The sequence below is a fragment of the Pseudomonas petrae genome (assembly GCF_021728295.1).
GTDB lineage: Bacteria > Pseudomonadota > Gammaproteobacteria > Pseudomonadales > Pseudomonadaceae > Aquipseudomonas > Aquipseudomonas petrae.
Window position 1 is genome coordinate 1 of sequence record NZ_JAKJXE010000001.1, and the last position, 230,686, is coordinate 230,686.

Annotated in this window: 185 protein-coding genes, 3 tRNA genes and 6 pseudogenes (1 of these 194 cut by a window edge); 88 read left to right on the plus strand and 106 right to left on the minus strand. The window is 60.2% G+C overall.

What is annotated here, in order from left to right:
• Positions 1-418: 418 nt before the first annotated feature.
• Entirely contained in the window at positions 419-709 is a 291-nt protein-coding gene (locus tag L4G42_RS00005; RefSeq protein ID WP_237252140.1) for a hypothetical protein, read from the plus strand.
• On the opposite strand, the gene L4G42_RS00010 is transcribed toward L4G42_RS00005, so the two are convergent.
• Entirely contained in the window at positions 706-1,278 is a 573-nt protein-coding gene (locus L4G42_RS00010; protein WP_237252141.1) for a TetR/AcrR family transcriptional regulator, read from the minus strand. The genes L4G42_RS00005 and L4G42_RS00010 overlap by 4 nt on opposite strands.
• Before the next feature lie 93 nt (positions 1,279-1,371).
• Between L4G42_RS00010 and L4G42_RS00015 the strand changes: the two genes are divergently transcribed.
• Both L4G42_RS00015 and L4G42_RS00020 read left to right on the plus strand, forming a co-directional pair.
• Positions 1,372-2,112 carry an SDR family oxidoreductase gene (locus L4G42_RS00015; protein ID WP_237252142.1) on the plus strand — a complete coding sequence of 247 codons (741 nt, stop codon included), beginning with the start codon at positions 1,372-1,374 and terminating at the stop codon, positions 2,110-2,112.
• Between the two features lie 63 nt (positions 2,113-2,175).
• Complete coding sequence (locus L4G42_RS00020; protein WP_237252143.1) at positions 2,176-2,769, plus strand: 2-hydroxychromene-2-carboxylate isomerase; 594 nt, start codon at positions 2,176-2,178, stop codon at positions 2,767-2,769.
• A gap of 46 nt (positions 2,770-2,815) precedes the next feature.
• Here L4G42_RS00020 and L4G42_RS00025 read toward each other — a convergent pair whose 3' ends face one another.
• A complete protein-coding gene (locus tag L4G42_RS00025; RefSeq protein WP_237252144.1) occupies positions 2,816-4,624 on the minus strand; it encodes an aminopeptidase P family protein in 1,809 nt (602 codons plus the stop codon).
• 910 nt (positions 4,625-5,534) lie between these two features.
• Between L4G42_RS00025 and L4G42_RS00030 the strand changes: the two genes are divergently transcribed.
• The 17 genes from L4G42_RS00030 to ssuE all read left to right on the plus strand — a co-directional run bounded on the left by L4G42_RS00030 (position 5,535) and on the right by ssuE (position 25,136).
• Positions 5,535-6,320, plus strand: a complete 786-nt coding sequence (locus L4G42_RS00030) for a hypothetical protein (RefSeq protein WP_237252145.1) — start codon at positions 5,535-5,537, stop codon at positions 6,318-6,320.
• 102 nt (positions 6,321-6,422) lie between these two features.
• Complete coding sequence (locus L4G42_RS00035) at positions 6,423-7,544, plus strand: DegT/DnrJ/EryC1/StrS family aminotransferase (protein ID WP_237252146.1); 1,122 nt, start codon at positions 6,423-6,425, stop codon at positions 7,542-7,544.
• Positions 7,545-7,598: 54 nt separating this feature from the next.
• Complete coding sequence (locus L4G42_RS00040; protein ID WP_237252147.1) at positions 7,599-9,113, plus strand: lipopolysaccharide biosynthesis protein; 1,515 nt, start codon at positions 7,599-7,601, stop codon at positions 9,111-9,113.
• A gap of 17 nt (positions 9,114-9,130) precedes the next feature.
• Positions 9,131-10,060, plus strand: coding sequence for a glycosyltransferase family 2 protein (locus L4G42_RS00045; protein WP_237252148.1), 930 nt, complete (start codon positions 9,131-9,133; stop codon positions 10,058-10,060).
• The gene (locus tag L4G42_RS00050; RefSeq protein ID WP_237252149.1) at positions 10,050-10,502 is read left to right on the plus strand and encodes a low molecular weight protein-tyrosine-phosphatase; all 453 of its coding nucleotides are present in this window, start codon (positions 10,050-10,052) and stop codon (positions 10,500-10,502) included. Before L4G42_RS00045 ends, L4G42_RS00050 begins: the two co-directional genes overlap by 11 nt.
• The gene (locus L4G42_RS00055; RefSeq protein WP_237252150.1) at positions 10,503-12,719 is read left to right on the plus strand and encodes a polysaccharide biosynthesis tyrosine autokinase; all 2,217 of its coding nucleotides are present in this window, start codon (positions 10,503-10,505) and stop codon (positions 12,717-12,719) included. It abuts the gene before it with no gap.
• Positions 12,720-12,746: 27 nt separating this feature from the next.
• The gene (locus L4G42_RS00060) at positions 12,747-13,547 is read left to right on the plus strand and encodes a WbqC family protein (protein WP_237252151.1); all 801 of its coding nucleotides are present in this window, start codon (positions 12,747-12,749) and stop codon (positions 13,545-13,547) included.
• Positions 13,548-13,552: 5 nt separating this feature from the next.
• The gene (rfaH, locus tag L4G42_RS00065; RefSeq protein ID WP_237252152.1) at positions 13,553-14,077 is read left to right on the plus strand and encodes a transcription/translation regulatory transformer protein RfaH; all 525 of its coding nucleotides are present in this window, start codon (positions 13,553-13,555) and stop codon (positions 14,075-14,077) included.
• A 119-nt stretch (positions 14,078-14,196) separates the two neighbouring features.
• Positions 14,197-15,198: a glycosyltransferase gene (locus L4G42_RS00070; protein WP_237252153.1), complete on the plus strand. Its 1,002-nt coding sequence runs from the start codon at positions 14,197-14,199 to the stop codon at positions 15,196-15,198.
• On the plus strand, positions 15,195-16,448 hold the full coding sequence (locus L4G42_RS00075; protein ID WP_237252154.1) for a glycosyltransferase family 4 protein: 1,254 nt from the start codon (positions 15,195-15,197) through the stop codon (positions 16,446-16,448). Before L4G42_RS00070 ends, L4G42_RS00075 begins: the two co-directional genes overlap by 4 nt.
• A 133-nt stretch (positions 16,449-16,581) precedes the next feature.
• The gene (locus tag L4G42_RS00080; protein ID WP_237252155.1) at positions 16,582-17,904 is read left to right on the plus strand and encodes a hypothetical protein; all 1,323 of its coding nucleotides are present in this window, start codon (positions 16,582-16,584) and stop codon (positions 17,902-17,904) included.
• A 127-nt stretch (positions 17,905-18,031) separates the two neighbouring features.
• Positions 18,032-19,153, plus strand: a complete 1,122-nt coding sequence (locus tag L4G42_RS00085; RefSeq protein WP_237252156.1) for a glycosyltransferase family 4 protein — start codon at positions 18,032-18,034, stop codon at positions 19,151-19,153.
• A gap of 9 nt (positions 19,154-19,162) precedes the next feature.
• On the plus strand, positions 19,163-20,203 hold the full coding sequence (locus L4G42_RS00090) for an acyltransferase family protein (RefSeq protein WP_237252157.1): 1,041 nt from the start codon (positions 19,163-19,165) through the stop codon (positions 20,201-20,203).
• Positions 20,204-20,298: 95 nt separating this feature from the next.
• Positions 20,299-21,522, plus strand: a complete 1,224-nt coding sequence (locus L4G42_RS00095) for a glycosyltransferase family 4 protein (RefSeq protein ID WP_237252158.1) — start codon at positions 20,299-20,301, stop codon at positions 21,520-21,522.
• A gap of 13 nt (positions 21,523-21,535) precedes the next feature.
• Positions 21,536-22,948: an undecaprenyl-phosphate glucose phosphotransferase gene (locus L4G42_RS00100; RefSeq protein WP_237252159.1), complete on the plus strand. Its 1,413-nt coding sequence runs from the start codon at positions 21,536-21,538 to the stop codon at positions 22,946-22,948.
• Between the two features lie 165 nt (positions 22,949-23,113).
• Positions 23,114-24,196: a polysaccharide biosynthesis/export family protein gene (locus L4G42_RS00105; protein ID WP_237252160.1), complete on the plus strand. Its 1,083-nt coding sequence runs from the start codon at positions 23,114-23,116 to the stop codon at positions 24,194-24,196.
• A 358-nt stretch (positions 24,197-24,554) separates the two neighbouring features.
• Positions 24,555-25,136: an NADPH-dependent FMN reductase gene (gene ssuE / locus L4G42_RS00110; RefSeq protein WP_237252161.1), complete on the plus strand. Its 582-nt coding sequence runs from the start codon at positions 24,555-24,557 to the stop codon at positions 25,134-25,136.
• A gap of 10 nt (positions 25,137-25,146) precedes the next feature.
• On the opposite strand, the gene L4G42_RS00115 is transcribed toward ssuE, so the two are convergent.
• From L4G42_RS00115 to L4G42_RS00125, 3 genes are all read right to left on the minus strand, one after another.
• On the minus strand, positions 25,147-25,422 hold the full coding sequence (locus tag L4G42_RS00115; protein ID WP_237252162.1) for a hypothetical protein: 276 nt from the start codon (positions 25,420-25,422) through the stop codon (positions 25,147-25,149).
• Positions 25,423-26,096: 674 nt separating this feature from the next.
• The gene (locus tag L4G42_RS00120; protein ID WP_237252163.1) at positions 26,097-27,467 is read right to left on the minus strand and encodes a GntT/GntP/DsdX family permease; all 1,371 of its coding nucleotides are present in this window, start codon (positions 27,465-27,467) and stop codon (positions 26,097-26,099) included.
• Positions 27,468-27,570: 103 nt separating this feature from the next.
• On the minus strand, positions 27,571-28,473 hold the full coding sequence (locus tag L4G42_RS00125) for a LysR family transcriptional regulator (RefSeq protein WP_237252164.1): 903 nt from the start codon (positions 28,471-28,473) through the stop codon (positions 27,571-27,573).
• A gap of 130 nt (positions 28,474-28,603) precedes the next feature.
• Here L4G42_RS00125 and L4G42_RS00130 point away from each other — a divergent pair, with 130 nt between their 5' ends.
• The 3 genes from L4G42_RS00130 to L4G42_RS00140 all read left to right on the plus strand — a co-directional run bounded on the left by L4G42_RS00130 (position 28,604) and on the right by L4G42_RS00140 (position 31,763).
• The gene (locus tag L4G42_RS00130; protein WP_237252165.1) at positions 28,604-29,305 is read left to right on the plus strand and encodes a CoA transferase subunit A; all 702 of its coding nucleotides are present in this window, start codon (positions 28,604-28,606) and stop codon (positions 29,303-29,305) included.
• An 83-nt stretch (positions 29,306-29,388) separates the two neighbouring features.
• Positions 29,389-30,045, plus strand: a complete 657-nt coding sequence (locus L4G42_RS00135; RefSeq protein WP_122537771.1) for a CoA transferase subunit B — start codon at positions 29,389-29,391, stop codon at positions 30,043-30,045.
• A 299-nt stretch (positions 30,046-30,344) separates the two neighbouring features.
• Complete coding sequence (locus L4G42_RS00140) at positions 30,345-31,763, plus strand: short-chain fatty acid transporter (protein WP_237259091.1); 1,419 nt, start codon at positions 30,345-30,347, stop codon at positions 31,761-31,763.
• A 269-nt stretch (positions 31,764-32,032) separates the two neighbouring features.
• Here L4G42_RS00140 and L4G42_RS00145 read toward each other — a convergent pair.
• Positions 32,033-32,359: pseudogene (locus L4G42_RS00145) on the minus strand (antibiotic biosynthesis monooxygenase family protein).
• Entirely contained in the window at positions 32,359-33,072 is a 714-nt protein-coding gene (locus tag L4G42_RS00150) for a CTP synthase C-terminal region-related (seleno)protein (RefSeq protein ID WP_237252167.1), read from the minus strand. Before L4G42_RS00150 ends, L4G42_RS00145 begins: the two are co-directional and overlap by 1 nt.
• An 89-nt stretch (positions 33,073-33,161) precedes the next feature.
• Between L4G42_RS00150 and L4G42_RS00155 the strand changes: the two genes are divergently transcribed.
• Positions 33,162-34,040, plus strand: coding sequence for a LysR family transcriptional regulator (locus L4G42_RS00155; protein WP_237259092.1), 879 nt, complete (start codon positions 33,162-33,164; stop codon positions 34,038-34,040).
• 263 nt (positions 34,041-34,303) lie between these two features.
• Here L4G42_RS00155 and L4G42_RS00160 read toward each other — a convergent pair whose 3' ends face one another.
• From L4G42_RS00160 to L4G42_RS00175, 4 genes are all read right to left on the minus strand, one after another.
• Positions 34,304-35,209, minus strand: a complete 906-nt coding sequence (locus L4G42_RS00160; protein WP_237252169.1) for a helix-turn-helix transcriptional regulator — start codon at positions 35,207-35,209, stop codon at positions 34,304-34,306.
• 96 nt (positions 35,210-35,305) lie between these two features.
• The gene (locus L4G42_RS00165; protein ID WP_237252170.1) at positions 35,306-35,995 is read right to left on the minus strand and encodes a fumarylacetoacetate hydrolase family protein; all 690 of its coding nucleotides are present in this window, start codon (positions 35,993-35,995) and stop codon (positions 35,306-35,308) included.
• 136 nt (positions 35,996-36,131) lie between these two features.
• On the minus strand, positions 36,132-36,896 hold the full coding sequence (locus L4G42_RS00170; protein WP_237252171.1) for an SDR family oxidoreductase: 765 nt from the start codon (positions 36,894-36,896) through the stop codon (positions 36,132-36,134).
• Positions 36,897-36,972: 76 nt separating this feature from the next.
• Positions 36,973-37,905, minus strand: coding sequence for a 2-hydroxyacid dehydrogenase (locus tag L4G42_RS00175; RefSeq protein ID WP_237252172.1), 933 nt, complete (start codon positions 37,903-37,905; stop codon positions 36,973-36,975).
• 369 nt (positions 37,906-38,274) lie between these two features.
• Here L4G42_RS00175 and L4G42_RS00180 point away from each other — a divergent pair, with 369 nt between their 5' ends.
• Positions 38,275-39,414, plus strand: a complete 1,140-nt coding sequence (locus tag L4G42_RS00180) for a glycerophosphodiester phosphodiesterase (protein WP_237252173.1) — start codon at positions 38,275-38,277, stop codon at positions 39,412-39,414.
• A gap of 127 nt (positions 39,415-39,541) precedes the next feature.
• On the opposite strand, the gene pyrF is transcribed toward L4G42_RS00180, so the two are convergent.
• A complete protein-coding gene (pyrF, locus tag L4G42_RS00185; protein WP_237252273.1) occupies positions 39,542-40,240 on the minus strand; it encodes an orotidine-5'-phosphate decarboxylase in 699 nt (232 codons plus the stop codon).
• A 175-nt stretch (positions 40,241-40,415) separates the two neighbouring features.
• Between pyrF and L4G42_RS00190 the strand changes: the two genes are divergently transcribed.
• Positions 40,416-40,583, plus strand: a complete 168-nt coding sequence (locus L4G42_RS00190) for a DUF2897 family protein (RefSeq protein WP_065986232.1) — start codon at positions 40,416-40,418, stop codon at positions 40,581-40,583.
• A gap of 92 nt (positions 40,584-40,675) precedes the next feature.
• On the opposite strand, the gene L4G42_RS00195 is transcribed toward L4G42_RS00190, so the two are convergent.
• Complete coding sequence (locus tag L4G42_RS00195) at positions 40,676-41,506, minus strand: substrate-binding periplasmic protein (protein WP_237252174.1); 831 nt, start codon at positions 41,504-41,506, stop codon at positions 40,676-40,678.
• A 547-nt stretch (positions 41,507-42,053) separates the two neighbouring features.
• On the opposite strand from L4G42_RS00195, the gene L4G42_RS00200 reads away from it, so the two are divergent.
• Positions 42,054-42,596, plus strand: coding sequence for a 3'-5' exonuclease (locus tag L4G42_RS00200; protein WP_237252175.1), 543 nt, complete (start codon positions 42,054-42,056; stop codon positions 42,594-42,596).
• Between the two features lie 90 nt (positions 42,597-42,686).
• A complete protein-coding gene (ppnP, locus tag L4G42_RS00205; RefSeq protein ID WP_237252176.1) occupies positions 42,687-42,974 on the plus strand; it encodes a pyrimidine/purine nucleoside phosphorylase in 288 nt (95 codons plus the stop codon).
• A gap of 21 nt (positions 42,975-42,995) precedes the next feature.
• Here ppnP and L4G42_RS00210 read toward each other — a convergent pair whose 3' ends face one another.
• The gene (locus tag L4G42_RS00210) at positions 42,996-44,774 is read right to left on the minus strand and encodes an ABC transporter transmembrane domain-containing protein (protein ID WP_237252177.1); all 1,779 of its coding nucleotides are present in this window, start codon (positions 44,772-44,774) and stop codon (positions 42,996-42,998) included.
• Between the two features lie 290 nt (positions 44,775-45,064).
• Between L4G42_RS00210 and L4G42_RS00215 the strand changes: the two genes are divergently transcribed.
• On the plus strand, positions 45,065-45,241 hold the full coding sequence (locus L4G42_RS00215) for a PA1571 family protein (RefSeq protein WP_166650608.1): 177 nt from the start codon (positions 45,065-45,067) through the stop codon (positions 45,239-45,241).
• A 268-nt stretch (positions 45,242-45,509) separates the two neighbouring features.
• Here L4G42_RS00215 and pdxB read toward each other — a convergent pair whose 3' ends face one another.
• Positions 45,510-46,658 carry a 4-phosphoerythronate dehydrogenase PdxB gene (gene pdxB, locus L4G42_RS00220; RefSeq protein WP_237259096.1) on the minus strand — a complete coding sequence of 383 codons (1,149 nt, stop codon included), beginning with the start codon at positions 46,656-46,658 and terminating at the stop codon, positions 45,510-45,512.
• A gap of 88 nt (positions 46,659-46,746) precedes the next feature.
• Positions 46,747-47,001: a sulfurtransferase TusA gene (gene tusA / locus L4G42_RS00225; RefSeq protein ID WP_237252274.1), complete on the minus strand. Its 255-nt coding sequence runs from the start codon at positions 46,999-47,001 to the stop codon at positions 46,747-46,749.
• Between the two features lie 230 nt (positions 47,002-47,231).
• On the opposite strand from tusA, the gene L4G42_RS00230 reads away from it, so the two are divergent.
• Genes L4G42_RS00230 through L4G42_RS00255 form a run of 6 tightly spaced genes read left to right on the plus strand, consistent with a single transcriptional unit; the run spans position 47,232 to position 53,316 of the window.
• Positions 47,232-50,174 carry a monovalent cation/H+ antiporter subunit A gene (locus L4G42_RS00230; RefSeq protein WP_237252179.1) on the plus strand — a complete coding sequence of 981 codons (2,943 nt, stop codon included), beginning with the start codon at positions 47,232-47,234 and terminating at the stop codon, positions 50,172-50,174.
• Entirely contained in the window at positions 50,174-50,518 is a 345-nt protein-coding gene (locus L4G42_RS00235; RefSeq protein WP_237252180.1) for a Na+/H+ antiporter subunit C, read from the plus strand. The genes L4G42_RS00230 and L4G42_RS00235 overlap by 1 nt, the downstream gene beginning before the upstream one ends.
• Entirely contained in the window at positions 50,515-52,194 is a 1,680-nt protein-coding gene (locus L4G42_RS00240) for a monovalent cation/H+ antiporter subunit D (RefSeq protein WP_237252181.1), read from the plus strand. The genes L4G42_RS00235 and L4G42_RS00240 overlap by 4 nt, the downstream gene beginning before the upstream one ends.
• Positions 52,191-52,679, plus strand: coding sequence for a Na+/H+ antiporter subunit E (locus tag L4G42_RS00245; RefSeq protein ID WP_237252182.1), 489 nt, complete (start codon positions 52,191-52,193; stop codon positions 52,677-52,679). Before L4G42_RS00240 ends, L4G42_RS00245 begins: the two co-directional genes overlap by 4 nt.
• Positions 52,676-52,954, plus strand: coding sequence for a K+/H+ antiporter subunit F (locus L4G42_RS00250; protein ID WP_065986223.1), 279 nt, complete (start codon positions 52,676-52,678; stop codon positions 52,952-52,954). The genes L4G42_RS00245 and L4G42_RS00250 overlap by 4 nt, the downstream gene beginning before the upstream one ends.
• Positions 52,951-53,316 carry a Na+/H+ antiporter subunit G gene (locus L4G42_RS00255; protein ID WP_237252183.1) on the plus strand — a complete coding sequence of 122 codons (366 nt, stop codon included), beginning with the start codon at positions 52,951-52,953 and terminating at the stop codon, positions 53,314-53,316. The genes L4G42_RS00250 and L4G42_RS00255 overlap by 4 nt, the downstream gene beginning before the upstream one ends.
• A 107-nt stretch (positions 53,317-53,423) precedes the next feature.
• On the opposite strand, the gene L4G42_RS00260 is transcribed toward L4G42_RS00255, so the two are convergent.
• Positions 53,424-53,891, minus strand: a complete 468-nt coding sequence (locus L4G42_RS00260; protein ID WP_133776506.1) for a hypothetical protein — start codon at positions 53,889-53,891, stop codon at positions 53,424-53,426.
• A gap of 859 nt (positions 53,892-54,750) precedes the next feature.
• Between L4G42_RS00260 and L4G42_RS00265 the strand changes: the two genes are divergently transcribed.
• On the plus strand, positions 54,751-54,987 hold the full coding sequence (locus L4G42_RS00265) for a DUF2789 family protein (protein ID WP_237252184.1): 237 nt from the start codon (positions 54,751-54,753) through the stop codon (positions 54,985-54,987).
• Positions 54,988-55,080: 93 nt separating this feature from the next.
• Here L4G42_RS00265 and L4G42_RS00270 read toward each other — a convergent pair whose 3' ends face one another.
• The 12 genes from L4G42_RS00270 to L4G42_RS00325 all read right to left on the minus strand — a co-directional run bounded on the left by L4G42_RS00270 (position 55,081) and on the right by L4G42_RS00325 (position 72,326).
• Complete coding sequence (locus L4G42_RS00270; RefSeq protein WP_237252185.1) at positions 55,081-56,544, minus strand: T6SS phospholipase effector Tle1-like catalytic domain-containing protein; 1,464 nt, start codon at positions 56,542-56,544, stop codon at positions 55,081-55,083.
• Between the two features lie 259 nt (positions 56,545-56,803).
• Positions 56,804-58,426, minus strand: coding sequence for a methyl-accepting chemotaxis protein (locus L4G42_RS00275; protein ID WP_237252186.1), 1,623 nt, complete (start codon positions 58,424-58,426; stop codon positions 56,804-56,806).
• A 186-nt stretch (positions 58,427-58,612) separates the two neighbouring features.
• Positions 58,613-59,017 (minus strand): TraR/DksA family transcriptional regulator, encoded by a 405-nt coding sequence (locus L4G42_RS00280; RefSeq protein ID WP_237252187.1) that lies wholly within the window; start codon positions 59,015-59,017, stop codon positions 58,613-58,615.
• Between the two features lie 428 nt (positions 59,018-59,445).
• Positions 59,446-60,468, minus strand: coding sequence for an ABC transporter permease (locus L4G42_RS00285; protein WP_172613062.1), 1,023 nt, complete (start codon positions 60,466-60,468; stop codon positions 59,446-59,448).
• Between the two features lie 110 nt (positions 60,469-60,578).
• A complete protein-coding gene (locus L4G42_RS00290) occupies positions 60,579-62,141 on the minus strand; it encodes a sugar ABC transporter ATP-binding protein (protein ID WP_237252188.1) in 1,563 nt (520 codons plus the stop codon).
• 80 nt (positions 62,142-62,221) lie between these two features.
• The gene (locus tag L4G42_RS00295; RefSeq protein ID WP_237252189.1) at positions 62,222-63,148 is read right to left on the minus strand and encodes a sugar ABC transporter substrate-binding protein; all 927 of its coding nucleotides are present in this window, start codon (positions 63,146-63,148) and stop codon (positions 62,222-62,224) included.
• Positions 63,149-63,706: 558 nt separating this feature from the next.
• Entirely contained in the window at positions 63,707-64,726 is a 1,020-nt protein-coding gene (locus tag L4G42_RS00300) for a Gfo/Idh/MocA family protein (RefSeq protein WP_237252190.1), read from the minus strand.
• A 164-nt stretch (positions 64,727-64,890) separates the two neighbouring features.
• Complete coding sequence (iolD, locus tag L4G42_RS00305; protein ID WP_237259098.1) at positions 64,891-66,822, minus strand: 3D-(3,5/4)-trihydroxycyclohexane-1,2-dione acylhydrolase (decyclizing); 1,932 nt, start codon at positions 66,820-66,822, stop codon at positions 64,891-64,893.
• A gap of 239 nt (positions 66,823-67,061) precedes the next feature.
• Positions 67,062-68,561 carry a CoA-acylating methylmalonate-semialdehyde dehydrogenase gene (locus L4G42_RS00310; RefSeq protein ID WP_237252192.1) on the minus strand — a complete coding sequence of 500 codons (1,500 nt, stop codon included), beginning with the start codon at positions 68,559-68,561 and terminating at the stop codon, positions 67,062-67,064.
• A gap of 19 nt (positions 68,562-68,580) precedes the next feature.
• Positions 68,581-69,390, minus strand: a complete 810-nt coding sequence (gene iolB, locus L4G42_RS00315) for a 5-deoxy-glucuronate isomerase (RefSeq protein WP_237252193.1) — start codon at positions 69,388-69,390, stop codon at positions 68,581-68,583.
• A gap of 2 nt (positions 69,391-69,392) precedes the next feature.
• Entirely contained in the window at positions 69,393-70,328 is a 936-nt protein-coding gene (iolE, locus tag L4G42_RS00320) for a myo-inosose-2 dehydratase (protein ID WP_237252194.1), read from the minus strand.
• Between the two features lie 60 nt (positions 70,329-70,388).
• Positions 70,389-72,326: a bifunctional 5-dehydro-2-deoxygluconokinase/5-dehydro-2-deoxyphosphogluconate aldolase gene (locus L4G42_RS00325; protein ID WP_237252195.1), complete on the minus strand. Its 1,938-nt coding sequence runs from the start codon at positions 72,324-72,326 to the stop codon at positions 70,389-70,391.
• A 246-nt stretch (positions 72,327-72,572) separates the two neighbouring features.
• Here L4G42_RS00325 and L4G42_RS00330 point away from each other — a divergent pair, with 246 nt between their 5' ends.
• From L4G42_RS00330 to L4G42_RS26165, 3 genes and pseudogenes are all read left to right on the plus strand, one after another.
• Positions 72,573-73,499 (plus strand): MurR/RpiR family transcriptional regulator, encoded by a 927-nt coding sequence (locus tag L4G42_RS00330; RefSeq protein WP_237252196.1) that lies wholly within the window; start codon positions 72,573-72,575, stop codon positions 73,497-73,499.
• 264 nt (positions 73,500-73,763) lie between these two features.
• Positions 73,764-74,447 (plus strand): annotated as a pseudogene (locus L4G42_RS26160) (PAS domain-containing protein); the annotation flags it as partial.
• Between the two features lie 105 nt (positions 74,448-74,552).
• A pseudogene (locus L4G42_RS26165) lies at positions 74,553-74,984 on the plus strand (methyl-accepting chemotaxis protein); the annotation flags it as partial.
• Positions 74,985-75,578: 594 nt separating this feature from the next.
• Here the strand turns inward: L4G42_RS26165 and L4G42_RS00340 are convergent.
• The 8 genes from L4G42_RS00340 to L4G42_RS00375 form a co-directional block, all read right to left on the minus strand.
• Positions 75,579-76,580, minus strand: a complete 1,002-nt coding sequence (locus tag L4G42_RS00340; RefSeq protein WP_237252198.1) for a lysylphosphatidylglycerol synthase domain-containing protein — start codon at positions 76,578-76,580, stop codon at positions 75,579-75,581.
• Complete coding sequence (gene clsB / locus L4G42_RS00345; RefSeq protein WP_237252199.1) at positions 76,577-77,809, minus strand: cardiolipin synthase ClsB; 1,233 nt, start codon at positions 77,807-77,809, stop codon at positions 76,577-76,579. Before clsB ends, L4G42_RS00340 begins: the two co-directional genes overlap by 4 nt.
• Positions 77,810-77,832: 23 nt before the next feature.
• Entirely contained in the window at positions 77,833-78,627 is a 795-nt protein-coding gene (locus L4G42_RS00350; protein ID WP_419789321.1) for an endonuclease/exonuclease/phosphatase family protein, read from the minus strand.
• Positions 78,624-79,541: a DUF72 domain-containing protein gene (locus L4G42_RS00355; RefSeq protein ID WP_237252200.1), complete on the minus strand. Its 918-nt coding sequence runs from the start codon at positions 79,539-79,541 to the stop codon at positions 78,624-78,626. The genes L4G42_RS00350 and L4G42_RS00355 overlap by 4 nt, the downstream gene beginning before the upstream one ends.
• A gap of 142 nt (positions 79,542-79,683) precedes the next feature.
• Positions 79,684-80,319 (minus strand): CGNR zinc finger domain-containing protein, encoded by a 636-nt coding sequence (locus L4G42_RS00360; protein WP_237252201.1) that lies wholly within the window; start codon positions 80,317-80,319, stop codon positions 79,684-79,686.
• Between the two features lie 114 nt (positions 80,320-80,433).
• Positions 80,434-83,853 (minus strand): PAS domain S-box protein, encoded by a 3,420-nt coding sequence (locus L4G42_RS00365; RefSeq protein ID WP_237259187.1) that lies wholly within the window; start codon positions 83,851-83,853, stop codon positions 80,434-80,436.
• 271 nt (positions 83,854-84,124) lie between these two features.
• Positions 84,125-85,033: a glutaminase B gene (glsB, locus tag L4G42_RS00370; RefSeq protein WP_237252202.1), complete on the minus strand. Its 909-nt coding sequence runs from the start codon at positions 85,031-85,033 to the stop codon at positions 84,125-84,127.
• Between the two features lie 298 nt (positions 85,034-85,331).
• A complete protein-coding gene (locus L4G42_RS00375) occupies positions 85,332-86,048 on the minus strand; it encodes a penicillin-binding transpeptidase domain-containing protein (RefSeq protein ID WP_237252203.1) in 717 nt (238 codons plus the stop codon).
• 324 nt (positions 86,049-86,372) lie between these two features.
• On the opposite strand from L4G42_RS00375, the gene L4G42_RS00380 reads away from it, so the two are divergent.
• Positions 86,373-86,951 (plus strand): hypothetical protein, encoded by a 579-nt coding sequence (locus L4G42_RS00380; RefSeq protein WP_237252204.1) that lies wholly within the window; start codon positions 86,373-86,375, stop codon positions 86,949-86,951.
• A gap of 512 nt (positions 86,952-87,463) precedes the next feature.
• Here L4G42_RS00380 and L4G42_RS00385 read toward each other — a convergent pair.
• Positions 87,464-89,548 carry a calcium-binding protein gene (locus L4G42_RS00385; protein WP_237252205.1) on the minus strand — a complete coding sequence of 695 codons (2,085 nt, stop codon included), beginning with the start codon at positions 89,546-89,548 and terminating at the stop codon, positions 87,464-87,466.
• 248 nt (positions 89,549-89,796) lie between these two features.
• Positions 89,797-90,096: a hypothetical protein gene (locus L4G42_RS00390; RefSeq protein WP_237252206.1), complete on the minus strand. Its 300-nt coding sequence runs from the start codon at positions 90,094-90,096 to the stop codon at positions 89,797-89,799.
• A 218-nt stretch (positions 90,097-90,314) separates the two neighbouring features.
• On the opposite strand from L4G42_RS00390, the gene L4G42_RS00395 reads away from it, so the two are divergent.
• Both L4G42_RS00395 and L4G42_RS00400 read left to right on the plus strand, forming a co-directional pair.
• Positions 90,315-90,635 (plus strand): hypothetical protein, encoded by a 321-nt coding sequence (locus L4G42_RS00395; protein ID WP_237252207.1) that lies wholly within the window; start codon positions 90,315-90,317, stop codon positions 90,633-90,635.
• A gap of 148 nt (positions 90,636-90,783) precedes the next feature.
• On the plus strand, positions 90,784-92,157 hold the full coding sequence (locus L4G42_RS00400) for a transposase (protein ID WP_237252208.1): 1,374 nt from the start codon (positions 90,784-90,786) through the stop codon (positions 92,155-92,157).
• 29 nt (positions 92,158-92,186) lie between these two features.
• On the opposite strand, the gene L4G42_RS00405 is transcribed toward L4G42_RS00400, so the two are convergent.
• The 8 genes from L4G42_RS00405 to L4G42_RS00440 form a co-directional block, all read right to left on the minus strand.
• Entirely contained in the window at positions 92,187-92,348 is a 162-nt protein-coding gene (locus tag L4G42_RS00405) for a hypothetical protein (protein WP_237252209.1), read from the minus strand.
• Between the two features lie 80 nt (positions 92,349-92,428).
• Positions 92,429-92,779 carry a copper-binding protein gene (locus L4G42_RS00410; protein ID WP_237252210.1) on the minus strand — a complete coding sequence of 117 codons (351 nt, stop codon included), beginning with the start codon at positions 92,777-92,779 and terminating at the stop codon, positions 92,429-92,431.
• A gap of 11 nt (positions 92,780-92,790) precedes the next feature.
• The gene (locus tag L4G42_RS00415) at positions 92,791-95,934 is read right to left on the minus strand and encodes an efflux RND transporter permease subunit (RefSeq protein ID WP_237259099.1); all 3,144 of its coding nucleotides are present in this window, start codon (positions 95,932-95,934) and stop codon (positions 92,791-92,793) included.
• Positions 95,931-97,415 carry an efflux RND transporter periplasmic adaptor subunit gene (locus tag L4G42_RS00420; RefSeq protein ID WP_237252212.1) on the minus strand — a complete coding sequence of 495 codons (1,485 nt, stop codon included), beginning with the start codon at positions 97,413-97,415 and terminating at the stop codon, positions 95,931-95,933. Before L4G42_RS00420 ends, L4G42_RS00415 begins: the two co-directional genes overlap by 4 nt.
• On the minus strand, positions 97,412-98,668 hold the full coding sequence (locus L4G42_RS00425) for a TolC family protein (protein ID WP_237252213.1): 1,257 nt from the start codon (positions 98,666-98,668) through the stop codon (positions 97,412-97,414). Before L4G42_RS00425 ends, L4G42_RS00420 begins: the two co-directional genes overlap by 4 nt.
• Positions 98,669-98,767: 99 nt before the next feature.
• Positions 98,768-99,109, minus strand: a complete 342-nt coding sequence (locus tag L4G42_RS00430; protein ID WP_237252214.1) for a hypothetical protein — start codon at positions 99,107-99,109, stop codon at positions 98,768-98,770.
• 469 nt (positions 99,110-99,578) lie between these two features.
• Positions 99,579-100,214 (minus strand): hypothetical protein, encoded by a 636-nt coding sequence (locus L4G42_RS00435; RefSeq protein ID WP_237260435.1) that lies wholly within the window; start codon positions 100,212-100,214, stop codon positions 99,579-99,581.
• Between the two features lie 804 nt (positions 100,215-101,018).
• The gene (locus L4G42_RS00440; RefSeq protein WP_237252216.1) at positions 101,019-101,741 is read right to left on the minus strand and encodes an SDR family NAD(P)-dependent oxidoreductase; all 723 of its coding nucleotides are present in this window, start codon (positions 101,739-101,741) and stop codon (positions 101,019-101,021) included.
• Positions 101,742-101,969: 228 nt separating this feature from the next.
• Here L4G42_RS00440 and L4G42_RS00445 point away from each other — a divergent pair, with 228 nt between their 5' ends.
• The 3 genes from L4G42_RS00445 (at position 101,970) to L4G42_RS00455 (ending at position 103,614) form a co-directional block, all read left to right on the plus strand.
• Positions 101,970-102,353 (plus strand): hypothetical protein, encoded by a 384-nt coding sequence (locus L4G42_RS00445; protein WP_237252217.1) that lies wholly within the window; start codon positions 101,970-101,972, stop codon positions 102,351-102,353.
• Positions 102,354-102,373: 20 nt separating this feature from the next.
• Positions 102,374-102,553, plus strand: a complete 180-nt coding sequence (locus L4G42_RS00450) for a hypothetical protein (protein ID WP_237252218.1) — start codon at positions 102,374-102,376, stop codon at positions 102,551-102,553.
• 116 nt (positions 102,554-102,669) lie between these two features.
• Entirely contained in the window at positions 102,670-103,614 is a 945-nt protein-coding gene (locus tag L4G42_RS00455) for a GlxA family transcriptional regulator (protein WP_237252219.1), read from the plus strand.
• A 211-nt stretch (positions 103,615-103,825) separates the two neighbouring features.
• On the opposite strand, the gene L4G42_RS00460 is transcribed toward L4G42_RS00455, so the two are convergent.
• The 5 genes from L4G42_RS00460 to L4G42_RS00480 form a co-directional block, all read right to left on the minus strand.
• Positions 103,826-104,932, minus strand: coding sequence for an alkene reductase (locus L4G42_RS00460; RefSeq protein WP_237252220.1), 1,107 nt, complete (start codon positions 104,930-104,932; stop codon positions 103,826-103,828).
• Positions 104,933-105,168: 236 nt separating this feature from the next.
• The gene (locus tag L4G42_RS00465) at positions 105,169-105,924 is read right to left on the minus strand and encodes an SDR family oxidoreductase (protein WP_237259100.1); all 756 of its coding nucleotides are present in this window, start codon (positions 105,922-105,924) and stop codon (positions 105,169-105,171) included.
• A gap of 59 nt (positions 105,925-105,983) precedes the next feature.
• A complete protein-coding gene (locus L4G42_RS00470; RefSeq protein WP_237252222.1) occupies positions 105,984-106,664 on the minus strand; it encodes an alpha/beta hydrolase in 681 nt (226 codons plus the stop codon).
• 241 nt (positions 106,665-106,905) lie between these two features.
• The gene (locus L4G42_RS00475; RefSeq protein WP_237252223.1) at positions 106,906-107,202 is read right to left on the minus strand and encodes an MBL fold metallo-hydrolase; all 297 of its coding nucleotides are present in this window, start codon (positions 107,200-107,202) and stop codon (positions 106,906-106,908) included.
• The gene (locus L4G42_RS00480; RefSeq protein ID WP_272903799.1) at positions 107,142-107,447 is read right to left on the minus strand and encodes an MBL fold metallo-hydrolase; all 306 of its coding nucleotides are present in this window, start codon (positions 107,445-107,447) and stop codon (positions 107,142-107,144) included. Before L4G42_RS00480 ends, L4G42_RS00475 begins: the two co-directional genes overlap by 61 nt.
• 292 nt (positions 107,448-107,739) lie before the next feature.
• On the opposite strand from L4G42_RS00480, the gene L4G42_RS00485 reads away from it, so the two are divergent.
• Positions 107,740-108,627, plus strand: coding sequence for a LysR family transcriptional regulator (locus L4G42_RS00485; protein ID WP_237259188.1), 888 nt, complete (start codon positions 107,740-107,742; stop codon positions 108,625-108,627).
• Position 108,628: 1 nt separating this feature from the next.
• Here the strand turns inward: L4G42_RS00485 and L4G42_RS00490 are convergent, their stop codons facing one another.
• On the minus strand, positions 108,629-109,849 hold the full coding sequence (locus L4G42_RS00490; RefSeq protein ID WP_237252225.1) for an MFS transporter: 1,221 nt from the start codon (positions 109,847-109,849) through the stop codon (positions 108,629-108,631).
• A 222-nt stretch (positions 109,850-110,071) separates the two neighbouring features.
• Here L4G42_RS00490 and L4G42_RS00495 point away from each other — a divergent pair, with 222 nt between their 5' ends.
• A complete protein-coding gene (locus L4G42_RS00495) occupies positions 110,072-111,175 on the plus strand; it encodes a Gfo/Idh/MocA family protein (protein WP_237260437.1) in 1,104 nt (367 codons plus the stop codon).
• 138 nt (positions 111,176-111,313) lie between these two features.
• Here the strand turns inward: L4G42_RS00495 and L4G42_RS00500 are convergent, their stop codons facing one another.
• Both L4G42_RS00500 and L4G42_RS00505 read right to left on the minus strand, forming a co-directional pair.
• Positions 111,314-111,718 (minus strand): nuclear transport factor 2 family protein, encoded by a 405-nt coding sequence (locus L4G42_RS00500; protein ID WP_237252227.1) that lies wholly within the window; start codon positions 111,716-111,718, stop codon positions 111,314-111,316.
• A 309-nt stretch (positions 111,719-112,027) separates the two neighbouring features.
• Positions 112,028-113,029: a zinc-dependent alcohol dehydrogenase family protein gene (locus tag L4G42_RS00505; RefSeq protein ID WP_237252228.1), complete on the minus strand. Its 1,002-nt coding sequence runs from the start codon at positions 113,027-113,029 to the stop codon at positions 112,028-112,030.
• Positions 113,030-113,137: 108 nt separating this feature from the next.
• Between L4G42_RS00505 and L4G42_RS00510 the strand changes: the two genes are divergently transcribed.
• From L4G42_RS00510 to L4G42_RS00520, 3 genes and pseudogenes are all read left to right on the plus strand, one after another.
• Entirely contained in the window at positions 113,138-114,019 is an 882-nt protein-coding gene (locus L4G42_RS00510) for a LysR family transcriptional regulator (RefSeq protein WP_237252229.1), read from the plus strand.
• 361 nt (positions 114,020-114,380) lie between these two features.
• Positions 114,381-115,151, plus strand: a complete 771-nt coding sequence (locus L4G42_RS00515) for an SDR family NAD(P)-dependent oxidoreductase (protein WP_237252230.1) — start codon at positions 114,381-114,383, stop codon at positions 115,149-115,151.
• 181 nt (positions 115,152-115,332) lie between these two features.
• Positions 115,333-115,872 (plus strand): annotated as a pseudogene (locus L4G42_RS00520) (IS66 family transposase); the annotation flags it as partial.
• A gap of 79 nt (positions 115,873-115,951) precedes the next feature.
• Here the strand turns inward: L4G42_RS00520 and L4G42_RS00525 are convergent.
• Positions 115,952-116,767, minus strand: coding sequence for an SDR family NAD(P)-dependent oxidoreductase (locus L4G42_RS00525; protein ID WP_237252231.1), 816 nt, complete (start codon positions 116,765-116,767; stop codon positions 115,952-115,954).
• 48 nt (positions 116,768-116,815) lie between these two features.
• Between L4G42_RS00525 and L4G42_RS00530 the strand changes: the two genes are divergently transcribed.
• On the plus strand, positions 116,816-117,193 hold the full coding sequence (locus L4G42_RS00530) for a winged helix-turn-helix transcriptional regulator (RefSeq protein WP_237252232.1): 378 nt from the start codon (positions 116,816-116,818) through the stop codon (positions 117,191-117,193).
• A gap of 283 nt (positions 117,194-117,476) precedes the next feature.
• Here the strand turns inward: L4G42_RS00530 and L4G42_RS26170 are convergent, their stop codons facing one another.
• The 3 genes and pseudogenes from L4G42_RS26170 to L4G42_RS00540 form a co-directional block, all read right to left on the minus strand.
• Complete coding sequence (locus tag L4G42_RS26170; RefSeq protein WP_419789327.1) at positions 117,477-118,340, minus strand: methyl-accepting chemotaxis protein; 864 nt, start codon at positions 118,338-118,340, stop codon at positions 117,477-117,479.
• A pseudogene (locus tag L4G42_RS26175) lies at positions 118,335-119,108 on the minus strand (CHASE3 domain-containing protein); the annotation flags it as partial. The gene L4G42_RS26170 and the pseudogene L4G42_RS26175, both read right to left, overlap by 6 nt.
• Before the next feature lie 174 nt (positions 119,109-119,282).
• Positions 119,283-120,293 (minus strand): AraC family transcriptional regulator, encoded by a 1,011-nt coding sequence (locus L4G42_RS00540; protein WP_237252234.1) that lies wholly within the window; start codon positions 120,291-120,293, stop codon positions 119,283-119,285.
• 159 nt (positions 120,294-120,452) lie between these two features.
• Between L4G42_RS00540 and L4G42_RS00545 the strand changes: the two genes are divergently transcribed.
• The gene (locus L4G42_RS00545) at positions 120,453-121,133 is read left to right on the plus strand and encodes a glutathione S-transferase family protein (RefSeq protein WP_237260439.1); all 681 of its coding nucleotides are present in this window, start codon (positions 120,453-120,455) and stop codon (positions 121,131-121,133) included.
• Between the two features lie 281 nt (positions 121,134-121,414).
• Here L4G42_RS00545 and L4G42_RS00550 read toward each other — a convergent pair whose 3' ends face one another.
• A complete protein-coding gene (locus tag L4G42_RS00550) occupies positions 121,415-122,233 on the minus strand; it encodes a hypothetical protein (RefSeq protein ID WP_237252236.1) in 819 nt (272 codons plus the stop codon).
• A gap of 434 nt (positions 122,234-122,667) precedes the next feature.
• On the opposite strand from L4G42_RS00550, the gene chrA reads away from it, so the two are divergent.
• Positions 122,668-123,888: a chromate efflux transporter gene (gene chrA / locus L4G42_RS00555; protein WP_237259104.1), complete on the plus strand. Its 1,221-nt coding sequence runs from the start codon at positions 122,668-122,670 to the stop codon at positions 123,886-123,888.
• A gap of 270 nt (positions 123,889-124,158) precedes the next feature.
• On the opposite strand, the pseudogene L4G42_RS00565 reads toward chrA, so the two are convergent.
• Positions 124,159-124,330, minus strand: a pseudogene (locus L4G42_RS00565) (ATP-binding protein); the annotation flags it as partial.
• Positions 124,331-124,615: 285 nt separating this feature from the next.
• Between L4G42_RS00565 and pyp the strand changes: the two are divergent.
• Both pyp and L4G42_RS00575 read left to right on the plus strand, forming a co-directional pair.
• The gene (gene pyp, locus L4G42_RS00570; RefSeq protein ID WP_237252238.1) at positions 124,616-124,993 is read left to right on the plus strand and encodes a photoactive yellow protein; all 378 of its coding nucleotides are present in this window, start codon (positions 124,616-124,618) and stop codon (positions 124,991-124,993) included.
• 36 nt (positions 124,994-125,029) lie between these two features.
• Positions 125,030-126,319 (plus strand): AMP-binding protein, encoded by a 1,290-nt coding sequence (locus L4G42_RS00575; protein WP_237259105.1) that lies wholly within the window; start codon positions 125,030-125,032, stop codon positions 126,317-126,319.
• 222 nt (positions 126,320-126,541) lie between these two features.
• Here the strand turns inward: L4G42_RS00575 and L4G42_RS00580 are convergent, their stop codons facing one another.
• Together L4G42_RS00580 and L4G42_RS00585 are read right to left on the minus strand one after the other, a co-directional pair.
• On the minus strand, positions 126,542-128,119 hold the full coding sequence (locus tag L4G42_RS00580; RefSeq protein WP_237252240.1) for a sensor domain-containing diguanylate cyclase: 1,578 nt from the start codon (positions 128,117-128,119) through the stop codon (positions 126,542-126,544).
• A gap of 129 nt (positions 128,120-128,248) precedes the next feature.
• Positions 128,249-129,112: an alpha/beta hydrolase gene (locus L4G42_RS00585; protein ID WP_237252241.1), complete on the minus strand. Its 864-nt coding sequence runs from the start codon at positions 129,110-129,112 to the stop codon at positions 128,249-128,251.
• 557 nt (positions 129,113-129,669) lie between these two features.
• Here L4G42_RS00585 and L4G42_RS00590 point away from each other — a divergent pair.
• Both L4G42_RS00590 and L4G42_RS00595 read left to right on the plus strand, forming a co-directional pair.
• Positions 129,670-131,511: a potassium transporter Kup gene (locus L4G42_RS00590; RefSeq protein WP_237252278.1), complete on the plus strand. Its 1,842-nt coding sequence runs from the start codon at positions 129,670-129,672 to the stop codon at positions 131,509-131,511.
• An 84-nt stretch (positions 131,512-131,595) separates the two neighbouring features.
• A complete protein-coding gene (locus L4G42_RS00595; RefSeq protein ID WP_237252242.1) occupies positions 131,596-132,579 on the plus strand; it encodes a magnesium and cobalt transport protein CorA in 984 nt (327 codons plus the stop codon).
• A gap of 378 nt (positions 132,580-132,957) precedes the next feature.
• On the opposite strand, the gene L4G42_RS00600 is transcribed toward L4G42_RS00595, so the two are convergent.
• A complete protein-coding gene (locus tag L4G42_RS00600; RefSeq protein WP_237252243.1) occupies positions 132,958-134,202 on the minus strand; it encodes a porin in 1,245 nt (414 codons plus the stop codon).
• A 313-nt stretch (positions 134,203-134,515) separates the two neighbouring features.
• On the opposite strand from L4G42_RS00600, the gene glgX reads away from it, so the two are divergent.
• Positions 134,516-136,735, plus strand: a complete 2,220-nt coding sequence (gene glgX, locus L4G42_RS00605; RefSeq protein WP_237252244.1) for a glycogen debranching protein GlgX — start codon at positions 134,516-134,518, stop codon at positions 136,733-136,735.
• 203 nt (positions 136,736-136,938) lie between these two features.
• Here the strand turns inward: glgX and L4G42_RS00610 are convergent, their stop codons facing one another.
• Both L4G42_RS00610 and L4G42_RS00615 read right to left on the minus strand, forming a co-directional pair.
• Positions 136,939-138,117 (minus strand): MFS transporter, encoded by a 1,179-nt coding sequence (locus L4G42_RS00610; RefSeq protein WP_336885871.1) that lies wholly within the window; start codon positions 138,115-138,117, stop codon positions 136,939-136,941.
• A 308-nt stretch (positions 138,118-138,425) separates the two neighbouring features.
• Complete coding sequence (locus tag L4G42_RS00615) at positions 138,426-139,355, minus strand: LysR family transcriptional regulator (RefSeq protein WP_237252246.1); 930 nt, start codon at positions 139,353-139,355, stop codon at positions 138,426-138,428.
• A 210-nt stretch (positions 139,356-139,565) separates the two neighbouring features.
• Between L4G42_RS00615 and L4G42_RS00620 the strand changes: the two genes are divergently transcribed.
• Entirely contained in the window at positions 139,566-140,549 is a 984-nt protein-coding gene (locus tag L4G42_RS00620) for an amidohydrolase family protein (RefSeq protein WP_237252247.1), read from the plus strand.
• A gap of 40 nt (positions 140,550-140,589) precedes the next feature.
• Here the strand turns inward: L4G42_RS00620 and cysC are convergent, their stop codons facing one another.
• Genes cysC through L4G42_RS00650 form a run of 6 tightly spaced genes read right to left on the minus strand, consistent with a single transcriptional unit; the run spans position 140,590 to position 145,783 of the window.
• On the minus strand, positions 140,590-141,195 hold the full coding sequence (cysC, locus tag L4G42_RS00625) for an adenylyl-sulfate kinase (protein WP_237252248.1): 606 nt from the start codon (positions 141,193-141,195) through the stop codon (positions 140,590-140,592).
• Positions 141,196-141,220: 25 nt separating this feature from the next.
• On the minus strand, positions 141,221-142,003 hold the full coding sequence (locus tag L4G42_RS00630; protein ID WP_237252249.1) for a class I SAM-dependent methyltransferase: 783 nt from the start codon (positions 142,001-142,003) through the stop codon (positions 141,221-141,223).
• A complete protein-coding gene (locus L4G42_RS00635) occupies positions 141,972-143,174 on the minus strand; it encodes a hypothetical protein (protein ID WP_237252250.1) in 1,203 nt (400 codons plus the stop codon). Before L4G42_RS00635 ends, L4G42_RS00630 begins: the two co-directional genes overlap by 32 nt.
• A 43-nt stretch (positions 143,175-143,217) precedes the next feature.
• Complete coding sequence (locus tag L4G42_RS00640; protein WP_237252251.1) at positions 143,218-143,949, minus strand: SDR family NAD(P)-dependent oxidoreductase; 732 nt, start codon at positions 143,947-143,949, stop codon at positions 143,218-143,220.
• Positions 143,946-144,683 (minus strand): sulfotransferase, encoded by a 738-nt coding sequence (locus tag L4G42_RS00645; RefSeq protein ID WP_237259109.1) that lies wholly within the window; start codon positions 144,681-144,683, stop codon positions 143,946-143,948. The genes L4G42_RS00640 and L4G42_RS00645 overlap by 4 nt, the downstream gene beginning before the upstream one ends.
• Entirely contained in the window at positions 144,680-145,783 is a 1,104-nt protein-coding gene (locus L4G42_RS00650) for a transaldolase family protein (protein ID WP_237260441.1), read from the minus strand. Before L4G42_RS00650 ends, L4G42_RS00645 begins: the two co-directional genes overlap by 4 nt.
• A gap of 253 nt (positions 145,784-146,036) precedes the next feature.
• On the opposite strand from L4G42_RS00650, the gene L4G42_RS00655 reads away from it, so the two are divergent.
• Both L4G42_RS00655 and L4G42_RS00660 read left to right on the plus strand, forming a co-directional pair.
• Positions 146,037-146,309, plus strand: a complete 273-nt coding sequence (locus L4G42_RS00655) for a hypothetical protein (protein ID WP_237259110.1) — start codon at positions 146,037-146,039, stop codon at positions 146,307-146,309.
• A gap of 145 nt (positions 146,310-146,454) precedes the next feature.
• A complete protein-coding gene (locus L4G42_RS00660; RefSeq protein ID WP_237252255.1) occupies positions 146,455-146,997 on the plus strand; it encodes a cytochrome b in 543 nt (180 codons plus the stop codon).
• A gap of 31 nt (positions 146,998-147,028) precedes the next feature.
• Here the strand turns inward: L4G42_RS00660 and L4G42_RS00665 are convergent, their stop codons facing one another.
• The 4 genes from L4G42_RS00665 to L4G42_RS00680 all read right to left on the minus strand — a co-directional run bounded on the left by L4G42_RS00665 (position 147,029) and on the right by L4G42_RS00680 (position 152,673).
• Positions 147,029-148,240: a cytochrome c biogenesis protein DipZ gene (locus L4G42_RS00665; RefSeq protein WP_237252256.1), complete on the minus strand. Its 1,212-nt coding sequence runs from the start codon at positions 148,238-148,240 to the stop codon at positions 147,029-147,031.
• 237 nt (positions 148,241-148,477) lie between these two features.
• Positions 148,478-149,593: an HlyD family secretion protein gene (locus L4G42_RS00670; RefSeq protein ID WP_237259189.1), complete on the minus strand. Its 1,116-nt coding sequence runs from the start codon at positions 149,591-149,593 to the stop codon at positions 148,478-148,480.
• A gap of 119 nt (positions 149,594-149,712) precedes the next feature.
• The gene (locus tag L4G42_RS00675; RefSeq protein ID WP_237260443.1) at positions 149,713-151,407 is read right to left on the minus strand and encodes an MFS transporter; all 1,695 of its coding nucleotides are present in this window, start codon (positions 151,405-151,407) and stop codon (positions 149,713-149,715) included.
• A 78-nt stretch (positions 151,408-151,485) separates the two neighbouring features.
• Complete coding sequence (locus L4G42_RS00680; protein WP_237260445.1) at positions 151,486-152,673, minus strand: XdhC family protein; 1,188 nt, start codon at positions 152,671-152,673, stop codon at positions 151,486-151,488.
• A 465-nt stretch (positions 152,674-153,138) separates the two neighbouring features.
• Here L4G42_RS00680 and egtB point away from each other — a divergent pair, with 465 nt between their 5' ends.
• The 3 genes from egtB (at position 153,139) to L4G42_RS00695 (ending at position 157,960) form a co-directional block, all read left to right on the plus strand.
• Positions 153,139-155,286: an ergothioneine biosynthesis protein EgtB gene (gene egtB / locus L4G42_RS00685; protein ID WP_237259111.1), complete on the plus strand. Its 2,148-nt coding sequence runs from the start codon at positions 153,139-153,141 to the stop codon at positions 155,284-155,286.
• A 421-nt stretch (positions 155,287-155,707) separates the two neighbouring features.
• Complete coding sequence (locus L4G42_RS00690) at positions 155,708-156,805, plus strand: enoyl-CoA hydratase/isomerase family protein (RefSeq protein ID WP_237252260.1); 1,098 nt, start codon at positions 155,708-155,710, stop codon at positions 156,803-156,805.
• A gap of 3 nt (positions 156,806-156,808) precedes the next feature.
• Positions 156,809-157,960, plus strand: coding sequence for an acyl-CoA dehydrogenase family protein (locus L4G42_RS00695; protein ID WP_237252261.1), 1,152 nt, complete (start codon positions 156,809-156,811; stop codon positions 157,958-157,960).
• 81 nt (positions 157,961-158,041) lie between these two features.
• On the opposite strand, the gene L4G42_RS00700 is transcribed toward L4G42_RS00695, so the two are convergent.
• Both L4G42_RS00700 and L4G42_RS00705 read right to left on the minus strand, forming a co-directional pair.
• Positions 158,042-163,342 (minus strand): M35 family metalloendopeptidase, encoded by a 5,301-nt coding sequence (locus L4G42_RS00700; RefSeq protein ID WP_237259112.1) that lies wholly within the window; start codon positions 163,340-163,342, stop codon positions 158,042-158,044.
• 226 nt (positions 163,343-163,568) lie between these two features.
• Positions 163,569-164,132 (minus strand): NADPH-dependent FMN reductase, encoded by a 564-nt coding sequence (locus tag L4G42_RS00705; protein WP_237252263.1) that lies wholly within the window; start codon positions 164,130-164,132, stop codon positions 163,569-163,571.
• A gap of 329 nt (positions 164,133-164,461) precedes the next feature.
• Here L4G42_RS00705 and L4G42_RS00710 point away from each other — a divergent pair, with 329 nt between their 5' ends.
• Positions 164,462-164,674, plus strand: coding sequence for a hypothetical protein (locus L4G42_RS00710; protein ID WP_237252264.1), 213 nt, complete (start codon positions 164,462-164,464; stop codon positions 164,672-164,674).
• 80 nt (positions 164,675-164,754) lie between these two features.
• On the opposite strand, the gene L4G42_RS00715 is transcribed toward L4G42_RS00710, so the two are convergent.
• The 4 genes from L4G42_RS00715 to L4G42_RS00730 form a co-directional block, all read right to left on the minus strand.
• Positions 164,755-165,324: a GNAT family N-acetyltransferase gene (locus L4G42_RS00715; RefSeq protein ID WP_272905085.1), complete on the minus strand. Its 570-nt coding sequence runs from the start codon at positions 165,322-165,324 to the stop codon at positions 164,755-164,757.
• Between the two features lie 88 nt (positions 165,325-165,412).
• Positions 165,413-166,183 (minus strand): DNA polymerase III subunit epsilon, encoded by a 771-nt coding sequence (gene dnaQ, locus L4G42_RS00720; protein ID WP_237252265.1) that lies wholly within the window; start codon positions 166,181-166,183, stop codon positions 165,413-165,415.
• 189 nt (positions 166,184-166,372) lie between these two features.
• On the minus strand, positions 166,373-166,825 hold the full coding sequence (gene rnhA, locus L4G42_RS00725; protein ID WP_237252266.1) for a ribonuclease HI: 453 nt from the start codon (positions 166,823-166,825) through the stop codon (positions 166,373-166,375).
• Between the two features lie 45 nt (positions 166,826-166,870).
• A complete protein-coding gene (locus tag L4G42_RS00730; protein WP_237252267.1) occupies positions 166,871-167,629 on the minus strand; it encodes a class I SAM-dependent methyltransferase in 759 nt (252 codons plus the stop codon).
• Between the two features lie 99 nt (positions 167,630-167,728).
• On the opposite strand from L4G42_RS00730, the gene gloB reads away from it, so the two are divergent.
• The 8 genes from gloB to fabI all read left to right on the plus strand — a co-directional run bounded on the left by gloB (position 167,729) and on the right by fabI (position 178,680).
• On the plus strand, positions 167,729-168,508 hold the full coding sequence (gloB, locus tag L4G42_RS00735) for a hydroxyacylglutathione hydrolase (protein WP_237260538.1): 780 nt from the start codon (positions 167,729-167,731) through the stop codon (positions 168,506-168,508).
• Positions 168,509-168,607: 99 nt separating this feature from the next.
• Entirely contained in the window at positions 168,608-170,221 is a 1,614-nt protein-coding gene (locus tag L4G42_RS00740; RefSeq protein WP_237252268.1) for a lytic transglycosylase, read from the plus strand.
• Positions 170,222-170,421: 200 nt separating this feature from the next.
• The gene (locus tag L4G42_RS00745; RefSeq protein WP_237252269.1) at positions 170,422-172,251 is read left to right on the plus strand and encodes an extracellular solute-binding protein; all 1,830 of its coding nucleotides are present in this window, start codon (positions 170,422-170,424) and stop codon (positions 172,249-172,251) included.
• Complete coding sequence (locus L4G42_RS00750) at positions 172,248-174,158, plus strand: extracellular solute-binding protein (protein WP_237259114.1); 1,911 nt, start codon at positions 172,248-172,250, stop codon at positions 174,156-174,158. Before L4G42_RS00745 ends, L4G42_RS00750 begins: the two co-directional genes overlap by 4 nt.
• Before the next feature lies 1 nt (position 174,159).
• Positions 174,160-175,233: a microcin C ABC transporter permease YejB gene (locus L4G42_RS00755; protein WP_237252271.1), complete on the plus strand. Its 1,074-nt coding sequence runs from the start codon at positions 174,160-174,162 to the stop codon at positions 175,231-175,233.
• Position 175,234: 1 nt separating this feature from the next.
• Positions 175,235-176,254 (plus strand): ABC transporter permease, encoded by a 1,020-nt coding sequence (locus L4G42_RS00760; protein WP_074891214.1) that lies wholly within the window; start codon positions 175,235-175,237, stop codon positions 176,252-176,254.
• A gap of 1 nt (position 176,255) precedes the next feature.
• Positions 176,256-177,866 carry an ABC transporter ATP-binding protein gene (locus L4G42_RS00765; RefSeq protein WP_237252272.1) on the plus strand — a complete coding sequence of 537 codons (1,611 nt, stop codon included), beginning with the start codon at positions 176,256-176,258 and terminating at the stop codon, positions 177,864-177,866.
• Between the two features lie 19 nt (positions 177,867-177,885).
• On the plus strand, positions 177,886-178,680 hold the full coding sequence (fabI, locus tag L4G42_RS00770; protein WP_108121389.1) for an enoyl-ACP reductase FabI: 795 nt from the start codon (positions 177,886-177,888) through the stop codon (positions 178,678-178,680).
• Between the two features lie 1,103 nt (positions 178,681-179,783).
• Here the strand turns inward: fabI and L4G42_RS00775 are convergent.
• The 9 genes from L4G42_RS00775 to L4G42_RS00815 all read right to left on the minus strand — a co-directional run bounded on the left by L4G42_RS00775 (position 179,784) and on the right by L4G42_RS00815 (position 189,073).
• Positions 179,784-181,658, minus strand: coding sequence for a SurA N-terminal domain-containing protein (locus tag L4G42_RS00775; protein WP_237254939.1), 1,875 nt, complete (start codon positions 181,656-181,658; stop codon positions 179,784-179,786).
• A 239-nt stretch (positions 181,659-181,897) separates the two neighbouring features.
• A complete protein-coding gene (locus L4G42_RS00780; protein ID WP_272631174.1) occupies positions 181,898-182,185 on the minus strand; it encodes an HU family DNA-binding protein in 288 nt (95 codons plus the stop codon).
• 121 nt (positions 182,186-182,306) lie between these two features.
• On the minus strand, positions 182,307-184,703 hold the full coding sequence (gene lon / locus L4G42_RS00785) for an endopeptidase La (RefSeq protein WP_237254940.1): 2,397 nt from the start codon (positions 184,701-184,703) through the stop codon (positions 182,307-182,309).
• A 200-nt stretch (positions 184,704-184,903) separates the two neighbouring features.
• Positions 184,904-186,187, minus strand: a complete 1,284-nt coding sequence (clpX, locus tag L4G42_RS00790) for an ATP-dependent Clp protease ATP-binding subunit ClpX (RefSeq protein ID WP_037013640.1) — start codon at positions 186,185-186,187, stop codon at positions 184,904-184,906.
• 115 nt (positions 186,188-186,302) lie between these two features.
• Positions 186,303-186,944: an ATP-dependent Clp endopeptidase proteolytic subunit ClpP gene (gene clpP / locus L4G42_RS00795; RefSeq protein ID WP_237254941.1), complete on the minus strand. Its 642-nt coding sequence runs from the start codon at positions 186,942-186,944 to the stop codon at positions 186,303-186,305.
• Positions 186,945-187,035: 91 nt separating this feature from the next.
• Entirely contained in the window at positions 187,036-188,346 is a 1,311-nt protein-coding gene (tig, locus tag L4G42_RS00800) for a trigger factor (protein WP_237254942.1), read from the minus strand.
• A gap of 373 nt (positions 188,347-188,719) precedes the next feature.
• Positions 188,720-188,804 (minus strand) — tRNA-Leu (locus tag L4G42_RS00805).
• Between the two features lie 57 nt (positions 188,805-188,861).
• Positions 188,862-188,937: transfer RNA gene (locus L4G42_RS00810), tRNA-His, on the minus strand.
• Positions 188,938-188,996: 59 nt separating this feature from the next.
• Positions 188,997-189,073 (minus strand) — tRNA-Arg (locus L4G42_RS00815).
• A 310-nt stretch (positions 189,074-189,383) separates the two neighbouring features.
• Here L4G42_RS00815 and folD point away from each other — a divergent pair.
• A complete protein-coding gene (gene folD / locus L4G42_RS00820; protein ID WP_237254629.1) occupies positions 189,384-190,238 on the plus strand; it encodes a bifunctional methylenetetrahydrofolate dehydrogenase/methenyltetrahydrofolate cyclohydrolase FolD in 855 nt (284 codons plus the stop codon).
• Positions 190,239-190,339: 101 nt separating this feature from the next.
• Here folD and L4G42_RS00825 read toward each other — a convergent pair whose 3' ends face one another.
• The 6 genes from L4G42_RS00825 to L4G42_RS00850 all read right to left on the minus strand — a co-directional run bounded on the left by L4G42_RS00825 (position 190,340) and on the right by L4G42_RS00850 (position 196,494).
• Positions 190,340-192,145 (minus strand): ABC transporter substrate-binding protein, encoded by a 1,806-nt coding sequence (locus L4G42_RS00825; protein ID WP_237254630.1) that lies wholly within the window; start codon positions 192,143-192,145, stop codon positions 190,340-190,342.
• Between the two features lie 153 nt (positions 192,146-192,298).
• Positions 192,299-192,571: a DUF2160 domain-containing protein gene (locus tag L4G42_RS00830; RefSeq protein ID WP_037013651.1), complete on the minus strand. Its 273-nt coding sequence runs from the start codon at positions 192,569-192,571 to the stop codon at positions 192,299-192,301.
• An 11-nt stretch (positions 192,572-192,582) separates the two neighbouring features.
• Positions 192,583-193,383: a carbohydrate ABC transporter permease gene (locus L4G42_RS00835; RefSeq protein WP_074892149.1), complete on the minus strand. Its 801-nt coding sequence runs from the start codon at positions 193,381-193,383 to the stop codon at positions 192,583-192,585.
• A 27-nt stretch (positions 193,384-193,410) separates the two neighbouring features.
• Positions 193,411-194,277: a carbohydrate ABC transporter permease gene (locus tag L4G42_RS00840; protein ID WP_237260447.1), complete on the minus strand. Its 867-nt coding sequence runs from the start codon at positions 194,275-194,277 to the stop codon at positions 193,411-193,413.
• Positions 194,270-195,400 (minus strand): ABC transporter ATP-binding protein, encoded by a 1,131-nt coding sequence (locus L4G42_RS00845; protein WP_237254632.1) that lies wholly within the window; start codon positions 195,398-195,400, stop codon positions 194,270-194,272. Before L4G42_RS00845 ends, L4G42_RS00840 begins: the two co-directional genes overlap by 8 nt.
• On the minus strand, positions 195,400-196,494 hold the full coding sequence (locus L4G42_RS00850) for an ABC transporter ATP-binding protein (RefSeq protein ID WP_074892082.1): 1,095 nt from the start codon (positions 196,492-196,494) through the stop codon (positions 195,400-195,402). Before L4G42_RS00850 ends, L4G42_RS00845 begins: the two co-directional genes overlap by 1 nt.
• Before the next feature lie 356 nt (positions 196,495-196,850).
• On the opposite strand from L4G42_RS00850, the gene L4G42_RS00855 reads away from it, so the two are divergent.
• Positions 196,851-198,704: a sigma-54-dependent Fis family transcriptional regulator gene (locus L4G42_RS00855; RefSeq protein ID WP_237254633.1), complete on the plus strand. Its 1,854-nt coding sequence runs from the start codon at positions 196,851-196,853 to the stop codon at positions 198,702-198,704.
• Between the two features lie 375 nt (positions 198,705-199,079).
• Here L4G42_RS00855 and cysS read toward each other — a convergent pair whose 3' ends face one another.
• Both cysS and L4G42_RS00865 read right to left on the minus strand, forming a co-directional pair.
• On the minus strand, positions 199,080-200,462 hold the full coding sequence (gene cysS / locus L4G42_RS00860; RefSeq protein ID WP_237254634.1) for a cysteine--tRNA ligase: 1,383 nt from the start codon (positions 200,460-200,462) through the stop codon (positions 199,080-199,082).
• 10 nt (positions 200,463-200,472) lie between these two features.
• The gene (locus L4G42_RS00865) at positions 200,473-202,170 is read right to left on the minus strand and encodes a glutamine--tRNA ligase/YqeY domain fusion protein (protein WP_237254635.1); all 1,698 of its coding nucleotides are present in this window, start codon (positions 202,168-202,170) and stop codon (positions 200,473-200,475) included.
• A gap of 272 nt (positions 202,171-202,442) precedes the next feature.
• Here L4G42_RS00865 and L4G42_RS00870 point away from each other — a divergent pair, with 272 nt between their 5' ends.
• Positions 202,443-202,946: a peptidylprolyl isomerase gene (locus tag L4G42_RS00870; RefSeq protein WP_237254636.1), complete on the plus strand. Its 504-nt coding sequence runs from the start codon at positions 202,443-202,445 to the stop codon at positions 202,944-202,946.
• Positions 202,943-203,695: a UDP-2,3-diacylglucosamine diphosphatase gene (locus L4G42_RS00875; RefSeq protein WP_237259116.1), complete on the plus strand. Its 753-nt coding sequence runs from the start codon at positions 202,943-202,945 to the stop codon at positions 203,693-203,695. Before L4G42_RS00870 ends, L4G42_RS00875 begins: the two co-directional genes overlap by 4 nt.
• A 176-nt stretch (positions 203,696-203,871) precedes the next feature.
• On the opposite strand, the gene L4G42_RS00880 is transcribed toward L4G42_RS00875, so the two are convergent.
• The 5 genes from L4G42_RS00880 to L4G42_RS00900 all read right to left on the minus strand — a co-directional run bounded on the left by L4G42_RS00880 (position 203,872) and on the right by L4G42_RS00900 (position 209,637).
• Entirely contained in the window at positions 203,872-205,404 is a 1,533-nt protein-coding gene (locus L4G42_RS00880) for a DHA2 family efflux MFS transporter permease subunit (RefSeq protein WP_133773439.1), read from the minus strand.
• A gap of 71 nt (positions 205,405-205,475) precedes the next feature.
• The gene (locus L4G42_RS00885) at positions 205,476-206,765 is read right to left on the minus strand and encodes an HlyD/EmrA/EmrK family protein (RefSeq protein ID WP_237259117.1); all 1,290 of its coding nucleotides are present in this window, start codon (positions 206,763-206,765) and stop codon (positions 205,476-205,478) included.
• 10 nt (positions 206,766-206,775) lie between these two features.
• Positions 206,776-208,272: an efflux transporter outer membrane subunit gene (locus L4G42_RS00890; RefSeq protein WP_237254639.1), complete on the minus strand. Its 1,497-nt coding sequence runs from the start codon at positions 208,270-208,272 to the stop codon at positions 206,776-206,778.
• Positions 208,269-208,742, minus strand: a complete 474-nt coding sequence (locus L4G42_RS00895) for a MarR family winged helix-turn-helix transcriptional regulator (protein WP_237254640.1) — start codon at positions 208,740-208,742, stop codon at positions 208,269-208,271. Before L4G42_RS00895 ends, L4G42_RS00890 begins: the two co-directional genes overlap by 4 nt.
• Before the next feature lie 286 nt (positions 208,743-209,028).
• Positions 209,029-209,637 (minus strand): MiaE family protein, encoded by a 609-nt coding sequence (locus tag L4G42_RS00900; protein WP_237259191.1) that lies wholly within the window; start codon positions 209,635-209,637, stop codon positions 209,029-209,031.
• Positions 209,638-209,888: 251 nt separating this feature from the next.
• On the opposite strand from L4G42_RS00900, the gene ampC reads away from it, so the two are divergent.
• A complete protein-coding gene (gene ampC, locus L4G42_RS00905; RefSeq protein WP_237254641.1) occupies positions 209,889-211,058 on the plus strand; it encodes a class C beta-lactamase in 1,170 nt (389 codons plus the stop codon).
• Here ampC and L4G42_RS00910 read toward each other — a convergent pair whose 3' ends face one another.
• Positions 211,059-211,538 (minus strand): DUF1289 domain-containing protein, encoded by a 480-nt coding sequence (locus L4G42_RS00910; protein ID WP_237254642.1) that lies wholly within the window; start codon positions 211,536-211,538, stop codon positions 211,059-211,061.
• Between the two features lie 411 nt (positions 211,539-211,949).
• Here L4G42_RS00910 and acnB point away from each other — a divergent pair, with 411 nt between their 5' ends.
• Positions 211,950-214,559, plus strand: a complete 2,610-nt coding sequence (gene acnB, locus L4G42_RS00915; protein WP_237254643.1) for a bifunctional aconitate hydratase 2/2-methylisocitrate dehydratase — start codon at positions 211,950-211,952, stop codon at positions 214,557-214,559.
• Between the two features lie 648 nt (positions 214,560-215,207).
• Positions 215,208-215,711, plus strand: a complete 504-nt coding sequence (locus L4G42_RS00920) for a GNAT family N-acetyltransferase (protein ID WP_419789323.1) — start codon at positions 215,208-215,210, stop codon at positions 215,709-215,711.
• 571 nt (positions 215,712-216,282) lie between these two features.
• On the opposite strand, the gene L4G42_RS00925 is transcribed toward L4G42_RS00920, so the two are convergent.
• Positions 216,283-221,139: an NAD-glutamate dehydrogenase gene (locus L4G42_RS00925; protein WP_237254645.1), complete on the minus strand. Its 4,857-nt coding sequence runs from the start codon at positions 221,137-221,139 to the stop codon at positions 216,283-216,285.
• Between the two features lie 958 nt (positions 221,140-222,097).
• Here L4G42_RS00925 and L4G42_RS00930 point away from each other — a divergent pair.
• The 8 genes from L4G42_RS00930 to L4G42_RS00965 form a co-directional block, all read left to right on the plus strand.
• The gene (locus tag L4G42_RS00930; protein ID WP_237250557.1) at positions 222,098-222,460 is read left to right on the plus strand and encodes a hypothetical protein; all 363 of its coding nucleotides are present in this window, start codon (positions 222,098-222,100) and stop codon (positions 222,458-222,460) included.
• Between the two features lie 188 nt (positions 222,461-222,648).
• A complete protein-coding gene (locus L4G42_RS00935) occupies positions 222,649-223,608 on the plus strand; it encodes an AAA family ATPase (RefSeq protein ID WP_037013687.1) in 960 nt (319 codons plus the stop codon).
• A 4-nt stretch (positions 223,609-223,612) separates the two neighbouring features.
• A complete protein-coding gene (locus L4G42_RS00940) occupies positions 223,613-224,557 on the plus strand; it encodes a DUF58 domain-containing protein (RefSeq protein ID WP_237250555.1) in 945 nt (314 codons plus the stop codon).
• The gene (locus tag L4G42_RS00945; protein ID WP_237250554.1) at positions 224,554-225,045 is read left to right on the plus strand and encodes a DUF4381 domain-containing protein; all 492 of its coding nucleotides are present in this window, start codon (positions 224,554-224,556) and stop codon (positions 225,043-225,045) included. The genes L4G42_RS00940 and L4G42_RS00945 overlap by 4 nt, the downstream gene beginning before the upstream one ends.
• The gene (locus L4G42_RS00950; protein ID WP_237250553.1) at positions 225,038-226,105 is read left to right on the plus strand and encodes a vWA domain-containing protein; all 1,068 of its coding nucleotides are present in this window, start codon (positions 225,038-225,040) and stop codon (positions 226,103-226,105) included. The genes L4G42_RS00945 and L4G42_RS00950 overlap by 8 nt, the downstream gene beginning before the upstream one ends.
• Positions 226,102-227,835: a VWA domain-containing protein gene (locus L4G42_RS00955; protein WP_237250552.1), complete on the plus strand. Its 1,734-nt coding sequence runs from the start codon at positions 226,102-226,104 to the stop codon at positions 227,833-227,835. Before L4G42_RS00950 ends, L4G42_RS00955 begins: the two co-directional genes overlap by 4 nt.
• Positions 227,832-229,526, plus strand: coding sequence for a BatD family protein (locus L4G42_RS00960; protein ID WP_237250551.1), 1,695 nt, complete (start codon positions 227,832-227,834; stop codon positions 229,524-229,526). The genes L4G42_RS00955 and L4G42_RS00960 overlap by 4 nt, the downstream gene beginning before the upstream one ends.
• 198 nt (positions 229,527-229,724) lie before the next feature.
• A protein-coding gene (locus tag L4G42_RS00965; protein ID WP_237250550.1) for an exonuclease SbcCD subunit D C-terminal domain-containing protein crosses the window boundary here: on the plus strand, positions 229,725-230,686 show its 5' portion. The gene runs 280 nt beyond the window's last position; only the first 962 of its 1,242 coding nucleotides appear in the window; it begins with the start codon at positions 229,725-229,727; the stop codon falls past the right edge of the window.

Sequence of the window (230,686 nt, forward strand, 5' to 3'; positions counted from 1 at the left end):
AGCATTCCTCGCTGCTTACTTCGTCCAACTCTTTGATTATCAAGGAGTTTTCCGTTTCTTCTGCGCCGGAAGTGGGGAGAATTATAGACAGATCCAGAGGGGCGTCAAGCACTTATTTCAACAGACTGAACAAACACTGGTACTTGGCGCCTTTGCTGCTTAACAGACCTCTATCCATAAGTTCTTATAAGGAGCGCGAGCTTTTTAAACCGCCATTCCTATGGCTTTAGGCAGCAAGCGGCAGCACAGCCACCGGCTGTGATACACGATGTCACTGGCATTTGTCTCACTATTGAGCGATGTTTAGCCGGTGCGCCTCAACATGGTGCCTCTGCTCCACACGGACGTGAACGTCAGCGGCAGCATGCGAATTCTGGATAGTCACTGACCGCAACGTGCCGGTCAGGTAAGGATATGAATGAAGTACTTTTTGATGGCACTGGCAGCATTGGCTGTCGCTGGATGCGCAGCGACGTCTAAACCGGTCATGGGTAAACGCGGTATCCACATCAACTGCTCGGGCCTGTCGTCCTCGTGGGAGCAGTGCTATGACATGGCGACCAACTCCTGCGTGTCCAAGCAATATAGGGTGATCGCCAAGTCCGGCGACGGCGCGGAAGATCCGGGAGAATACCCGCTTGGTCTGAATCCGGCCGGCTACACCAGCCGCAGCATGATCATCATCTGCAAGAAGCCGACTAACCCCTAGTCAACTGCCGACAGCGCATCCACCTGCTGACACAGCAGGTCATGGCTGGCGTCCACCACGCGTTGCTGCAGCTCGGGCGTCGCCATCATTCGCGCGATCGTCAGCGCGCCAACGCACTGAGCAATGGCCGCCCACGCCAGATCTTCGTCCCCAAGCACTTCAGCCCATGCCCTATGTAATTCGCACAACCAGTGCTCGGCACGCAGGCGCGCAGGTCCTGCTGCGCGGGCAATCTCAGCGCCCAATGCAGGAATGACGCATCCACCGGCGGGGTTCTGTACGTGCGACAGTGTCAGGTAATGCCGCAGGCACTGCTTGATTCTGTCCAGGGTCAGCGACTCATCGCCACCGAGTAATGCCAGGCTACGGGTCAACTCGCGCTCGACCACCGCCTGAAACAAATCATCCTTCGAAGAGAAGTGGCTATAGAAAGCCCCTCCGGTAAGGCCGACGGCTTTCATCAGACCGTCCACCCCCATTGGCGCGAAGCCTTTCTCCTTTACCAGGGCCGCACTGCTGTCGAGCATGGCGCGCCGGGTTTGCTCTTTATGGTCGGCCGAGTAGCGCATTGTTTTCCCTTTTACTTGAATGAGTGCCTTGACGCCCTCGCGACCCTAGCATAACGTCCGTTAGGTAAACGATCGTTTAATAAAGGAATCGTGATGACCATTACATCGAATAATAAGAAGGTAGTTCTGGTTGTGGGTGCAGGCGACGCAACGGGAGGCGCGATCGCAAAACGCTTTGCCCGGGAGGGCTACGTGGCATGCGTCACTCGCAGGAGCGCCGACAAGCTTCAGCCTCTGGTGGACTCTATTCGGCAGAGCGGCGGCGAAGCCTACGGGTTCGCCTCGGACGCGCGCAGAGAAGACGACGTGGTTGCGCTGGTTGCGCAGATCGAGAATGAGATCGGCCCTATCGAGGCGTTCGTTTTCAATATAGGCGCCAACGTGCCGTGCAGCATTCTTGAAGAGACGGCGCGCAAGTACTTCAAGATCTGGGAGATGGCATGCTTCTCTGGGTTTCTGAATGCCCGGGAGGTTGCGCTGCGAATGGCAAAACGCAAACGCGGCACCCTTCTGTTTACCGGTGCAACTGCAGGCCTGCGTGGCGCCGCCAATTTTGCGGCCTTCGCCGGCGCCAAACATGGGCTACGGGCACTGGCGCAAAGCATGGCTCGTGAATTGGGGCCGATGAATATCCATGTGGCTCACGTGGTGGTGGACGGCGCGATCGACACTGACTTCATCCGCACTCAGTTTCCAGAACGCTACGCGCTGAAGGATGAGGACGGCATCCTCGACCCTGAACACATCGCAGAGAATTACTGGTACCTGCACAACCAGCCCCGGGACGCATGGACGTTCGAGCTGGACCTGCGTCCCTGGAACGAACGCTGGTAGACCCGCGCGTCAGCGAGTCACGTGGGGCGTGCCCTTACCTATATAAGAAGAAGGAATGCAACGATGAACCGAAGCGTGGAGTTTTACTTCGATGTGGGCAGCCCGACCAGTTACCTGGCCTACACCCAGTTGCGAAAGATCTGCGACGAGACCTCAGCGACATTGATCTATCAGCCTATCTTGCTGGGGGCGGTGTTCAAAGCAACAGGCAATGCGTCGCCCAACGACGTGCCTGCCAAAGCGCGTTACTCCATCAAGGATCTGGCACGCTTCGCCAAGCGCTACCAGGTCCCCCTCACCTTTAACCCCCACTTCCCGATCAACACGCTGAGCCTGATGCGCGCATTGACTGCTGCGCAGACGCTCCAGCCGCAACGGTTCATCGAACTACTGGAAATCACCTTCAAGGCGATGTGGGTAGAAGCGCTGGACCTGAACGATCCTGGGGCGTTGTCAGCTGCGCTTATAAGGGCTGGCTTTGATCCGGCGCAAGTCCTTGGCTGGATCAGCGATCCCAGCGTCAAGGATCAGCTGAAAACCAACACCGAAGCGGCGGTTGCACGAGGCGTGTTTGGCGCCCCGAGCATGTTCGTCGACGACGAGCTCTATTTCGGTCAGGACCGACTCGATTTCGTTAGGGAAGCGCTAAGCGTATAGCCCTCCCTTGCAACGCCACCGCCAAAAAGGGCGATGGCGTTCCGGGTCAAACCGACTCAGTACGACCGTTCAACCATGCCAACGCGGCACCCTCCACTAATGGACTGAGGCGCTGCCTGACCTGGGCGTGGTATTCGTTCAGCCATTCACGCTCCTCTTGCGTCAGCAGGCCGATTTCCAGGCAGCGCGTGTCTATCGGACACAGCGTGAGGGTCTCGAACTTGAGAAACTCGCCGAACTCGGTCTTGCCCGCCTCCTGATTGATCACCAGGTTTTCAATGCGCACACCCCACTGCCCCGGCCGATACGTGCCAGGCTCGATCGACGTGATCATCCCTGGCTGCATCGCGGTTTGCGGCGTGACGGCAGCCTGATAGGCAATCACCTGGGGGCCTTCGTGCACATTAAGGAAGTAGCCGACGCCGTGACCGGTGCCGTGGCCGTAGTTGACGCCTTCAGCCCAGATCGGGGCGCGAGCAATTGAGTCAAGCAGTGGCGAAAGAATGCCCCGGGGAAAGTGCGCTCGGGACAGCGCGATGACGCCCTTCAGAACGCGCGTGCAGTCGCGCTTCTGCTCGGCCGTCGGAGTGCCAACGGGCACCATGCGGGTGATATCTGTGGTGCCGCCCAGGTATTGACCGCCGGAGTCGATCAGCAGCAAGCCGTCACCTTCGATTTGCGCGTGCTCTTCTTCGGTGGCGCGGTAGTGAGGCATGGCCCCGTTGCCGTTGAAGCCGGCGATGGTGGCGAAACTCTGGGACACGTAGCCCGGCCGACGGGCCCGCGCCGCGCTGAGCTTCTCGTCGATGGTCAGTTCGCTCACGGGCTCCTTGCCCAGCGCTGAATCCAGCCAGGCGAAGAACTCGCACAGCGCCGCGCCATCCTGCTCCATCGCCTGGCGGATATGCCGGGTGTCAGCAGCGCTTTTCTGCGATTTGAACAGCGTGGTCGGGTTGAGGCCTTCGACCAGCGTGACTTCACTGTCGAGGTAATCCAGCAGGCCACAGGTGACCCGCGCCGGATCAACCAGCAACCGTGCATCCTTGGGCACGTTGCGCAGCGCAGTGCCGATGCGCGTGTATTCATGCAGGGTGATGCCGTCTTGCTCCAGGGTTCTGCGCAATACGGCGTCGACTTTCTCTGATGCGACAAACAGGTTGATGCTGTTCGGGCCGATCAAGGCGAAGGAAATGAACACCGGGTTGTAGGAAACGTCGGCGCCACGCAGGTTAAACAGCCAGGCGATGTCGTCCAGGGTGGCGAGGAAATGCCAATCCGCGCCGCGCTCGGCCATCACCGTGCGCAGTCGAGTCAGCTTGTCGGTGCGTGTCTCGGTAGCGTGGGGCGCCGCGTGCTCATAAATAGCCTGGGCTGGCAACGCAGGCCGGTCGTTCCACAACTCTGTCAAGAGGTCGAGGTCGGTGCGAAGCCTCGCGCCTTTTTCGTACAGATTGGCAGCCAGTGTACGCGACGACGCCACGGCCAATACCGCGCCATCCACCGCAACAACAGAATCCGTCCTGGCCTGCTCGGCGAGCCATTCAAGTGGGCCGGTCTGACCCGGTTGCAGCTTGACCAGCTCGATGCTGCTGCCTGCCAGTTCCTTGCTCGCCTGCTCCCAATAACGGCTGTCAGCCCACAGACCGGCGAAGTCCTGGGTGATGATCAAGGTACCGACGGAGCCGTGGAAGCCGGACAGCCACTGCCGCCCTTGCCAGTAACCTGGCAGATATTCAGAGAGATGAGGGTCGGCCGACGGCACCAGCCAGGCGTCGATGCCTTCGCGGCTCATCAGGGCGCGCGCCTGCGCAAGGCGTTGCATCGCCACTCCAGTGGTTTTCGACTGCGTATTCATTGAATCTCCTGGTGACCCGAATTGTGTGCATCGCAGACCCGGATAATGGAGCAGCGATCAAGGCTGAGCAACCGCAACGCCGCCTCAACCCAAGGCGAGGGAATGACCCGCTCGGGCAACCCCATCGCGCACTGATGAAATCTTCGGGCCTACCACGCACTCACACACGCTGATTTATATATAAGCGAACACAGTTCTATCTATAAAACTGCAACACGGCTGTGATCGCTTATTGCGCATTTCAACGGCGGCTGGTTAGTTACCACGCCGCATAACTACGTTCGAATGACACGTTCAATAATCGAGCGCCATAAAACCGTTAATCCCTGTGCGCGCCCAAGTTCTGACGTTGGAAAAAAGTCTTTTCCGTCGTTTCTGGTTGCCAAAGAGGCAGTCGCGGAGAGTGCCTAAAAAGCGTCACGCACCACGAGAAGGCGGCGATGTTTTATTGACTATCAATAAAATCAACACGTTAGCTACGCTAACGACAGGCTTATCAAAAAATTAACAGAATGATGGCGAAATAATTTGACAGAAACTCTGCCTCCGTCGATATATAGGCATGTCCAATGTTTTCCCGTTTTTGCAGTGCGGCCCTAGAGCCGTTCGCCGAGAGCATTCCGACTTAATTGCCCTGCGACTGACCATGAAGTTAACGTTTTAAACGGTGTGAAATCAGCGCCGGTGGGCAGTTTTTGGTTTAAAGAAAGCGTTTTCGAATGACTGAATGTGCTCGGTGGGGCGGTAGCTTTGCCCAACGCTTTAGTCAGCCGGTGCTGAATGAAGCCACCGTTTGAATGCACGCCTTATTAGTACAACGGCAGGATCTGCAGATTCGGGCGGTAGCGTGCCTGAAGCGCAATTCACCCCCCTGCCCTGCACTCCTCACTCTCTACGAGGGCCTGATGCAATGCCTTTATCTTTCGACATGGATGAGCAGCTGGTTCAGCGACTGGCTGACGAAATCGATACCAACGGCTTTGCAAAACTGAACGCGGCCGTGCCTGACACGGACCTGCAGCAGCTGCGGGCCTGGACTGACGAGCAGGCGCAGAAACACCAGGGCGAATACTTTGCCTACCACGGCGAAACGGCACTGAGCGAAAGCCTGCTGGCGAGCTACTGGTCTGACCCGCGTTTCAAGACACTGCTGGGTCGCCTCTATAAGCATGCGGCCCGCCGCGAGGCCGCCAGTGACCGCATCTTCCCGGTGCTGCGCTGCGTGCAGGGCAATCAGGGCAAGCGCGAATCCAACAGCTTCCATTACGACGCCAGCCTGGTGACCGCGCTGATCCCGGTGTTCATCCCCAGCGAAGGCGAAGGACGCGGCGACCTGATGCTGTTTCCGAACATCCGCCGAGTGCGCTCATGGGTGGTGTTCAACGTGTTCGAGAAAGCACTGCTGCAGAACAAGATTACCCGCGGCTGGATCATCAAGGGCATGCAGCACCACTGGCTCAAGCCCTATGTCCTGCGCCTGGAGCCGGGCAGCGTTTATTTCTTCTGGGGTTATCGCAGCCTGCACGCCAACCAGGCCTGCCGGCCGGACGTGAAGCGCGCCACCGCGCTCTTCCACTTCGGCGACCCCCATGCAGGCAGCCTGGCCACCCGGTTGATCCTGAAAATCAATCAGGGCCGCGCGCGACGGATGAGCAACAAGGCAGGCAACCAGCCGCCGGCATCCACCCCCAACTGATTTCGCTCAAACCTGGCGTTGACGGCCCGGCGTCAGACCGGCGCCAGCGCGTCACTGCCCCGAAAGCCTTTTAAAAGCTTTGCATCTGAAATGGAGAATTCGATGATCAACGTCACCAAGACTTACCTGGGCGATATCGACAAGTTCAAAGGCTACGTCGAGGGCATTTATGCGCGCGGCTGGCTGACCAACCACGGGCCGCTGGTGTGCGAGCTCGAACAACGTCTGAAAGACTACCTGGGCGTCAAGCACGTCATCCTCACCAACAACGGCACCCTCGCCCTGCAAGTCGCCTATCGCGCGCTGGGTTTGAGCGGCAGCGCAGTGACTACGCCGTTCAGCTTCGTGGCCACCAGCAGTTCGTTGCAGTGGGAAGGCATTCGCCCGATCTTCGCCGACATCGACGCGCAGACCTGGAACATCTCGCCCGACCACATCGAGAGCCGCATCGTCTCCGACACCACCGCCATCGTCGGCACCCATGTGTTCGGCAACCCGTGCGCCGTTGAACGCATCGAGGAAATCGCCCGCCGGCGCAATCTGAAAGTCGTGTACGACGGCGCCCATGCCTTTGCCGTGCGACACGCCGGCCAGTCGGTGCTCAACTGGGGCGACGTCAGCACCCTGAGCTTCCACGCCACCAAGCTGTTTCACACCATCGAAGGCGGCGCGATTATCACCAACGATGACGAAACGGCGCGCCGGGTTCACCTGCTGTGCAACTTCGGCATCGTCGACGTCGACAAGATCGACGGCATCGGCATCAACGCCAAGCTCAACGAATTCTCTGCCGCGATGGGGCTGTGCATTCTCGACGACATCGAGAACATTCTTCAGGAACGCGCTGAAATCGCTGACCGCTACACCACCCGCCTGGGCGATTACGTCGACCTGCAGCGACCGGAAAACAATAGCGAGGTCAACCACAGCTATTACCCGATCGCCCTGCGCGACGAACAACAGCTGCTGCGTTTGCGTTCGGCGCTGAACACCAACGGGATCAACCCGCGCCGCTATTTCTACCCGTCGCTGGACACCCTTGAATACCTGCAGCCGCAAGCGGCACAAACCGCTTCGCGTTCATTGAGCGAGCGCGTGCTGTGTTTGCCGATTTACCCGGGCCTGCTGCGCGACGATCAGGATCGCGTGATCAATACGGTGATCGCCGAAACCAGCGCCGCCCACTCGCCGTACCGTGTGCCGTCCCTCGCGCAGGTCATGTAACGCCGCCGCGCAAGCCATCGCGCCATTCACCCTGTTTTGCCGGAAGGACTTTCGATGCAAACCAAGCGCTCAGTCATACGCAACACTGCGTTGAGCTATGCAGGCCAGGCCTACACGCTGCTCGTGGGGATCCTGATCATGCCGTTCTATCTCGGCCACATGGGCGCCGAGGCATACGGGCTGATCGGGTTTTTCTCGGTGCTGCAGGCCTGGCTGCAATTGCTGGACGCAGGGTTGTCGCCGAGTCTGGTCAGGGCGGTGGCGCATCGCCAGGGTAGCGATGGACTGGATCGCTACACCGGTCGCCTGCTGCGTTCGTTCGAGATCATCTTCCTGCCGCTGGCGGGTTTCTGCTGCGTGGCGATGTACGCCGGCAGCGAATGGATTGCCGTGCACTGGCTCAATGCCCAGCAATTGTCGACTGAGACGCTGGTGCAGTGCATCGGGCTGATGGGCATCGTCATCGCCCTGCGCTTGTTTTCGACGCTCTATAAAAGCGGGATTCAAGGCCTTGAACAGCATGCATGGCTGAATATCGCCAACGTAATCATCGCCACGCTGCGCTACTTCGGCGGCCTGCTGCTGGTGAGCACGATCTCCAACGACCCGGTGCACTTCTTTGAATTCCAGGCGCTGGTGGGCTTGATCGAAGCGTTGATCTTCGCGGCGCGTGCCTATCAGCAGATGCCGACGCCGTCGCCGCTGACCGGTTTTAACTGGGATCTGGTCAAGCCGATCATCCCGTTCGCGGCGAGCATGTCCGGCACAGCGGTGCTGTGGATCGTGCTGACCCAGATCGACAAGGTGCTGCTCTCCGAGCTGCTGCCGCTCGATGAATACGGTTATTTCTCGCTGGTTGCGCTGATCACCACCGGGATCATGATGCTGTCCAACCCGCTGGCGCAGACCTTGCTGCCGCGCCTGACCGTGTTGATGGCCGAAGGTCGCCGGGATGACATGCATCAGTTGTATCTGGCGGCCAACCGGTTTGTGTGCACGTTCCTGTTCCCCCTCGCGGCACTGATCGCACTGCACGCCGACCAGATGGTGTTTGCCTGGTCGGGCGACCGACCTGCCGCCGAGTGGAGCCGGACGATTCTGCCGTGGTACTCGCTGGGCAGCGCCATCATGGCGGTCAGCGCATTCCAGTTTTACCTGCAATACGCGTATGGGCGCATGCACCTGCACGTCTGGTACAGCATTGTTTCGGCGCTGATCACGGTGCCGGTGATGTTTCTGGCGATTCGCGGTTATGGCGCTTACGGCGCGGCGATCGCCTGGTTCGTGTTGCGCGTCGTGTCCTTCGCCATCTGGCCGGTCATCGTGCACCAGCGCCTGGCCCCGGGCATTCACAGCCAATGGCTGCGCGACATCATCCGCATCAGCGTGATGACCGGCGTGGGCCTGGCGCTCACCGAGCCGTTGCTGCGCCTGATCGCCAATGAAAACCGCATCAGCGTCTTCCTGGGTCTGGCCGTCAGCGGCCTGCTCACGCTGCTGATTGTGGCCGCCAGCTACAAGCCGCTGGTGATGAAGATTTCCGTTCTGTTCAGCAAACCCAGTGTTTAACTTCGAGTACCCAAGCCATGGATGCTAATAGCAATAAGACGAGCACCTCGCCGTCCGCCGCGCCCTTGGTCAGCATCGTCTGTCCAGCCTACAACCAGGAAGCCTACGTCGCGCAGACGCTGGAAGGTTTCCTGATGCAGCAAACCACGTTCGCCTTCGAAATCCTGGTGAACGACGATGCCTCCACGGACGGCACCGCCCGCATCATTGCCGATTACGTCAAACGCTTCCCGACGCTGATCCGGCCCTTCTATCACGAGACGAATCAGTACTCGCAGAACAACTCGCCGGTGCCGCGTCTGTTCGGCGAAGCGCGGGGCCGCTACATCGCTTACTGCGAAGGCGATGATTACTGGACTGATCCGCGCAAGCTGCAGATCCAGGTAGATTTTCTCGAGGACAACCCGGATTACGTGCTGACCTACCACGACGCGATCCCCTTCGACATCAGCGGCCAATACCCGATTCAGCTGCAAGGCAAGCTGCGCGGTGATGCCACGGCGCTGGAGCTGCAGAAGGCGCGACCGGTATCGACGCTGACCACGGTGTTCCGCAACGTGTTCGATTCGTTGCCACCCGAGCTGCGCGCCGCGCCGCTCAACGATCTGGTCTGGTGGTCGCTGCTCGGTGCCTACGGCAAGGGCAAATTCATGGGTGAGGTCAAGCCGGCCATGTACCGGTTGCACCCGGGCGGCGTGTTTTCGATGCGCTCCAACAAACGCAAGCTGCACATGGCGCTGCAGACCTCTGGCGCGCTGGCCAACTACTACAACCGGCTCGGTAATCAGGAACTGTATGAGCATTTCCTGATGGAGCTGGTCGAGTACTCGCTGTCGGCGATCACCCCGAAACGCAAGATGCAGACGCTGCTGGCGGTCGGGCAGAACTTCAGCACCAACATCAGCAAGAGACTGATGACGACCCTCAGCAAAGGTCATGTTCAATAACGTACTGGTGGTCTGCGTCGGCAATATCTGTCGCAGCCCCATGGCCGAAGCCATGTTCCGACAACGCGTGCCGAACGCACGCATCCAGATCTCGTCGGCCGGTACCCACGCCATGCTCAGTTCCACCGTCGACCCGCTGGCTCAGGCCGTGCTGCACGTCAACGGCGTCCCCGCCCACAAACATCGAAGCCGTCAGATCGATCGGCAGATGCTCCATGAAGCAGAGCTGATTCTAGTCATGGAGCATCGTCAGACCCAGAGCGTCCTCAAGCTGGCCCCCGAGGTACGCGGCAAGACGTTTCTGATTGGCAAATGGCAACAAGAGCTGGAAATCGCCGATCCCTACCGGCGCCCGAAACTAGCCTTTGAACAGACCTACGAGCTGCTTTCGCGTTGTGTCGACGACTGGCTTCCTTATCTTCAGTCAGGAGATCCAAGATAAATGACCGCTATGAACCGTACTTCTCTGGACGAGGTCCAGGACTCCCGGATCGATTTGGCGACTATCTTGCGCACACTTTTCGATCACAAAGGATTGATTGCGTCGATTGTCGGCATCTGCGTCCTGCTCGGCGCCACCTACGCCATTCTGGCCACGCCGATCTTCCAGGCCAACGCGATGATTCAGATCGAACCGCGCAAAGTCGGCATCGAGGGCCGCACCGAAGTCTCCAGCAAGCCGCTGTCGGTTTCCCAGGCGACCACCGAAATCGAGCTGATCAAATCCCGCGCGGTGCTGGGCAAGGTCGTTGATGACCTGAAGCTGTACATCGTGCAGAAGCCCAAATACCTCCCGGGTCTGGGCACCTACATGGCGCGTCGGTTCAAGCCGGAACGTGAAGGCGCGCTGGCCGATCCCATGTTAGGCCTGAACAGCTTTGCCTGGGGCGGCGAGAAAATCGACGTCTTCCAGCTGGAAGTGCCGGACGCACTGCTGGGTGAAAAGATGACCATGGTGGCGGGCAAGCCTGGCACCTTTACCCTCTATGACGAAGACCGCAACAAGCTGCTCAGCGGCCCGGTCGGTCAGACCGTGGAAGGCAGCGGCATCAAAATCCAGGTGGCTGCGCTCAATGCCCGTCCGGGCACCGAGTTCACTGTGGTGCGCCAACGCACCCTGACCGCCGCGCTGGATTACCAGGACCGTCTGAAAATCATGGAAGCGGGCAAGGACTCGGGGATCGTTTACCTGTCGATTCAGGATCCCGACCCGGCACTGGCCAAGCGCATCCTCAACGAAGTCAGCCGCCTGTATGTGCGTCAGAACGTCGAGCGCAGTTCGGCTGAGGCCGCCCAGCGTCTGGAGTTCCTCCGTTCGCAATTGCCTGCCGTGCGCAAGCAGCTGGAACAGTCGGAAATCGCGCTGAACAATTTCCAGATGGGCGCCAAGTCGGTTGACCTGAGCGTTGAAACCAAATCGGTTCTGGATCAGGTGGTCAAGCTGGAAGGCACCCTGTCGGACCTGAAAATGAAGCGCGTGGACGTCGAGCGTCTGTACACGCCGGAGCATCCGACCTACCGCGCCCTGATGACTCAGATCGGCCAGGTTGAATCCCAGAAAGCCGCGCTGCTGAAGAAGATCGAGGCCCTGCCGGCCACGCAACAAGAGCTGCTGCGTCTGAACCGTGACATGCAGGTCACCTCGCAGACCTACACCCTGTTGCTGGACAAGAGCCAGGAGCAGGACATTCTGCGCGCCGGCAGCATCGGCAACGTACGCATCATCGACAACGCCGACGCCAACGTCGAAGAGCCGGTCAAGCCGATGCGCAAAATCATCGTGCTGGTCGCCGCCCTGATCGGTCTGCTGCTGGCCGTTGCCACCGTGTTTGTGCGCCAGGCGTTCTATCGCGGCGTGGACAACCCGGAAGTCATCGAGAACCTCGGCATGCCGGTGTACGCCTCGCTGCCGTATTCGCGACTGCAGGAACGCATGGAGAAGGCAGCCCAGAGCCGTTCGGCGAGCAAGGAGCCTCGCCTGCTGAGCGTCAGCGCCCCGACGGAACTGGCGATCGAAGCGTTGCGCAGCCTGCGCACCAGCCTGCACTTTGCCATGCTCGAAGCCCGCAACAACGTGCTGATGATTTCCAGCCCGACGCCGGGCGTGGGCAAATCGTTCGTCTCCAGCAACCTGGCGGTGATCATTGCGCAGACCGGCAAACGCGTGTTGCTGATCGACGCCGACATGCGCAAAGGCTATCTGCACAAGATGTTCAACCTGACGCCCAAGCACGGTTTGTCCGACACCCTCGCTGCGCGTCTGGGCAGCAAGGAAGTGATCAACCACACCGAAGTGCGCAACCTGGACTTCATCTCCTGCGGTTACGCGGCGCCGAACCCGTCCGAGCTGTTGATGCACGACAACTTCAACAAAATGATCAGCGAGCTGTCGCCGCTGTATGACCTGGTGATCATCGACACCCCGCCGATCCTGGCCGTGACCGATGCCACGCTGGTCGGCCGCCAGTCCGGCACCTGCCTGCTGGTGACCCGCTTCGGCCTGAGCACCGCCAAGGAAATCGAAGCGTGCAAACGCCGCCTGATGCACAACGGCATTCTGATCAAGGGCGCGATCTTCAACGGTGTCCTGCGCAAGGCGTCGACCGCCGATTACGATTGCGCCGCGTACGGTTACGACTACACCACGGTCCGCAAGTAAATCGACACGCACGCCAAGGAGACGCACATGGCCAGGACCCTTGCAGTGATGCAGCCCTATCTGTTCCCGTACCTGGGTTACTTTCAGCTCATCGCCGCCGCAGACGTCTTCGTCCTGGGAGACGATCTGCACTATGTGCGGTCCGGCTGGGTCAATCGCAACCGCATCCTGCACAACGACGAAGCGAAGCTGATCACCTTCCCGTTGAAGAAAGACCGCTTCCAGTTGCAGATCAATCAGCGCCAACTGTGTGATCACTTCAGCGATGAAGCGCTGCGGCTGATCGATCTGCTCGCCGAGAGTTACCGAGAGGCGCCCTACTTCACGCAGGTCATGCCGCTGGTGGAGCGGTTGATCCGTTTCCCGCAACAGAACATCGCGCTGTATGCCGAACACGCCATCCGTGAAATATGTGCTTATCTACACATCGTGACGCCGATCCTGCGCAGCTCGGACCTAATACTGGGTAGCGCTGCGGACAAGCAGGAGCGCATCATTCGCATTGCTCACACGTTTGAAGCCACTACGTTCATCACCCCGGAAGGCGGCTCGGTGCTCTACGACCGTGACCACTTCGCCCGCAACGGTTTGCTGGTGCGGTTCTTCCGGATGAACCCGGTGGTGTATCGTCAGTTCCGGCAACCTTTCGTCGCCAACCTGTCGATCATCGATGTGCTGATGTTCAACTGCGTTGAGCAGGTGCAGCAGATGTTGACCGAATACGGGCTGGACAAGAATCCACCCTGCGCCGGGCCAGGCATGATGCACGGGCTGGCGCAAAAACCTGACGTTGTCCTGACCGGGTCGCACCGGATCGCAGTGGAGTGAAGTGTATGTCTGAAGTCGTCAATAGCTCCTGTGGCTCCGCGCGCTGGTACCTGATCCAGACCAAACCCCGCCAGGAAGCACGTGCGGCAGAGCACCTGCAACGTCAGCAGTTCGAGTGCTACCGCCCGGTCAAGCACGGCGAGAAAAAACGTGGCTCACGGGCGCCGGCCGAAGAGGAGCTGTTCCCCGGTTACCTGTTCATCCACATGGACCAGGCCAGCGACAACTGGTACCCGATCCGCTCGACCCGGGGCGTGGCGCGCATCGTCACCTTCGGCGGCATGCCGGTTCCGGTGCAGGATGAGTTGATCGAGCAGATCCGTCAGCGTCTGCTGGCGCCGCCGGCCAAGGTCACCTTTCAAGAAGGTGAAACGGTGCGGATCACGGCCGAGGGCTTCAACGACGTCGAAGCGATCTTCCTCGCCGCCGACGGTGATGAACGCGCGGTGATTCTGCTCAACTTGCTGCAACGCGAGCAGAAGGTCAGCCTGCCGGTCAGCAGCCTGTCGCGGATGCAAGCGCCGGCCTGATCCCCAGGCCTGAACAAAGCCCCACCGTCTTTTAGCGTCGTCCATCCCGATCCACACATCCTGATTCCCACGGGGCTGATGCTTTCAGCCTCTTGACCCCCCTTCGCCCGGAAGTTGCCATGACCCAGAAAACCACGCTGGTGACGCTCACCTATGGTGATCGTTTCAACTACCTGCACACGCTGGTCAGCCGCTCGCTGGAAAGCCCGCTGATTGATCGCGTGATCATCGTCAGCAACGCATCCACCGCGCCGCTGGAAACACTGCGCCGGACCTGGCCGAATCAGGTCAGTGTGATCTACATGCACGAGAACACCGGTTCCGCGCGGGGTTATTCGGTGGGGATCCAGGCCGCGCTGGACGCCGGTGCCGAGCACATCTGGCTGATGGACGACGACAACGCGCCGACCATCAACGCCATCGCCACGCTGCATCAGGTGCTCGAAGAACGTAAACGCGTCGACGGCGAAGACAAGGCCGCCGTGCTGGGCTTTCGTCCGACCCACCAGGCAGACATCGCCGCCGGCGTGCCGAACCGCTTCGCCATTCAGCGCCGCTCGAGCTTCTTCGGTTTTCACATCGCGCAGCTGCCGTACAAGATCTGGCGCCGACTGCCGTGGGGCGCGCCGCAAAGCCCGCACAGCAAACTGCCGATGGTGCAATTGCCGTTCGCCACGTACGGCGGCCTGCTCGCCCACCGCAATCTGTATCGCCGCATCGGCCTGCCGCTGGACGCGTTGATGCTTTACGCGGACGACAGCGAATACACCTGGCGCATCACGGCCGGTGGCGGCCGGATCTTTCTGGTGCCGGACGCCTTGCTCGACGATCTGGAAAGCTCGTGGAACATCAAGGCGCGCACCAACAACATCTACGAGAGCTTCCTGCTGGGCGGCTCGGACTTGCGCGCCTACTACGGCGCGCGCAATCAAGCCTGGTTCGACAAAAACATCTGGGCCAATTCGTCGCTGCTGTACGGCCTCAACCGCTGGGTGTTCTTCCGCCTGCTGCGGCTGATCGCCAAGCGGCGCGGTGCCGAAGAGCGCCTTGGCCTGATCGAACAAGCCATCCGTGACGGTGAGTCCGGGGTACTGGGTCTGAATCAGTCGTATCCACTATGAAAATACTGTTCATCAGCAGCCTGTATGCCCCTCACATTGGAGGCGGCGCGGAAATCATTCTTCAGCGTACCGTCGAAGGCCTGCAGCAGCGCGGCTGTGAAGTCAGCGTGCTGGTGACCGGTCCCACCGCGGGTTTGAGCGTTGAAGCGGTGAACGGCGTCAAGGTCTACCGCGCCGGCCTGCGTAACTTCTACTGGCATTTCGGTGCGCAACGGCCTGGGCGGCTGGCGCGCCTGGGCTGGCATCTGCGCGACCGCTACAACGGCGCGATGCGCAGATACGTGAAACAGGTCATCGGCAACGAGCAACCGCAACTGGTGGTCTGCCACAACCTGGCCGGCTGGTCGGTTTCCGTCTGGGACGAGATCACCGCTGCAAAGCTGCCGATCGTGCAGGTGCTGCATGACATGTACCTGATGTGCCCGAGCAGCAACATGTTCAAACGCGGCCAGTGCTGCCAGCAGCAATGCGGCAGTTGCCAGACCTTCCGCAAGGGCCACGACGCGCGCTCGGCGCAGGTCGCGGCGGTGGTCGGGGTCAGCCGCTTCATTCTTGAAAAGCTGCAGCTGCGCGGTTATTTCAGCGCCGCCAGCCCGTACGTCGTGCACAACGCCAGCCCGTTCACGCCGCCGACCGCCTCGCCCCATCAGCGGCGGCAAGCGGATCTCGTGGCGAAAAAAGCACCGTTGCGCTTCGGCTACATGGGCACGCTGTCCCATCAGAAAGGCGTGGCCTGGCTGATCGAGCAATTTCAGCGACTGCCCTTCGACGCCACCCTGCAGATCGCAGGGCGTGGCCAGAGTGATGACGAAGCCACGTTCAAGGCGCTGGCGAATTCGTCGAAGATCAGCTTCGTCGGTTATCAGAAGCCTGAAGCGTTCTACCGCCAGATCGACGTCGCCGTGGTGCCTTCGCTGTGGAACGAGCCGTTCGGCATGGTCGCCGTCGAGGCCTGCGCCCACTCGGTGCCGGTGATTGCCAGCCGCATGGGCGGTTTGCCGGAGATCATTCAGGACCCGCTCAACGGTTTGCTGTGCGACCCGCAGGATCCCGACTCACTGGGCCAGGCGATGTTGCGCTTGCACCAGAACCCGGAATTACTGGCGCGTCTGAGCGGTCAGGCGCGGGTCAGCGTGGCGTCGTTACTGAACCTGGAGTTGATGCTCGACAGTTACGAAAGCATTTTTGCCCAGACGCTCCTGGACGACATCGCCCAGCGCAACCGGCACACACTGCCGCACCCGGTTTGAGCCCCGCCCGGTTTGAATCGCACTCGTTTTGAACACACCGGCATTGCACCTTCGTCATGCCGACATTATCGCCGACGGCCCGAGACCTACCTGAGCAAGCGCTCCGGACCGTGCCTCTTCATTGAGACAAGCCATGCCCATCCCTTACCTGACCAGGCTACGACGACCCTCGGCGGTCCTGTTGCTGGGCTTGTTGATCAGTTGCATCACGCGGGCTGACGAAGCGTTCATCATCGGCGTCGACACGCACTTGATGAACAAACCCAGCACCTCCGCCCGCGCGTTGCAGCTGCTGAAAGCGGCGGGTGTCGACTCGGTGCGCGACGATGCCTATTGGTCCAGCGCCGAGCCCCGGCGAGGGATGTTGAAGATCGAGCCTTCGTGGCAGTCGTTCCTGAGCGCCGCCCAGGAACACCGTTTGCGACCGCTGTTGGTGCTGGGCTACGGCAACCCGTTTTACGAGAACTACGCCAAACCGCGGAAACCCTCGGTGCGCGACGCTTACGGCAACTACGTCAGCTTCGTCACCCGCCAGCTCACCGACAGCGTGGACTTCTACGAGATCTGGAACGAGTGGGACAAGGAAAACCCGGTCGATCCGGAGTTCGCCAGGGACTACAGCATCCTGATCGAGCAAACCGCCAAGCGCATTCGCGCCAACCAGCGGCCGATGGTGATTCTGGCCGGCGCCGTGACCAGCCAGGGCATGGACCTGGGGTTTGCCGATCGGCTGGTGGAATCGGGGGTACTCAACCATGTCGACGGGCTGTCGCTTCATCCGTACGTGTATTGCCGTTCGGATGAGCGCAACACTCCGGAGAACTGGATTGCCTGGCTGCGGCGGATCAGCGAGGACCTGAAGGACAAGAACCGCAACAAAGGGCCGGTGCCGCTGTACCTCACCGAAATGGGCTGGCCCAGTAACGACGGGCGCTGCGGCGGTGATGAGAAGACCCAGGCGGCGTTCCTGGCGCGCAGTTTCTTTCTGGCGCAGACGATGCCCAACATCAAAGGCATGTGGTGGAACGGCCTGCTCAACGACGGGCCCGACGGCACTGACCCGGAGCAGAACTTCGGCCTGCTCAATCAGGACCTGAGCGTCAAGCAGGCGTACCTGACGCTGAAGGCCATCAGCCCGACGCTGCATGAATTCCGTTACGACGCTGAAAAGAGTCGGGAAATCGACTCGCAATACCTGCTGCGGTTCGCCAAGGGTTCGGAGCAGATCATGGTTGCCTGGACCGCCGGGCTGCCGCGATCGATCAAGGTCGACGCCAGCAGCGTGTTGCGCGGCAACGTGCAATACATCGACACCCGCCGGCCGCAACGCGGGCTGGTCGACAGCGGTATCCCGTGGAACTGCAACGACGGGCGTTGCTCGGCGCAAGTGCCGATCGATGACTTCCCGAAAATAATAAGCCTGGGCACACGCCCGGCACTGTTTGCCTTGCCCTGAATTCTGCCTTTTTTATTCCGGCCCGCCTTTCGAGCGCCCCTTCATTCAGGGCGCTGACGCCCTCTTCACTCAGGGCGCTTACGGCTCCTGCGCACGACCCCTTTATCTCTTCTACAGGTCGACCACAATGATTGTGATCAATGCACGTTTTCTGACCCAGGAATTGCGTGGCGTTCAACGCTTCGCCGAACAGATCTGCCTGGCCCTCAAGCAACTGCGCGACGACGTGGTGTTCGTTGCTCCCCACGGCATTCAGATGCACGAAAGCGCCAGGGCCCTCGACGTGAAATGCATCGGCAGCCACAGCGGCCACCTGTGGGAACAACTGGACCTGCCGCTGTACCTGCGCCGTCAGGGCAACCCGCTGCTGATTTCCCTGTGCAGCACCGCGCCGCTGTTGTACGGCAATCAGATCGCGACCCATCACGACGTCACCTATGTGCGTCATCCGGAAAGCTACACGCGCACGTTCCGCCTGCTCTACCGGACCATGACGCCGATCATGCTGTCGCGGATCAAGTCGCTGCTGACGGTGAGTGCCTTCTCCAAGGGTGAGATCTCGCAGTTCTACAGATTCCCGGAAAAGAAAATCTTCGTGGTGCCCAACGCCGTAAGCGGTGCGTTTCAACCAGGCCCGCCCCTTAAAAAGCAACGGGACTACCTGCTGGCGGTGTCTTCGCCCAGCGCGCACAAAAATTTCAGCCGGATGATTCAGGCGTTCCTGCTGCTGCGCGGCCACGATGATCTGCAATTGCGCATCGTCGGTGGCGCCAGCGGGATCTTCAGCGACGACAACCTGCAACGCCTGGCCAGTCGTGACCCGCGCATCCGCTTTCTGGGTCGCCTGAGCGATGACGAACTGATCAGCCAGTACCAGGGCGCAACGGCCTTTGTGTTTCCGTCGCTGTATGAAGGCTTCGGCATTCCCCCCCTGGAAGCTCAGGCGTGTGGTTGCCCGGTGCTGGCGGCGAACGCAGCGTCGATTCCCGAAGTGCTGCAAGCCAGCGCGCTGTATTTCGACCCGCTGGACGTGTGCCACATGGCCGCAGCCATGGAACGCATTCTGACGGACATGCCGCTGCGCCAGTCGCTGCGCCGACGCGGACTGAACAACGTGGCGCGGTTTTCCTGGGAGGAATCGGCACGACAGGTTTCTCAACGCATCGACGCGCTGCTGAGTCCGGCCAGAGACCGGCGCAGCAGCCAGGGCAGCGATGCCCTGGGTCGCGAATCTTCCAGCAAGCTCTGAGGCACTGCCATGAAACGCCTTGCCTATCTCGACGCGTTGCGCGGCATCGCCGCCTTGATGGTGGTCTTCACCCATTTGTACGCACCGGTCATCGGTCACGTCTGGGTGCTGGATTACCTGATCGACCCCGGCAAGTTAGGGGTGCTGTGGTTTTTCATGATCAGCGGCGTAGTGATTCCCTACAGCCTCAAGCCGGTGCCCGACGGCGCCCGACGCTTTCTGATCTCACGCTTCATGCGCTTGTACCCGGCCTACTGGCTGTCACTGGTGCTGTTTGTGCTGATGCTTCAGTTGACCGGCGCGCCGCTGCCGTCCTGGCCGCAGATCGTCGCCAACCTGACGATGGTGCAAGCGGCGCTGGGCGTCGACGACGTGGTCGGCCTGTACTGGACGCTGTTCATCGAACTGGTGTTCTACGGCCTGTGCCTGGCGTTGTTCATTGCCGGCAAGCTGTACGACCTGGCCTTCCGGGCCCGCTGTTCACTGGTGTTTCTGCTCGCCGCGCTGGCGATGGGCATTGCCCGCGCGCTGACCGAACACAAACTGCCGGTGGCGCTGCCCCTGGCGTTGTCGCTGATGTTCTTCGGCTCGGTGTGGCGCCAGTGGTTGCTGGCCGAGCACAGCGCGGCGCTGACGCGGAACCTGAAAATGCTGTTTGTTGCCTTCGCCGTGCTACTGCCGCCAACGCTGATCATGGCCTACAGCAAAGACATGGGCACCGGCGAAACCTGGGGCCGTTACTGCTTCACCTACGCCGTGGCCATCGTCAGCTTCGTGCTGCTGACCCGCAGTGTGCGTCTGAACCACCCCGCGCTGGTCTGGCTGGGCGCAGTGAGTTACTCGCTGTACCTGCTGCACCCGTCGATGGGCATGCTCAGCCAATGCCTGCTGCGCGGGACCGACGCACCGGGCCTGCTGGTGGCGCTGGTCGCGACGGTGCTGACCCTGGGCGCCGCCCATCTGTGCTTTCGCTACATCGAACACCCTTTCATCCAGCTCGGAAAACGCCTCAATAACCGCAAAGCCGAGACGCAGCCTGTCAGCGTCTGATTGAGCGCCTGCGCACATGGAAAGGCATGGGATGGCCCGCGCGAGCTTCGCTCGACGTGCCGGGCGTCCCTCAGCCGTTAATGCAGAGAATTCCAATGAAAATTGCAATCGTCCACGACTGGTTGGTGACATACGCCGGTGCCGAAAGGGTTTTGGCATCGCTGATCAACATCTGGCCCGAGGCGGATCTGTTCTCCGTCATCGATTTCCTCAGCGACCAGGACCGCGCCCAACTGGGCGGCAAGGTCGCGAAGACCACGTTCATCCAGCGCCTGCCCAAGGCCAAGACCAAGTACCAGCGGTACCTGCCGCTGATGCCGATGGCCATCGAACAACTGGACCTGTCCGGTTACGACCTGATCATCAGCAGCAGCCACGCCGTGGCCAAAGGCGTCCTGTGCGGCCCGGACCAGTTGCACGTCAGCTACGTGCACTCGCCGATCCGCTACGCCTGGGACCTGCAGCATCAGTACCTCAAAGAGGCGAACCTGAGCACCGGCCTGAGAGGCAAAGTGGCGCGGATGATCCTGCATTACATGCGCATGTGGGATCAGCGCACCGCCGCGGGCGTCGATGACTTCATCGCCAACTCGCACTTTATCGGCGCGCGTATCACCAAGGCCTACCGTCGCGAATCCACGGTGATCTACCCGCCGGTGGACACCCGAGGGTTCGCGCTGCAGGAACATAAGCAGGATTACTATTTCACCGCCTCGCGCATGGTCCCGTACAAGCGCATGCCGATGATCATCGAAGCCTTTGCGGCGATGCCGAACAAGCGTCTGGTGGTGATCGGCGACGGTCCGGAAATGGAAAAGGCCAAGGCCGCTGCGGCCAACGCGCCGAACGTCACGCTGCTGGGTTATCAGCCGTTCGCGGTGTTGCAGGAACACATGAGCAACGCCAGGGCGTTCGTGTTTGCCGCCGAAGAGGATTTCGGCATCAGCCCGGTGGAAGCCCAGGCCTGCGGCACGCCGGTCATCGCGTTCGCCAAGGGTGGCGTGGTCGAAACGGTCTGCGGCCTGGATCACCCCCAGCCGACCGGCGTGCTCTACCCGGAGCAGAGCGTGGCGTCACTGATGGCCGCCATCGAGACGTTCGAGATCAACGGTTCACGCATCACCGCGCAAGCCTGCCGGAACAATGCCGAGCGCTTCAGCGAAGCCCGCTTCGAACTGGAAATGCGCCAGTTCGTCGAGACCCGTCTGACGGCTGCCCGTCAAAGCCGCCAGCCTGCGCACACCCGGCCGATCCAGATCGCGCCGACGCTGGTCAGCAGCGACCTCTCCGCCCGCGTTGTTCCGATCAAATCCGTCTGAGCGAGCCCAGCATATGCGCACACCATTAAGGGGCATCCTGCATGCCCATTCATCGTCGCTGTCCGTCGCTCATCGGTTGCTCGATCTGGCGGTCATCGCGGTCGGCGGTTACGGCGTCAACCTGCTCACCGGCACGTCGATGAGCAGCGAAGTCTGGATGCAGATTCTGCTGGCAGCGGTGGCCTTTCACTGGCTGGCCGAATACCACCAACTGTATGGCTCGTGGCGTGGCGAGCGCATTTTGCGCGAGCTGCTGAGGGTCGCCAATTACTGGGGCCTGGCCTTCGTGCTGCTGCTGTTTGTCGATTACCTGCTGTTGCAGCCCGACGATCTGGCGGACAACAGTCAGATGGCCTGGTTTGCCGCCGTATTGCTGACGTTGTGTGGCTATCGTCTGGCGATTCGCAGCGTGTTGCACACCTTGCGCGCCCAGGGCTTCAACACCCGGCGCGTGGCAATCGTCGGCACCGGTCATTGCGGCGAACGCCTGGCGATGTCCATCGAACGCGCGCCGTGGATGGGCTTGAACCTGCTGGGCTTTTATGACGAAGCGCCGCAGCAGATCGACCTGGCGCGCATCGGTCGGCGCATTCCGGTGCTGGGCGATCTGGATCAACTGATCCAGGACGCCCGCGACGGCAAGATCGACAAGGTGTACATCACCCTCGAACTCGGCGCACAGGCGCGTTTGCAGGAACTGATCAAAGGCTTGAGCGACACCACCGCGTCGGTCTACGTGATCCCGGATGTGTTCATGTTCGAGCTGCTGCACGCCCGCAGCGAAAGCATCAACGGCCTGCCAAGCATCAGCATTTTCGACTCGCCCATGGACGGCGCCTGGAGCGTGGTCAAGCGTCTGGAAGACATCGTGCTGTCGAGCATCATTCTGACGATGATCGCCCTGCCGCTGATGCTGATCTCCCTGGCGATCAAGCTCACCTCCCCAGGCCCGGTGCTGTTCCGTCAACGCCGTTACGGCCTGGACGGGCGGCCGATCATGGTCTGGAAATTCCGCAGCATGAGCGTGCAGGAAAACGGCGCCGTGGTGACCCAGGCCACGCGCAATGACAGCCGCATCACGCCGCTGGGCGCGTTTCTGCGTCGTACCTCGCTGGACGAACTGCCGCAGTTCTTCAACGTACTGCGCGGCGAGATGTCCGTCGTCGGCCCGCGCCCCCACGCCGTTGCGCACAACGAGCAGTACCGCAAGCAGGTATCGGGTTACATGCTGCGGCACAAGGTCAAGCCGGGCATCACCGGCTGGGCACAGATCAACGGCTGGCGCGGCGAAACCGACACGCTGGACAAGATGCAGAAACGCGTTGAATTCGACCTGCAGTACATCGAGCACTGGTCGGTCTGGCTGGACCTGAAAATCATCCTGCTGACGCTCTTCAAAGGCTTCGTCAACAAGAACGCCTTCTAAAAAAACATCTGCCCATAACAACAAACATGGCCATGGGCTAGTAAGCTCGGCGGGAGGTGAACGGGTGCATGAGCGAATGTGATCCGATGTTCGGTGTAAGTAAGGGATGCAAAGAAATCACTGCGGTGCCAGTACGCACCTATTAGGATTAGAAGGAACATTCATATGAAAGTAACGTTAGCGGTCGTGCTGCTTTCCAGTCTGGTGTTGCAAGGCTGCGCATTCGCCCCCGGTCAATACATGTCTTACAGCGATGTCACCGACAAAGACCCCGACGGTCCCCAGGTCACGCTGATCAACATCACCCCCGCCACCCTTGCGCAGCAGCAGAAGACGGCGGACGCAGCGGCCAAACCGCTGCCCCCGGAACTGCTGAGCTACAAGACGCCTGAATACGTCGTCGGCCCGGGCGACGCCTTGCTGGTGACCGTTTTCGAACACCCTGAACTGACCGCGCCCGGCTCCCAGGAACAACTGGACGCCAACAGCCGCGAAGTGCTGAACGACGGCACCGTGTTCTTCCCGTACGTGGGCCGCATTCAGGCCGCCGGCAAGACTGTTTCGCAGATCCGCGACCAACTGCGCATGGGTCTGGCGCCGCAATACACCGAAGTGAAAGTCGATGTCAAAGTGCTGCGTTACAACAGCCAGCGCGTCCTGCTCTCGGGTGCCTTCAAATCGGCAGGCCCGCAACCGATCACCAATATTCCGCTGAGCCTGGTTCAGGCCATCAGCCAGGCCGGTCTTGATTCGACCGACGCCAACCTCGCCGGCCTGACCCTGCGTCGCGACGGCAAGGATTACGTGATCGACGTTGACTCGCTGAACCGCAAAGACTCGCAGATCAGCAAGATCTTCCTGAAAGACGGCGACTACCTGCACCTCAACAGCAACTCCAAGAACAAGATCTACGTGCTGGGCGAAGTTCAGCGCCCGCAAGTGATCTCGTTCAGCACCACCAGCGTGACCTTGCTGGAAGCGCTCGGCACCTCTGGCGGCCTGAGCCCTGACGCAGCCGATGGCGATGCGGTGTATGTGATTCGTGCGCAAGACGCCACCCACGGTGCGACGGTTTATCACCTGGCGGCGAAGAAGCCGACCAGTTATGCGCTGGCAAAAGGCTTTGAGCTGGCGGCCCAGGACGTGGTGTTTGTCGGCCCGGCCAACATCACCCGCTGGAGCCGTTACGTGAGCCAGTTGCTGGGCTCGAACAACATCATCCAGACGGGTGCGATGTTCAGGAATTGATCGGACAGGCAGCTTCAAGCGGCGAGTTTGAAGCTTCAAGCTGACAGCAGAGCAACAGGGAAATCCTCGCAGTGGTCCGACTGCGGGGATTTTTTTTGGGTTTGATTTAGTGAAGGAAAGTGTTGCTACGGCAACAGTGGATCAACAGATACGTGCGCCTGGATCAACAGTTTGGGGTGGTTGGCAGGATTGCAGCTGTGGGGGCTCGCTGGATTGACGGGGGCGGCGGGCGATGGAGATCGCTGGCACGCATGCTGCTTCAGTACGGGCAAAGGGTCTTCACGCCCATCACTTTCGCGTTAATCGCGGCCTGCTCGGTGCCTGGCACCTCGGGTGACTGACCCCAAGGAAATAACACATGTTGGTAGTCTCGATTTCAGGTAGCCCTTCCACACGGTCGCGCTCGGGCGTGGTGCTGCAACATGCCGCGCACTGGCTCAAGGGCCATGGCGTGGAAGTGAACAGTGTGCGCATTCAGGATTTCAACGCCGAAGACCTGCTCTACGCCCGATTCGACAGCCCGCAGGTGGTGGCTTTCATCGACGCAGTGGCGAAGGCAGACGGCTTGCTGATCGGCACGCCGGTGTACAAGGCGTCGTTTTCGGGGGCGTTGAAGACGCTGCTCGACCTGCTGCCGGAGCGCTCACTGCACGGCAAAGTGGTCTTGCCGATTGCGACGGGAGGGAGCATTGCGCACATGCTGGCGGTGGATTACGCGCTCAAACCAGTGCTGTCCGCGCTGAAATGCCAGGAAGTGCTGCACGGGGTCTTCGCCATCGACAGCCAGATCAGCTACGGCGAGAACGCGTTGGGCGGTGATCTGGATGAACTGCTGACCCAGCGTCTGCATGACGGTCTGGATCACTTTTTACTGGGCCTTCAACACCGGACCCATGCGCGTCACAAGGAAGCGGGCGGGCATTTGAAACTGGCGTTGTAAGTTTTCCGACTCACCCCTGACGTGCTTTCGAAGCAACGCTGACTTCGGCGTTCACTTCACCCCGGTTATCGAACTCGTGGGCGCGTTGCAGTTGTGGCTGCTCCATCAGTTGCGCCTTGCGGGCCTGGAATTCGTCGTAAGACAAGCCGCGACGGTTGAGATCTTCGAGGGCCAACTGGTGGGTTTCTTCAGCGCTATAGGGACGCAGTTCCGGGTGATTGCCAGCGGCACAACCGGCGAGAACGGAGGCGGAGAGTAACAGGGAGAGGGCAAGAAGACGGTTCATTGGGAGCCTCCATTTGGCTCGTTTCTGGAATGAAGCCAAGGCTACGCGCCGGGCCTTTCCAGCAGAAATCAGTCGTCTTGATAGTGGCTATCGGGTTTGGCGCGCAATTGTGTGTTCCGCGATCTATCTAGGTGTAGAGTGCGTCGGCCTAACGGCCTCGGGTTTCGCCTTCGGCGACTTACTTTTGAAAAGCACCAAAAGTAAGCAAAAGTGCCTGCTCTCGGTTAGGCCCTTCCTTCGTCAGGGTTCCTTCACTCCGACGATGCTCCGTGGGCCCGCGCCGAACGGACATCCATGTCCTGACGGCGCTCTCGCCGCATCCATGCGGCTCGGCCCACTGCGCATCGTCTACGTTCAGCCTGCACCCAAGTCGCGTTTGGCGGTGACTGGGCTTTATTTATTCGAAGATCAAGATCAAAAGCTTCCCGGCTAAAGCCGGTCCTACAGACACCGCGCACCCACTGTAGGACCGGCTTCAGCCGGGAAGGGGCCGGTTTCATCACACGCATTTTAATGAATGCACGCGCTACTCTTAGTGGGACCGGCTTCAGCCGGGAAGAGGCCGGCATGACCGTCATCAATTTTTGGCAAGGTACGCCCAACACGTGCGTCGGAGGCAAACCCTGTGAGGCTGCTCAGTCCCACAAGTTTTCAGCCTTGACTTTCGGAAATCTTCAGACCAGAAAGTGCCACAACAACGACGTGCCGATCAGCCCCACCACCGACACAATCGTCTGCAGTACCGACCAGACCCAAATGGTTTGCTTCAACTGCAGGCCGAAGTATTCGCGGACCATCCAGAATCCCGCGTCGTTGACGTGGCAGAAGAACACCGAGCCCGCCCCGATCACCAGCGCCACCAACGAGGCTTCCACAGGCGCCAGCCCGGCCATCATCGGCGCAAGAATGCCCGCCGTGGTGGTGGTCGCGACGGTGGCTGAACCAGTGGCCTGACGCAGCGCGACCGCAATCAACCAGGCCAGCAGCAGGTACGGCATGTGTGCGCCTTCGGCCACTTTGCTGATGGTCTGGCTGACACCGGCGTCCAGCAGCGTTTGCTTCAAGCCGCCGCCCGCGCCAATGGTCAACAGCAGCACGGCAATCGGCGCCAGGCTCTTGCGCAGCGTGCCGCCCACTTGCTCGCGGGAGATACCGTTGGCCCAGCCCAGACACACCGTTGCGGCCAGCACCGCAATGCCCAACGCCACCAGCGGTTCACCAAGGAATTTCAGCGTCAGGGCGATGTTGCTTTCCGGCTCCATGGCGATTTTCGCCAACGTGCTGCCGAGCATCAGAATCACCGGCAGCAGAATGATCAGCAACGAGATACCGAAGCTCGGCTGGCGGGAGGCGCTGGGCTTGGCCGAGAACAGCTCGCCCAGTTCCGCCGGTTCCTCAATGTGCATGCGCTTTGACAGCCAGTTCCCGTATAGAGGACCGGCCAGAATCACCGCCGGCACTGCCACGCAAAAACCCAGCAACATGGTCAGGCCGAGATCGGCGTGCAAGGCGCTGACGGCAATCAGCGGCCCTGGGTGCGGCGGCATCAGCGCGTGCAACGTGGTCATGCCGGCCAGCGCAGGAATGGCGATTTTCAGCAGCGGCTGATTCGACTGGCGCGCCATGACGAAGATGATCGGCACCATCATCACCAGGCCCACTTCGAAGAACAGCGGCAGGCCGATGACCATGGCCACCAGGGCCATGACCCATGGCAGAGCCTTGCCCTTGCCCAGCCCCAATAGCGTTGAGGCAATGCGATCGGCCGCGCCCGACTCGGCCATCAGCGCACCGAGCATGGCACCCAGGGCAATGATGATCCCGGCCTCACCGAGAATCCCGCCCGCGCCCTTGCTGAACGCCTTCGCCACTGCCTCCGCTGGCAACCCCGCGCCTATCCCTGCGATGAATGTGCCCACCAGAATCGACAGAAACGGCGGGAGCTTGGTCGCGCTGATCAGCACAATGATGGTGGCAATGGCGATCAGGCAGCAGATGATCAGGCGGGTGTCATGAAACACCCAGGCAGCAGACGACACATCCAACGCGGAACCCCTTATCGTTCGGTTTTATCTCAGGATGATTTGAAACATTATGTTTCAACCGGCCGAACCATACCGGATGCGGCATTGCGTCGCAGCTAAATTTTCACAGGATCTGGCCGATTTGGCCCCGTGCGCATTCAATCAGCACCTCGCGCAACCCCTGGGCCGCTGCCGACAATTGGTGGTCCGCCTGGGTCATCAAACCTATACGCCGCTCGATGCGCGGGCCTTCCAGCGCAATGCAGCGGGCGCCGAGTTCTTCCATCTGCTCGATGCACAGCGACGGCACCGCGCTGACGCCCAGGCCGTTGGCGACCATGCGGCCCACCGTCGACAGCTGATGGCTTTCGAACGCCACCGACAGTTTGCCGTGCTGGCTCTGCAGGTCCTGCTCCAGCAGCAAGCGCACAGCGGAGGGGCGTTGCAGGGTGATGAAGTCGTGACGCAGCAGCTCGTCCCAACTCACTTCGTTGCGGGCGGCCAGTGGCGAATCCTTCGGCACCACGGCGACAAAGCGGTCCATGTAAAACGGCGTGAAAATCAGGTTATTGCCCGCCTCGGGCTCGAAGCCAATGCCCAGCTCCACGCGCCGATGGCCGACCATTTCCACCACCTGCTCGTTGATCACGTCGTGCACCGCCACATTCACCCGCGGGTAGCGCTCGCGAAACACCTTCAGCGCGATCGGCAGCAGGTTGCCCGCGTAGGACGGCATGGCGGCCACCGACACCTTGCCCATCTGCAGGGTGAAACGCTGACGCAGCAGTTCTTCGGTGTTGTCCCAGTCGGCGAGCAACTGGCGGGCCAGTGGCAGCAAGGCCTCACCCTCCGGGGTCAGGCTGACCTGGCGCGTGGTGCGGGTCAGCAATTGCCCGCCCAGGTCTTCCTCCAGCGCCTTGATGGTCAGGCTCAACGCCGGTTGCGACACATGCAAACGCTCACCGGCCTGAGCGAAACTCAGGCACTGCGCCACCGCCAGAAACGCCCGAAGCTGTTTCACGTTCATATATTTGGATTACTTATCAATCGATCAAAAAAACAAAATTAACAAATCAGTGCATGCGAGAGAAGATGCGGCCAACGCTTTCCGATGCTTAGATTGTCGGACACAACTACAAATAAGGCGGGATCTCACCATGGCTGGACTCGATAAACGCGTGGCAACCTACGCTGAAGCCCTCGCCGGGCTGACCGACAACATGACCGTGCTGTCCGGCGGCTTCGGACTGTGCGGCATCCCCGAAAACCTCATCGCTGAAATCAAACGCATGGGCGTGAAGGGCCTGACAGTCGTTTCCAACAACTGCGGCGTCGACGGCTTTGGCCTCGGCATCCTTCTAGAAGACCGGCAAATCCGCAAAATGGTCGCGTCCTACGTCGGTGAAAACGCCCTGTTCGAGCGCCAGTTGCTCAGCGGCGAGCTGGAAGTCGAGCTGACCCCCCAAGGCACCCTGGCCGAAAAAATGCGCGCGGGCGGCGCGGGCATTCCCGCGTTCTACACCGCGACCGGCTACGGCACACCCGTTGCAGAAGGCAAGGAAACCCGCCAGTTCAACGGCCGCCATGTGATTCTGGAAGAAGCCATCACCGGCGACTTCGCCATCGTCAAAGGCTGGAAGGCCGACCACTTCGGCAACGTGGTCTACCGTCACACCGCGCAGAACTTCAATCCCGTCGTGGCCACCGCCGGCAGGATCACCGTGGTGGAAGTCGAAGAAATCGTCGAGCCCGGCGTGCTGCTGCCCACCGAAATCCACACCCCCGGCATCTATGTCGATCGCGTGATCCTGGGCACGTTCGAGAAGCGCATCGAGCAGCGAACCGTCAGAAAAGCCTGACGTCAGCGTCGTACTCGAACCGCTTTCCCCCTTTGTATCTCCGGCCCCCCACAGGCCGGACAGAATAAAAGAGACCCAAGATCATGGCACTCTCCCGCGAACAAATGGCACAGCGCGTTGCGCGCGAACTGCAAGACGGCTTCTACGTGAACCTGGGCATCGGCATTCCGACCCTGGTCGCCAACTACGTCCCGGACGGCATCGACGTGATGCTTCAATCGGAAAACGGCCTGCTCGGCATGGGCGCTTTTCCGACTGAAGAGACCATCGACGCCGACATGATCAACGCCGGCAAACAGACGGTGACGGCGCGCAAGGGCGCGTCGATCTTCTCGTCGGCCGAGTCCTTCGCCATGATCCGTGGCGGCCACGTCGACCTGACCGTGCTTGGCGCGTTCGAAGTGGACGTCGAGGGCAACATCGCCTCGTGGATGATTCCCGGCAAGCTGGTCAAGGGCATGGGTGGCGCGATGGACCTGGTGGCTGGCGCCGAGAACATCATTGTCACCATGACCCACGCGTCCAAGGACGGCGAATCCAAGCTGCTGTCACGCTGCAGCCTGCCGCTGACCGGCGCCGGCTGCATCAAGAAAGTGCTGACCGACCTCGCTTACCTGGAGATCGAAAACGGCGCCTTCGTGCTGCGCGAAACCGCACCGGGCGTGACCGTCGATGAAATCATCGCCAAGACCGCTGGCAAGCTGATCGTGCCGGATGACGTGGTTGAAATGACGTTTTAACGGCGATGGCGCGGTACTTGTAGGAGCGCGCTTGCCCGCGAACCGCGGATGGCCAGACACCCACGCCGTGTCTGAAAGCCCCTTTCGCGGGCAAGCGCGCTCCTACAGGTTCCGCGTCGTGCTCCACGTTTTGGCAACACCCTGAGCTTTCGCACACCCGCACCTTTGGTCAGACCGCCCTGCCCCTTCAGCGATGAAGGGGCTTTGCTGTATCTGAGCCGGTGCTTTTTTCGCGTCACCGCCAACACTTGAAACAGCTGTCCAAAAAACCTGAACAATAACTCCAAGAGGTAACAAACGTGGCCGCCGACATCGAAGAAAGCCGCTCCGCCCGCTTTGCCCTGCGTTGCGCCAAATGGGCGGAACGCTGGTTCCCGGACTCGTGGGTGTTCGCCGCCCTGGCCGTGGTCATCGTCACACTCGCCACGCTGGTCATCGGCGCCAAACCCGCCGACACCGCCAGGGCCTTCGGTGACGGCTTCTGGAGCCTGATCCCCTTCACCATGCAAATGGCCTTCGTGGTCATCGGCGGTTACGTCGTCGCCAGCTCGCCGCCGGCGGTCAAGCTGATCGACCGCCTGGCGCGCATCCCGAAAAACGGCCGGTCGGCTGTGGCCTGGGTCGCGCTGATCAGCATGGTGGCGTCACTGCTCAACTGGGGTTTGTCGCTGGTCTTCGGCGGCTTGCTGGTGCGGGCACTCGCCCGGCGTACCGATCTGAAAATGGACTACCGCGCTGCCGGTGCGGCGGCTTATCTGGGTCTGGGCGCGGTGTGGGCCTTGGGCCTGTCGTCGTCCGCCGCGCAGTTGCAAGCCAACCCGGCCAGCCTGCCGCCCTCGATCCTGGCGATCACCGGGGTGATTCCGTTCACCCAGACGATCTTCCTCTGGCAGTCCGGCGTGATGCTGCTCGCACTGGTGGTGGTCTCGATCATTGTTGCCTACGCCACGGCCCCCGGACCGGCCAACGCCCGCGATGCCAAAGAATGCGGCATAGACCCGAGCTTCAGCCTGCCACCGTTGCCACCGCGCACCCGGCCGGGCGAATGGCTGGAATACAGCCCGCTGCTGATCATTCTGATGGTCGTGCTGGCGTCCGGCTGGTTGTACAACGAGTTCAGCACCAAACCCGCGATCACCGCGATTTCCGGCCTGAACACCTACAACTTCCTGTTCATCATGGTCGGCGCGCTGCTGCACTGGCGTCCGCGCAGCTTCCTCGATGCCGTCGCCCGCGCCGTGCCGACCACCACCGGCGTGCTGATTCAGTTTCCGTTGTACGGTTCGATCGCCGCGCTGCTGACCACGGTCAAGGGCGGCGATGCGCAAACCGTCGCGCACCACATCTCGACGTTCTTCACCAGCATCGCTTCCCACGACACCTATGCGCTGCTGATGGGCGTGTACTCGGGGATTCTCGGGTTCTTCATTCCCTCGGGTGGCGGCAAATGGATCATCGAAGCGCCGTACGTGATGCAGGTTGCCAACGATCTCAAATACCACCTCGGCTGGGCGGTGCAGATCTACAACGCCGCCGAAGCGCTGCCGAACCTGATCAACCCCTTCTACATGCTGCCGCTGTTGGGCGTGCTCGGCCTGAAGGCACGGGACTTGATCGGTTTCTCGTTCGTGCAACTGCTGGTGCATACGCCGCTGGTGCTGTTCCTGTTGTGGGTGCTGGGCACGACGTTGGCTTACGTTCCGCCGGTCATGCCATGATTGGATGAATAAAGCCGGCGGGTAGCGGTAGGACCGGCTTCAGCCGGGAACGCGTCAATGGTCACGCCATGAAACCGATGGCGCCAACACCGGCCCCTTCCCGGCTGAAGCCGGTCCTACTAAAGCAGCGTGTGCAGTCAGTGAAATTGGGGTGAACGCGGATGTAGGACCGGCTTTAGCCGGGAAGACGTCATTCGCCACACCGCAAAATCGAGAGTGCATATGAAGGCCCCTGCCCGGCTGAAGCCGGTCTACTAAAGGCTAGCGCTTCAATTGTTGAAGCTGTATTCCCGCTCCACCTTGGAAACCCGGGTCGTGCATTGCCGATACCACGTAGAACGGCCGCGCTCACGTATGTCTCGGTGTTCCGGGTGTTCCTTCCACGCCAGGATCGCTGCTTAGCTGTCCCAGTAAGACACGGTGATCCCCAGCCCATCGTCGTCGCGTGCCGATTCCACGCCGAGAAAACCAGGCTGCTGACGAATGAGGTCGAGCATCCGCTGCGCTGCATCGTCATATTCCCGTGCTTCATGCCCAGTAAGGACCGAGGTGAAGACCACCGCGTAATACGGCACGGCAAATGTTTTTGCCAACATCATGTCAATTCACTCTCCGCGCAGGCCAGCACAAACGCCTTCACCAATGGCGGCGTGCTGCCCTCCAGCGCGGCGCGTTCCGGTTGAAACAACGTCGCGATGAAAAACGGATGACCGTCGAGCTCCATCGCCCGGACCTCGTCGTCGTGGTCATGGCCGGACACTTTCAGCGGACCGGCAAAAACCTCAGCCTCCAGTTCCTTGCGCAAACCGTAGCGGCAGCGGTAGCGCTCGTGTGTTTCGAGCGCGTCGTACGCGGCGGCAATCCGCGAACCGGCCCGCAGACGAATCGGCGCGAAGGCCTCGACCAGCGAACAACTCAACGGCGTGATGATTGCGTTCTCGGATTCCGGCGCCGTCTCGGCGTGCTCGGCATCGGCCCAGCCCAGGCAATTACGCGCGTACTCCAGCAACGCGTGCTGAAAGCCGCCGCACGTCCCGAGGAAGGGAACCAGCCGCTCACGAGCGAAGCGAATTGCGGTCAGCGCGCCGTCCATGTCGCGGTAGGGGCTGGCCGGGACGCACCAGATGCCATCGAACGCCTGCAGGCTCGCGCCATCCACGATATCCGTCGTCGGCAGCCACTTTCCCTGGACGCTGAGACCGGTTTCGCTCGACACCCTGTCCAGCGCCACGGGTATCGCCTGATGCGCGGGTACGCTCGGGTCATAGTCACCCACCAGTGCGATCCGGATTTTCTGCCGTTGAGTCATGTGTGCTCCCTGATATCAAAACGCTTTGCGTGAGGTCCTGGGGCGACTATAAGCTTGTCGCCCTGCAATCAGAATGGGCGTTCAGGCAAGTGATCAATGCAGCTGCGCACTATCGAATCAACCATGCCGACCTCACCCTCATCCTTGCGCTGGTCCGTGGGCGGACGCTGGCCAAGGCCGCCGAACTGCTGACGGTCGATGTCTCGACGGTGTTCCGCGCGGTGCGTCGGATGGAAAAGGCGGTGGGCACTGCGCTCTTCGACAAGAGCCGCACAGGCTACGTACCGACCAGTGCCGCGCTGGCGCTCGCCCAGCAGGCCGAAAGTGCCGAGAACGCCTTGGCCCTCGCGCAGTTGAGTCTCGAGCAGGGCCGGCAAGTCGTCAGCGGCACCGTGCGCCTGACCTGCACCGAAGCCGTGCTGCAAAGCCTGTTGCTCCCCGCCCTGAGCCGATTCATGCCGAACTACCCGGGCCTGCGCCTGGAAATGAACACCTCCAGCAGCTTTGCCAACCTGAGCCGACGCGACGCCGACATCGCGCTGCGTCTGACCAACACGCCGCCTGAGCACCTGGTCGGCACTCGCCTGGGCACGGTTGCGTATCGGGTCTGTTCCAGCGAGGCCTACGCGCGACGCTGCGGTGATCTGGCCCTCGACGACATGGCCTGGATCGCCCCCGACGATTTCCTCCCCGATCACCCGACCGTGATGTGGCGGCGGCAGCATCTGCCCGGCGTGAACCTCGCCTACCGCTGCAGCTCCATGCTTGCAGTCGCCCAGTTGGTGCGCGCAGGCATGGGCGTGGCAGCGCTGCCGGATTTCATGCTGAGGGACAGCGAGGTTCAGCCCATAAGCGCGCCGCTCGCAGGGCATGACACCGGGCTGTGGCTGCTGACGCGTCCGGATTGCCGAGCGCTGCGCTCGGTGTCGGCGCTGTTCAGCGAGCTGACCAAAGCGATTGAGCTGTAAGTCCGGCGGCGCTGGGACGATGCCAGCTGTGCCGACGCCTTCCCGGCTGAAGCCGGTCCCACTAAAAGCACGCGGTGTTCACGACACCTGATCGTTCCCACGCTCCGCGTGGGAATGCAGCCCCGGACGCTCTGCGTCGATCAAGCATGAGGAAGTGCCGCGGAGCGTCGTGCGATGCAATAGTGGGACCGGCTTCAGCCGGGAAGAGGCAGGTTCAGGCACTATCACTTATGCGGTAAGACGCAGCCCCCTCTCAGTCCTACTCAACCACCCCGCCGCTCCCGGCGAAACTGCCCCGGTGGCATGCCATGGGCTTTGCGAAAGCGCCGCGAAAAATAGGCTTCGTCGGTAAACCCACAGATTTGTGCGATATGGCTCAGGGGTTTGCTGCTGTTCATCAAATGCGTGCGCGCCAGCCCCATGCGCCGCTCCAGGACCAGTTCGGAAAAGGTCTTGCCGGTTTCCTTGCGCAGCAGGTGGGTCAGGTAGTTGGGCGACAGAAAGGCCGCCGCCGCGGCATCGGTGAGGGTCATGGCCGGATCGGCGATGTGTTCACGAATGTAGTCGATCACGCGGCTCATCGCATCGCGCCGTCCACGCCGCTCGGCCTTGTTCGCCGACAGCGCCAGCAACTGCGCTTCGTAGCGATTGCACACCATGCCGATCAATTGCAGCAGACAGCCTCGCAGGATCGCGCCAGAGCCCAGCTGCCTCGCGCGGTCCATGTCACGCATCTGCAGCAACAGCGCGGTCACTTCAGCGAAGTCGGCGTCGTCGAGCGTGAAATCCAGATGCTCCTGAAACCGGAACGGCGCCAGCTCAGGCGCCTCGGCGACGGGCACGTCTTCAAGGTCCATCGGATCGCACTGCAGATGCTGCAGGAGAAATTCCTGAGAAAAGTTGATCAGCACAAAGTTGCCGTCTTCCGGGTGCGGAATCACGTGCAGGCGATGGGGCAGGATGAACGCCAGGGTGTTGCGCGGAAACGGCCTGACCGCGCCACCGATGTGCTGCACGGTGTCGCCGCCGAGGTTGATCTGGATCTGAAAATATTCATGACGATGGGGCGCCGTCAGCGCGGGTCGGGCGGACTTGTCACGGATGTAGAAATCCATGCGGTCGCTGCGCTGCTGCATGCCATAGGTCTGGATGCGGGAGGGATGGGCCATCGCTGAAACACCTGAAATCGCGGGTTCGGACTGCCCCATGGTAGGGCAACGGCGGCAGCCGGACCAAACGATTATCAGCCGGGCGTCAACATGGGATCAGCCGATTGTCACACTCAGTTCGGCAATGCCTTCGATCCCGGCGGTGACCACATCACCGCGCTGCAAAGCGCCTACCCCGGCCGGCGTGCCGGTGTAGATCAGGTCGCCCGCCTTGACCCCAACCGACTGCGACAGGTACGCGATCACGTCCCTGACAGCCCAGATCTGGTCAGACAGATCGCCACGCTGGCGGCGCTCGCCATTGACGTCGAGCCAGATCGCACCCGCCTCCGGATGCCCGATCTCGCTAACCGGGTGCAGCGGCGTAGCAGGCGCGGAGGCATCGAACGCTTTGGCCCACTCCCATGGCCGGCCCATTTTCTTGGCCTGCGCCTGCAAGTCGCGGCGGGTGAGGTCCAGGCCGACGCCGTAGCCCCACACGTGGGTCAAAGCGTCCTGCGGGTCAATGTTCACGCCGTCCTTGCCGATCGCCACGACCAGTTCGATCTCGTGATGCAGGTCCTCGGTGAGCGGCGGGTAGGCGACCTGGCCTTGGGCGGGTACCACGGCGTCGGCGGGCTTCATGAAGAAGAACGGCGGCTCGCGGTCAGGGTCGTGGCCCATTTCCCGGGCGTGATCGGAGTAATTGCGGCCAACACAGAAAACCCGACGAATCGGAAAACGGCTGGACGTCCCGGCGACGGCCAGGGACGGTGTGGCAACGGGGGCGATAACGAACTCGGTCATGGCAGTGTCCTCGATTGAAGGTGGCTCGGCATGGGTTGAGTGTGGCGATTGATCGCTCAGCCGGGTTGGACGGATCCCACCAGGTTTTGGACAAAACAACGCAACGCGACTCAACCCAACGAGCCGAGCCGACCGATCAGCCACGCCCTACAAACGGCATGCCGCTGGCCATGACGGTCATGTTCAGCACGTTGGCCGACAGTGGCAGCCCGGCCATGTAACTCACCGCTTCGGCCACGTGCTGCACATTCATGGTCGGCTCGACCTGCAGATCGCCGTTGGGCTGCAACACGCCTTTGGTCATGCGGTCGGTCATGTCGGTCAGGGCGTTGCCGATGTCGATCTGGCCACAGGCGATATTGAACGGCCGACCGTCCAGCGCTGTGCTTTTGGTCAGGCCCAGCACCGCGTGTTTGCTGGACGTATAAGGCGAGCTGAACAGCCGCGGCGTGTGGGCCGAAATCGAACCGTTGTTGATGATCCGGCCGCCCTGGGGCACCTGACGCCGCATCAGGCCGAACGCGGCACGCACGCACAAAAACATCCCGGTGACATTGGTGTCGATGACGTTCTTCCACTGCTCGACCGACAACTCGTCCATCGGCACTGCCGGTGCGCCGATGCCAGCGTTATTGAACGAAACGTCCAGTCGACCGAATGTGCGTTCAATGGTCGCGAACAGCGCCTCGACACTGGCCGGATCGCGCACATCCGTCGGCACCGCCAACGCCTGCTGCCCGGCAGCCTCGGCCTGTTCGACCAGCGCCTGCAACGGTTCAGGCCGACGCCCGGCCAGCACCACGGCAAAACCGTCAGCCAGCCATTGCAGCGCCACGGCACGGCCAATGCCGCTGCCGGCGCCAGTGACCAGAGCGACTTTCAGGCCAGATGATGAAGACATGCGCGATTCCTCTTTTTATTAAAGCGTTTTTGTTGGGGAGCGTTCTGCGGTCCATCATGGCCGCGGCAACCCCGTATCAGCTGTGAACAGGGGTCAGCACCGGCTGGCCCGCGTAAAACGCCAGCAGGTTGTCGGCGACCATTTGCACGGTGTCGCGCGATGCTTCCGGCGACAGCCCGGCAAGGTGCGGAGAGAGGACCACGTTGTTCAACGCTTTCAGGGCATCGGGGACATGCGGTTCGTCATCGAACACGTCAAGCGCCGCCCCGGCCAGGCGGCCCTGCTGGAGCGCGTCGATCAGCGCATCGGTGTCGACGACACTGGCCCGGGCGATGTTGACGATGAAGCCGTCAGCGCCCAACGCTTCGATGGCGGCCTTGTCGATCAGGTGCCGCGTCGAGCCGCCGCCAGGCGTTGCGACTACCAGAAAGTCCGACGCTTCGGCCAGCGCCAGCGGCGTCGGGCAATAGTTGAAATCCACGCCCGGGCGCGGCGAGCGGCTGTGATAATTGATCACCATGTCGAACCCCAGCGCGCGTTTGGCGATGGCCATCCCGACCGAGCCCAGACCGAGAATGCCCAGGCGTTTGCCAGCGAACGAGGGCCGTGTGACCTTGCGCCATTCGTTGCGGCGCACCGAGGCGTCGGCCTGGGGAATGTCGCGAACCGCCGCCAGCAGCAAGGCCATCGCATGGTCCGCCACACTCGGCGCGTTCACCCCTGCCCCGTTGGTCACCACGATGCCCCGCGCCTCGGCGGCTTCGAGGTCGACCCGCTCGTAGCCGGCGCCAATCACACAGATGATGCCGAGATTCGGTAGCACAGCCATTTCCTCGGCGGTGAAACCCAGCGGCCCGCGGGTCAAAACAGCGTCAATCTCCTCGCCCCCGTTCGCTACCGCCTCCGCACGCATCGCCGGCGTCGGCGCCAGAATCAGGCGAAAGCCGCTGCTTTCCAGAATCGGTAAATACATGTTCACGCTTTCAACCAGCACCAACACCGTTTTCATCATCCCTCCGCTGCGCGAAATTCGTGGAGCTGACAGTAGCGCGAGTGAGAGCGGTTGGGCAAAGGCGGACACGGAAAATCCAGTGTTCTGACAATATGCATCAGCCCGGCAGACCCATTAACGTCACAGGACACGCCGACACTTTCAGGCACTCGATACCGAGTCAACGGAGCAGCCGTGGCCTCTACAATCTCCGTCAAACCGACAGCAATCCCCCCCAGAACGACAACCGCGGTTGCCCGCCATGCCCGTTGCTGTTTAAGGTCTGAACCTTGCGACACCCGATTTCGCCACGATAAAAACGATGTGCCATGCGGTGCGGCAACGGCTGCGCCATGAACGGACTTGCGCAAAAGGAACGTCAGAACCATGTTGAAAGGATTATCCAGAACGTTGAGCGGCGCCGCGATTGCCGGTGTGTTGTTGTCTTCCGCCGTAGCCCTGGCCGCCGCGGACACCGGCAAGGAACCGGGGCGGGCGCTGGCGGCGAAGATCGGCGTGCCGTGGCCGGCAGTGATTGCCCATCGCGGTGCATCGTTCAATGCGCCCGAGGAGACCGTCCCGTCCTACACGCTGGCCCGCGAACTGGGCGCGGATTACCTGGAGATGGACATTCAGCGCACCAAGGATGGCGTGCTCATCGCGCTGCATGACAACACGCTGGAGCGCACCACCAACATCGCCGAGGTCTACCCGCAACGGGCCAAGGACCCGCTGAACACGTTCACGCTGGAAGAAATCAAACGCCTCGACGCCGGCTCGTGGTTCAACAAGGCCTACCCGGATCGCGGCCGCGCCACCTACGCCGGGCTGAAGATTCTGACGCTGGACGAGGTCATCGACATCGCCGAAGGCGGCAAGAACAAGCCCGGTCTGTACATCGAGACCAAGGTGCCGGCGCAGTTTCCGGGCATCGAAGAAGATTTGAAGAAGAAGCTCGATCAGCGCGGATGGCTGAGCCAGCGTCCTGCAGCCGAGAAAGGCTACGTCAACGTCGCCCACATGCCGGGCCGCGTGGTGTTGCAGACCTTTGAAAAACCAAGTCTGGAGTTGCTGCAGAAGAGCATGCCCGACACCCCGAAAGTGCTGCTGCTGTGGCTGGGTGACGGCTCTATCGAAACGGCGTCGGGCAAGACTTTCAAGGACTCGGGGGCCATGGACAAAGCCAGCTTTTACGCCAGCCAGCAGGTGAAATCCAAAGAAGAGTTCGCCACCTGGATGGACTGGGCCAAAGCCCACGGCGCCGTAGGTACCGGGCCGTCGGCAGCGCTGAAGAACGGCGGGGACCAGAGCTACAGTGACCTGGTGCAGCCGTGGATGAACAAGATGGCCCACGATCGCGGAATGATCGTTCACCCGTACACCGTGGATGACGCGGTGGATTTCAAAGCGATCAGCAAACAAGGGGTGGACGGGTTCTTCACCAACCGGGCTTCGGAATTGCTGAAGTTCTACGGTCGGCCGTCGAAGGAGAGCATGGATTCAATCCTGAAACGCAGCGGTTTCTGAGTGAGAAACCGGTGGTGCGCGCAACTGGCGAATGCGGCGTGTCAGGCGGTAACTTAAGTCGCTGACATACCGCGATCGCGGGCAAGCGCGCTCCTACAGGATCGAGTCCGGCAGCGGATGGCGCGTTTTACGCCAGCTCCGCCACCACCGCTGCCAACGCTTTCGCCGGATCGGCGGCCTGGCTGATCGGGCGGCCGATGACCAGATAATCGGAGCCCGCATCCAGCGCCTGACGCGGCGTGAGGATGCGGCGCTGATCGTCCAGCGCACTGCCGGCCGGACGAATGCCTGGCGTCACCAGTTGCAGCGACGGATGCGCCGCTTTCAGCGCCTGGGCTTCCAGCGCGGAACACACCAGACCGTCCATCCCGGCTTTTTCAGCCAGCGCCGCCAACCGCAGCACCTGCTCCTGGGGCTCGATGTCCAGACCGATCCCTGCCAGATCCTCGCGCTCCATGCTGGTCAGCACGGTCACGCCAATCAACAGCGGCCTGGGGCCGGTGCGCTGATCCAGTACGTCACGGCAGGCCGCCATCATGCGCAGGCCGCCGGAGCAGTGCACGTTAACCATCCACACGCCCATTTCAGCGGCGGCCTTGACCGCCATCGCCGTGGTGTTGGGAATGTCGTGGAATTTGAGGTCCAGGAACACTTCGAAGCCTTTGCTGTTGAGGGTTTCGACGATATCCGATGCGCAACTGGTGAACAGCTCCTTGCCCACTTTGACCCGGCACAGCTTGGGGTCCAGTTGATCAGCCAGATTCAACGCGGCTTCGCGGGTCGGGAAATCCAGGGCGACGATGATGGGGGTCTGGCAGGCGGACATGAGCGGGTTCTCTGGCAAGTCGAAATCGGCGCGCATTGTAGCCGAACATCCTGCAGGGCGGGACCCGGCAATCGGTAAATGCCTGCCCGACCCGCGCCAGGCGTCGAGCATCTCCTACAATTGAACCACTGGACAGCGTCGCTGCTCCAAGCCATATCACAAGAAGGAGAGCGTTATGCCCTGGTATGCCTGGTTAATTCTGGTCGTTGCAATCGGATCGATCGTCGGCGGTCTGCTGATGCTCAAGGATTCAGCGAAGAAACTGCCCCTCACCGATGAACAACTCAAGCGCGTCCACGAGCGAAATGCCGAGATGGACGCAAAAGAAGCGCGAGACCGCTGAGCCTGTGTTGTGAGGAGCGCATCATCAGCGCTCCCGCACCCCGCCCGCCTGATCACCCGCCGCGCTTCCTCAGCCGGTAATACTCGCCTTCGTCAGTCCCTGTCCGCACCTTCGCCCAGCGCCACCGCGTGATGGGTGGATTGTGGGGTCACCGCGATGCGAAACGGCTGAAAGATTTTGAACATCTCGCCATTTTCCCGTAGCTGCCGGAGCAATTCGCTGAAGCGTTCGCCGCTGATGGGTGCATCCGGGCGCAACAGCGCGTAGTGCCGATAGACCTGGTCCACACGGTCCGAGACCAAAAACTGGTCGGCGTCCTGCGGGTTATTCGACATGAACGTGCTCAGGTAGGAGCGCGTCACCAGCGCGATGTCCGCACGGTCGCGCAGCACCATCAGCAGGTTGCTGTCATGGGAATAGGTCAGCGTGGCGTTGTAGTTGTCGGCAAGGAATTTAGGGTCGGCGTCGAAACCCGCGAACGCGTAGTGATAGCCGCTGAACAGCGCGAGGCGCTTGCCGTGCAACTCATCGAAATACGTCTGGGTCCTGCCCTGCAAGCGATGGGCGACAAACACTTCGGCGTCTTCGAGCCCCATATCGACATCTTCATGGGGAATGCCTTTCCAGCCCCAGGCGGGGTTTTCGAAAATGGCCATGTCGAAGCGCGCCTGCTGGAAATCGCGAAACCGGCGCGGAATGGAAGTGGGCACCGCTTCAAAGCGGTAGTCGTTCTGCATCGCGTTCAGCGCGGTGATCATCTGCGGCAACAGCCCGGTGTCTTCGCCGCGCTCGGGACGAATCGTATACGGCGGGAAATGCGCCGCACCAATGCGCACGATCTGCGTCGCACCGGCCTGCCAGGCCCACAGCGTTGTGGTCGTGAACAGCAGGGTTTTAAAAGCCATCCGCATCGGCATGGACATCAAGACAAGGCACCTCAGGCGAAACGGAGTACGTAAGCTATGCGTTCGCGATCAATTAGACAACGGTCAAACAGAGGCTAAATGCCCCGTCTCCCAAACTCCCGCCATCCCCGGCCCTTTCTTCTCCTTAACGCCTCCTTCCCGGCTGGATGCGCGCGATGTCTTTCCAGGACCGGCTTTAGCCGGGAAGAGGCCCGTCTGAGCGCCACCCGTTTGTGGTGTGCCGACTGACGCTTTCCCGGCTAAAGCCGGTCCTGCCAAACAGTGCATTCCCGGCTGAAGCTGTCCTTGTCCTTTGCGTTATCGACCGCGCTGCGCTTTATGTGAGGACCGAATGCGCCTGCAATTTATGCCGAGGCGCGTTGGCCAGGCAAGCGCTGTCCCGGCCATATGCAAGTCAGACGCTACAAAAGACGCTGCCCCTGCAAACCTTCCTGCCTGCCGCGAGTCCCAATGATGGATCATCTGCGCCGGGCAGTTGGACGTGACGGCCATGATGTGGCTACGCTCCAGGGCGCTGCCGCAGGTTATGAAACAGGAGTTCGAGATGCCCTACTGGCTGGTGATAGACCTGGAGGCCACCACCGAAGAGGGCGGATGGCCGGTAGCGGAAATGGAAATCATCGAAATCGGTGCGTCACTGGTCAATCAGGACGGGCGCGAAATCGACCATTTCGAACGCTACGTGCGGCCCGTGCGACGGCCATTGCTAACGCCCTTCTGCCGCGAGTTGACGCACATTCAGCAGAGCTTCATCGACAGTGCCCTGACGCTGCCCGCCGTATGGCCACAGTTCGAACGCTGGATCGCCCAACACCGCGAGCGACTGGTCGCCTGGACCAGTTGGGGCGATTACGATCGTCAGCAACTGCAACAGGACTGGCGTCAGCACCAGCTCAGCAGCGAACTCGCCACCCTGCCCCACATCAACCTGAAACAACGCTTCGCCAAAGCCCGTCACCTGCAAAAACCCTGCGGCCTGAACACCGCGCTGCAACTGGCGGGAATGCATTTCAATGGCCAGCAACACCGGGCGCTCTCGGACGCGCGCAATACCGCACGTTTGTTACCACTGGTGATTCCAGGCTGAAGCGTGACGCATTTACCAAAGCGGATGACGGCCTTTTATACGTTCGGCATACTGTCCGGCCTTTTCCAGCCCTTCCCAAGGAGATCAGCCATGTTCAAGGTCAACGAGTATTTCGACGGTACCGTCAAATCCATCGCCTTCAAGCAAGCGGCAGGCGACGCGACCATCGGCGTCATGGCTCCCGGAAAATACAACTTCGGCACCAGCGACCGCGAAATCATGCACGTGATTTCAGGCGAGCTGAAAGTACTGCTACCGGGCGCCAATGATTGGGAAACCTTCAAAGCCGGTGCGGATTTCAAGATCCCGGCAAACGTCAAATTCGACGTCGAAGCGACCGAAGAAACCGCTTACCTCTGCGAATACCGCAAAGACTGATGCGCAGATTCAGGTCGGCATTCAGCCGGCCTGCTCCACCCCGGCGTTGAACTGCAAGGCGGCCAGCCGCGCGTACAGCGGGTTGCTGGCAATCAGCTCCCGATGGGTTCCCACCGCCACCAATTTCCCCTGATCCATTACCGCAATACGGTCCGCGTTCTGCACCGTCGCCAGTCGATGGGCGATCACCAGGGTCGTACGGCCCTTCATCAACGTCGGCAACGCCTGCTGAATCAGGTACTCACTCTGGGCATCCAGCGCACTGGTGGCTTCGTCGAGCAACAGAATCGGTGCATCGGCCAGCAAAGCTCGCGCGATGGCCAACCGCTGACGCTGCCCGCCCGACAAGCCCATGCCGCCGTCACCCAAGTGCGTCTGATAACCCTGGGGCAGCAGCTGAATAAACTCATGGGCATGGGCAATCCGCGCTGCTGCCTCCACCTGCTCGACACTCGCGGCCGGGTTGCCGTAGCGAATGTTGTCCTCCACCGAGCCGAAAAACAGCGCCGGCGTCTGCGACACCCAGGCGAAGCAACGGCGCAGGTCCAGCGGATCGAGGCGTTCGGCAGGAATGCCATCAATCAGCACGCGCCCTTGCTGCGGGTCGTAGAAACGCAGCAGGAGGTCGAACAGCGTTGACTTGCCCGCGCCGGAAGGCCCGACCAGCGCCAGGGTTTCCCCCGCGTCGACGGTCAGGCTCAAGCCGTCCACGGCATTGCGTTCCGGGCGTGAGGGGTAGGCGAAACTGAGGTTTTCCAGCGCCAGGCGGCCGCTGATGCGTTTGGGCAGCGTGAGCAGATCGCTGGCGGGCGCAGTGATTTCGCTGCGCGCCTGCAGCAATTCGGTGATGCGCTCTGCCGCGCCCGCCGCCCGTTGCATTTCGCCGATGACCTCACTGAGGGTGCCGAATGCGCTGCCGACGATCAGGCTGTAGAACACGAACGCCGCCAGCTCGCCGCCGGAGATGCGGCCGGCAATCACGTCCATGCCGCCGACCCAGAGCATCACGCCCACCGCCCCCAACACCAGCACGATCACCAGGGTAATCAGCCACGAGCGTTGCAGAATCCGCTTGCGCGCCGTCTCGAATGCGTCTTCGGCGGTCTGCGCAAAACGCTGCCGATCCTGCTCCTGATGGTTGTAGGCCTGCACGGTTTTGATCTGACCCAGCGCCTCGGACACATAGCTGCCGACATCCGCCACCCGGTCCTGGCTCTCCCGCGACAGGCTGCGCACGCGCCGCCCGAAAATCAGGATCGGCGCGATCACCAGCGGCAATGCCACGACGACGATGCTGGTGAGCTTGGGATTGGTGAAGAACAGCAGAATGATCCCGCCGATGACCATCAGCGCGTTGCGCAGGAACATCGACAGCGACGAACCGATCACTGACTGCAGCAGGGTGGTGTCAGCGGTCAGCCGTGACTGGATTTCCGAGCTGCGATTGTTCTCGTAGAAGCCGGGGTGCAGGCTGACCAAATGGTCGAACACCTGCTTGCGCAGATCGGCAACAACGCGTTCGCCGATCCAGGAGACCAGATAAAAACGCGCGAAGGTGCCGACCGCGAGCGCGACCACAAGCCCCATGAACAGGGCGATGGTTTCATTGAGCAGCGTCGGTGAACGGGTCATAAAGCCCTGATCGACCATCAGCCGGATGCCCTGCCCCATCGAAAGGGTAATGGCGGCGGTGACCACCAGCGCAAGCAACGCACCGATGGCCTGCTTGCGGTACGGCGCGATCATGCGCAGGGCAAGACGAATGGCATGCCGCTGGCGGCCGGAAAAGACTGAAGCCATGGAGTACACCCACAAGACGAATCAGCCGCAGAGCCTACACCTCCCTCCCCGCGCACGCTCGTCAGCTTTCGCTGAACTCCGCGCGCTGCGGTCAGTCAAGAAATGCTGTTACGCCAGTGCGCTTGCCCCCCTGGACACCGCCTTCCCCGGCGACTTGCCCCCCTGGACACCGCCTTCCCCGGCGACTTGCGACCGTGCTGGCGAAGCAGGTCGGTCAAAGCGGGTGTCACTTCGCAGTCATGCAGGCGTGGCTACTATCGACGCGCACTTACCTGATGAGGAGACAGGCCATGAGCTTGCAAAGCAGCAGCAATCAAGAACCCGTGTTCCGCCCTCAACCCGAACTGCAACTGGGCGGTGCGATTCTCGACAGAAACGGGCAGGAAATCCTGATCACTGAAGAAATGGTCCAGGCCGCCTGCCAGGAATGCGAGAAGTACTGGGTGCAGCCCGAAAAACAAGATTGATGCGCAGATTTGATTGAAACCCGGCCCGGTTGCCGGGTTTTTTATGGGCGCCGATCGGCGTCATACGGCGTAAGGCGGCTTGAGACCCTGTTTGCGTACAACGTTGACCCTGCTCCGTAGGAGCCGGCTTGCTGGCGAACCCGATTGTTCAGTCACTGCAACTGCGCCTACGGAAATGCGTTCGCCATCAAGCCGGCGCCGAAGGATTCGCGTCCATGCCAAGATCGGTGGCCAGTGCTGGCATTCACGCTGTCGCGCAGTGCACGACTCACTCAGTGACAACCTGAGCGCCCAAGGCCTCAACGATCTGGCGCAACGCTGCCGACTCGCCGTTGATACGAACCCGCAGGCTGTCGATTTCCCGACGCGGCGGATAATGCTTGCGCAAGGCGTCGAAGGACAGGCGCTGGCTGTCGGCATCCCCCACCAGGCTGCGGCGAAAATCCGCGTCGTCGCGACGCGGATCGTAAACGCCGCGGCACAGCGCGTTCAGCGCCCAGACCGGGTCCGTCGCGGCATCCAGCGTGACCTGTGCCAGCCATGGCTTGGGCAACAGGTCTTCCAGTTTGATGCTCGTCGGTTGGCCAAGGTGCGCGCACAGGGCCTGATAGATCTGCGCCGTGCCACGCTGCCGGCCGTCGAGGCTGTAGCCAGCGATATGCGGCGTGCCGATGACGCACAGCTCGGCCAGCTCGACGTCGACCGCCGGCTCTTTCTCCCAGACATCCAGCACCGCTTGCAGGTCTTCGCGCTCCAGCAGCACATGGCGCAGGGCGGCGTTATCGACCACCGGCCCGCGCGCTGCATTGATCAGCCAGGCGCCGTGCTTGAGTTGCTGCAAACGGGCGCGGTCGAACAGGTGCCAGGTGGGTGTGTCGCCGGTTTTATCCAGGGGTGTGTGCAAGCTGATCACATCGCAACGGGCGATGATCTCGTCGAGGCTGACGTAATCGCCGCCTTCGCTGGACTGACGCGGCGGGTCGCAGACCAGCACGTTCCAACCAAAGCCGCGCAGGACCTCTATCAGACGACCGCCGACCTGACCCGCGCCGACGACGCCGTAGGTGCGACTGGCGAGCTCGACGCCTTCGATTTCCGCCAGGGTCAGGAGGCTGCCCAGCACATAGTCCACCACGCCACGGGCGTTGCAGCCCGGGGCGCTGGACCATTGAATGCCGGCTGCTTTGAAGTAGTCGAGGTCGAGGTGATCGGTGCCGATGGTGCAGGTGCCGACAAAGCGCACGGGCGTGCCTTCGAGCAAGGCGCGGTCGACCCGGGTGACCGAGCGCACCAGCAGGATCTCGGCCTCGGCGACGGCAGCGCGGTCGAGCGTGCGGCCCGGGTGACGCTGGATATCACCGAATCCTGCAAAAAAGGCGTCGAGCAAGGGAATGTTTTCGTCGGCAACTATGCGCATGTCAGGGCTCCTGGAGTGGCCGCAGTGTAGGCGCCAGAACCCTGCCGAGCCAGCGCGACGCGAAAAGCGTCAGCGGGTACGCAGCCAATCAGTCGAGCTTCTTGCGGATCCAGTACAGGAACTCACCGTCGCCAGCCTGTTTGTCCACCAACTCGTGGCCGAGGAAAACACAGAATTTGGGGATATCGCGCTGGGTGGACGGATCGGTGGCAATCACCTTGAGCAGGCCGCCGGGCGGCAGGTCACGCACTTTCTGGTGCAGCATCATGACCGGCTCGGGGCAATTGAGGCCGGTGGCGTCGAGCACGGCATCGACGGCGGGGCTTTTAATGGAATCAGACATGGGGCCAATGGAATCAGACATGGGGCGCTCCGGGAACAGGCCGGCATTGTCGCTTAATTGGTGTGGTACGCCAAATCGGGCAGCCGGGCTTCAGGCGAAAAACGGTCCGTCAATTGCCATGGACTACGCTGCACCCTACAAACTTTGTAGGATTCTGCGACATCTTGGCGTTTGGTCATCCCGGACCCGCCCCGTATGATCCTTGACATTTCTCCGCAGATCAGAAACCTATGTCCCTGATAGTTCTACTGCTTCTGCCTTTCATCGGCAGCTGTATGGCGGCGCTTTTGCCGCACAACGCACGCAACAGTGAATCCATCCTCGCCGGCCTGATCGCCTTGATCGGCGCGGTGCAAGTGGCGCTGTGGTATCCGCAGATCGCCCACGGCGGGGTCATCAGAGAAGAGTTTTTCTGGCTGCCCAGCCTGGGCCTGAACTTCGTCCTGCGCCTGGACGGTTTTGCCTGGCTGTTCTCGATGCTGGTGCTGGGGATCGGCGCGCTGGTGTCGCTGTATGCGCGCTATTACATGTCGCCGGACGACCCGGTGCCGCGTTTTTTCTCGTTCTTTCTCGCGTTCATGGGCGCCATGCTCGGGCTGGTCATGTCCGGCAACCTCATTCAAATCGTGTTTTTCTGGGAGCTGACCAGCGTCTTCTCGTTCCTGCTGATCGGCTACTGGCACCACCGCGCCGATGCCCGACGCGGCGCTTACATGGCGCTGATGGTCACCGGCGCCGGCGGCCTCGCGCTGCTGGTCGGGATGATGCTGCTCGGGCACGTTGTCGGCAGTTATGACCTGGATCGCGTGCTGGCCTCGGGCGATGCGATTCGCGCCCACGCGCTCTACCCCGTTCTGCTGACGCTGATTCTGATCGGCGCACTCAGCAAGAGTGCGCAATTCCCTTTCCACTTCTGGCTGCCCCACGCCATGGCGGCGCCGACACCGGTGTCGGCGTATCTGCACTCGGCGACGATGGTCAAGGCAGGGGTATTCCTGCTCGCGCGCCTGTGGCCATCGCTGTCGGGCAGTGAACAGTGGTTCTGGATCGTCAGCGGCGCGGGTGCGTGCACGCTGGTGATCGGCGCCTATTCCGCGATCTTTCAAAACGACCTCAAGGGCCTGCTGGCTTATTCCACCATCAGTCACCTGGGGCTGATCACCCTGCTGCTGGGCCTGAACAGCCCGCTGGCCGCCGTCGCCGCCGTGTTCCACATCCTCAACCACGCCACGTTCAAAGCGTCGCTGTTCATGGCGGCGGGGATCATTGACCACGAAAGCGGCACCCGCGACATCCGCAAACTCAGTGGGCTGATCAAGCTGATGCCTTACACCGCGACGCTGGCGATGGTCGCCAGCGCGTCAATGGCCGGGGTGCCGCTGCTCAATGGCTTCCTGTCGAAGGAAATGTTCTTCGCTGAAACGGTGTTCATCACCTCGACCGACTGGGTGGAGATCGCCCTGCCGGTGATCGCCACGATCGCCGGGATTTTCAGCGTGGCGTATTCCCTGCGCTTCACTGTCGATGTGTTCTTCGGCCCGAAAGCCACGCGCCTGCCCCACACGCCCCACGAGCCGCCGCGCTGGATGCGCGTGCCGGTTGAACTGCTGGTGCTGGCCTGCCTGATTGTCGGCATTTTCCCCGCGCAGTCGGTCGGGCCGTTGCTTGCCGCCGCGGCGCAGCCGGTAGTGGGGGGTGAACTCCCCGAATACAGCCTGGCGATCTGGCACGGGCTGAACGCGCCGATGGTCATGAGCCTGATCGCCATGGCCGCCGGGATCCTGCTGTACCTGCTGCTGCGCGGCCCGATCAAGCGCAAACAGGTCAATGGGCCACCGCTGATCTGGCGCCTGAACGGCAAGCGCATGTTCGAGCGCGTGCTGGTGCTCAAGATGCGCGCCGCACGCCGGCTCGAGGGGCTGTTGACGACACGTCGCCTGCAGGCGCAGCTGTTTTTGATGGTGCTGGCCGCGCTGGTCGCGGGTTTCGTGCCGATGTACGAAAGCGGACTGAGTTGGGGGGATAGACCGAAGATTCCGGGTTCCGGCGTATTTGTGATGCTCTGGCTGATCGCGATTGCCTGCGCCATCGGCGCCGCCTGGCAAGCCAAGTACCACCGGCTGGCGGCCGTGACCATGGTCAGCGTCTGCGGGCTGATGACCTGCGTGACCTTCGTCTGGTTTTCCGCGCCTGACCTGGCGCTGACCCAACTGGTGGTGGAAGTCGTCACCACGGTGCTGATTCTGCTGGGCCTGCGCTGGCTGCCGCGACGCAACGAAAACGTACCGCCACCCTCCCAGGCGCGACGCCGGGCCAAGGTGCGGCGGATCCGCGATTTCGTCCTTGCCGTGGCGGTGGGTGGCGGCATGGCGGTGTTGTCCTACGCGATGCTGACGCGGCCGACGCCGAACACCATTTCCGAGTTTTACCTGAGCCGCGCCCTGGCCCAGGGCGGCGGCACCAACGCCGTCAACGTCATGCTTGTGGACTTCCGTGGGTTCGACACCTTTGGCGAAATCACCGTACTGGCCGTGGTGGCGCTAACGGTCTTCGCCCTGCTGCGCCGCTTCCGTCCGCCTAGAGAAAGCATCGCCCTGCCGGCACAACAGCGGTTACTGGCCCGCGACGTGGTCACCGATCTGGTGAATCCGCGCCACGCCGCCGATACCGCACTGGGCTTCATGATGGTGCCGGCGGTGCTGGTGCGCCTGCTGTTGCCGGTGGCCTTCGTGGTGTCGATGTACCTGTTCATGCGCGGGCATAACCAGCCGGGTGGCGGTTTCGTGGCCGGGCTGGTCATGTCGGTGGCGTTCATCCTGCAATACATGGTCGCCGGCACCCAGTGGGTCGAGGCCAACATGAGCCTGCGGCCATTGCGCTGGATGGGCACCGGGCTGTTCTTCGCGCTGGCCACGGGGCTGGGTTCGATGGCCCTGGGTTATCCGTTCATGACCACCCACACCGCCCATCTCGACCTGCCGATACTGGGTGACCTGCACATCGCCAGCGCGCTGTTTTTCGACATCGGCGTGTACGCGGTGGTGGTCGGCTCGACGCTGCTGATCCTCACGGCGCTGGCTCACCAGTCGGTGCGCAGCCATCGCCCGACCTCGCTGCCGCAGCCCATTGAACCGGTCCCGGCCGATAGCCCGATTTCACAAGGAGCGATCTGATGGAAGAAGTCATCGCCATTGCCATCGGCGTGCTCGCCGCCTCCGGCGTGTGGCTGATCCTGCGTCCACGGACCTTTCAGGTCGTGATGGGCCTGTGCCTGCTGTCCTACGGCGTCAATCTGTTCATCTTCAGCATGGGCAGCCTGTTCATCGGCAAGGCGCCGATCATCAAGGACGGCGTGCCCCAGGACTTGCTCAATTACACCGATCCCCTGCCCCAGGCGCTGGTGCTGACGGCCATCGTCATCAGTTTCGCCATGACCGCACTGTTTCTGGTGGTGCTGTTGGCTTCGCGCGGTCTGACCGGCAACGACCATGTCGACGGTCGGGAGCTGGGTGAATGAGCGTGATGAATCAACTGATCGTCGCGCCGATTCTGCTGCCGGTGCTGACTGCCGCACTGGTGCTGTGGCTCGGCGAGAAACACCGCCCGCTGAAAGCACGGATCAACCTCTTCTCCACCGGGCTAGGCCTGGCCATCGCCATCACGCTGATGATGTGGGTGCAGAAGACCGGCACCACCGGCTCCATCGGTGTGTACCTGCCGGGCAACTGGGAGGCGCCGTTCGGCATTATGCTGGTGGTCGATCACCTGTCGGCGCTGATGCTGGTGCTCACCGGCATCGTCGCCTTCTGCGCCCTGCTCTTCGCCCTGGCCCGCTGGGATCGCGCCGGCGCCAGTTTCCACGCCCTGTTTCAGATCCAGTTGATGGGGTTGTATGGCGCGTTTCTCACCGCCGACCTGTTCAACCTGTTCGTGTTCTTCGAGGTTTTGCTGGCGGCGTCCTACGGCCTGATGCTGCACGGTTCGGGACGGGCGCGGGTGTCGGCGGGCTTGCATTACATCACCATCAATCTGCTGGCCTCGTCGCTGTTCCTGATCGGCGCGGCGTTGATCTACGGCGTCACCGGCACGCTAAACCTGGCGGACCTGGCGATAAAGATCCCTCAGGTGCCGGGGGGCGATCTGGGCCTGCTGCACGCGGGCGCGGCCATTCTGGCGGTCGCGTTTCTGGCCAAGGCCGGCATGTGGCCGCTGAATTTCTGGCTGGTGCCGGCCTATTCCGCCGCCAGCGCACCGGTGGCGGCGCTGTTCGCGATCATGACCAAGGTCGGCTTCTACACACTGCTGCGGTTGTGGACGCTGCTGTTTTCCGGTCAGGCCGGCGCGTCGGCGTTCTTCGGCGGAGACTGGCTGATCTGGGGCGGCATGGCGACCGTCACCGTCGCGGCGATTTCCGTGATTGCCGCCCAGCGCCTGGAGCGCATGGCCAGTCTGAGCATTTTGGTGTCGGCGGGGATTCTGCTCTCGGCGGTGGGTTTCGCGCAGCCGAGCCTGACCGCAGGCGCGCTGTTTTATCTGGTCAGCTCGACCCTGGCACTCAGTGCGCTGTTCCTGCTGGCGGAGTTGATCGAGCGCTCGCGATCGGCCAACGACATCGCCCTCGACGAAGACGCCGACCAGTTGCCCAAGGCGCTGGAGTCCTTGCACCCGGTGCCGGGGACCAATCTGGATGACGAGCAGAAAGCCGTGGTCGGCCATGTCATCCCCTGGACCATGGCGTTTCTGGGCCTGAGTTTCATTGCCTGCGCGCTGTTGATCATCGGCATGCCGCCGTTGTCGGGCTTCCTCGGCAAGCTGACGCTGATCAGCGCCCTGCTCAATCCGTTGGGCCTTGATGTGGCGAAGGACGAAGCCATTCGTGGCGACAGCTGGACGCTGGTGGCGCTGCTGATTATTTCCGGACTGACGTCGCTGTTTGCTTTCGTGCGTGTAGGCATCAAGCGCTTCTGGACGCCCCAGGAGCACGCGGCGCCACTGCTGCGGCTCAACGAATGCCTGCCGATCGCCTTGCTGGTGGGCTGCGCCATCGTACTGACGTTCAAGGCCCAGGCGCTGCTGCATTACACCCAGGACACCGCGCAGGCGCTGCATGACCCGCAGCAATACGTGCTGTCGGTGATGGCAGCGCGGCCGAAACCGGGGCCTGCTTCGGCAGCGGCGCAGGTGCAGCCATGAAGCGCCTGTTTCCCGCGCCGCTGTTGTCCCTGTCGCTGTGGGGATTGTGGCTGTTGCTCAACCTGTCGCTGAGCCCGGGCAATCTGCTGCTGGGCGCCCTGCTCGGCTTCTTCGCGCCGTACATATTCGCGCCGTTGCGCCCTTCGCCTGCGCGGATCCGCAAACCCGGCGTCGCCTTGCGCTTAGTCCTGCTGGTGGGTCGCGATGTGGTGGTGTCCAATCTGGCCGTCGCCTGGGGCGTGCTGCGAGCGGGCCGCCGTCCGCCGCGCTCGGCGTTCGTCAAGGTGCCGCTGCACCTTCACGACGCTCACGGCCTGGCGGCGCTGGCGATGATTTGCACGGTGGTGCCGGGGACGGTCTGGTCTGAACTGGCGCTGGATCGCAGCGTGCTGCTGATGCATGTGTTCGATCTGGACGACGAAGCGGCCTTCATCGAGCACTTCAAAAGCACGTACGAACGGCCACTGATGGAGATTTTCCAATGAGCGCCCTGCTCACAAACGCGATTCTGTTTACGCTGTCGGTGTTCACCCTCGCCATGGTCCTGACCCTGATTCGCCTGTTCAAAGGCCCGTCGGCGCAGGACCGGGTACTGGCGCTGGACTACCTGTACATCCTGGCGATGCTGATGATGCTGGTGCTGGGCATTCGTTACGCCAGTGATACCTACTTCGAGGCGGCGCTGCTGATCGCGCTGTTCGGCTTCGTCGGCTCATTCGCGCTGGCCAAATTTTTGTTGCGCGGCGAGGTGATCGAATGAATTCATTGCAGGTGTTGCCGTTCTGGGTCGAAGTCCTGACCGCTGTGCTGCTGGTGCTGAGCAGCCTGTTCGGCCTGATCGGCGCGCTGGGTCTGCTGCGCATGAAGGACTTTTTCCAGCGCATGCACCCGCCCGCGTTGGCCTCGACCCTCGGCGCGTGGTGCGTGGCGCTGGCGTCGATCGTCTACTTCTCGGCGCTGAAGGACGGCCCCTTGTTGCACGCGTGGCTGATCCCGATCCTGCTGGCAATCACCGTCCCGGTGACCACCCTGCTGCTGGCGCGCACCGGTCTGTTTCGCAAGCGCATGGCCGGTGACGACGTGCCACCGGAAGTCAGCGACGGCAGACAGCAGGGGCATTGAGCCTGGGCCTATAAGCTTTTTCAAAGCACAGACAGACCCGCCACCCATCGCTTGGGCGGGGGTGATGTGGGCGCGTTCCGTGTGCAGGTTTTTTTGAAGCGCTGTTCTTACTCGCTGGCTTTGAACGTCAGCTCGCCCTTGCGCCATTTGGCGGCTTTGGCAGTGGCGGCTTTGAGGACTTTGCTCAGGCCGGACTGAATCTGTTCGTGGGCGGCGAACACCATGAAGATGCTGTGGGACTCTTTGAAGACGATGCCGTGGCCTTCAGGCACTTCGACAAAAGCGTATTCACCCAGGCCGTAGATGGTCATCTTGATGTCGCGGAAGCGGATCTCGAACTTGCCGCCTTCGCGGCTGGGCAATACCGCAGCACGGAAGTGGTCACCCACTTTCAGTTCCAGCCCGGGTTTGTCATCGACCACCAGTGCGGTTTCGGTGTCGATCTCCGACATGTAAATGCCTTCAGGGGATTGTTCGATGACATAAACGAATCGCGCCTGGAACAGCTTCACCAACTTCGCGCGCACGTCGCCGAGCACGAATAACGCGTGGGTATCCAGATTACCTACTGCCAATGTACAAACTCCCAACCTGATAGGAACTCGCCCGGACAGGAGACCGGGCGAGAAAGAAACGAGAAATGGTGCGCCCTGAAGCCGGACGCTGGCGTGAGCACTGATTCTACCGGCAGTGAGTCCATAAGGGATATATCCCTTTCGTCCGCAGTGATGACGTTTTTGCCGACGTACCTATGTCGATAGGACCGGCTTCAGCCGGGAAGAGGCCCGTTTGGTCAACCTCAATTCTGCGGCGTGACACCTGACGCCTTCCCGGCTAAAGCCGGTCCCACTGAAAGCATGCGGTGTGTCCGTAGGACCGGCTTCAGCCGGGAAGCGGCCCGTTTGGTCAACCTCAATTCTGCGGCGTAACACCTGACGCCTTCCCGGCTAAAGCCAGTCCCACTGAAAGCACGCAGTGTGTCCGTAGGACCGGCTTCAGCCGGGAAGAGGCCCGATTGGTCAACCTCAATTCTGCGGTATAGCACACGACGCTTTCCCGGCTAAAGCCAGTCCCACTGAAAGCACGCTGTGTGTCCGTAGGACCGGCTTCAGCCGGGAAGAGGCCCGTTTGGTCAACCTCAATTCTGCGGCGTGACACCTGACGCCTTCCCGGCTAAAGCCGGTCCCACTGAAAGCATGCGGTGTGTCCGTAGGACCGGCTTCAGCCGGGAAGCGGCCCGTTTGGTCAACCTCAATTCTGCGGTGTAGCACACGACGCTTTCCCGGCTAAAGCCAGTCCTACCAAGAGCGCGCGCTGTGTCAGTGGCGCTTCAGGCAATCAGTTAGAACTCTTGCCAGCTCCTCGCACTCCCATGCAACAGAAGGTTACTCACTGACACGCCAATCCGGGTCCTCGACCCGTCCGGGAGAAATAATGGAAATCATGACACCGTCGCTTGAGCTCTTGTTCGAACAATTGGGGCTGGAGTCCGATCAGGCCAGCATCGACGCGTTCGTCGCTGGGCACCATCTGCCTGAGGGTGTGAAAGTGTCCGAAGCTGAGTTCTGGACGCCGCAACAAGGTGCGCTGTTGAAGGAAAAGATCCAGCTGGATGATGACTGGGCCCCCATCGTCGACGAACTGAACGTATTGCTGCACACGCCGACCTGACCCGGCGCACGCGTAAAAATGGCGGCCCCTCGAGGCTGCCATTTTTTTGCCTGATCCACCATCGTCGCCACCCGTTCTTTCAATGCAGCGCGCTCACTGCGGATAACCGGGCTGGCCGACATTGGAAAACGTCTGCCGCCCGTTCCGCGCAGGCGCGTGCACAAAAAGACCATCCACCAGCGCATCGCGCCGGGCATTGTTCCAGTGGGCCGAGCGATGGATGTAGCGCTGATACAACAGGGTCCGCTCGGCGTCGTTCAACACCCCGCCCTCGCCTTTTGCATGACTGATCAGCTTGGCGGCGATGGGACGCAATTCCGGTGGCAGGGTGATCTCCGCTGAATCGCGGATCGGCAAAAACGGCACACCTTCGTCACTCGCCAGCGTGTGCATCACCCGCAGATAGACGTGGGCCAGGTGGTTGTAGACGCGGCGCTCCAGCTTCACCGTCGCGACCACCGTCTTGACCCCGCGTGAGCTGCTGGCGAACCGTTCGAAACATTCAACCCCCAGCGAGGCGCTGTCATCGGTGGGGTCGAGCAGACGCCCGGCGTCGAGGGTGGACAGCTCGGCGTGGGCCTGCAGCCAGGCGTCCGTGGCGTCGTACGGCGTGCTGACGCTGACCAGACTGCGGCGAGGCCGGAACAGCGACACCTTCTCCACTTCCTGGGGCTGATACCCGCCGCCGATGTCCGAATGGCTGCCGGGCAGCACGATTTCCCGGGGCCAGTCGGGCTTGACGCTGTTGAGCACAAAATTGCGCCGGTGCTCATCGCCGGCCACCAGATGCAGCACCTGCTGCGCGCACCCGGGGGGCAGAAACAGATTGACCCGTCTGTTGACCGCATCCCGAACGCTACCCAGATCGGAAATCCCGCCCACAGCGGCCACCGTGTCGAACAGCCCGATGACCTTCAACCGCACGCTGCCGCTGGCCCATGAAAAGCTGTCCGAAAGCGGCAGCTTGCGGGGGTCGAGCACGGGGTCCAGCGCGCCCCGGGATTTTTTCAGCACTTCGTTGGCCAGATGCCGGGCCGACGCCGCACCCCGACTGAAGCCAAACACGTCCAGCTCCAGCGCCCCGATGGCACAACCCGGGTTATCGCTTTCAAACATCTGAAGTTCGTCGGCGAGTTTTTTGATGCCCCGCGACACTTTTGCCACCACGCCGGTGGTGCCGCGACCGAAGCCCTGGCCCGACACGCGGGAATCGCGCCCGCCAGAGGTTGTGCCAACGCCACTGACATACACCGCGCCATACACATAAATACCGTCTGCGTTAACGATGGCCTTGCGCTGTTGCCTATATAACCCGGCCAGTCTCGCGATATTGGTGGGGCTGTTGCTGTAACTGCTGCCGGGGTCAGTGTGTCGGCCGCCACATTCTTTTATATGCACGCCGCCGTAGACCTCCGCCATGGCCTGACAGTCGGCGCCAATCTGGCTGTTGACCCGGTTATTACCGGTCCCGTCGAAGAACACACCGAGGCGAACGGTGACTTGCTGCGCGTCGGCGCGGGCATCGGCCGGCGCCTGAGTGATATTTTTTTTTGTCATTTGATTCATCCGTGAGTGCTGACATGAGTCCCGAACAGGCAATTAAATATTCGGACATATACTCACAGGATGATCGCAGTTAACGTTCCGTCAACCGATGGAACTGCACTTCAGACGCGTCCTACTTCAATATCGGACGGTTAAATAATTAAACACCCTAAGTCTCACAAACCGGGCATTCGCCCGGAGCTGCAAGCTACCCGTTGCAAGCTACTAGATGCCCGCTCTTCGCTCTTCGCTTGTAGCTGCAACTTGCCGCTCAGGTTTTCTGCGGCCTATAGCCCAGACGCAGCCCGCCCCAATGCCGGCCCTTGACGATGATGGGCACGGAAAGATCGTGCATCAGTTCACCGGTGTCGCGCGTGTAGGTCTGCAACAGCACCGGCTGCTGGTGACTGCCGCAGCGAATGCCGGTGCGGTCGTCGAACTTGCGCTTGGTGCGGTTGTTCACCGCGTCGACCGCCGTATCGCCCGTCAGCGGTCGGCTGAACACCTGATTGTGGGTCGGCACGTAACCTTGCTGCGTGCAGGCGATGGCGAAAACCAGCCCCTCATGCCGGGTCAGCAGCGGTTCCTGAATGGCCGGCAGCGTCTGATCGGTGTAGCGGTCAAAGCGCGTCTGGAACTTGGCCGGCGAGGTGTTGGCGATGGGCTGATAAGTGCGGTCGAACAGATCGGTCAGACTGACCCGGCCCTGATCGATGTCCTGCTCGAACTTCGCGGCGATCTGGCTGGCGCCTTCCCGGGCGAGGTCGTAAATGCGCTGGTGGTAGTCATCAAGACCCACCTGAGCGAGGCGTTCGCTGATGGTTTCCGCCTGTTCCTCCATCTGCAACGCCGACTGCGCCAGGCGCCGGGTCTGATCATCGCTGATGGCAAGGTCGCTGCGCATTTGCTCGACGGCAACGAACAGGCTGCTCAGTTGCTCCTGATTGGTCTGGGCGCCCCGTGCGATTTCACCGACCTGCTGCTCCACCCCAACGGCCAGCTGAGCGATGCTCGCCAATTGCTGCCCGGTGGATTCGACCTGCGCCACGCCGCCACTCAGGTCACCCGACAACTGCCGAATCTGCTCGACCACCTCCCGGGTGCGCTGCTGAATATCAACGACCATCTCCCCCACTTCGCTGGTCGCGGTCGCCGTGCGCCCGGCCAGCCCGCGCACTTCATCGGCCACCACGGCAAAGCCACGGCCGTGTTCGCCAGCGCGCGCGGCTTCGATGGCGGCGTTCAGGGCGAGCAGATTGGTCTGGCTGGCGATGGACTGAATGACCGCCGTGACACGCTGGATGTCTTCGCTGCGCTGGCTGAGTGCTTCGATGAGTTCACGGCTGCTGTCGGCCCGTTCGCTGAGTTGGTGCATCAGGCCGATGGAGGCATTGAGGACGTCAAGCCCGGCCCCGCTGCTCTCCCGCGCCTGACTGGCGGCGGCCAGCGCTTGCTGGCTAAGCGTGGAGGTGGCGCGCTCGGTGGCGATCATCACGTCGGCGCTGCTGACGATCTGCTCGGCGGCATTGACCTGGGACTGCAGTTTGCGCGCCAGTTGCCTGACCGAGAACGCCACGGCCGCGGCAGACAGCGCGTTGTGACTGGTGCTTCGGGACAGATCCCGGGTCAGACGCGTCATGTTGTCTTCGCCCGCATCTGCCAGGGCGACGGGTGTTCGACCTGAAAATAATCGCGGCACCCACATAAACAACAGCGCGACCGGGAGGCACACGTAGACGGAGACATTGCCCCAGGCCATGGCGGCGAACAGCACGCACAGCCCAAGGCTTTGCAGGGCGGGCGTCAGCCAGCGCGAACCGGTGGCGACCTGCCCGTCGGCAGACGCGTGCGCCGGGTGGGAGAGTGTTGCTGCGTGACGACCTTTCGCATCCATGTCCGGGACCTGCCCTGCTTTCATTATTGTGAAAGCATTAAACGCCCAAATAGCGGCCATGCGCCATGCGTCATTGGTGGTAGTCGGTCGGAATGAACTGCGAAGGGGGGTTTTACCTGTGAAGCGCGTTAAAGGTGCGCAAGTGAACGGTTCGACCACCCGTTGCGGGCGGTCGAACCCGATGGATCACGCCTGACGCTGGTGGCGGTCGATCTGCTCGTGACGTTCCTGAGCTTCGATGCAGTACTTGGTGGTCGGACTGATCAGCAGGCGCTTGAGGCCAATCGGCTCGCCGCTGTCTTCGCACCAGCCAAAGGTGTCGTCAGTGATGCGGCTCAGCGCCATTTCCAGCTGCGGCAGCATGCGTTGGTCGCGGTCGATCACGTTCACCAGCCAGTGACGCTCTTCTTCCACGGAAGCGGCGTCGGCAGGGTCAGCCGGGGTGTCCAGGCTCTCGATCGCGATACGGCTCTGCTCGATGCGCGCGTGGATTTCGACTTTCATGGCTTGCAAGAGGTCGACGAAGAACGCGTGCTGCTCGGCGTTCATGTAGTCATCGGCCGGCATCGCCAGCAACTTTTCCTTGGTCATTGATTTCTCTATAAAAAAACGTGCATTAAGGCGATCTCAAAGGTGCGCCTCAACCTGGCATTAAACGCGCCGTAGTCTCGAAGCGCCGCTTGGCACTCAATTTACGAGGGGCGGCAGTCTAAGGCCGGGTTCGGTACTCGGCAACATAATTGATCAGGATTCGTCCAACAAGGGCTTGAATACCCGGTGGCATTGGTTCGCACCCAGGGTTGCGAGGTCATCGGCGAACGGTAGGAGCGCGCTTGCCCGCGCTAATAACGCCGCGGTGTATCCGAAGCACCGAGTGATCGTTCTTCGCGGGCAAGCGCGCTCCTGCAGTGATGTGTTGGGTCGCAGAGGGTGTCTGACCGGGCGCTGCGTGATCGGTTCAAACCGATAAAAACGAAAAGGGCCTGCGAACAGGCCCTTCTTGATAAGACGTCTACGGCTCAGCGCTTGAGCTTGCGCTTGTTGCGGTACTGATCGATGACCACGGCGACGACGATGATCAGGCCCTTGATGATGTCCTGTACGTAGGCATCGACGCCGACGAAGGTAAAGCCGCTGGCCATGACCCCGAGAATCAGCGCGCCGATGACCGTGCCGGTTATCCGACCGACGCCTCCGGCCAGGCTCGTGCCGCCGATCACTGCGGCCGCAATGGCGTCCAGCTCGTAGGAAACGCCCATGCCGGCCTGCCCCGTGGCCGCCCGCGCCGACGCCACCACCCCGGCCAGCCCGGCCAGCAGACCGGCGATGCTGTAGACGATGATCAGATGACGCTTGACGTTGATCCCCGAGGTGCGCGCCGCTTGCATGTTGCCGCCGATGGCATAGGTGTATTTGCCGTATTTGGTGTAACGCAGGGCGATGTGAAAGATCACCGCGACCACCAGAAAGATGATGACCGGCATGGCGCCCTGGCCGATCGCGGTGTAGGAATCATTCAGCATGCTCACTGGCTGACCACCGGTGTAGTAGCGAGCCAGGCCCCGCGCCGACACCATCATGCCCAACGTCGCGATGAACGGCGGGATGCCGGTGATGGCGATGATGCTGCCGTTGATCGCCCCGGCGAGCAAACCCACACCCAGCCCGGCAATGACCGGCGCCCACACCGGCAGGTCGGTCAGCGACGGAAACACCGCGCGGGTGTAGTCAGATGACTGCGCCAGGCTGGCGGCAATCATCGCCGACAGCGCCAGCACCGAACCTGACGACAAGTCGATGCCGGTGGTGATGATGACCTGGGTCACGCCGATGGCCAGCAGGCCAATGATCGACACCTGCAGAATCATCAGCACCAGCCGCTGGGAATTCATCAGAAAGCTCTGATCGCGGACGATCCAGCCGAACAGCTCGAAAATCAGGCCAATGCCGATCAGCACCAGGAAAATGCTCAGTTCGGTGGGCAGCCGACGCTTGTGCTTGCGAGGCGCCAGCGCGGGTTTGTTTTCCAGCATCGCGTTCATCTTCATGTGTGCCTCTTGTTCTTTTTCGACCCGACTGGGGCATTGCGACTGGGGCGTGGCGCAGTGCTCGAATCGGCGCTTCAGTGGCCAGAGATCTTGTGAATGGGGAGTCAGTGAACAGGGTTTCCGGAAGCCAGGTGCATGACCCGTTCCTGGGTGGCCTCTGCGCGGTCGAGGGTGCCCATCATTTCGCCTTCGTGCATGACCATGACCCGGTCGCTCATGCCCAGCACTTCCGGCAGCTCGGAAGAAATCATGATCACCGCCATGCCCTCGCTGGCGAGCAGGGAAATCAGCCGATAGATCTCGGCCTTGGCGCCGACGTCGATGCCGCGGGTGGGCTCATCGAGGATCAGCACCCGCGGGTTAGTCATCAGCCAGCGCGCCAGCAGGGCTTTCTGCTGATTGCCGCCGGACAGCGTGTCGATGCACTGCTCAAGGGACGGCGTCTTCACCCGCAGCTTTTTGCACATGTCTTCGCACAGCACGCGCAGGGCTTTCTGGTGGACAAAACCGTTGCCAACGTAATGGGGCAGAACGGCCATCTCCATGTTTTCCAGCACCGACAGGCACGGAAAAAGGCCGCTGAGCTTGCGGTCTTCGGTGAGCAGCGCAAAGCCTTTCTCGATGGCGAAGTGCGGGTCGCTGACACGGATCGGCGTGCCGTCGAGGAAAATTTCCCCGCGCGTACTCGGGGTGATGCCGAAGATCGTTTCAGCGACATTGGTGCGCCCCGAGCCCATCAGGCCGGCGATGCCCAGCACTTCGCCGGCGTGAAGGTCGAACGACACGCCTTCGAACACGCCGTTGAGCGCCAGGTCGCGAACCGACAGCAGCAACTTGCCGACTGGCTGGTCGCGTTCCGGAAACAACTGGGTGAGTTCACGGCCGACCATCATGGATATCAGGCTGTCGCCGTTCATGCTGTCGGCCCGTTGCAGGCCGATGTAGGCGCCGTCGCGGAACACTGCCACTTCATCGGCGATGGCGAACACTTCGTTCATCTTGTGGGTGATGTAGATGATGCCCTTACCCTGAGCGCGCAGGTCGGCAATGATCGAAAACAGGTGGGCCACCTCCGTCTCGGTGATGGCGGAGGTCGGCTCGTCCATGATCAAGACGTCGGAGTCGTAGGAAACGGCCTTGGCAATCTCGACCATCTGCCGCTCGGCGATGCTCAGGTTGCCGACCTGTTCTTCAGGATCGAGGTTGATGCGCAGGCGCTCCAGCAACTCCGCCGTGCAGCGGTGCATCGCGCGGTGGTCGACCATGTGCAGACCGTTGAGCTGCTCGCGGCCGATCCAGATGTTTTCGGCGATGCTCATGTGCGGCATCAGGTTGAGTTCCTGATGGATCATGGCAATGCCCGATTGCAGCGCCGCCAGCGGCGACTGGAACACCACCGGCTTGCCGCGCAGGCGGATTTCCCCGGTGTCGGGTTGGTAAATGCCGGCGATGATTTTCATCAGCGTGGACTTGCCCGCGCCGTTCTCCCCCATCAGCGCCAGTACGCTGCCGGGCCGCACGCGCAGTTGCACGTTGTCCAGTGCCACCACCCCGGGGAAGCCCTTGCTGATGTTGGTGATTTCCAGCAGATAAGGGTGCTCGGCGTCGTTCGCCGTCCCGGAGAGGGGCGGGTTCGTTGAAGCCGAAGCGGTTGCGGAAGCGAACATGGTCACAGGCTCCTCGGGTGACAGGGGCGGCAGAGGCACGGCGGCGCTCTGCCGGGTGTCAGTCGGTCTGAGATGAGCGGTTATTTGAAGGTGTTGACGTTGTCCGGCGTGATCAGCTTGAAAGGAATCACGATGGCTTGTTCAGGCAGCGTTTCCTTCTTCGCCAGCTTCACGGCCGCATCGATGGCGCCCTCGCCCTGCCCCTTGGCGTCCTGGAACACCGAGACCGAGAGGTCGCCTTTCTTGACTGCGCTCAGGCCGTCGGGCGTGCCATCGACACCGGCCACGAACACCTCACCTTTCTTGCCCGCCTGCTTCAGGGCCATGGCGGCGCCGATGGCCATTTCGTCGTTGTTGGAGATCACCGCTTTGAAGTCACCGCCCTGGGTCAGCCAGTCATTGGTGACGTCCATGCCTTTCTGCCGCTGCCAGGCGCCGGTCTGCTCTTGGGTGACCTTGATGTTGGGATAGTTTTTCAGGACTTCCTTGACCCCCGCCGTGCGGTCGCGGGTCGAGTTGTTGGCCAGCTCACCGAGCAAGATGACGACGTTGCCTTTGCCGTCCATTTTCTTGGCCAGGTATTCCATCTGCATGCGCCCGGCTTCTTTGTCGTCGGAGGTCACGGAAGCAACGCCTGCGGGCAGCTTCGGGTCGTCCGGGCGGCGGTTGACGTAAACCAGCGGGATGCCGGCGGCCGTGGCCATCTTGGTGATGCGGTTGGTGGCTTCGGTGTCGACCGGGTTGACGATGAGCGCATCGACTTTCTTGCCAATCAGTTCTTGCACCTGATCGAGCTGTTTGTTCACGTCATTGCGGCCATCGACGAACTGCAGATCGACGCCGCCCATGGCTTTGACTTTCTTGTCCATGTCCTCGCGCATGTAGGTCAGATAAGTGTCATCGAACTGCGACATGGACACGCCGATCTTCAGGTCGGCCGCCAGGGTGGCGCCGCTGCTCAGCATCAAGGCCAAAGCGAGCGAGGTGAAACGGAGCTGGGTATTCATGAACGGTCTTTCTCCAGATTCTTGTTGTTGTAATGACAGGGATGACGACTGCTGGAGGTGCTGACACTTAGCGCGGAACCGTTGGCGCCGTGTCTGAAAGGTGCGCGACCGAACCGCCCGATGCCCCGCACACCACAACGCCGCGGCTTTCGACGCAGAGCACGTGGGCGATGGTTTCAAGGGCGGATTCGAAAGCGGGCGCAGCGTTGCTCATTCGGCGGGCTACAGTGTGGAAAAGCGCGTGGGAAAAAGCTCGGGGAATGGCGGGAAGCGCGAGTAAGAAGGGACGGCAAGCCTGGGTGGCTGATCTGAAGATGTTCATCGGCGGTACCTGTCTGCGATTGGCTTTCTTGTTTTTGTGTCGCTCGTTCGGCCTGCTGCCGGGAGACCCGACACCAGGCGCTGACGGCGATCGTCGGCAACCTGGAAATGACTCTATTGGAAAATAATTTCTACTTCAACAGCTTTTAGAATTAATTTCTATTTTCGTTTTGATGCGCCACGTTCTGACTATCGGTAAGTGCTGAGCAGTCTGTCGGAGGCATCCGTGTGCGCGTCTTACAGCACCACCACCCTGCCCTCCATCGCGCTAATCCTCGCAGCATCCAGCACCTTGGCCGAGGCCACCGCATCGTTTGCATCCACGGGATTGCGCCCCTGATTCATCACCGCCTCCTGCAACTGCCGGTAAAACTCGGTCCAGCAGCCACGCTCCGACGGGACCCGCTCGCGGTGCTCGCCCTGCTCGAACCAGCCCCAGCGTCTATGTTCTTCCACGCCCCAGCGTTCGCCTTCGGATCTGGGGGACAACCCGGCCAATGCGGCAGCTTCCTGACCGTCGAGGCCCTCCACGGTATAGCAGCCCTGTGAACCGTTGACCCGAAATCGCGGGCCCTGGGCGTTTTGCAGGCAGTTGCCCCAGAGGTGCGAAATCACGCCGCTGTTATGGGTCAGCGAAATAAAGAAGCCGTGATCGACCTTTTGTTCCGGCGTCGCGAACTCAAGCTCGGCGTACACCCGCTTCACCGGCCCGAACAGCAGGAGCGCCTGATCCACCAGATGGCTGCCGAGATCGCGGAGAATGCCGCCGCCGCTTTCCTTGCCCACGGAGGAAGGCGAATAGCGCTCGACCCGGGACTCGAAGCGGCTGATGTCGCCGAAAACGCCCTGATCGATCAACTTGCGCACGGTGAGAAAATCCGAGTCCCAGCGGCGGTTCTGGTACACGCCCAACAACACGCCTCGGCGTTCGGCGGCGTCCACCAGCTCCTGCGCCGCCTGGGCATCCGGCGCGAACGGCTTGTCGCTGACCACGGGGACGCCGAGCTCGATGGCTTCAAGAATCAAGGCACGCCGGGAGGCCAGCGGCGTCGAGATCACCACCGCATCAACACCGGCGGCGACCAGATCGGCCAGGCTGTCAAAAGCCGGCACCTTGGGATAATCGTTGCGCAGGTCTTGGCGCCGCTCCGGCGAACGGGTGACGACGCCGGCAAACGTCGCGCCGGGCTGACTGGCGATCAGCGGCGCGTGAAAGTAGCGCCCGCCTTTGCCGTAGCCGATGAGTCCGATTTTCATGTGTACACCTCCTTGCCGTGTAGGAGCGTGGCTTGTCCCGCGATCGGCGACGCAGTCGTCGTCAATCAAAGCTGACGCGGTGTATCAGCCACACCGCATTGTCTGAATGTGCTGCCGGTTCCCGGCAGATCGCGGGACAAGCCACGCTCCTACATGGACTGCGTTTAATACTGACGGGCCTTGGCCAACGCCGCTTTTTGCCGTTCGTACGCATCGGCGGTTGTACCCGTGGTCGACACCTGCGCCACGCCCACGCGCCACCACGACAGGTAGCCGTGGATCATGGTTTTCGGCAGCACCTTGATGTCGATCAGCGTCGACACCGTTTGCGTGCGCGCATCCGCCAGCGCTGCTTCGAGTTCCTGCGCGTTGCTGACCTTGTAGGTCTTGCAGCCATACGCTGCGGCACTCATCGCAAAATCCACCGGCACGAAATCACCATCCAGCTGGCCGGTTTCGGGATTGCGGTACCTGAACTCGGTGCCGAAACTGCCCATGCCGTTGCCCATCTGCAAATTGTTGATGCAACCGAAGGCCATGTTGTCGAGCAGCACCACGTTGATCTTGCGCCGTTCCTGAATCGACGTGGCCAACTCCGAGTGCAGCATCATGTACGAACCGTCGCCAACCAGGGCGTAGACCTCACGCCGGGGCGCCGCCATTTTCACGCCCAACGCGGCGTTGATCTCATAGCCCATGCACGAATAGCCATACTCGACGTGATAACTGTCAACACTGGTGCTGCGCCATGCTCGCTGCAAATCCCCGGGCAGACTGCCGGCCGCCGCGACGATGACCGCGTCCGATGGCAACTGCTGATTGAGCACCCCCAGTACCCGGCTCTGGGTCAGGCAGGAACCGGTCATCTCGATGAAATCGCGCAGCACCTGCGGGTCGAGATGGCCGCTGACTTCCGGCTCGAAATCCTCGGTCTGATATTCCACGGCGTACAGCCGATCCACTTCCGCGTCCAGGGCAGCCCTTGCCTCGCGCGGCTGATCGCCCCATTGCGCGCGGTACTCGCCCAGGTGATCCGCCAGGATCTGCAACGCCAGTCGCGCATCGGCCAGCACCTGTACGCCATCGAGTTTCTGCACATCGAATGCGCCGACGTTGAGGTTGAGGAACTGCACGTCAGGGTTCTGGAACAGGGATTTCGAGCCGGTGGTGAAGTCGCTGTAACGGGTGCCGACGCCGATGATCAGGTCCGCTTCCCGCGCCAGGGTATTCGCCGCCAGGGTGCCGGTTTCGCCGATGCCGCCCATGTTCAGCGGATGGGCGGAGACGATCGCGCTCTTGCCGGCCTGGGTTTCGCTGAACGGAATGCCGAAGCGCTCGACGAACGCCTGCAACTCGGCGGCCGCGCCGGAGTAGCGCACGCCGCCACCACAGATCAGCAGCGGTTTGCGTTTGCCTTTGAGCAGCGCCACGGCGTCGCTGAGCATCGCCTCCGTGGGCGGACGGCGATCGATGCGGTGCACGCGTTTTTGCAGGAATGAATCAGGGTAATCGTAGGCTTCGGCCTGTACGTCCTGGGGCAGCGCCAGTGTGACGGCGCCGGTTTCGGCAGGGTCGGTGAGCACGCGCATGGCGTTGAGGGCCGCGCTCATCAGCTGCTCGGGGCGGTTGATGCGGTCCCAGTATTTGCTCACGGCCTTGAAGGCGTCGTTGGTGCTGATGCTGAGGTCGTGGAACTGTTCGATCTGTTGCAGCACCGGATCGGGCTGGCGGCTGGCGTAGACATCGCCGGGCAGCAACAGCAGCGGAATGCGGTTGGCCGAAGCGGTGGCCGCGGCGGTGATCATGTTGGCGGCACCGGGGCCGACCGATGAGCTGCAGGCGTAGACCTTGCGCCGTAGGTGTTGCTTGGCAAAACCCATGGCGGCGTGGCACATGCCTTGTTCGTTGCGGCCTTGATGAACGATAAGGTCGCCGCTGTCCTGCTCCAGCGCCTGGCCCAGGCCAAGCACGTTGCCGTGACCGAAAATGGTGAACACCCCGGCGACGAACTTGCTCTGCACGCCGTCGACTTCGACGTACTGGTTATCGAGAAACTTCACCAGGGCCTGGGCCATGGTCAATCGAGTCGTGGTCATGCTTGCACCTTGTTGTTATTGGCGGTGGATCTGGGCTTAAACGCGATCGATCGTAGGAGCGTGGCTTGTCCCGCGATCGGCCGGGAACCGGTCGTGAAATCTGCAACCGTTATCAACCTGACACACCGCATTTAACGGAATGACTGCCGCTGCGGTCGGACGCGACCCCGGGCAGATCGCGGGACAAGCCACGCTCCTACAGGGGTTTGCGGTCCCCGAGGGCTCGAGGAGATGTCCCCCTACTTCGCCGTCGGCATGCTGAATTCCGCGCCCTTGGCGATGCTGTCCGGCCAGCGTTGCATGACGCTCTTGTAGCGGCTGTAAAAACGCAGGCCTTCTTCGCCGTAGGCATGATGATCGCCGAACAGCGAGCGCTTCCAGCCGCCGAACGAATGCCAGGCCATTGGCACCGGGATCGGCACATTGATGCCCACCATGCCGACCTTGATGTTGCGCGCAAAGGCCCGGGCGATCCCGCCGTCACTGGTGAAGCACGACACGCCATTGCCGAATTCGTGGGCGTTGATCAGCTCCACCGCCGAGGCAAAATCAGGCACATGGACGATCCCCAGCACCGGCCCGAAGATTTCCTCCTTATAAATAGTCATCGCAGGCGTCACGTTATCGAACAGCGTGGCACCAACGAAGAAGCCCTGTTCCGCCCCCGGCACCGAGAAATTGCGCCCGTCGACGATCAGCTTCGCGCCTTCCTGCACGCCCTGGGCGATGTAGCCCTCGACCTTCGCCTTGTGAACCGCCGTGACCAGCGGGCCCATGTCCGAATCGGCGCTCATGCCGTTGCCGACCTTGAGCGCATCGATGCGCGGCAGCAGCTTGTCGATGAGTTTCTGCCCCACGTCACCCACCACCACGGCGATGGAAATCGCCATGCAGCGCTCGCCCGCCGAACCGTAGGCCGCACCGATCAATGCGTCAGCAGCCTGATCCAGATCGGCATCGGGCATGACGATCATGTGGTTTTTCGCACCGCCCAGCGCCTGCACGCGTTTGCCGTGGGCAGTGCCCTGTTGATGAATGTATTCGGCGATGGGCGTGGAGCCGACAAACGAAATCGCCTCGATGCCCTTGTGTTGCAGCAGCGCATCCACGGCCACCTTGTCGCCCTGCACCAGGTTAAACACGCCATCCGGCAGGCCCGCCTGCTTCAACAACTGCGCCATCAGCAGGCTCGCCGACGGGTCGCGTTCGGACGGTTTGAGGATGAAGCAGTTGCCGGTGACCAGCGCCATGGGGATCATCCACAGCGGCACCATCACCGGGAAGTTGAACGGCGTCACGCCCGCGCAAACACCCAGTGGCTGGCGCAGGTTCCAGTTGTCGATGCCGCCACCGATGTTGTCGCTGTAGTCGCTTTTCAACAGGCTCGGCGCGCCACAGGCAAACTCGACGATCTCGATGCCACGGACCACTTCACCCTTGGCATCGGAAAACACCTTGCCGTGCTCGCGGCAGATGATGGCCGCCAGTTCGTCATGGTGCTGGTCGAGCAATTCCTTGAACTTGAACATCACCCGCGCACGCCGCAGGGACGACTGATCCGCCCATGCGGGAAATGCCGCCTGGGCAGCGGCGACGGCTTCATCGACGGTCTTCAGTTCCGCCAGCGCCACCCGGGCCTGTACAGCGCCGGTGGCCGGATTGAACACGTCACTGAAACGCTCGGCGCTGTCGTGAATCTGGCCGTTGATGTAGTGGCCGATGATCGGGGCGTTGCTCATTTCAGGGCTCCTTCGAAGCTTATAAATCTAGCAGCCAGCTATGCTGCGGATCGTTGTGAAATTGCCAGGCGCGCTTTGGGCCGGCCATCACGTTCAGGTAATAGGATTCATAGCCGTACGGCACGCTGACCGGGTGATAACCCTTGGGCACCGTGACCAGATCGTTGTTCTCTACGGCCATGGCCTGATCGATGCTGCGATCGTCGGTGTACACGCGCTGGAACACATAGCCCTGAGGCGGGTTGACCTGGTGGTAATAGGTTTCTTCGAGAAAGCTCTCGTGGGGCAAATCGTCCTTGTCGTGCTTGTGCGGCGGGTAGCTCGACGAGTGTCCCGAGGGCGTGCGCACTTCCACCACCAGCAGTGAATGCGCGGGTTCGGAATCGGGGAGGATGTCGCAGACGTAACGGGTGTTGGCCGCCCGGCCACGCACGCTGCGTTTCATCGTGTCGGGTGTGATCACCCGCGCCGGCAGGTCTTTGGACGCATCGCCTGGCGCGGCGCACACGGCAATCTGCACCGCGCTCAACGCCGTGACTTCGGCCTGGCTGCCCGGTGGCAGGTACACGGCGAAGGGCGATTTGTCTTCGAACACGGACTGCCGATCGCCGAGGTTTTCCCAATTGAAACCGCCCTGCCCCGGCGCCTCGCCACTGACGCTGATGCGGCCGCTGAGCAGCACCAGGCAGATTTCCTTGTCGCCCGCACTCACCGGCAGACGTTCGCCGACACTCAATCGGTGGGCGGAGAACCCGACATACGTCAGCACGCCATCGGCCAGCGCTACCACGTCGCGCCCTTCTGCTTTGCTCTTGACCAAGAGATTCATGTTCACAGGCTCCGGTGTTCAGGCGGTTGTTGAGGCTGGTGATGCCGTTGCGCGGTCGCCAGCAGAGTGCGCAGCGTGTCAAAGCCCTTCTTCGCGTAGGCATAGCTCGGCGCGACGGCCGGGTCCTGTTCCGCTTCGACCACCAGCCAGCCTTGGTAACCGGCCTGCATCAACACGGCCAGGTGCGCGGCGAAATCGATGTCGCCATCGCCGGGCACGGTAAAGGTGCCGTTGACGATGCAGTCCGGAAAGCTCCACAAGTTGTTGCGCGCCAGTTGCACCACCGGTTTGCGCACGTCCTTGAAATGTACATGACAGACGCGATCGATGTGTTTGCTCAGCACTTGAAGCGGTTCGCCGCCCCCCATGTAGCAGTGACCGGAATCGAACAGCAGGCCGACTTCGTCGCCGGTCAGGGCCATCAGCATGTCGATGTCCTCCGGCGATTCCACGTACGCGCCCATGTGGTGGTGATAGGCCAGACGCACGCCTTGGGACAGCGTGAACCGGGCCAGCTCGGTGAGTTTGTCGGCGTAGGCCTGCCAGGCACTGGCGCTGTGAAAGCGCGGCCGCTCGACCAGTCGGATGCGCTGGCCCTGAATCGAATCGGCCACTTCGCCGTAGACCAGCACCGTGGCGCCGTTGTGCTTGAGCAGTTCAACGTGGCTGGCGATGGCGTCGATTTCCTCGGCCGCCGAGCGGCTGGCGAGTCGACCGGAATACCAGCCCGACACCAGCGCCAGGTCATACGGGCGCAACACATCGGCCACGCCTTGGGCGTCTTTGGGGAATTTGCCGTTGAGTTCAAAGCCCTCGTAGCCGATCTCCTTGCCCTCACTGAGCGCGGTGCTCAGGGGCGTTTCGCCGCCGAGGGCTGGGAGATCGTCGTTGCTCCAGGAAATCGGGTTGATGCCAATTCGGATTGCAGAAGCGGGCATGGCTGCACCTTTATTTTTGTTATCTCGTTCAACTGAAAACATAGGCCTCGGGTGCTGACTTCAGGCCCGGGCGTCGCGCCAGGATTCGATCAGGAAACCGAAGTTGCTCTGCACCCGAGTGATCAGGTCCGCATCATCGATTTCGCCTTCAAGCCAGGCTCGGCTGGGCTCGTGAAAGATCGTGCGGCCCACGGCAAAACCCCGGCAGGTGGTGCTTTTCGCCGCCTGACGAAACCCGGCCGCGAGGGTTTCGGCGGGCGCGTTCAGCCCCAGCAACACCACACCCCGGCAATACGGATCGCGCTCGTGAATCAGCGCGTCGAGCTGTTCCCAGACCTCGGCGGGCTGCGATTCGATTTTCCACCAGGCCGGGTAAATGCCAAGGTTGTAGAGGCGCTTGAGGGAGCGGTAGATGACGTCCGGGTGGGTCGAAGGATGATCCTTGGGCGGAATAATCTCCAGCAGCAGTTCGTGACCGCTGGCCAGCGCCGCCTGATACAGCCCCAACAACTGCGCTTCCTGTTCCAGGCGCAGCATCGGTTCGTCGTCCGGGTGGTATTGCACCAGGCACTTGATGATCTGTTCTTGAGGCCAGCTTTGCAGGGTACTGCCCACCGAACGCCCGTGTTCGAACGCCAGCGGGCGCGAGCCCTGCACTTCGACGGGTCGGGCCACCCACCAGCCGCGCCCGCTGGCGGCATTCAGTGAATCCTGACCAAAGCGCTGATCCGCCAGCACGCCGACATCGGCCGCGATGCCGCGCTTGTGCAAATCGGCCTCGACCCGCGCGACCGCTTGAACGAACAACTGCTTGAGCTGGCCGATACAGGCAGGATCGCGCCCGGCCTTTTGCGCCAGCTCCACCAGTTGCCCGCGATGATCGAAGGCGAAGATGAACAGCGGCTGCCATTCGCGACGGGGCACGCTGACCCGGTGCAGGCGTTGCAGCACCGCGTCCTGATCGGGTCGGGTAATCGGCACCGGGCTGTTGAACAAATATTCCAGCTCGACCAGCGTCGGCATGGCCGGCGCGCAGGCATGCCGCGACACCACCAGACCGCCGCAGGCATTCGCCAACTGGCAGCAGCGCTCGTCGCTCTCGTCGTTGAGCCAGCCCTTGAGGAAACCGGACATGAACGCATCGCCTGCGCCCAGCACATTCAGCACTTCCACGCGCACGCCGGGGTAAATCGCGCCGTCTTCAAGCTTCGCCGGAATCGCCCCGTGAATCACCGTGCAGCCTTGGGGCCCGAGCTTCACCACCAAAGTCGCGGCACTGAGCTCGCGGACCCGGCGCAGGGCGCTGAGCAAATCGGTCGAGCCGCCGGCGATGAGGAATTCTTCTTCAGTGCCGACGATCAGGTCGAAGCGCGGCAGGATGCGTTGCACGTGCTGGCTGACGGTTTCGTTGGCGACAAAGCGCGTCTCGCCGTCAGACTTGCCGGCCAGGCCCCAGAGCACCGGGCGGTAGTCGATATCGAGGACACGTTTGACGTTGTGTTTTTCGGCGTAATCCAGCGCCTGACTGCTGGCGCGGAACACCTGATCGGTGGAGAAATGCGTGCCGGTGATCAACAGCGCCTTGCTGGAGGCGATCTGCGATTCATGGATGTCTTCAGGCTGCAGCGCCATGTCGGCGCAGTTCTCGCGGTAGAACACCAGCGGAAAGGTTTCGCGATCCTTGATGCCGAGAAGGACCATGGCGGTCAGGCGTTCGGCGTCGACCTTGATGCCGCTGACGTCACAGCCCTCCCGCGCCAGGGATTCAACCAGAAAACGGCCCATGTGGTCGTCGCCAACCCGGGTCAGCATGGCTGATTTCACCCCCAGCCGTGCGGTGCCGAAAGCGATGTTGGCGGAGGAGCCGCCGAGGTATTTGGCGAAACTGCTGACGTCCTCCAGACGCGCGCCGATCTGCTGCGCGTAGAGATCGACGCCCAGGCGCCCGAGACAAATCACGTCCAGCTGACGCCCAGTGGCAAAACGAGTCTGGCCCATGCCGGCCCCTCTTCTTTTATTGTTATTGATTTGATGACTGTTGCCCTTGCCCACAAGCGTGGTGCTTGCTGGCGAGTTCGTGGATGCAGACTAGAACGGCGCCGGGGCTTGATCAATGAATTTTTCTAAATTATTTTCAGGTGGAATATTTATTCCACTTTGCATTGCGGGTCGCAGCCTGCAAAACTGGCCGCCTGTCTTCCCGGACAACCTGCCACGCCACAACCCGCCAAAGGATTCGCACGTATGTCCAGCCTCGATCAGCCAGGCTCCCCTGATACCGGAGCCGACGGCGCAACGCCCGTCACCGCCGCGCCGGAGACCGCCGATGCACTGCTCAAGCTGATCACGGCCGAATACGAGAGCCTGCCGCGTCAGCTCAAGCGCATTGCCAGCTACATGAGCCAGCAGAGCGACCGGATCATGGTCGACCGCATCAGCGACATCGCCCGGGAATGCGAGGTGCATCCCTCGGCCATCGTGCGGTTTTCCCAGCGCTTCGGCTTCAGCGGGTTCAGCGAGATGCAGGCGTTGTTCCGCGAGGCCTACACCCACAAAGCCACGCCGGTGCAGAACTACCAGCAACGCATTCGCAGCATGATCGCCAACAAATCGCAGAAGGCCAGCGCCGGCGACCTGGCCCGCGAATGTGTGAACGCCACGCTGTCGGGGCTTGAGCGGCTGGCGCTGGAACTGGACGACGAGGCCTTCGAGAAAGCCGTGGACCTGGTGGTCAACGCCGACAACATCTACGTGGTCGGGGTGCGACGTTCATTCGCCGTCGCCGACTATCTGGTCTACAACCTGCAGCACACCAACAAACGCATCCACCTGATTTCCGGCCTCGGCGGCAGTTACCGCGAGCAGATGCGCAGCGTGCGCGCCAATGATCTGGTAATCGCCATCAGCTTCACGCCCTATGGCAAGGAAACACAGCACTGCCTGCGCATCGCCCAGCATCATCAGGCTAAGACGTTGATCATTACTGACAGCAACCTTTCGCCGCTGGCCAAACGCGCCAATGCCGTGCTGCTGGTCAACGAGGGCAGCTCGTTCGCGTTTCGTTCCCTCAGCGCCACGTTGTGTTTGTGTCAGGCGCTCTTCATTGCCGTGGCCTATCGTCTGGAGCTGAAGGTGGACGAAATCTCCGAACAGGCCGGTTTCGACGACTGACACGCGACGACCTTATACAAACCCGACGAGCTGTATAACTTCCGTATAGCTTTTTAACATTACCTGCGTAATTATCCGCTGCACTGCACATGGAATTCGCATCTGAGCGACCTCTCGCTCGCCAGGTCATGGATCAGGACCACACCTCATCCACTTGCCTGAGCCGCCATCATGTTTTTCGACTCGTCCAAGAACAAAACCATCCAGGAGCTGCAACTGACCGTCGCCCATCAGGCCAGCCTGCTGGAGGCGATCAATCGCTCGATGGCCAGCATCGAATTCGATCTGAACGGTGTGGTGCTCAAGGCAAACGACAACTTCTTCAAAACCATGCGCTACCGGCCCGAGCAGGTCATCGGCAAGGAACACCGCATGTTCTGCACGCCGGAGCATGCGCGCAGCCCGGAGTACGCGCAGTTGTGGTCGCGCTTGCGCAATGGCGAGTTCGTGTCGTCGACGTTCCAGCGCATTGCGGGCGATGGCAGCACGGTGTGGCTGGAGGCCAATTACAACGCGGTCAGGGACTCGGACGGCAAGGTTATCCGGGTGGTCAAGTATGCGATGGACGTGACCGCCAGGCTTCAGGCCGAGAGCGAAACGCGCAATAAATTGCAAGCCATCGACCGCGCCATGGCGTTGATCGAGTTCGATCTGGACGGCACGATCATCGCCGCCAACGACAACCTGTTGCGCTTGCTGGGCTACAGCCGGCAGGAGCTGTTGGGTAAGAACCACAAGATGCTCTGCCCGCCTGATCTGGCCAACAGCGCTGATTATCAGGATTTCTGGCGTCGGCTGAACAAGGGCGAGTTCTTCAGCGATCAGTTCAAGCGTGTTGGCAAGCAGGGTCAGACGCTCTGGCTGGAAGCGTCCTATAACCCGGTGTATGACGCGTCCGGCAAGCTGTGGAAGGTTGTGAAGTTTGCGTCGGACGTGACCGCGCGCATCGAGAAACACGAGGAGGATTCCCACAGCGCTGCGCAGGCTTATCACATTTCGGTGCAGACGCAGAAGTATGCCGAACAGGGCACGCAGGTGATTCAGCAGGCGGCCAGTGAGATGCGTCAGATTTCGCGGAATATCGATGACTCGTCGCGGATCATCAGTCAGTTGGGTGAGCGGTCGGAGCAGATTACGGCGATCGTGAATACGATTCGCAGTATTGCGGATCAGACGAATTTGCTGGCGTTGAATGCGGCTATCGAGGCGGCGCGGGCCGGTGATCAGGGCCGTGGATTTGCGGTGGTGGCCGATGAGGTTCGGCAGTTGGCGGGGCGTACGAGCCGTTCGACGCAGGAGATTTCGGAGATGATTCAGGTGATTCAGAACGAGACGCGGCAGGCGATTGTGAGTATGGACAATACGCGGAGCACGGCGGTGAAGGGGGTGGATCTGGCGGATCAGGCGGGGGATGCGATCGTGCAGATCAGTTCGGGGACGAATGATGCGGTGGATGCAGTGAGGATGTTTGCCGGTAGGGATTGATCTTTAACGTCAACAGCGTCTGCCTGGGGGCAGACTGTTTCGCCTTCGGCGAGTTACTTGATAAAGCCCGAAGTAACCAAGGGCTTGTGCTCCTGGTTTGGCCCTTCCTTCGTCAGGGTTCCTTCACTCCGGTCCCGCTCCGTGGGCCCGCGCCGAACGGACATCCATGTCCTGACGGCGCTCTCGCCGCATCCCTGCGGCTCGGCCCACTGCGCGAGACCTGCGTTCAGCCTGCACCAAAGTCGCGTTTGGCGTCGCTTGGACTTTATATGTACGAAGATCAAAAGCGCGTCTATGCAGATCAAGAGCTTCCCGGCTAAAGCCGGTCCTACAGTCACAGCCAATCCTACTGACTGCGCGCGTGCTGATCGTTCCCACGCTCCGCGTGGGTATGCATCCCGTGACGCTCCGCGTCACCAGACGCCGATCCCACTGAATGCACGCAGTGTTTTGTAGGACCGGCTTTAGCCGGGAAGAGGCCGGTTTGGGCACTGCATTTTTTGGGATGTTTGGAGGGGACTGATTTATTTACACGCCTCACCTTAAATCATCTGTCCCCGTGCTCCCGCCTGCCCCCGCGTCCCTCTTCCCCACTCACAACTGCCCTTCATTCCTGCTCCGCATGGCCTTCGCGCGTTTTTCCAGGACCACATAAACCACCAGCGCGATCATCAGGGGAATGAGGAAGTAGATCACCCGATAGCCAATCAGCGCGGCCAGCAGTTGGCCTTTGCTGAATTGGTGTTGCATGAGGGTGATGAATACCGTTTCCAGTACACCCAGCCCAGCCGGGATGTGGGCGATGACGCCGGCGATGCTGCTGATGAGCAGGATTCCTAGTACCGCCGGGTAGAAGGCTTTTTCCGGCAGCAGCACGTAGATCAGTAGCGCCATCAAGCCCCAGTTCAATGCGCCCAGCAAAGCCTGACGCATGGCCTGGTTCAGCGAGGGCAGCACAAACTGTTGCTTGCGAACGGTCCAGGTGCGTTTTCTGGAGAAGCGGCAGGCCAGGAAGTACGCCAGGCAGACGGCCAGCAGGACGAAGCCGATTAGTTGCAGCGTGGTGTCGCCAATCTTCCAGCCTTCGGGCAGGTCGACGAAGTCCCCGGCAAACACAAAACCGGCCAGCAGCATGTAGCCCAGCCAGTTGGTGATCAGGCTCAGGCTGAGAATGCGTGTGATGGTCGGCACGTCCAGGCCCAGCCGCGAATACAGGCGATAGCGAAGCGCGATGCCGCCGACCCATGAACTCAAGTTGAGGTTGAAGGCGTAGCAAACGAAGGTCACCGGGATGATCTGTTTCACCGCCAATTTGTGTTCGGTGTAGCGCCGGGCCAGCACGTCGAAGCAGCAATACGTCAGGTAACTGCCCGCTGCAATAAGGAAACCCAACGCCAAGGTACTGAGTTTGTAGGACTCCAGCGCGTGCATCACCTCGTTCCAGTCGAGGTTTTTCATCAGGGTGAACAACAAGACCGGCACCGCGATGAAGAAGAACAGCGTGAAAGCGCGCTTGGCCCACGTCAGCCACGGACGGTTCTTGCCTGCGTCGACCGGTTTCTGCTCGTGGGTGGAGGCTTGGGAGACGCCGGTCATAGGGATTTCTCCTGATCGGCCGGCAGCTCGTTTTTGAGCGCGGCGGCTTCCGGCAGGGTTTCTGGCGCGCGCAGGGGTTTCAGGCGTGGACCGTGCACCGGGAACAGGCCGGCAATGGCCGGGAAGTGCCGAAGGAAGTGGAAGCTGAGGAAGATCATCGGCGCACGCCACCACTGCCCTTTCGCCAGGCCCTTGAGGTTGACCTGTTTGCTGTGGGCCACGGCGAGGTCGCGCAGGTGTTCGTGCAAGCGCTGGTTCAAAGCGTGGTCGCGAATGAACAGGTTGGCTTCCAGGTTCAGCGCCAGACTCAGCGGATCCAGGTTACTCGAGCCCACGGTTGACCACTCGTGGTCGATCAACGCGACTTTGCCGTGCAACGCCCGCTGTTTGTATTCATGGATGATCACGCCTTCACGCAGCAGCCAGGTATAGGTCAGGCGTGAGCACACGCGCACGAACGGCATGTCCGGCTGGCCCTGGAGGATCAGCGTGACCTTCACCCCGCGACGGGCCGCATTGCGCAGTTCACGCAAGAACCGGTAGCTGGGAAAGAAGTAGGCGTTGGCGATGGTGATGCGCTGAGTCGCGCTGCGCATTGCCAACAGGTACTGCTCTTCGATGTCGGTGGTGTGGTGACGGTTGTCGCGTTCGGCGAGGAGCATCCGCGCACTGCCGGCCTGACGCGTCACCGGTTTGAGCGGCGTGAAGGTCTTGCGCACGGCGGGGCCGAGCATGCCCAGCGTCGAGCGATAGATGTCCGCGACGATCGGCCCGCGCACCAGCACGGCGTAATCCTGCTTGGCGGTGATGCCGGTGTCGGCCATGTGGTCGACGCTGTAGTTGATCCCGCCCATGAACGACGTCTCGCCGTCGATCACCACCACTTTGCGGTGCAAGCGCCGGAACAGGTTGGTGCGCATGCCCATCAGTTTCGGGCGCGGGTCGAACAGCTGTATCTGCACGCCGGCTTCGATCATCTTGCTGACGAACGCCGTGCTCAGGTCGCTGGTGCCGTAGTCGTCCACCGTGATGACCACACGCACGCCACGGCTGGCGGCGGCGATCACCGCCTGCTGCAAGCCCTCGCCGATACGGTCTTCAAAGATAATAAATGTCTCGATCAGCACTTCTTCGCGCGCCGCACGAATGGCGTCGAAGACCCGGGCGAAAAAGTCTTCGCCATTGATCAACAACTCCACCGAGTTGCCGTCCCGCCAAAGGCCGCACATGGCGCCCATCGCTCTCATACCCCTCAAAGCGTTACCTCCACCGCCAACGGCGCATGATCGGAAAGGTGCGACCAGGGGCGATTGGACATCACCCTGGGCGACCGAATGTGCGCGTTGCGCACGTAAATGCGGTCCAGGCGCAACAACGGGAAGCGGGCCGGAAAGCTTTTCGCCGGCGCACCAAATGATTCAACAAAGACCTCGCGCAGGCCGGCAGGATTCAACACGCTATCGGCCTTCCGCCGCCAATCGTTAAAATCCCCCGCCACGATCACCGGCGCATCGGCCGGCAGACGCGCCACCAGATCGGCAAGCAATTTCAGCTGTTGCTGGCGATGAACCTCTTTCAGGCCCAAATGCACACACACCGCGTGCAGCTCGCCGAAATGCGGCACGTCCAGCACACAATGCAGCAGGCCGCGTTCTTCGGTGCCGAGGATAGAGATGTCGAGGTTGTCGTGACGGATGATCGGGTACTTGGACAGCAACGCATTACCGTGGTGGCCGTGGGGATACACGGCATTGCGGCCGTAGGCAAAATCCTTCCACATGCTGTCGGCGAGGAATTCGTACTGCGACGTGGTCGGCCAGTTCTTTACGTTTTGCGCGTGGTCCTGATGCTCGCCGTGGACTTCTTGCAGGAAGACGATATCGGCGGACACCGTGCGCACCGCATCGCGCAGCTCCGGCAGGATGAAGCGTTTGTTGAGGAAACCGAAGCCCATGTGCATGTTCATGGTCAGCACGTTGAGCGTGACTGAGGCCGACGCGCTTTGTCGTCGGCCGTTGAGGTCTTCGGGGATGAGGGCACTGGTCACAACGTGGCTCCATGCAAATCGCCTGGCGCAACTTCCAGGTGTTCAGTGAGATTGAAACGCTCAAGCAACCGGCGCGCATCGTAGGGGGCGCGGACCTTGATGTCGTTATCGAAATAGCAATAAACGTCGCGGGACTTCCGCGCTCGGGGTGTTTTGTCCACGATCAGTTGAGCATCCTTGGGCTGCCCGCCCCGCTGCCAGGCATCGATGCGATCGCCCCAGTGCTTGATCGCCTCGTCGGAATAGCCGCTGGCGTAGAGTGCCTTGTCGCCATGCAGACGCACATAGACAAAATCGGTGGCGAGGTCTTCAACGTGGGGCCACTTGCCAGCGGTGTCGGCGACCACCAGCGCGACCTTGTACTTGCGCAACAGCGCGACAAACGCCGGCACCAGAAAGCTTTCATTGCGGATTTCAACGGCGTGACGCACCTTCAGACGCGCCGGAATGTCCAGATAACCCGGCTGCTGCAACCGCTCGGCGCACTTGCTGGCGCGGGCCTTCGCGGCTTTACCGTCGTGGGGCAGCAGTTTAAGAAAATGCTCGAAGCGCTCGGCGTCGAATTTGAAGGTGGGCGCGAACTGCCAGAGGATCGGCCCCAGTTTTTCCTTGAGCTGAAAAACCCCGGAGGCGAAAAAGTTGGCGACGGGCTCGTCGATCTCTTTGAGGCGGCGGACATGGGTGATGTAGCGCGGGCCCTTGACGCTGAAGACGAAGCCCTTTGGCGTGTCGTCGTACCAGCGCGCGTACAGGTCAGGCGATTGCAGCGAATAGAACGAGCCATTGATCTCGATGCTGTTCACGGCTCTGGAGGCGAATTTCAACTCGTTTTTCTGCGTCAGGCCGACGGGATAGAAATCCCCGCGCCATGGCGTGTAACGCCAGCCTGAAATGCCGATATGGATGTCGCCCATGCCTGTGCTCTCTCATGTCCTGCCGCGGCAACTGCCCCGACACTTGTGAACTAGAGATAAGAAGCTTGAGAACGTGGCAGGTTCCCTGGCTTTTTGCCGGCGTTACGGCGCAAATTGCCGCAGGCTTCACCACTGCTTGCGCTCAGGACTCGGCCATGGCCCTTTTGACCTTTTCCCGCGCGCCGCAGACATTCATCTGGCACCAGCGACGACGACCGTTTTTCGAGGTGTCGAGAAACAGCCAGTCGCAGTCCGGCGTGGCGCAGGCCTTGAGCCGGGCCATATCGCAGGAGGTGAGCAGCGCCGCCGCCTGAACCGCGAGACGACCGATAAATCCGGCCGTCATCGAGCCCAGGTCTTCACCGACACGCCAGCGCCAGATCACACCCGCTGGCGTCAACACCAGCAGGCGCTGGTCGGCACTGTCGGCCAGCGCCTGACTCAACGCATCGAGGCTGACCGGATCAGGATCGTGGTCCAGCGCCATGGGCAGCAACAATCGATACAGCGCTTCACGGAAATCGATCAACTGCTGAAACGCCGTCACGGTGTGCCAGGAAGAACGCCCCACCAGCGCGACGAAGTGCTGATGCTCCTCATCGTCGATCAGCCCGGCATGGCGGAACCAGTGAACGATGTCCTCCAGGTTGCTCAGCTTGTCGACGACCTCCCGCAACCCCGTGCCCGGGCGACGGCCGTCACAGGTATTGAGGTAATCCAGTACAGCGGTCCCGCCGACGAGGCGGATGGCATTGATCTTCAGTTGTCCGATAGACATGGCATGCCCTCAGTTTGAAGCGATAAGGGAATGATGGCAGAGAAGTGAGGGGTTGCTGAAGTTTCGGACGGTCGTGGGAGGTGCAAATTCGCCACTAACCTCGCTGCCGCTGCCTTAGGGTTTCCCGACAAGTTGCGACAGACTCGCCGCCAATTCGCTCTTGCGGAACGGTTTGGTCAGGCGCGGCAAATCCGGATCGAGCCCTTCATGTTCGGCATACCCTGAGACGAGCAAAATCGCCGTCCCCGGCCGGGAGATTCGGACCCGTCTGGCCAGGTCGGTGCCACTGATGCCCGGCATGAGGTGGTCCGTGACGATCAGATCGACGTGCTGCCCGGTGCCCAGCAGTTGCAAGGCTTCCTCGCCGGACGAAGCTTCGATCACGCGGTAGCCCAGATCGGCCAGCATGTACGACGTGCTGGCGCGCACCAGTTCTTCATCGTCGACCAGCAGCGCGATCCCGCGCAGGGAGCGTCGGTCGGGGGCCTCGTCGATACGCGACGCCGCGGCCGGCACGGTCATGCTGCGCGGCAGCCAAAGCTCCACGTTTGTCCCCAGACCCGGCGAGCTCTGAATCGTCAGCGCACCGTTCAGCTGGGACGCCAGGCCGTGCACCATCGACAGACCCAGCCCCGTGCCTTTGCCGACGCCCTTGGTGGAAAAGAACGGTTCCACCGCCCGGGCGAGCGTGGAGGCATCCATGCCGATGCCGGTGTCCGCTACGGACAGGCACAGATAGTCGCCGGTCGGCAGACTGGAGCGGTGCCCCTTGCACACCCACTCGGTGCTCGCAGAGATTCTCATCGTCCCGCCTTCAAGCATGGCGTCGCGCGCGTTCACGGAGAGATTCAGCAGCGCCATTTCGAGCTGGTTCGGGTCCGCCATTGCGGCTGGCAGATCAGGCGGCGCGTCGACGACAACGCGGATTTGCGGGCCGGTGGTGCTGGCGACGAGATCGCCCATGCCGTTCACCAGCTTCGCCACGTCGACCGACACCGGCTGCAACGGCTGACGGCGAGCGAAGGCAAGCAACCGCTGCACCAGCGTCCTTGCACGATCGGCTGATTGCACGGCGCCGGAGATCAGCCGCTGTTCACGTTCGCCGCCCACGCCTCGGCGCTGGAGCATGTCGAGGGTGCCGACGATCGGGGTGAGCAGGTTGTTGAAGTCATGGGCCACGCCGCCGGTCAGCTGACCCATGGCTTCCATCTTCTGACTCTGGCGCAGCGCAGCCTGGACTTCTTCCCGCTCGGCGATGGCCATGGCAATCCGTCCTTCAAGCGTGGCATTGAGTTCGCGCAGGCCCTCCTCGGCGTCCTTGCGGGCGGTCACCTCGATCGCCGTGCCGGTGACGCGCAGGCAGCGGCCGGCGGCGTCGAACAGGCCCCGCCCCTTGGCGGCCACCCAGCGAATCACGCCATCGTCCCTGCCGACGGTGCGGTAGTCGACGTCATAAAGCGCGCGGCGTTCAGGGTCGATGGCCGCCTTGAACGCCTCGATCGTTGCGTCCCGGTCCTCGGGATGCAAGCCGTCATAAAAATCTTGAATCGTGACCGGCACGTCAGCCTGGATGCCGAACATTGCTTTGGTTCTGGGCGGCCAGATCAGCGTGTCGTGAACAATGTCGACGTCCCAGAAGCCGATGTCCGCGTGTTCGACGGCAAGGCGCAGACGCTCTTCGCTTTCGCGCATGCGCATCTCGGCGCCCACCCGCTCGACATGCGCCCAGCAGCGCTCGACGACTTCCCTGACGAGCAAGACTTCCGACGGCAACCAGTCGCGAGGCTTGTTTTGATGAACCGCCATCATGGCTGTCAGCCGGCCATTCTTGACCAGCGGGCAGCAAATGATCGCGTCGATATCAATCCCGCGAAAGGTCTCCAGGCCTTCGCTGGGACCGAGCTCTGCGACGACGTCGCGCACGATCAGCGTGCGGCCTTCGCGCATGTCAGCCGCCGCCCGCGGGCCGAAAAGATCGAGGCTGTAGGTCCCGGCCGAACTCTGGATGCCAGCCGCGTTGTAGTCGCTGCGAATCCAGAACCGGTCATGGTCAACGTCGACATCGGCGTAGGCGCAGCGTGACACGTTGAGCTTGCCCCCGAGCAACTCGGTCGCGGCGAGCATCGCGTCTTCGGCCCGGCGGATGTTGAAAAGGCGGTTGTCGAAATCATCAAAAAAGCTCAGTCGCTCCGCGCTCTCTTGAAGCGCCGCTTCCGCCAAGTGCTCGGCCGTGCGGTCGCGGAAGATTTTCACAAAACCGCCCTGATCCGTGGCCAGGGGCATCATCAATCCGGAGCCCCAGAAGCGCGCACCGTTTTTATTAACGTGCCAGCGTTCGTTAACGGCCCGCCCCTGCTCCATCGCGAGTTCGAGCTCGCCCTGGAACACTCGCTCGACCTGGTCCGAATCGGTGTAGAACAGATCGCCCTCGCGCCCCATGACTTCCTCGGCGCGGTAGCCGATCACGCGCTGGGCGCCGATGTTCCAACCGGTGACCGTGCCCCGCGCATCGAAGGTGATGATCGCGAAGTCCTCTGCGCCTTCGACTATCTGGCGGTAGCGCGCCTCGCTGCTGCGGATCGCGGCCTCGGCGCGCGCACGGTGCACGACCAGTCCCACCGTTTTGACCACAAAATCGCCGATCTCGATATCCGCTGGTAACGGCTCGCGCAGCTCAGGGTGATACATGACGAAAGTGCCGAGCATGGCGCCCTGTGCCGACCGGATCGGAATGGACCCGCAGACGTGCAGCCCGTGTCCGATGGCCAGCTCCCGGAACTCGGCCCACTGCGGGTCGTTCGCGATGTCGGACACCGCCGCCCGCGGGTTCGAAATCGCCACGGTACTGCCAGAACCTGCAGCTGCGCCGACATTGATGCGTTCGACAGCATCGGTGAACGGAAGGGGCAGGCTAGGTCCGGCGCAATGCTGCAGCTGACTGCCCTCCTCGTTCAGAAGCAGGATGCTGCCAAGGAAACGGGACGGCGACAGCGCCTCCACCTCGCGGACGATCGCGTCCAGCGCGACATTCAGCGGCGTTTCTTCAACAGCCAGTTCAAGAATACGGTTCTGGGCGGCTCCAAGTGCTGCGCCCCGATTGCGTGCCTGGGTCAGGCGCGCGTTTTCGATGGCGATGGTTGCCAGCCGCGCCAGACTTTCCAGGCGTTTGACTGTGTCAGCGTCGTGACTGCGGACCTGCGACCAATAAGCGCCGAGCGCCGCGACCGGAACAGGTCGACCGATGGGCGCCATGACCAGACTGCGGACGAACGTCGGTGCATAGGCATCCTGCGGGATGCGTGGATCGAGCCGGACATCAGGGATCGAAACCGTCTCGCCGCGACGCATGACCCACCCCGAAATGCAGTGGTCGGCCGGGAAAGTCTGGCCTTCCCAGAGCGGAGAAACCGCATCTTCCGCTATGTAAGAGCAGCGCCCGTCATTTTGAATAACGATGGCAACGCCGTCCGCTCCGACCGTGGCACGCGCTACGTCGCGGAGCACGGCGACGACCTCGTCCACTGATTCCGCCATCACCAGCCGCTCACTGGCATTCAGCACATGAGACAGGCGCTCATCGCCGCTTGGATCGACCGGAACAGTAGGCAAACGGCTCTCCCGACAGCGCCACGGGATCTCTTTCCCGCAGGCTGGTTCGAAATGGATGGGACAAAAAAAGGCATTGTATCGGGTAACCCTTCGCCCTCGACACGGCTCCATTCAGGTTTTTCAGAAAAGCGACCAATGCGCGCACAGGTGATTTTTTTGAATGTTTCACAAAATGTGAAACGACGACGCCCCACTCTCAGAAAACAGACCAGCCAATCCGCGAACTCAGCAACTCCAGCGCCGCCATTCCCGCGAGCGAATTACCTGCGGCATTCAGCTCCGGCGACCACACGCACACGGTGAACTGTCCCGGCACGATCGCCACGATTCCGCCCCCTACCCCGCTCTTGCCCGGCAACCCCACGCGGTAGGCGAAGTTGCCGGCTTCGTCATACAGCCCGCTGGTGGCCATGATCGAGTTCACTTGCTGGGTCTGGCGCGGCGTCAGGATTTGCTCACCGCTGTGCTTGCAGAACCCGTTGTTCGCCAAAAAGCAAAACGCCCGGGCCAGGTCGAGGCAGTTCATCTTGAGCGCGCAGCAACTGAAATAACTGCGCAGCACGGTCTCGACCTCGTTATGGAAATTGCCGAACGACTGCATCAAGTAGGCCATGGCCGCATTGCGTGCGCGGAATTGATACTCGGAATCCGCCACACGGGCATCGATCAACACCTGGGGATTGCCCGACAGGCGCCGTACGAAGTCGCGCATCGATAATGTCGGTGCGGCAAATCGAGACTGGTTGATGTCGCAGATCACCAAAGCGCCGGCGTTGATAAAAGGATTACGCGGCCGCCCGCGCTCGAATTCCAGCTGCACCAGCGAGTTGAACGGCTGGCCCGACGGCTCATGACCCAGGCGCTCCCAAATGGCTTCGCCGGAATGCCCAATCGCCTGAACCAGGCTGAACACCTTGGAAATGCTCTGCACCGAGAACGGCTCCAGCGCATCGCCCGCGCAGTAGTAGGTGCCATCGTTGCCATACACCGCGATGCCCAACTGCTGCGGCGGCACATCGGCCAGCGCGGGAATGTAATCAGCCACCTTGCCCTGGCCGATCAAGGGACGCACTTCGTCGAGAATCTCGTTCAACAGCGTTTGCATGGAGGGTCCTGGCGTTGATCCCCTGACGGCAGCAGGGGTTAGGGTTCATGACGAATGCTGGAGGGGCGAGATCACACAATTGGGCAGGATTTTGGTTTCTGTGGCGGGTGGGTTGACGCTTTTAAGTTGGCAGGCGTTGGTTGGCCGACAGCTCTTGTGGGCTGAATCTTGTTGGAAATTGGTCGCGCCATTAGATCGAGGTGTCGGGACTGAATGCTGGCCGCATCGCCGCGATGGCTTGGTCAATAGATGGGCCTTCAATGGGCTGGGGGTCAGGCCGCTCGCAGAACTCTTCGCATCAGGCATTAGTCAATGACAGATCAATAACGGTAAAAGCCGAATGCCGTCCGATACGCTGCGTTTCATTCATCACTTCACTAGCGAGCTGACCAGCTCGGGCCAATGCTGTGCCTGTTTTACCGTGAACATCCCAACCGTCTGGCCGTTGGCCGATTTGCGAAATCCGACTCGTCATATCGAACGCATGTGGGCTCACGGGTAGTTGACGATTCACCAGCCTCCCCAAAAAAGTGACCTGCTCGCGAGGGGAGATCTTCAAGGAAGAACTGATCCAGGCACGATCAAGGCCATTGTTTTTCCCCGGATCACCAGACAGATCAGTATCTCCATAATCGAATGACTCCGCATAGCGCTTAACCACTGCCTCGCCAAACGCATGAGTCACGCGTTGAGAGAACCACACCACAGAATACTGAAACCACCGGGCTGCATCCGTCGGCTCCAGCCAGGCAGCTCCGCCCCAATCGGGATCACCGGGGCGGTACGGCAACGTAGGAGAATGTTCATCTTGCAAAAAAGCTGCGTCGAAACCCATCAGGCTTATCGCGATCTTGAATGTCGAGGCGGGGGTCACTCGGCTGCTGCAATCACCCTCTTCCAACAGGACCTCACCGCTTTGAGCATCAGCGACAATGGTGCAAATAGTCCCGGCCAGTGCCGCTGAAATATTGAATCCCAGAATCAGTAAACCTAACGCAAAGTTGCGTATAAACATCCGTTCTATTCCTTTAGTAAGTGCCCCAAAAGCCTTACCGCTTGATCGATGTGACTCGGCCGTTCGAACTCTACGGGAAGGTATGGAGGACTTCTGCAGTTTCGTCGGCCGAGTTTCGGCCGACGATGCGTGTATTTACGTCCAGAGGAGATCAGTCAATTACTTACCAAAAAGGCGCTCATGCACCCATCCGTTATTGGTAAGGATCATTGCACGCGTTAACCTAACCGGCTGGGTACGGCAAAAGCAGACGGGCGCGGCCTGAGTCGTTATCCTAAATAAAAGACTTTTCGTAAAAGCTGAATCAGCAGAAAAAGGTTCGCCATGGAAAGCGATGTCACGCTACAAACTTCAGCCACGCCGAAATCAATCGCTAACGCCTTTCCCCCCTACCTAAAATTGGAGGCAGCTCGTCTGAGCTTGGTCATGGGCGATACCCGATTTGCTGATCATCGAAGCATAGAGGTCACAGCAGACAAAAATCGTGTGGTCATTCCATACCGAATCCACCACGAGGGCAGCGAGCAGGATGGTAGGTCTCTAAGCCGGACGCTAAGCATTATGTACTCTTGCCTATTGACCAGGCACCACAATGGCTATGTGCGCCAGCGCCAACTTGAGCGCATCCTCCCGGTCTCCGAACCCTGGGTTGTTCCATTCGTTGTTCAGCTCACTGGCGAGTATGTGATCGAGGTTCTCGACACCTGCGAATCCCACTTCTCCCTGCTTGACCCTGTGCTTTACGGCGCTTTCATCAGAGACAACCCGAAGTATTTTCAGGCCACACGGGACCGAATGATCAGCTACTGGGATTGCTATTATCGGTTGCTGTACAAGCGTAAACCTGACTATGTCGGGTTCAGGCTGTTCGACCGACTCCAGGAGTTTTCATCTCGTCTGTGAAAACTGAACCGCCCCCCGGCTTTCTTAAATACCGCTGTCCGTCAGCTATGGGTCGATTCTGTTGAAAAAGTCGGTTCCTCTAGACCGCCCGCATACTGACCGCAGAAAACTCCTTTTTTGGGCGCCGCTACGCGAAATGTGGGCCCGGAATCCTCTGCTAAATGTAGAGATTTCAATCTCAAGCGCGTACTTTTCTACGGTGGAAAACATGGCCGACTTTTTCAACAGAATCGGTCGAAAGCGGTCATCCACGGCCGACGGCTATCGACCCAAAGCGGCCTGTCGCCTTGGGTGGCAGTCGGCCCAATGTCCTTTCCTGCCTTGCTAAAAAAGCTGCTCCATGTCTTCCTCGACGCCAATCCTGGCAGCAGCCACCAACCTATAACGTGAGTTTTCTGGATGCTTCAGTCCTAACAGGCCTAGCGGCCCGCGAAATGTGAAATGTGAAATGTGAAATGTGAAATGCACCACGCCGTCTCAAGGCAGCGCAGTGCAAGTGAAGCAGTGCTCAATCAGGCAATGTAATGGCTCGGGTCCAGCGTGGCTGCCGCCCCCACCACTTTCACTGGCACTACGGGCGCGAATACCATGTTGTCTTCGTTCAAGACATCGAGCCAGTTACCGGCCAAAGCAATTTCAAATCTGTGGCCTTGGTTATCCGCATCTACATCCTTGAGGTAAGTACGGTCCAGCTCCCCGTTGTAGGCCATCTTTAACGTAGTCCCTGTGCCGTCACCGAATTCGGTGTAGCCCAACTGCGACACATCGATCTTGTCGCTAGGGCCTGCGAACCCAATGATAAGGTCGACAAAGCTTTTCGAGTCGGTACGGTAGCTGTCGTCGGTAGACAGGTAGCGGAAGATATCGTCGTCTTGATGGTCATCGACCCAGTACGAGAAATCGCCTCTGTCACCGCCATTGAGTTGGTCAGCGCCCTGCCCCCCAATCAAGATATCGGACCCTGCCCCGCCGTTGATGCGGTCGTTGCCAGCCAGGCCATTAATCACTTCCGACAGGGCCGAACCGGTAATGGTATCCCCGCCCGAGGTGCCCTCGATGACAGGGCGTGCCGTCACCACATTATCGCTGTTGAGCTGACTGGCCAGGTTGCCGTCCAGCACCAGCTCAAAGCGATGTCCGGAGGCGTCCGCATCGTAACTCTTCAAGTACGTACGGGTACCTTCTGCATTCGTTTGCACAGCGAGCGTGCCATTGTGGCCATTGCCAAGACCAGTAAAACCAAGGCCGATCAGGTCAATGCGGTCCTGGGAGGCATCGAAATCCAGAATACGGTCACTGGCCTGGCCGGTGCTCGTGCGGTAGCTGTCTGCTATGTCAGTGAAACGGAATATATCCGCCCCGGCACCGCCGGTGAGCACGTCCTGCCCGCCATTGCCCTGCAAGACATCGTCGCCCGCAAAGCCGTTAATGAGTTCGGCGGCCTCTGTGCCTCGCAGGATGTCCTGCCCCACGTAACCGTCGATATGGACCTTGCCGTCCTGGCTGCCGAAGGTGGTATCGAGGCTGCCATCTGCATTGAGACGCGTGATACTGAAGTCGAGGTTGTGCAGGCCCGCGACCACGATTTTGCCATCTGCCTGTACCGTGACAGCGTCCGGCGAGCTATCGCCGATAGTGACCATGCCCTTTTCGCCGAAGCTGGTGTCAAAGGAACCGTCGGCATTGAGCCGCAGTACACTCGACACAGAGCTTGCGATGTCGTGGCCTACTACGATGATTTTACCGTCCACTTGGACGGTCACTTCAGAATCGCTTCTGAAACCCAAGGCTGTATCTAAGTAGAGTTTACCCTGATCCCCAAAGCGAATGTCCAGCTCACCGTCCGGCATAAAGCGCTGGAGCGCGTACTTGTCAACAAAGCGGATGTCCGTAGGCGAATCGTGCGGAACCTCGACCATATAGAGCGCGCCGAGAAGAACACTGCCATCTGGCTGGACACTGGTTGAAATATCACCACTCCCAAGGTCGGATGTGGTGTTCAATGCCAGCGTCCCCTGGTCACCAAAGCCTGTGATCACAGCGCCGTCGCTACTCAGTTTAGTCACCTCAACCTGACCGGTGCCGCGAATGCTCACATACACGGTGCCATCAGCTTGGGCTTTGAGATCCATGCCGCCGTAGAGGTCTGTAGCGATCGTCTGTGCGCCGTCCTTGCCGAATGTGCTGTCGAGCGTACCGTCACTGTTGAATCGCTCTACCCGTATGCCGCCCTCCACCGAATGGGCGGCCACCACTCGCCCGTCCGGCTGAACAGCCATGATGTCGTAGTCCCACTCAAGATCTATGCTGGCCGGAACCACATCCACGCCTCCCTCGCCGAACGCGGTGTCCGGGCGACCGTTCGGGTCGAGCCGCACCACAGAGTGATCAAGCTCGTAACCATAACTTTCCTCGCCTGGCGCTCCGGGGTAACCCCAGGCAAGGTGCTGGCTATAGCCACCTACCAGGATCTGGCCATTGCTGTTCACCAATACGCTTTCTGCGTAATCCAGCTGCCCTGTGAGATCGACACTGACCGTGCCGACGCCGGTGGTGACAGTGTGAGTGAGTACTGACGTGCTGGCGTTAGTGTTCACGGGTTAATCCTTTAATGGTTCGGGTTGGATCCTCCACTGTAGTTCACCTTTTGCCGTCTGCATTGGCCAGGCCTGGCAAGGCATATAACAATCGCTGGACGGTCCATCGCCTACTACCAAAGAGGTCGAGAGCGAAGCCCTGGCGGTACTTCATCGCTAATGGGCGTGGTATCGAGAGTGCGGAGGATTCGACCCCCTATGATGGTACTGGATAGTGCTCACCTCAGGCGGCTATCGGCCACAAGCGGTCATCTAGGTTGGGCTTTATCCGGATTGATTTTGTCTCCGACGTCAAATCTACTCAACAATGCGGCGCCATCCGAAACACCAAGAATCTGATCAATTGCCGCTATTTTCTGGGCCGCACAGTCGAGTTGGAAGTCAGCGTTGCTGTATGCAGCCTCCGCCTCATTGTGGAGCGAATAGGCCATATGGGCCGCAACACGGACGCTCATTGGAGCGCCTATATCACTGCCCAGATAATCTGCAAGCAACGTCCTGATCTCTATCAGTGCAAGCGCGAGTAGCCTGGTTTGAGCAGTCTGCATAAAGGTATCTCAGGTATTACAACGGATTTGCGAACGGATTTCGCGTGGTTACATAAATTTTCAGACTGTCAAAGACCGTTATGGGTCGATAGTTGGGATTCGCGACTGCTCTCGCCCTCAAGCGGAAACCGGTAAGCCATTGGGTACATGACAACATCTGCATCCCCCTTTTCGCAGGTATTATAAGACACACGCACTGGATGGGGCGCAGGATACGCATGAGCTACGACATCATTATCTTGAAGCCGATGGAGCTTGGCACTGATGATCTGACAAACGTTGATGAAGTGCTGGAAATCGGGGATGAAGCGTCGGTCCTCAGATCTCTGGAACAGGTGTTGCCTGGGTGTATTCACGGTGTATTCGCGAAGGATGATTCGTTCACTATTGAAGGAAGCCTTTCAGGAAAACCAGTGACCTTCCATCCATTTATCACTCAGATTCGGCACCTGTTGGTCCGACTCATCCTTCAATGTATTTCTGGCGCTATTGTCAGAACTTTGCGATTCCCTTCGGACTCACGCATTTTCGGTGTCTGACAACACCCTGATCACCGCGCCCAGCGACTAGGCGTCGATACACACGAATGTCCGCATCGGCTGCTTTCGGCCGATTCTGTTGAAAAAGTAGATCTCCTGCTCGGCCTGCGGCAAAATCTTCTCATCGGCCAGCGGGAGAGTACGCAGCATGATGGGACAGTTATCGAGTGGGCAGGAGCGGCTGTTTTACTCGTTCAACCTTGAAGACCACATCCCTACAAATCACCTGCTGCGCAGCATTGATCGGTGTCTCGATCTGAGCGACCTGCGCCACCATCTCGCCGATTTCTATAGCCCGATTGGGCGTCCTTCGATTGATCCTGAGTTGATGATCCGCATGCTGGTCGTGGGCTATTGCTATGGCATTCGCTCCGAACGGCGGTTATGCGAAGAGGCTCATTTGAACCTGGCGTATCGCTGGTTCTGCCGGCTGAGCCTTGAGGATGAAGTCCCCAATCACTCGACGTTTTCCAAGAATCGACACGGCCGTTTCCGGGACAGTGATCTGTTTCGCTGGCTGTTTAATGAGGTGCTGCGTCGCTGCATGGACGCGGGTCTGGTAAAGGGCGAAGGCTTTGCCGTGGACGCCAGCATTATCAAGGCGGACGCAAGTCGGCAACGCGGCCTGCCTGGCGATGAACAGATTAACTGGCGCGACCCGTCTCTGAGCACTCGTGCTGTCCGTGAGTACCTAGAAGCACTCGATGAAGAGGCGCTGGCTGAAGCACTTCCCAAGCGTTTATCGCTGGCTGATCCTCTATCCCGTTGGACGGCGGCCCCGGGTGGCCCAGCGTTTTTCGCTTATTCCACGAACTACCTGATTGATGTCGAGCATGGCGTGATCATGGACGTAGAGCCGACATCAGCTCATCGAACCGCCGAGGTCGAGAGCACCAAAACGATGATTGATCGAGTCGAAGAATTGTTCGACATCAAACCGGATCGCTTAATCGGCGATACCGCTTACGGCACAGCACCGATGTTGGCCTGGATGGTGGAAGAGAAAGATATCGAGCCGCATGTGCCGGTGTGGGATAAAACAGAGCGCAAGGACGACAGCTTTTCGATCAGCGACTTCCACTGGAACAAAGACGCTGAGGAGTATCGCTGTCCTGCTGGTAAGGCATTACGTAGCGAATGGCGAGCTTTCAAGAACCTGCGCTCACACGTGACGAAAGCCAACACCATCAACTTCCGATCCAGCCAAACCGACTGCGCGACATGTCCGATGAAAGCCAAGTGCTGCCCGAACACTGCGGTTCGTAAGATCGCCCGCAGTGTTCATGAAGCGGCTCGCGATGTGGCTCGGCGAATCGCGAAGACGCCGGAATATGTGCGCTTTCGTCACGAACGTAAGAAGGTAGAAATGTTGTTCGCCCACCTCAAGCGCATCTTGAAACTGGATCGCTTGCGTCTACGAGGGATGAGTGGCGCGACCGATGAATTCACGTTAGCGGCTGCGGTACAGAACCTGCGCCGACTGGCCAAACTTACATCTCAAGGGCCGCCCGCCACAGGATAGCTACGCCTGTTTCAAGCAAAACCCTCAAATTAACCCGCTGACAAAGCAGCAACGGTCAACGAAGTACCGAAAAACCACTTAATAGTGGTGAATAGGTTCTTTGATGAGGCCAGGCTCAGCGTCACGTTTCCTGAAAAATCGACTTTTTCAACAGAATCGGCCAAAAGCAGCCTGTCGAGCAGCATTCTCATGTGTCACTTTTCCTGAACGAGCAATTTACTGGCAATGGCCGGCACGACAAGGCATGTTGGCCATTTCTACCATCGCTACTTTATTTTTTCATGGACACAATTGAGGCCTTGCTGCCCTCGAGTCGGAAGGAAAACGATACACGGTCTCCAGTCGTCAGCCCTATCAGCTGATCCTCCGTCACTGCAAAGGCCATAGTCATCGGCGGCCATTGCACTGCAGGAACAGCGCCATGTGAGATGGTCACAGTGTGTTTCGTAGAATCTATAGCCTTGATCGTCCCGTCGGCGGTGGCGACTTGAGCCTGTTTTGTTTCCTGCTGCATCTTCATACCCTCCATAGCGTCCATTTTCATTCCCGTCATGTCCTCTGCCAGGGCCGAAAAAGACGGCATAACTAAGGAGCTAGCAACTGCAATCATGGTCAATTTCATACAATTTTTCCCTAAGGTTTGTTGGCTTTAACTACGAGGTGGCGGCGACGCATCAGGCGATAAGCTGCCGGAATGACAAACAGGGAAAGCAAGGGTGCCGTGACCATGCCGCCTACCATGGGCGCGGCGATGCGACTCATCACTTCACTCCCGGTACCGCTGCCCAACAGAATGGGCAGCAGGCCGGCAATAATGACGGCCACGGTCATGGCCTTGGGGCGAACGCGCTGCACAGCGCCTTCACGAATCGCCGCAACCAGACCTCGCTCTGTGCTGTCGCCGAGGTCTTCACGTTCGGCCCAGGCGTTCTTCAGATAGAGCAGCATGATCACACCAAATTCGGCAGAAACCCCAGCCAGTGCGATAAAGCCGACCCCGGTGGCGACCGACAGGTTGAACCCCAATAGATAGAGGAACCATGCACCGCCCGTGAGAGCGAATGGCAGAGTGGCCATGATCAGCAAGGCCTCATCGAAACGGGCAAATGTCAGGTAGAGCAACACGAAAATGATCAGCAGCGTGGCTGGCACCACCAGCTTGAGTCGTGCGTTGGCCCGTTCCAGAAACTCGAATTGCCCTGAATAACTCAGGCTCATGCCGGGCTGCAACTTGACCTGTTCATTGACGACCCGTCGTAGATCAGCGACTACCGAGGCAATGTCTCGCCCCCGCACATCGATGTACACCCACCCAGAGGGTCGTGCGTTCTCGCTCTTGAGCATCGGTGGACCGTCCGTGATTTTGACCTTCGCCACTGTGCCGAGGGTGATCTGGCTTCCTAGCGGGGTATAGATCGGCAATTGCTCCAAGGCGCCGAGCGAGTCACGCCACTCCCGAGGGTAACGCACGTTGATCGGGAAACGCGCGAGCCCTTCAATGGTCTCACCGACATTTTCACCGCCGATAGCGCCGGCCACGATGGACTGCACATCGGCGATATTCAGTCCGTAGCGGGCGGCGGCTTTGCGGTCGATATCCACATCGATATAGCGGCCTCCGGTCAGTCGCTCGGCCAGAGCCGAACTGACACCGGGTACAGCCTTGGCCACTCGCTCGACCGCCTGAGTTGCGGCATCGATCTCCGTCAGGTTGGTGCCGGCAACTTTCACTCCGATGGGACTCTTGATCCCCGTGGCCAGCATGTCGATACGGTTGTGAATCGGCGGAATCCAGATATTGGTCAGCCCAGGAACCCGCACCACTCGATCCAGCTCTTCCACCAACTTTTCCTGGGTCATGCCTGGACGCCATTGCTCCTGTGGTTTGAACTGGATCGTAGTTTCGAACATTTCCAGCGGCGCCGGGTCGGTGGCGGTCTCGGCACGACCGGCTTTACCGAAGACGTGTTCGACCTCTGGAACGGTCTTGATCAGGCGGTCGGTCTGCTGCAGCAACTGCGCGGCCTTCTGCGCCGACAGCCCCGGCAGAGCCGAAGGCATATAGAGCAGATCGCCCTCGTCCAGTGGCGGAAGAAATTCACCACCCAACCGCGACATTGGCCATAGCGCACTGACATAAACCAATAGCGCCATCAGCAGCGTGATCTTTGGTCGACGCAAGACTGCGTCCAGAGCGGGCTCATAGAGCCGAATCAACCACCGGTTCAATGGGTTCTGTTGTTCACCAGGGATTCGCCCCCGAATCCAGTAGCCCATCAGCACTGGCACCAAGGTCACCGACAATCCCGCCGCTGCGGCCATGGCGTAGGTTTTGGTGAAAGCCAACGGACCGAACAACCGTCCCTCTTGCGCTTCCAGGGTAAACACCGGGATGAACGACAGGGTGATGATCAACAAACAGAAGAACAGCGCCGGGCCAACCTCTGCGGCGGCTTCGGTCATCACTTGCCAATGACGCTCACCTTTCAATTCCTCTCCAGGATTGGCCACGTGCCACGCTTCAATTTTCTTGTGGGCGTTCTCGATCATCACCACGGCGGCGTCGACCATGGCGCCGATGGCGATGGCAATCCCACCCAGGGACATGATGTTGGCGTTGATGCCTTGGTAGCGCATGACGATGAAGGCAATCAGCACCCCAACCGGCAGCGAGATGATTGCCACCAGAGATGAGCGCAGGTGCCAGAGGAAGATCCCACACACCAACGCGACGACGATGAACTCTTCGATTAGCTTGTGGCTGAGATTTTCCACAGCGCGGTCGATCAGCTTGCTGCGGTCGTAGGTGGTGACGATTTCCACTCCGGCCGGCAAACTGCTTTTCAGTTCGTCGAGTTTGGTCTTGACCGCCGCAATGGTCTCGCGAGCGTTCTTGCCGCTGCGCAATATCACCACGCCGCCGACAGTCTCGCCTTCGCCGTCGAGTTCACTAATGCCACGCCGCATTTCCGGTCCCAACTGAATCGTGGCGACATCGCCAAGGGTCACCGGCACACCATCCGAACCCAACTTGAGCGGGATCCTCCGAAAGTCATTGAGCGTCTTCAAGTAGCCAGAGGCACGCACGATAAACTCGGTCTCTGCCATCTCCAGCACCGCGCCACCCGTTTCCTGATTGGCCTTGCCGATAGCGTCGGTTACCTCAGCCTGAGTGATACCAAGGCTGGCCAGTTTGAGCGGATCAAGCTGTATTTGGTACTGCTTGACCATGCCACCCACGGTGGCCACTTCCGCGACGTTGGGTAGAGTCTTGAGCTCGAACTTGAGGAACCAGTCCTGCAAGGCGCGCAATTGCGCCAAGTCATGCCCCCCACTGCGGTCTACCAGCGCGTACTGGAAAATCCAGCCCACGCCCGTGGCGTCCGGTCCCAACGCTGGCTTCGCGCTGACCGGCAACCGGCTTTGTATCTGGCTTAAATATTCCAACACCCGCGAGCGCGCCCAGTACAGGTCAGTCCCGTCTTCGAACAGCACGTAAACGAAGCTGTCGCCGAAGAAGGAATAACCACGCACGGTCTTGGCTCCCGGTACCGAGAGCATGGTGGTGGCCAACGGATAGGTCACCTGGTTCTCGACAATCTGCGGCGCCTGTCCCGGATAAGGAGTGCGGATAATCACCTGAACATCCGAGAGATCCGGCAGCGCATCGATGGGCGTGCTCTGCACCGACCAAATGCCCCAAGCCGTGACAAACAGCGTCGCCAGTAGCACCAGGAATCGGTTGGCCACTGACCAACGAATCAGGGCAGCGATCATGGCGGGCTCCCCGATTTATCCAGACGCTCAACACGCAACCCATCATCGGTCTGGCTCACCGCTACCCGGACCTTGTCGCCCGCTTTGACGCCCTGTATCAGAGCCGGGTTGGCGAGTGGAAACGTCATCGTCATGCCAGGCATTCCCAGCGTCCTGAAAGGGCCATGGGCGAGCGTGACTTCTTTGTCGTTGATCTCAACGATCTGTCCATCCGCTTCATGAAAGTTGGAGGCTGCTGCGCTGAGTGGTGACTCTTCCTCTGAACTTGCAACGATGCCCTTAAGACTGGCCTCCGAGTCGAGCAGGAACTGGCCAGAGGTAATTACCTTCTGTCCTTCTTCCAGACCTTTCGATATCGCCGTCTTGCCATCGCTTTCCTGCCCGAGTTGCACTTCCACGGGACGGTAGCGGCCCGCGTCTTCAGCGAGCATTACCAACGCACGTCGGCCCGTGCGAATCACCGCCTCGCTCGGCACCCACAACACACTCTGCTCGCTCGAACGATTCAGGCGCACCTGCGCCGTCAAACCCGGTCTGAGGCGTCCCTCCGGATTGGGTAACTCGACACGTGCGCGAAGCGTGCGGCTGTCCGGATTGGTCTCAGGCAAAATCGCGCTGACCTTGCCGTTGAGTGTTGTCCCCGGGAAAGCTGGGAGACGCGCTTCGACTGCCTGTCCCACGGTGATCGATCCGGCATCCGATTCTGGTACGGCCACCGCTAGCCAGACACTGCTCAAACCATTAACGCGTGCCAGAGTATCGCCAGTCGCCACGGTCATGCCCGCACGTACGTTCAATTCTTGCAGCACACCGGCAATAGGGCTGGTGAGTGTCAGATACGGCTGAACCTTTCCGCCACGTTCTACCTGAGCAATCAGTGCTGCCGGCATCCCTGTGAGTCGTAGGCGCTGGCGGGCCGCAGCCAACAGGTCAGCATCCCCGTTGCGTTTCAGGGCAAGAAACTCTGTCTGGGCAGCGGCCCACTCAGGCACCAGGATATCCGCCAATGCTGCGTTGGCTTTGAGCACATCTCCGGGAGCATGGGCATAGACCCGCTCCACAAAGCCAGTGGTGCGCGCCTGAATCACAGCGACATCACGTTCGTTGAACGCCAAGACACCTGTCACATCGAGGCTGGAGTCAAAGACCCCACGGGTGACAGTCGCAAAACGCAGTCCGAGATTCTGGGTCAGACTTGGATCAATGCTGACGCTCGCACGGTCCCCTGCGCCGCTGGCGTACTGAGGGACCAGTTGCATGTCCATGAAGGGGGACTTACCCGGGTTATCGAACTTTTGCTGCGGGTACATGGGGTCGTACCAATACAATGCTTTGCGTTCGCCCGGTGAATTGAGGTTCTGCTCCGAGGCGGTACCTGGCACTCCGCTCATGCGCTGGTAAGCGAACCCGTAGCCACCGGCAACACCCAATGCCATCGAGATACCTACCAGCAATGTCCCGTTCCATTTTTTAAGGCTCATTGGCTGGACTCCCCATAAGCAAAATACAGCCGCGCATTTGTCAGCGCTCGCTGCTCTTCCACGTCGATCTGTTTGAGGCGGGCCTCTATGAGTTCACGTCGGGCGGCAACAACGGCGTTTAAATCGCCTTTACCAGAGCGATAACTGGCCATGCTGAGTTCGACCTTTTCCTTGGCCAACGGCAACAGGCTCTCCTGGTTGCGCCGCACAGCACGATTCAGGCGTTCATAGTCAGCCAGTTCGTTTTCCAGTTGCTGGGTGTGCTCGCGAGACAGGGCTTCGCGCTCGGCCTCAAGCTGACTGAGTTCAGCCTGTTTGGCTGCAATTTTGGGGTTTTGGCGCGAGTCAGGGAACAGCGGCAAGTCCCAGGAAAATTGCACGCTGACCATATCGCCGAACTCACGGCCACGGCGCTGGTAATCCAGTTCCCAGCTCCAGTCCGACTGCTTCGCCGACACCGCTTCATCAACTTTGGCTTGCGCTTCACGGGTCATCGGCGCAAACGCGGCCAACTCGGGATGGTGTTGCAGGTTATGGGAGTAGCTTGAGGTTTCGACAGGCCATTCAGGCAGGCTGCCCACAGGCTTGTCGTTGGCGGCGGAACCAATCCAGCGTTTGAGGGCCGCTCGGGCCTGTGCTCTTTGGAGAATCAGATCATCCTGTTGCTCCGCCAGTTGAACCGCTTCCTGCCTGGGTGTCACCGCATCAGCGGGTTGAGCGCGACCACCGGCAATCTGGGCCCGGACGGTATCCGCCAGCAGACGATTTTCTTTGTAGAAGTCCTGGAACAGCGCATCTTTGCGCTCAACCGAGTAGCTACTGATCCAAGCTAACGCCGCGGACTGGCGTACCTTCAGACGTTCGACTCGACGCTCCGCAGCGGCGCGATCAACGGCCGCATTGGCGACCTCAATCCGAGCTTTGCGCTTGTCGCTGTTCGGCATTTCTTGCCTGACCCCGACCATTTGCATGGTCATGAAGTCCTGGTCGATGCTCCAGCGATCCGGACCGCCAATGGGGTAGTTCTGCACACCCAGCAGCAGCTTTGGGTCAGGCAGCTCACCGGCTGGAATAGCCGCACTGCTGACTGCCTGAATTTTCGCGTCTTGTGCGGTCAACGACGGTGCATTGTTTTCGGCAAGCCACAACGCTTCATCGAATGTCAATGCGGCAGCGAAGCTCGGCAATGCCAGCACGCTTGCCACCAGACCGGCCACGAGGGACCAACCTGTGCAATAGCACTTGGGGTTCATGTTTATGATTCCTGTGATCATCCACTGCACGAGTCAAAAGACATGCGCGCAGCCAGTCCATCCCGCTAATGGGGAATGAGGCTCAATGTGGGACAGGAATCAAACGCGAGGGGGTCGCCATACCCCGGATGGGGTCTTAACAGGTAGGGCATCGACGAGGAAGTAAAGCACTAAGGGGCTGAATAAGGTTACCGGAGGCTTGAAGGTCGAGACTTGCAGCATGCCGGCCGTCTTGCATTCCTGGCCCGGCTTACAAGGTTTGCCATGCTCGATAGGGCTTTTCATGTCGTTACAGCAGTCCATGCCCATGTCGTCCATCATCGCCATGCCCATTGCCTTCATTGGGCACGGTTCTGTTGGTGCCTGAACGCCCGCCATCCCGCTGAGGGGAAGCGCCAAGCTGATCATGAAAATGATGCAAAACCGCAGATAGCGTTTCATAGGCTGGGGCGTAGTCGCTGAAAATGGCTCTTACAATTGGACAAATGTCGTCGACAATCTATCACCGGGCTTCGACGAAAGCGATAAGACCCAACAGGAATTAAGCCAGTATTACGTGTGAGAAATAGACGGTTATAACGAGCTATTTCTCGCCTATTAGTATGTGTCGATAAGGATATCTTTTCACTGGTAAGCCACTGCACTGGGTTGGCCCATCTTCGAAAAGGTAGCCACAATCAAGAAACCGCCGGGCTTTACGCACCTAAAACAGCTTCGACATAAGCTGCACGCTCGGCTTCATCGATAAGAAAGTGAAAAACGGCTCGGTCGCGCCGGACGTCACGGGACAGAGGCGGAAGTGAAACTCGGCCGTTCGAACTGTACGGGAAGGTATGGAGGACTTCTGCAGTTTCGTCGGCCGAGTCTCGGCCGACGATGCGTGTATTTACGTCCAGAGGAGATCAGTCAATTACTTACCAAAAAGGCGCTCATGCACCCATCCGTTATTGGTAAGGATCATTGCACGCGTTTCTCTGATGGGGAGTTTTTCGCCGGCCACCGCAGTGCTCAAATCACGCGCTGAAGCCAGGAGGTTTTGATCATGCGCCCAGTTGGGCAGGTCGGTGACCTGATAGGAGTAAGTGACCCGAGAAATCTTCTGCCCCATCATTTCTCCAGGCTCACTGAACTGGTCAATCTTGACGATCTTCGCCTTCCCGACACAGAGGCCCCCGACCGTGTTGCCGTTCATGAGTTTCTGGACGCCATCTCGATAGTATTTACGGCCCTCTTCGGTAAGGTCGTACGAGTAACTAATGTCAATACGCGCTTCTGAAAATAGGCTTTTGGGGATTTCCTTTCGAGAGAGCTCTGTTTCTTTGACAATTCCGACGCCGGCCAAAGCGTGCAACAGCTTGCTCCGCCCCGACATATCGAAATCCTCGGTCTGGACGGGGAAGGCAATAAGGACGAAGCATTTTGGATATTGGGTATCGAGATACGCTTGCGCTGCCTTCTCGAAATTTTCTTCACTGGCTTTCTTAGGATCAGAACAGCCTGCGATAAAAGCAACTGCGATAGCCAGAATTGCGATTTTTCCCTGCATGAAACAACGTCCTTGAATTGATGAATGAATCGAACAGATGTGGATCCGCGCAGATTTTAGCCATGGATGAATCTTTGGCGCAAAGCCTGAGTCAGTCTACAAGGGGAAGTAGCCAGATGGGCAACTTCGGGTCGGTGGCAGGAGAACGCTGCCGTAATCCCAACAACCTAACCGGCTGGGTACGGCCAATAGCTACCTGTCGTAACCAGCCAAAATCGCCCCATAGCGGCCGTTTGCGGAGAGCGGCTCACAGTCATGAGCAGTCTATCCGGCAGAAGCGACCCGGGGATTTTCATCATTAGCAAACCAGGATAGCTGCGACGCGTGCAACAGCGTGGTTAATAGGATGACCTGTTTCGTGCCCAAAGGTCCTGCCAGTAGCGCCGCCAGCAAGCTCGCAAGAAGTTGCGACCTGTTGTTGAGCGAGGCGATCACGCGGACGTCCTGCCGAGGTCAAGGACGGAACTCCCGCTAACGCATACTGTGCCTGTAGATGTTAAACAAACGGTCGAAGCGAACGATCAACAGGAAACCCAGCACATAGACTCCCAGGTCGGGGTTTCACACGCAGGGGAAGGCGCTTGCGGGTATTATCGAATAGGTGACGTCACCCTGATCCGCAGCAGCAATACCACGCAGGCAGGATGAACAGGGCACCATGTGGTCGCTGGGCCCGCCGACTGAAGACCGGCGTAGTCGTCCTTGTCGGCTGCTGAACTAAATTGGGCGGGATATCCGCTCTATCTGGACGAGGATGCCTGCAATCACTTAGCGGGGAGACACGCATTCGCTACCTACCGCAGCTCAATGGAGCAGACGGGCAGGCGAGACGATGTTGGCCCCCCCTGCTACCCGACTGAGCAATTCCAGCCGGGCAACCTCGAATTTATCCCATACCACCCTATCGGCATACTTGGGTAGCGAGATGGCTTGTCCAGAATCAAAATCCTCTAGCGCGGCATCCACAATGGCCACTGCGCCTTGGTATTGGGTCTGCTGTGAACCTGCATACAAAATCGCTTGAACACGTACTGCGACTTTATTGAAATGCTGCCGCAGCGCGTGGGATAGCGAGAGCAAAAAAGCGCTATTCGCCGACTCAATGGCAGCACCGGAACTCGCCTCGAACACGGGCACCAGATTGATAACCGTTCCGGCGCCCCTCTTTACGAAACCATTTACCAATGCGTAAGACAAACGTACGGGAGCAGTGATCCCCAAGGCGATTGTGGCCCCTATCTCACTTTCCTCAGTGATGTCGTGATGGTTGATGAGCAAGGTGATACTGGCGTCCTGGCTTAACAAGGCCTCGATGCGGACAACTTCGGCGGACACCGCCAAATCGGCATTCAGCACTTCCACCGATCGGCCGCTGGAGTCAGTGAGCGCCGCAGCGAGCGTCATTAAGTGCGGCCGATCCACCGCAATTAAAATCAGGTCGTAGCCCCGCTGAGTCAGTCGGTGGGCGAACGCTGTGCCTATTGCTGTACCAGCGCCGGTTATGACGGCCGTGCCTTTTTGAGTCATGCGGTTTGCTCCAAAGGCGGGTGCATGAAATAAGGCCAGCGTAGTGAAAGCTCATACGTTGGTAAAGGCCGTAAAACCATCATTTTCGGCCTCGATCTGATCATTTTTATGGCCGGAAATGTTGGTATTCCGACCTATTGACGGAGTTAAAGCTGCTTAATCTGTGTTCACTGCGTCGAACCGTAAGACGCCTCTCCCGACACCACCGACAGCCGCAGGAGAAAGTTGATGACCACTTCCGATGATGATCAGTACAGTGACCACTTCAGCGCACTGGAATCTGCAGCCAGTCACCAGATGGTCATCCGGTTGCGACCTGGCCGTGACACGTTTTTCTTCGAACCGATTAACGCGCTGATCGGTCGCCTTGCACTTACACCGGGATGTGATCGCTATACTCTCGCTCCACATCCAAATGCCGCTCGAACTTGGGTTATTCAGGGTGATTGGCACTGTCCCGTTGCAATGAACGAGCATTTCAGCTCTGAGCCCCTGCAGGTATTGATCGGCCATCTGTGCTCGATGAACGTCTATCGGGTGATATTCAACTGCCAAGTGCCCGAGGTACTGACATCAGGCGACAGTTTCACTCCACAACGGGCATGCCTTTGAGGGATTTAATTGAACAAACCATGGAAGTTCCGGCCAGCAATGCTGATGAAATATCGATTGAAAAAGCCATGACAATGCGTGCCAGCACGGGGCCTGGCGAACTGGAGCTCGTAGTGCAGTTCAATGATGCACTGGCTGTGGTTGAAGTTTCTCGTACCTCAGTATCGGCCTTACTGAATTTATCCGGCGCAAAACGCTAACCCCTCGAAATCGCGGTTCTGCTTGCAGTCCCGCGATTTTCACGCATGCTTACGTTTCGCATGTCACCAGAATCCATGCGTCAAGCCAGTGTTCAACTGGGCAAACGGGAGTTTTTATGCAAAGTGTGGCGTTAGTCGTACGGCCCGATTTTCAGGTGATGAGCCTTGCTGCGCTTTCAGCTTTCGAGTTTGCCAACCTGGCCGCGGGCGAAAAACTCTACGACATCAGTGTGCTATCCGAGCATGGCGGCTTGGTCGCCAGCTCCCTGTTCACGTCGGTTGATACTCAGCAGTTCAACAATACTGATTTCGATACCGTCTTGATCAGCGGTGCAATGGATCGCAGTTCGGCGTCGGACGGTATTCACTCGTTTCTGGTTGAAGCCAATGCAGATTCACGGCGGGTAGGCGCTTTGTGCGTCGGTGCTTTCGCACTTGCCGAGTCCGGTTTGCTCGATGGGCGCCGAGCCACAGTGCACTGGGCTCGTGCCAAGGAAATGCGCGATAGATATCCCGCAATAAAAGTAGAAGAAGATCGCATCTTCATCATCGATGGAAAAATCTGGACCTCGGCAGGCATGACCGCTGCGCTCGATTTAACCATCGGTATGGTCGAGAAGGATTACGGTGCCGCTCTGGCCCGAACCGTCTCGCAGCGGCTGGTGCTTTACCATCGCCGTGCGGGTGGGCAGTCCCAGCATTCGGCGATGCTGGAACTGAGTCCGAGCTCCGACCGCATTCAGCAGTCACTGGACTTCGCTCGAAAAAACCTGCGCCGCGACCTTTCCGTAGAAGACCTGGCGGATGCGGCGTGCCTGAGCCCGCGGCAGTTCAGTCGAAGCTTTCGCGAGCAGACCGGAAGCTCACCCGCCAAGGCCATCGAAAATCTACGTCTGGAGGCCGCCCGATTGATGATCGAACAGGGGCGTCTAACGCTTGAAGCGGTGGCCTCGGAGGCCGGCTTTGGCGACCGAGAACGTATGCGCCGGGCCTTCCTGCGGGTATATGGTCAGTCCCCGCAATCCTTGCGCCGGACCTTCGGCTCTAACGCTGACGTATAAGCTTCAATTTTTTCGCAGCAGAATAACGGCGGCCATTGGCCGCCGTTATTCAGTCTTGGAGCTCTACTTTTGATGAATTGGGCTGAGTTCATGGTATTCCAGCTGTGGAAAAGTGATGGCGCCCTGTTGATCGCGTGTACACATAAAAAGCCCCCGCAAGGGGGCTTCGTTTGGTCTCTGCGCTAGAGCAACTCGAGCTTGGCGAAAAAGGTTAAGCAATCGCTTCTTCTTTATAGAACTCGTAGTCGGTGTAACCCACTTCGGTACCGCCAAAAAAGGTCGGACGGTCATAAGCGTTCAGCGGCAGATTGTGGCGCAGGCGTTCCGGCAAGTCCGGGTTGGCGATGAAGTGGCGACCGAAGGCCACCAGATCGGCGTCGCCAGCCTGAATGATGGCCTCGGCAGATTCGCCGTCAAAGCCACCGGCGGCGATGATCACGCCTTTGTAGTGTTTGCGCATCAGTTGGGCAGCGACCGGCGCCGGGTCGGCATTCTCGTCCTCGATGTTGCCCAGGATGCGCGGCTCGATCAGGTGCAGGTAAGCCAGGTTCAGCGGCGCCAGTTGTTGAGCGACATAGGTGAACAGGCCTTCTGGATCGCTGTCGCCCATGTCACCCCAGGTGCCGCTAGGGCCGACACGTACCGCCACGCGATCACTGCCCCACACTGAAATCAGCGCGTTGGTCACTTCCAGCAGGAAGCGTGCGCGGTTTTCGAACGAGCCGCCGTAAATGTCGGTGCGCTTGTTGCTGTTGTCCTGCAGGAACTGGTCGATCAAATAACCGTTGGCACCATGCAGCTCCACGCCATCAAAACCGGCTTTCACGCCGCGTTCGGCAGCGGTGCGGAAGTTTTCTACCAGGCCTGCGATCTCTTCGATCGTCAGGGCGCGGTTCGGGGTATTGGGTACCCAACCTTCGGTGGTGTAAGCAACGCCGCCGTGCGGGACTTCCGATGGGCCGACGGGGATGCTGCCTGCAGGCTGCACGTCGACATTGGATTGGCGACCCGCATGATAAAGCTGCAGGAAAATCTTGCCGCCTTTGGCGTGCACGGCGTCGGTGACGTGTTTCCAGCCCACGATCTGGCTGTCGTCGAACAGGCCAGGTGCGCCGAGATAACCGTTGCCGTTTGGCGCGGCAATGGTGGCTTCACCGATCAGGAAACCGCCTTCGGAAGTGCGCTGGGCGTAGTATTCGGCCATCAGGGCGCCAGGACGAGCGCCATCTTCGGCACGCATGCGGGTCAGCGGTGCCAATACAATGCGGTGGGCGAAGGTGAACCGCCCGACTTTAACTGGGGAATGAAGTTTAGACATGGTTGCCTCGGTTGAAGTGTATGTGTAAAGCCATTGGATGTTTGCCCGGGTCGATAGCCATGTGGGCTTTCGGGGTTGGGGCGCTTGCCATCAGTAAAGGTGATTTTGCGGAGTGAATAAATGGGCCGTGTTTCCCAACACTTCGGACTTTTTGGCTGTAATGCTGGCGATCATTGAGATCGAACTGTCGATGTCCGGATAACGGCGCCCGCACTCATGCAAGCGCCGCAGGATGCTCACTGGGCGTAGAGTTCCAATATCTGTGTATTGAACTCAGTGACAAAGGCGTGTTCATCCGCCCCGGCATTAGCGCGCATTGGCTTGGCCCGCTCGACCAGAATTTCCACCGCGTCCGTGCCCAGCACCGCTATCGTCTCGGCAATAAACTCATCCAATGGCATCGCCAGTTCCGCTTCGGAGCTGTCCATCAGCTCAGTACGTACCCATGGCGGCGCGATTTCCAGCACCTTGATCGAGGTGTCGCGCAGCATGAAGCGCTGAGACAGTGCATAAGAATGCAGCGCGGCCTTGGTGGCGCTGTAAACCGCCGTCAGCGCCATGGGCACGAAACCGAGTACTGAAGAGGTGTACGCCACATAGGCGTCATCGGCCTTCTTGAGGTGCTCGATCAGCGCCGAAGTCATGCGGATGGGGCCCATCAGATTGGTGGTAACGGTCGACGCCAGCAATTCGTCATCCACTTGGCCGGCCGCAGTGTCCGGCAACATGATCCCGGCGTTATTGATCAGCACATTAAGCTGCGGGAATTCGTTGATCAACTGTTTCGCGACCGCGGTAATACTGGCTGGATCGGTGATATCCAGTTCGACCGCGTGCATGCCCGGGTTGGCTGCAACGACGGCTTCCAGATGGCCCTTGCGCCGACCTGAGATAATCACCTGGTTTCCCAGTTTGTGCAGTGCTTCGGCCAGCCCACGGCCGATGCCAGAGCCGCCGCCGGTAATGAAGATGGTGTTTTGAGTGAGTTTCATGGGTGAGTCCTCTGAATTTGCAGAAATGCAAAGCGTGAACAATGGAGGGGAAATATCGGTTACTTGGCAGCGCGAATGACCAGGTCGGCGACAGCCGCAGGTTTGGAAACCATTGAGCAATGGCCCGCATCCACATGGTCGCTGACGGCGCCAATCTTCTTCACCATCAGCTCTTGAAGTGCCGGTGCTATGGCGTTATCAAGGGTCGCCACCAGATACCAGCTGGGCTTGTCCTGCCAGGCGGCTTGAGTGAGTGGTGCGGTGAGTGCCGCTACCGCGGTCGGACGCTGGTTTTCAAACAGCTGACGCTTCTCCTGCGCACTCACATCCTGAGCAAAGCCATCATGGACACCCTCGTAAGTGAGGCTCGACGAGCCCGCCTCATCTATGCGGATCTCGGCACTCATCAGCGACGGCTCGGCCAATGCGGTCAGCCCCAAAGCTGATTCGCCAATGTCAGGGGTAAAGGCGTTGATATAGACGAGGCCCGCTACCTTGGCGTGAACACCAGCCTCGCTGATGACCGCACCGCCATAGGAATGGCCCACCAGCAACACTTGTCCTGGAGCCGCGGCGATGGCCTGGGACACAACGTCGGCATCTGCTGCCAGTGACGTCAGCGGCAGGCTGACCGTGGTCGTACTCAGGCCGGCGGCTTCGATCAAGGCGCGCGATTTGTTCCAGCTGGTGCTGTCGGCCCAGGCACCATGTACAAGAATGACGTGTTCGATAGTGCTCATGGCCTTCTCCTGATTTCGGGTAGACGGGCGGGTTGCCCGTGCTGTGAATTCAGGGTCTATGGTAGGCGCGAGCTAAGAAGCAGATGGGTCGAAATACCGACGTTTTGGGACATCTCACTGGCTGGAGGATTGGCAGACTCTGCAGAGAGTGCAGCCAGCATAAAGGCAACTTTCTGCACAGTGATCACCCTTGGTTTGAATGATCATCTGCAGGTAGCTTTATCCTTTGTCGATTGGGCCATCAGTTCAGGTTCATGAAGGTTACAGGCACCCATGAATAGCCTGTGTCTTCCTTGCGCAGGCGCCCAAAGCCAGGGAACGGCATATGAGCAGCACCGACCAGGGTGTTGTCCTCTGCCAACTTCACGAAAAGGTCTTCGCGGGTCTTGATTGCGGTCGGTCCGTCAGCGTCGAACGCGATACCCACTTCGGGATGTGGCATTTGCACAGCGACGACGTGGGCAACGTCGCCCCAGATCAGCAGCGATTGGCCCTTGGATGAAACCCTGTATCCCACATGCCCTGCAATGACTTCCATTTGCCAGCCGCCAGATAAGGCGCAGCAGCCTGGGCAATCTGGAAGAATATTTTTGCGCCCTCCGGCGCCTTTTCCGCAATGTCCTTCGACAGCCAGAAGTCACTCTCGGCCTTCATCATGGAAATCTGTGCCTTCGAGAACACGCGTTGGCCTTTGGCGTCGTAGATTCCGTCAACGTGGTCGGCGTGCAAGTGCGTCAGCAACACTAGGTCGATTTGTGCGGGTTTGTAGCCGGCAGCCCTCAGTTTGTCACTGAGCTTGCCAAGTGTCGGCCCTCACCAATGGCCTCCGGTGCCAGTGTCGATGAGGATGAGGATGAGTTTTGAACCCGTATTGATGAGATAGCCCGTTACCGAACCGGACACCTTTTGCGGATCATCGAAAAACGATCGCAGCAGCAGCGACTGGATGAGGGCCGCGTCGCCGCTGAGTAGCGATGAATCAATGCGCCTCGCTCCCTATTACTTCCCTTTCCAATTTCCCCGCCCGCCTCTACTCTGCCTTGACCCTTTCCCAGCACCGAGCTCACCTCAAATGATGGACAGCCTCAGCGGCATCACGGCCTTCATTCATGTGGCCGAAACACGCAGCTTTACCGAAGCCGGTCGCTTGATGGAGATCTCCTCCTCCGCCGTAGGCAAGAGCGTGGCGCGCATGGAAGAACGCCTGGGGGTACGGCTGTTCCAGCGCAGCACCCGCAGTGTCACCCTGACCACCGAAGGCGAGCTGTTCCTTGATCGCTGCAAGCGCATCCTCAGTGAAGTGGAAGCAGCCGAAATGGAACTGCTGGAGTTGTCCGCCACTCCGCGTGGCAAGGTGCGCATCAGTGTGCCGATACAGAACGTGTTGATCATGCCGGTGCTGGCTGGGTTCATGCGTGCCTACCCGGACATCGAGCTGGACGTGGACATGTCCGACCGCATGGTGGACGTGATCGAGGAAGGGTTCGACGCGGTGATCCGCACGGGCGCGCCGCAGGATTCGCGGCTTATGGCGCGCAAGTTGGGGGGCTATCAATTGCAGTTGGTGGCATCGCCAGCGTATCTGGAGCGCCATGGCGATCCGACACACCCGGACGATTTGACACGCCACGTGTGCCTGTTGCACAAGTTTCCGGCCACCGGGATGATCGAGCGTTGGCCGCTGCGCATCGGCGAGACACACATCGAGCCGAATCTATCGAAGGCCATGACCTGCACCACGATGGATCCACTGACGTATCTGGCGCTGGATGGGGTGGGGATTGCCTGCCTGCCGGATTTTTCAATCCGTCAGCCGTTGGCCGATGGCAGGCTGAAAGTGGTGTTGGCGGACTACACCGACCACACCGGCAACCTGTGGATGCTCTGGCCTGCGTCGAAGCAGACCGCACCAAGGTTGCGAGTGTTGATCGATTTTTTCAAAGACAACATCTTGAAGGTTTGAATCAGCGTTGCAGCGCCTCGGCGATCGGCGCCTTGCCGAGGCCGAAACTGAGCATCACCGCCAAACCGAGCACACCGATGGCGGCGCCCAGCCACAACGCTGAAGACACGCCGGCGTGATCAACCATCAAGCCACCAAACAGCGAACCCGAAGCAATCGCCACCTGAAACGTGGTCACCAACATGGCGGAACTGGCTTCCGGCAATTGCGGCGACGTCAGTTGCATCCAACTGCTCACGCCCAGCGGAATTGCGCCGTAGGCAACACCCCACACCAGCACCGCCAACGTCACGCCCCAACCCTGCAACCCGGGCAAGGCCAATTGCGCGATCACCATCAGCAACACCACGGTGCCCAGCGACGCACGCAAGTGCGTGGTGATGCTCCCGGCCATGGCGAAGTTCGCCAACATGCCGACCAGGCCAAAGCCCAACAGAATCGCAGTGATCGCACTCGGCGAGAAACCCGCGTCATGTCCAAGGAACGGCGCAATGTAGGTGTACGCCGTGAAATGCGCCGCCACCACCGTACCGAGCAACAGCATGCTGCGGCGGGCATTGCTGCGTGACAAAAACGCCAACAGCGCGCGCACCTGCAAACCCTCGCGGGAAGGCAGCGAGGGTAGCGTCAGCCATTGAGCAACCAGCGCCAGCAACGCCAATCCTGCGGTCACGGCAAACGACATCCGCCACGAAAACAGCGTGCTGACAAACGTACCAAACGGCACACCGAACACCGTCGCCAAGGTAATCCCGGCAAAGATCAGTGCTGTCGCTTTCGCCGCTTTTGACTCGCTGACCAACCGCCCGGCAGCTGCAATCGCCACCGCCCAGAAACCACCCAGCGCCACCCCCAACAAGCCGCGCCCCAACAACATGATCGGCAATGACGGTGCCACCGCCGAAACGACGTTGGACGCCACCAGCAACAGGGTCAACAGTAGCAACAGGTGTCGCCGATTCATGCGTCCCGCGCCCAGCATGATTGCCGGCGCCGACACTGCCGCTACCATGCCGGGCACGGTCACCATCAACCCGGCCACACCATCGGTGATGCCCAGGCTATTGGCAATTTGCGGCAGGACGCCGACCGGCAGGTATTCGGTGGTGACAAAGGCAAAAGCGCCCAGGGCCACCGCGTACACCGACAGCCAGTCGCGCCAGGAGGACGGCTCCGCTGGCGCGAGAGCAGCGGTGGCCGGTGATGCAGACAGATCGTTCATGGCAAAGCTCCACAGTAATGAGTGGCGCCATGCTAGGTATCTGATCACTGCGGAAAAACAGTGCGCAGCTCCGATCACTGCGGATCAATCGTTCCGCAATCGAACAGGCGTGCCGCCATTAGCGCCTTTCCTGTCCGCAGTGTTCGGCCCTTTGGCCGGTTTTTCCGCGGGGCTGCGCTCCCTAGACTTCACCTCGTCAACCAAACCTGCGAGGACATTCCCATGACAACTGCACACTCCCCTATTCGCGTCGGCATCATCGGCGTCGGCAACTGGGCTCGCCACGGCCATCTGCGCGTGCTCAATCTGCTGCCGCAATATCACCTGCAAGCGGTTTACAGCGAACGCCGCGAACGCGCCGAAGCCGCGGCCAGTGAATACGCCATCAGCCAGGTCGCCGACTCGGTCGACGCGTTGGTCAACAACCCTGAAGTCGATCTGGTCGTGGTGCTCAACACCGCCCCGCAACACGAAAAAACCGTGCGCGCCGCCATCGCCGCTGGCAAAGACGTCTATTGCGAATGGTCGCTGACCACCACCACCGCAGACTCCGAACAACTGCTCCACCTGGCCAAGCACGCCGGCGTTCGCCACATTGTCGGCCTGCAACGCCGTCACGCGCCGCACAACCGCTACCTGCAAGACCTGCTGCAACAAGGCTACGTCGGCAAGGTGCGCTCCGTGCGGATGCACGTCAGCATGAATTACTTCCAGGCCCTGCGCCCCAACGCCCTGCGCTGGACCGCCCCCGAGGTAAACTTCTCCAGTGTCATTGCCATCTACGCCGGACACTTCCTCGACATGCTCTTCACCGCCACCGGCTGGCCAGTAAGCGTCTCGGGATTGATGGTCAACCAGTTCCCGAAAGTGACGATCAAGGAAACCGGCGAAGTACTCGACAGCACCGCCCCCGACCAACTCGTGCTCAGCGGCATGCTCGAAGACGGCGGCGTCATTTCGATCCACATCGAAGGCGGCAAACGCAACGGCTCGGGTGTGCAGATCGACATCACCGGCGACCAGGGCGACCTGAAAATCACCAACCGTTCGGCGTTTGGCGATGTCGGCGACGACTATGTCGTAGAGGGCGCGCATGGCGATAACCTGACGCTGGAAGTGTTGCCCGTGCCTGAGAATTATCAGCGCCTGCCGGCCTCGTCATTGCCGTCAGCCGTGCTTGAACTGGCAGAGCTCTATCACGTGTATGCGCAGGATGTTGCCGAAGGCACCCATGCGGCGGCGACGTTCAACGATGCATTGCGCCTGCATCAGTTGCTGGATGCGGCAAAGAGCGGGACTCACACTCCCCTGAAATGGATCGTGTGACGACTCATGCTTGTGAAATCCTTCGATATTGAACTATCGAGTATGAGAACTCGTTGGCGCAGCCGGGGCGGACACATACCTGCCCCGAAGCGCCATTTAATCTCAGGGGCCATTATTAAATCGTCGCAGCCCCCCCTTTTACTCAATTGAATCCGGGAAACGTGCGCCGAACATCGGTAGGCCGCTGGCAGAACTGACTATGGTGGCCTCGTCCTGGAGAACGTCCCAATGTTCGACCAGAATGCCGTTTTCGAGCCGCACGATGTCTACTGCGATGAGCGCAGGTGGACTACCGTTTCCAGAGAACCGGCCATGAACCATCACTTTGTCATCCTCTGCCATCATTACGCTGGGTTCATAAGTCAGTGTATTGGGCAGACTTTTGATCAAGTCAAATAAACCCTGCCGTCCTGGAGGGATAAGCGAACTGTGCTGAATATAGTTCGCAGACCAATACTCCTCGGCTGCATCGTAGTCACGTTGATTGAATAAAGTATCGAAAGCTTTAAGCACGATAGATTTGTTTTTTACTTCATTATTCATAGGTGCTCCTGATGGTGTGTTGAGACTTGGGGAAATAGAACGCAGGCCATTCGAGTTCTGATGGACAGTAACAACGACAGGGTTGGCCTCTCGATCGCTTTTCAAATTCCGTCAAGTCCGGTTGTGAAAGGGCGAACAACGGACAACGCATCAGAGTTCCGCACCTTTGCTGCCAGCCAAGGGTCGATTTTTCAGGACTTCGCGACAAGCAGAAATCGGCCATAAGCAGCCATTCGCGAAGGGCTGCTATGGGTCCGGAAGCGGACGCTTCTGGCCGTTTCCGCTGATTGAACCAGGTATCACAAGGGACTATTCACTCACCAACTGGATTACCGTCTTGCCCTTGCCGCGGCCTTCGGCGACTTGGCGAAATGCCTCGTTGACGTCTGGCAGCGCAAAGTGTTGTTGATCCACGCGGATCGTCAGTTGACCAGCATTGGCTAGCGCGGCGGCCTCGCGCAGGATAGCGCCGTGGTGTTCGCGCCCATTGCCGGTAAGCATCGGCGCCAGGCTGAAGACGCCCGAGTAGGTTGCACTTTTGAACGACAACGGCGCCAGGCTGTGCTGGCCCCAACCCAGGCAGCTCAGCACGTGCCCGGTATAGGCTTTCACCGCTTTGAATGAAGCATCCAGTGTGCTGCCGCCGACAGTGTCGTAGACAATGTCAAATCCTTCACCAGCCGTGTAGTGCTCGACATAATCCTCGACGCTCTGTGCCTGATAGTCGATCGCCGTAGCCCCCAGCGAGCGAATGAAGTCGAGACTACCCGCTGAACCGGTGGCGTAGACATCGGCACCGCGAGCCTTGGCCAGTTGAAGAGCCACTTGGCCGACCCCACCTGCGCCGCCGTGAATCAGTACACGCTGACCGGCGCGGACATTGGCGCGATCGACCAGACCTTCCCATGCGGTAATGAACACCAAAGGCAGTGCAGCCGCCTCACGCATGTCGAGGGTGTGTGGCTTGGCAGCGATCAGCCGGGCATCCACGGCAATGTACTCGGCCATAGTACCTTGGGCACCACCGATCCCGCCGGGCATGCCGAAGACTTCCTGGCCTACGGTGAAACCCTCGACCGCTTCGCCCAGTTCGACGACAGTACCGGCGAGGTCAAGGCCGAGCACCGCCGGCAGGGCTTGGCGGGCATGAGCCCCCGCGCCGGCAGCGATTTTGGTATCGAGTGGATTGACGCCTGCGGCGTAAACCCTGACCAGTACCTGGCCCTGACCGGGGACAGGGCGATCAATTTGGCGGACAGCCAGAGGGGCTTGAGCGGATTCGGCGACAGCGGCGAGCATGGTGTGATTCATGACGGGTACCTCTGATTGAGTTGACAGCTACAGATTGCCGCGCTTTCATCATTCCGATAAGAAACTAAATGGGCATATGACTTATTCCACAAAGAGAGCTTAGCGCCGATGGACTTGTTCGCCAGCATGCACACCTTTGTACGCGTCGTGGAGCGCGGGTCGTTTTCCGCGGTGGCTCGCGAACTGAACATGGGCCAGCCGGCAGTCAGCAAGCAGGTGCACGCTTTGGAGCAGTATTTGGGCGGGCCACTGTTCGCCCGCAGCACCCGGTACCTGGCCCTGACCGACCAGGGGCAACGTTTCTACAGCCACTGCCAGGAAATTCTCGGCCACCTCGAAACCGCCACGCGCAGCTTCACCACCGGTCAGGAGCAGATCGCCGGCCCTCTGCGAGTCGCCGCCCCGGTCAGTTATGGAAGGTTATGCATCGCGCCGCTCATAGGGACTTTCCTGCAACGCCATCCCGATGTCCGGATTGACCTACGGCTGAGTGACCACAATGAAGACCTGCTCAAGGAAAATATCGACCTGGCTATCCGCATTGGCGTGGTGAAGAGCGAGGGATTGGTGGCAGTGCCACTGGGCACCAGCCCGCGGCGGGTCTACGCCGCGCTCGGCTACCTGGATCGACACGGCGTGCCACGTGAGCCCAATGAGCTGACAGGCCACAACTGCATCGGCTTCACTTTGCTGGAGCATTACGACAGTTGGCACTTCACGCACATCGCGCAAGAGCTCGATGTAGCTATCAAGGGTAACGTCACCAGTAACAGCAGCGAGGCCATCCGGGAATTGGTTCTCTCCGGCCTGGGTATTTCCCTCTCACCAGAATGGTTGTTCACAGCTGACGTCGAGCAGGGCAAGGTTCGTACCGTACTCGACAATTATCAGGCTAGCGCGCTGCCTGTCAGCGCCGTGCTCAGTCGTGAGCGGCGACGTTCAGCGCGGACGATGGCGTTCATCGATTTTCTCCGCGAGCATTTATTGTAGAAACGCCTTGTCAGAAGCGTTTCAGTACCCAGCGGCCATGATATTCCCGGCTTTCCCGATTTGCGTGTAGAAGCTCGTCAGAATCTTGGTGTTACCCGGACAAGCTCAACGTTTGACATTTCCATACTATTTTTTAGTCACTTATTTCCAGATAGCCTTATCCGACCCACTGACTCAATGCTCCTGGGAGCACCTGCCCTACTTACTGGTGATCTTCATGATGAAGACGACACCTTTTCAAGTCCAACCAGACTGTGCCTTTTTCGCCGATGTCCTGATCTGTAAGCAACCGCCCATCTGAACGTCATGCCATGATCCGAAGTCATAAAAAACACTTCAGCCATGCTCCTCAAGGTGCCTTATGAGTTTGATACCCGAACTGAACAGCGAAGCTCACGTGCTGATATGCGGCGCCAGCCGAGGTATCGGCTTGGCACTGTGCGCAGCTTTGCTTGCTCGCGATGATGTGACTCAGGTATGGGCAGTCGCGCGAAAAGCCACCACCTCCACAGAGCTGGCAACGCTTGCAGAGCAATATGGCGACCGTCTGAAACCAGTCGACTGCGACGCGCGTAATGAGCAATCCCTCGAAGCACTCGTGAGTGAGACGCTTGCAGGATGCGACCATCTGCACCTCGTTATCAGTGCGCTGGGCATTCTTCATCAGGACGGCGCCAAGGCAGAAAAGGGTCTGGCACAGCTGACGCTTGCGAGCCTGCAAGCGAGCTTCGCGACCAACACCTTTGCGCCGATCCTGCTGCTTAAACACTTGCTTCCGTTATTGCGCAAACAACCTTCTACTTTCGCGGCGCTCTCCGCGAGGGTTGGCTCTATTGGCGATAACCGGTTGGGTGGCTGGTACAGCTACAGAGCCAGCAAAGCAGCGCTCAACCAGTTGCTGCGCACGGCCAGTATCGAATTGAAACGCCTGAACCCTGCCTCTACTGTCCTGGCCATACACCCAGGCACGACCGACACGGAGCTGTCCCGGCCATTCCAGGGGAACGTGCCTGACGGCCAGCTATTCGAACCGGCGTTCTCTGCGGACCGCATTCTTGAGGTGGTAGGCGCACATGGCGCGGCCGACAGCGGGACCTTTTGGGCCTGGGACGACAAACCTATTGTCTGGTGACTTATTTCACTCGCAAAAACAAGATTTCTATCAGCCGGCCTGTCCTATCTGACCGGCTGTTTTCGGGACCCGCGCAGGTAAAAATGATTTTCAGCGCAACCGTCCGGGCAACACACCTTCCTGATGCCATCGCTTAAGGCGATGGTGTCTACCTCAATTGAGGCACTTCAATTCGGATCGTCTGGCTGCGGTCGTTTATGACTTCAGTCCACGCCGTGCAGGCGAACATGCGCGAGCCTTCCTTGGTCACTGGAACGGCAAGCCAGTCTGCGACGACCTCGCTGGCTACAAGGCTGGCTTGGAACTGGGCGTCACAGAGATCGGTTGCATGGCCCATGCACGCAGCAGGTTCTTCGACTTACACGTGACCAACAAAAGCCAGATCGCTGAAAAAACGCTGCACCACATCGCGGCCTTGTAGGAAGTTGAAAGAGAAGTCCGAGATCTGGAACCGGGTATTCGACAGCGAATACGGCAGCAAAAAGCAGCGCCGATTATCAACGCACTTCATACCTGGATGATCGTTCAGAGGCAGCTTGCGCCTGAGGAGTCGGCCGTCGCCAAGGCGTTGGATTACACCCTCAAACGCTGGGTAACGCTGACGCGCTATCTCGATGAAGGCGCTGTGCCCATCGACAACAACTGGCTTGAAAACCAAATCCCCCCGTGGGCTCCTGGACGTTCGAACTGGCTGTTCGCGAGCTCATTACGGAGCGGACGAGTGAAATTGCGGAATTAGTGAGATTGCGGAATTGCTGCCGCATAAGGGGGCGCCCGCTTAACATCGCGCGGCAAGAAGGCTAGAGAACGGGGGAAAGACCGCCGTCGACCCTTAAATTGATGCCCGTAATGTACCCCGCAATTGGGCTGGCAAGGAATGCAACGGCCGCTGCGATTTCATCCAGCTTGCCGACTCGACCTACGGGTACTTGAGCAAACATTGGGAGGACAAGGTGTTCGATTTCTTCCCATGGCGCATCTTTGCTGCATAGGCCTCGCTCATCGGCTACCTCGCGAAATCGCGTGTCAAGTGTCGAGCTGTGTATCGTACCGGGAGAGACAGCATTGACCGTCACCCCATCTGCCGCTACTGCTTTTGCCATGGATGCAGTCATCGCGTTGATCGCGGCCTTGCACGCCGAATATTCTGGCGCAGTAGGTGGTGGCATCGTTGCAGCAAGGCTGGAAATATTGATCACCCGTCCCCATTTCGCTTCCTGCATTTTAGGCAATAAGCGCGTCGTGACCCTCAGAGCAGCAAGCACATTTCGATCATAAGCGGACGCCCATGAGGCAGGCTGCGTCTCATGCCAGCTTTCTTTCAGGCCACTAGAGCCGCCAGCGTTATTGATCAAGATGTCTATCGATCCGGCGAGCTTTTCCGCCGCATCTACCAACTGCTGCACCTCGTCATCGTGTGTAAGATCACCCACCACAACATGGGCACATCCGCCCAAGGCAATGATCTCGTTAGCCACTCTTTGTGCTTGCGCTTCGTCCCGACCATGGACGATGACGACGGCTTTCTCAAGGGCGAGTTTTCTGGCGATTGCTTCGCCAATCCCTCTGCTGCTGCCTGTGATCAGTGCCTTCTTACCACTCAAACTCAAATCCACGTGCCAGTTCCCTTTTACAATGCTGTTAACTTCGTAAGGTAGAACCAGATGATGGACAAGACCAGTACGCACCTTTATGTACCTATCCCTCAGGAGGCGCGTGAAATCTGTCTTGGGGCCGAGGGTTCAGTCGCGCACGTGGCTCGTGTGATCCGGATGATCCAGGGACGCTGGAAATTACCCATTCTTTTCAGGCTATACGCCGATCCCTCAATGCGCACGTTGCAGCTAAAACGGGATTTGCCAGGCGTCACGCAAAAAGTACTGACGGAGCAACTGCGGCAGCTGGCTAATGATGGTCTGATTGAGCGGGTTGATTTCGGTGAGTTACCTCGGAGGGTTGAATATCAACTGTCGGAAATGGGTAGGCAGCTTCTTCCCGTTCTCATAGCTACGCGGAGGTTTTCGGTAAGCCATCCGTCCTAAAGCGAGGTGTGATCAGCAGACACTTGCTTTTCAGCGCGCCAGGCTTCAAAAAATGAGTCACGCATCGCGCCCCTGCGCAAATGCTGCAACCGCTCACCTGCCGATAGAACTTCAGATTTAAACTATCTGGAGCGGCAAGCCTTTTAATGAAAGCAAGATGGATTCACCTTCTATTATCCCAATAACTGATACGAGTCGAATTACCGTCAGTGTCCTACCGGCCGCATATACAAAAAAGCACCGCGTTGATAGCCGGTGCTTTTTATCTTGCCGCCTTGAAAACTCAGAGCTTGAACTGAGCCACCTGCTTTTCCAGCATCAAGGCCAACTGCTCAATCGCGTTTGCGTTTCGGGCGGTTTCCGAGATGCCGTGACTGCTGGTCTGGGCCATTTGGGCGATGCGCTCGACGCTGCGAGCGACGTCCTGGCTGGCCGCGCTTTGTTCGTTAAGTGCCACCGAGATCTGATCAACAACGTTGACGATCTGGGTGGACCCGCCACGAATCTGGTCGATCGCAGTGTTGGCAGAGTTCGCCAGTTGCAACCCGTTATTGACCTGCTCCACGCCCACTTCCATTTGCTTGACTGCATCCTGGGCGCTGATCTGAATTTTCTGGATCATCTCGCCGATTTCAGACGTCGACTTGCCAGTGCGTTGTGCCAGTAGTCGTACTTCATCGGCGACGACTGCGAAACCACGACCCTGATCGCCGGCGCGCGCGGCTTCAATGGCGGCGTTCAGTGCCAGAAGGTTGGTCTGCTCCGCGATCGCACTGATTACGTTCACAATGGACGTGATTTGCTGAATATCCCGACCCAAATCCGCGATCTGTTGAGCGGAACTCTGCACCGTACCGGCAATGAGATTCATGCTTTGCAGCGTGTTTTGAATGACCGCGCCACCTTCAATGGAGTGCTGCCCGGATGCAGAGGAAATGCCATGGGCTTCGCTCGCGCTTGCCGCCACGTGGCTGATGCTGACCGTTAGTTCTTCAACGGTGGCGGCCATTGAAGACGCTGACTGAGACTGATCCGATGCAGCGGAAGATAACTCACCGGATGCATGCGATATCTGGGTGGCGGAACTAAGCAACTTTTCAGCGCCACCCTTTATCGCAGTAATCATGGTGCGAAGCCGTACTTGCATCTCATTGAAGGCTTCGAGCAGCTTGCCAACTTCATCGTTGCCGACGTTTTCAATTTGTATGTCAAGACGTCCAGCAGCGATATTTTTGGCAGCATTGATCGCCACATTTAGGCGTTTGCGAATTGAAGAGGACAGGCTTATGGCCACGGCCAGCGCCACCAAGGCTGCAAACAGGCCACCGATGATCATGCTCAAGTTCGCGAATATCGCCGCGTCTTCCAGCGACTTGGTGCGTCCCGCAAGGAGCTTTTGCTCATCCTGTTGCAGGTCGCCAATCAACTTGCGCATGCCATCCATCTTGGCTTTGTCCTGGCGTTCCCTGATGCGTTTGACGACATCATCGATGGTCGCTTTTCCCGCGACGACAGACCTGCGCAATGCCACTGAGCCTTCGATATCTTCGCCATACCATTTTTGCTGAGTCGCCTTGAGTTCAGCCAATCGCTGCTGCTGGGTCGGGTTATCGGACGTCAGCTTTACAAGCTCTCCATGCAACTGATCAAAGTTGGTTTTGCCGGCCGTGAGCGGGGCCAGAAAGTCATCTTCGCCACTCAGCGCAAAGCCCCGCATCCCCGTCTCGATATTAGCCAGGCTGATAAGGAGTTTGTTGCTTGCGTCCAACACTGTGTACGTATGGATGTTCCAATTGCTAGCGTTGTCGATTTTGCTGAAAGCATCGCGAACCACCACGACCATGATGCAAATAATCAAAATGATTAAGCCAAACCCGAGGCTTAACTTTTGAACAATCGTGAGTTTCGAGAACATGGAATGGCCTGCGTGATTAGGTTAACGTCCACTGAGGTTATCGCTGAGTTCACGCAAAGCTTGAGCACCGATTTTTGTATCAATCTTGCCCTTTCCACGCCATCCGTCCATGCCAGTCAGAAGCACTGGCTGTGGTGGGGCTGCAGATATCGGCCGACCACCTCAACCATGGCCTTATGCATTAACGCGTCGCCATTCGCCAGGCGAAACCTTCTGCCACTGTCGAAAAGCCCGGTAGTAAGAATTAGCGTCCTCGTAACCGAGCAGATACGCCACCTCTTTCAGGTCGAGGGTAGTATCAGCCAGCAGGTGAAGCCCTACCTGGCGCCGGGCCTCGTTGAGCAGCTCGCTGAACGTTGTGCCCTCTGCCGCTAACCGTCGCTGCAGTGTCCGTTCACTTTGCAGCAGCGCTTGGGCCAGGTATTGCAAGGTGGGTCGTCCGTCGGCCAAGGCTCGCTTTAGCACTTCAATGACCTGCTCACGGAATCCGGCAGGCGCCTCGATCTCCTGCACGGCGGCGGTCATGCCAGGCGTCAGGACGTGCAGCACGTCCGGGTTATGTTCACCAAACGGCAGGCTCAAATCGGCGGCGCTTATGGTTAGCTGGTCACGAGCTGCGCCATAGCGAATGGGGCAGTCGAAATAACGCGCATGGGTTTGCAGGTTTTGCGCTGGGCGTCGCAGGCTCAATGTCAGAGGCACCAAGTGTTTCCCTGTGCCTCTCCGACCCAGCTCCAGCACAAAGGCAAAACACGCCTCCACCGAGAGATAAGGTGCCGGCCCGCTGCCAGGCGGCCAAAGAATGGTGAACGATACCGTGCCGTCACCCTCCTCGACACACATCTGATCGGGACTGCACAGGCGCATAAAGCGGGAATACCTCGCCACCCCTTCGCGAAAATCGGCAGCATATAATGCGGCGAGGAACGCCAGCTTGTGCTTCGCACTGGGGGTGTCGCGGACCATTTTTATGCCGAAAGCCGGGTCTGCAGACAACGCCTCGATGGCGTTCCAGACAGCAAACAGCTGGTGGGTCGTGACAACGGCAGCGTCGTTCAGGTGAAGGTCGGTTGGCAGTTGAGCGTGCTGTTGAACCACAGACGGGCTGAGGCCCAGTCGCTCTATCGACTGCCAGAATGCCTTGGGTAGTTTGCACCGCTCGGAGCGGGTCTGAAGCGGGGACATTTTAGGCTCCGAGCCGCACGGGAGCGGCAGTGCGTAATGCGTGATACAGCGCCCAATCAATGGCGCGTTTCGCAAGTGTTCTGGCGCAAACCGCCCACAGCAATGAGCTACGTCACACTTACCATGGCCGGCAACGAACCGAGCTTAAAGGAGCTCACAATGACAATGACGTTCTATACCAATCCCAACTCTCGCGGCCGCATGGTGCGCTGGATGCTTGAAGAAATTGGTTGCACGTATGACTCGGTCATTCTGGATTACCAGTCGGCCAGCGATGCTGACCGGTGGGGCGGTGCTGCGCTGGCAGTGCCCGAGCAGGCCAGCCCTGATGATCCACGTGCTGTGTTTTTCCGCGACGTAAACCCAATGGCAAAGGTGCCAGCGCTTGTGCATAACGGGCAGACCATAACAGAAACCGCCGCCATCTGTGCCTACTTGGCTGACGCATTTCCCGAGGCCGGACTGGCGCCTGCGCCCGAGGACCGGGGGGCCTATTACCGTTGGCTGTTTTTCGCGGCGGGCCCACTGGAGCAGGCCGTCACCAACCACCGCGCAGGCTTCAACCCTGAGGCTGAGCAAGAGTTTTTCTTTGGCTACGCAAGCTATGAACGTACCGTGGACCAACTTGAGCGCGCCGTGCAGGCTCATGCCTTCATTGCCGGTGAGCGCTTCACTGCAGCCGACGTATATGTGGGCTCCCACATCGGCTGGGGACTTGCAATGAACACCTTGCCGCCCAGGGCTGCTTTTCTCGCCTACGCCCGGAAACTCACCCACCGCGACGCATATAAACGTGCAGCGGCAAAGGATGAGGCACTGCTCGTCGCCAGGGCTGATTAACGGAAATTGCCGGGGGTCCAGCTGAGGGAGCTGCAAGTGCCGCAGCCTGCATGAGCTCCGTTGCCCGCAGTGCAATGGAGGACAGGTCGCCGGCCGCCTAAAGCCGCCTCTATGCTGGGGACCGGCTCGATCACCCATACGGCCCCAGCCACTTCATTGCCGAATGATGATCTTCCGTGCCTGTGTATCAGAACGCCGTAACGAACCCTGAGATCCGTTCAGCTTCACTCTCGTCCCTGCCGGCATGTCCCCCCCTACGAGAAACATGCGGCAGGAATCGTTTAGAGCATGCCGGCGATATTCCTCACCTCTTCCGGTGCTGCCTTGGATTCAGACAACGCCCCGGCATAAGCGCCAGCCAACATGGCAGCCGGATTGCCGCCACCGCGGATCATGCCTTCTGCTGCGCCTTTGGCGGTGTCCACTGCGCCTTCGACGCCGCCTTTGATCATCCCGCCAATGCTGCCATCCGAGTCGCCGATGCCGGTCAGCACGTTACTCAAACCGGGAACCATCCACAGCGCCTTACCCACTTCGCCAGCGGCCGAAGTCAGGCCGCTCTTGTCAGAGCCTTTCTCGGCCACAGGCGCATCCCTAGTCTGAGTCCGGGCAGAATCGCCGCCTGCTGCCGAGTGACCGCCTGCAGCTTCCGAACTCGCAGCGCGACTGAATGGCTGCAACAGCGCTCCAATCAATTTATCCAGCAGCTGTAGCAGGGGTGAGTTCTGCGTCGACTGCTCACCACCGTTACCCAGTCCCGGGCTTTGCTGAGCCAGGGATTGGCTTTGCAAAACCGACGGCCCCCCACTCCCGGCAGGGCCGCCATAGTTGACTGCGCCAGTGGTGGATTGTGTGGCGTATTGGGAATTCTGCGTGCTTTGGTCAGCCCGATAGATGGCCGAGCCGCCGCTTGCCAGAGCCCCCGTGCCTTGGGCCACGTTGCTGAAGTTGCCGGTGGCTCGGCTGCCGCCGTTGCCGGAATCCGTAGGGGTATTCGACGGCTTGCCAGCGTCGGGCGTGGGCTTGGCGTCCGGCTTGGAGGCATGTGGAGTGATGTCAGGTGTCTTGGGCGGCGAGGCGCCGAGTCCGGGTAATTTCACGTTTTTTCTCCAAACTGAAAGGTCGGTTGGCAGTGCCCCAAGCCCACTCATGACCGCTTGCACAGGTGCAGGCGTGTTGGATGTTGTAACGGGGCGATCGCTGTGAGGTTCGCGTGGTGAGTGGGTAGCCCTTGTGTGGTGCTCAAGGGCAGATCAGTTCCGCGTAAAGAAATGGGTCCGAAGGATGCTTAGCGTTGCGGTGCACCCGGAAACATCCGCAAAAGAGTGATCTTGCCGTCGCGCGCTTTTGCGAGAGCGATACGGCGAACGATGAGCGGGTCGTAACGGTACGCTCTACACACCTTGCGCAATTAGAGGGGCGCCCAGCATTAGGAATGAGCTTGCTCACTCCTCAAATGAGCTGATTGAATAGTAGAGTTGTGCTTGGATGGTATTTGGCAATCCGACTACATCAAGCACTGTGGGGAGCATGAGTGTTGTCACCAGCAGGAAGTACCAAGGTGGTTACGGCTGATTCCGCATGGTCAGTGTTTCTGGTGTTCTTGCGCTTGGGACTAACTTCTTTCGGAGGCCCGATTGCGCACTTGGGGTACTTCCGCGAAGAGTTCGTTGCTCGGCGCCAATGGCTTAGCGAGCGCAGCTATGTTGATTTGGTCGCTCTGTGCCAATTCCTTCCGGGGCCTGCGAGTAGCCAGGTTGGCATAGGGTTAGGACTTTCGCGCGCCGGATTTTCCGGAGCTGTCGCTGCGTGGGCAGGTTTCACATTGCCATCGGCCATAATCTTGGTTCTGTTCGCTAAGGGTATGTCCATGTGGGGAAGTGCTTTCCCAAGCGGTCTATTGCATGGCCTTAAAATCGTCGCGGTCGCTGTGGTCGCTCAAGCCGTCTGGGGAATGGCCCGCAATCTTTGTACCGATGTGCCTCGCGTGACCATCGCCGCGTTATCTGCCTGCGCTGCACTCCTGTGGCCCAATGCAATGGGGCAGATTGCTGTGATCGTCTGCGCCGCCGTCGTCGGTTTGACGCTGTTTACACCCGCTCAAGGTCGAGCTGCGGAATCTTTACCGATCTCGATCAGCCGGAAAGTAGGTGTGATCTCGTTGGTGCTGTTTTTCAGCTTGCTGGCTGGCCTTCCATTATTGATGGAGGCTTTGCCTTCTCAAACGCTAGCTATGGTTCACGACTTTTACCGGGCCGGTTCATTGGTATTCGGAGGGGGGCATGTTGTGCTGCCGTTACTTCAAACGGCAACGGTACCCAACGGCTGGGTAGCCAACGATACTTTCCTGGCTGGGTATGGCGTAGCGCAGGCCGTACCGGGCCCACTCTTTACCTTTGCAGCATTCCTCGGTGCGTCCATGAACGTCCAGCCCTCTGGTTGGGTGGGCGCATCGGTATGCCTCATTGCTCTCTTCGCGCCTTCATTCCTCCTCGTGATCGGGGTGTTGCCATTCTGGGAGCAACTGCGGCATAGCGTTCGCACCCAGGCGGCGCTTGCAGGAATCAACGCCGGAGTGGTCGGGCTTCTCTTGGCCGCCTTGTACAACCCGGTGTGGACGAGCGCCATATCAAAACCCCAGGACTTCGGGTTGGCGTTGATAGCGTTTGTTGCCTTAATGTTCTGGAAGGCCCCTCCTTGGTTGGTTGTCTCGGGCAGTGGCTTGATCGGTTGGGTGCTAAGCAATGTTTTTTGAGGCCACACCGGTAGCCCCACGAGACCGCAAATTGTCCGCAAGGTCGGTCATTTCGAAGGCGTTGAGTCGCCGTTTTTCGAATGTCACCTCTCCACCGAACAACTCTTCGCAGCGCCGTGGTTTTTCCGGGCCGTGAACAAGCCGAATTGGATATCGAGTGTAACCGTCCGGCCAAATCAGCTACCCAGGACCGCCAAGCCAAGACATGGTGAGCGCTTAAATTTTGATCTGACCCCGAAAAGCTGGACACCATCGCCCTAAGTGATGGCGTCAGGAAGGTGTGTTTGCCTGACGCTTACTGCTATGTTGCAAGCGGCAGGACTCATTGCCCGTTCAACGATGTGGCATTGATGCGTTATCCGACCCAGCAACGCGGTGGTCAGCTTGGCGTCGTAGAACACGCTCGACCATTCCGAGAAACGAGGTTGGTCGTGATCAAGATCCTGGCGTGAGACAAGGCAGGGTCGTCAAACACTTCCCACGTCAGCGACCCTGCATTTTTCTGTCGCTGAAGCGACGCGACAGCGCCAACACCCTGATGGCTGGATCCGCGTCACTCGCGTCCAGTGTTGTCCGGTCTTGTCTGGAGAACTTTAGTTCCTGGCGGTTCAGAGACCCGCGGCCGGCTTGAAATGAGCATTGTACAAATTCTGTACATACGATAGTGTTTGTGCTGATTAGAACGATATTAAACTGTTTCGCTGCAATTAAGCAGCAGGGGTTACTTATGCAGATGATAAGCTTCGGATCTAATGACATCGAAAATAGTCTAGCCAAAATGTCGACTGGACAACTCGACAAGGTTGCATTTGGAGCTATCCAGCTGGACGCATCCGGTAAAATCCTGCAGTACAACGCTGCGGAAGGTGACATCACGGGCCGCAAGCCGGGTGAAGTGATTGGAAAGAATTTTTTCCGTGATGTTGCACCTTGCACCAATAGACCCGAGTTCCAGGGGCGCTTCGCCGATGGCGTCAAGAATGGCAACCTCAACACCATGTTCGAATATGTCTTCGACTATCAAATGAAGCCCACGAAAGTAAAAGTGCACATGAAGAAGGCCATGACTGGCGACCTCTATTGGGTTTTCGTAAAGCGTCTCTGATCACTCTTTTACATTAATCAGCCAGAAAGGATGACCTTGAACCGACTTGAACTGGATAAAGCCAGTATCCTGGCCGTCATAATCTCTGTAATGGCTGATGAACTGAAAACCCTGCGCCACCTGTCTTCACACCAGACAGGTAGCGAGCGCTGGAGTGCGTCAACCCTGATAGGTGACGTAAAGGAATCATCCCTGCTTGACCACGATGAGATCGCAATAGGCGCCGACTCGCTAGAGTTCCTGAGTTTAGCGACCTGTGTTGCGACGTTCTTCAACATCTATGAAAGCGGTCTTGAAGACTATCTGCTGCGTTTCCAGACCCTCGGGGAATGGGCAGACTTGGTTGTCACTGCCCGCCAGCGCGGATCTAAGAACGTTACGTTTGCTACGTCTGGAAGCACCGGCACACCCAAGCAATGCTTGCAGCAATGGGATGACCTGGTCGCCGAGACCCTTTTTTTTGCTAAATACTTTAGCTCTGACTCTGCTCTTGCGACGCAACGAATCATCGCACTCAGTCCATGCCATCATATTTACGGCTTTATTTTCAGCATATTGTTGCCCTTACAGCTGCAATTGCCGGTGGTGCGCGCACCTAAAGCACTGGGAATTACTCACCAGCGCAAACTACGGGCAGGCGACCTGATGATTGGCTTTCCGTTTATCTGGCGACAATTAAGTCGTCAGGGCACCCGCTTCCCGTCCGGGGTTACAGCGGTCACCTCTACTGGCCCCTGCGACCCTACGATAATTCGCGAGCTAAGCAATCAAGGCGTGGATCGCATGGTCGAGATCTACGGCTCAAGTGAAACAGCCGGAATCGGGTTTCGAAGCGATCCCGGGTTACCCTTCCAACTACTTCCGAGATGGCAACGCGGCAGTCATGCCAGCACCCTTGCCGAGTTTGAAACTGGCACCGAGTATGAATTGAGTGATCACATGAAGTGGCTGGACCATGCACATTTTCTACCTGAAGGTCGTCGCGACGAGGTTGTACAGGTGGCCGGGATCAATGTGTTTCCGTCTCGCATCGCCGAGCGGTTGCAGTGTCTTCCCGAGATTGCGGCTGCGGCTGTTCGGCTTATGTCCGCACTCGAAGGTGACCGCCTGAAAGCCTTCATCGTGCCCGCCGAGGATTATGTTGATCTGGAGACTCTGGAGGCATTTCTGCATGCCTGGTGCGTGCGCAATCTAACAGCAGTGGAACGCCCCAAAGCGTTCACTTTTGGCCTTACGCTGCCGCATAACTTAATGGGTAAACAGAGCGACTGGCCTATCAAGAGTGGCGTTTCTGCGGAGCCTTCACCAAGAGAAATCTTGCGCTGAGGCACTACTGTTGATCAGTGGGCTGCAGAGAGGCGCAATCTGTCTACATGCTCACGCGCATCAGCGAGAAGCTGGACTAAACGTCCATGGTGTTTACCGTTGAGCGCCATGTGCTTGGTAAATCGGTCTGTAATGACTGCGAAGAGCCAGTTCTTGCGACCAAGGGCCCATGGTCTGATTTGGTTCTTTGTCCAATTACCTGAGTGCAGAAATGCGCCGCCTTCAAACACCCAGTGTTAAGGGTAAAACCTCGGCAAGGTGATCCTCTCCACAAAGACCCTGAATCAATTGTCCCTCGACGCGGTTGCGACCTTTGGTCTTAGCGAGGTAAAGGAGTCGGTCTGCTGCTTCCAGAGCGGCTGTATACCCTTCTTTCTGTGGTGCGTTGATCACTACCACACCCGAGCTGATCGTGAGTTTGCCCAGCGGGCTGGCTGAGTGTTCTATAAAGGTGTCCGCAATGGATGATTTGACTTTTTCGGCCACCCTCAACGCACCCGCCAAATCCGTTTCGGGTAGCAGAATGACAAACTCTTCACCGCCATAGCGTGCCGCGACATCACCGGCCCGCTTGACGCTGTTGCCGATGAGCCCCGCGACCTGCTTGAGGCAGTCGTCACCTCGCAGATGGCCGTAGGTGTCGTTGTATTGCTTGAACCAGTCAATATCCAACAAAATAATTGCGATCGTTGACTTATTGCGGCTTGCCCGTGCCCACTCCCGTTGCAAGGCTGCGTCAAAGCAACGTCGATTGGGCAGATGCGTCAAGCTGTCGGTCTGAGCGATGATCTCCAGCTCGTTTCGAGCGATGTTCAGTTCCCCTTCCGCAGTCATCACCTGCTTGATTTGTCGGTACAACAAGATGCCCAGCAAAGCCAAAGCCAGAATAATCATGCCTGTCAGGGTCATGGATCTTTGCGCATAGGCCCACCAGGGCGCGATCACATACTGGAAAGAGACGCCAGCAGCGGCGACGATGGGTAATCCGGACACGCGCCGATACGCATAGATCCTTTCTACGCCATCCACTACGGATGTGATCAAGGCGGTACCGCTGTCGCTATAGGGCAGATAGCGAGTGAAAATATCGCCCTTCGCCACGTTGGTCGTCATCAATGCGGTTAGCGTAGGCCGCCGAGCGAGCAGATCGCCATTGTTCAGAGCCAGAAATATGACGCCCTGGTCGTCTACATCCATACGCTCAAAAAACGTCTGAAAATAATCCACGGGGACAGTAGCCAAGGCAACACCGGCGAAACTGCCGTCAGCAGCAGTGATACGCCGACTGATCGGGATAACCATGTCTCCCGTACTCCGGCTTCGCACAATGGAACCGATGTGGATGGATTCATCTGCGTTATCGCGGTGATAGATGAAGTAGCCGCGGTCGCTGTTATTTTTAGTCTGTATTCCTTTGGAAAAGGAGTTGGCGACCCAATTGCCATGAGCATCGTAGATGAAGAGCCCCTGAATCCCTTCCACGTTCACGGCGGCTTGAGCCATCAGCTTCGTTAATCGTGTTTGCTGCTCACCGGCGATGCCGTCATGTTCAACACGCTCAACGAGATCGCGCAGCGTGTTATCAGCCTGTCTCAGGGTGTCCTGGGCTTGTTGCTCAGCGGCAAGAACGATGTTGGAAACCGCAACTTTAGCGGTGGCGACGCGCTCAAGCTTGGACTGGTTCATCTGCCAGACGGTAGCCAAAATCAACGACAGACAGACCAAAGCAATGAAGCTGATCAGCGCTGTGGTGAGCGCCGAGGCTGTCAGCCTCGTCGACATAAAGGAGAGATGCTTCATAGGGGCGTCATCGGATTGGCGGTAGGAAGGGCTATGCAGTTTCCGTACCGTAGGTATTGCGGATGATGCGTGAGGACACTTGAGTCAGACCACTATCGGCCCCACGCGGTCAGCCACTCGATCCAATGCTCATCGCGCGGTGAAAAATGCCTTGAGTGCGCTAGCCAGTTCAGCTGAATTTTCCTCAGCCATATGATGGCCACTGTCTATTCCTGCGCCTGTGACTTTCTGCTCCGCCCACGGCTGCCACACGGAGAGTACATCGCCATAGAGGTCCTCCAGATCGTCCTTCAACGACCAGATAACATGAAGCGGGCATTGAAGTTTGCGCCCGGCATGCCGGTCTTCTCTGTCATGCAGGTAATCCAGTTCGATGCCCGAGCGGTAATCGCCCAACATCCCGATCACGGTCGCAGGATCATGAATCGCGGCCTGAAAGTCTTCATAATTCTCAAGCCCCATTGCCTCTGCGCAGCCCCCATACCAAGCCTTGGGATCCGCGAGAATAGCCTGCTCCGGCTTGTCTGACTGGGCGTAGAAAAACCAGTGCCACCCATCGGTAGCAAACTGCACCTGACTCCGTTCAAGGGCTTCCAGAATAGGCACGCCGTCCAGGATCGCCAACTTCAGCACCCTGGACGAATGATCCAGCGCGGTACGAAAAGCGGTGTAGCTGCCGCGGTCATGACCTGCCAGGTAAAACGTGTCGAACCCAAGCCTGTCCATCAAAGCGACACAGTCACGCCCTTTCGCTCTCTTTGAAAACGCCTCGTAGTCATGGGGATCCGCTGGCTTGATGGACTTCCCAAAGCCCCTCAGGTCAGGGCAGACCACCGTAAATGATTTCGCAAGCAGTGGCGCAACTTGATGCCAGGTCGTGTGGGTGCGCGGATGACCATGAAGCAGCAGTAACGGAGGCCCCGAGCCACCGTAGCGGACCCGCAATGTCGCCTCAGCCAACTCAATCATCTCAAGGTGGAAACCTTCGAACATCTTCACATCCTCGATGTGCGCTTTCGGCTATAGACGATAGCCCACTGCGATTCAGGCGATGAGCAAGATCCGTGGGATTCACATAAGCGTTCAATCCCATAAGCTTTGGTATCACGAGTGTCTGCCCCAGGTTCGATAGCTGCCAACCGCGCACTCGCCAGCGCATCTTGAATTCGAGGGGCGGACTCGGCTCCGGCGCTGCGGCCGCAATGCGTCGACAAGACACGATGACCCGGCGGCGAAACACTCTGATCCCAAGAAAAGTCCCGCCAGAATTTTTACGGTTTTTTTACGGCGCACGGTGTGTCCATACCGATAATGGGCAAATATTTTCCACCCCCTGTCACAGTGCAATAGGGCGACTGTGCAGCTTTAGCCGCCGTCACCTGCCATCTGCGTCGCCAGCCAAGCCTGGCGACATGTGCGACGGCTCCATCCAGTTTGGCTCTGAATCCCATGAAATTGCGCTTCGGCCAGCCCCTTCGAGACGCAAAAAATTGAGTGATAACCGAACGAGTTCTACTGAAACCAATGCGCCAAAAACGTCAGCGGCGGCGATGCTGGTGGCTGCGGTCGGCGTGGTATACGGCGATATCGGAACAAGCCCCCTTTACACGCTCAAAGAGGTCTTCTCAGGTCATTACGGTGTCCAGCCGAACGAAGCCAGTGTGCTGGGCATCCTGTCGCTGATTTTCTGGTCCCTCATCTGGGTAGTGTCGGCCAAATACGTACTGTTCATTCTGCGCGCAGACAATCAGGGCGAAGGCGGAATCATGGCGTTGACGGCATTGGCCCGGCGCTCGGCCGCACACTATCCCCTTCTCGGCAAAACCCTGGTGTTGCTCGGGGTGTTTGGCGCCGCGCTGTTTTATGGCGACAGCATGATCACGCCGGCCATCTCCGTGCTCTCGGCGGTGGAAGGGCTACAGCTCGCTTTTGATGGAATAGAAAACTGGGTAGTGCCGCTGTCAGTTGTGGTCCTGGTCGGCTTGTTCTTGATACAGAAGCACGGTACGGCGCGCCTCGGCGTGCTGTTCGGACCAATAATGGTGCTGTGGTTTACAGTGCTGGGGGCGCTCGGCATCTACGGCATCCTGCAGCGCCCTGAAGTGCTTCATGCATTGAATCCATTCTGGGCGGTCAATTTCTTCGCGGCGAATCCGGGCATCGGCATCACCATACTGGGCGCGGTTGTACTGGCGTTGACGGGCGCTGAGGCGCTGTACGCCGACATGGGGCACTTCGGACGCAAGCCGATTGCGCGCGCCTGGTTCTTGTTGGTACTGCCGGGCCTGGCGCTGAATTACTTTGGGCAGGGCGCGCTTATATTGGGCAACCCGGAGGCTGTGCGAAATCCGTTTTATCTTCTGGCGCCCGAGTGGGCACTGTTGCCAATGGTCGCGCTGTCAACGCTGGCAACGATCATCGCGTCTCAAGCTGTGATTTCCGGCGCATTCTCACTCACCCGCCAAGCCATTCAGCTGGGGTATGTGCCCAGGATGTTCATCCAGCACACTTCAAGTCAGGAACAGGGGCAGATCTACATTGGCGCCGTTAACTGGACGCTGATGGCGGGCGTTGTGCTGCTGGTCATCGGCTTTGAATCGTCCAGTGCCCTGGCGGCCGCTTACGGCGTAGCAGTGACGGGCACGATGCTGATCACCACGATTCTGGCTTCCTCGATCGTGTTGCTGCTCTGGAAAACGCCTCGCTGGTTTGCGATACCCATGTTGTTAGGGTTTTTGCTGGTCGACATTCTTTTCTTCAGTGCCAACGCGGCCAAGATTCTCCAGGGAGGCGCTTTTCCGGTGGTTGCGGGCATCGTTCTGTTCATCCTGATGACGACTTGGAAGAAGGGCCGCAGGATTGTCCTCGAGAGGCTCGACGAAACATCGCTTCAGTTGCCCGCGTTCATCGACAGCATCCGCGCACAGTCCCCCCACCGTGTGCGCGGCACAGCGGTTTTCCTGACAGCCAAGGCCGATGGCGTCCCCCACGCGCTGCTGCACAACCTGCTGCACAACCAGGTGCTTCATGAGCGCGTGGTGTTGCTGACGGTGGTGTCGGAAGACACGCCCAGGGTGTCGCCGGATCGAAGATTTGAAATTCAGGCGATGGGCGAGGGTTTCTACCGAGTCAGTCTGCATTTTGGTTTTATCGAGGAGCCTGATGTCCCGGCAGCATTGAAGCTTTGCCAGCTGCGAGACCTGAGTTTCGATCCGATGAAAACGACCTTTTTCCTCAGTCGCGAAACCGTCATCTCCACCCGTCGTACCGGAATGTCCCGCTGGAGAGAGGGCCTGTTTTCGATTTTGTTGAAGAATGCCAATGGCAATCTGAAGTACTTCAAGCTGCCGCTCAACCGTGTGATTGAGCTTGGAACGCAGGTCGAGATGTGACCCGCGCAATCGATCAACGTGTAGATAGGCCACCGGTCAGGATGATCCGCTGGCACACCAGTGAATTCGCCCTGACGGTGCTCAATGTCTGATCAGCAAGCCAGCATCATTAATTGCGCCGCCTACAAACAGGGACACAAGGCGCAGAGTTTCCCTATTGATGACATCAGCGAGGTCATGAGCCAGCCCGATACATTTGTGTGGGTGGGGCTGCTTGAACCCGATGATGCGCTGCTGACAAAAATGCAGGAAGAGTTCGGCCTTCATGACTTGGCTGTCGAAGACGCCCGTCACGCTCATCAGAGTCCAAAGCTTGAAGAGTATGGAGACACGCTGTTTGTTGTCTTGTATTCGGCCAAACTGGTAAACGGAAAAATAGTGACCGGCGAGACGCATATTTTCATTGGCGCCACGTTCATCCTGTCGGTCAGGCATGGCAATGCATTGAGTTATCGATCTGTCCGCGAACGGTGCGAAGACACGTCCGACAAATTGGCGCAAGGCCCGGGGTATGTGTTGTACGCGCTGATCGATTTCGTCGTCGATCAATACCAGCCTTGCCTGAAGCACCTTCAGAAAGAGTTTCGGCGTCTGGAGGAGGAGTTATTCAGCGTGCTACCGCCCAAGGATAATCTTCAGAGCTTTTATCAGCTGAAAAACGAAATAATGGTGCTGGACGCCGCTGCGGTTCCTTTGGCTGAAATCTGTACGGGGCTACTGAGGTTTCATGGGGATATCATCCCCAAAGAATCCCGTATTTATTACCGTGACATTCTGGATCACGTCGGGGGTATCACGGCAGATTGCAATCGGATGCGAGAGATGATCGCCGCTGCGATGCAGGTGGCGCTGGCGCAAATCACGATTCGTCAGAATGAAGTGGTCAAGAAGCTCGCGGGCTGGGGCGCAATACTCGCTGTGCCCACGATGGTATTCAGCCTGTACGGGATGAACTTCCAAGTCATGCCTGAGCTGGGCTGGAAGTACGGTTATCCGGCGGCGCTCACAGGCGTCATCCTGGGATGTTCGTTTCTCTACCGCAAGCTGCGAAAGGTCGGCTGGATATAGTGCTCCGCTGTTACCGACGATCTTTGGTTCTTTTCGAATAGTGTGCGCCCAACTTTTCAAAGATGAAGGTTGCCAGACCAAATACACCGATCAATAAAATAATCATCATGCCCAAGTCTGAATGATTCATTTCGCCCACCTGCCTTCATTGAAGTGTGCATGCTGAGTTATTTGACGGATAAAACAAGTGGCCGTCAGGTTTCTTTACGGTTTCTTGACTGGGGTTATGTAAGCGAACGATGTCGCAAGGCATCGGGCGGCACTGGACCTCTAGTGACCCGCCCGACGCTTGTTAGCGCACTATAGATTCAGCCCCTTTAAGCGGGTGTACCCCGCTTACGGCAAGCTGCTCTCTACGCCATCGACCCGCGATGCCGGTTAGAACAGCACGCCGGTCTCAGCAAGCACCCGAACCTGATCGTGCTGGGTACCGTCGTCCCCGAAGGTAGAACCCGAGGCGGCATCTTCGGCGCGCACATAAGCGAGCTCACCCCGGACGAAGAAACGACCGTCTTGATAGGTAGGCGTGGCCGTCAGCGACCATGCGTTAGAGTCTGTCCCATACAGCAGGTTTGTCGGCGAACAGTCCGCGTCGGTTGAGCAGTCGCCGCCCTTGCTGTCCAGGTATTCGGCACGGGCGCCAATCGACCAGTGAGTGGAGAAACTGTACTTGGCCAGGAATGCCGCGCCGTAGGTTTCAGCCCCGCGATCTATTCCGGCGTGTGAGTCTTCATCGACCCGGGTGTATTGCAGGTAAGGCGTGAGAGTCAGCGCGCCGTCGGTGTGGGTAAAGATCAGGTTGTAAATCTGGCTGTTGTTCTGAGCGGTGGGGGTTGCAACAGAGGACTTCGAATTGCTGGAGAAATTTCCACCGCCAATCACGCTTAACGTGTTGGCCGCATCAAACGCATAGGAGAACGAGCCCGTCACCCAGTTGTACTTTCCAGAATAGAAACCGTCGTTCACTGACAGGGCGGCATTTATCTTGCCGCTGGAATAGTTGGCCTGCGCGCCACGACTGATGGCGGGTTCCTGATTCCACAGTAATCCGCGCTGGATGTTGATGTTCTGGAAGGTAAAGGTCGACTCAGCACCAATCAGGGTAGGTAGCGACCCGGCCATCACAGAAACTTCCGGGCTGATCACGGCCTTTAGATAACCAACCGGCACGTCACCGTAAAGTCTGTCCACTGTCTTGTCAGACTTGAGGTAGGCGGTACCCAGCGACGGTAGCGAATAAGAACCTGCCTGGAGGTAGAACTGCAGCGGCCCCTCGACACTCTGTACTTCTACCTGAGCATTGCTGACATCTGAAAGCGACGTGGAGTTGCCAGTGTCGGGTGCATCCACCACATGGTTCTGCCAAAGCGCGATTCCCGACAGTTGCCCGCTGACATAGATCTTCCCAAGGGGGCCGGCATCGATAGCAAAGGGGTTGTCATTGGGCTGCAAAGTGCTGGAAAGACTGGGCGCAGACAGCGGCTCCGCTGAAGCGCTGCTCGCTACGAGCACCAAGGCAACCCCGCCGTAGATACGAGGGAATAGTCGGGCGTGTACAGAACTCTTCTGACCCTCGGCGAAACCGTTAACAGAACCCGAATGACGCATGACGCACTGCTTCATAGTGATGCTCTCGATACCTTGAATAAACTGCGAGCAAGCCTACTTATTCGGGCATCAAGTTATCGTTGTCTTTTTTAAAGGCGGCGTAAAAATTCAATAAAAATCAGACTGTTGCCATAGCGGGCAACGTTCAACTTGAACAGACTGATTCCGTTGCCCCTCAATCCACTCATCTTTATTGCACGTCTTCGAGGGCGTTGACGGCTATTGAAGTTGCATCTATTTCAAACGATGCCCGTCCCCGCGCTTCTTCTCTTTAAATAGCGTTCCCGCCCCGACAGGATCGGAAAACGCTAAAACATGAGCCACGTATATGATCGCCAAGACGCCTGAAAACGGTGCCGAAACCAGCGCCTATAACGCTTTCCAGAACCAGACGCATTCACGCGTTCTGGAAGGTCAGCCGTATCCACTGGGAGCCACCTGGGACGGTTCCGGGGTTAATTTCGCGATCTTCTCGGCCCATGCCACCAAGGTCGAACTGTGCCTGTTCGATGCCGAAGGCAAGGAAGAAATCGAGCGGATCGAACTGCCGGAATTCACGAACGAAACCTGGCATGGGTACCTGCCCGATGCACGACCGGGCACCCTTTACGGGTATCGAGTGCAAGGGCCGTACGAGCCGCGCAAGGGTCATCGTTTCAACCATCACAAAATGCTCATCGACCCTTATGCCAAGCAGATCGTCGGTGAGTTGCAGTGGAACGATGCGCTGTTTGGCTACATCATCGGCCACCCCGATGCGGATCTGTCCTTCGACGAGCGCGACAGTGCGCCTTTCATGCCTCGCTGTCGGGTTATTGATCCGGCCTTCACCTGGGGCAACACCCCCAAGCCCAATGTGCCCTGGGCGCGTACCGTTTTTTACGAAACCCATGTGCGCGGCTTCACCCAACAGCATCCCGGCGTGCCAGAAGCGGTGCGCGGAACGTTCGCCGCCTTCCACGAAAGTGACGTGGTCGACTACATAAAGTCACTCGGCGTGACCTCGGTTGAGTTGATGCCTGTCCATTACTTCCTGGATGACCATCACCTGCTTGAGAAAGGTTTGCGCAATTATTGGGGCTACAACACGTTGGCCTTCTTCGCGCCCCATGCCCGCTACATGGCCGGCGCGTCGATCGGCGAATTCAAAGTAATGGTCTCGCGGATGCACAAAGCCGGGCTTGAGGTCATTCTTGACGTGGTTTACAACCACACGGCCGAAGGCAATGAGAGGGGGCCGACGCTGTCCCTCAAGGGCATCGATAACGCCAACTATTACCGCCTGATGCCTGACGATGCGCGCTATTACATCAACGACACAGGTACGGGTAATACGCTGAATATGAGTCACCCGTGTGTATTACAGATGGTCACCGACTCGCTGCGCTATTGGAGCAATGAGATGGGGGTGGACGGCTTTCGCTTTGACCTGGCGACGATACTGGGCCGTGAACCCTACGGCTTTGACGAAGGTGGCGGTTTCCTCGATGCCTGTCGCCAGGACCCAACCCTTAATCACGTCAAATTGATCGCAGAACCCTGGGATTGCGGGCCGGGCGGGTATCAAGTCGGTAATTTCCCGCCAGGGTGGATGGAGTGGAACGACAAGTTTCGCGATATTTCCCGCGCCTTCTGGAAGGGCGATGCGGATCGACTCGGTGATTTCGCCAAAATTTTCCTGGCCTCCGGCGATGAGTTCAACCGACGGGGTCGAGAGCCTGCTTCCTCGGTTAACTTCATCACGGCCCACGATGGGTTCACGCTCCACGACCTGGTGTCCTACAACGACAAGCACAACCAGGCTAACGGTGAAGATAATCGTGACGGCCACTCTGACAATCGCTCATGGAACTGCGGCGTCGAGGGCGGCACGGATGATCCCGAGATCATCGATTTGCGCTACAGACAGATGCGCAATTTGCTCGCCACGCTGTTCCTGGCTCAGGGCACGCCCATGCTGCTGGCCGGGGATGAATTCGCCCGATCTCAACGGGGTAGCAACAACGCTTATTGCCAGGACAGTGAGATAAGTTGGCTCAACTGGGACATCAGTCAGAAAAGCGCTGAACTTCAAGACTTCACGCGGTACCTGATCCATCTTCGCCAGCGTTATCCGCTGCTGCGCCGCAACCGATTCTTCACCGGGGTTTACAACGAACACCTGGACATCAAAGACGTCAGCTGGATGCAACCTAATGGTCAGGAGATGGCCCACGAGCAATGGAGTGACGGCAGCAATCGCTGCATGGGCATTCTGCTCGATGGCCGCGCACAACCTACGGGCATCCGTAAAGCGGGCGGTGAGAACTCCCTGCTGATCATCGTCAACGCCCATTTTGATGTCGTCGACTTCGTTCTGCCCGAGGTACCGCTAGGCCAGCACTGGACGTTGCAACTGGACACCCATCAGCCGGAGCTGGAAGGTGGGGAACAAAGATTTATGTTCGGCGACAGCTATCCAGTCACAGGGCGTTCGACGTTGCTATTTGAACTGTCTATAAACAAGAAAAGGCTGGTGCGCCACGGCGACAACACATCCAGGAAATAGCGGCGTACTGAGCGGAAATCGGTTGATCGGTGATGACTCGGACGGCGGGGCCATACCGGTGGACCGATCTGCGATAGAACGTGTTCATCCGCTGGACTCTGAGTATCTGAGGCACAAGAGCGATATTATCGAGATACATGCTCGTCATATTCCGCCCGGAAGGTCCATCGTCTATCGATAGCGACACACAACCTTTTAGCACCTCAAGAACGAAGTCTCGCCCCGGAGATTCCACGCAGCAAAATCGCAGACGCCACAAACGCCAACGACGCGACCAACACATTCGCAAAATACCCGCTACTCAAGCCATACAGCCAGGCGCTCAACAACCCACCCAGCGTGCCACCCGTTTGATAGACCGCATTGAGCGATGAATTAAGGCTCCCGCGTCGCGAGGCTTGAACCAGCCGCATGGCATCGCCCAGTATCAACGCCAGCATCAGGTCTCGCCCGAACGCGAAGGCCATGTAGGCCGCGCCTTGGGCAAACGGCGAGCCCGCGCCCCATGGGATCACCTGGATCACGGCCGCAATCGCCATCGAGGCGACGGCGCACAAACGCAACGGATTGTTGAATCGACTGGCAAGCCTGGCAGAAAGTATCGCCCCGAAAAGTCCACCGACCTCACCAATGAAGATGACCGAGCCTACGGTATCGACGCCGAATGATGACAGGCCGTGTTGCACGAGCCAGCTCGGATACAGCCCCAGAAACACGTACACGCCAATCGACCAGCAAAAGTATGCCGCCATCAACGGGCGGGTGCCGGGACTGGCCGACAGCGACGTCAATCGCTCCCTGTACATAGCCAAGCTAATTCTGGACGAAGACCGTGAGCCTGGTGGCGTGGTCGGGAAGGTGAACGCCAGTCCGGCAAGGGTGGCGCAAACGACCGCCAGCCCGATGATCGTGACTTGCCAGGACAGCAGCCCCCCGACAACAACACCCATCGAGAGTGAGCACAGAAAGGCAATCGGCGCTGCGGTGGTGACATACCCAGCCGCCCTGGCGCGTTTGGGCTCGGGGACATAGTCCGCCAGGGCGGCGAAAATCGATGCGCCAATCATCGGCATGAACAGCCCTATCGCCGCCCGGCTCAGCACGATCATCGACGCGCTGTGGGATGCCGCGGTGAGCAGTAGCGTTAGGCAGCAAGCAGCCCCACCCATGGTAATGAACAGCTTCCTGCCGAAGCGATCGATGAGAGGGCCTAACGCGAGGTTACTGATCAACGCCACGACCGGAAAAGCAGCCAATATCCACCCGGACTCGCCGGGAGAGAGGTGCAGATCACGCTGAATGAAAGGCAGCAGCGGAATCATCATCACCACGTTGAAGTTGATGATGAAAAACGCTATCCAGAGGATTCCAGTAACAAGCACGTTTACCCCTTATGCGCTTGGGGACCGATAGGCCAACCGATACGTCAGGACGGCATCAGCGGCTGCGACAGTCCGGTAAGGTCCTTCAATACAGCGTCAGGTTTCACGCAGGATTAAGGGGCTCCCCCTCCCGGTCGATCCAGACGCACCGAATGCCCAGTTCCTGACAGACTTTCAAGTCACTGAACGGGCCCATGGCGAAATGGATCGTCTCGTCCTTTGAGACACTCATTACGGCGTGGGCATAGTGGAAAAACTGGAAACGGACTGACCCGGCGGCATGAGTTAAAACTCAGTGTCCGTGCTGTTTAAAGAGTTCCACCGGAATACGCCGTCTGGCAGGTGGAAATGATGATGTCCCTGAGCCTGCGATGGACAGGGTCAGCGTCCATGCGGGGATGCCACAGCGCCGAGACCTTGAAGGCCGGCACGGGTAACGGAAGATCAAAGCGGCCAAGGGTCTGACAGACGGGGCCCGAAGCAGCATCACCCAGGCAGGAGTTCGGCACAATGGCAATCAACTCCGATTGGCGAGCAATCCTCATCGCATCTGGGTATCCCGGCACCACGATGGTGATCCTGCGGCGCAGCCCGATGCGATCGAGTTCGTCATTCAGCGGCTTGATTGCCTGCCCTTCCTGCAACGCTACGACATGACCGCAAGCGGCAAACTGCTCAGGCGTTACCGACTCCTTTTCCAGAAGCGGGTGCCCGATCCGAGCCGCGCCGACGTAGTGATCGTAGAAGAGAAAACGGGTACGAATCTCGGGTGCCGAGGTTCCTATCCGCCCGATCTCCAGGTCAACAAGCCCCTCCCGAAGGGGTTTCGCATCCTTATCGGGCTTCGCTTCGAAACGCAGACAGATGCGTGGCGCTACCTCAAGAACGGCCTTCACCACCGATGCGGACAGCCACTTCATGAACGACTCACTCGCGCGGACGGTAAACGTCAGTTCGACGGACGCCATGTCCACCTGGCTGATTTGCGGCCGCAGAACCGCCAGGGCATCCCGCGTCAACGTGCGCACATGATCCACCAGTTCCAGCGCGCGAGGCGTGGGGACAAGCCCGCGTCCTGCGCGCACCAGCAACGGATCACCCGTCACCATACGCAAGCGTGCCAGCGTCCGGCTCATGGCCGAGTGGCTCAGATTCAAGCGGCGCGCGGCGCTGGTCACACTGCGTTCGGCAAGTAACGCATCCAGCGCCATGAGGAGGTTGAGATCGACATTGCTCATAGGTAAATCCGCTCGGGTGACGATGGCCAGCTATGGCGTCCAGCGCAACTATAGTGTGATTCCTGTGCGTCTACCGCTTTTAGTAGGCCGACTCTATATTCGATCTGACTTCAACGACTTTGGAGCAATGTCCGGGGGTGCGGGGCAAAACGTTTCCATGGGTCTGGATTATCTCGGTCGAACAATTGCGCGGTGAGCGTGGAGAGCAGGATGAAGCTGATAGGCATCGAAGAGCATTTTCTGACGGAAGAAGTACGTGACGCGTGGAGCGCAATCGGCCTTGAGCTGGCCGACCCCAGTGTCGGCTTCCACGCCGGCGCCATCGAAAAACGCCTGGCGAATCTGACGGACGAGCGTCTCGCACTGATGGATGAAACAGGACTTGATGTTCAAGTGCTGTCGCTCACCACGCCAGCGCTTCAGGACCTCGGCCCGGAAAGCGTCGATATCGCGCGCAGGATCAATGACACGGTCGCCATCGCGGTAGCGCGGCATCCCGACCGCTTTCAGGCGCTGGCCACGTTGCCAGTCAGCTCGCCCGAGCAGGCCGCGCTGGAACTGGAACGTTGCGTCACGACCCTGGGTTTCAAAGGGACGATGCTGTGTGGAAGAGTGGGTAACCACAATCTGGACCACAGCTGCTTTCATTCAATCTTCGCCTGCGCTGAAGCACTTGGCGCACCGATACTGCTTCATCCGCGCACACCGCCAGCTGCCGTGCGCGATGCCTATTACTCTGGATTCAACCCCACGCTGGATGCGTGTTTCGCAACCTTTGGTATGGGCTGGCACTACGATGCGGGTCTTCAGTTTCTGCGGCTGATCCTGTCTGGCACCTTTGACCGCTTGCCGAAGCTCCAGATTATTCTCGGCCACTGGGGCGAGCTGGTGTTGTTCTACGCCGAGCGCTTTGCGCGAATGGATCAAGTCGCCGGCCTGGAGCGTCCGATCGAGACGTACTTTCGCGACAACCTGTATGTGACGGCCAGTGGCATGTTTCTCCGCCACTATCTGGAGCGTGCCGTCGAGATCGTGGGCACCGAGCGGTTGCTGTTTTCCACCGACTTTCCTTACCAGTACCGGCCAGGTCGGAATGCGCGAAACTTTGTCGAACAGTGCGGCCTTGACCCAGCAGCGACCGAGGCATTTGCCCATGGCAACTGGACGCGATTGATCAGCGGATTGTCGGCATAAAGAGGTGCGGATGACCACGGTCATCCGCATATCTTTCCCCCTATCCCCGCGCCAACAACCAATCATCAATCATCCTCACCGCCCGCTGCACCTCCACTTCATCACTGCGAATATGCAGCTCCGGAAACTCCGGCGGTTCGTAGGCTGAATCTATCCCGGTAAACCCCGCAATCCCCCCGGCCCGAGCTCTGCGGTACAACCCCTTCGGATCCCGGGCTTCAGCCACCGCCAGCGGCACATCCACAAACACCTCCACAAACCGCGCACTGCCCACAATCGAGCGGGCCAGCTTCCTGGCGGCGCGGGTTGGCGAGATCAACGCAACCATCACCGTCAATCCCGCTTCAACCATCAACGCCGCCACTTCCGCCACGCGCCGCACATTTTCCTCACGATCCTCGGCAGAAAAACTCAAGTCGCGGCACAAGCCGGTGCGCACGGAGTCGCCATCCAGAATGCAGGTCGTCAACCCGCGCGCCTGCAGCACCGGATTGAGGCTGTCGACGATGGTGGATTTCCCCGCCGCCGACAGGCCGGTCAACCAGATGACTGTCGGTCGGGCGGCGGTCGGGGCCGCCCTGGTCCCGGTGAACGGGTACGGCACCAGGTTGTTGTGCTGCGTTGGACCAGATGTGTGGATGATCATGACAATGCTCCTCCTTGAGTCAGCGTCAGGCGTGGGCCTGGTGGATGATGAAGTCCACGTTCATGACGTCGTAGACCGGTTTGAAATCACCATACGCATGGGGGGCGCGGAAACCCGCCGCGCGCAGTTCGTCCTGCAACTGGCGCGGGCGAATCGGGCACACCCGCAGCCGATACTGCGCACCGTCGGCAAAGCGGTAGACGAACTCGCATATCGACTCGTCGAGCTCGCCGAGGGTGACGCTGGCGGTGTCGCCGCAGTAGTAATAGCGCCCTGAAGACGTGAAGCGGCCGGCGAGAATCGCCTCGAAATTGCGCTGATCGACCAGCAGTATCCCGCCGGGTTTGAGCATCTGCCGAAACCGTTTCAGCACGGCGATGCGCGCCTCGCGGTCGAACAGGTGGCACAGCGAGCTGCCGAGGCACAGCACCGCGTCGAACTTGCCCAGTACGCGGGGGTCCAGCGCTTGCCAGTCGTAGCGATGAACCGGCACGCCGACGCCCAGCCGATCGAAGTTGCGCCGGGCGCGATCCACCATGGTCGGGCTGCCGTCACACGCGGTGACGTCGAAGCCGGCATTGTGCAACTGCGCCGCATGAAAGCCGCTGCCGGTGGCGACATCCAGCACACGCCAGGCGCCGGCCTGACGCAGCAGATCGTAGAAGAAGGAGCCCTCGCCAGCCGCGCGTTTGTCCCAGTCGATGAGCTCGTCCCAGCGCTCGACGAAGTCCGCCGCGTATTGGCCGGCGTAGTCGTGATCGGCGATAGCCAGTCGGTCAGCAGGCGAAAGCGCGATGACCGGCGGCATGGGCGGCGACTCCTGTGTGATGGCTGCTGTGGTGCTGAGTGTCCCCGGCGTACGCCAGGTATTTGCTGCCCAACTCCTCCGCCCAGGCTGCGGCGTCGGACACGCGCATTTCGGCCATCGCGAAATTCAATTCGCGCTGCATGACTTGCATCTGCGCCTCGCCAAACACCGCCGTGCCGTCGGCGCGAATCAGTTGGATGCCGTCGAGCCGCTGCCCCGCTTCGTTGACCTGGATCGCTTCTTCGCGCGTCACGCCGTACGGCAGGTCGAGCAGAACCTTGCCCATGCCGACCTTGACCGGATAACCGCCGGGTAAACCCTGAGGGCCGGGACCGTGCACCCGCACTTCATGCTCGGCGTGCAGGTTTTCCAGCACTGTCACCGCTGACATCGCGGTGAGGTATTGCCCCTCGACGCCGCCCAGGCGACTGAATTCACGGGCGACGCAGCCGAAAATAGCCTCCGCCGAGTGTTCGCCGGTGCGCTCCTCGCCGTCAATCCAGTAGGTCAGGTTGAAGCTGGGCTCCAACCGCTGCGGCGGCAAGCCATGGCGAGGCACGCAGTGGCTGAAATAGTGATGCCCGACCAGCTTGGCGCAGACCTGCGTCGGCAGGCAGCCGTACAGATGCGCTATGGCGCTGCGGGTGGCAGGGATCAGGTTGGCGATATTGCCGATGCCAACGTCCGGCGCCATGCCGACCTTGTAGAGAATCGGGTTGACCGCGTCCGGGAACGCCGCATTGACCACCAGACTTTTCGGGCAGGACTGTTTGACGGCTCGCATCAGCGCGTAAGCCGGCGCCAGGTGCATCGGCAGCCAGGGCCCGAGCTGCGCCTGATCGAGAGCAGCAAAGCGCTCGGCCGGCAATTGGGTGATCACCCGCCAGGATTGCAGCGAGGCACAGTTGAGGATGATGTCAGGCCTGATCTTCAACAGCGTTTCAGCGTTGCGGCCGATGCACGCTTCACGCAGGTCCAGGCGATGACTGTGGATCTCGACCGTGACGTTCTGTTGAAGCGCCGCCAGACGGATGAGGTTGCACATCCGGGTGGCCTGCTCGATATTGCGGCTTGCCACGTGGAATTCGAACTGATTGCGCGGCGCCAGAATCTGCAGGGTTTGCAGGCACAGGTTGCCGCCGCCGACGATAAGCAGTTTTTTACGGTGCATGGTGTTCTCCCTGAAAGCGTGAGGAACCCTCTGATTTTGATCACTAGCGCGGGTAGGCGCCGTTATCCACTGCGATGACTTTTCCGGTCATGTGACGGCTCTGCTCCGACAGCAGGAACAGAATCACGTCAGCTACGCCGTCTGGTTGAATGGGCTCCTTGATGATTTCCTGTCGCTCGTACTCCCGGCGGCGGTGCTCGGGAATGCGGTCATGGATCGAAGTGTCGCGAATCAGCCCCGGGGACACGGCGTTCACCCGGATCCGGGGAGCAAAGTTCCACGCGTTGGCCTTGGTCAGGCCAATTACGCCGGCCTTGGTCGCGCCGTACAGCGCATCCATGCTGCCCACCTCCCCCGCCACCGAGGTGATGTTGACGATGCTGCGCGAGTAGCCGGCCGCCGATTCCCGCCGTGCGAAGTCCTTGGACAGGTACACCAGCGACTTGAGGTTGACGGCCCAGATCTCGTCCACTTCCGCGTTGGTGTAGTCGTAGATACTTTTGCCGTGATAGATCCCCGCGTTGTTGACCAGGGCATACAGCGCCCGGTGTTTGTGCACGTCGTAGAGGTTGCTGATGAAGGACTGATAGACGTGGGCCTGGGAAAAATCCGCCAGGTGGGTTTCCAGCCGATGCGGGGGCAGAATCGCCTGCAATGTCTGCAGGCCCAGCCTGTCGATGTCCGCGGCAATGACGTAATAGCCGGCTTTGACGCAGGCAACGGCGGTGGCCTTGCCGATGCCATTGGCGGCGCCCGTGATGACGATTTTTTTCATGGCTGTCCCTGCTCCGTGAACTGATTCATGCGCTCGTAGAAAGGTCGATGCAGCTGGTAATACGTCATCAAGTGGGGATTGGCGTGCAGTGAACGTTCATCGAAATCGGCACTGCCCGGCATGATCGTGGTGCTGTTCTCGGCCTCCTTGTGCCAGGTACGCCAGGCCTTCCATTGCTCGGGGCAGGTTGCATTCCAGCTCAATGCTCCGGGCATGAAATCCAGCTGCAGGTGGTCGCAAAGCCTGCGCAACGTGTGTTCCGGGCGGCTGGCCAGATCCTCCGCGTTGATCACGTAAGGGGTTTTGCCGGTCAGCCGCCTGACCTCGCGAAAGATTTCGTACAGCGCTTGATGACCGATGGCATGCGCCGGCATCTGCGGGAAGATGGCGTGATGGGAAAGAATCGCCCGGGCCGGGTCGCGAATGATGAAGACGTTTTGTTGCTCCTCAAGAAACTCGGCGTCGGCCTTCAACGGGGCGATGCAGTGGTAGGCCATGTCCTTATGGAAAACATGGGCGCGCTGGCGGGCGTTGCGCAACAGGGCCTTGATCGCTTCGTAGTCACGGGGCATGCCGCCGTTGAGGTCCCCATGGGGAATGGCCGACTGCTCGTCGAAGGCCATGTGCGAAAAAGGCTCGTGGAAAACCTCGAAGTCACCGCGCTCGATGAACACCCTTTCCAGCACCGTCGATCGCGAGCGCGGATGAGCCCAGAGGGCGATCATGCGGTTCATGCCCGCTCCTCCGTGGCCGTTTGATGACGCGCGATGCGAGGCGTGAAACCTGACGAATCAAGGGTGTCGGTGATGAAGCCGTGCAGGCGCTGCACGCCCAGGCGTACGTCATTGCCTGCGGTCAGGAACGCCGGATGACGGGCGTATTCGTCCGGGGTCAGGCCGCCCTCAAAGTACGCCTGGTTGAAATACGGAATGGCCAGAAGACGGTCGAGGACTTTGCCGGGAATCTGCACCCATTCCGTCGCCGGCGCGATGCCGCGCCCGGCCTGCTCGCGGCGCACGAGAAATTCGATGAGTTGGGGCGTCAGCGTGTACAGCGTGGTGTCGGCCCCGGTGCGCTGCAGGTGCCAGCAATGCTCGCGCCCACGCGCGTCGGTGTCGACCTTGATGCTGCACAGCAACAGTTGCACCGGTGTCTCGCGCCGTCGCATCAGGGCCTGCATCGCCTGATACACCGCAAGCTCTGCCCAGCGCTTATCCCTGGCACTCAGGTTGATGCGACTGCCCCGCGCCTGCCGCTCAAATTCCGGTTCCGCACCCAGCCGGCCGATCATGAAGCTGACCACGTAACGCGCCTGCTCCGTGTTCACGCCGTTGGCCAGCGCCCGCTGACGCCCGGCGTGAATGGCATTGAGGCAGGCATCCAGCTGGGAAACGGTAAAACAAAAGGTGTTATTGATCGAGCAGCCCCGCGCCACCAGTTGCTCGATGGCGCGATAGCCCTGGGCGCTGCCCGGGATCTTGATCATGATGTTCGGCGCCAGCGCCGCCAGCTCCAGCCCCCGGGCGACCAGCGCATCCTGATTCATCCAGTGCCCGCCCTCGATCTGCGCGGACAGCCAGCCAGCTCGATGTCTGGAGTGCAGGAACAACGGTAGCAACGGCTGCGCGCTGTCGATGATCAGTTGGTCGTAGAACGATCGCAGGCGAACGTCCGCAGGCATTGACGCCGGCAAGTTGTGGAGGAATGGCCGGTAATGGGCCATGTGGCTCCCCACGGCCTGACTGATCAGCGTCGGATTGGTAGTGGCTCCGCTGACACCCGCGTTCGATGCACCCAGTTCTTCAGGCAACAGCCCAATAACAGACGCTTGCATATCCGGGTAGGCTTGCAGCAACTTCTTTTGAAACTGTTTATATATAACGGGTGACGAATCGAACCAGACTTCCGAATCGGAGTTATGCATTTTTAATAGTTGAACGAAGCCCGAAACATCCATGAAGATGCCCTTCCCTTTTCGATAGATTTACGAAAATCGAGGCCCCGGCGGTGCGCGGGCAAAATGCCAGCTTTCCAAGCTGATAGTCAGGGATCTGAGCCTTCGAGGCACCTAAGATGGATCCGATCCCATGACCTGTCAAACGCAATTCGCTGGGTTTTTAATGTCAAATAAGAATAAAAACTGGCTTAGTTATTTCAAATATCACGATACAGCCTTATTAAAACGTTTTCCCTTTTTTGAAGTAACTCAAACGCATGAAGCCAGTTTCCGTTACAAATTAGTACAAATTAATGAAGGTCCATATGCCCCAGTATCCCTATCTAATCCTGAGACTTCTCAACTAATTAGTCATACCAATGATAATTATTTATATATTGAACTGGGAGAACGTTTGCGGTGAGCGCGTTCCAGGCGCGAACTGGCAACGATCCTCGGGCAGTGCGCCTGCACGCTTGTTCTCGACGATTGCCAGCCGTTGGGTTATGAAAGCGCAGCGGCGGTCACTGCGCCGCTCCAGATCAAAAAACAGATTAAGAGACCTGACCGTGAGCAAACCTTCCGCTACCGAACGCTACAGCTACAAAGCCCGCTGGTTTCACTGGGTGATGGCGATCCTGATTGTGCTCGCCTATGCGCTGATCCTGAGCCGTACCCAGCTGGCCCGTGGCAGCGACGCGCGTACCTTCGTCGTGCAGACGCATTTCTGGGTCGGCATCGTCGTGCTGGTCATGGCGTTTTTCCGCATTGCCGAGCGCCACCGCCATACGCCTCCGGGCATCACCCCGCCACTCGAGGGCGCGTTGCGTCTGGCTGCCACGCTGTCGCATTACGCGCTGTACGCTTTCCTGTTCGCGCAACCACTGCTGGGTCTGTCCACGGTGCTACTGGAACGCGGCGCCGTGCCGATCCCCCTGACTTCGCTGAGCATTCCATCGCCGTTCGACATGTCCAAGGACACCGCCGAAACGCTGGAGCACTACCACGTCCTGCTGGGCACGATTTTCTACTACGTCATCGGCCTGCACGTGATCGCGGCGATCTGGCACCACTTCGTGCGCAAGGACAACACCGTCAAACGCATGGTGTAAGCACGACCTTCATTCGTCAGCGCCTCTCGCTTCAGCCCTTTTCATGGGCCTCGTCGAGGAGCTGGCGAATGACTTGCTCCTGGGTGTCATAGTCACCTTCGCCGAAATGGGTGTAACGGATCTGGCCCCGGGAGTCGATGAGGTAATGGGCAGGCCAGTACTGATTGTCGAAAGCGCGCCAGATGGCGTAGTCGTTGTCGATGGCGATCGGGTAATTCAGGCCCAGCCTGGCGACGTTCTTGCGCACGTTGTCGATGACCCGCTCGTACGGGTATTCAGGCGTGTGCACGCCGATCACCACCAGGCCGTCCTTCTCGTACTTCTTCGCCCACCCGTTGACGTACGGAACGCTGTGCTGGCAGTTGATGCAGTCGAAGGTCCAGAAGTCGACCAGCACCACCTTGCCGCGCAGGGATTCCTCACTCAGCGGCGGCGAGTTTAGCCATGCGGTAGCGCCGGAGAGTGAAGGCATCGCACCCTGGCTGCTGACGTCCGGAGCCGATGCCGCCCTGACGCTGGTGACGAGGTAATCGATGGCTTTGGGCACGCCGCTGAGCAGGCCCTTTTCCACCGCTGCTGCGCCCTCGGATGAGGTGCCGGCGAGCAGTTTATTCTGCGAGCCAGTGGCGATGGTCACGGCCACCAGCAAAGCCGCGAACCCAACGCCACGGCGCAGCCAGGCAGTGACCGGCAGCGACAGTTTCAGACGCGCGAGCAACCCGCGTCCGGCGAAAATCAACACGCCCAACGACACCGCACTGCCTAGCCCGTACGCCACCAGCAACAGGCTGGTCTGCGCGCTCGGCCCTTGCAGCATGGCGCCGGTAAGGATGATCCCCAGAATGGGCCCGGCGCACGGCGCCCACAGCAGCCCGGTGGCAACGCCGATCAGTAATGAAGCAAACGGACCGGACAAGCGCCGCGTGGCGGGGTCAAGCCGATTGCCGAGCGCCACCAGCGGCAGCGTCAGCCAGTGGCCCACACGGGCGGAGAGCAGCGACAGGGCGAACAGCGTCAGGACCACCAGCGCGATGTCGCGGCCGATGCCGTTTGCGGCCACCACCCAATCGCTGCTGACCACCGCCAGACTGGAGACCAGCGCAAACGTCAGTGTCAGCCCCAACAGGGTCATCAGCACCGACGCCGCCGAACGATCCGCCCGGGCAAACAGAAAGGGTACGACCGGCAGGATGCAGGGGCTGAGCACCGTGACGATCCCGCCCAGAAACGCGATCAGAAACATGGGCGGTCACCTTCATCGCTGATGAGCGTGGCGGACAGAAAAGCGGTGGTGAGTGTGTTCCAGTTCATGGCGGGCTCCGGGCACTGGGCGCGTTGGATGTAAGAGCGGCCGAGGCGTGTTGCCTCAGAGCCGCCATTCAACGTCCGTAAGGTGTCGCCGGTGTGTCCGGGAAATCAGTGAATGAATCAGCACGTATCTGCCGTGGAACGGGATACACGGCGATACAAGCGCGCCGATTCAGCGACCGTTCACCGAATCCACCTTGCCATCCACTGGGTCCGGCGGCACGGCGCCGTCCTGGCTGGTGTCGATGCTGACCACCACCGACATCCCCGGGCGCAGTCGGTCCACGTCATGCTGGTCGTCGTCGATGGTGATGCGCACCGGAATGCGCTGGGCAATCTTGACGAAGTTGCCGGTGGCGTTGTCGGCAGGCAGCAGACTGAACTCGGACCCCGCCGCTGGCGAGATGCGCTGCACCCGGCCACGCATATTCAGGTTTTCCAGAGCATCCACGGTGAAACTCACCGGCTGGCCCAGGCGCACGTTGGCCATCTGGGTCTCTTTCAGGTTGGCGATGATCCAGCGCGGACGCGGCACCAGCGCCATCAACTGCGCGCCGGAGTTGACGTACGCCCCCAGGCGCACCCCGATCTGCCCCAGCTGACCGTCCCGAGGCGCGGTGATGCGCGTGTTGGTCAGGTCGATCCGCGCCAGCTCGATGGCGGCTTCGGCATTCTTCACCGACGCTTCCAGCGAGCCGCGATTGACGATCACCGTTTGCAGGTCCTGACGGGAAATCTCCAGGGCCGCTTTGGCCTCGGCCAGTGCTGCTTTTGCTTGCGCATCCGCCGCGCGGGTCACATCGAATTCACTCTTCGACACCGAACCATCGGTCACCAGTGCCTGCCCCCGGCGAAGGTCGGCAGCGGCTTTGTCACTTTGCGCCTGAGCATTCGCAACCGCCGCCTGACGCTGAGCAATAGTCGCCTCGGCGCTGCGCCGCTGTTGCAGATTATTGGCCAGCGCGGCGTTCTGAATACCCAGCTGCGCCAGTCCCTGATCCAGGTGCTGCTGGTAGATCCTGTCGTCGATGCGCACCAGCAGATCGCCCTGCTTGACCCACTGAAAATCCTGCACCGGCACTTCGTACACGTAGCCACTCAGCTGCGGGCCGATGATCGTGGTCTGCCCGCGAATCAGGGCGTTCTCGGTGCTTTCGATCGGGCTGCTGAACGGCGGCAACTGCCACGCATAGAGCACGACCAGCACACCCGCCAAGGCAATGCCGCCGAACAGAATCGCCGACACCAGCCGTATGCGCGCCGAACGCGGTTGCGTGGTGGCCGGCATGACCGCCGGCGCGGGCGCTGCGGCAATCGCCTGTGACGGCGCAGAGTTGGCCGCAGCATTGCCAGAAGAGCCGCCTGAGGAGCTGTTTGGAGGGTTGCCAGAAGGTTTACCGGGATCTGTCATGAAGGTTGAGCGCCAGAAGGTATTAAGGGGGAGGCGTCACCGCGCACGCCCGCAGGGGGCGCCGGAGTAAAGGGCGCGACCGGCTCGGTGGTGATCCACAGCCAGGTGGCGCGGCTGGTGATCCAGATCATGGTCAGCACCGCGATGACCGCAATCAGCATGAATACGTCGTTGTACGCCAGCGTGTTGGCTTCGCGCGTGGCGGCGGCTGCCAGCGAGCGAATGCCCAGACTGGTGCGCGCGGCCGGGTCGGCGATGGCGGAAATATACGCACCGCTCGCGCTTTGCAGTCGTGATTGCACCTGCGCGTCGATGAGCGTGACGTGCTCGACGATATGCGCCGAATGGAATTTCTCGCGCCAGACCTGAAAGGTGCCCAGCAACGCCGAGCCGATCAGGCTGCCAACGTTCTGGGTGATCCCGAACATCACCGAAAAACTGACCATGTTGCGCGGGTTGCTGATCACCCCGCTGATGCCCAGCACCAGGGTTGGCCCGAGGAAGAAGGTGCCGCCGAACGCCAGCAAAAACTGGCTGAAATACATCTGCGGCTCTCGGGTGAGGCTGGTCGAAAAGCTGTCCATGCTCGAACCGATCGCCATCAAGGCCAGCGAGATGATCAGCGGCTTGAACAGGTGCTGCGGATCAATCGTCAGCGCGCTGACCGCAAGGCCAGCGACGCTGCCCAGCAGCATGAACAGGTACAGCGTGTGCAACTGCTCGGTGCCCTGATTCAGGCCCTGAAGAAAACCGACCGCGCCGGTGGATTGCTCCGACAGCACGATGCGCGTCAGCAGCACGCCGAAGGCGAAGCGGATCATCCGGCCACTGCCCAGCCAGCGGGTGATCAATAGCGGGCGGGTTCGGTTGTGCTCGATGCACAGTCCGGCGAGGATCAGCACGATGGACGACGCCAGGGCAATGCCGATCCACGGTTCTTCAAGCCACCACTCGATTCGCCCCAGGGACAACGCCGCGCACAACGCCGCGAAACCTGAAGCCAGCAGGGCGAAGGTCAGGAAGTCGATTTTCTCGAACGCCTTGAAACGGTCGCCGGGGGGCAGCTTGAGAATCAGCACGCAGCCGAGCGACAGCAGGCACATGCCCAGTTCGAACAGGTAAAGCCCGCGCCATTCGGCGATTTGCAACAGGTCTTCGGAAACCAGTCGAGCCAGCGGTGTCGCCAGCTGCGCCGTGCCAAGGCCCAGCACCAGGGCTTTCATTCGCCACTTCTGCGGAAAGGCCTGGATCATGTAATACAGGCCCAGCGAACTGAGTGCTGCGCCAACCATCCCGTGGGCGGCGCGAACGGCGACGGCCGATTCGATGTCGTTGACGAACAGGTGCGCGAAGGTGACCAGCGCGTACAGCACCAGAAACACTTCGGTGAACGCGCGCAGACCGAATTGCTGGCGAAACTTCACCAGCAGCAGGTTCATCGAAACGTTGGTCATGACGTACGCGGCGGGCAGCCAGGCGATCTCGGCCTGGGTGGCGCCCAGCGAGCCTTGCAGGTATTGAAGGTTGGCGACCACCAGCGCGTTGCCCAGCCCGCCGGTCAACGCCACGATCACCCCGACGATGGCGTACGCCCAGCGCTTGGGCGTCGCGTGCAAGGGCGTCGACGGCGAGCCCGGCAACGTCGGTCGCTCGTGGGGGGCCCAGTCGTGGGGTCTGTACTTGTCGTTCATTGAGCGGACCTGATGAATGCCGTGCCAATACCACTGAAAGCGATGGGGCGGCCCTTGTAAGCGCTGCCACCGTAAAAGCTAGCTGATCATTCTCAGTTCCCGCGCCTGCTCAAGTGTGACATCCACCGCGTGAATGCTTGCTTGCCGGTGCTTGAGCATGCCGCCGCTGCGACCGTTGAACACCGCGTTGATCTCCGAAAGAATCGACAATGCCACGCTGTGCGGCGCGTCGCCGCCCAGGTCCAGGCCGACCGGGTAATGCAGACTGGCCTGCGCAGCGGCTTCACGAGCCTGATCCGGCAGTTCGTCGAGCAGACGCTCGGTGCGGCTGCGTGGGCCGAGCTGGCCAATGTAGCGCGGCGTTGATTCAAGCACCTGTCCCAGCCAGTGGCGGTCCTGGCTCAGGCTGTGGGTCATCACCACCACGGCGGCGTCGGCGACCATCCCGTGCAATTCAGGCATTGGCTGCAGCGGCGCGGACAGCACCTGATCGGCATCGGGAAAACGCTGGGGCCGGGCGAAGTGCGAGCGCGCATCGATCACCGTGATGTGCCAGCCCTGCAGCCGCGCCATGCTGACCAGTGGCATGGCGTCATGGCCGGCACCGAAGACAACCAGTCGACGCGGCGCCGCGATGTACTCCAGCAACACTTCAACGACACCGTCCGCGCCTTCACAAGTACGCGTGGCATAGGTACGGGTGGCCGAACGGCGGGCGTCCAACACCGTTTTCAGGTCCTCGGCCACGGCCGTCGCCAGCCAGCGTTCGCGCATCTCAATCTGCACCTGCCCGGATGAACGAATCGCCACCCGCTCGCCCAGCGCCGTGTGGCGTTCGCTTTGCGTACCGATCACCGTCGCCAGCGCAGCGCCCACACCGCTGGCCTTGACCTCACGCAACACGTCGACCACCAGACTCGCCGCCAGCGGATCTATCCGTTCGAAGAGGATGTGCACCGTGCCATTGCAACCCAGGCCAAAGCTGAGCTCGGCGTCTTCGAGTTCGTCGTCGTCCTCGCCGGTGCTGTACGTGCGCATGGACAGTTTGCCACTGGCGGTCAGCCACCAGGCCTTTTTGCTGACGTCGCTTTCCAGGCAGCCACCGCTGACAGTGCCGGTCGCTTCGCCCATCGACGCGATAATCATCCGCGCACCCGGGCGCCGGTAAGCCGAGCCTTCGACCTTGACCACCGTGGCGATCACCACTTCCTGCTGCCCGGTCTGCGCCTCATCGAGCGCCCCCAGCAGACTGGATAGATCATTCATGCGCGTCCCCAAAAACCGATTCATTCATCTGGCGTGATTCACTTGCCGCCTGATCCATACCTTGAAAAGCCACTGCCGTCGCGGACAGACGTGCTGTTGTGCAGACTGTCAGTGGCCGCGCAGGTTCAGGTTTTGCCCGCGAAACGTGTGTCGTGCGCAGTGCACGTGCAGTGAGTGGCCAGCAGGTTACCGCAGACAGCGCGCTGATTGGCCATCGGTCAGCGATTGCGCAGCGCTGCTGATCCGGAGCTACAATCGCTGTCCGTCTGCCTGCCGATCTATCAATGCAAACGCCGATGATCGACGTCATCGGCGAACTTACGGCTGAGGTCGATCCTCCGTTTGGATATTTCGGTTGAACATTCCGCGCGACGCGAGCCTCAAACCCTGAATCGCCTTACCGCCTGGCTGCGTGGAATCACTCCACCGGGTCCACCGGGCATCGGCTACGCCGGAGAGCACCTGATGACGCGCCAATTACGCCAGCTTCGCGAAACATCTGCCACTCACACCCTGTGCCAGCGCTTTCAGAGCGTGCGCGACCGTACCGAGTTTTTGGTCGAGCCCTTGAGCGCCGAAGACATGGTGGTGCAGTCGATGCCCGATGCCAGCCCGGCCAAATGGCACATGGCACACACCACGTGGTTCTTCGAGACCTTCCTGCTGATTCCGAACCTGCCGGCGTATGAAGCGTTCGATCCGACGTTTGGCTACCTGTTCAACTCCTATTACGAAGCCGTCGGTCCGCGCCATCCGCGTCCGCAACGCGGCCTGATGACCCGGCCGAGCGTCGATCAGATCCTGGCCTACCGCAGGCACGTCGACGAAAACATGACGACGCTGCTGATGATGCCCCTGAGCGACGAGATGACCAGCCTCATCGAACTCGGCCTGGCCCACGAAGAGCAGCATCAGGAACTGCTGCTGATGGACATTCTTCATCTGCTCAGCCTGTCGTCCCTGAAACCCGCCTACAGCCCGCGCTGGCCGAAAGACCTGTCGGGCCGTCGCGGTCATTTCAAACCGCTGAGCGCCGGCCTGACCGAAATAGGCCACGACGGCGACGGCTTCTCGTTCGATAACGAAGGCCCACGCCACACCACGTATTTGCAGTCCTTCGAGATCAGCGACCGGCTGGTGACCAATGGCGAGTGGCTGAGTTTTATTGCCGACGGCGGCTATCACACCGCCGCCTTGTGGCTGTCCGAAGGCTGGACACTGGTGCAGGAAAACGGCTGGAACTCGCCCATGTACTGGCAGCACGACGAGAATGGCTGGAAGCGCATGAGCCTGCGCGGCCTTGAGCCGATCGACCCGTCGGCGCCGGTCACGAACATCAGTTATTACGAAGCCGCCGCGTTCGCCCTCTGGGCCGATGCGCGCCTGCCCACCGAAGCCGAATGGGAAGCCGCCGCCCGCGCCGGCTTGCTGGAGCAAGTGGACGATGTGGCCTGGCAGTGGACGCAAAGCGCCTACAGCGCCTACCCCGGCTTCAAGCCATCGGTGGGTGCAGTGGGCGAGTACAACGGCAAATTCATGGTCAATCAGATGGTCCTGCGCGGCGGTGCCAGCGTCTCGTCGCCCGATCATTGCCGCCTGACCTATCGCAACTTCTTCCACGCCGACAAGCGCTGGATGGTGTCGGGCCTGCGCCTGGCCCGTGACAGCCGTCAGCCCGGCGTGGTGGACCCCAACGACAGCGAGTTCGCCCGCGACGTGGTGGCCGGTCTCGGCGCCCCGGAGAAAACCCTGTCGCCCAAGTATTTCTATGACGCGGCGGGTTCCGACCTGTTTGAGGCCATCTGCGAAACCCCGGAGTACTACCCGACCCGTGCCGAAACCGGTCTGCTGAAACGCATCGCCGGGCAGATCGCTGCGACCATTCCCCCGTGCGCAGCACTGGTGGAGTTCGGCAGTGGCGCCAGCGAGAAAACCCGTCTGGTGCTGGATGCCGCGCCGCACATCGCCGTGTACGTGCCGATCGACATCAGTGCGACGGCGCTGAACAAGGCCGCACGCTCGTTGCGCCAGCGTTACCCGTCGCTGATCGTCGCACCGCAAGTCGACGACTTCACTCGCGTACTTACGCTGCCTGAAGAAGCCGACGGCCACACCCGCGTCGGTTTCTTTCCGGGCTCCACCATCGGCAACTTCAGCCACGAGCAGGCCGTGGATTTCCTCCACAGCGCCCACGATGTGCTGGGGGAAAACGCGCATTTCATCGTCGGTGTCGATATGGTCAAGGACGAGCAGACGCTGGTGGCGGCGTACGACGACGCCGAGGGCGTGACCGGGCAGTTCAACAAGAACCTGCTGACCCGCATCAATCGCGAGCTGAACGCCGACTTCGATGTGTCCGCCTTCGATCATCTGGCCGTGTGGAACGCCGAACAGGCCTGCATGGAAATGCACCTGGTCAGCCGCAAACAGCAGAGCGTCAGCGTCGCCGGCCACACCTTCCGCTTCGCCGCCGGGGAACGGCTGCACACCGAGAACTCCCACAAATTCACCGTCGAGTCGTTCACCGAACTGGCCGCCCGTGCAGGGTGGACTGTCAGCGAATGCTGGATCAGTGACGCACCGGAGATGGCGTTGTTCAGCTTGCAAGCGTAATAACGGCGACTGTTGGCCGGCTGTCGTACGGTGGACATCAGCTCGCGCCTGAATTTACATCCGGCACCAACCTGTAGGAGCGCGCTTGCCCGCGAATGCGGTGTCTCAGCCACCGTTTATGTCGCAGACACACTGCTATCGCGGGCAAGCGCGCTCCTGCACTGATTTACGTCAGGCGCGGGACGTCCAGCGTATACAAATCATCTGTAGGAGCGTGGCTTGTCCCGCGATCTGGAGAACAGCGGCAGTATCCCTGCCACCCCCGTCGCCGGTCTTGCCGTGCATTTCTGTGCTTGGCAGCCCCCGCAGGATTCTTCATTGTCATTTGCAAAATGGCACTGTTAGCATCCGTTAGCACCCTCACGGATCCCGGCGGTTCAGCCGGGGATTGAGTACAACAATAATCAACAGGGAATCAGCGATGACGGCTCAGGTCATACCTGCCGAATATGTGGGCCAGCAATCGGCCTGCGACACCGTTTTATCCGACGTACGCAATCACATTGGTCACCTCACCCTCAACCGCCCCCAGGGCCTCAACGCCATCGACCTGCACATGGTCCGGCAGTTGCAGTTTCAGCTCGACGCCTGGGCAAAGGATGACAACGTTTACGCCGTGGTCCTGCGCGGGTCCGGCGAAAAGGCCTTCAGCGCCGGCGGCGACATCCGCTCGCTGTACGACAGTTTTAAAACCGGTCGAACCGAGCACCTGGATTTCTTCGTCGAAGAATACGCGCTGGACCTTGCCCTTCATCATTACCGCAAACCCGTCGTCGCCCTGATGGACGGCTTCGTGCTGGGCGGGGGAATGGGCCTGGCCCAGGGCGCGGACCTGCGCGTGGTCACTGAACGCAGCCGTCTGGCGATGCCGGAAGTGGCGATCGGTTACTTCCCTGACGTGGGCGGCAGCTACTTTCTGCCCCGGGTGCTCGGCGAGGTGGGTATTTATCTGGGCGTCGCCGGCGTGCAGATCCAGGCCGCCGATGCGCTGTATTGCGGGCTGGCGAATTGGTATCTCGACAGCGAACGCCTCGATGACCTCGATCTGCAGCTGGATAACCTGAAGTGGAGCCTGACCCCGCTCAAGGATTTGCAGGGCGCGCTGGCCAAACGCGGCGTGCAGCAACTGCCCGCCCCGCCGCTGGAGAAACTGCGTCCGGCCATTGATCATTTCTTTGCCCTGCCAGACATCCCGAGCATCATCGAGCAACTGTCGCAAGTGAGCGTTTTCGATACCCATGCCTGGGCCCTCGACACTGCCCAGCTGATGCAAACCCGTTCACCGCTGGCGATGGCGGTCACGCTGGAGCTGTTGCGCCGCGGCCGGCATCTGCCGCTGGAGAGCTGCTTCGGCCTGGAGCTGCATCTGGACCGCCAGTGGTTCGAACGAGGTGACCTGATCGAGGGCGTTCGTGCCTTGATCGTAGACAAAGACAAGAAACCGCAATGGAGCCCTTCCAGCGTGCAGGCCCTGGATGCCGAACACGTTGCAAGCTTCTTCAGCGGTCATGAGGCGTGACTTATGCAAGATCTTGAACTGACCGAAGAACAAGTAATGATCCGCGACATGGCCCGGGACTTCGCGCGCAATGAAATCGCGCCCCATGCCCAGGCCTGGGAAAAAGCCGGCTGGATCGACGACGCCCTGGTGGCGAAGATGGGCGAATTGGGCCTGCTCGGCATGATCGTTCCGGACGAATGGGGCGGCAGTTACATCGACTACGTCGCCTATGCGCTGGCAGTCGAAGAGATCTCCGCCGCCGACGGTGCCACCGGCACGTTGATGAGCGTGCACAGTTCGGTGGGTTGCGGGCCGGTGCTCAACTACGGCAGCGACGCGCAGAAACAACAGTGGCTGGAAAAACTCGCCAGCGGCCAGGCCATCGGCTGTTTCTGCCTGACCGAACCCCAGGCCGGTTCCGAAGCCCACAACCTGCGCACCCGCGCGGAGCTGAGAGACGGCCAATGGGTGCTCAACGGCGCCAAGCAGTTCGTCAGCAACGGCAAGCGCGCGCAGCTGGCGATTGTTTTCGCCGTGACTGACCCGGAGCTGGGCAAGCGCGGCCTGTCCGCATTTCTGGTGCCCACCGACAACCCCGGTTACAGCGTCGATCGCATGGAACACAAAATGGGCATCCGCGCCTCCGACACCTGTGCGGTGACGCTGAGCGATTGCCGGATTCCAGCCGAGAACCTGTTGGGTGAACGGGGCAAGGGGCTGTCCATTGCCCTGTCCAATCTGGAAGGCGGCCGCATCGGCATCGCCGCCCAGGCCCTGGGCATCGCTCGCGCGGCGTTCGAAGCCGCGTTGGCTTATGCCCGCGAGCGTGTGCAGTTCGACAAGCCGATCATCGAACATCAAAGCATCGCTAATCTGCTGGCCGATATGCACACCCGCATCAACGCTTCTCGCCTCTTGGTCCTCCACGCCGCGCGCCTCAGAACGGCCGGCAAACCGTGCCTGTCGGAAGCGTCCCAGGCCAAGCTGTTCGCCTCGGAAATGGCCGAATGGGTCTGTTCCAAGGCCGTGCAGATCCACGGCGGCTATGGCTATCTGGAAGATTACCCGGTGGAGAGATACTACCGGGACGCGCGGATCACCCAGATCTACGAAGGCTCCAGCGAAATCCAGCGCCTGCTGATCGCCCGCGAGCTGCGGCACTACGCGCTGTAAGCGTAAACCGGTTGGCCCACGCCCCCGCGCCTGCACGTGGGGGATAAGGCGCCGAGCCTGCCCGGGCTCGGCGCCTGTCCATCAGCGACGGGTTGGCGAAGGGCTTGGCATGACAAAGTTGCGTCGTCCCAGCCGCAGAATCAACAGGGTCACCGAATCGGCATTGGCCAGCAGAATCTGGCTGCGTTTGCGTGCATCACTGAGAAACGCGTCCCGGGCTTCGTCCAGGCTGTCGCTGCCCGTGAGCTTCAGAATCGTGTCGAATTCGGCGCCGTCGTCCTGATCAAAATCACGCCACTCGTCCCCGTCCAGATGCAAGAACAGCTGATCTTTGACGCTCAGATGCGATAAGGCATACAGTTGCATGCGCTCTATATCCGCTTTCAGCGTGATGTTGTCGGCATTGTTTTCGCGCAGGAGGTCCGGGTACGGCGCCGTGCTTTCCAGGTAGGCAATGTCGTGAGTATCGAGCACCAAATGCGAGAGTTCGTGGATCAAGGTCGCCGCGCGGTAATGGGCCGGGCAATCGAATCCTTCTGCCGCCGCCTCAGGCTTGAGCGGAAACCGCGGCACATCAAAATACCCGTCGGTCAGAAACACACGCTTCTTCGGGTCTTTCTTGATGACGAAGCCCATGGTCCCTGTGTGGCCCGCACGGTTGGTGCCCACTACAAACCGTGGCGATGAGTAAGGTGACAGCGACGCGTCCATAATCTCATCGAAGAGTGCCTTGACCGCGCGTTCGGTATCGACCAACAGCTCACGACCGGGCTGAGTGACCCCGAAAAAGTCACCTATGATCCGCGTGACGCGCGGTTCCAGCGGTGCGCCGGGGGCATGCACGTTAAGATTGTCCAGAGCGTTTTCCAGATACCGCTTGGCCTGTAAATGAGCTTCGCCAATGACCTTCGCGCGTTCCCGATAGAACATGCGTATGTCGGGCATGCCACTGGCCTCAATGAGCAATACCTCATCAGCGCTGACATCGGCAGCGTGTTTACGCATTTTGGTCACTATCCCGCCGCCGCCCTTCAGCCCGGACTGGATATCCAGCTGCCAGCGTTGCTGGTCATCCAGCCTGAGGTGCGGGCCGGGCGTTCGGTCGGCGCCGATAATCATCCAGCTGCCGTCTTCGGCCTGGCGACGCACTTGATAAACCCGTCCGGCGACCGCTGCATAGGCCTTTCCGTTGGCCGGGTTCATAAACAGACTCAGCAGGTCATCGCGACGCAGGTCTTTGAGCGAGATGTTCCGGGCTTCCAGCGCATGCAGACGCTTTAGTTGCTCAGCGTTGAGTGTGACGCCGCCCCAGGGAAACACCGGTGGCGGTACGTCTTCGCCCGTCACCAGATCGCCCTCGACCAACTCGTCTGCTTCGGCCTGCTCCCGGGCTGTCACCATCACGCCCAGGGCAGCAGAAAACTCTGAAATGGCCTCACCCCAGCGACGCCCGGACGCAGACGCGGCTGATGCTCGAAACAGCGTATGGCTCTGCCACAACGCGACCATCGTGGCGAGCTTGCCGGGCAGAATACTCAGCGCCTGCTCCAGCCCCAGCGAAGCCAAAAACCTGAGTGACGCCTGATCGGCCTCCTGGGTCGTGACCGTATCGGCATCGCCGATGTCCACCAGCAGGCTCACTGTGTCGTCAAACAGAAACTGCAGCGCGTTGCCCCTTTCTTCTGCCAGCGAAACGGTGACCGGGCCCGGCGTCCTGGTCGGGACATCGCCTGGCCCCTCGGCGAAGAACGGCAGGTGAGGCTCAATGAACCCGCCGTGCTCATAACGCTTGCGAACCTCCGGATCCATTCGCTCCAGCAACAGCGTTTGCAGGCCCACGTCGGTGCGGATATCGGCCAGCAGCGTGGCAAGGCTGGAGTACTCCCGGAAGACGAAACCCGGGTGAAAGACGGCGTGCAGAATCACCGGGGCGCCGTCATCGGCGTCCTCGGCGCAGATCAGATAAACGCCCTTGACGGAATCGGGCGTCATGCCGTCGTCGGCGACCACCCGCAACGCACTGATGATGGCCCGCATGCCGTTGACCGGCTCGCGGGCGATCCCGTCAGGCATTTCAACCACGCGGGAAATGAGCGCGTAAGCTCGGGGGCTCAGCTGGCCTTCAAGCTTCTGTTGCATCGCCACGGCCTGCATCATCGGTGGCAGTTGATCGACAAAGAACTTGTTGCGCTTCACCCAGTTGGCGTCCGCTGGATTCAACGTTTGACGCAGCAGCGTTCTGAAACCTGCGCCGACGTCCAGCCGACGGACAGTCCCGCGCACGTAATCAGGGGTGATCACGCTGCCCACATCAGGCTGTTCGGCGGACTGGATGCTCAGCACCGCGTCCGGAGCATCAACGAAGCGATTGATAGCGTAATCGGTCAGTGACTCGCTGTGCTCCAGGGTGGTGGCGGGAATCCCTGACGGGATTTGCCCGACTCCGATGGGCGCCGCCACATAGCGGCGCTGGGTGACGGTGATCTGATCGGGGTCCAGGTTGCGCTCGGGGTAATCCTTGCGCATCTGTTCAACCAGCCGGTCACGTGCGTATTCAGAGAGCGTCGGGATGCCGAAGAGAAAATCATCCTCGCCATCACTGGCCAGGAAAAACCGGCGCCATAGCGCGTCATACGCGCGAAGGTCGCTGACAGAAGCGGATTTCAACCAGTCGGGCAACAGCTCTTGAAACACTGAGGTATCGATGCGTACCGCCAGTGCATCGAGCATGTCGACCAACTGCGTGTCCAGTTCGGTGGCTCGCGCGACGCGAGTGAACAGCCCGGCTTCAAAACGACAACGCCGGGCGCGGGCGCACAGTTGCTGAAGGTTCTGTAACTGGCGGTCAAACACGCTTTGCTGCAACGCCTCGATCGCGTGGCCGTCGCAGCGAGTGAAGTGAACGCGGACCTGACCCGCAGGCTGCGCTTGCAAGTGGTTGCGCAGCAGCGCACGGTCGCGTTCCCCCAACAGATTCAGCCAGCGCTGGCTATAGGGGCCCCGCAGTTGACTGCCAATTTTTTCGCTTAACGCCTGAGGTGAGGCGAAATACTGCCAGCCCTGCAGACTGCTCCAGAACATCACGCCGGCACCGGGGGCCAGCGGTTGCCAGAGCGCCATCGAATCACTGAGGGTGGCCCCCGCCTGCGCGCCGTAGACCAGCGACAGCGAAAACACCTCAGTGATCGCCACGCCCGATTGTGTTCTCTGGGTGCGCACAGGCGCGTTCATCACTTGCATGACCATGCGGGCGGGCTCGCTTTGGACCACCGCCAGTCGCTCCCTCACCGCCAGGTCCAGCCGCAACGCGTCTTCCCTGAGCACCAGCGCCATGGCAACCGGTTGTAGCTGCCTGTCGCCCTGACGCGCAAGGGCCGTGCGTGATCGCCCGAAGCGTTCAAGATAGCGTTCGACGAAATCCGCCGCCACGCGCTTGAGCATGAAGTTGATGAGTTCCATATCAAGGTGCGCCCCTCCAGGTTGGGAGGTCGGCAGCACCTGCGCCGTGTGTTCGAGCGGATCGGGACGGTGTCCGCTGACGCGTTCCAGCAACAGCGCAACCAGATCCATCGACGTGGCGCTCACGGATTCACTGACCGCCACAGCGCCCGGCTCGACATCGGGAGTCCCGAGTGGCAGCGACTCCAGCCAGCGCACCCGTACCTCGCCCGCGCGCACGCCGCGCGCCGACGCCACGCATAAATAGCTTTGCAGCGCCTGCTCGGCGTAGCTGGCCAGGACGTTGTCCAGCTGACGCAGGTGCGCCGCGTTGGCATCGCATATCTGGCTTCTCTCCAGCCACGACGGCACCGATGGCTGCCGCGCAGCGGGCCGGGTGGGTTCGGACGCTGACGGTTCAAGGCCGGTGCTGTCAGGCTCCGGCGGCCGGACAACCTGAACCAGGTCGTCAGCGGCGCTATTGGACCAGACGGCGGCGAAGTCCATCGGCTGATCATGGCGCCAGCGTCCGACACTGAAATGCACCTGGCGCGGGTCGATCAGTTGGCGCACGTCCAGCGCATCGTCATACATCGCCGACACCTTCTCGGGGTCGGTCGACAAGCCTGTGACGTACTGCAGATTGCGCAGCTGCAGCGCAAGGATGGAATCGACCCGTTCGCCGAGCAAGGGCCCGTCGATGCTTTCCAGCGAAAGGGTCAAGGGACCATCACTCAGCAAAAGTGGCTGGTCCACAAGCGCCAGTGTCGGGCGCAACATCTCGCGTCCTTCCGGGGTTGAGCAAAATGAACTCAGCCCCGCCAGGTTGGCGAACCGGCGCAGGCCGTGCTCCGGCGTAAACCAAAGCAGCGGCAGATCGGCCGGGCTGAAATCGAAAACCAGTGTACCGGCCAGTGGTGTGGCTGTTCCGTCGGCCACGTGCAGCACAAGACGTCTGCAGCGCACATGAGCTTCTGATGCAATGTAGCGCGGCCCCGACATGAGCAACGGCCTCAGCATTTCGTGCTCATGCCGAGTGAAATTGCCCTCGTGGCCGTATCGGTACAGCTCATGGCACAGACCAGTCGCGTAGATCTGGACTGCCATGTCGCGGCAGGAACCGGTAGCGTGCTGCTCGCTCCAGTAATTGCGCAGCAGTTGGGCGAAACGGCCAGGCAGCGCAGGCATCGTGTCGGCTATTGCCTGAGCGAATAGTTGCGCGTCGCTATCGCTCACCACCCGCCCCTGGGCATCCAGGAATTGCTGCGTTACGCCCGCAGCCTGCTCGGCATGGCAAAACGCTTCAAACGCCGTTTGCGCCAGGGATTGAGTCATCAGCACCAACTCTTCGTCAGCGCTGAAGGCGGGTTGCACCATGCGCATGAGGTGCTTCGCCGGATCAATAGGCCGATCCGGCAACAGCCGACGCAGTTGCAGGGCCAGAGCGGAAGTGACAGCTCCCACCAGGTCTGGCGTCAACTTCAGTTGCTCGGTGAACTGCCTCACCGAATTCGCCTGATACTCAACGATGGCCTGCATCTGGGCCTGAAAAACGTCCTCAGCGATTTTCTCGTACTCGAACGACGCCGAAGGATCATCGCTCGCAAAACGCCCGAACAATGCCTCCAACAGCTGCTGACGGTCCTGGAAGGCCTCGACGCCGGATGCGAGGGTAAACAGGAAAATCCGTGGATCGGCAGTCTGGCCGTGGCTGAACATCAGCGCAGCGCTGAGCTCAAGCGACGTGGGCGGACCGTCGTTGAGAATCAGCCGGTCGACCCGCACCGGGTCGGGATCATCGGCGGCCATCGCGCCTGCTGCGCGTCCGAGCCAGGTCTGCTCCGATGATTCGAGAACGCCGGCAGCGAAGGCGCGGTCGAGTTCGCCGAGGAAGCGCCGCCGCAGTGACGCGCTGTTGAAATAGGGGGTGGTAACAGTGGACATGACAGCTCCTTGAGCACAAGCGCCCACGGCTGGCGTTGGCCGGGCATGGGCAGGAAAGGCTGGGAGCGTAGGGAAGAAATCCACCGCGACTGCGGTACATAACGCTGTACACGGGAAGGGAAATTCAGGATTGACTGGCGAAGGCACGGCGGTCTTGCGCGGATGTTGCAAGGGGCCGACACGCGGTGTCCCGTGCCGGCCCTCGATCAGAAGACAGTCAAGGCGATCAGGCTTTCAACGTGCGCTCAACATGGCCGGCGAATGCATCAATGATGTTCTGCAGGAACGGGCGGGTTTTTTCGCTCAGCTTGCCGTGTTCGTCAAAGAAGGTGCCCGCGTTGCCCAGGTACGCTTCCGGCTGCTGCATGCACAGCACGTCGAGGAACACGAAACACTGGCGCAAATGCTGATTGGCACCAAAACCGCCGATCGCACCCGGCGACGCACTGACCACCGCCGCAGGCTTTGCACTGCCCCACGCGCTTTTGCCGTAGGGGCGCGAGCCGACGTCGATGGCGTTTTTCAGCGCGCCCGGCACCGAGCGGTTGTATTCCGGGGTAACGAACAGAAACCCGTCGGCCCCCTGCAGGGCCTGACGGAAGGCGGTGTAAGCGGCAGGCGGTGAATCGGCGTCTATGTCCTCGTTGTACAACGGCAGGTCGCCGATTTCGACGATGCTCAGCTTCAGGCTGGACGGCGCCAGTTCAGTGAGCGCATGGGCCACTTTGCGGTTGATGGAATCTTTCCTCAAGCTGCCGACGATGACGGCAATCGAATGAACCTGGCTCATGAAACGGACCTTCTGCTGTGGGAGGAAACAACAGTTATAGATGAAACATGCGCGATATTCTGTGTTGTTTTTCCGTTGCTCATCATCGAAGCGCTCGATGCTGTTGCGTGGGTATCGGCGCATGCGCGGCGCGGGCCGCGCTACCGTCGGTCGCGACTATTTTTCCGAGGGCCGAAAACTCCACCTAAAAACCGCGGTCTGACTGCCTTAGGCGAATAAGGTCCCTGATAGAAATTTGGGAATTACCTTACAAGCGGACACGGTTTATTCACTCGCGGTGTTAGGATGCGAGCGAAAACGAGCAGTTATTTCCAGAGGTTACAAAGCAAATGGCTTCAGTTCTAGTTGGGCAATTTCATGCGCGGGACGCGGAGGGACGCGTTTACTCGGTGCATGAATTCCGTGAATCACAGCCCGATGAGGCTGATGGCAAGGAGCCCGTTTCAACTTATCGCCTGGCCATTGGCGACCGCGTCAAGCACTTGAGCGGAGAGGAATTCGAGTTGATTCAAAGCAAGATCGTACTGACAAGAGAGCGCTGAAACGCCGCTGCAAGCCCGGCTCTTTCCACACAGGCCGATCACGCCGAACGGTCGCGATCTGACCATCAGGGCTTGCAGCTTCAATTGACGACAGGCGCGTCGAACAGCAAATACCAGAAAATTGCCGCTTCCTGGGTCGCCGGATCTATCGCGCGATAGCGCAGATGATCCACCCCCCCGACCACAAATCCGTAGCCTTCGTATAACCGGCACGCCCCCAGGTTGTTGTTCTGGGTTTCCAGCGTGATACCCGGCAGGCCGCGCTTGCGGCTCCAGAACTGCGCCACATCCAGCAGCTTTCGCGCCACGCCATTGCGCCGCGCTGCGGTGTCTACCGCCAGCTCGTCGATGTGGGCAAAACCGTTCCAGTGCTGGCTGACCACCACATGCCCGACCGGCTGCTCATCGAGCCAGGCCACCAGCACAGTGCTGTCGGCAGCGTCCCGATAATTGCAGAACTCTTCGGAATCGATGCCGTAGTTTTTCTGGTAAGGCTCGACCGCATCGACGTGCCAGTGAGCCACGGGCTCGCCGATCTGCACCCGCGCATAGCCGGTGACCGTAAACGTGAATTCGCTGTTGAGGATGTAATCTTCAAAGCACTCGTCAGCGACACGAATGCTGAAGGTCGGGCTGGACGTGTTCACCATGGGCCTCCTGCACCATTACCGGATCGACATCACCTTCTATCAAGGCCGCCGCTTGACGCAAGCACGGCCTTGAACACCGCTGCCATCGTCAGGCTTCGGCCTGAGCCTGGCTTTGCGCCTCGATCAACTGGGTCCACAGGGCCGGGGCACCCGCGGATTTGGCGATCACGGCCAGACGCGCTTCGTGCGCCGCCAGCTCGGACTCGCTGGCGACGATGATGCGGCCCGGCGTGCGGTTGGTGATCCGGCGGATCTCGGAAGGACGGTCGGCGCCGCCCTCGCCATCGTTGTTGCCGGCCAGCGACAGGGTCGTCTGGCCACCAGTCATCGCCAGATAGACTTCCGCGAGAATCTCGGAGTCGAGCAAGGCGCCGTGCAGCTCGCGGCCGGAGTTGTCGACGTCGTAGCGTTTGCACAGCGCATCAAGGCTGTTGCGCTGGCCCGGATGCCGCTCGCGGGCCATGGCCAAAGTGTCGAGGATCGTGCAGTAGCTGCTGAGGTTGGCGCGATCCTGCTGACCGATCAGGGCGAATTCGTTGTTCAGAAAGCCGACGTCGAACGCCGCGTTGTGGATGATCAGCTGAGCGCCTTTGACGAACTCGAAGAATTCGTCGGCGACTTCAGCGAAACGCGGTTTGCCGATGAGGAACTGGTCGGTAATGCCGTGAACGCCGATGGCGCCCTCGTCACTCTCACGGTCCGGTTGCAGGTAAACGTGGAAATGCCGCCCGGTCAGACGCCGGCCAATCAGCTCGACGCAACCGATTTCGATGACCCGGTGGCCGTCGGTGACGGGCATACCGGTGGTCTCGGTATCGAGGACGACTCTTCGTTCAGTGATGATGTTTTGTACAGTCATTGCCTACCGCCTCAGCTTCAGGCGCGGATATTAGCATGGGGGTTTTGGGATGTGCGCGTCGGGGGCAGACGACGCCTGGTCCTGTAGGAGCGCGCTTGCCCGCGAAGAGGCCAGTGAATCCGTTGCACATCTTGCGCCTGCCCCACCGCAATCGCGGGCAAGCGCGCTCCTACAATGTCGATGTGCTGATCAAGCGCGCTTGATGCCGCGCACTTCATCCACGCCGCGGTTCGCCAACTGGTCGGCGCGTTCGTTGCCGGGGTGGCCAATGTGCCCGCGCACCCACTGCCAGCTCACCTTGTGCCGGCTGACCTGCTCGTCCAGTTGCTTCCACAGATCGGCGTTTTTGACCGGTTCCTTCGCCGCTGTCTTCCAACCGCGCTTCTTCCAGTTGGTCATCCACTCGGTGATGCCTTTCATCACGTACTGCGAGTCGGTCACCAACGTCACTTCGCAGGGCCGCTTCAGCTCTTCCAGCCCGCGAATGGCGCCGAGCAGTTCCATGCGGTTATTGGTGGTGTTGGCTTCACCGCCCCAGAGTTCTTTCTCGACGCCTTTGCACACCAGCAATGCGCCCCAGCCGCCGGGGCCCGGGTTGCCCTTGCAGGCGCCATCGGTGAAGAGTTCTACGGTATCGCTCATTACGATGTTTCCAGAAATTGAGAAAGCGTGGCGCCCGCCGGTTAATCAAGGCTCGGGCGTGCGCCGATTGACCTTGGCCATCGGCATCGGCAGCAGTTTGCCCATGGGCTCACGACGCGGCATGCGCACAGGCCGCAACCCCACACTCATCTTGCGCGCGATCAATAGATAGAAGCCGCCGCCGGGACTTTGCCAGCCATCGCCGAGACGTTCGAGTCCGGCCAGACGGGCCTGCCACTTGGGCGAAGCGAGCGGCGGACGATAGCACCCGAAGCGGCGTTTCTCCAGCGCGAAGCCCAGCAGGTTGAGCCAGTCGCCGACCCGCGAAGGCGAGATGCAACGCGCCCTGCGCAGGGCGTCATTGGCAAAAAAATGGCGGATGCCCCAGGTGCTCCAGGGATTGATGCCGACGATTACCAGATGCCCGCCGGGACGCACGCTGCTGGCGGCTTCGCGCAACAGGCCGTGGGGCGACAGACAGAAATCCAGACCGTGCTGCATGACCACCACGTCGGCGGCGTGCTCGCTCAGGGGCCAGGCCTGCTCCTCGCAGACGATCTCGACACCCGGCAACGGCGCGCCCAGCCGCACGTTGCGCTGCACTTGCTTCGCTGCTGGCGGTGTTTGCGCCGACGGGCCGTAATGCACCAGATAGCCGCCGAAAAAACGCTCGAGCTCTTGTTCCAGCACACGGCTTTCTTCTTCCAGCAACAACTGCCCCAGGGGCCCGGACAGCCAGTCGCGGGCGGCGCTGATCAGCTCAAGCCATTCGGGATCGGCCTGGGCGAACGCTTCATCGGTCATTTCCGGTCTCCATGAGAGGGTCATTGCGATAGAGACTCGCCTCGAGTCTGTTCAGACCCTAAGATGCTTCTCTATGTTTCCAGCCAAGCGAACCGCGCCATGATACAGGTCGATGCCCTGCCCGCTTTCAGCGATAACTACATCTGGTTGTTACAAGACAATGCCGCCAAGCGCTGCGCCGTGGTTGACCCAGGTGATGCCGCCCCCGTCATTGCCTGGCTTGCGCGCAACCCGGCCTGGCGCCTGACCGACATTCTCATCACCCATCACCACGCCGACCACACCGGCGGTGTCGCGCAACTTAAAACGCTCACCGGCGCGAAGGTCTACGGCCCGGCCAATGAGAAGATTCCGGCGCGGGACGTGGCCCTGTCCGACCACGATCAGCTCACCGTACTCGGCCTGACATTTGCCGTCCATGCTGTGCCCGGCCACACCCTCGGCCACATCGCCTTTTACCATGCCGACGCGCAGCAGCCGTTGCTGTTCTGCGGCGACACGCTGTTCGCCGCCGGTTGCGGCAGGTTGTTCGAAGGCACCCCAGAGCAGATGCATCATTCCCTGAGCCGGCTGGCCGAGCTGCCCGACAGCACCCTCGTCTACTGCGCCCACGAATACACACTGAGCAATCTGCGCTTTGCTGTCGCGGTCGAGCCGGACAACGCCGATGTGCTGGAACGCTTCGAGCAAGTAACGCAATGGCGTGCGCAGAATCGCATCAGCGTGCCGTCGACGCTGGCACTGGAGCGCAAGACCAATCCGTTTCTGCGAGCTTCTGTCATCTCGGTGAAACAAAAAGCAGACGAACGGAGGGGAACCCACAACGCAACGCCCACAGAGGTCTTTGCAGTGCTGCGGGGATGGAAAGATAAGTTCTAAACACGCCGCGAATCAGTACGGAAATTCTGAAAGGTTGACCGTTCAGCAGCCACTTTCTAGAATCGCCCGACATTTTCGCCTGGAACTATCCCCCAGCCAATGTCGTCATCACTACGTAAAACCTTCAATTCCGACACATTGACTCGGTTGGCCCAGGCAATCGCGGTGGTCGCGAGCGCGACACTGGCAGGCTGCCAGAGCACCGGCGGCCTCGAATCCGGGAACGGCAGCAGCGCCGCTCATCCCATCGCCAGCACCAAGCCAAAACCTGTTTATATCGCACGCAAACCTGTGCCGCTCGCCCCGCCCCATGATGTGTGGGAGCGCATGCGTCAGGGTTTCCAGCTGCAAGACGGCAACGACCTCAACCCGCGCATCGATCAGCAACGCCTCTGGTACGCGAACAACCCGTCGTTCCTCGAAACGGCCGGTAACCGTGGCAGCCTTTACATGCACTACATCGTCGAGCGACTGGAAGAGCGCAACATGCCCCTCGAACTGGCGCTGCTGCCGGTCATCGAGAGCGCGTACAACCCGATGGCCTTGTCGCGCAGCGATGCAGCGGGGATCTGGCAGTTCATTCCGTCCACCGGCCGTTACTTCAACCTGCGTCAGACCAATTTCTACGACGGCCGCCGCGACATCACGGCGTCCACCACGGCAGCGCTGGACTACCTCACCAAGCTGCACGACATGTTCAACGGCGACTGGTTGCTGGCCCTGGCGGCCTATAACGCGGGCGAAGGCACGGTCAGCCGCGCCATCGAACGCAACGAAAAGCTCAATCTGCCCACTGATTACTGGAACCTGCCGCTGCCGCAGGAAACCCGAGACTATGTGCCTAAATTGCTGGCGCTGTCCCAAGTGGTCATGTCGCCGGACGCCTATGGCGTCAACCTCAACCCGATCGACAACAAGCCCTACTTTCAGGTCGTCGAACTGAATCAGCGCATGGACCTGTCGAAAGTCGCCGCCATGGCGAACATCGACGAAGACGAACTGGTGCAGCTCAACCCGGCGTTCAAGAAGCGCCTGACCATCGACGGCCCGCAGCACCTGCTGGTGCCCACGTCGAAATCCCAGTTGTTGACCGCCAACCTGTCGAACATGAAGCCTGAAGAGCTGGTCGACTGGCAGCAATACCGCGTGCGTCCGGGCGACAGCCTGGCCAGCATCGCCAGCCGCTATAAGGTGTCGACCAGCACCCTCAAGGACATCAACAAGCTGTCTGGCAACCAGGTGAAACGCGGCCAGGCGCTGACGATTCCGGTTCAGCCGGGCATGCAGTACGCGATGCCGGTGTTCGAAGAAGTCGCCGAGGTGGATGAGAAGCCTGCGCGCACCCGTACCTACAGGGTGAAGAAGGGCGAGAACCTGGTGCAGATCGCGCGCATCAACAAGGTCGACGTCAAGGATTTGCAGCACTGGAACAAGCTGTCCGGCCAGAACCTGAAAGTCGGCCAGACGCTGGTCATGCAGGACAACAGCAAACCGGCGAAAGCCAGCTCCCGCGCAGTGGCCAAGGCTGACAGCAGCGCCAGGGGCGAGGACGCCGGCAAGAAGTCGATGCAGTACAAGATCCAGAAAGGCGATTCGATGTATCTCGTCGCCAAGCGCTTCAACGTCGAAATGCAGCACCTCAAGCGCTGGAATCCGCGCAGCGGACAGGCACTCAAGCCAGGCCAGACGTTGACGGTGTACCTGCCGCACTGATGCGCCGATGCTCCGTGTAGGAGCGCGCTTGCCCGCGAATGCGGTGTTTCAGACACTGCTGTGCTGCCTGACACACTTTTATCGCGGGCAAGCGCGCTCCTACAGGTTGTGCGACGCTCAAGATGCACTCCGGCCTCACCCTTTTTCCAGCCGATACAAGCTGTTACTGTGACCGACCGCTGCCCGGATCGACCGCCGACTTGATACGTCACCTGCTGCTGACTTTCAGCCTGGTCTTGAGCACGACAGCCGCCGCGACCATCAGCGAAAGCCATGGTTACGCACAATTCGGCGTCCTCAAGTACCCTGCCAGCTTCACGCATTTCGACTGGGTCAATCCTGAGGCGCCGAAGGCTGGCACCCTGCGAATCATGGCCAACGGCACGTTCGACACCCTCAACCCGTACACCTTCAAGGGCAGCAGCCCGATTTCGACGGCCAACTTCGGCCAGTACGGCGTCAGCGAGCTGAACGAACCGCTGATGGTCGGCACCGGCCAGTACGACCCCTCCGGCGATGAACCCACCTCCAGTTATGGCCTGATCGCCAAAACCGTCGAGTACAGCGACGACCGCAGCTGGGTGGTGTTCAACCTGCGCCCCGAGGCACGCTTTCACGACGGCAAGCCGATTACCGCCTATGACGTGGCGTTTTCCTACAGAACGTTGCTGAAAGACGGTCACCCGCAGTACCGCACCGCGTTGCAGGAAGTGCAGCGGGTGGACATCCTCAACCGCCACCGCATTCGTTTCGTGTTCAAGCGCTCCGGCAACCCATTATTGATTCTGCGCCTCGGCGAACTGCCGGTCCTGCCGCAGCATTACTGGAAGAACCGCGACTTCAAGGCCACTTCCTTCGAGGCCCCGTTGGGCAGCGGCCCCTATCGCATCACCCAGGTGCGGCCGGGGCGCAGTCTGGTGTTCGAGCGGGTGAAGGACTACTGGGGCAAAGACCTGCCGGTCAACCGCGGCAAGTACAACTTCAACCGCGTGGAAGTGGAGTTCTACCGCGACGCGGACGTGGCGTTCGAAGCCTTCAAGGCCGGCGAGTTCGACATCTACATCGAGCATCAGGCGAAAAACTGGCTCACCGGTTATGACTTCCCGGCGGTGACCGAGGGCAAGGTGATCAAGGCGCAAATCCCGCACCAGATCCCCACGCAGACCCAAGGGCTGTTCATGAACACCCGCCGCGGCGCGTTCGCCGACATCCGCGTGCGTGAAGCGCTGGGGTTGATGTTCAACTTCGAGTGGACCAACCGCACGCTGTTCAACGACGCCTACATGCGTTCGACCAGCTACTACCCCAACAGCGAATTCACCTCTAGCGGACTGCCCGCCGGCCGCGAATTCCTCATGCTCGCGCCCTACCGCGAGCAGTTGCCGGCCAGACTGTTCACCCAGCCGTTCGCGGTGTCGAAAACCGACGGCGGCGGCGTGCCCCGCGACGCCATTCGCAAGGCGCTGGGGCTGCTGGCCGACGCAGGCTGGACATTCACCGAGCGCGGCCTGACCAACCGCGCCGGTCAGCCGTTGCGTTTCGAAATACTTCTGGTCAATCCGAATCTAGAACGAATCCTGCAGCCCTACATCGAAGACCTCACGCGGATCGGCGTCGACGCGCACCTGCGCACCGTCGACCGCGCCCAATACAAACAGCGGCTGGACCAGTTCGATTTCGACATGATTCTGATGACCCTGAATCAGACCCTCAGTCCGGGGCTGGAGCAATGGCAGTATTTCCATTCCAGCCAGGCCAACATCAAAGGCAGCAAAAACTACGCCGGCGTCGCCAACCCGGTGGTCGACAACCTGCTCAACCAGTTGCTGGCGGCAAAAACCCGGGATGACCAAGTGGCGGCGACCCGCGCCCTGGATCGCGTGTTGCTGTGGCAGCACTACATGATTCCCAACTGGTACCTCAATAATCATCGTCTGGCCTACCGCAACCGGTTCGCCATGGTCACCACCCCGCCCTACACCCTGGGCCTGCGTGCGTGGTGGCTCAAGCCTTCGGAGAAAACCCAATGACTGCCCTGCGCTCCCTGACCCGCGCTGGCGGCCTGTTTCTGAGCCCGTTCGTGCTGGCCCCGCTGCTGCTGGGCGTGACCTGTGCAACCCAGGCGGCTCCGCAACACGCCATCACCCTGTACAACGAAGCGCCGAAATACCCGGCCGACTTCAAGCATTTCGACTACGTGAACCCGGACGCACCCAAAGGCGGGATCCTGCGCAGCGCCGGTTTCGGCGGCTTCGACAGCCTCAACCCGTTCATCAGCAAGGGCGTGCCCGCTGACGATATCGGCCTGATCTACGACACCCTCGCCCGCCAGGGTCTGGACGAGCCGTTCACCGAATACGGGCTGATTGCCGGCAAGATCGAAAAAGCCCCGGATAACAGCTGGGTGCGTTTTTATCTGCGCCCCGAAGCGACATTCAACGACGGCCATCCGGTCCGCGCCGAAGACGTGGTGTTCAGCTTCGAGACGCTGATCAAGGACGGCTCGCCCCTGTACCGCAGTTACTACGCGGACGTCGATCAGGCCGTCGCCGAAAACCCGACCACGGTGCTGTTCAAGTTCAAGCACAACGACAACCGCGAACTGCCGCTGATCCTCGGCCAGTTGCCGGTGTTGCCCAAGCATTGGTGGGCCACCCGCGACTTCAGTAAGGGCAACCTGGAAATTCCGCTGGGCAGCGGGCCGTACAAGGTGGTCGAGGTCAAGGCCGGACGCTCGGTGCGCTACGAGCGGGTCAAGGATTACTGGGGCAAGGACCTGCCGATCAACAAGGGCTTCTACAACTTCGACCGGCTGTCCACCGACTACTACCGCGACAACACGGTGGCTCTCGAAGCGTTAAAAGCGGGTGCCTTCGACTTCTGGCAGGAAATGGCGGCGAAGAACTGGGCGACGGCCTATGACGTTCCGGCTGTCAGACAGGGTCGTCTGATCAAGGAAGAGATCCCCAACGGCAATCCCCAGGGCATGCAGGGCTTTATCTTCAACCTGCGCAAGCCGATGTTCCAGGACGTGCGCGTGCGTCAGGCCCTCAGCCTGTTGCTCGACTTCGAGTGGACCAACAAGCAGCTGTTCTTCGGCACCTACACACGTACCAAAAGCTATTTCGACAATTCCGACATGGGCGCCAAAGGCCTGCCGACGCCTGCCGAGCTGAATATTCTTGAGCCCCTGCGCGGCAAGTTGCCGGAATCGGTGTTCAATGAGGCATTCAAACTGCCGGTCACCGATGGCAGCGGCATCATCCGAGAGCAACAGCGCAAGGCGTTCCAGCTGCTCAAGGACGCCGGCTGGAAGATCGTCGGCGACAAGATGGTCGACACCGAAGGCAAGCCCGTCACCATCGAATTTCTCCTCGCCCAGACGGAATTCGAGCGCGTGCTGCTGCCGTACAAACGCAACCTGGCTGACATCGGCATTGATCTGGAAATCCGTCGTGTCGACGTCTCCCAGTACATCACCCGCCGCCGTTCACGGGACTACGACATGATCGTCGGCAGTTTTCCGCAATCGAGCTCACCGGGTAACGAGCAGCGCGAATACTGGGATTCCTCCGCCGCCGACAAGCCGGGGAGCTACAACGTGATCGGCCTCAAGGACCCGGCGGTCGACACGCTGGTGAACGGCTTGATCAACGCCGACTCGCGCCAGAGCCTGATCGACCACACCCGCGCCCTCGACCGCGCGCTGCTGTGGGGCTACTACGTGATCCCGAACTGGCACATCAAGACCTGGCGCGTGGCGTACTGGGATCACTTGGGCCACCCGGGCAAAACCCCGCTCTACGACATCGGCACCATGACCTGGTGGGTCAAGCCCGACGCGACGCCGGCCATTCCTGTGCAAGTCGCGCCGGACGCCGTAGAGCCTGAAGCAGCCCAGCCTGAAACCGAGCAGCCCAAAGGCACGGAGCAATAACATGCTGGCCTACATTCTGCGGCGTCTGCTGCTGATCATCCCGACCCTGTTCGGTATCCTGCTGATCAACTTCGTCATCATCCAGGCCGCGCCGGGTGGTCCGGTGGAGCAGATGATCGCCAAGCTCGAAGGCTTCGAAGGCGCCACCAGCCGCATCGCTGGCGGCGGTGCGGAAGTCTCGGTGGCCGGCTCGACCTATCGCGGCGCGCAGGGTCTGGACCCCAGCCTGATCAAGGAAATCGAGCACATGTACGGCTTCGACAAATCGGCGCCGGAACGCTTGTGGATCATGGTCAAGAACTACGCCCGGCTGGATTTCGGTGACAGCTTCTTCCGCGACGCCAAGGTCATCGACCTGATCGTCGAAAAGATGCCGGTGTCGATCTCCCTCGGGCTGTGGAGCACGCTGATCATGTACCTGGTGTCGATCCCCCTGGGGATCGCCAAAGCCACGCGCCACGGCAGCCATTTCGACGTGTGGACCAGTTCGGCAATCATCGTCGGCTACGCCATCCCGGCGTTCCTGTTCGCCATCCTGCTGATCGTGGTGTTTGCCGGTGGCAGCTATTTCGACTGGTTCCCGTTGCGCGGGCTGACGTCGAGCAACTTCGACGAAATGAGCTGGCTGGGCAAAGTGGGCGACTACTTCTGGCACCTGGTGCTGCCGATCACCGCGCTGGTCATCGGCAACTTCGCCACCATGACCCTGCTGACGAAAAACAGCTTTCTCGATGAAATCGGCAAGCAGTACGTGATTACCGCCAAGGCCAAGGGCCTGACCCAGCGCCGAGTCCTCTACGGCCACGTGTTCCGTAACGCCATGCTGCTGGTGATCGCGGGTTTCCCGTCGGCGTTCATTGGCATCTTCTTCACCGGCTCCCTGCTGGTGGAAGTGATCTTTTCCCTCGACGGCCTCGGCCTGATGAGCTTTGAAGCCGCGATCAACCGCGATTACCCCGTAGTGTTCGGCACGCTGTTCATCTTCACCCTGCTGGGGCTGGTGGTGAAACTGATCGGCGACCTGACCTACACGCTGGTTGACCCACGCATCGACTTCGACCGCAGGGATCATTGATATGACGTTGTCCCCTCTCAATCGACGCCGCTTCGAACGCTTCAAGGCCAACAAGCGTGGCTGGTGGTCGCTGTGGCTGTTTCTGATCCTGTTCGGCGCAAGCCTGGGCGCCGAACTCATCGCCAACGACAAACCGCTGGCCGTGCGCTACGACGGCGAGTGGTATTTCCCGGTGTTCAAGCGCTACCCGGAAACCACCTTCGGCGGCGAATTCCCGCTGGAAGCCAACTACAAGAGCCCGTACATCAAGGAGCTGCTGGCGGCCAAAGACGGCTGGACGCTGTGGGCGCCGATTCCGTTCAGCTACCAGAGCATCAACTACGACCTGAAAGTCCCGGCCCCAGCCCCGCCTTCGCGGGAGAACCTGCTGGGCACCGACGATCAGGGTCGCGACGTGCTGGCGCGGGTGATCTATGGCTTCCGCGTGTCGGTGCTGTTCGCCCTGACGTTGACGATCCTCAGCTCGATCATCGGCGTCATCGCCGGGGCGCTGCAGGGTTTCTACGGCGGCTGGGTCGATCTGATCGGCCAGCGCTTCCTGGAAATCTGGTCCGGGCTGCCGGTGCTGTACCTGCTGATCATCCTCGCCAGCTTCGTCCAGCCGAACTTCTGGTGGCTTCTGGGGATCATGCTGCTGTTCTCGTGGATGAGCCTGGTGGACGTGGTGCGGGCCGAGTTTCTGCGTGGCCGCAACCTGGAATACGTGCGCGCGGCCCGGGCGCTGGGCATGGAAAACGGCGCGATCATGTTCCGCCACATCCTGCCCAACGCGATGGTGTCGACCATGACGTTCATGCCGTTCATTCTCACCGGCGCGATCGGCACGCTGACCGCGCTGGACTTCCTCGGCTTCGGCCTGCCCGCTGGCTCGCCTTCACTGGGTGAACTGGTGGCGCAAGGCAAATCCAACCTGCAAGCGCCGTGGCTCGGCATCAGCGCCTTCGCCGTGCTGGCGATCATGCTGAGCCTGCTGGTGTTCATCGGCGAATCCGCCCGCGACGCATTCGACCCGAGGAAATGAGATGAATCAGGACAATCTGGTCGAGATCCGCGACCTCTCCGTCGAATTCGTGAACGGCAACAACGCGCAGCGGGTGGTCGAAGGCATCAGCTTCGACATCCGCAAGGGCGAAACCCTCGCGCTGGTCGGCGAGAGCGGATCGGGCAAGTCAGTCACCGCCCATTCGATCCTGCGGCTGCTGCCCTACCCGCTCGCGCGCCATCCGACCGGGACGATTCGCTACGCCGGTGACGACCTGCTGAAAGTCAGCGAAAAGCGCCTGCGCGGGATTCGCGGCAATCGCATCGCGATGATCTTCCAGGAGCCGATGACCTCGCTGAACCCGCTGCAGTCCATCGAAAAGCAGATCAACGAAGTGCTCGGTCTGCACAAGGGCCTCACCGGCAAAGCCGCGACGCGGCGTACGCTGGAGCTGCTGGATCTGGTGGGCATTCCGGACCCGGCCAAGCGGCTGAAGGCCTTGCCCCACGAGCTGTCCGGCGGCCAGCGCCAGCGGGTGATGATTGCCATGGCCCTGGCCAACGAGCCCGAGCTGTTGATCGCCGATGAGCCGACCACCGCGCTGGACGTCACCGTGCAGCTGAAAATCCTCAAATTGCTCAAGGAGTTGCAGGCCCGGCTGGGCATGGCCTTGCTGCTGATCAGCCACGATTTGAACGTCGTCAGGCAAATTGCCAACCGCGTATGTGTCATGCAGCGCGGTTGCATCGTCGAACAGGCATCGTGCGAAGAGCTGTTCCGCGCGCCGCAGCATCCGTATACCCGGGAACTGCTCAGCGCCGAGCCCAAAGGCGGTCCGGCGAACAATCCGCCGGGCGCGCCGATGCTGGAAGTCGAGGACCTGCGGGTCTGGTTTCCGATCAAGAAAGGCGTGTTCAAGCGCACGGTCGATCACGTCAAGGCCGTCGACGGCATCCATTTCAGTCTGCCCAAGGGCCAGACGCTGGGGATTGTCGGCGAGAGCGGTTCGGGCAAATCGACGCTGGGCCTGGCGATCCTGCGGTTGATTCGCAGCGAAGGCGAAATACGCTTTCACGGGCAATCGCTGGCCGGGATGAATCAGCATCAGGTCAGGCCGCTGCGGCGGCAGATGCAGGTGGTGTTTCAGGACCCGTTCGGCAGCCTCAGCCCGCGCATGTCGGTGTGCGACATCGTCGGCGAAGGCCTGCGGATCCACAAGATGGGTACGCCGGTGGAGCAGGAAGCGGCGGTGATCGAAGCGCTCAAGGAAGTGGGTCTGGACCCGGCGACCCGGCACCGCTACCCCCACGAGTTTTCAGGGGGACAACGGCAAAGGATCGCCATCGCCCGGGCATTAGTGTTAAAACCGGCGCTGATTTTGCTGGACGAGCCGACTTCGGCCCTCGACCGCACCGTTCAGCGTCAAGTGGTGGAGCTGTTACGCTCCCTGCAAACCAAGTACAACCTGACGTATTTGTTCATCAGCCATGATCTGGCGGTGGTCAAGGCGTTAAGCCACCAACTGATGGTGGTGAAGCAAGGCCAAGTGGTCGAACAGGGTGTGGCAGAAGACATCTTCGCCGCACCGCAACATCCTTATACACAGCAGCTGCTGGAGGCCGCCTTCTTGGCGCCGGCAGCTGTCGATTAACCTGAAGAGGAACAAAACAATGGGTTTTCTCGCCGGTAAGCGCGTCCTGATCGTCGGTGTCGCCAGCAAATTGTCCATCGCATCCGGTATCGCTGCCGCCATGCACCGTGAAGGCGCTGAGCTTGCCTTCACGTATCAGAACGAAAAACTCAAGAAGCGCGTCGAGGAATTCGCCGAAAGCTGGGGTTCGAACGCTGAGCTGTGCTTCCCTTGCGACGTCGCCAGCGACGAAGAAATCGCCAAGGTCTTCGAAGAGTTGAGCAAGAAGTGGGACGGCCTGGACTGCATCGTGCACTCCGTTGGCTTCGCGCCGGGCGACCAACTGGACGGTGACTTCACCCAAGCCACCACCCGTGAAGGTTTCCGCATCGCTCACGACATCAGCGCCTACAGCTTCGTGGCCCTGGCCAAAGCCGGTCGCGACCTGATGAAGGGCCGCAACGGCAGCCTGCTGACGCTGTCGTACCTGGGCGCTGAGCGCACCATGCCGAACTACAACGTGATGGGTATGGCCAAGGCAAGCCTTGAAGCCGGCGTCCGTTACCTGGCCCGCAGCCTCGGCCCGGAAGGTACGCGCGTCAACGCGGTATCGGCTGGCCCGATCCGTACCCTCGCGGCTTCGGGTATCTCGAACTTCCGCAAGATGCTGGCGGCGAACGAGGCGCAGACTCCACTGCGCCGTAACGTGACCATTGAGGAAGTGGGTAATGCGGGCGCGTTCTTGTGTTCCGACCTGGCGTCCGGTGTCAGTGGCGAGATCATGTACGTCGACGGTGGTTTCAATACCACGGCGATGGGTGATCTGGAAGGTTGATGGTTGCTTGCCCGTTTTCAGAGTGATGACGCTCTGAAGACGGGCGCAAGACCTGTAAGCGCTGGCTAGCTGGCGAAAGCGGTGGATCAGACGGCCTTGTGGCTGGATGATCTGCCGTTTTTTTTCGTCCTGGGTTCAGCCGATACTCAGGCAGCGTTCATTGGGTTCTGCCTAACGGCAGAACTGTTTCGCCTTCGGCGAGTTACTTTTAAAAAGCACTAAAAGTAACCAAAAGTGCCTGCTCCCGGTTTGGCCCGACTTCGTCGGGTTCCCTTACTTAGACGACGCTCCGTGGGCACGCGCCGAACGGACATCCATGTCCTGACGGCGCTCTCGCGGCATCCATGCCGCTCGACCCACTCCGCGTCGTCTGCGTTCGGCCTGCACCCAAGTCGCGTTCTGGGGTGTCCGGGCTACCGCGTAGAAGATCAAGATCAACAGCAACAGCTTCCCGGCTAAAGCCGGTCCTACGGGGTGCGCGTTGTTTAGGTGATCTTTGATCGTTCCCTCGCTCCGCGTGGGAATGCATCCCGTGACGCTCCGCGTCACATCCCCGGCCTGAATATAGGTCGTCCGAGGGACGCGGAGCGTCTGGGGCGGCGTTACCACGCGGAGCGTGGGAACGATCAAACTGCAGATCAAAGGCTTCCCGGCTAAAGCCGGTCCCACAGACTGCATACGGTGTTAGTAGGACCGGCTTCAGCCGGGAAGCTGCTGCTGTTGCTGTTGATCTTCTACGCGGTAGCCGGGACACCGCAAAACGCGACTTTGGTGCAGGCTGAACGCAGGTCTCGCGCAGTGGGCCGAGCCGCATGGATGCGGCGAGAGCGCCGTCAGGACATGGATGTCCGTTCGGCGCGGGCCCACGGAGCGGGACCGGAGTGAAGGAACCCTGACGAAGGAAGGGCCAAGCCAGGAGCAGGCACTTTTGCTTACTTTTGGTGCTTTTCAAAAGTAAGTCGCCGAAGGCGAAATGTCTGCCGTGAGGCAGACGCTCTTGATCTTGGCACAGTCAGCCGAGCCCCAGGTCCCTCTGGGCACGGACACAAAAAAGCCCCGACTCTCACGAGTCGGGGCTTTCTGTTAACAGCGTTCTGCGTCGATCAATACTTCTCGATCTTCGCCGCTGCTTCCAACTGCTTCCGGTAGGCCGCGAAATCCTGCTGACCCTCACGGGATGACAGGAAACGACGGTACTGGCTCTTCTCCTCATCCGACGCCGGAGCCGCCTGATTCACGCCGTTCAGACGCACAATCACAAAACTGCCATCCGCTGCCGTCTGGCTGCCATAAACCGGCTTGTCCTTGCCTTCCGGCTTCGGCATACGGAACACCGCCTGCAGCACCTGAGGATCAACACCCTCCTGGCTGCGTGAGGCCGCTTCCACGACCTTCCAGCTCTGGCCTTCCTGCTTGGTCGCCGCATACGGCACCTTGCCGTCACGCAGGCCTGCCAGCAGCGCCTCGCCCTTGGCCTTCACCGCATCGCTGGCATGTTCTTTCGCCAGTTGCGCACGAATCGGCGCCGACACCGCTTCCAGTGGCAGTTGCTCAGGCTGACGGTGCTCTTTGGCATGCAACACCACCACGGTCTCAGGATCAAGTTCCAGCGCAGAACTGTTGGAACCCTCCTCCATCACTTCCGGACTGAAAGCCGCCTGAATCACCGCACGGTTGGCTGCAATGCCTTCGCCACCCTCGCGACCGAACGGCGCAGTGGTCTGCACTTTCAGACCCAGATCCTGAGCCGGCTGCGACAGATCCGACGCTTCGAACGCAGCATCTTCCAGCTTCTTGCTCGCATCGACGAACTTCTGCTCGACCTGCTGAGACTTCAGCTCGTGGGTCAGCTTCTCCTTCAGGCTGGCGAACGTCGGTACCGACGGCGCTTCAACGCCCAGCAGTTTGATCAGGTGCCAGCCGAACTGACTGCGGACAGGCGCGGAGACCTGATCCTTGTTCAGCGCGTACAGCGCGTCTTCAAAGGCCGGGTCATAGACACCCTTGCCGGCGTAGCCCAAGTCACCGCCCTTGGTCGACGAGCCTGGATCCTGAGAGAGCTCCTTCGCCAGCGCAGCGAAATCTTCGCCTTTGGCCACACGCTGCTGAATTTCTTCAATTTTGGCTTTCGCCTGAGCGTCCGTGGTCTTGTCGTTGACTTCGATCAGGATGTGCGCAGCACGGCGCTGCTCGGCCAGGTTGGCGATCTCTTTCTGATAAGCCGCCTGAAGGTCTTCATCCTTCACCGACACCTTGTCGAAGAAAGAGGACTTCTTCAGCTCGATAAAGTCGAGCACCACTTGCTCCGGACTCAGAAACTCCTTCGCGTGCTGATCGTAGTGCGCCTTGATCTCGTCGTCGGTAACCTTGACGCTCGACGGATCGGCCGGCAGGGTCAGCGTAGCGAAATCGCGGGTCTGTTTTTCCAGGCGGGCGAACGCGTCGACCTGAGCGTCAGTGACGAACGCACTGCCGCCGATACCGGCACGAATCTGGCCGATCAACATTTCCTGACCCAGGATCTGGCGAAATTGCAGACGGGAGTAGCCAAGCTGGCGAACGACCTGATCGAAGCGATCGGCGTTGAATTTGCCGTCAACCTGAAATTCAGGGGTCAGCAAAATCTGCTGGTCCAGCGCAGCTTCGGAGAAACCGAACTTGGAATCGGCGGCACCCTGCAACAGCAGCTTGCGGTCGATCAGGCCTTTGAGGGCCGAATCACGCAGCATCTTTTCGTTGAGCATCGCAGGATCGAAATCCTTGCCCAGCTGTTGCATCAGCTGGCGGCGTTGCATTTCAACCGCTTGACCCAGTTCAGCCTGGGTGACTTCCTCGCCATTGACCTTCGCAGCATCCTGCGAGTGGCTGGTAGCCCGGAAAATGGCATCGAACCCGGTCAGGGCCATCAGAGCGATGATTACCCCGATGATGGTTTTGGCAATCCATCCCTGTGAATTGTCCCTGATATTCTGCAGCATGTATCCCCCAGAGGGTTGTACTCGACTCACCAGGCTGCTGCACACGGTAACGCGGAGCGTGGGTTGAATCCGGATAGAAGAAAGGCGCATCCGAGGATGCGCCTTCTCGTAACTTGCAAAGCGGACGGGGTTCGATGTGCGTTCCCCGAGTGACAGTCCAGCGCTTGACCAACCGCACGTGCCGCTTCACGCCCAGAACAAAAATAACGCTGTGCTGGGCGGGCAAAGTAAAAAGAAACTTAGTTGACGGCTTCTTTCAGTGCTTTACCGGCTTTGAAGCCTGGTTTCTTGGCCGCTGGAATTTCCAGGGTTTTACCGGTCTGAGGGTTACGGCCGGTACGGGCAGGACGATCAGTGACGGAGAAAGTGCCGAAGCCTACCAGTACAACAGAGTCGCCAGCCTTGAGAGCGCCAGTGACGGATTCGATTACAGCGTCCAGCGCACGGCCGGCAGCAGCTTTCGGGATGTCAGCGGATGCGGCGATGGCATCAATCAGTTCCGACTTGTTCACTCTAAGTCCCCTTATATATTTGAGTATTTCTAAGTTTTTTTTTGGTGAAACCAAACGAACACGAGCGGCCTGAACAGGCTTGAAGAGCCGCTTTATAGCAAGGGCTCCAAAAACCTGTCAAGGAAGGCCTCCCAGACTAATGCGTGCTGATCCTGCCCTTGGCGTCAGACTCGCGCTTTTCATCCTTGGCAACCATCTCGGGAGCCACATCCGGCAAGGGCTGCGGCGCGTATTGCAGCGCAATTTGGAGGACCTCGTCAATCCATTTAACCGGTTTGATCTGCAGGTCAGCCTTGATGTTGTCCGGGATCTCCTTCAGATCGCGAACATTCTCTTCGGGGATGATCACTGTCTTGATGCCACCACGGTGAGCGGCCAGCAATTTCTCCTTGAGACCGCCGATGGCCAGCACCTGTCCGCGCAGGGTGATTTCACCCGTCATGGCGACGTCGGCGCGGACTGGAATCCCCGTCAATGCCGACACCAGCGCCGTGCACATGCCCACGCCTGCGCTCGGGCCGTCTTTCGGCGTCGCGCCTTCCGGCATATGGATGTGCGTGTCGCGCTTCTCGTGGAAGTCCAGAGGAATGCCCAGGCTCTTGGCTCGGCTGCGCACCACGGTCAGCGCGGCAGTGATCGACTCGACCATGACATCGCCCAGCGAACCGGTTTTGATCAATTGACCCTTGCCCGGAACAACCGCCGCCTCGATAGTCAGCAGCTCGCCGCCTACCTGCGTCCAGGCCAGACCGGTCACCTGACCGACCTGATCCTGCTGCTCGGCCAGGCCATAACGGAATTTGCGCACGCCGAGGAAGTTCTCAAGCATATCCGCTGTCACGACCACGGAAAAACGCTTCTCGTGGGCGTGTTCCTTGACCGCCTTGCGGCACACCTTGGCGATCTGACGCTCAAGGCTACGCACGCCCGCTTCACGGGTGTAGTAACGGATGATGTCGCGAATCGCCTCAACTTCGAACTCGATCTCGCCTTTCTTCAACCCATTGGCAGCGATCTGCTTGGGCGAGAGGTACTTGGTCGCGATGTTGATCTTCTCGTCTTCGGTGTAGCCAGGCAGACGGATGACTTCCATACGGTCGAGCAGCGCCGGCGGAATGTTCATCGAGTTGGCGGTACACAGGAACATCACGTCGGAGAGGTCGTAGTCGACTTCCAGGTAGTGGTCGTTGAAGTTGTGGTTCTGCTCGGGGTCGAGCACTTCCAGCAGCGCCGACGCCGGGTCGCCGCGCATGTCACTGCCCATCTTGTCGATTTCATCGAGCAGGAACAGCGGGTTGCGCACGCCAACCTTGGTCATCTTCTGGATCAGGCGACCTGGCATCGAACCGATGTAGGTGCGACGGTGGCCGCGAATTTCAGCTTCATCGCGCACGCCGCCCAAGGCCATACGGACGAATTTGCGGTTGGTGGCGTGGGCGATCGACTCGGCCAGCGAGGTTTTGCCCACGCCAGGAGGACCGACCAGGCACAACACCGGGCCACGAATCTTCTTCACGCGTTTTTGCACGGCGAGGTATTCGAGGATCCGCTCTTTGACTTCGTCCAGACCGTAGTGGTCGGCGTCGAGGATGTCCTCGGCGCGGGCGAGGTCCAGACGGACCTTGCTCTGGGCCTTCCAGGGCACCTGAACCAGCCAGTCGATGTAGGAGCGAACGACGGTGGCCTCCGCAGACATCGGCGACATCTGCTTGAGCTTGTTCAGCTCGGCGGTGGCCTTAGTCATCGCATCCTTGGGCAGGCCGGCGGCATCGATGCGCTTCTTCAGCTCTTCGATTTCGTTGTGGCCTTCCTCGCTGTCGCCGAGCTCCTTCTGAATGGCCTTCATCTGCTCATTCAGGTAGTACTCGCGCTGACTGCGCTCCATCTGCTTTTTCACGCGACCGCGGATGCGCTTCTCGACCTGCAGCAGATCAATTTCGGCATCCAGCAACGCCAGCACGTGTTCAACGCGCGCCGACAGGTCAATGATCTCGAGAATTTCCTGCTTCTGCTCGATCTTCAGCGCCATGTGGGCCGCCATGGTGTCGACCAGACGACCCGGCTCATCGATGCTGTTGAGGGAGGAAAGCACTTCCGCCGGGACTTTTTTGCCCAGCTGTACGTACTGTTCGAACTGAGCCAGCAGGCTGCGAACGAAGACTTCGGATTCACGATCCGGCGCGTCGACTTCATCGATCAGCGCAACCTCGGCGCGGCAATGGCCGTCGACCTCAATGAAGCGCTCGACCGATCCACGCTGCTCGCCTTCGACCAGAACCTTCACGGTGCCGTCCGGCAGCTTCAGCAGCTGCAGCACAGTGGCGACGGTGCCAACGTTGTACAGCGCGTCTTCACCAGGATCGTCGTCGGCCGGGTTTCGTTGCGCCAGCAGCAAAATCTGCTTGTCGCCGGTCATCGCCGCTTCAAGGGCCTCGATCGACTTCTCGCGCCCCACGAACAGCGGGATAACCATATGGGGGTAAACCACAACATCGCGCAGTGGCAAGAGAGGCAGTTCAATGGTCGTCTTCATGATTTCGCCTCTACGGCGGCCTTCAGGCCATGGACAGATATAAATAAGCTGAAAATCAAGATGGGGGTTGAACCTTAAAAAAACAAGCGTCGCTTTGAGTTAAAGCAAAAGGACTCAGAAACGCAGACCAGGCTTGAGGAAACGCGAAAAGGGCCCGAGGGCCCTTTTCGTTTCCAGTCGCCCGGTGCGTTGCCAGCAGGCTACGCGTCGGGTGCCGCCTTGGCAGGTGGCTCGCTGTTTTCGTAAATCAACAGCGGCTTGGAGGTGCCCTCGATCACGCTCTCGTCGATCACCACCTTGCTCACGTCAGATTGCGACGGGATTTCGTACATGGTGTCGAGCAGGACGCCCTCGAGGATGGAGCGCAGACCGCGAGCACCCGTCTTGCGCTCAAGCGCACGACGAGCAACCGATTTCAACGCATCCGGGCGGAACTCGAGGTCCACGCCTTCCATCTCGAACAGCTTGCCGTATTGCTTGGTCAGCGCGTTCTTCGGCTCGGTCAGAATCTGCATCAGCGCAGCTTCGTCCAGCTCGTCCAGCGTCGCCAATACAGGCAGACGACCAACAAATTCCGGGATCAGACCGAACTTGACCAGATCGTCAGGCTCGACTTCACGCAGGGATTCGCCGACCTTCTTGCCCTCTTCCTTGCTGCGCACTTCAGCGTTGAAGCCGATGCCGCCTTTGGTGGAGCGATTCTGGATGACCTTTTCCAGGCCAGAGAACGCACCGCCACAGATGAAGAGGATATTGCGCGTGTCCACCTGCAGGAATTCCTGCTGTGGGTGCTTGCGGCCACCTTGAGGCGGAACGGAAGCCACGGTGCCTTCAATCAGCTTCAGCAAGGCTTGCTGCACGCCTTCGCCCGACACATCACGGGTGATGGAAGGGTTGTCGGACTTGCGCGAAATCTTGTCAATTTCGTCGATGTAGACAATACCCATCTGGGCCTTCTCGACATCGTAATCGCACTTCTGCAACAGCTTCTGAATGATGTTCTCGACGTCCTCACCCACATAACCGGCTTCGGTCAGGGTGGTGGCGTCGGCGATGGTGAACGGAACGTTGAGCAGACGTGCAAGCGTCTCCGCCAGCAGGGTCTTGCCGGAGCCCGTCGGGCCGATCAGCAGGATGTTGCTCTTGCCCAGTTCAACGTCGTCGTTTTTCTTGTCGCGCTGGTTCAGTCGCTTGTAGTGGTTGTACACCGCTACTGCGAGAACCTTTTTGGCACGTTCCTGACCAATGACGTACTGGTCAAGGATGCCGCTGATTTCTTTGGGCGATGGCAGTTTATGCGCGCTGCTCTCGGCCTGTGCTTCCTGCACCTCCTCGCGGATGATGTCGTTGCACAGGTCGACGCACTCGTCACAAACAAATACCGAGGGGCCGGCAATCAACTTGCGCACTTCATGCTGGCTTTTGCCACAGAAGGAGCAATAAAGCAGTTTGCCGTTGTCCTCGCCGTTGCGGGTGTCAGTCATTCGATCGATCCAATCCGGTAGGCTTGCAACACAAGATGAGGGCAATTGCTCGATTTTTCAAGTCCACAGGCGGCACGGATATATCAACCGCCCGGGATCATTGCCCTTCACGCAGTCATTTGGTCATTTGACGCCGATCGATGACCGAGTCCACCAGACCGTATTCAGCAGCGCGTTCTGCGCTCATGAAATTATCACGGTTGGTGTCGCGTTCGATGGCTTCCAGCGTCTGACCGGTGTGGTGCGCCAGCAGCTCGTTCAGACGTTGACGGATGAACAGGATTTCACGGGCGTGGATGTCGATGTCCGACGCCTGGCCCTGAAAACCGCCCAACGGCTGGTGAATCATGACGCGGGAGTTCGGCAGTGCGAAACGCTTGCCCTTCGCGCCACCGGCCAACAGGAAAGCGCCCATGCTGCAGGCCTGGCCCATGACGGTCGTGGAAACGTCCGGCTTGATGAACTGCATGGTGTCGTAGATCGCCATGCCCGCAGTCACCGAACCGCCTGGGGAGTTGATGTAAAGATGGATGTCCTTGTCCGGGTTTTCCGCTTCAAGGAACAGCAGCTGCGCCGAGATGAGGTTGGCCATGTAGTCTTCAACCGGACCGACCAGGAAGATGACGCGTTCCTTGAGAAGGCGGGAGTAGATGTCATAGGCGCGCTCGCCACGGGCGGACTGCTCGATAACCATCGGGACCAGGCCGCCAGCGGCCTGGATGTCAGAGTTCTGCTGAATATAAGAATTGCGGGACATGTCTCGCATTCACTCCCAAATAGTCATGTCTTGAATACGCATAAGCCAGCGCGAAGGCTGGCTTATGGTGTTTTCGAACGAGAGAAGGAAATCAGTCGGCTTGTGGAGCTTCAACCGGCTTGACTGCCTCTTCGTACGAGACCGCTTTGTCGGTCACGCTCGCTTTCTGCAAAACAGTATCCACAACTTGCTCTTCCAGCACAACCGAACGAACTTCGTTCATTTGCTGTTCGTTCTTGTAGTACCAGGCCACAACCTGCTCTGGCTCCTGGTAAGCGGAAGCCATTTCCTGAATCAGCTCGCGAACGCGGGTGTCGTCAGGCTTGAGGTCGAACTGCTTGACGACTTCAGCCACGATCAGACCCAGTTCAACGCGGCGCTTGGCCTGCTCTTCGAACAGCTCTGCCGGCAGTTGGTCAGGCTTGATGTTGCCGCCGAACTGCTGAACAGCCTGAACGCGCAGACGGTTCACTTCGTTTTCCAGCAGCGCTTTAGGCACTTCGATCGGGTTGGCGGCGAGCAGACCGTCCATCACCTGATTCTTGACCTTGGACTTGATCGCCTGACGCAGCTCACGCTCCATGTTCTTGCGAACTTCGGTGCGGAAGCCTTCGATGTTGGTTTCCTTAATGCCGAACTGCTTGAAGAACGTTTCGTTCAGCTCAGGCAGGGTCGGTGCCGACACGGTGTTGACAGTGACGGTGAACTCGGCGGTTTTGCCAGCCAGTTCCAGATTCTGATAATCCTCTGGGAAGGTCAGGTTCAGAACGCGCTCTTCGCCAGCTTTGGCGCCAACCAGACCGTCTTCGAAACCCGGGATCATGCGACCCGAACCCAGCACCAGCTGAGTACCGGTGGCCGAACCGCCAGCGAACGCTTCACCGCCGATCTTGCCGACGAAGTCGATGTTCAACTGGTCTTCGTTTTGTGCAGCGCGGTCGACGACTTCGAAGCTGACGTTCTGCTTGCGCAGGATTTCCAGCATGTTGTCCAGATCGGAATCAGCGACGTCAGCCGACAGACGCTCGACGGAAATGGACTCAAAACCGGCAACGGTGAATTCAGGGAATACTTCGAAAGTAGCGATGTACTCGAGGTCCTTGCCCTTTTCGAAGGTTTTAGGCTCGACGGAAGGTGCGCCAGCGGGGTTCAGCTTTTGCTCGACGACTGCTTCATAGAAGGTCGCCTGGATCAGGTCGCCCAGTGCTTCTTGACGCGCACCGTCTTCGTAACGCTGGCGGATCACGCTCATAGGCACTTTGCCTGGGCGGAAGCCCGGGATCTTGGCTTTACGTGCGGTCTGCTGCAGACGCTTGTTGACTTCAATCTCGATGCGCTCAGCGGGCACGCCAATGGTCATGCGGCGCTCGAGAGCGGAAGTGTTTTCAACAGAAACTTGCATTGATATTCCTCGTTGCACAGACGTTAGCCGGCCGTTTCCGACCCCAGAATCAAGGGCAAGCATTCTAGTGGGTCAAACTCAAGAAGTCACCCTACTGAACGAGGGTAAATAAAGTGGCATGCAGCCCGGGAATCACAGACGTATGTTTTAGCCTGCGGGAGGTCTCTGGAACGCTCCTGATACGCCCCTATATAAAGGAAGCAAAAGGACGACCGAAACATGATCCAGTCCCTGGAAGCACACCGGACGAGCCCTGTGTTATGGACCCATCAAGCTCGCACTGCGTTGAAACGCAGCACGTTGAAACAAAAAAAGCCGCACAAGGCGGCTTTCTTTCATCCCTCAACACCCGAGGTGTTGCGAGACTTGTAACTGGTGCGGACGGAGAGACTCGAACTCTCACACCTTGCGGCGCTGGAACCTAAATCCAGTGTGTCTACCAATTCCACCACATCCGCGTTTTGAAGCGCTTAAAGCAAAGGCGCCAGATTATGAATCTGGCGCCTTTTCGAATATGGGGTGGACGAAGGGGATCGAACCCTCGACAACGGGAGTCACAATCCCGTGCTCTACCAACTGAGCTACGCCCACCATATTGCGCTGTAACCGACGCACTCAAACTGAATGCTACTTGTGCCAAAGCTGCCTAATGGCGCACCCGGCAGGACTCGAACCTGCGACCATCCGCTTAGAAGGCGGATGCTCTATCCAGCTGAGCTACGGGCACTTATTTCATTTGCCTTCGTGAGACTGCAAATTAAGAGCTTTCAATCACGCTGAGCCGATCTTAACTCTACCTGACTTATTCAACCTTTCGACCTGATTTGCCGCTTTCGGCTTATCCTGTTTGGGGTTGTGCCCGACAAGTGCGACGAATCTTATAGACGGCCCAAAAGGTCGTCAACACTTTTTTCAAAAAAATTCAGTTAATTAAAGGGGTTAGCTTATTAAGCGGACCAACCGTCTTTGCCCTTGCGTCAGGTCATGCGAGAATGCGCGCTCTTTTTCCCTCCCCTTCCGATGGTTAATCACGCGTAATGACTGCAAAACTAATAGACGGTAAAGCGATCGCAGCCAACCTGCGCCAGCAGATCGCTCAACGAGTCGCCCAGCGTCGCGAGCAAGGCCTGCGTACGCCCGGCCTCGCGGTGATTCTGGTCGGCAGCGACCCCGCCTCTCAGGTTTACGTCTCGCACAAACGCAAAGACTGCGAAGAGGTCGGCTTCATCTCCCAGGCCTATGACCTGCCCAGTGAAACCACCCAGACCGAACTGACCGATCTGATCGATCGCCTCAACGACGATCCGGCCATCGACGGCATCCTGCTGCAACTGCCGCTGCCCGAGCATCTGGAATCTTCCAGCCTGCTGGAGCGCATCCGCCCGGATAAAGACGTCGACGGCTTCCACCCCTACAACGTGGGTCGGCTGGCCCAGCGCATTCCGCTGCTGCGCCCCTGCACGCCCAAGGGCATCATGACGCTGCTGGAAAGCACCGGTGTCGATCTGTACGGCAAGGACGCAGTCGTCGTGGGCGCTTCCAACATCGTGGGTCGTCCGATGGCGATGGAGCTGCTGCTGGCGGGCTGCACCGTGACCGTGACCCATCGCTTCACTCAGGATCTGGCCGGACACGTGGGTCGTGCCGATCTGGTGGTCGTGGCGGCGGGCAAGCCGGGGCTGGTCAAGGGCGAGTGGATCAAGGAAGGCGCGATCGTCATCGACGTCGGCATCAACCGTCAGGATGACGGCAAGCTGGTGGGCGATGTGGTGTACGAAACCGCCATGCCCCGCGCCGGCTGGATCACGCCGGTGCCAGGCGGCGTTGGCCCGATGACCCGCGCATGCCTGCTGGAAAACACACTGTACGCGGCAGAAACGCTGCACGGCTGATCATTCAGGCCGGCGCATCAAACCACGCACATGAAAAACGGCACCCGAGGGTGCCGTTTTTTTATGCGCCGGATTTTTTGCCGGATCTTGCCCTGCGCAGGTTACTTCTTGCCCGCTTCCCAGCTTTTCAAGAGGTCGGAGTAAGCGATGGTTTCGCCCTTCGGCTTCTCGTTGGCCAGTTTGCGTTGCGGCGCGAGGAATGCACCGTTGCTCTTCTCGGCTTTGGTGTACCACTCTTCGGCCGAGGTTTCCGGGTTCATCTTCGGTGCGCAACCGCTTGGTTCCTGAACCTTGGAGCGCTCGATGCGGGTCATGATTGCATCCTGATCCTTGGCCAGACCGTCGAGGGCCGCCTGCGCGGTTTTCTCGCCGGTAACGGCTTCAGCCACGTGACTCCACCACAACTGAGCCAGCTTCGGATAATCCGGAACGTTGGTGCCGGTTGGCGACCATTGCACGCGGGCCGGGCTGCGATAGAACTCGACCAGACCACCGAGTTTCGGCGCCAGGGCGGTCATCTCTTTGGAGTTGATGTCCGATTCGCGAATCGGCGTCAGGCCCACGATGGTTTTCTTCAGCGAGACGGACTTCGACGTCACGAACTGCGCGTAGAGCCAGGCGGCCAGGCGTTTCTTCTCTTCGGTGGACTTGAGGAAGGTCCAGGAGCCCACGTCCTGATAACCCAGCTTCATGCCCTCTTTCCAGTAAGGACCTTTTGGCGATGGCGCCATCCGCCATTTCGGCGTGCCGTCGGCGTTCATGACTGGCAGACCTGGCTTGGTCATGTCAGCGGTGAAAGCGGTGTACCAGAAGATCTGCTGAGCAACGTTACCCTGGGACGGCACTGGGCCGGATTCTGAGAACGTCATGCCCGCAGCTTCAGGCGGCGCGTAGGCCTTGAGCCAGTCGATGTACTTCTGAGTGGCGTACACAGCGGCCGGGCCGTTGGTGTCGCCGCCGCGGGTGATGCTCGAACCGACCGGGTGGCAGTCTTCTACGCGAATGCCCCACTCGTCGACCGGCAATCCGTTCGGCAAACCTTTGTCGCCGCTGCCGGCCATGGAGAACCAGGCATCAGTGAAGCGCCAGCCCAGGGACGGGTCTTTCTTGCCGTAGTCCATGTGGCCGTAGACTTTCTTGCCGTCAAGTTCCTTGACGTCTTCGCTGAAGAACTTGGCGATGTCTTCATAGGCGGACCAGTTCACCGGAACGCCCAGCTCGTAGCCGTATTTGGCCTTGAACTTCGCTTTCAGATCAGCACGATCAAACCAGTCGGCGCGGAACCAGTACAGGTTGGCGAACTGCTGGTCAGGCAGTTGATAGAGCTTGGCCGGCGTGACGACTTTGCCGGAAGCATCTTTGACTTCAGGTGAAGTGGTGAACGAGGTGCCGATGAAGTCCTTGAGATCGAGCGTCGGAGAGGTGACTTTCGAGCCTTCCGGGCTGGCCATCAGGTCTGTCAGAGACATCGCCTTGCCGTAGCGGAAGTGCGTACCGATGAGGTCGGAGTCGTTGACCCAGCCGTCATAGATACTCTGGTTAGACTGCATGGCGGTCTGCAGCTTCTCGATCACGTCGCCTTCCTGCAGCAGGTCGTGGGTGACCTTGATGCCGGTGATTTCGGTGAACGCCTTGGCGAGGGTTTTGGATTCGTATTCATGGGTGGTCAAGGTTTCGGAAACCACCTTGATGTCCATGCCGCGGAACGGCTCCGCCGCCTTGATGAACCACTCCAGCTCCTTGAGCTGATCGGCATCGGACAGCGTGGTCGGCTTGAACTCGCTGGAGGCCCACTTCTTGGCAGCATCCTCGTACTGATCGGCCCATGCCGAAACGCTCAAGCCACTGAGCATTACCATCGTCGCTACCGTCACACTATGTCGCAGCTTGTTTTTCTTATTGAACATAGACACCTCTTGTGTTGATTCTTATGTGATCCAACCTATTCGCATCTTCCTCTGTAGGAGCGCGCTTGCCCGCGAATGCGGTCTGCCTGTACAGGACGAATCGCCTGACACACCGCCTTCGGGCGAGCACCTACAGCTACATTTCGCTTTTCTTCAACCCCAACGCATCACCACCAACAGCCAGACCAGGGACAACCCGGAGGCCACCCAGATATTCCAGCTCGTCGCGCCGATAACCAGCAGATGCAGGTAGGCACTTCCGAGCAGGCCGATGAACAGACGATCGCCGCGTGTCGTGGCGATCGGCAGAAAACCGCGACGCTCAATACTCGCCGAACGCAGTTCCCAGGCCGTCATCGCAACCAGGATCGCAGCGATGGACGCAAAGAAAATAGCAGTTGGCAGGGTCCAGGACATCCACTCCATTTTTCGACTCCTCAGACACGACCAAGAGCGAAGCCCTTGACCACGTGATTACGAACGAACCAGATAACCAGCATGCCCGGCAGAATGGTCAACACACCCGCCGCTGCCAGCACCCCCCAATCGATCCCCGACGCCGAAACGGTGCGGGTCATGACCGCCGCGATCGGCTTGGCGTTGACCGAGGTCAGCGTCCGCGCCAGCAGCAATTCGACCCAGGAGAACATGAAGCAGAAGAACGCCGTGACACCGATGCCCGAGCCAATCAGCGGGATGAAAATCTTGCCGAAGAACTTGGGAAAGCTATAGCCATCGATGTAGGCCGTTTCGTCAATTTCCTTGGGAACCCCGGACATGAAGCCTTCCAGAATCCACACCGCCAGCGGCACGTTGAACAGGCAGTGCGCCAACGCTACCGCAATGTGCGTGTCGAACAGACCGATGGACGAGTAGAGCTGGAAGAAAGGCAGCAGGAAAACCGCAGGTGGCGCCATCCGGTTGGTCAGGAGCCAGAAGAACAGGTGTTTGTCGCCGAGGAAACGATAGCGTGAAAACGCGTAGGCCGCAGGCAATGCGACGCTCAGCGATATCACCATATTCAGGCAGACGTAGTACAGCGAGTTGATGTAGCCGCTGTACCAGCTTTCGTCGGTGAAGATCACCTTGTAGTTCGCCAGCGTGAAGTCCTGTGGGAACAGGGTCAGGCCGCCGAGGATTTCGGTGTTGGTCTTGAACGACATGTTGACCAGCCAGTAGATCGGCACCAGCAGAAACAGCAGGTAGATCCACAGCGGTATGAGCTTTTTGAACGACACTTTCTCGCGCTTGTTCATGGGCGCTCCTCAGTTCTTTTCGCTGTGGGTCATGGCGGTGTAGAACACCCACGACACCAACAGAATGATCAGGAAATACACCAGCGAGAACGCTGCCGCAGGGCCCAGGTCGAACTGGCCGAGCGCCATGGTCGTCAGGGTCTGGCTGAGGAAGGTCGTCGAGTTGCCCGGACCGCCACCGGTAAGCACGAACGGCTCGGTGTAGATCATGAAGCTGTCCATGAAGCGCAGCATCACCGCGATCAGCAGCACGCTCCTCATCTTCGGCAGCTGGATGTGTCGGAACACCGCCCAGTTGGACGCCCGATCAATCCGCGCAGCCTGGTAGTACACGTCGGGAATGGCGCGCAGACCCGAATAGCACAGCAACGCCACCAGCGAGGTCCAGTGCCAGACGTCGATGACCAGCACGGTCACCCAGGCGTCCGACGCATTGGCCGCGTAGTTGTAGCTGATGCCCAGCACATCGTTGAGGACCCAGCCCAGCAGACCGATATCACCACGGCCGAAGATCTGCCAGATGGTGCCGACCACGTTGAATGGAATCAGCAGCGGAATGGTCATCACGATCAGGCACACCGATGACCAGCGCCCCTTGGTCGGCATGGTCAGCGCGATGCCGATGCCCAGCGGGATTTCGATCAGCAGCACACACCCGGAGTAGATGAACTGGCGCAGCAGCGAGTCATGCAGGCGCGGGTCCTGCAGCACTTGCCGGAACCAGTCGGCGCCGACGAAGTAGCGGCTGGACTGGTCGAAGATGTCCTGCACCGAATAGTTGACCACGGTCATCATCGGAATGATGGCGCTGAACGCCACCAGCAGGAACACCGGCAGTACCAGCCACCAGGCCTTGTTGTTTTGCACTTTAGTCATGGGACACCTCGCTGGCCGGCAGTGTGTGGGTGGCGGCCTCCAGCAGAAATTCATCGGCGTAGAGCATCAGCCATTGCGCCGGGAAACTGACCCAGGCCTGGCCTTGCGGCACCGGCTTGTCTTCCTGCAAGCGCACTTTCAACAACTGGCCTGCCAGGTTGAGGGTAAGGATCTTGTAGGTCCCCAGGTCCTCGACGTAGGTCACTTCGGCCTGCATGGCGTCATCGACCGGGCCGTCCCAGACGTGCACGAACTCGGGACGAATCCCGACTTTCAACGTGCTCCACTGAGTGGCCGCCAGGCGCTGCTGCAGGGCTTCGGGCAACGGCAGATGAATACCGTTAAAGCCCACGCCGCCGGCTTCAGGCTTGACCTCGATGAGGTTCATGCCGGGGCTGCCAATGAAGTAGCCGACGAAGGTGTGGTGCGGTTTTTCGAACAGCTCGCGGGGCGTGCCGAACTGGACGATCTGGCCGCCGTACATCACCGCGATCTTGTCGGCGAAGGTCGAAGCCTCCAGCTGATCGTGGGTGACGTAGACCATGGTGATGTTGAACTGCTCGTGAATCTGCTTGAGCTTGCGGCGCAGTTTCCACTTCAGGTGCGGGTCGATGACGGTGAGCGGTTCGTCGAACAGAATCGCCGAGACGTCATCGCGAACCAGCCCGCGGCCCATGGAGACTTTCTGTTTTTCGTCAGCGGTGAGGCCTTTGGCTTTCTTCTTCAGCAACGGCTGCAGATCCAGCACGTCGGCGATTTCCTGCACCTTGATCTTCACCTTCGCTTCCGGCATGCCCTGATTGCGCAGCGGGAAGGCGAGGTTGTCGTACACCGTCATGGTGTCGTAGACCACCGGGAACTGGAAAACCTGAGCGATGTTGCGCTCCTCCGGCGACATGTCGTTAACCACGGTGGTGTCGAACATGACCTTGCCCTCAGACGGGCTGAGCAGGCCGGAGATGATATTGAGCAGGGTCGATTTGCCGCAGCCGGACGGGCCGAGCAAGGCGTACGCTCCGCCCTGCTCCCAGATGTGGGTCATTTCGCGGATGGCATAGTCTTCAGGGCCGGTCGGATTGGCGCTGTAGCTGTGCGCGAGTTGTTGCAAGCGGATCTCGGCCATCAGGCAACCCTCGCCATGCGCAGGCCCGGCGCCTGAATCAGGCCGCCCTGCTGATCGAATACGAACAGTTTGTGAGTCGGGATGTACACGCGAATCGGCGTGTCCACGTCGTACTCGTGGACGCCCGGCAAATGCAGCACCAGCGAGAAATGCTCGTTGCGCACGTGCAGGAAGGTTTCCGAACCGCTGATCTCGGCGAGTTCAACCGTTACCGCCAGTTCAAGGTCGTCGTCGTTGGACGGCACCAGACTCAGGTGGCTTGGGCGCACACCAAAGCGGTATTCGCCGTCGCCGATGGTGCGCAGGTCGACATTGAGCGGGAAGTGCACGAAGTTGGCGAAGCTGACTTCGTTGCCTTCGATGCGACCGGGCATCAGGTTGATCGGCGGCTCGGAGAACAGCTCGGCGGCCAGCACGGTTTTCGGCTGGTGGTACACCTCGGGCGTCCGGCCGCTCTGAATCACGCGGCCTTCGTGCAGAATCGTGGTGGTCCCGCCTAGCGCCAGTGCTTCGTTCGGCTCGGTGGTGGCGTAGATGGCGATGGTATTGCGCGTTTCGAACAGCTGACGCATTTCCTGACGCAGCTCTTCGCGCAGCTTGTAGTCGAGGTTGACCAGCGGCTCATCGAACAGAATCAGTTCGGCGTCTTTGACAAGCGCCCGCGCCATGGCCGTGCGCTGCTGCTGGCCGCCGGACAATTCGAGAGGGTGGCGGCTGAGGAATTTTTCGATGCGCAGCATCTTCGCGGTTTCGCGAACGCGGCGGTCGATTTCGTCCTTCGACATCTTGGCCTGGCGCAGCGGCGAGGCGATGTTGTCGTAGACGGTCATGCTCGGATAGTTGATGAACTGCTGATAAACCATGGAGACGTTGCGATGACGCACCGCGACCTGGGTGACATCTTTGCCATTCATCAGTACCCGGCCGCTGTCTGGCTTGTCCAGACCGGCCATCAAGCGCATCAGGCTGGTTTTGCCTGATAAGGTGCGCCCCAGCAATACGTTGAATGAGCCGGGTTCAAAGCTCAGCGAAGCATCATCGATCCAGATCTGACCGTCGACGGCGCGGCTGACGTGCTCAAGCGTGAGAGACATGGCGTGCCCTTTTTATTTGTTTTGTTCGGGGTGTTGCGTGTTTGCCGTATGGCAGGTCATGACATCCGTTGACCGATTGTGCTGACCGATTGTTGGATAGCGACAATCGTGCCAACCGGCCTGCTTAGAAGTTTTCTGGCTGGGACACCCGGAATAGAGCCATCGCGACATTTTGACGCACGTGCGGGCATTCGTTGATGAACATAAATGAACAGGAAAGGCTGAACACCTGAACAAAATGAACATTGACTTTGAACAATCCTGAACAACAATGGGTGGACGTTTTCGAGCAGGGATGCTCTGCCCCAGCGGCATCTCGACAACAATAAATAAAAGTACTCGGACGGAGCCATTTCATGGCCACACCAGGCGCACCCCCCAGCCACGACACCATCATTCAGGACTCGTGGGCCCGCTGCCGCGAGTTCGGCCTCGACCACCAGTCTCGCCCGTCCTTCGGTCGTCTGCCCGATCAGCAGGTTTCGCAACTGCTTGAGCGCCATCATTCTCTGGTGCAGACCACCCATCAGCAGGTGCTGCCCTTCTACGAGAACATCCTGAGCAATTCCAATTGCCTGATCCTGCTCGCCGATCAGCAGGGCCAGGTGCTCAATTCCTGGGGCAACAAACGCTTCGTCGAGCCGGATCAACAGCCGGGTTTCGTCGCCGGAGCCAGCTGGCTGGAGCAAGGCGCCGGCACCAACGCCATCGGCACGGCGCTGGCCTGTGAACAGGCTGTTCACATTGAACACGATGAACACTTTCTCAAGGCCAACCGCTTCATGACCGGGTCAGCGGCGCCGATTTTCGATGCGTCGCGGCGGATGATCGCGGTGCTCGATGTGTCCAGCGACAGCTTCCTGCCGCCCTCCCACACCCTTGGGATGGTCAAGATGATGAGCCAGACCATCGAAAACCGGCTGATCCTCGACCAGTTCCAGCACAGCCATTTTCAGCTGATCTTCAACACCGGCTTGAACAACCTCGACAGCCAGTGGGCCGGGCTGCTGGTGTTCGATGAAAGCGGCCGGGTGCTCTGCGCCAACCGCCGTGCCGACAACCTGCTGGGCGTCAGCCTGCTGAACGCCAACATCGAAAACCTGTTCAAGTCGCCAATCACCGATCTGCTTGATCAAATGGAAGGGCAGCCCTTCCCGCTTCAAGCCTCTGGCCACAACCGTTTTCATTGCGTGCTGAAGCGGCCGAAGGCGCCAGTGCTCAGGCTTAGAACGGTACCGGTGCCGTTGCCGGGTGCGTCCCGGTCGATCACTGTCGGCGCCATTGAGCCCGGTGTGGGGGATGAGCGGGTCGAGAAAGCCGCGCGTCAGGGGCAGCGATTGCTGGAGAAGAACGTCCCGCTGTTGATCCTCGGCGAGACGGGCGTGGGCAAGGAAGTATTCGTCAAGGCCCTGCACCGCGCCAGCTCCCGCGCCGATCAGCCAATGATTGCCGTGAACTGTGCAGCGATCCCGTCGGAGCTGGTCGAGGCCGAACTGTTTGGCTATGAAAAAGGCGCGTTCACCGGGGCTCACCATAAAGGCAGCATCGGGCTGATTCGCAAAGCGGATAAAGGCACGCTGTTTCTCGATGAGATCGGCGACATGCCGCTGCCGGTTCAGGCACGTCTGCTGCGGGTGTTGCAAGAGCGGTGCGTGCAACCGGTGGGCAGCAGCGAATTGTACCCGGTGGATATCAGGGTGATTTCCGCCACTCACTGCTCATTGCGCGAACACGTGCAGAACGGACGCTTTCGTCAGGATTTGTACTACCGCATCAGTGGCCTGAACCTGGAGCTGCCGCCGCTGAGGGATCGCAGCGACAAGCCCGCGCTGGTGCGTGCGATCTGGGAACAGCACCGCGAACCGCAGCAGACGGCGGGCTTTGAGCCGCAGGTGATGGAGCTGTTCGAACGGCACCCATGGCCGGGAAACCTGCGGCAGTTGAGTAATGTGATTCAGGTGGCGTTGGCGCTGGCCGACGATCAGCCGATTTCCACCGAGCATTTGCCGGAGGACTTTTTTGCAGATCTGGCGATGGGCTGCGAGCGCGTCGAGCCCGAGACAGTGTTCAACCGCAAGGCTGCGCTGGACACGCCGGAAGAGTTGAGCGAGTTGTTGCAGGCGGCCGGCGGGAACATTTCGCAGCTGGCGAAACGCCTGGGGGTAAGCCGAAATACGCTGTACAAGCGGTTGCGGGAACAGGGGTTTTGATTGGGGATTTTCGCTAGCGGGCAGGGTACGCGAAAACGGACGCGGAGCGTCCGGCGATGCATTCCCACGCAGAGCGTGGGAACGATCACCAAAAGCGGGTAGACAGTGGAGGCGAGTCCATACATAGGAGCCGGCTTGCTGGCGAAAGCGGTGGGTCAGTAGATCTTTCCATGGCTGATTCACCGCATTCGCCAGCAAGCCGGCTCGTACAGTTTCACTACCTGATCGTCCGTGCGCCCGGCGTCAACCGTGACGCGGAGCGTCTGGCGATGCGTTCCCACGTAGAGCGTGGGAACGATCATAGCTTCTGGGGCGCAGCGCGATTTCCTGTAGGAGCGCGCTTGCCCGCGAAAGCAATTTAACAGGCGCTGACGATCAATCCGCCAACCGCCAGGTCGTGCTGCCTTTGCTGTCTTCCAGCACAACGCCCATGGCGGTGAGTTGATCGCGGATGCGGTCGCTCTCAGCCCAGTTCTTGTCAGCGCGCGCTTGCAGGCGCGCGGCGATCAAGGCTTCGACTTCTGCGGCATCCACACGACCTTCTGCGCCGGCGCGCAGGAAGTCGTCGGCTTCCAGCTGCAACACGCCCAGCACACTGGCCAGCTCCTTCAAACGTGCCGCCAGCCCCGCCGCTGCGTTGACATCGCTGTCGCGCAGGCGGTTGATCTCGCGGACCATCTCGAACAACACCGCGCACGCTTCCGGCGTCCCGAAGTCGTCGTTCATCGCAGCGGAGAAACGCTCGACGTACGCTTCGCCACCCGCAGGCTCGGCAACCGGCAGGCCTTTGAGCGCGTGATAGAACCGCTCCAGCGCGCCTTTGGATTCCTTCAGGCTGTCTTCGGAATAGTTGATGGCGCTGCGGTAGTGGCTCGACACCAGTAGGTAACGCACCACTTCCGGATGGTATTTATCCAGCACGTCGCGGATGGTGAAGAAGTTGTTCAAGGACTTGGACATCTTCTCGCCATTGATGCGGATCATGCCGCAGTGCAGCCAGGCGTTGGCGTAGGTCTTGCCGGTCGCGGCTTCGCTCTGGGCAATCTCGTTTTCGTGGTGCGGGAATTCCAGGTCGCTGCCGCCGCCATGAATGTCGAAGGTCTCACCCAGGCAGCAGGTGGACATCACCGAGCATTCGATGTGCCAGCCAGGACGCCCTGCGCCCCACGGCGATTCCCAGCTCGGTTCCCCCGGCTTGACGCCTTTCCACAGCACGAAATCCAGCGGGTCGTCCTTGGCTTCGTCGACCTCGATCCGCGCGCCGATGCGCAGGTCTTCGATCTTCTTGCGCGACAGCTTGCCGTAACCGAGGAATTTGCCGACGCGGTAGTACACGTCGCCATTGCCCGGTGCGTAGGCATAGCCCTTGTCGATCAGGCGCTGGATCATGTCGTGCATGCCGCCGATGTAATCGGTGGCACGCGGCTCCATGTCCGGTTTGAGGATGTTCAGGCGCGCTTCGTCCTCGTGCATCGCGTCGATCATGCGCGCGGTCAGGGCGTCGAACGCCTCGCCGTTTTCACGGGCGCGGTTGATGATCTTGTCGTCGATGTCAGTGATGTTGCGCACGTAGGTCAGGTCGTAGCCGCTGAAACGCAGCCAGCGGGTGACCAGGTCGAACGCCACCATGCTGCGGCCGTGGCCTAGGTGGCAGTAGTCGTACACGGTCATCCCGCAGACGTACATGCGCACCTTGTTGCCATCCAGCGGTTTGAAAACTTCTTTGCTCTTGCTGAGCGTGTTGTAGATAGAAAGCACATTGCCTACCTTAGCTCCACGAATCGCGGAGCGTCACAGTCCGGTTAAAGACCGGATGACCGGGTTTCGAGTCCTTCAGATCCGCGCTGAAATAGCCTTCGCGTTCGAACTGGAAACGGTCTTCCGGCTGAGCGTCAGCCAACGACGGTTCAGCGCGACAACCGGTCAGGACCTGCAAGGAGCCTGGGTTGATGTTGTCCAGGAAGGTCTTGCCCTCTTCTGCTTTCTCAGGGTTTGCCGACAGGAACAGACGGTCGTAGAGACGTACTTCGCACTCGATGCTTTCCGCCGCCGGCACCCAGTGAACAACGCCTTTGACCTTGCGGCCTTCAGGGTTCTTGCCCAGGGTTTCCGGGTCGTATGAGCAGCGCAGCTCGACGATATTGCCGTCGGCGTCCTTGATCGCTTCGTCGGCGCGAATCACGTAGCTGCCACGCAGGCGCACTTCGCCGTTCGGTTCCAGACGCTTGTAGCCCTTTGGCGGCTCTTCCATGAAGTCGTCGCGGTCGATGTAGATCTCGCGGGAGAACGGCAGCTTGCGCACGCCGAGCTCTTCTTTCTGCGGATGGCGCGGCAGTTCGAGGTGGTCGACCTGGCCTTCCGGGTAATTGGTGATCACGACTTTCAGCGGGCGCAGGACGCACATGGCGCGTGGGGCGTTGTGGTCCAGGTCCTGACGGATGCTGAATTCCAGCATGCCGAAATCGACCACGCCGTCGGAACGGTTGGTGCCGATCATTTCGCAGAAATTGCGGATGGATGCCGGGGTGTAACCGCGACGGCGGAAGCCCGACAGCGTCGACATGCGCGGATCGTCCCAGCCATGCACGTGCTTTTCATCGACCAGCTGCTTGAGCTTGCGCTTGCTGGTGATGGTGTAGTTCAGGTTCAGGCGCGAGAACTCGTACTGGCGCGGTTTGCACGGCACCGGCAGGTTATCCAGGAACCACTCGTAGAGCGGGCGATGGCTCTCGAACTCCAGGGTGCAAATCGAATGGGTGATGCCTTCGATGGCGTCCGACTGACCGTGGGTGAAATCGTAGATCGGGTAGATGCACCACGTGTCACCGGTCTGGTGGTGGTGGGCGTGACGAATGCGGTAGAGGATCGGATCGCGCAGGTTCATGTTCGGCGAAGCCATGTCGATCTTGGCGCGCAGGACACGGGCGCCGTCTTCGAACTCGCCGGCTTTCATGCGGCTGAACAGGTCGAGGTTTTCTTCGACGCCGCGATCGCGGAACGGGCTGTTCTTGCCCGGTTCGGTCAGGGTGCCGCGGTATTCACGAGCCTGCTCGGGGGTCAGGTCATCGACGTAGGCCTTGCCCGTCTCGATCAGATGCACCGCCCAGGCGTACAGCTGGTCGAAGTACTGCGAGGCATAACGCACTTCGCCGGACCACTCGAAGCCCAGCCATTTGACGTCGTTTTCGATGGCGTCGATGTATTCCTGATCTTCCTTCGCCGGGTTGGTGTCGTCGAAGCGCAGATGCGTGACGCCGCCAAATTCCTGAGCCAGACCAAAGTTGACGCAGATCGACTTGGCATGACCGATGTGCAGGTAGCCGTTTGGCTCCGGCGGGAAGCGGGTCACGATCTGGGTGTGCTTGCCCGAGTCCAGGTCAGCCTGCACGATCGGGCGCAGGAAGTTGGCTGGAATTGCAGGGCCTGCCTTGGAGTTCGCAGCGGCATCTTGAGTGGGCTTGCTCATAGGATCCTTGTACGGGTCGCGGCCAGGAAGGCCGGTTAAATCAAAGCGCCTATCATAGCCGAAGCTGTCAAGCCCCTGACAGCGCGCTGTGACAAAACTGCCGAGATGGGCGTGCGCTCGACACCAACGGCTGGCTCAATCGCAACTACCCGTGCAACGGCTACCCTCTGTAAACTGCCCGCCTGGGGTGAATGAGCGGTACTGGCCTCGCATCCCGATGGCCGACTGCCGCGATCACTGCCTCCCACCAAGACTTCGAAGAGCGAGCTGACATGTCGAAAGTAAAGCTGACCACCAACCATGGTGAAATCGTTCTGCAACTTAACGCAGAAAAGGCGCCGCTCACCGTCGCCAACTTCATCGAATACGTCAAAGCCGGCCACTACGAAAACACGGTGTTTCACCGCGTGATCGGCAATTTCATGATCCAGGGCGGCGGCTTCGAGCCGGGCATGAAGGAGAAGAAAGACAAGCGCCCGAGCATCCAGAACGAAGCCGACAACGGCCTGCCGAACAAGAAGTATTCGGTGTCCATGGCCCGCACCATGGAGCCCCATTCGGCCTCGGCGCAGTTCTTCATCAACGTCGCCGACAACGATTTTCTCAACCACAGCGCCAAGACCGTGCAGGGCTGGGGTTATGCCGTATTCGCTGAAGTGGTTGAAGGCACTGACGTGGTCGACAAGATCAAGGGCGTCGCCACTACGTCCAAGGCCGGTCATCAAGACGTGCCGGCTGACGACGTGATCATCGAAAAAGCCGAGATCATTGAGTGATATTGCTGATCTCCGATCTGCACCTGGAAGAAGGACGCCCGGACATTACCCGGGCGTTTCTCGGTCTGCTGAACGGGCGCGCGCGCGCGGCTGAATCGCTGTACATCCTTGGGGACTTTTTCGAGGCCTGGATCGGCGATGACGCCATGTCGCCCTTTCAGCGCTCGATCTGCCAGGCCCTGCGCGGTTTAAGCGACAGCGGCACGCGGGTGTTTCTGATGCATGGCAATCGCGACTTCATGATCGGCCAGGCGTTTTGCAAAGCGGCGGGCTGCACGCTGCTCAAGGACCCGAGCGTCGTGAATTTCAACGGCGAACCGGTGCTGCTGATGCACGGCGACAGCCTGTGTACGCGGGACGAAGCCTACATGCGCATGCGCCGTTACCTGCGCAACCCGCTGATGCTGTGGGTCCTGCGGCATCTGCCGTTGAGCACGCGACACAAGCTGGCGCGCAAGCTACGCAGCGAAAGCCGTGCGCAAACGCGGATGAAGGCCAACGACATTGTCGATGTGACGCCGGAAGAAGTGCCGCGGGTGATGAACGAGTCTGGCGTGAAGACGCTGATTCATGGTCACACCCACCGCCCTGCGGTTCACGAGCTGCACCTGGGTGAAACAAAGGCTCAGCGCATTGTGCTGGGGGATTGGGACCGCGAGGGGTGGTTGCTTCAGATCGATGAACGGGGCTTTCATCTGGAGTCGTTTGCGTTCGAACCAGAGTCAGGTTTGGCGACACGTCAGGACTGAATGTCAATGATCGCCATACACTGAACGTGTAGGAGCGCGCTTGCCCGCGAATGTGTTGGTCCAGACGCTGTTGTGCCAAATGACACACCGCGATCGCGGGCAAGCGCGCTCCTACATTGAATCTTCGTCGCCTGCCAGTTCGGGTCCGGCCGAGGGTTGGAAAGAGTGGCAGGAACTCAATGCCCTCCCCCAGGCGCCGCCTTCGCCGTAAACGGTGGCTTAGCCAGCCAGATGATCAGGATCAGCGACAGGAACACCCAGCCCATCATGTAGAAGTAGTCCACCGTGGACATCATGTACGCCTGACTGGTGACCATCGAATCGAGCTGCGCGTAAGCCTGATTGCTCGCCCCGCCCAGGGTCTCCAGCGCATGCCGCGTCGTCGGCTCGTAGGCGTTCACGCTTTCGCTCAGATAGGCGTGGTGCTGATCGGCGCGGCGGATCCAGATCCAGGTGGTCAATGACGCCGCGAAGCTGCCGCCCAGGTTGCGCAAGAACGTCGCCAGCCCGGACCCATCGGCAATCTGCGACGGCGGCAGGTCGGAGAGCAGGATGCTCAAGGTCGGCATGAAGAACAGCGCAATGCCCGCCCCCATGAACAGCTGCACCAGCGCGATGTGCTCGAAATCCACCTGACTGGTGAAACTTGCCCGCATGAAGCAACTCAGGCCAATGCCCAGAAACGCGAGACCGGCGAGCAGGCGCAAGTCGAACTTATGCGCATAACGTCCCACGAAGGGCGACATCAACACCGGCAGCACCCCGAGTGGCGCCACCGCCAGCCCCGCGTAGGTCGCCGTGTAACCCATCTGCGTTTGCAGCCACTGGGGCAGAATCAGGTTGATCCCGAAGAACCCCGCGTAGCCCGCCACCAGACAGATCGTCCCGTAGCGAAAGTTGCGAAACGCAAACAGCCGCAGGTTGACCACCGGGTGATCATCAGTCATTTCCCAGATGACAAATGCCGCCAGGCCAATCGCCGAAATCACCGAGCCGATAATGATGAAGTTCGACTCGAACCAGTCCAGGTCATTGCCTTTGTCGAGCACGATCTGCAACGCGCCTACGCCGATGATCAGCGTGATAAGCCCCACGTAATCCATGGGCTGGCGACTGGTGCTGACCGGCCGGGTAGCCATCTGCTGACGCACGACGAACGCCGCGAACAGCCCGATCGGCACGTTGATGAAAAAGATCCACGGCCAGCTGTAACTGTCGGTGATCCAGCCGCCGAGAATCGGCCCGGCAATCGGCGCTACAACCGTCACCATCGCCAGCAATGCCAATGCCATCCCCCGTTTCGCAGGAGGATAAACGGCGATCAGCAGCGTTTGCGTCATCGGGTACAACGGCCCGGCAACCATGCCCTGCAACACCCTAAAGCCCACCAGCTCAGGCATCGAGGTGGAAATGCCGCAGAGAAACGAGGCGGTCACGAACAGCAACGTCGCCCACAGAAACAGCTTCACCTCGCCAAAGCGCCGACTGAGCCAGCCGGTCAGCGGCAGCGCGATGGCGTTGCTGACCGCGAACGAGGTGATGACCCACGTGCCCTGCTCCGAGCTCACGCCGAGGTTGCCGGAGATGGTCGGCAAGGCCACGTTGGCGATAGTCGTGTCGAGCACTTGCATGAAAGTCGCCAGCGACAGGCCGATGGTGGTCAGCAACAGGCTTGGCGGCGTAAAAGAAGCGGGAGCGTTAGTACTCATCGCGAATCCTTTGACACTCGAAGATCACCCCGGCCGGCAGATACACGCCGGGGCAGATATGGATTGGCGAATCAGCGCTGGGCTGTCTTGCCGCTGGTTGACGCGCTGTTCTCGTGGATAACACGGGCAATCATCGTGTCGGCATCGGCCAGTTGCTTGGCGTAGACATCGGTGGTGAACAAAGGCTGCTTCGGCGGTTGTTGTGCCAGCACCGGACCGCTCTGGTCGTGCAGGTTCACGTCAACGGTGGTCGACAGGCCGATGCGCAGCGGATGCTTGGCCAGCTCGTCGGCGTTGATGTGAATCCGCACCGGAATACGCTGGACGATCTTGATCCAGTTACCGGTGGCGTTCTGTGCGGGCAGCAATGCGAACGCACTGCCGGTACCGGCGCCGACGCTGTCCACGGTGCCGCTGTATTTGACGTCGCCGCCGTACAGGTCCGCTTCGATGTCCACCGGCTGGCCGATGCGCACCTGGCCGAGCTGGGTTTCCTTGAAGTTAGCGTCGATCCACAGCTGGTCGAGGGGAATCACCGCCATCAGCGCAGTGCCCGGCTGAACCCGCTGGCCCAGTTGCACGGTGCGCTTGGCGACGTAACCGGTGACCGGCGCGATCAGCGTGCTGCGCGCATTGCTCAGGTAGGCCTGACGCAGTTGCGCGGCCGCCGATTTGACGTCCGGGTGCGAGGACACCTGGGTGTCGTCCACCAACGCGGTGCTGGTTGCCAGCTGCTGCTGGATGTTGGTCAACGCGTTCTGCGCGGTGGTCAGGTCATCCTTGGCGTGGGACAGCTCTTCCTGGGAAATCGCCCCGCCCGCCGCCAGACTGCGACGACGGTTGTAGTTGTCCTGTGCTCTCTGCACTTCGGCGCGCTGGGCCGCCAGTTGCGCTTTCATGCCGTCGACGTTGCTGTACAGACCGCGCACCTGACGCACGACTTTTGCCAGATTGGCTTCGGCACTTTGCAGCGCCACTTCGGCGTCATTGGGGTCGAACTGCACCAGCACCTGACCTTCGCGGACCAGATCGCCGTCGTCGGCGCCAATGCTCACCACGGTGCCGGTGACTTGCGGGGTGATCTCCACGACGTTGCCGTTTACATAGGCATCGTCGGTGCTTTCGCTCCAGCGACCGTACATCTCGTACCAGGCCCAGACGCCAATCACGCCGAGCACCACGACCAGCAGCAGGCCGAGCAACAGCAGCTTGCGCTTGCGCGGGTTCTTGGTCGGTTTGGTCTGCTCGGCGCCCTTCTCGGCTGGTTTGCCGGCTGGATTGTCAGCGCCCTTGTCAGGCGCCGAGGCGTTGACGTCCTTTTGTTCGTTTGCAGCGTTGTTGTCGGTAGTGGCAGTGGCCATGACGATTACCTTAATGAGTCAGCGAAGCAGTTGACGGGACGACCGGGGCGGCGTTTTCGCCGGGCTTGCTTTCTTCGAAGCCTCCCCCGAGGGCCTGCATCAACTGGATCGAAAGATCGATTCGTTCCGCGTTGAGATCAGCCTGTTGGCGTTGCGATTGCAGCAGTTGTTGCTCGACGCTCAGCACGTCCAGGTAATTACCGATGCCGGATGAGTAGCGCTGAACGACGGTGTCGTAGGATTTCTGAATCACGTCGGTCGCCTGCTGGCGCGCCTCGATCTGTCGGCGGATGTCGCGCAACTGACCGATGCCATCGCTGACATCACCCAGCGCCCGGACCAGCGTCTTGTTGTACTGCGCCACGGCGAGGTCATAGTCGGCGTCCCGAGCGTCGAGGTCGGCACGGCGACGGCCACCGTCGAAGATCGGCAGCGACACCGTCGGCGCAACGTTGAAGAAGCGACTGGCCGAGCCGAACATCGCATCACCCAACAGCGACTCCACCCCTGCCGACGCACTCAGGTTGAGATTCGGGTAGAAGTTGGTCTTGCTGACGTCGATGTTTTTGCTCGCCGCCTCAACCCGCCAGCGCGCGGCCACCAGGTCCGGGCGACGGCCCAGCAGTTCAGCGGGCACCACCGAAGGCAGGGCCACGACGGCGGGTTGCAGCACCGCCGGCCGGCTCAGCTGTTCGCCGCGGTCCGGGCCTTTGCCCATCAGCACGGCCAACTGAATACGGGCGCTGCGCAGGTTCTTTTCCGCGTCCGCCAGCGATTCGCGGGAGTTGGCTTCAAGGCTCTGGGTCTGCTCGTACTGGTACTCGCTGTCGATGCCCGACTTGAAGCGCCGCGCACCCAGGTCCAGCAATTGACGGGTGCGCTTGAGGTCGTCGGCCGCCAGGTCGCGGACGATGAAGGCCTGGCCCAGGTCGCTGTAGGCGCGGGCGACGTCGGCGGCGAGGGTCAGTTGCGCCGCTTGCTGATCGACTTCGCTGGCACGGGCCTGGCCCAATGCCGCTTCCCAGGCAGCCCGCTGGCCGCCCCACAGATCGAAGTTGTAATTGAAGCCGGCGCTCAGGCTGCGCAAGGTGCTGTAGCGCCCGCCCGCCCCGGTCGGGTCCTGGTCACGCGCCAGGCGCGAGCGGCTGACGCTGGCGTCGGCATCCACGGTGGGCATGCGTTCGGCGTCGGCGGCATACGCCTGCGCTGTCGCCTGATGGGTGCGGGCCGCAGCGATCTGCATGTCCGGGCTGTCGCGCAGCGCTTCGGTGATCAGGCTGTTGAGCTGCAGATCGCCAAGGCTGGTCCACCAGTCGCGCTTCGGCCAGGCCGCCGGCGACAGGGTGATACCGTTGAGGCTTTGCGCGGTCTGCAGACTGTTGGCATCGATGCCGACGGCTTCGGTTTTCAGGCCTTTGGAGCTGGCGCAACCGGCCAGCACCAGTGCCACGAATATCAGGCTCAGGGACGTGCGCAGGGTCGAACCCCGCTGAATGTGAGTGCTCATTGTTCGGCGATCCGGGCAATCGTGATGGGGTCGCCCGAGGCAACCAGAATTTTCGTCAGAATCTTTTCCAGGGCCAGCAGTTCGCTGTCTTCCAGCACCCCGACCATCTCGTTCATCGCGTGTGCGCCGATTTCCGGCAACAGGTCGGAGAGCGCTTTGCCTTCATCGGTCAGCACCAGTTGCACCTGACGTCGATCGGATTCCGAGCGCGCGCGGGACAACAGATTTTTCTGCTCCAGACGGTCGAGCATGCGGGTCATCGAACCGCTGTCGAGGTTCAACATGCGGCAAATGTCAGCCGGGGTCTCGGCGCAGAAACGCGCGATCATCACCAGCACTTTGAACTGCTGCGCGGTAACGCCTTGGGGCTCGAGATGCCGGTCGAGGATGCGGTTTTTCAGCTGCTCAGTTCGGCCCAGCAACATGCCCAGGAAACTGTCGTGAAAATTTTCGGGAGTGAAATGTGCCATTGATAGCCACCCATTATCTGCTTAGGCAGTGAATGGGGTGCATCTTACTGCCTAGGCAGTAAACACACAATGAAACAATATTTAAGGTGCGCGAATTCGGACGAACGTGGTTCGCCGAGCAAAAGAACGGATTTTTAGCGATGTTTTTTGATGAGAGTGTTGGTCGCCCTGTCGGAGCCGGCTTGCTGGCGAATGCGATCGGCCAGGCGCTCACCTATTGAGTGGCAGATCCGGTTCGCCAGCAAGCCGGCTCCTACGGTCGGGGCTCGGCTTGTCAGAGAGGGATTTAGAGCGCCGGCACACCGCTGTGAAAGCGGAAGTCTTCGTCCGGGCTCAGGATCAGCTCGCGCTCGGCCAGGCGGATTTCCTCGATCTTGGCGTCGACGTCCGCCGCGGTGCCGTAGGTGTAGGCGAGCTTCAGGTAATCCTGAAAATGCCGGGCTTCGGACTTGAGCAGGCTGGCGTAGAACTTCGACAGGTCTTCGTCCAGATGCGGCACCAGCGCAGCGAAGCGTTCGCACGAGCGCGCTTCAACGATGGCGCCGACAACCAGCGCATCGGTCAGGCGATACGGGTTGTGGGTGCGCACGAGTTTGCGCAGCGACCCGGCATAGCGTGCCGAACTGATGTTGGCCATCGGGATGTTGCGTTTCTTGATGATGCCGATCACTTGCTCGAAGTGACGCAGCTCTTCGCGCGCCAGCCGCGACATCTTGGCCAGCAGGTCGAACTTGTCGTTGTACTGGAACATGAACTGAAACGCCGCACCGGCGGCCTTCTTTTCATTGTTGGCGTGATCGATCAGCAGGATATCCAGATTCTGCAAGGCGGCCTGAACCCAACTGTCGGGCGTGGGGCAAAGCAGGAAGTCGTCGATTTCTGGATAAATCTGCATGGGGTCACGGATGGCTGGCTGGGCAAGGCGCAGCATTATACGGGCCCCGATGCAGAGAGCCAGCATGTCGCCGAGTAAAACTTGGCCTCCATCCCCTCGCATCAATCCAGCAACGCAACGGGTTGCGAAGTCAGGGACCTCAAAATCAGCCAGAAGCGAGCCCTCCTACAACACTTTAGGACGCAACTCGCTATAGGTCAGCGGCGACAGCAAGGATAATGCGCGCCTTTGACAAGCTCCGGAGACACGCCATGCTCTTGCGTCAAAACACCAGCCTTAGAGTGACCGCCGCCCTGCTCACCTGCTTGATGGCCCCGGTGAGTCAAGCTGCCGATGATAAGCACCTCAGGATACAAACTGTCGTGGAATCGGCAGTGCGCCCGGTCCTTGAAAAATTCGCCATCCCGGGGATGTCCGTCGGCGTAGTGGTGGCGGGAACCCCCCATTTCTTCAATTTCGGAATAGCGTCGAAAGACACTGGCCAGCCTGTCAGCGAGCAAACCCTGTTCGAACTGGGCTCCATCAGCAAGACCTTCACCGCCACCGCCGCCACTTACGCTCAACTCAGCGGCCAACTATCCCTTGCGGACAAGACCCGCAAATACCTGCCTGGCCTGGACAATCGCCCGTTCGGAAACGTCACGCTGCTAAGCCTTGGCACTCACACGCCGGGCGGGCTGCCACTGCAGGTGCCGGATAACATCCGCGACGAGCAGCAATTAATGGATTATTTCCAGGCCTGGCAACCCACTTGCGATCAAGGAACATGCCGCACTTACGCCAATCCGGGTATCGGCATGTTGGGTCTGATCACCGCCAAAGCAGCAGGCGTGGATTTCCCGACACTGATGGAGCAGCAGCTGTTTCCTGCGTTGGGTCTGGAAAACAGCTATATCCAGGTGCCTGAAGCGAAATTTCCACTTTACGCCCAGGGTTACACCGTTGAAGACAAGCCTGCGCGCATGGCAACCGCCGTGCTATCGGCAGAAGCGTACGGGATCAAGTCCAGTGCTGCCGACCTTACCCGTTTCATGCAGGCGAATATGCAACAAGTAAAAATCGATCAGAGGCTTCAACAAGCGATCACGGATACCCATACCGGCTATTTCCTGGCGGGTGGCATGATTCAGGATCTGATCTGGGAGCAATATCCCATGCCCGTCAGCCTGGCCGCGCTGCAGGCAGGTAACGCAGCTGACATGATCTACAACGCCACACCTGTGACGGCAATCGAGCCGCCGCAACCACCGCGAGCGGATGTATGGATCAACAAGACAGGGGGCACCAGGGGGTTCGGGAGCTACATTGCGTTCATCCCGCAGAAACAGCTCGGTATTGTCATACTGGCGAACAAGAACTACCCCAACGCCGCACGTGTTGACGCGGCCTACCAGATTCTGACCGCGCTCGCCGATGACTGATCAAGGCGTGGCTGGCTGCAAGGCGTCCTTCAGAAAGCCGGGGGCGATGTAGCGTTCGTAGTGCGCTTCGGACAGCAGGAAGAATTCCCGATCAATGGCATCGCGTAGTTCAGGCAGCGACCAGTCGCGAAATTCCGGCAGCAGCACCATGCCGTAGGCGTCCAGCTGGTTGATCACCCGCGCGCCGCGGGCAATCAACTGGTACGCCCAGCAATATTCGGACTGGTGCGGGACGAAACGAATTTTGCGTTGCTCCAGTTGCGACCGCAGCTTTGCCGGATCGAATACCTCGACCTTCCCCGCCATCACCTGCACCAGCAGCTGTTCCAGGCGCAGCCAGACAGCGCGCTTCGCGTCTTCGTCGTAGCCGTTCCAGTGAATCACTTCGTGGTGGAAGCGCTTGCATCCCCGGCACACGAGGTCGCCGTAGACAGTGGAGCACAGGCCCACGCAGGGCGTTTTGATGATTTGATTGGGCATGGCAAAGCAACACGACGGCGAAAGAAACAAGCCGGCATGTTAGCCCTTTGTCTAACGAGGTACACCCTCCAACCTGTAGGGGCTAACTTACCTTCAGCGGTTTTTTACCGTAGAATCACCGGGCCTTTTAAGGCGCCAATGTCCGTTGGAAGCTGTTTTCAAAGCGTCACGAGCACAGTCAGGGCCTTTTACTCTCGTAGAGAGCCCAACCCGCAGTCCGGTTTAACGCAGGTTCGCCCTGCGTTCCCCTCCCAAACCGTTCGATGCAGGCGTAAAACTTTGAAAACAGCTTCTGTTGGAGATCGTCAGCTTCCTGCCAAGAAACTTTAAAAAGTTCGAGCGCGCCGATGCGGACCTTCTCTGGATGAGCGTCCCGGACACCCATTTGGGACCACTGATGAGGGTAATACTGTGCTTGAAGCCTACCGTAAACACATCGAAGAGCGTGCCGCCCTGGGTATCGTGCCCCAGCCGCTTAACGCCGAACAAACCGCAGGCCTGGTCGAGCTGCTGAAAAACCCACCGGCTGGCGAAGAAGCTTTCCTGCTTGACCTGATCACCAATCGCGTTCCACCGGGCGTTGACGAAGCTGCCTACGTCAAAGCCGGTTTCCTGTCCGCTCTGGCCAAGGGCGAAGTCACCTCCCCTCTGCTGGACCGTAAACACGCTGTACAGCTGCTCGGCACCATGCAGGGCGGTTACAACATCGTGACCATGGTCGACCTGCTCGACGACGCTGCACTGGGCCAGGTCGCTGCCGACCAACTCAAGCACACCCTGCTGATGTTCGACGCTTTCCACGACGTCGCTGAAAAAGCCAAAAACGGTAATGCAATCGCCCAAGGCGTTCTGCAGTCCTGGGCTGACGGCGAGTGGTTCCGCAAGCGTCCGACCCTGGCCGAGAAGATCAGCCTGCGCGTCTTTAAAGTCACCGGCGAAACCAACACCGACGACTTGTCGCCTGCACCTGATGCCTGGTCGCGTCCAGACATCCCGCTGCACGCCCTCGCCATGTTGAAGATGGCTAGGGAAGGCATCGTGCCTGACGTTCAGGGCTCCATCGGCCCGATGAAACAGATCGAAGAAATGCGCGGCCAGGGTTTCCCTATCGCCTACGTTGGCGACGTGGTCGGCACCGGTTCTTCGCGCAAGTCGGCGACCAACTCGGTGCTGTGGTTCTTCGGCGACGACGTCCCGAACGTACCGAACAAGCGCGCTGGCGGTTTCTGCTTCGGCACCAAGATTGCCCCGATCTTCTACAACACAATGGAAGATGCCGGCGCTCTGCCAATCGAATTCGATGTCTCGAACATCAACATGGGCGACGTGATCGACGTCTACCCGTACGCTGGCAAAGTCTGCAAGCACGACAGCGAAGACGTCATCACCACCTTCGAACTGAAGACCCCGGTGCTGCTCGACGAAGTCCGTGCGGGCGGTCGTATCCCTCTGATTATCGGCCGTGGCCTGACCGACAAGGCGCGCGCCGAGCTGGGTCTTGGCCCAACCGACCTGTTCAAGCTGCCTGAAGCCCCTGTCGACACCGGCAAAGGTTTCACCCTGGCGCAGAAGATGGTGGGCAAGGCATGCGGTCTGCCGGAAGGCAAAGGTGTGCGTCCCGGCACCTACTGCGAACCGAAGATGACCACCGTTGGCTCCCAGGACACTACCGGTCCAATGACCCGTGATGAACTGAAAGACCTGGCGTGCCTGGGCTTCTCCACCGATCTGGTGATGCAGTCGTTCTGCCACACCGCGGCGTATCCAAAGCCGATCGACGTAACCACGCACCACACGCTGCCTGACTTCATCATGACCCGCGGCGGCGTTTCCCTGCGTCCGGGCGATGGCATCATCCACAGCTGGCTGAACCGCATGCTGCTGCCGGACACCGTCGGTACCGGTGGCGACTCGCACACCCGTTTCCCGATGGGGATTTCGTTCCCGGCCGGTTCCGGTCTGGTGGCGTTTGCCGCGGCCACTGGCGTGATGCCACTGGACATGCCGGAGTCGATCCTGGTCCGCTTCAAGGGCGAGATGCAACCGGGCATCACCCTGCGCGACCTGGTTCACGCGATTCCTTACTTCGCGATCCAGAAGGGTTTGCTGACCGTCGAGAAGAAGGGCAAGAAAAACGCCTTCTCGGGTCGCATCCTGGAAATCGAAGGCCTGGATAACCTGAGCATCGAGCAGGCATTCGAACTGTCCGACGCCTCGGCCGAGCGTTCAGCCGCAGGTTGCACGATCAAGCTGTCGAAAGAGTCGATCACCGAATACCTGAACTCGAACATCACCCTGCTGCGCTGGATGATCGAACAGGGTTACGGCGATCCGCGCACCCTGGAACGTCGTGCTCAAGCGATGGAAGCCTGGGTGGCCAATCCGGAACTCATGGTTGCGGACGCTGATGCCGAATACGAAGAAATCATCGAGATCGATCTGGCCGACATCAAAGAGCCTGTGCTCTGCGCGCCAAACGACCCGGACGACGCGCGTCTGCTGTCCAGCGTTGCCGGCGAGAAGATCGACGAAGTGTTCATCGGTTCGTGCATGACCAACATCGGTCACTTCCGTGCTGCGGGCAAGTTGCTGGATCAGGTCAAGGGTCAGCTTCCTACGCGTCTGTGGCTGTCGCCGCCGACCAAGATGGATGCTCATCAACTGACCGAAGAAGGCTACTACGGCATCTACGGCAAGGCTGGCGCGCGCATGGAAATGCCGGGCTGTTCGTTGTGCATGGGTAACCAGGCACGTGTGGAGCCGAATTCGACGGTGGTGTCGACGTCGACCCGTAACTTCCCGAACCGTTTGGGTGATGGGGCGAACGTGTATCTGGCGTCGGCTGAGTTGGCGTCTGTGGCGTCGATTCTGGGTCGTCTGCCGACGGTCGAGGAGTATATGGAGTACGCGGGCAAGATCGACAGCATGGCTGCCGATGTTTACCGCTACTTGAGCTTCGATCAGATCGCGGAATTCCGTGAGGCTGCAGCGAACGCTAATATTCCGGTTATTCAGGCTTAATAGCTGAGACCGTGTTGAGAGAACCCCGCTTCGGCGGGGTTTTTTTGTTCTGTGTTTTTAAGATCAAGAGCGTCTGCCTAAGGGCAGACCGTTTCGCCTTCGGCGAGTTACTTGGAAAAGCACCCCAAGTGACCAAGGGTGCCTGCTCCTGGTTAGGTCCCTCCTCCGTCGGGATACCCTCTCTCCGACGACGCTCCGTGGGCCCGCGCCGAACGGACATCCATGTCCTGACGGCGCTCTCGCCGCATCCATGCGGCTCGACCCACTGCGCGTCGTCTACGTTCGGCCTGCACCAAACTCGCATTTGGCGGTGACGGGACTTTTTGCGTAGAAAGATCAAAAGCAGATCAAGGGCTTCCCGGCTGAAGCCGGTCCTACTGACGGGACGCGGTATCGCTGGCTGAATAAATTCCTTTGTAGGAGCGCGCTTGCCCGCGAACGCGGTGGGTCGACTGCATTTCAATCCTCTGACACCCCGGGTTCGCTGGCGAGCCCTGCACTCGATCATTGGGCTTGCGGCTGATCGTGACCTGATCGTTCCCACGCTCTGCGTGGGCACGCATACCGCGACGCTCCGCGTCGCCGTAGCCACACCAGCAATTTGCCGCTTAGACTGTCCCCTCTTTCTGTTTTCAAAGGATGAATCCAGTGAATGTTGCTGTCGATCAGGTTGTGATCCATCGTTTTTCCGAGGCCCATATCGAGGGTGTCACTGCGTTGTATAACGACCCCGCGGTGTGTCGTCAGGTACTTCAGATGCCGTATCAGTCCGCTGATGTCTGGCGCAAACGGCTGGCGGGGGCGGATGACCGGTCTGTGAAGCTCGTCGCTTTGCATCAGGGTCAGGTGATCGGCAACATTGGTCTGGAGCAATACGCGCGCATTCGCCAACGCCATGTCGGCGCCATAGGCATGGGCGTGGCGGCGGCGTGGCAGGGCAAAGGGGTTGGTTCGAGACTCATGGCTGCGGTGCTCGAAGTCGCGGACAACTGGATGAACCTGCACCGGGTTGAACTCACCGTTTTCTCCGACAACGAAGCCGCCATGGCGCTGTACCGCAAATTCGGCTTCGAAACCGAAGGCCGCCTGCGGGACTACGCCATACGCGACGGCGTCCTCGTCGACGCCATCAACATGGCGCGACTGAAATAACCGCTCAGCCCTTTGGAAAATCGACGCAGAGCGTCTCGGGATGCATGCCCACGCGGAGCGTGGGAACGATCAAGCGTTGAACCGCAAGATTGATGGTGCCCAAACCTGCCCCTTCCCGGCTAAAGCCGGTCCTACAAGGGCATCGCGTGCATTCAGTGGCACCGGTGGCAACCCCTGTAGGACCGGCTTCAGCCGGGAAGCTGTAGATCTTCCTTGCTGTTGATCTGCTTTTGATCTTCATACGCAAAAATTCCAGTCACCGCCAAAAGCGACTTGGGTGCAGGCTGAACGCAGGTCTCGCTCCGTGGGTCGAGCGGCATGGATGCCGCGAGAGCCGCCGCCCGCCATGGATGGCGGATGTCGGCGGGCCCACGGAGCGGGACCGGAGTGAAGGAACCCTGACGAAGGAAGGGCCAAACCAGGAGCACAAGCCCTTGGTTACTTGGGGCTTTATCAAGTAACTCGCCGAAGGCGAAACAGTCTGCCCCCAGGCAGACGCTCTTGATCTTTCAAAAACAAAAAAGCCCCGCGTTTCTCAACGCGGGGCTTCCGATTACAGACGACTAAACCATCAAACCACAGCCGTCTGCCCACTCATCGCCAGATCCAGCAACTCACGGTTAGCGACCGCATACATCGCATAATCGTTACCACTCGCCGCACGCAACTCCACCAACATTGCGCGCCAGCGCTCGACCATCGGCAAATGCTGCTCCAGCCACAGACTCAAACGCTCCTCCACATCCGCAGGACCATTCGCCATCTGCAACACAGACACCGTAATCGCCCGCTGCTGCCAATCGATATCATCACGGAACGCCTCACGGGCCAGCGCCTGCCAATTATTCTCCACCGGCAACGCACTGATCTGCTGCAGATACCACGTCACGTCCAGCGAACTGCCCACCGCGAAATACACCTTCGCTACGTCCGCTGCATTCTGACCGGTGACGTCAGACGCCTCGATGATCGGCAACAGCGTATACAAATGGCTCGTACCCGCCACCATCCGCGCCAGCAACTCCGGCACGCCGGCCGCAACGTACTCTTGATAACGCGTCTGCCAGACCTCACGGGTCGGGCCTTCCAGCAACTCGTCCAGCTTCAGACCCAGCGCCGCGATGTGCGGACCGAAATGCGCCACATCACGGGCCGCATCCAGCTCGTTGCGACGGCTGCGCAGGAACCAGCGCGTCGCGCGACGGCCCAGACGCATCAGCTCATCCATCAACGTCAGCTGAATCTCGGCAGGGACCTTGTAGTCCAGCGCCTCGATCTGACGGAACCAGTGTGGGAGATGGAAAATGTCACGCACGATCACGTAAGCACCAGCCACGTTAGACGCTGTCATGCCAGTCGACTCTTTGAGTCGCTGCACGAACGTGATGCCCATGTGGTTGACCAGATCGTTGGCGATCTGCGTGCTGACGATTTCGCGCTTCAGACGGTGACGACGCATCGACTCGGAGAACTTCGCGCCCAGTGACGGCGGGAACGCCGTTTCCATGTCGCGCGCCAAGTAGTCGTCGTCCGGAACGCGGGATTCCAGCAGCGCTTCCTTGAGGTCGATCTTGCTGTAGGAAATCAGCACCGACAGCTCGGCCCGGGTCAGCCCCTTCTTCTCGGCGATGCGCTCGGCCAGTTGATCTTCCGCCGGCAGGAACTCGATGGCACGGTCCAGCTTGCCGCGCGCTTCCAGGTCGCTCATCAGGCGCTTGTACTCGGCGATGCGCTCGTAGGCACGGCGCTCCGCCAGGGACAGGGCCTGGGTCTGCTTGTAGTTGTTGCCGAGGACGAGGTTGCCCACTTCGTCGGTCATGCTTTCGAGCAGCAGGTTGCGCTGCTTCTCGGTCATGTCGCCGGCCTGGACCACTTCGTTCAGCAGGATCTTGATGTTCACTTCATGGTCGGAGCAGTCCACACCACCGGCGTTGTCGATGAAGTCGGTGTTGGTCGCGCCGCCCATCAGGCCGAATTCGACGCGGCCCAGCTGGGTCATGCCCAGGTTGCCGCCCTCGCCCACCACTTTGCAGCGCAGCTGATTACCGTTGACGCGCAGTGCATCGTTGGCTTTGTCGCCGACGTCCGCGTGGGATTCGGTGCTGGCCTTGACGTAGGTGCCGATGCCGCCGTTCCACAGCAGATCCACCGGCGCCTTGAGCAGCGCGTGCATCAGTTCGGTCGGGGTCAGCTTGTCGGCGGTGATGTCGAAGCGCGCTTTCATCTGCGGGGTGATCGCGATGCTTTTTGCGCTGCGCGGGAAGATACCGCCGCCTTCGGACATCAGGCTGGCGTCGTAGTCGGTCCACGCCGAACGCGGCAGGTCGAACAGACGCTGACGCTCGACGAAGCTGCTCGCCGGGTCCGGATTCGGGTCGATGAAGATATGCAGGTGGTTGAAGGCCGCGACCAGTTGCAGCTTGTCGGACATCAACAGGCCATTACCGAACACGTCACCGGCCATGTCGCCGACGCCGATCACGCTGATGCTGTCCTGCTGCACGTTGATGCCGCGCTCGCGGAAGTGGCGCTGCACACCGACCCACGCGCCCTTCGCGGTGATGCCCATTTTCTTGTGGTCGTAACCCGCCGAGCCGCCGGAAGCGAAGGCGTCGCCGAGCCAGAAACCGTAGTCGATGGCGATGCCATTGGCGATGTCGGAAAAGGTCGCGGTGCCTTTGTCGGCGGCGACGACCAGGTACGGGTCATCGTCGTCGTGGCGCACGACGTTGGCCGGCGGCACCAGTGCGCCTTCTTTCAGGTTGTCAGTGATGTCCAGCAGACCGGAGATGAAGAGGCGGTAGCAGGCGATCGCTTCGGCCTGAATCTCGTCGCGGGTCCCGGTGGTCGGCAGACGACGGGGCAGGAAGCCGCCCTTGGCACCAACCGGCACAATAACCGAGTTCTTCACCTGCTGGGCTTTGACCAGACCCAGCACTTCGGTGCGGAAGTCTTCTTCACGGTCGGACCAGCGCAGGCCGCCACGGGCCACGTTGCCAAAGCGCAAGTGAACGCCTTCGACGCGCGGCGAGTAGACGAAGATTTCGAACTTCGGCACCGGCTTTGGCAGCTCGGGGATCAGGCGCGGGTTGAACTTGAAGCTGAAGTAGCTCTTGCTCTGGCCGTTGGCGTCGGTCTGGTAGAAGTTGGTGCGCATGGTCGCCTTGATCAGGTCAAGGTAGCGACGCAGGATGCGGTCTTCGTTGAGCACTTGCACGCCGTCCAGCGCGGTCAGAATCGCCTGCTCCAGACGCTGCTGCATGTCGTCGAGGTCGCCGCCGCTGAGCTTGCGCGCCAGATAGAAGCGGGTCTTGAACAGACGCGTCAGCTCCCGGGCGATGTCGGCGTGGTTGTTCAGCGTGCTGGCGATGTAACCCAGGTCGAAGCCCAGACGGATCTGCTTCAGGTAACGCGCGTAGGCACGCAGCAAGGCCACGTCGCGCCACGGCAAACCGGCCGTCAGCACCAGACGGTTGAAGGCATCGTTCTCGGCCTCACCACGAACGATGTGGACGAAAGCGTCCTGCAGCGTGTCGTTGAGCTGTTGCAGGTCCAGGTTCAGACCTTCGCCGTACGTGAACGCAAAATCGTGAATCCAGAACTCGCGGCCGTTGGTGTGGCGCAGGCGATACGGGAATTCACCGAGTACGCGCAAGCCGAGGTTTTCCAGAATCGGCAGGACGTCGGACAGCGCCAGCGGCGTGTCAGCGTGGTACAGCTTGCAGTGCAGCTGCGCCTTGTCGCCCGACAGCGGCTGATAAAAGCTCATCACCAGCGGATTGGCTTCGGACAGGCTCAGCACGTGTTGCATGTCGACCACGGCAGAGTGCGCGGCGAAACGCTCGCGGTAGCCTGCCGGGAAACCTTTCGGGAAGTCGGCCAGGACATTGGTGCCCTGGGCTTCGCCGAAGCTTTCGATGACCAGACTGGCGTAGTCGTCTTTCCACGAACGGCAGGCCTGGATGACTTCGTTTTCCAGTTGCTGCGGGTCGATGTCGAGGGTGACTTTCGGGTCCACACGCAGGATCAGCTGCACGCGCGCCAGTACCGACTCTGAGAAGAAGGTCCAGAACTCGCAGTCAGTGGCTTTCAGGCGATCCATCAGTACTTGCTGGATCTTCTGACGGACTTCGGTGGAATAGACGTCGCGCGGCACATAGGCCAGGCAGTAGCAGAAGCGGCCGTACGGGTCTTTGCGCAGGAACACGCGGATCTTGTTGCGCTCCTGGATCTGCACGATCGACATGACGGTGGTGAAGAGTTCGTCCACCGGGGTCTGGAACAGGTCGTCGCGCGGCAGCACTTCAACCACCTGCGCCAGTTCCTTGCCCAGGTGCGCCTTGGCGTCGAACCCGGAACGGCGTTCGACTTCGGCGACCTTGCGGCGGATGTACGGAATGGCGCGCACGCTTTCGCCATACACCGACGAGGTGTACAGGCCCATGAAGCGCGATTCCTTGATGACGTTGCCGTCGGCGTCGATCTGGCGGATCGACACGTAGTCCGGATACGCCGGGCGATGCACGCGGCTCGGGTGCGCGGCCTTGGCGAACGACAGCAGGGTGGGCTCCTGCAGGTAGTTCACTGCGTAGCCTTCGATGTGCAGGTCGTCGGCGGTGAGCCCTGCGCGCAGCAGTTTGGTCAGGCCGAGGAAGGACGACGGGTCGTAATTGAGCTGACCGCCCTCGCCTTCGTTGCTGACGGTGAATTCTTCATAGCCAAGGAAGGTGAAGTGGTTGTTGACCAGCCATTCGAGGAACACCTTGACCTCGGACTTCTCCTCCGGGTCAATGTTGTATGCCGTGGCGTCGATGCCGGCCAGCAGCTCGTGGAGCTTGGCTTTCATCGGCTCGAAGTCTTCAACCGCGACGCGGACTTCGCCCAGCACCTGCTCCAGTTCGCGGGCGAGCACGTTCAGCTCGGCGGCATTGGCGCAACGGTCGATCTCCAGGTACATCAACGATTCTTGCAGCACGCCGTCGCCGCTGGTGCCTTTCGGCAGCAGTTCGAGCAGCTGGCCTTTCTCGTCGCGACGCACGCTGAGCACGGTGGTCTGAAGCGTGTGGATGCTGTAGCCGCGGCGGTTCAGTTCGGTACGCACCGAGTCGACCAGGAACGGCAGGTCGTGGTGCAGCACTTCGACGGCGGTGTGGGTGGACTGCCAGCCGTGGCGTTCGTAATCGGGGTTGTAGACGCGCACTTGGGGCGTGCCGTGCTCGAAGCGTTCGAGCAGGCGCCAGGCCGAGAGGGTGCAACCGGCCAGGTCAGAGAGTCTGCGCTGGGTGAGTTCGTCGAGGGAGATGATGCCGAAGAATTGGTCGGCGAACAGCGCCACTTGTGGCAGAGCCTGTTCGCTGATGTGCTGAGCCAGTGCCGCTCGCAGTTGGTGCTGGAAGTCGGACTTGCTGGCTGCGGTGAAGAACGCCATCTGTGGTACTCCGATTGGCTTGAGCTTTTATATAGGAGAGATGCGTGTGTCGGTTCGAGCTTGTGCGTTTGTCAGGTTTGCGTCTGGTCGATGATAGTCAGCATAACGTGACAGGGGGGCGTCGCGTTTCGCGTCGCCTGTTTTACTAACGCTTTTGGTGTGTGTGCCGTCACATTTGTTCGGCTCGAGTGCAGCTTAACGAGTGGCGCCCTGAATCTGCTTGCGATGCTGCGACATATTCGGACATCGGGTTGCGCTTGAGAGGCTCTGCCTAACGGCAGAGGGTTTCGCCTTCGGCGAGTTACTTTTAAAAAGCACTAAAAGTAACCAAAAGTGCCTGCTCTCGGTTTGGCCCTTCCTTCGTCAGGGTTCCTTCACTCCGGTCTCGCTCCGTGGGCCCGCGCCGAACGGACATCCATGTCCTGACGGCGCTCTCGCCGCATCCCTGCGGCTCGGCCCACTGCGCGAGACCTGCGTTCAGCCTGCACCCAAGTCGCGATTGGCGGTGCCCGGGCTTTTTGCGCATGAAGATCAAAAGCGCGTTTAAGCAGATCAAAAGCTTCCCGGCTGAAGCCGGTCCTACGGTCAGAGCCAATCCCACTGGATGCATGCGATGCCTTAGTGGGACCGGCTTTAGCCGGGAAGAAGCCGGTTTGGTCGCCATCAATTTCGCGGCTGATCGTTCCCACGCTCCGCGTGGGCATGCATCCCGTGACGCTCCGCGTCACCTGAGGCCGGCCCCACTGACTGCACTCGATGCTTTTCGTAGGACCGGCTTTAGCCGGGAAGAGGCCGGTTTGCTCGCTATCAAAACTGTAGGAGCCGGCTTGCTGGCGAACGCGTCGGGTCAGGCTCCACCCAGCTACTCGGCCCACCACCCACTGCAATCTTCAGCAAATCTCACGCAGGACTGGCAAAATCCATCCCTGCCCTGAACCCATCCACGGGAGTTACCGCCATGCAAATGACCACCGACAGCTTCATCTCTAACCCATGCGACGAGGAGGAAGATGATATGGCGCTTGCCTGTTGCCATGGCAGCAGCACCGGTGATCTGTTTTTACTCGCGCGTTTTCCCGATGAGGATGAAGTCGATATCACGTTTCGTGACGACACGATCCATGTCGAAGACAACATCACCGTCACCCTCAGCAACACCCGGCTGCTGGTCAAAATCGACGCCGCCGACGCCAAACCCCTGGGCGGCGACACCACGTACGACATTACCCACAGCACCCCCGCCAGTGAATTGGCCGAGCTGGACGCCACGCTGCGGATCATCCTCAAGGATGTCGGGACGTACGTCAGCCAGATCAACTGAGCCCCCCGACGGTACCGGGCGCCAATTGACGCAAATGTAAGACAGTTCTTGTTTTTGCCCAGTCCTTTGCTGAAAAGCCGAAAAAACCCGCCGGCCGATTAGTCGGCGCCCCTGCGATGGATTAAAGTAACGCCCCCAGCTTCGGCGCCACTTGGCGCTGCTGCCTCTCCTGCCAGGAACTGTCATCGATGGAACATCGTGAAGCGTTGATCGCGCTGCGGACCTTTCTCTCCACCCAGATTCTCGGGCAGGAGAAACTGGTTGAGCGCTTGCTGATCGCGCTGCTGGCCGACGGCCACATGCTTGTCGAAGGCGCGCCCGGTCTGGCGAAGACCAAGGCGATCAAAGAGCTGGCTGAAGGCATCGAAGCACAATTCCATCGCATTCAGTTCACCCCCGACCTGCTGCCCGCCGACATCACCGGCACCGAGATCTATCGTCCGGAGACCGGCAGTTTCGTGTTCCAGCAAGGCCCCATCTTCCACAACCTGGTGCTCGCCGACGAAATCAACCGCGCGCCGGCCAAGGTGCAATCTGCCTTGCTGGAGGCCATGGCCGAGCGTCAAGTCAGTGTCGGGCGCAGTACTTACGACCTGTCGCCGCTGTTTCTGGTGATGGCGACGCAGAACCCCATCGAGCAGGAAGGCACTTACCCGCTGCCCGAGGCGCAGCTCGATCGTTTTCTGATGCACGTCAAGATCGGCTTCCCGGACGCCACCGTCGAACGCAAGATTCTCCAGCAGGCCCGGGGCGAAGCGCTTAATGGCGAGACCAAGCCAGAGCGCCGGGTCAGCCAGCAGGCTATTTTCGCGGCGCGCAAGGAAATCCTCGGCCTGTACATGGCCGATGCCGTTGAGGAATACCTGGTGCAACTGGTGATGGCGACCCGCACGCCAGCCAAATTCGATGCCGAGCTGGCCGAGTGGATCGGTTATGGCGCAAGCCCCCGGGGCTCGATTTCGCTGGACCGCTGCGCCCGGGCCCACGCCTGGCTGGCCGGGCGCGATTTCGTCAGCCCGGAAGACATCCAGGCGATGGTCTTCGATGTGCTGCGTCACCGCATCATTCTGTCGTTCGAAGCAGAAGCGGCGGGCATCGATCAAGACCGCGTGATCCAGCGCATTCTCGACGTCGTGGCCGTCGCCTGAGCCCATGCAACCCTATCTGATCTCACAACCGGGCATCCGCATCAGTCTCGCCGACCTGATTGAGATGCGTCATCGCGTGCGGGAAGTGCAGCTGTTTTCCACACCCAGCCAGCGCAGCCCGTTGATTGGTCTCCACCATTCCAAGCTGCGCGGGCGCGGGGTCGACTTCGATCAGGTCAGGGTCTATCAGGCCGGCGACGACGTCAGGACCATCGACTGGCGCGTCACCGCCCGCACCCAGGAGCCCCACACCAAACTGTTTCACGAGGAACGCGAGCGACCGATTTTCATCATGGTTGAGCAAAGCCGCCGCCTGTTTTTCGGGTCCGGGCTGATGTTCAAGTCGGTCCTCGCCGCCCAAGCTGCCGCGCTGGTCGGTTGGGCCGCGCTGGGCCACAACGACCGGGTCGGCGGGCTGGTGTTCGGTGACAACGAGCATTACGAAATCAAACCGCGACGCAGCAAACAAAGCCTGTTGCAGTTGCTGAACCGGTTGGTTCGGGTCAATCAGTCGCTGCACACCGAGGCCGCTGCCGACCGCGACACGTTCGGCGTGGCGCTGCGCCGCGCGCGGGAAGTGATGCGTCCGGGCAGTCTGGCGATCATCCTGTGCGACGAGCGCGCGTTATCCGACTCGTCCGAACAGCAACTGGCCTTGCTGTCACGGCATTGCGATCTGTTGCTGCTGCCGCTGTCCGATCCGCTGGATCACGCCTTGCCCGCTGCCGGCCTGCTGCGCTTTGCTGATCGCGGCTCGCACCTGGAGCTCGACACCCTGAACGCCGACCTGCGCCAGAGCTACCGGGCCCAGGGCGAGGCGCGTCAAGCGCGTTGGGAACTGCTGGCGCAGAAGCTGCGCGTGCTGATGATGCCGCTGAGCACCCAGCGTGAAATGGTCGAGCAACTGCGCGAATACCTCAACGGCCAGCGCCCGGTAAAACAGCCATGAGTGCGCTGGACCCGCTACAACCGCTGATCCTGCCGGAGCCGGTCGGGTTCTGGCCGCCCGCGCCGGGCTGGTGGCTGTTGCTGATCCTGCTGCCGGCGCTGGGCTACGGCCTGTGGCGCGCGCGCAAGCTGCTGCAAAAAAAGGCCAGCGGTGACACCGTCGAGCCATTGGACCCCTTGCGCCAGGCCGCACTGGTCGAACTCGCACAGATGCCCAAACCCTACGACGGCGCACCGGCCGGTGCCTGGTTGCAGCAGATCAACGGCCTGCTCAAACGTCTGTGCCGCAATCACTACCCCTACAGCCAGAGCCACACCCTCAACGGCCGCAAATGGCTGGCGTTTCTCGACAACCGTTGTCCGGCCGCCGGCCTGACGCGCTGGATGATCCTCGTCGAGGGCGCCTACAAGCCGGAATGCAAGCTCGACGATAAGGCCATCAACGGTCTGACCCAGTCGGTCGAGACCTGGATTCGCAAGCATGTTTGAATTCGCCTGGCCGTGGCTCTTCGCCCTCCTCCCGCTGCCCTGGCTGATGCGCTTTGTGCTGCCCGCCGCAGACAGCGGAGAAGCGGCGCTGAAGGTCAGCTTTCTCCAGGAACTGGAAGGTCTGGCCGGGCGCCGCGCGCGAACCCACTTGCCGGGCTGGCGGCGTCAGCTGCCGTTCATTACCGTCTGGCTCCTGTTGCTGGTCGCCGCCGCCCGCCCGCAATGGCTGGGCGAGCCGTTGCCGGTTGCCGCCAGTGGCCGCGATCTGCTCGTCGCAGTGGACGTGTCGGGGTCAATGGATTACCCGGACATGGTCTGGAAAAACGACGAGGTCAGCCGGCTGACCCTGGTGAAGACGCTGCTGGGCGACTTTCTTGAACACCGCCAGGGCGATCGCATCGGCCTGATTTTGTTCGGCAGTCAGGCTTACCTGCAGGCGCCGCTGACCTTCGACCGCAAGACTGTGCGCGTCTGGCTGGACGAAGCAAGGATCGGCATTGCCGGCAAGAACACCGCCATTGGCGACGCGATCGGTCTGGCGTTGAAGCGTCTGCGCCAGCGTCCAGCCCAGAGCCGCGTGCTGATTCTGGTCACCGACGGTGCCAACAACGCGGGCCAGATCGACCCGAGAACTGCCGCGCGTCTGGCCGCCAGCGAAGGCGTGAAAATCTACCCGATCGGCATCGGCGCCGATCCCGATAAAGGCGCCACCAGCATTCTCGGCCTCAACCCCAGCCTCGATCTGGACGAGCCCGCGCTGCGGGAAATCGCCACGGTCAGCGGCGGGCAGTATTTCCGCGCGCGCAACGGCGCCGAACTGGCCGGCATCGGCCAGGCGCTGGACCGGCTTGAGCCGGTCGCACAGCAACCGACCCAGGCACGTCCGGCCCGAGCGCTTTATCACGTACCGCTGACGATGGCCCTGTTGCTGAGCCTTCTGCTGGTGGTCCAGGAGCGCTGGCCGAACAACCCGGTGTATCGCTTTTTTGCGCGCCGGCCGACGTTTGTGCAAGGCACGCAGTGGCGTCAACGCTTGAAGCGCCTGACGAGACGCCCATGATCGAATTCCTCTCCGGTCTCTGGCCCCATTGGTTACGCCCTGGCTGGCTGCTCCTGTTGCCGGCGCTCGGCTGGCTGTTGTGGCGGTTATGGAATCGACAGAAGCGCGTCGGGCGCTGGCAGATGATTTTGCCCAGCGCCTTTCATTCAGCCCTGCTCAGCGGTGGCGGTGGACGCGAAAGTAAATGGCCGTGGGTGGTTCTGGGTCTCGGCTGGTTGCTGGCGGTCCTGGCGTTGCTCGGGCCGAGCTGGCAGCGGGTTGAACAGAACAGCCAGCGGCCGGTCGATCCACTGGTGGTGATGCTGGAGCTGACGCCGGAAATGCTCGCCACTGACAGCCCGCCCACCCGGCTCGAACAGGCGCGACGCAAGGTGCTCGATCTGTTGCAGGCGCGCAGCGATTCACAGACCGCGATCATCGTGTATGCCGGCAGCGCCCACACGTTGGTGCCGCTGTCGGACGATCTGGCGACCAGCAAAAACCTGCTGGATGCGATCAAGCCGTCGATCATGCCCGAAGCCGGCCAGCGAGCGGACCTCGCCGTGCGCAAGGCGCTGGATTTGCTGGAACAGGGCGACCTCGGCCAAGGGCGGCTGCTGTGGATCGGTTCGTCCCTCAGCGACGCCGAGCGTCAGGGCATTAGCGCCGCGATGACCGGCCGCGACGCCCCTCCTTTACTAATGCTCGGCGTCGGCACGGCGGAAGGCGCGCCGGTCACACAAGAGAAAGGCGGGTTTCTGAAGGACGCCCAGGGCGGCATCCTCGTGCCGCGTCTGGATGGGCCGGTGCTCAAGGATTTTGCCGACAGCATGGGCGGTCGCTACACCTCGCTGCGCCTGGACAATCAGGACCTCAATGACCTCGGCCTGCTCGACGGTCCGAAGAGTCTGATTAGCCAGGGCCAGAAAGTGCGGCTCGACCGCTGGGCCGATCAAGGCTATTGGTTGCTGCTGCCGCTTCTGCTGCTGGCCGGTTGCGCCGGGCGTCGCGGCTGGCTGTTGTGTTTGCCGTTGCTATTGATGGCCGTGCCGCAACCCAGCTATGCCTTCGGTTTCGAAGACCTGTGGCGCACGCCCGATCAGCAGGGCCAGCACCTGCTCAAGCGTCATCACCCGGCGGAAGCTGCTCGGCACTTTGAAGACCCGCAGTGGCAAGGCATCGCGCTGTATCAGGCCGGTGACTACGCCGGCGCCGTCCAGCGCTTTGCTCAGGGCAGCAGCGCCGCCGACCATTACAATCGCGGCAATGCGCTGGCCCGAAGCGGTGAGCTGGAAGCCGCCATCGACGCCTATGAACAGGCGTTGGAGCGTCAACCAGACTTCCCGGCGGCGTTGGCCAACAAGGCATTGGTGGAACACGTGCTGGAGCAGAACAAGGCGTCGAATCAGGCGAAAGCGGACGAGAGGGCGAAGACCGACGAGAACGCCGACAATGCCCGCGAAGGCAATACCGGACAGTCTTCATCGAGCGCGCAGTCGGCGCCGCAGGATGCCGATGCCGACCGCTCGGCCAGCGATCAGCAAAGCTCCGCCGACGAGCAGGCTTCCGGCGCAGGATCCGACAGCGATGAGCCGGCGCGTGCCTCCGGCAAACCGGCCGACGGACAAATCGATGGCGAGCAGAAACAGGCGCTCGAACAATGGCTGCGGCAGATCCCCGACGAACCCGGCGAACTGTTGCGGCGCAAATTCTGGTACGAACAACAGCAGCATCAGGAAAAGACCCGATGAGTCGTCTGCACAGGTTGCTGATCGCAGGAATGTGGTGCCTGTTCGCTCTGGTGGCGCAGCTGGCCCAGGCCGACAGTGCAGATTCCACGCTGCAATCCAGCGTTGACCGCACGCGCGTCAACACCGGCGAAACCGTCGAGCTGACCCTTGAAACCGACGACGCGACCGTCTTCGGCAGGCCGGACATGAGCGCGCTGGACGCCGACTTCGAGGTGCGCGACACCCGCCAGCTCAACAGCCTGACCACGCTGGAAGGCAACGTTCACGCGACGACCCGCTGGCTGATCACGCTGATGCCGCGCCACAGCGGCTCGATCGAGATCCCGCCGCTTAGGCTGGGCGAAATGACCAGCCAGCCGATCGTGCTGCAAGTGGTCGATGTCGGCCCCGCCGCTCAGGGTCAGGAGCAGAAGCTCGCCCCGGTGTTCATGGAGGCGAGCCTCGATCAGGACAGCGTGTATGTTCAGGCCCAGGTCTTGCTCACCGTGCGCATCTACCATTCGGTGTCGCTGTTCGACGACAGCAGCCTGACACCGCTGCAAGTGCCGGACGCCCGCATCGAAAAGCTCGGCGACACGCGCACGTACGAGAAGCAGATCAACGGCATTCGCCACGGCGTGATCGAAATGCGCTACGCGCTGTACCCGCAGCACAGCGGTGGGCTGACCATCCCGGCCCAGGCGTTCAGTGCCACGCTGGTTCAGGACACCACCGACGCCGCTGCCACCGCGGCCGTGGCGCCGGGCGCAATCGCCAGTGGGCCGAAGCCGGGCCGATTGATGCACGTGACGTCGCTGCCCCTGACCCTCGACGTCAAGCCGCAACCGGCGCAGTACCCCACCGACACCCCTTGGCTGCCGGCGCGCAGTGTCAGCCTCAGCGAAAACTGGAGCCCGGAGCCTGTCCACAGTCAGGTCGGTGATTCCCTCACGCGCACCTTGCAACTGAAGGCCGAAGGCTTGTCCAGCGCGCAGTTGCCGCCGCTGCCCGCCACCGACGTCAGCGCGTTGCGGCGCTACCCGGACCAGCCGCAACTGAGCAATCAGCCCGGCGAGCGCGGTTTGACCGGCGTGCGCGAGGAGCGGGAAGCGCTGGTGCCCAATCGTCCCGGCGCCATCGAAATTCCCGCTGTCGATCTGGTCTGGTGGAACACCCAGGAAGATCACCTGGAGCACAGCGCCCTGCCCGCCCGCACCTTGCAGGTCAGCCTCAACCCGGCGTTTGCCGTGGACACGCCAGTGAGCGACAACGGCAACGTTACGGTGATCGGCCCGCCGGTGTGGCCGTGGCAGTTGAGCACGGTGCTGTTGAGTTTCACCACGCTACTGGGCTTCGGCCTGTGGTGGCGCGGTCGCTGGCAACCGGCGCTGGCCCGGGTCGCGCAAACGGGGCCGAGTCCGCGTACAGTGCTCGACGATTTGAAACGCGCGTGTCAGGCCAACGACCCCCACGCCACCCGCCAGGCGCTGGACGCCTGGGCCCGTCAGCAGCCGGAAACCCTGGCCGACATGGCCGCGCGCTTCGTGCCGCTGTCCCATGCGCTGGACGGCCTGAATGGCGTGCTGTACAGCGAGACCGAAAAACTGTGGCTGGGCGAAGACCTCTGGCGCGCCGTCAAAGCGCTGCCCGCCATCGAAAACCCCCAGGACCCGAGCGGAGGCGACAGCTTGCCGCCGCTTTATCCGAAGTGATGCAATTGCTCTTTCTCCCTGTAGGCGCGTGGCTTGTCCCGCGATCGGCCGGGAATCGGTCGTAACATCGGCTAGCACGGTGTGTCTGATAGACCCCGTGCGCTGGTCTTGCTGACGCTTCGCGCCAGATCGCGGGACACGCCATGCTCCTACAGAGGAAGCCGCTGCCGGCGCAACGAATTCAACCAAGGTACCCCCATGCGTCTGTTCCACACCTCCGACTGGCACCTCGGCCAGAACCTTCATGGTCAGGAGCGAGATTTCGAACACGCCGGTTTCCTGACCTGGCTGCTGGCCCGTCTGGCCGAGCGCAAACCGGACGTCCTGCTGATCGCCGGCGACATCTTTGACACGGTCAATCCGCCGGTCAAATCCCAGGAGCGCCTGTACGACTTCATCGTCAGCGCCCACGAGCAGAATCCGCAGCTGACCATCGTCATGATCGCCGGCAACCACGACTCCGGCTCGCGCATCGAGTTGCCCGCGCCGCTCATGCGACGTCTGCGCACCCACGCGCTGGGCCGGGTGCTCTGGCTCGACGATGGCGTGCTGGACGTCGACCGACTGCTGCTGCCGCTGAGCAACGCCAAAGGCAAAGTCCTCGGCTGGTGCCTGGCGCTGCCTTTCCTGCGGCCGGCCGAAGTCACTGGCGCGGCGTTGGGCGACAACTATTTGCGCGGCATCGGGCAGGTCCACGAAATGCTCATCGCGGCGGCCAACCAGCGGCGCAAGAAAGGCCAGGCGCTGATCGCCATCAGCCACGCGCACATGGCCGGCGGCTCGGTGTCGGAAGACTCCGAACGCAGCCTGATCATCGGCAACGCCGAAGCCCTGCCCGCCAGCCTGTTCGGCGAGAGCATCACCTACGTGGCGCTGGGGCATCTGCACAAACCCCAGCGTGTCAACGGCGAGGACCGCATTCGCTACAGCGGCTCGCCCATTCCCCTGTCGTTTTCGGAAATCGGCTACCAGCATCAGATCCTCGAAATCGAGTGCGACGGCGACACACTGGTCAGCGTCAAACCGCTGCTGATTCCCCGCGCCGTGAACCTGCAACGGGTCGGCCCGGCGCCGCTGGCCGAGCTGTTGCTGCAACTGCGGGAGCTTCCGGACATCGATTTGCTGGCCGATGTCGACCGTCAGCCGTGGCTCGAAGTCCG

Coding starts and splice junctions, on each gene's coding strand:
- L4G42_RS00005 (WP_237252140.1), top strand. CDS start 419: ATGAAGTACTTTTTGATGGCACTGGCAGCATTGGCTGTCGCTGGATGC.
- L4G42_RS00010 (WP_237252141.1), bottom strand. CDS start 1,278: ATGCGCTACTCGGCCGACCATAAAGAGCAAACCCGGCGCGCCATGCTC.
- L4G42_RS00015 (WP_237252142.1), top strand. CDS start 1,372: ATGACCATTACATCGAATAATAAGAAGGTAGTTCTGGTTGTGGGTGCA.
- L4G42_RS00020 (WP_237252143.1), top strand. CDS start 2,176: ATGAACCGAAGCGTGGAGTTTTACTTCGATGTGGGCAGCCCGACCAGT.
- L4G42_RS00025 (WP_237252144.1), bottom strand. CDS start 4,624: ATGAATACGCAGTCGAAAACCACTGGAGTGGCGATGCAACGCCTTGCG.
- L4G42_RS00030 (WP_237252145.1), top strand. CDS start 5,535: ATGCCTTTATCTTTCGACATGGATGAGCAGCTGGTTCAGCGACTGGCT.
- L4G42_RS00035 (WP_237252146.1), top strand. CDS start 6,423: ATGATCAACGTCACCAAGACTTACCTGGGCGATATCGACAAGTTCAAA.
- L4G42_RS00040 (WP_237252147.1), top strand. CDS start 7,599: ATGCAAACCAAGCGCTCAGTCATACGCAACACTGCGTTGAGCTATGCA.
- L4G42_RS00045 (WP_237252148.1), top strand. CDS start 9,131: ATGGATGCTAATAGCAATAAGACGAGCACCTCGCCGTCCGCCGCGCCC.
- L4G42_RS00050 (WP_237252149.1), top strand. CDS start 10,050: ATGTTCAATAACGTACTGGTGGTCTGCGTCGGCAATATCTGTCGCAGC.
- L4G42_RS00055 (WP_237252150.1), top strand. CDS start 10,503: ATGACCGCTATGAACCGTACTTCTCTGGACGAGGTCCAGGACTCCCGG.
- L4G42_RS00060 (WP_237252151.1), top strand. CDS start 12,747: ATGGCCAGGACCCTTGCAGTGATGCAGCCCTATCTGTTCCCGTACCTG.
- rfaH (WP_237252152.1), top strand. CDS start 13,553: ATGTCTGAAGTCGTCAATAGCTCCTGTGGCTCCGCGCGCTGGTACCTG.
- L4G42_RS00070 (WP_237252153.1), top strand. CDS start 14,197: ATGACCCAGAAAACCACGCTGGTGACGCTCACCTATGGTGATCGTTTC.
- L4G42_RS00075 (WP_237252154.1), top strand. CDS start 15,195: ATGAAAATACTGTTCATCAGCAGCCTGTATGCCCCTCACATTGGAGGC.
- L4G42_RS00080 (WP_237252155.1), top strand. CDS start 16,582: ATGCCCATCCCTTACCTGACCAGGCTACGACGACCCTCGGCGGTCCTG.
- L4G42_RS00085 (WP_237252156.1), top strand. CDS start 18,032: ATGATTGTGATCAATGCACGTTTTCTGACCCAGGAATTGCGTGGCGTT.
- L4G42_RS00090 (WP_237252157.1), top strand. CDS start 19,163: ATGAAACGCCTTGCCTATCTCGACGCGTTGCGCGGCATCGCCGCCTTG.
- L4G42_RS00095 (WP_237252158.1), top strand. CDS start 20,299: ATGAAAATTGCAATCGTCCACGACTGGTTGGTGACATACGCCGGTGCC.
- L4G42_RS00100 (WP_237252159.1), top strand. CDS start 21,536: ATGCGCACACCATTAAGGGGCATCCTGCATGCCCATTCATCGTCGCTG.
- L4G42_RS00105 (WP_237252160.1), top strand. CDS start 23,114: ATGAAAGTAACGTTAGCGGTCGTGCTGCTTTCCAGTCTGGTGTTGCAA.
- ssuE (WP_237252161.1), top strand. CDS start 24,555: ATGTTGGTAGTCTCGATTTCAGGTAGCCCTTCCACACGGTCGCGCTCG.
- L4G42_RS00115 (WP_237252162.1), bottom strand. CDS start 25,422: ATGAACCGTCTTCTTGCCCTCTCCCTGTTACTCTCCGCCTCCGTTCTC.
- L4G42_RS00125 (WP_237252164.1), bottom strand. CDS start 28,473: ATGAACGTGAAACAGCTTCGGGCGTTTCTGGCGGTGGCGCAGTGCCTG.
- L4G42_RS00130 (WP_237252165.1), top strand. CDS start 28,604: ATGGCTGGACTCGATAAACGCGTGGCAACCTACGCTGAAGCCCTCGCC.
- L4G42_RS00135 (WP_122537771.1), top strand. CDS start 29,389: ATGGCACTCTCCCGCGAACAAATGGCACAGCGCGTTGCGCGCGAACTG.
- L4G42_RS00150 (WP_237252167.1), bottom strand. CDS start 33,072: ATGACTCAACGGCAGAAAATCCGGATCGCACTGGTGGGTGACTATGAC.
- L4G42_RS00160 (WP_237252169.1), bottom strand. CDS start 35,209: ATGGCCCATCCCTCCCGCATCCAGACCTATGGCATGCAGCAGCGCAGC.
- L4G42_RS00165 (WP_237252170.1), bottom strand. CDS start 35,995: ATGACCGAGTTCGTTATCGCCCCCGTTGCCACACCGTCCCTGGCCGTC.
- L4G42_RS00170 (WP_237252171.1), bottom strand. CDS start 36,896: ATGTCTTCATCATCTGGCCTGAAAGTCGCTCTGGTCACTGGCGCCGGC.
- L4G42_RS00175 (WP_237252172.1), bottom strand. CDS start 37,905: ATGAAAACGGTGTTGGTGCTGGTTGAAAGCGTGAACATGTATTTACCG.
- L4G42_RS00180 (WP_237252173.1), top strand. CDS start 38,275: ATGTTGAAAGGATTATCCAGAACGTTGAGCGGCGCCGCGATTGCCGGT.
- pyrF (WP_237252273.1), bottom strand. CDS start 40,240: ATGTCCGCCTGCCAGACCCCCATCATCGTCGCCCTGGATTTCCCGACC.
- L4G42_RS00190 (WP_065986232.1), top strand. CDS start 40,416: ATGCCCTGGTATGCCTGGTTAATTCTGGTCGTTGCAATCGGATCGATC.
- L4G42_RS00195 (WP_237252174.1), bottom strand. CDS start 41,506: ATGTCCATGCCGATGCGGATGGCTTTTAAAACCCTGCTGTTCACGACC.
- L4G42_RS00200 (WP_237252175.1), top strand. CDS start 42,054: ATGCCCTACTGGCTGGTGATAGACCTGGAGGCCACCACCGAAGAGGGC.
- ppnP (WP_237252176.1), top strand. CDS start 42,687: ATGTTCAAGGTCAACGAGTATTTCGACGGTACCGTCAAATCCATCGCC.
- L4G42_RS00210 (WP_237252177.1), bottom strand. CDS start 44,774: ATGGCTTCAGTCTTTTCCGGCCGCCAGCGGCATGCCATTCGTCTTGCC.
- L4G42_RS00215 (WP_166650608.1), top strand. CDS start 45,065: ATGAGCTTGCAAAGCAGCAGCAATCAAGAACCCGTGTTCCGCCCTCAA.
- pdxB (WP_237259096.1), bottom strand. CDS start 46,658: ATGCGCATAGTTGCCGACGAAAACATTCCCTTGCTCGACGCCTTTTTT.
- tusA (WP_237252274.1), bottom strand. CDS start 47,001: ATGTCTGATTCCATTAAAAGCCCCGCCGTCGATGCCGTGCTCGACGCC.
- L4G42_RS00230 (WP_237252179.1), top strand. CDS start 47,232: ATGTCCCTGATAGTTCTACTGCTTCTGCCTTTCATCGGCAGCTGTATG.
- L4G42_RS00235 (WP_237252180.1), top strand. CDS start 50,174: ATGGAAGAAGTCATCGCCATTGCCATCGGCGTGCTCGCCGCCTCCGGC.
- L4G42_RS00240 (WP_237252181.1), top strand. CDS start 50,515: ATGAGCGTGATGAATCAACTGATCGTCGCGCCGATTCTGCTGCCGGTG.
- L4G42_RS00245 (WP_237252182.1), top strand. CDS start 52,191: ATGAAGCGCCTGTTTCCCGCGCCGCTGTTGTCCCTGTCGCTGTGGGGA.
- L4G42_RS00250 (WP_065986223.1), top strand. CDS start 52,676: ATGAGCGCCCTGCTCACAAACGCGATTCTGTTTACGCTGTCGGTGTTC.
- L4G42_RS00255 (WP_237252183.1), top strand. CDS start 52,951: ATGAATTCATTGCAGGTGTTGCCGTTCTGGGTCGAAGTCCTGACCGCT.
- L4G42_RS00265 (WP_237252184.1), top strand. CDS start 54,751: ATGGAAATCATGACACCGTCGCTTGAGCTCTTGTTCGAACAATTGGGG.
- L4G42_RS00270 (WP_237252185.1), bottom strand. CDS start 56,544: ATGACAAAAAAAAATATCACTCAGGCGCCGGCCGATGCCCGCGCCGAC.
- L4G42_RS00275 (WP_237252186.1), bottom strand. CDS start 58,426: ATGGATGCGAAAGGTCGTCACGCAGCAACACTCTCCCACCCGGCGCAC.
- L4G42_RS00280 (WP_237252187.1), bottom strand. CDS start 59,017: ATGACCAAGGAAAAGTTGCTGGCGATGCCGGCCGATGACTACATGAAC.
- L4G42_RS00285 (WP_172613062.1), bottom strand. CDS start 60,468: ATGAACGCGATGCTGGAAAACAAACCCGCGCTGGCGCCTCGCAAGCAC.
- L4G42_RS00290 (WP_237252188.1), bottom strand. CDS start 62,141: ATGTTCGCTTCCGCAACCGCTTCGGCTTCAACGAACCCGCCCCTCTCC.
- L4G42_RS00295 (WP_237252189.1), bottom strand. CDS start 63,148: ATGAATACCCAGCTCCGTTTCACCTCGCTCGCTTTGGCCTTGATGCTG.
- L4G42_RS00300 (WP_237252190.1), bottom strand. CDS start 64,726: ATGAAAATCGGACTCATCGGCTACGGCAAAGGCGGGCGCTACTTTCAC.
- iolD (WP_237259098.1), bottom strand. CDS start 66,822: ATGACCACGACTCGATTGACCATGGCCCAGGCCCTGGTGAAGTTTCTC.
- L4G42_RS00310 (WP_237252192.1), bottom strand. CDS start 68,561: ATGAGCAACGCCCCGATCATCGGCCACTACATCAACGGCCAGATTCAC.
- iolB (WP_237252193.1), bottom strand. CDS start 69,390: ATGAATCTCTTGGTCAAGAGCAAAGCAGAAGGGCGCGACGTGGTAGCG.
- iolE (WP_237252194.1), bottom strand. CDS start 70,328: ATGCCCGCTTCTGCAATCCGAATTGGCATCAACCCGATTTCCTGGAGC.
- L4G42_RS00325 (WP_237252195.1), bottom strand. CDS start 72,326: ATGGGCCAGACTCGTTTTGCCACTGGGCGTCAGCTGGACGTGATTTGT.
- L4G42_RS00330 (WP_237252196.1), top strand. CDS start 72,573: ATGTCCAGCCTCGATCAGCCAGGCTCCCCTGATACCGGAGCCGACGGC.
- L4G42_RS00340 (WP_237252198.1), bottom strand. CDS start 76,580: ATGACCGGCGTCTCCCAAGCCTCCACCCACGAGCAGAAACCGGTCGAC.
- clsB (WP_237252199.1), bottom strand. CDS start 77,809: ATGTGCGGCCTTTGGCGGGACGGCAACTCGGTGGAGTTGTTGATCAAT.
- L4G42_RS00355 (WP_237252200.1), bottom strand. CDS start 79,541: ATGGGCGACATCCATATCGGCATTTCAGGCTGGCGTTACACGCCATGG.
- L4G42_RS00360 (WP_237252201.1), bottom strand. CDS start 80,319: ATGTCTATCGGACAACTGAAGATCAATGCCATCCGCCTCGTCGGCGGG.
- L4G42_RS00365 (WP_237259187.1), bottom strand. CDS start 83,853: ATGGCGGAATCAGTGGACGAGGTCGTCGCCGTGCTCCGCGACGTAGCG.
- glsB (WP_237252202.1), bottom strand. CDS start 85,033: ATGCAAACGCTGTTGAACGAGATTCTCGACGAAGTGCGTCCCTTGATC.
- L4G42_RS00375 (WP_237252203.1), bottom strand. CDS start 86,048: ATGTTTATACGCAACTTTGCGTTAGGTTTACTGATTCTGGGATTCAAT.
- L4G42_RS00380 (WP_237252204.1), top strand. CDS start 86,373: ATGGAAAGCGATGTCACGCTACAAACTTCAGCCACGCCGAAATCAATC.
- L4G42_RS00390 (WP_237252206.1), bottom strand. CDS start 90,096: ATGCAGACTGCTCAAACCAGGCTACTCGCGCTTGCACTGATAGAGATC.
- L4G42_RS00395 (WP_237252207.1), top strand. CDS start 90,315: ATGAGCTACGACATCATTATCTTGAAGCCGATGGAGCTTGGCACTGAT.
- L4G42_RS00400 (WP_237252208.1), top strand. CDS start 90,784: ATGATGGGACAGTTATCGAGTGGGCAGGAGCGGCTGTTTTACTCGTTC.
- L4G42_RS00405 (WP_237252209.1), bottom strand. CDS start 92,348: ATGAGAATGCTGCTCGACAGGCTGCTTTTGGCCGATTCTGTTGAAAAA.
- L4G42_RS00410 (WP_237252210.1), bottom strand. CDS start 92,779: ATGAAATTGACCATGATTGCAGTTGCTAGCTCCTTAGTTATGCCGTCT.
- L4G42_RS00415 (WP_237259099.1), bottom strand. CDS start 95,934: ATGATCGCTGCCCTGATTCGTTGGTCAGTGGCCAACCGATTCCTGGTG.
- L4G42_RS00420 (WP_237252212.1), bottom strand. CDS start 97,415: ATGAGCCTTAAAAAATGGAACGGGACATTGCTGGTAGGTATCTCGATG.
- L4G42_RS00425 (WP_237252213.1), bottom strand. CDS start 98,668: ATGAACCCCAAGTGCTATTGCACAGGTTGGTCCCTCGTGGCCGGTCTG.
- L4G42_RS00430 (WP_237252214.1), bottom strand. CDS start 99,109: ATGAAACGCTATCTGCGGTTTTGCATCATTTTCATGATCAGCTTGGCG.
- L4G42_RS00435 (WP_237260435.1), bottom strand. CDS start 100,214: ATGCAGGGAAAAATCGCAATTCTGGCTATCGCAGTTGCTTTTATCGCA.
- L4G42_RS00440 (WP_237252216.1), bottom strand. CDS start 101,741: ATGACTCAAAAAGGCACGGCCGTCATAACCGGCGCTGGTACAGCAATA.
- L4G42_RS00445 (WP_237252217.1), top strand. CDS start 101,970: ATGACCACTTCCGATGATGATCAGTACAGTGACCACTTCAGCGCACTG.
- L4G42_RS00450 (WP_237252218.1), top strand. CDS start 102,374: ATGGAAGTTCCGGCCAGCAATGCTGATGAAATATCGATTGAAAAAGCC.
- L4G42_RS00455 (WP_237252219.1), top strand. CDS start 102,670: ATGCAAAGTGTGGCGTTAGTCGTACGGCCCGATTTTCAGGTGATGAGC.
- L4G42_RS00460 (WP_237252220.1), bottom strand. CDS start 104,932: ATGTCTAAACTTCATTCCCCAGTTAAAGTCGGGCGGTTCACCTTCGCC.
- L4G42_RS00465 (WP_237259100.1), bottom strand. CDS start 105,924: ATGAAACTCACTCAAAACACCATCTTCATTACCGGCGGCGGCTCTGGC.
- L4G42_RS00470 (WP_237252222.1), bottom strand. CDS start 106,664: ATGAGCACTATCGAACACGTCATTCTTGTACATGGTGCCTGGGCCGAC.
- L4G42_RS00475 (WP_237252223.1), bottom strand. CDS start 107,202: ATGGAAGTCATTGCAGGGCATGTGGGATACAGGGTTTCATCCAAGGGC.
- L4G42_RS00485 (WP_237259188.1), top strand. CDS start 107,740: ATGGACAGCCTCAGCGGCATCACGGCCTTCATTCATGTGGCCGAAACA.
- L4G42_RS00490 (WP_237252225.1), bottom strand. CDS start 109,849: ATGAACGATCTGTCTGCATCACCGGCCACCGCTGCTCTCGCGCCAGCG.
- L4G42_RS00495 (WP_237260437.1), top strand. CDS start 110,072: ATGACAACTGCACACTCCCCTATTCGCGTCGGCATCATCGGCGTCGGC.
- L4G42_RS00500 (WP_237252227.1), bottom strand. CDS start 111,718: ATGAATAATGAAGTAAAAAACAAATCTATCGTGCTTAAAGCTTTCGAT.
- L4G42_RS00505 (WP_237252228.1), bottom strand. CDS start 113,029: ATGAATCACACCATGCTCGCCGCTGTCGCCGAATCCGCTCAAGCCCCT.
- L4G42_RS00510 (WP_237252229.1), top strand. CDS start 113,138: ATGGACTTGTTCGCCAGCATGCACACCTTTGTACGCGTCGTGGAGCGC.
- L4G42_RS00515 (WP_237252230.1), top strand. CDS start 114,381: ATGAGTTTGATACCCGAACTGAACAGCGAAGCTCACGTGCTGATATGC.
- L4G42_RS00530 (WP_237252232.1), top strand. CDS start 116,816: ATGATGGACAAGACCAGTACGCACCTTTATGTACCTATCCCTCAGGAG.
- L4G42_RS26170 (WP_419789327.1), bottom strand. CDS start 118,340: ATGCAAGTACGGCTTCGCACCATGATTACTGCGATAAAGGGTGGCGCT.
- L4G42_RS00540 (WP_237252234.1), bottom strand. CDS start 120,293: ATGTCCCCGCTTCAGACCCGCTCCGAGCGGTGCAAACTACCCAAGGCA.
- L4G42_RS00545 (WP_237260439.1), top strand. CDS start 120,453: ATGACAATGACGTTCTATACCAATCCCAACTCTCGCGGCCGCATGGTG.
- pyp (WP_237252238.1), top strand. CDS start 124,616: ATGCAGATGATAAGCTTCGGATCTAATGACATCGAAAATAGTCTAGCC.
- L4G42_RS00580 (WP_237252240.1), bottom strand. CDS start 128,119: ATGAAGCATCTCTCCTTTATGTCGACGAGGCTGACAGCCTCGGCGCTC.
- L4G42_RS00585 (WP_237252241.1), bottom strand. CDS start 129,112: ATGTTCGAAGGTTTCCACCTTGAGATGATTGAGTTGGCTGAGGCGACA.
- L4G42_RS00590 (WP_237252278.1), top strand. CDS start 129,670: ATGCTGGTGGCTGCGGTCGGCGTGGTATACGGCGATATCGGAACAAGC.
- L4G42_RS00595 (WP_237252242.1), top strand. CDS start 131,596: ATGTCTGATCAGCAAGCCAGCATCATTAATTGCGCCGCCTACAAACAG.
- L4G42_RS00600 (WP_237252243.1), bottom strand. CDS start 134,202: ATGAAGCAGTGCGTCATGCGTCATTCGGGTTCTGTTAACGGTTTCGCC.
- glgX (WP_237252244.1), top strand. CDS start 134,516: ATGATCGCCAAGACGCCTGAAAACGGTGCCGAAACCAGCGCCTATAAC.
- L4G42_RS00615 (WP_237252246.1), bottom strand. CDS start 139,355: ATGAGCAATGTCGATCTCAACCTCCTCATGGCGCTGGATGCGTTACTT.
- L4G42_RS00620 (WP_237252247.1), top strand. CDS start 139,566: ATGAAGCTGATAGGCATCGAAGAGCATTTTCTGACGGAAGAAGTACGT.
- cysC (WP_237252248.1), bottom strand. CDS start 141,195: ATGATCATCCACACATCTGGTCCAACGCAGCACAACAACCTGGTGCCG.
- L4G42_RS00630 (WP_237252249.1), bottom strand. CDS start 142,003: ATGCCGCCGGTCATCGCGCTTTCGCCTGCTGACCGACTGGCTATCGCC.
- L4G42_RS00635 (WP_237252250.1), bottom strand. CDS start 143,174: ATGCACCGTAAAAAACTGCTTATCGTCGGCGGCGGCAACCTGTGCCTG.
- L4G42_RS00640 (WP_237252251.1), bottom strand. CDS start 143,949: ATGAAAAAAATCGTCATCACGGGCGCCGCCAATGGCATCGGCAAGGCC.
- L4G42_RS00645 (WP_237259109.1), bottom strand. CDS start 144,683: ATGAACCGCATGATCGCCCTCTGGGCTCATCCGCGCTCGCGATCGACG.
- L4G42_RS00650 (WP_237260441.1), bottom strand. CDS start 145,783: ATGCAAGCGTCTGTTATTGGGCTGTTGCCTGAAGAACTGGGTGCATCG.
- L4G42_RS00655 (WP_237259110.1), top strand. CDS start 146,037: ATGACCTGTCAAACGCAATTCGCTGGGTTTTTAATGTCAAATAAGAAT.
- L4G42_RS00665 (WP_237252256.1), bottom strand. CDS start 148,240: ATGTTTCTGATCGCGTTTCTGGGCGGGATCGTCACGGTGCTCAGCCCC.
- L4G42_RS00670 (WP_237259189.1), bottom strand. CDS start 149,593: ATGCCGGCCACCACGCAACCGCGTTCGGCGCGCATACGGCTGGTGTCG.
- L4G42_RS00675 (WP_237260443.1), bottom strand. CDS start 151,407: ATGAACGACAAGTACAGACCCCACGACTGGGCCCCCCACGAGCGACCG.
- L4G42_RS00680 (WP_237260445.1), bottom strand. CDS start 152,673: ATGAATGATCTATCCAGTCTGCTGGGGGCGCTCGATGAGGCGCAGACC.
- egtB (WP_237259111.1), top strand. CDS start 153,139: ATGACGCGCCAATTACGCCAGCTTCGCGAAACATCTGCCACTCACACC.
- L4G42_RS00690 (WP_237252260.1), top strand. CDS start 155,708: ATGACGGCTCAGGTCATACCTGCCGAATATGTGGGCCAGCAATCGGCC.
- L4G42_RS00695 (WP_237252261.1), top strand. CDS start 156,809: ATGCAAGATCTTGAACTGACCGAAGAACAAGTAATGATCCGCGACATG.
- L4G42_RS00700 (WP_237259112.1), bottom strand. CDS start 163,342: ATGTCCACTGTTACCACCCCCTATTTCAACAGCGCGTCACTGCGGCGG.
- L4G42_RS00705 (WP_237252263.1), bottom strand. CDS start 164,132: ATGAGCCAGGTTCATTCGATTGCCGTCATCGTCGGCAGCTTGAGGAAA.
- L4G42_RS00710 (WP_237252264.1), top strand. CDS start 164,462: ATGGCTTCAGTTCTAGTTGGGCAATTTCATGCGCGGGACGCGGAGGGA.
- L4G42_RS00715 (WP_272905085.1), bottom strand. CDS start 165,324: ATGGTGAACACGTCCAGCCCGACCTTCAGCATTCGTGTCGCTGACGAG.
- dnaQ (WP_237252265.1), bottom strand. CDS start 166,183: ATGACTGTACAAAACATCATCACTGAACGAAGAGTCGTCCTCGATACC.
- rnhA (WP_237252266.1), bottom strand. CDS start 166,825: ATGAGCGATACCGTAGAACTCTTCACCGATGGCGCCTGCAAGGGCAAC.
- L4G42_RS00730 (WP_237252267.1), bottom strand. CDS start 167,629: ATGACCGATGAAGCGTTCGCCCAGGCCGATCCCGAATGGCTTGAGCTG.
- gloB (WP_237260538.1), top strand. CDS start 167,729: ATGATACAGGTCGATGCCCTGCCCGCTTTCAGCGATAACTACATCTGG.
- L4G42_RS00740 (WP_237252268.1), top strand. CDS start 168,608: ATGTCGTCATCACTACGTAAAACCTTCAATTCCGACACATTGACTCGG.
- L4G42_RS00750 (WP_237259114.1), top strand. CDS start 172,248: ATGACTGCCCTGCGCTCCCTGACCCGCGCTGGCGGCCTGTTTCTGAGC.
- L4G42_RS00755 (WP_237252271.1), top strand. CDS start 174,160: ATGCTGGCCTACATTCTGCGGCGTCTGCTGCTGATCATCCCGACCCTG.
- L4G42_RS00760 (WP_074891214.1), top strand. CDS start 175,235: ATGACGTTGTCCCCTCTCAATCGACGCCGCTTCGAACGCTTCAAGGCC.
- L4G42_RS00765 (WP_237252272.1), top strand. CDS start 176,256: ATGAATCAGGACAATCTGGTCGAGATCCGCGACCTCTCCGTCGAATTC.
- fabI (WP_108121389.1), top strand. CDS start 177,886: ATGGGTTTTCTCGCCGGTAAGCGCGTCCTGATCGTCGGTGTCGCCAGC.
- L4G42_RS00775 (WP_237254939.1), bottom strand. CDS start 181,658: ATGCTGCAGAATATCAGGGACAATTCACAGGGATGGATTGCCAAAACC.
- lon (WP_237254940.1), bottom strand. CDS start 184,703: ATGAAGACGACCATTGAACTGCCTCTCTTGCCACTGCGCGATGTTGTG.
- clpX (WP_037013640.1), bottom strand. CDS start 186,187: ATGACTGACACCCGCAACGGCGAGGACAACGGCAAACTGCTTTATTGC.
- clpP (WP_237254941.1), bottom strand. CDS start 186,944: ATGTCCCGCAATTCTTATATTCAGCAGAACTCTGACATCCAGGCCGCT.
- tig (WP_237254942.1), bottom strand. CDS start 188,346: ATGCAAGTTTCTGTTGAAAACACTTCCGCTCTCGAGCGCCGCATGACC.
- folD (WP_237254629.1), top strand. CDS start 189,384: ATGACTGCAAAACTAATAGACGGTAAAGCGATCGCAGCCAACCTGCGC.
- L4G42_RS00825 (WP_237254630.1), bottom strand. CDS start 192,145: ATGTTCAATAAGAAAAACAAGCTGCGACATAGTGTGACGGTAGCGACG.
- L4G42_RS00830 (WP_037013651.1), bottom strand. CDS start 192,571: ATGGAGTGGATGTCCTGGACCCTGCCAACTGCTATTTTCTTTGCGTCC.
- L4G42_RS00840 (WP_237260447.1), bottom strand. CDS start 194,277: ATGACTAAAGTGCAAAACAACAAGGCCTGGTGGCTGGTACTGCCGGTG.
- L4G42_RS00845 (WP_237254632.1), bottom strand. CDS start 195,400: ATGGCCGAGATCCGCTTGCAACAACTCGCGCACAGCTACAGCGCCAAT.
- L4G42_RS00850 (WP_074892082.1), bottom strand. CDS start 196,494: ATGTCTCTCACGCTTGAGCACGTCAGCCGCGCCGTCGACGGTCAGATC.
- L4G42_RS00855 (WP_237254633.1), top strand. CDS start 196,851: ATGGCCACACCAGGCGCACCCCCCAGCCACGACACCATCATTCAGGAC.
- L4G42_RS00865 (WP_237254635.1), bottom strand. CDS start 202,170: ATGAGCAAGCCCACTCAAGATGCCGCTGCGAACTCCAAGGCAGGCCCT.
- L4G42_RS00870 (WP_237254636.1), top strand. CDS start 202,443: ATGTCGAAAGTAAAGCTGACCACCAACCATGGTGAAATCGTTCTGCAA.
- L4G42_RS00880 (WP_133773439.1), bottom strand. CDS start 205,404: ATGAGTACTAACGCTCCCGCTTCTTTTACGCCGCCAAGCCTGTTGCTG.
- L4G42_RS00885 (WP_237259117.1), bottom strand. CDS start 206,765: ATGGCCACTGCCACTACCGACAACAACGCTGCAAACGAACAAAAGGAC.
- L4G42_RS00890 (WP_237254639.1), bottom strand. CDS start 208,272: ATGAGCACTCACATTCAGCGGGGTTCGACCCTGCGCACGTCCCTGAGC.
- L4G42_RS00895 (WP_237254640.1), bottom strand. CDS start 208,742: ATGGCACATTTCACTCCCGAAAATTTTCACGACAGTTTCCTGGGCATG.
- L4G42_RS00900 (WP_237259191.1), bottom strand. CDS start 209,637: ATGCAGATTTATCCAGAAATCGACGACTTCCTGCTTTGCCCCACGCCC.
- ampC (WP_237254641.1), top strand. CDS start 209,889: ATGCTCTTGCGTCAAAACACCAGCCTTAGAGTGACCGCCGCCCTGCTC.
- L4G42_RS00910 (WP_237254642.1), bottom strand. CDS start 211,538: ATGCCCAATCAAATCATCAAAACGCCCTGCGTGGGCCTGTGCTCCACT.
- L4G42_RS00925 (WP_237254645.1), bottom strand. CDS start 221,139: ATGGCGTTCTTCACCGCAGCCAGCAAGTCCGACTTCCAGCACCAACTG.
- L4G42_RS00930 (WP_237250557.1), top strand. CDS start 222,098: ATGCAAATGACCACCGACAGCTTCATCTCTAACCCATGCGACGAGGAG.
- L4G42_RS00935 (WP_037013687.1), top strand. CDS start 222,649: ATGGAACATCGTGAAGCGTTGATCGCGCTGCGGACCTTTCTCTCCACC.
- L4G42_RS00940 (WP_237250555.1), top strand. CDS start 223,613: ATGCAACCCTATCTGATCTCACAACCGGGCATCCGCATCAGTCTCGCC.
- L4G42_RS00945 (WP_237250554.1), top strand. CDS start 224,554: ATGAGTGCGCTGGACCCGCTACAACCGCTGATCCTGCCGGAGCCGGTC.
- L4G42_RS00950 (WP_237250553.1), top strand. CDS start 225,038: ATGTTTGAATTCGCCTGGCCGTGGCTCTTCGCCCTCCTCCCGCTGCCC.
- L4G42_RS00955 (WP_237250552.1), top strand. CDS start 226,102: ATGATCGAATTCCTCTCCGGTCTCTGGCCCCATTGGTTACGCCCTGGC.
- L4G42_RS00960 (WP_237250551.1), top strand. CDS start 227,832: ATGAGTCGTCTGCACAGGTTGCTGATCGCAGGAATGTGGTGCCTGTTC.